206 protein-coding genes, 3 tRNA genes and 2 pseudogenes (1 of these 211 only partly in view) are annotated in these 230,686 nt (G+C 56.7%); 130 read left to right on the top strand and 81 right to left on the bottom strand.

All coding sequences use genetic code 11. The features are described 5' to 3' along the window. Positions 1–394, top strand: partial view of a DNA gyrase/topoisomerase IV subunit A gene (locus AM218_RS06485; protein ID WP_231717590.1) — the end only. It extends 2,294 nt beyond the left edge of the window; the window shows 394 of its 2,688 coding nt (coding positions 2,295–2,688); its start codon lies beyond the left edge, outside the window; the stop codon is at positions 392–394. Here AM218_RS06485 and AM218_RS16930 read toward each other — a convergent pair. Beyond that, a complete protein-coding gene (locus tag AM218_RS16930) occupies positions 381–677 on the bottom strand; it encodes a hypothetical protein (protein ID WP_197274027.1) in 297 nt (98 codons plus the stop codon). The genes AM218_RS06485 and AM218_RS16930 overlap by 14 nt on opposite strands. Positions 678–696: 19 nt before the next feature. Here AM218_RS16930 and AM218_RS06475 point away from each other — a divergent pair, with 19 nt between their 5' ends. From AM218_RS06475 to rplT, 6 genes and pseudogenes are all read left to right on the top strand, one after another. Further along, positions 697–1,413 carry a tetratricopeptide repeat protein gene (locus AM218_RS06475; RefSeq protein WP_197274026.1) on the top strand — a complete coding sequence of 239 codons (717 nt, stop codon included), beginning with the start codon at positions 697–699 and terminating at the stop codon, positions 1,411–1,413. Between the two features lie 94 nt (positions 1,414–1,507). Beyond that, positions 1,508–2,587: a tetratricopeptide repeat protein gene (locus AM218_RS06470; RefSeq protein WP_054412941.1), complete on the top strand. Its 1,080-nt coding sequence runs from the start codon at positions 1,508–1,510 to the stop codon at positions 2,585–2,587. Positions 2,588–2,766: 179 nt separating this feature from the next. Continuing rightward, positions 2,767–4,710: a threonine--tRNA ligase gene (gene thrS, locus AM218_RS06465; RefSeq protein WP_054412940.1), complete on the top strand. Its 1,944-nt coding sequence runs from the start codon at positions 2,767–2,769 to the stop codon at positions 4,708–4,710. 153 nt (positions 4,711–4,863) lie between these two features. Then, positions 4,864–5,421, top strand: a pseudogene (gene infC / locus AM218_RS06460) (translation initiation factor IF-3); the annotation flags it as partial. A 189-nt stretch (positions 5,422–5,610) separates the two neighbouring features. After that, positions 5,611–5,805 (top strand): 50S ribosomal protein L35, encoded by a 195-nt coding sequence (gene rpmI, locus AM218_RS06455; RefSeq protein WP_044513575.1) that lies wholly within the window; start codon positions 5,611–5,613, stop codon positions 5,803–5,805. A gap of 146 nt (positions 5,806–5,951) precedes the next feature. Beyond that, positions 5,952–6,296, top strand: coding sequence for a 50S ribosomal protein L20 (rplT, locus tag AM218_RS06450; protein WP_054412938.1), 345 nt, complete (start codon positions 5,952–5,954; stop codon positions 6,294–6,296). Positions 6,297–6,398: 102 nt separating this feature from the next. Here rplT and AM218_RS06445 read toward each other — a convergent pair whose 3' ends face one another. Continuing rightward, complete coding sequence (locus tag AM218_RS06445; protein ID WP_054412936.1) at positions 6,399–6,815, bottom strand: hypothetical protein; 417 nt, start codon at positions 6,813–6,815, stop codon at positions 6,399–6,401. A gap of 86 nt (positions 6,816–6,901) precedes the next feature. Next, positions 6,902–6,975 (bottom strand) — tRNA-Met (locus AM218_RS06440). A 138-nt stretch (positions 6,976–7,113) separates the two neighbouring features. Between AM218_RS06440 and AM218_RS06435 the strand changes: the two genes are divergently transcribed. The 9 genes from AM218_RS06435 to AM218_RS06395 all read left to right on the top strand — a co-directional run bounded on the left by AM218_RS06435 (position 7,114) and on the right by AM218_RS06395 (position 16,554). Next, positions 7,114–7,527 carry an START-like domain-containing protein gene (locus AM218_RS06435; protein ID WP_054412934.1) on the top strand — a complete coding sequence of 138 codons (414 nt, stop codon included), beginning with the start codon at positions 7,114–7,116 and terminating at the stop codon, positions 7,525–7,527. A gap of 99 nt (positions 7,528–7,626) precedes the next feature. Then, the gene (locus AM218_RS06430; RefSeq protein WP_054412932.1) at positions 7,627–9,063 is read left to right on the top strand and encodes an LptF/LptG family permease; all 1,437 of its coding nucleotides are present in this window, start codon (positions 7,627–7,629) and stop codon (positions 9,061–9,063) included. Between the two features lie 172 nt (positions 9,064–9,235). Further along, positions 9,236–9,511 carry a 30S ribosomal protein S15 gene (gene rpsO, locus AM218_RS06425; RefSeq protein ID WP_054412930.1) on the top strand — a complete coding sequence of 92 codons (276 nt, stop codon included), beginning with the start codon at positions 9,236–9,238 and terminating at the stop codon, positions 9,509–9,511. 188 nt (positions 9,512–9,699) lie between these two features. Further along, positions 9,700–11,868, top strand: coding sequence for a polyribonucleotide nucleotidyltransferase (gene pnp, locus AM218_RS06420; RefSeq protein ID WP_044513579.1), 2,169 nt, complete (start codon positions 9,700–9,702; stop codon positions 11,866–11,868). 97 nt (positions 11,869–11,965) lie between these two features. After that, positions 11,966–12,829: a sigma-70 family RNA polymerase sigma factor gene (locus AM218_RS06415; protein WP_044513580.1), complete on the top strand. Its 864-nt coding sequence runs from the start codon at positions 11,966–11,968 to the stop codon at positions 12,827–12,829. 224 nt (positions 12,830–13,053) lie between these two features. Further along, entirely contained in the window at positions 13,054–14,001 is a 948-nt protein-coding gene (trxB, locus tag AM218_RS06410) for a thioredoxin-disulfide reductase (protein WP_054412928.1), read from the top strand. A gap of 131 nt (positions 14,002–14,132) precedes the next feature. Next, positions 14,133–15,233: a M23 family metallopeptidase gene (locus AM218_RS06405; protein WP_231717559.1), complete on the top strand. Its 1,101-nt coding sequence runs from the start codon at positions 14,133–14,135 to the stop codon at positions 15,231–15,233. Between the two features lie 104 nt (positions 15,234–15,337). Next, entirely contained in the window at positions 15,338–16,057 is a 720-nt protein-coding gene (gene bshB1 / locus AM218_RS06400; protein WP_054412926.1) for a bacillithiol biosynthesis deacetylase BshB1, read from the top strand. A 74-nt stretch (positions 16,058–16,131) separates the two neighbouring features. Then, a complete protein-coding gene (locus tag AM218_RS06395) occupies positions 16,132–16,554 on the top strand; it encodes a hypothetical protein (RefSeq protein ID WP_157547549.1) in 423 nt (140 codons plus the stop codon). A 121-nt stretch (positions 16,555–16,675) separates the two neighbouring features. Here AM218_RS06395 and accC read toward each other — a convergent pair whose 3' ends face one another. Beyond that, on the bottom strand, positions 16,676–18,184 hold the full coding sequence (accC, locus tag AM218_RS06390) for an acetyl-CoA carboxylase biotin carboxylase subunit (RefSeq protein WP_054412922.1): 1,509 nt from the start codon (positions 18,182–18,184) through the stop codon (positions 16,676–16,678). A 344-nt stretch (positions 18,185–18,528) separates the two neighbouring features. On the opposite strand from accC, the gene AM218_RS06385 reads away from it, so the two are divergent. Both AM218_RS06385 and AM218_RS17175 read left to right on the top strand, forming a co-directional pair. Further along, positions 18,529–19,767 (top strand): aminotransferase class I/II-fold pyridoxal phosphate-dependent enzyme, encoded by a 1,239-nt coding sequence (locus AM218_RS06385; RefSeq protein WP_054412920.1) that lies wholly within the window; start codon positions 18,529–18,531, stop codon positions 19,765–19,767. Positions 19,768–20,011: 244 nt separating this feature from the next. Further along, a pseudogene (locus AM218_RS17175) lies at positions 20,012–20,179 on the top strand (BF3379 family histone-like protein); the annotation flags it as partial. A 193-nt stretch (positions 20,180–20,372) separates the two neighbouring features. Here AM218_RS17175 and tyrS read toward each other — a convergent pair. Next, complete coding sequence (gene tyrS, locus AM218_RS06375; protein ID WP_054412918.1) at positions 20,373–21,671, bottom strand: tyrosine--tRNA ligase; 1,299 nt, start codon at positions 21,669–21,671, stop codon at positions 20,373–20,375. Positions 21,672–21,839: 168 nt separating this feature from the next. Here tyrS and holA point away from each other — a divergent pair, with 168 nt between their 5' ends. The 14 genes from holA to AM218_RS06305 all read left to right on the top strand — a co-directional run bounded on the left by holA (position 21,840) and on the right by AM218_RS06305 (position 36,533). Then, positions 21,840–22,916: a DNA polymerase III subunit delta gene (holA, locus tag AM218_RS06370; RefSeq protein ID WP_054412916.1), complete on the top strand. Its 1,077-nt coding sequence runs from the start codon at positions 21,840–21,842 to the stop codon at positions 22,914–22,916. A 166-nt stretch (positions 22,917–23,082) separates the two neighbouring features. Next, the gene (locus AM218_RS06365) at positions 23,083–23,565 is read left to right on the top strand and encodes a GyrI-like domain-containing protein (protein ID WP_054412914.1); all 483 of its coding nucleotides are present in this window, start codon (positions 23,083–23,085) and stop codon (positions 23,563–23,565) included. 109 nt (positions 23,566–23,674) lie between these two features. Then, positions 23,675–24,118 carry an Xre family toxin-antitoxin system antitoxin gene (locus tag AM218_RS06360; protein ID WP_231576133.1) on the top strand — a complete coding sequence of 148 codons (444 nt, stop codon included), beginning with the start codon at positions 23,675–23,677 and terminating at the stop codon, positions 24,116–24,118. Positions 24,119–24,120: 2 nt separating this feature from the next. Continuing rightward, positions 24,121–24,585: an RES family NAD+ phosphorylase gene (locus tag AM218_RS06355; RefSeq protein ID WP_054412912.1), complete on the top strand. Its 465-nt coding sequence runs from the start codon at positions 24,121–24,123 to the stop codon at positions 24,583–24,585. Between the two features lie 187 nt (positions 24,586–24,772). Continuing rightward, positions 24,773–25,033 (top strand): hypothetical protein, encoded by a 261-nt coding sequence (locus tag AM218_RS06350; protein WP_157547548.1) that lies wholly within the window; start codon positions 24,773–24,775, stop codon positions 25,031–25,033. Between the two features lie 150 nt (positions 25,034–25,183). After that, the gene (locus AM218_RS06345) at positions 25,184–28,378 is read left to right on the top strand and encodes a tetratricopeptide repeat protein (protein WP_054412909.1); all 3,195 of its coding nucleotides are present in this window, start codon (positions 25,184–25,186) and stop codon (positions 28,376–28,378) included. 75 nt (positions 28,379–28,453) lie between these two features. Beyond that, positions 28,454–30,151 (top strand): TonB-dependent receptor, encoded by a 1,698-nt coding sequence (locus AM218_RS06340; RefSeq protein WP_054412907.1) that lies wholly within the window; start codon positions 28,454–28,456, stop codon positions 30,149–30,151. Further along, entirely contained in the window at positions 30,141–31,292 is a 1,152-nt protein-coding gene (locus tag AM218_RS06335) for an HU domain-containing protein (RefSeq protein WP_082318095.1), read from the top strand. The genes AM218_RS06340 and AM218_RS06335 overlap by 11 nt, the downstream gene beginning before the upstream one ends. Position 31,293: 1 nt before the next feature. Next, the gene (locus tag AM218_RS06330) at positions 31,294–31,983 is read left to right on the top strand and encodes a MotA/TolQ/ExbB proton channel family protein (protein ID WP_054412903.1); all 690 of its coding nucleotides are present in this window, start codon (positions 31,294–31,296) and stop codon (positions 31,981–31,983) included. Positions 31,984–32,078: 95 nt separating this feature from the next. Beyond that, complete coding sequence (locus tag AM218_RS06325) at positions 32,079–32,498, top strand: ExbD/TolR family protein (protein WP_054412901.1); 420 nt, start codon at positions 32,079–32,081, stop codon at positions 32,496–32,498. Positions 32,499–32,653: 155 nt separating this feature from the next. Continuing rightward, positions 32,654–33,529, top strand: a complete 876-nt coding sequence (locus tag AM218_RS06320) for a hypothetical protein (RefSeq protein ID WP_054412900.1) — start codon at positions 32,654–32,656, stop codon at positions 33,527–33,529. 132 nt (positions 33,530–33,661) lie between these two features. Continuing rightward, complete coding sequence (locus AM218_RS06315; protein WP_054412897.1) at positions 33,662–34,966, top strand: bifunctional folylpolyglutamate synthase/dihydrofolate synthase; 1,305 nt, start codon at positions 33,662–33,664, stop codon at positions 34,964–34,966. Positions 34,967–35,027: 61 nt separating this feature from the next. Next, complete coding sequence (trmB, locus tag AM218_RS06310; RefSeq protein WP_054412895.1) at positions 35,028–35,690, top strand: tRNA (guanosine(46)-N7)-methyltransferase TrmB; 663 nt, start codon at positions 35,028–35,030, stop codon at positions 35,688–35,690. A gap of 12 nt (positions 35,691–35,702) precedes the next feature. Continuing rightward, complete coding sequence (locus tag AM218_RS06305) at positions 35,703–36,533, top strand: maleylpyruvate isomerase N-terminal domain-containing protein (RefSeq protein WP_054412893.1); 831 nt, start codon at positions 35,703–35,705, stop codon at positions 36,531–36,533. 10 nt (positions 36,534–36,543) lie between these two features. On the opposite strand, the gene AM218_RS06300 is transcribed toward AM218_RS06305, so the two are convergent. After that, the gene (locus AM218_RS06300; protein ID WP_054412891.1) at positions 36,544–37,164 is read right to left on the bottom strand and encodes a beta/alpha barrel domain-containing protein; all 621 of its coding nucleotides are present in this window, start codon (positions 37,162–37,164) and stop codon (positions 36,544–36,546) included. 240 nt (positions 37,165–37,404) lie between these two features. Here AM218_RS06300 and mnmA point away from each other — a divergent pair, with 240 nt between their 5' ends. From mnmA to AM218_RS06275, 5 genes are all read left to right on the top strand, one after another. Further along, positions 37,405–38,553 (top strand): tRNA 2-thiouridine(34) synthase MnmA, encoded by a 1,149-nt coding sequence (mnmA, locus tag AM218_RS06295; RefSeq protein ID WP_071843714.1) that lies wholly within the window; start codon positions 37,405–37,407, stop codon positions 38,551–38,553. Continuing rightward, positions 38,550–39,266, top strand: coding sequence for a hypothetical protein (locus tag AM218_RS06290; RefSeq protein ID WP_157547546.1), 717 nt, complete (start codon positions 38,550–38,552; stop codon positions 39,264–39,266). The genes mnmA and AM218_RS06290 overlap by 4 nt, the downstream gene beginning before the upstream one ends. Before the next feature lie 69 nt (positions 39,267–39,335). Continuing rightward, positions 39,336–40,994: a S8 family serine peptidase gene (locus AM218_RS06285; protein ID WP_071843862.1), complete on the top strand. Its 1,659-nt coding sequence runs from the start codon at positions 39,336–39,338 to the stop codon at positions 40,992–40,994. Positions 40,995–41,060: 66 nt separating this feature from the next. Next, positions 41,061–41,759, top strand: a complete 699-nt coding sequence (rpe, locus tag AM218_RS06280; RefSeq protein WP_054412883.1) for a ribulose-phosphate 3-epimerase — start codon at positions 41,061–41,063, stop codon at positions 41,757–41,759. A 62-nt stretch (positions 41,760–41,821) separates the two neighbouring features. After that, complete coding sequence (locus tag AM218_RS06275; RefSeq protein ID WP_071843713.1) at positions 41,822–44,311, top strand: TonB-dependent receptor; 2,490 nt, start codon at positions 41,822–41,824, stop codon at positions 44,309–44,311. Between the two features lie 61 nt (positions 44,312–44,372). On the opposite strand, the gene AM218_RS06270 is transcribed toward AM218_RS06275, so the two are convergent. The 3 genes from AM218_RS06270 to AM218_RS06260 all read right to left on the bottom strand — a co-directional run bounded on the left by AM218_RS06270 (position 44,373) and on the right by AM218_RS06260 (position 46,385). Continuing rightward, positions 44,373–44,798 (bottom strand): hypothetical protein, encoded by a 426-nt coding sequence (locus AM218_RS06270; RefSeq protein ID WP_157547545.1) that lies wholly within the window; start codon positions 44,796–44,798, stop codon positions 44,373–44,375. A gap of 87 nt (positions 44,799–44,885) precedes the next feature. Next, positions 44,886–45,455 carry a Crp/Fnr family transcriptional regulator gene (locus AM218_RS06265; protein WP_054412877.1) on the bottom strand — a complete coding sequence of 190 codons (570 nt, stop codon included), beginning with the start codon at positions 45,453–45,455 and terminating at the stop codon, positions 44,886–44,888. 87 nt (positions 45,456–45,542) lie between these two features. After that, complete coding sequence (locus AM218_RS06260) at positions 45,543–46,385, bottom strand: DUF2911 domain-containing protein (RefSeq protein WP_197274025.1); 843 nt, start codon at positions 46,383–46,385, stop codon at positions 45,543–45,545. A gap of 554 nt (positions 46,386–46,939) precedes the next feature. Here AM218_RS06260 and hisG point away from each other — a divergent pair. The 10 genes from hisG (at position 46,940) to AM218_RS06210 (ending at position 56,221) form a co-directional block, all read left to right on the top strand. Then, entirely contained in the window at positions 46,940–47,791 is an 852-nt protein-coding gene (gene hisG / locus AM218_RS06255; RefSeq protein ID WP_054412872.1) for an ATP phosphoribosyltransferase, read from the top strand. A gap of 108 nt (positions 47,792–47,899) precedes the next feature. After that, the gene (gene hisD, locus AM218_RS06250) at positions 47,900–49,207 is read left to right on the top strand and encodes a histidinol dehydrogenase (protein WP_054412869.1); all 1,308 of its coding nucleotides are present in this window, start codon (positions 47,900–47,902) and stop codon (positions 49,205–49,207) included. Positions 49,208–49,213: 6 nt separating this feature from the next. Beyond that, positions 49,214–50,290 (top strand): histidinol-phosphate transaminase, encoded by a 1,077-nt coding sequence (gene hisC / locus AM218_RS06245; protein ID WP_316937432.1) that lies wholly within the window; start codon positions 49,214–49,216, stop codon positions 50,288–50,290. Between the two features lie 128 nt (positions 50,291–50,418). Further along, positions 50,419–51,531: a bifunctional histidinol-phosphatase/imidazoleglycerol-phosphate dehydratase HisB gene (gene hisB / locus AM218_RS06240; RefSeq protein ID WP_054412867.1), complete on the top strand. Its 1,113-nt coding sequence runs from the start codon at positions 50,419–50,421 to the stop codon at positions 51,529–51,531. A 168-nt stretch (positions 51,532–51,699) separates the two neighbouring features. Further along, positions 51,700–52,293 (top strand): imidazole glycerol phosphate synthase subunit HisH, encoded by a 594-nt coding sequence (gene hisH / locus AM218_RS06235; RefSeq protein ID WP_054412865.1) that lies wholly within the window; start codon positions 51,700–51,702, stop codon positions 52,291–52,293. 72 nt (positions 52,294–52,365) lie between these two features. Next, on the top strand, positions 52,366–53,082 hold the full coding sequence (hisA, locus tag AM218_RS06230) for a 1-(5-phosphoribosyl)-5-[(5-phosphoribosylamino)methylideneamino]imidazole-4-carboxamide isomerase (protein WP_054412863.1): 717 nt from the start codon (positions 52,366–52,368) through the stop codon (positions 53,080–53,082). A 70-nt stretch (positions 53,083–53,152) separates the two neighbouring features. Beyond that, positions 53,153–53,911, top strand: coding sequence for an imidazole glycerol phosphate synthase subunit HisF (gene hisF / locus AM218_RS06225; RefSeq protein ID WP_054412861.1), 759 nt, complete (start codon positions 53,153–53,155; stop codon positions 53,909–53,911). Between the two features lie 150 nt (positions 53,912–54,061). After that, positions 54,062–54,703 carry a bifunctional phosphoribosyl-AMP cyclohydrolase/phosphoribosyl-ATP diphosphatase HisIE gene (gene hisIE / locus AM218_RS06220; RefSeq protein ID WP_054412859.1) on the top strand — a complete coding sequence of 214 codons (642 nt, stop codon included), beginning with the start codon at positions 54,062–54,064 and terminating at the stop codon, positions 54,701–54,703. A gap of 82 nt (positions 54,704–54,785) precedes the next feature. Continuing rightward, the gene (locus tag AM218_RS06215) at positions 54,786–55,547 is read left to right on the top strand and encodes a glycosyltransferase (protein ID WP_054412857.1); all 762 of its coding nucleotides are present in this window, start codon (positions 54,786–54,788) and stop codon (positions 55,545–55,547) included. Between the two features lie 14 nt (positions 55,548–55,561). Then, a complete protein-coding gene (locus AM218_RS06210; RefSeq protein ID WP_044513618.1) occupies positions 55,562–56,221 on the top strand; it encodes a lipid-A-disaccharide synthase N-terminal domain-containing protein in 660 nt (219 codons plus the stop codon). An 81-nt stretch (positions 56,222–56,302) separates the two neighbouring features. On the opposite strand, the gene AM218_RS06205 is transcribed toward AM218_RS06210, so the two are convergent. Next, positions 56,303–57,274 (bottom strand): GDP-mannose 4,6-dehydratase, encoded by a 972-nt coding sequence (locus tag AM218_RS06205; RefSeq protein ID WP_054412855.1) that lies wholly within the window; start codon positions 57,272–57,274, stop codon positions 56,303–56,305. A gap of 106 nt (positions 57,275–57,380) precedes the next feature. Between AM218_RS06205 and AM218_RS06200 the strand changes: the two genes are divergently transcribed. Together AM218_RS06200 and AM218_RS06195 are read left to right on the top strand one after the other, a co-directional pair. Beyond that, on the top strand, positions 57,381–58,289 hold the full coding sequence (locus tag AM218_RS06200) for a glycerophosphodiester phosphodiesterase (protein WP_054412853.1): 909 nt from the start codon (positions 57,381–57,383) through the stop codon (positions 58,287–58,289). Positions 58,290–58,347: 58 nt separating this feature from the next. After that, on the top strand, positions 58,348–60,030 hold the full coding sequence (locus AM218_RS06195) for an ArnT family glycosyltransferase (RefSeq protein ID WP_082318093.1): 1,683 nt from the start codon (positions 58,348–58,350) through the stop codon (positions 60,028–60,030). Positions 60,031–60,117: 87 nt separating this feature from the next. On the opposite strand, the gene AM218_RS06190 is transcribed toward AM218_RS06195, so the two are convergent. From AM218_RS06190 to AM218_RS06170, 4 genes are all read right to left on the bottom strand, one after another. Continuing rightward, positions 60,118–61,152, bottom strand: a complete 1,035-nt coding sequence (locus AM218_RS06190; protein WP_157547544.1) for a hypothetical protein — start codon at positions 61,150–61,152, stop codon at positions 60,118–60,120. 1,037 nt (positions 61,153–62,189) lie between these two features. Next, entirely contained in the window at positions 62,190–63,281 is a 1,092-nt protein-coding gene (locus AM218_RS06180) for a tetratricopeptide repeat protein (RefSeq protein WP_197274024.1), read from the bottom strand. Positions 63,282–63,427: 146 nt separating this feature from the next. Beyond that, positions 63,428–65,989 (bottom strand): DNA gyrase subunit A, encoded by a 2,562-nt coding sequence (gyrA, locus tag AM218_RS06175; RefSeq protein WP_054412844.1) that lies wholly within the window; start codon positions 65,987–65,989, stop codon positions 63,428–63,430. A gap of 364 nt (positions 65,990–66,353) precedes the next feature. Next, positions 66,354–67,100 carry an HD domain-containing protein gene (locus AM218_RS06170; protein ID WP_082318092.1) on the bottom strand — a complete coding sequence of 249 codons (747 nt, stop codon included), beginning with the start codon at positions 67,098–67,100 and terminating at the stop codon, positions 66,354–66,356. Positions 67,101–67,428: 328 nt separating this feature from the next. On the opposite strand from AM218_RS06170, the gene AM218_RS06165 reads away from it, so the two are divergent. Next, positions 67,429–67,501: transfer RNA gene (locus AM218_RS06165), tRNA-Thr, on the top strand. A 151-nt stretch (positions 67,502–67,652) separates the two neighbouring features. On the opposite strand, the gene AM218_RS06160 is transcribed toward AM218_RS06165, so the two are convergent. Both AM218_RS06160 and AM218_RS06155 read right to left on the bottom strand, forming a co-directional pair. Beyond that, complete coding sequence (locus AM218_RS06160) at positions 67,653–69,944, bottom strand: DUF349 domain-containing protein (RefSeq protein ID WP_082318091.1); 2,292 nt, start codon at positions 69,942–69,944, stop codon at positions 67,653–67,655. Positions 69,945–70,001: 57 nt separating this feature from the next. Then, positions 70,002–70,559 (bottom strand): YqgE/AlgH family protein, encoded by a 558-nt coding sequence (locus AM218_RS06155; RefSeq protein ID WP_054412840.1) that lies wholly within the window; start codon positions 70,557–70,559, stop codon positions 70,002–70,004. 230 nt (positions 70,560–70,789) lie between these two features. Between AM218_RS06155 and pdxH the strand changes: the two genes are divergently transcribed. From pdxH to AM218_RS06125, 6 genes are all read left to right on the top strand, one after another. Beyond that, the gene (pdxH, locus tag AM218_RS06150; protein WP_054412838.1) at positions 70,790–71,443 is read left to right on the top strand and encodes a pyridoxamine 5'-phosphate oxidase; all 654 of its coding nucleotides are present in this window, start codon (positions 70,790–70,792) and stop codon (positions 71,441–71,443) included. 67 nt (positions 71,444–71,510) lie between these two features. After that, positions 71,511–72,470, top strand: a complete 960-nt coding sequence (locus AM218_RS06145; protein ID WP_054412836.1) for a glycosyltransferase family 2 protein — start codon at positions 71,511–71,513, stop codon at positions 72,468–72,470. A 44-nt stretch (positions 72,471–72,514) separates the two neighbouring features. After that, on the top strand, positions 72,515–73,645 hold the full coding sequence (gene rffA / locus AM218_RS06140; protein ID WP_054412834.1) for a dTDP-4-amino-4,6-dideoxygalactose transaminase: 1,131 nt from the start codon (positions 72,515–72,517) through the stop codon (positions 73,643–73,645). Between the two features lie 43 nt (positions 73,646–73,688). Beyond that, complete coding sequence (locus AM218_RS06135) at positions 73,689–74,999, top strand: DUF1015 domain-containing protein (RefSeq protein WP_054412831.1); 1,311 nt, start codon at positions 73,689–73,691, stop codon at positions 74,997–74,999. Continuing rightward, positions 74,977–75,555: a Maf family nucleotide pyrophosphatase gene (locus AM218_RS06130; protein ID WP_054412829.1), complete on the top strand. Its 579-nt coding sequence runs from the start codon at positions 74,977–74,979 to the stop codon at positions 75,553–75,555. The genes AM218_RS06135 and AM218_RS06130 overlap by 23 nt, the downstream gene beginning before the upstream one ends. Continuing rightward, positions 75,552–77,363 (top strand): glycosyltransferase family protein, encoded by a 1,812-nt coding sequence (locus AM218_RS06125; protein ID WP_054412827.1) that lies wholly within the window; start codon positions 75,552–75,554, stop codon positions 77,361–77,363. The genes AM218_RS06130 and AM218_RS06125 overlap by 4 nt, the downstream gene beginning before the upstream one ends. On the opposite strand, the gene AM218_RS06120 is transcribed toward AM218_RS06125, so the two are convergent. The 6 genes from AM218_RS06120 to sdaAB form a co-directional block, all read right to left on the bottom strand. After that, positions 77,343–77,771, bottom strand: a complete 429-nt coding sequence (locus AM218_RS06120) for an EamA family transporter (protein WP_054412825.1) — start codon at positions 77,769–77,771, stop codon at positions 77,343–77,345. The two genes, AM218_RS06125 and AM218_RS06120, sit on opposite strands and share 21 nt — an antisense overlap. A 40-nt stretch (positions 77,772–77,811) precedes the next feature. Then, positions 77,812–78,684 (bottom strand): glycosyltransferase family protein, encoded by an 873-nt coding sequence (locus AM218_RS06115; RefSeq protein WP_054412823.1) that lies wholly within the window; start codon positions 78,682–78,684, stop codon positions 77,812–77,814. Between the two features lie 48 nt (positions 78,685–78,732). Next, complete coding sequence (locus tag AM218_RS06110; protein WP_231717557.1) at positions 78,733–79,722, bottom strand: NAD(P)H-dependent glycerol-3-phosphate dehydrogenase; 990 nt, start codon at positions 79,720–79,722, stop codon at positions 78,733–78,735. A gap of 204 nt (positions 79,723–79,926) precedes the next feature. Next, positions 79,927–81,342 carry an efflux RND transporter periplasmic adaptor subunit gene (locus AM218_RS06105; RefSeq protein WP_054412821.1) on the bottom strand — a complete coding sequence of 472 codons (1,416 nt, stop codon included), beginning with the start codon at positions 81,340–81,342 and terminating at the stop codon, positions 79,927–79,929. Positions 81,343–81,526: 184 nt separating this feature from the next. Next, complete coding sequence (locus AM218_RS06100) at positions 81,527–83,038, bottom strand: TolC family protein (RefSeq protein ID WP_054412819.1); 1,512 nt, start codon at positions 83,036–83,038, stop codon at positions 81,527–81,529. A 26-nt stretch (positions 83,039–83,064) separates the two neighbouring features. Beyond that, positions 83,065–83,745, bottom strand: a complete 681-nt coding sequence (gene sdaAB, locus AM218_RS06095) for an L-serine ammonia-lyase, iron-sulfur-dependent subunit beta (protein WP_054412817.1) — start codon at positions 83,743–83,745, stop codon at positions 83,065–83,067. Between the two features lie 165 nt (positions 83,746–83,910). Between sdaAB and AM218_RS06090 the strand changes: the two genes are divergently transcribed. After that, on the top strand, positions 83,911–84,891 hold the full coding sequence (locus tag AM218_RS06090) for a tryptophan 2,3-dioxygenase family protein (protein WP_054412815.1): 981 nt from the start codon (positions 83,911–83,913) through the stop codon (positions 84,889–84,891). 123 nt (positions 84,892–85,014) lie between these two features. Here the strand turns inward: AM218_RS06090 and AM218_RS06085 are convergent, their stop codons facing one another. Then, positions 85,015–85,569 carry a DUF2911 domain-containing protein gene (locus AM218_RS06085; RefSeq protein WP_054412813.1) on the bottom strand — a complete coding sequence of 185 codons (555 nt, stop codon included), beginning with the start codon at positions 85,567–85,569 and terminating at the stop codon, positions 85,015–85,017. 190 nt (positions 85,570–85,759) lie between these two features. Next, complete coding sequence (locus tag AM218_RS06080) at positions 85,760–86,602, bottom strand: oxidoreductase (RefSeq protein WP_054412811.1); 843 nt, start codon at positions 86,600–86,602, stop codon at positions 85,760–85,762. Positions 86,603–86,802: 200 nt separating this feature from the next. On the opposite strand from AM218_RS06080, the gene AM218_RS06075 reads away from it, so the two are divergent. Further along, entirely contained in the window at positions 86,803–88,380 is a 1,578-nt protein-coding gene (locus tag AM218_RS06075; RefSeq protein ID WP_054412809.1) for an NAD(P)/FAD-dependent oxidoreductase, read from the top strand. A gap of 17 nt (positions 88,381–88,397) precedes the next feature. Here the strand turns inward: AM218_RS06075 and AM218_RS06070 are convergent, their stop codons facing one another. Further along, positions 88,398–89,057 carry an RNA polymerase sigma factor gene (locus AM218_RS06070; protein ID WP_054412807.1) on the bottom strand — a complete coding sequence of 220 codons (660 nt, stop codon included), beginning with the start codon at positions 89,055–89,057 and terminating at the stop codon, positions 88,398–88,400. Positions 89,058–89,223: 166 nt separating this feature from the next. On the opposite strand from AM218_RS06070, the gene AM218_RS06065 reads away from it, so the two are divergent. The 5 genes from AM218_RS06065 to AM218_RS06045 all read left to right on the top strand — a co-directional run bounded on the left by AM218_RS06065 (position 89,224) and on the right by AM218_RS06045 (position 92,846). After that, the gene (locus tag AM218_RS06065; RefSeq protein WP_231717556.1) at positions 89,224–89,634 is read left to right on the top strand and encodes a hypothetical protein; all 411 of its coding nucleotides are present in this window, start codon (positions 89,224–89,226) and stop codon (positions 89,632–89,634) included. A 97-nt stretch (positions 89,635–89,731) separates the two neighbouring features. Further along, on the top strand, positions 89,732–90,097 hold the full coding sequence (locus AM218_RS06060) for a CoA-binding protein (protein ID WP_054412803.1): 366 nt from the start codon (positions 89,732–89,734) through the stop codon (positions 90,095–90,097). 176 nt (positions 90,098–90,273) lie between these two features. Beyond that, positions 90,274–90,852 (top strand): RNA polymerase sigma factor, encoded by a 579-nt coding sequence (locus AM218_RS06055; protein WP_054412801.1) that lies wholly within the window; start codon positions 90,274–90,276, stop codon positions 90,850–90,852. Beyond that, the gene (locus AM218_RS06050) at positions 90,833–91,645 is read left to right on the top strand and encodes a hypothetical protein (RefSeq protein ID WP_054412799.1); all 813 of its coding nucleotides are present in this window, start codon (positions 90,833–90,835) and stop codon (positions 91,643–91,645) included. The genes AM218_RS06055 and AM218_RS06050 overlap by 20 nt, the downstream gene beginning before the upstream one ends. Before the next feature lie 13 nt (positions 91,646–91,658). Next, a complete protein-coding gene (locus tag AM218_RS06045) occupies positions 91,659–92,846 on the top strand; it encodes an outer membrane beta-barrel protein (RefSeq protein ID WP_054412797.1) in 1,188 nt (395 codons plus the stop codon). Positions 92,847–92,921: 75 nt separating this feature from the next. On the opposite strand, the gene AM218_RS06040 is transcribed toward AM218_RS06045, so the two are convergent. After that, positions 92,922–93,668: a TrmH family RNA methyltransferase gene (locus AM218_RS06040; protein ID WP_054412795.1), complete on the bottom strand. Its 747-nt coding sequence runs from the start codon at positions 93,666–93,668 to the stop codon at positions 92,922–92,924. A gap of 53 nt (positions 93,669–93,721) precedes the next feature. Between AM218_RS06040 and tamL the strand changes: the two genes are divergently transcribed. Further along, positions 93,722–96,211 carry a translocation and assembly module lipoprotein TamL gene (gene tamL, locus AM218_RS06035; RefSeq protein WP_054412793.1) on the top strand — a complete coding sequence of 830 codons (2,490 nt, stop codon included), beginning with the start codon at positions 93,722–93,724 and terminating at the stop codon, positions 96,209–96,211. A gap of 138 nt (positions 96,212–96,349) precedes the next feature. Here the strand turns inward: tamL and AM218_RS06030 are convergent, their stop codons facing one another. Beyond that, complete coding sequence (locus AM218_RS06030) at positions 96,350–98,461, bottom strand: alpha-ketoacid dehydrogenase subunit alpha/beta (RefSeq protein ID WP_054412791.1); 2,112 nt, start codon at positions 98,459–98,461, stop codon at positions 96,350–96,352. Between the two features lie 187 nt (positions 98,462–98,648). Continuing rightward, a complete protein-coding gene (locus AM218_RS06025; RefSeq protein ID WP_054412789.1) occupies positions 98,649–99,266 on the bottom strand; it encodes a hypothetical protein in 618 nt (205 codons plus the stop codon). 94 nt (positions 99,267–99,360) lie between these two features. On the opposite strand from AM218_RS06025, the gene AM218_RS06020 reads away from it, so the two are divergent. From AM218_RS06020 to AM218_RS06010, 3 genes are all read left to right on the top strand, one after another. Next, a complete protein-coding gene (locus AM218_RS06020) occupies positions 99,361–99,888 on the top strand; it encodes a GNAT family N-acetyltransferase (protein ID WP_054412787.1) in 528 nt (175 codons plus the stop codon). Positions 99,889–100,119: 231 nt separating this feature from the next. Further along, positions 100,120–101,082 carry an oxygen-dependent coproporphyrinogen oxidase gene (gene hemF, locus AM218_RS06015; RefSeq protein ID WP_054412785.1) on the top strand — a complete coding sequence of 321 codons (963 nt, stop codon included), beginning with the start codon at positions 100,120–100,122 and terminating at the stop codon, positions 101,080–101,082. Beyond that, on the top strand, positions 101,079–101,672 hold the full coding sequence (locus AM218_RS06010) for a phosphatase PAP2 family protein (RefSeq protein ID WP_054412783.1): 594 nt from the start codon (positions 101,079–101,081) through the stop codon (positions 101,670–101,672). Before hemF ends, AM218_RS06010 begins: the two co-directional genes overlap by 4 nt. A 107-nt stretch (positions 101,673–101,779) precedes the next feature. Here the strand turns inward: AM218_RS06010 and AM218_RS06005 are convergent, their stop codons facing one another. Both AM218_RS06005 and AM218_RS06000 read right to left on the bottom strand, forming a co-directional pair. Then, positions 101,780–102,370: a riboflavin synthase gene (locus AM218_RS06005; protein WP_054415343.1), complete on the bottom strand. Its 591-nt coding sequence runs from the start codon at positions 102,368–102,370 to the stop codon at positions 101,780–101,782. Between the two features lie 90 nt (positions 102,371–102,460). After that, the gene (locus tag AM218_RS06000) at positions 102,461–103,849 is read right to left on the bottom strand and encodes a sugar transferase (RefSeq protein ID WP_054412781.1); all 1,389 of its coding nucleotides are present in this window, start codon (positions 103,847–103,849) and stop codon (positions 102,461–102,463) included. Positions 103,850–104,037: 188 nt separating this feature from the next. Here AM218_RS06000 and AM218_RS05995 point away from each other — a divergent pair, with 188 nt between their 5' ends. From AM218_RS05995 to AM218_RS05985, 3 genes are all read left to right on the top strand, one after another. Then, the gene (locus tag AM218_RS05995; protein WP_054412779.1) at positions 104,038–104,691 is read left to right on the top strand and encodes a protein-L-isoaspartate(D-aspartate) O-methyltransferase; all 654 of its coding nucleotides are present in this window, start codon (positions 104,038–104,040) and stop codon (positions 104,689–104,691) included. Positions 104,692–104,820: 129 nt separating this feature from the next. After that, entirely contained in the window at positions 104,821–105,342 is a 522-nt protein-coding gene (locus AM218_RS05990) for an acyl-CoA thioesterase (RefSeq protein ID WP_054412777.1), read from the top strand. A 25-nt stretch (positions 105,343–105,367) separates the two neighbouring features. Then, complete coding sequence (locus AM218_RS05985) at positions 105,368–106,114, top strand: hypothetical protein (protein WP_054412775.1); 747 nt, start codon at positions 105,368–105,370, stop codon at positions 106,112–106,114. Between the two features lie 71 nt (positions 106,115–106,185). On the opposite strand, the gene AM218_RS05980 is transcribed toward AM218_RS05985, so the two are convergent. The 4 genes from AM218_RS05980 to AM218_RS05965 all read right to left on the bottom strand — a co-directional run bounded on the left by AM218_RS05980 (position 106,186) and on the right by AM218_RS05965 (position 111,904). Further along, positions 106,186–107,760: a hypothetical protein gene (locus tag AM218_RS05980; protein WP_157547543.1), complete on the bottom strand. Its 1,575-nt coding sequence runs from the start codon at positions 107,758–107,760 to the stop codon at positions 106,186–106,188. Positions 107,761–107,914: 154 nt separating this feature from the next. Further along, the gene (locus AM218_RS05975) at positions 107,915–109,018 is read right to left on the bottom strand and encodes a TlpA disulfide reductase family protein (protein ID WP_071843860.1); all 1,104 of its coding nucleotides are present in this window, start codon (positions 109,016–109,018) and stop codon (positions 107,915–107,917) included. Between the two features lie 311 nt (positions 109,019–109,329). Then, a complete protein-coding gene (gene gatB / locus AM218_RS05970; RefSeq protein WP_054415341.1) occupies positions 109,330–110,787 on the bottom strand; it encodes an Asp-tRNA(Asn)/Glu-tRNA(Gln) amidotransferase subunit GatB in 1,458 nt (485 codons plus the stop codon). Between the two features lie 148 nt (positions 110,788–110,935). Beyond that, positions 110,936–111,904, bottom strand: a complete 969-nt coding sequence (locus AM218_RS05965; protein ID WP_054412769.1) for an LIC11966 family surface protein — start codon at positions 111,902–111,904, stop codon at positions 110,936–110,938. Positions 111,905–112,341: 437 nt separating this feature from the next. Here AM218_RS05965 and AM218_RS05960 point away from each other — a divergent pair, with 437 nt between their 5' ends. Then, complete coding sequence (locus AM218_RS05960; protein WP_054412767.1) at positions 112,342–113,115, top strand: PPK2 family polyphosphate kinase; 774 nt, start codon at positions 112,342–112,344, stop codon at positions 113,113–113,115. 142 nt (positions 113,116–113,257) lie between these two features. On the opposite strand, the gene AM218_RS05955 is transcribed toward AM218_RS05960, so the two are convergent. Both AM218_RS05955 and alaS read right to left on the bottom strand, forming a co-directional pair. Further along, positions 113,258–114,010, bottom strand: coding sequence for an energy transducer TonB (locus tag AM218_RS05955; protein WP_157547542.1), 753 nt, complete (start codon positions 114,008–114,010; stop codon positions 113,258–113,260). 89 nt (positions 114,011–114,099) lie between these two features. After that, positions 114,100–116,784: an alanine--tRNA ligase gene (alaS, locus tag AM218_RS05950; RefSeq protein WP_054412763.1), complete on the bottom strand. Its 2,685-nt coding sequence runs from the start codon at positions 116,782–116,784 to the stop codon at positions 114,100–114,102. Between the two features lie 290 nt (positions 116,785–117,074). Here alaS and AM218_RS05945 point away from each other — a divergent pair, with 290 nt between their 5' ends. The 3 genes from AM218_RS05945 (at position 117,075) to AM218_RS05935 (ending at position 119,754) form a co-directional block, all read left to right on the top strand. Then, positions 117,075–117,431, top strand: coding sequence for a MerR family transcriptional regulator (locus AM218_RS05945; protein WP_044513675.1), 357 nt, complete (start codon positions 117,075–117,077; stop codon positions 117,429–117,431). Positions 117,432–117,602: 171 nt separating this feature from the next. Beyond that, positions 117,603–118,742, top strand: coding sequence for a DNA-processing protein DprA (gene dprA / locus AM218_RS05940; protein ID WP_054412761.1), 1,140 nt, complete (start codon positions 117,603–117,605; stop codon positions 118,740–118,742). A gap of 160 nt (positions 118,743–118,902) precedes the next feature. Further along, positions 118,903–119,754 (top strand): aminotransferase class IV, encoded by an 852-nt coding sequence (locus tag AM218_RS05935; protein ID WP_054412759.1) that lies wholly within the window; start codon positions 118,903–118,905, stop codon positions 119,752–119,754. Here the strand turns inward: AM218_RS05935 and AM218_RS05930 are convergent. From AM218_RS05930 to AM218_RS05915, 4 genes are all read right to left on the bottom strand, one after another. Continuing rightward, positions 119,751–119,960, bottom strand: a complete 210-nt coding sequence (locus AM218_RS05930; RefSeq protein ID WP_054412757.1) for a hypothetical protein — start codon at positions 119,958–119,960, stop codon at positions 119,751–119,753. The genes AM218_RS05935 and AM218_RS05930 overlap by 4 nt on opposite strands. Positions 119,961–120,076: 116 nt before the next feature. Then, positions 120,077–120,871 (bottom strand): thymidylate synthase, encoded by a 795-nt coding sequence (locus AM218_RS05925; RefSeq protein WP_054412754.1) that lies wholly within the window; start codon positions 120,869–120,871, stop codon positions 120,077–120,079. Between the two features lie 98 nt (positions 120,872–120,969). Beyond that, on the bottom strand, positions 120,970–122,538 hold the full coding sequence (locus tag AM218_RS05920) for a serine hydrolase (RefSeq protein ID WP_157547541.1): 1,569 nt from the start codon (positions 122,536–122,538) through the stop codon (positions 120,970–120,972). Positions 122,539–122,679: 141 nt separating this feature from the next. After that, positions 122,680–122,916: a hypothetical protein gene (locus tag AM218_RS05915; RefSeq protein WP_054412750.1), complete on the bottom strand. Its 237-nt coding sequence runs from the start codon at positions 122,914–122,916 to the stop codon at positions 122,680–122,682. A 124-nt stretch (positions 122,917–123,040) separates the two neighbouring features. Between AM218_RS05915 and AM218_RS05910 the strand changes: the two genes are divergently transcribed. The 4 genes from AM218_RS05910 to AM218_RS05895 all read left to right on the top strand — a co-directional run bounded on the left by AM218_RS05910 (position 123,041) and on the right by AM218_RS05895 (position 127,141). Next, positions 123,041–125,341, top strand: a complete 2,301-nt coding sequence (locus AM218_RS05910) for an efflux RND transporter permease subunit (protein ID WP_054412748.1) — start codon at positions 123,041–123,043, stop codon at positions 125,339–125,341. Positions 125,342–125,596: 255 nt separating this feature from the next. Then, positions 125,597–126,184: a hypothetical protein gene (locus tag AM218_RS05905; RefSeq protein ID WP_054412746.1), complete on the top strand. Its 588-nt coding sequence runs from the start codon at positions 125,597–125,599 to the stop codon at positions 126,182–126,184. Between the two features lie 8 nt (positions 126,185–126,192). Next, positions 126,193–126,546: a PaaD family protein gene (locus AM218_RS05900; protein WP_054412744.1), complete on the top strand. Its 354-nt coding sequence runs from the start codon at positions 126,193–126,195 to the stop codon at positions 126,544–126,546. Positions 126,547–126,769: 223 nt separating this feature from the next. Next, the gene (locus AM218_RS05895) at positions 126,770–127,141 is read left to right on the top strand and encodes a hypothetical protein (protein WP_054412742.1); all 372 of its coding nucleotides are present in this window, start codon (positions 126,770–126,772) and stop codon (positions 127,139–127,141) included. Between the two features lie 234 nt (positions 127,142–127,375). Here AM218_RS05895 and mgrA read toward each other — a convergent pair whose 3' ends face one another. Further along, positions 127,376–128,377 (bottom strand): L-glyceraldehyde 3-phosphate reductase, encoded by a 1,002-nt coding sequence (gene mgrA / locus AM218_RS05890; RefSeq protein WP_054415339.1) that lies wholly within the window; start codon positions 128,375–128,377, stop codon positions 127,376–127,378. 216 nt (positions 128,378–128,593) lie between these two features. Between mgrA and AM218_RS05885 the strand changes: the two genes are divergently transcribed. Together AM218_RS05885 and AM218_RS05880 are read left to right on the top strand one after the other, a co-directional pair. After that, complete coding sequence (locus tag AM218_RS05885; protein ID WP_054412740.1) at positions 128,594–130,576, top strand: AAA domain-containing protein; 1,983 nt, start codon at positions 128,594–128,596, stop codon at positions 130,574–130,576. Positions 130,577–130,887: 311 nt separating this feature from the next. Beyond that, the gene (locus AM218_RS05880; RefSeq protein WP_054412738.1) at positions 130,888–131,403 is read left to right on the top strand and encodes an FKBP-type peptidyl-prolyl cis-trans isomerase; all 516 of its coding nucleotides are present in this window, start codon (positions 130,888–130,890) and stop codon (positions 131,401–131,403) included. A gap of 100 nt (positions 131,404–131,503) precedes the next feature. Here AM218_RS05880 and AM218_RS17230 read toward each other — a convergent pair whose 3' ends face one another. Together AM218_RS17230 and AM218_RS05875 are read right to left on the bottom strand one after the other, a co-directional pair. After that, positions 131,504–131,764, bottom strand: coding sequence for a YxzC family protein (locus AM218_RS17230; protein ID WP_071843858.1), 261 nt, complete (start codon positions 131,762–131,764; stop codon positions 131,504–131,506). Between the two features lie 129 nt (positions 131,765–131,893). Then, entirely contained in the window at positions 131,894–132,505 is a 612-nt protein-coding gene (locus AM218_RS05875; RefSeq protein ID WP_054412735.1) for an acyl carrier protein phosphodiesterase, read from the bottom strand. 126 nt (positions 132,506–132,631) lie between these two features. Here AM218_RS05875 and AM218_RS05870 point away from each other — a divergent pair, with 126 nt between their 5' ends. From AM218_RS05870 to AM218_RS05850, 5 genes are all read left to right on the top strand, one after another. Beyond that, on the top strand, positions 132,632–133,144 hold the full coding sequence (locus tag AM218_RS05870; RefSeq protein ID WP_054412733.1) for a pyridoxamine 5'-phosphate oxidase family protein: 513 nt from the start codon (positions 132,632–132,634) through the stop codon (positions 133,142–133,144). Positions 133,145–133,473: 329 nt separating this feature from the next. Then, positions 133,474–134,172 carry a hypothetical protein gene (locus AM218_RS05865; protein WP_054412731.1) on the top strand — a complete coding sequence of 233 codons (699 nt, stop codon included), beginning with the start codon at positions 133,474–133,476 and terminating at the stop codon, positions 134,170–134,172. A gap of 53 nt (positions 134,173–134,225) precedes the next feature. After that, positions 134,226–135,314 (top strand): porin, encoded by a 1,089-nt coding sequence (locus AM218_RS05860; RefSeq protein WP_071843708.1) that lies wholly within the window; start codon positions 134,226–134,228, stop codon positions 135,312–135,314. Between the two features lie 123 nt (positions 135,315–135,437). After that, entirely contained in the window at positions 135,438–138,221 is a 2,784-nt protein-coding gene (gene leuS, locus AM218_RS05855; protein ID WP_054412726.1) for a leucine--tRNA ligase, read from the top strand. A gap of 277 nt (positions 138,222–138,498) precedes the next feature. Beyond that, positions 138,499–139,419 (top strand): bestrophin family protein, encoded by a 921-nt coding sequence (locus AM218_RS05850; protein WP_054412724.1) that lies wholly within the window; start codon positions 138,499–138,501, stop codon positions 139,417–139,419. A gap of 47 nt (positions 139,420–139,466) precedes the next feature. Here the strand turns inward: AM218_RS05850 and AM218_RS05845 are convergent, their stop codons facing one another. After that, on the bottom strand, positions 139,467–139,826 hold the full coding sequence (locus AM218_RS05845) for an MmcQ/YjbR family DNA-binding protein (RefSeq protein ID WP_054412722.1): 360 nt from the start codon (positions 139,824–139,826) through the stop codon (positions 139,467–139,469). Positions 139,827–139,913: 87 nt separating this feature from the next. Beyond that, positions 139,914–140,090, bottom strand: a complete 177-nt coding sequence (locus tag AM218_RS16925) for a DUF6728 family protein (protein ID WP_197070399.1) — start codon at positions 140,088–140,090, stop codon at positions 139,914–139,916. A gap of 903 nt (positions 140,091–140,993) precedes the next feature. On the opposite strand from AM218_RS16925, the gene AM218_RS05840 reads away from it, so the two are divergent. After that, positions 140,994–142,775, top strand: coding sequence for a serine hydrolase domain-containing protein (locus tag AM218_RS05840; protein ID WP_157547540.1), 1,782 nt, complete (start codon positions 140,994–140,996; stop codon positions 142,773–142,775). Positions 142,776–142,854: 79 nt separating this feature from the next. Continuing rightward, entirely contained in the window at positions 142,855–143,313 is a 459-nt protein-coding gene (locus tag AM218_RS05835; RefSeq protein ID WP_054412718.1) for a nuclear transport factor 2 family protein, read from the top strand. 9 nt (positions 143,314–143,322) lie between these two features. Here the strand turns inward: AM218_RS05835 and AM218_RS05830 are convergent, their stop codons facing one another. The 5 genes from AM218_RS05830 to ispG form a co-directional block, all read right to left on the bottom strand. Further along, positions 143,323–143,643: a DUF6984 family protein gene (locus tag AM218_RS05830; protein WP_054412716.1), complete on the bottom strand. Its 321-nt coding sequence runs from the start codon at positions 143,641–143,643 to the stop codon at positions 143,323–143,325. 260 nt (positions 143,644–143,903) lie between these two features. Beyond that, positions 143,904–144,572: an HAD family hydrolase gene (locus AM218_RS05825; protein WP_054412713.1), complete on the bottom strand. Its 669-nt coding sequence runs from the start codon at positions 144,570–144,572 to the stop codon at positions 143,904–143,906. Positions 144,573–144,939: 367 nt separating this feature from the next. Further along, complete coding sequence (locus tag AM218_RS05820; RefSeq protein ID WP_054412711.1) at positions 144,940–145,602, bottom strand: Rossmann-fold NAD(P)-binding domain-containing protein; 663 nt, start codon at positions 145,600–145,602, stop codon at positions 144,940–144,942. A 46-nt stretch (positions 145,603–145,648) separates the two neighbouring features. Next, entirely contained in the window at positions 145,649–146,635 is a 987-nt protein-coding gene (locus AM218_RS05815; protein WP_157547539.1) for a hypothetical protein, read from the bottom strand. An 84-nt stretch (positions 146,636–146,719) separates the two neighbouring features. Beyond that, positions 146,720–148,720: a (E)-4-hydroxy-3-methylbut-2-enyl-diphosphate synthase gene (ispG, locus tag AM218_RS05810; RefSeq protein WP_054412707.1), complete on the bottom strand. Its 2,001-nt coding sequence runs from the start codon at positions 148,718–148,720 to the stop codon at positions 146,720–146,722. A 252-nt stretch (positions 148,721–148,972) separates the two neighbouring features. On the opposite strand from ispG, the gene AM218_RS05805 reads away from it, so the two are divergent. Together AM218_RS05805 and AM218_RS05800 are read left to right on the top strand one after the other, a co-directional pair. Further along, positions 148,973–149,455, top strand: a complete 483-nt coding sequence (locus tag AM218_RS05805; RefSeq protein WP_071843707.1) for a TlpA disulfide reductase family protein — start codon at positions 148,973–148,975, stop codon at positions 149,453–149,455. Positions 149,456–149,494: 39 nt separating this feature from the next. After that, the gene (locus AM218_RS05800; protein ID WP_054412705.1) at positions 149,495–150,112 is read left to right on the top strand and encodes a thioredoxin family protein; all 618 of its coding nucleotides are present in this window, start codon (positions 149,495–149,497) and stop codon (positions 150,110–150,112) included. Between the two features lie 134 nt (positions 150,113–150,246). Here AM218_RS05800 and AM218_RS05795 read toward each other — a convergent pair whose 3' ends face one another. The 3 genes from AM218_RS05795 to AM218_RS05785 form a co-directional block, all read right to left on the bottom strand. Further along, the gene (locus tag AM218_RS05795) at positions 150,247–151,230 is read right to left on the bottom strand and encodes an NAD(P)H-quinone oxidoreductase (protein ID WP_054412703.1); all 984 of its coding nucleotides are present in this window, start codon (positions 151,228–151,230) and stop codon (positions 150,247–150,249) included. A gap of 110 nt (positions 151,231–151,340) precedes the next feature. Next, positions 151,341–151,865, bottom strand: coding sequence for a PAS domain-containing protein (locus tag AM218_RS05790; protein ID WP_054412701.1), 525 nt, complete (start codon positions 151,863–151,865; stop codon positions 151,341–151,343). Positions 151,866–151,912: 47 nt separating this feature from the next. Next, the gene (locus AM218_RS05785; RefSeq protein ID WP_157547538.1) at positions 151,913–152,272 is read right to left on the bottom strand and encodes a hypothetical protein; all 360 of its coding nucleotides are present in this window, start codon (positions 152,270–152,272) and stop codon (positions 151,913–151,915) included. A 206-nt stretch (positions 152,273–152,478) separates the two neighbouring features. On the opposite strand from AM218_RS05785, the gene AM218_RS05780 reads away from it, so the two are divergent. Further along, positions 152,479–152,976, top strand: coding sequence for a hypothetical protein (locus AM218_RS05780; protein ID WP_054412696.1), 498 nt, complete (start codon positions 152,479–152,481; stop codon positions 152,974–152,976). A gap of 220 nt (positions 152,977–153,196) precedes the next feature. After that, positions 153,197–153,451, top strand: coding sequence for a hypothetical protein (locus AM218_RS05775; protein WP_054412694.1), 255 nt, complete (start codon positions 153,197–153,199; stop codon positions 153,449–153,451). Between the two features lie 99 nt (positions 153,452–153,550). Here AM218_RS05775 and AM218_RS05770 read toward each other — a convergent pair whose 3' ends face one another. Together AM218_RS05770 and AM218_RS05765 are read right to left on the bottom strand one after the other, a co-directional pair. Then, positions 153,551–154,159 (bottom strand): hypothetical protein, encoded by a 609-nt coding sequence (locus AM218_RS05770; RefSeq protein ID WP_231717555.1) that lies wholly within the window; start codon positions 154,157–154,159, stop codon positions 153,551–153,553. A gap of 335 nt (positions 154,160–154,494) precedes the next feature. Next, positions 154,495–156,684, bottom strand: coding sequence for a glutamine synthetase III family protein (locus tag AM218_RS05765; RefSeq protein WP_054412692.1), 2,190 nt, complete (start codon positions 156,682–156,684; stop codon positions 154,495–154,497). A gap of 284 nt (positions 156,685–156,968) precedes the next feature. On the opposite strand from AM218_RS05765, the gene AM218_RS05760 reads away from it, so the two are divergent. Beyond that, the gene (locus AM218_RS05760; protein WP_054412690.1) at positions 156,969–158,819 is read left to right on the top strand and encodes an LTA synthase family protein; all 1,851 of its coding nucleotides are present in this window, start codon (positions 156,969–156,971) and stop codon (positions 158,817–158,819) included. Positions 158,820–158,939: 120 nt separating this feature from the next. Continuing rightward, the gene (gene mtaB, locus AM218_RS05755; RefSeq protein ID WP_054412688.1) at positions 158,940–160,280 is read left to right on the top strand and encodes a tRNA (N(6)-L-threonylcarbamoyladenosine(37)-C(2))-methylthiotransferase MtaB; all 1,341 of its coding nucleotides are present in this window, start codon (positions 158,940–158,942) and stop codon (positions 160,278–160,280) included. A 113-nt stretch (positions 160,281–160,393) separates the two neighbouring features. Here mtaB and AM218_RS16720 read toward each other — a convergent pair whose 3' ends face one another. Together AM218_RS16720 and AM218_RS05750 are read right to left on the bottom strand one after the other, a co-directional pair. Continuing rightward, positions 160,394–161,029: a helix-turn-helix domain-containing protein gene (locus AM218_RS16720; protein ID WP_157547536.1), complete on the bottom strand. Its 636-nt coding sequence runs from the start codon at positions 161,027–161,029 to the stop codon at positions 160,394–160,396. A gap of 624 nt (positions 161,030–161,653) precedes the next feature. Further along, positions 161,654–162,892: an ABC transporter permease gene (locus tag AM218_RS05750; RefSeq protein WP_054412686.1), complete on the bottom strand. Its 1,239-nt coding sequence runs from the start codon at positions 162,890–162,892 to the stop codon at positions 161,654–161,656. Between the two features lie 139 nt (positions 162,893–163,031). On the opposite strand from AM218_RS05750, the gene AM218_RS05745 reads away from it, so the two are divergent. Both AM218_RS05745 and AM218_RS05740 read left to right on the top strand, forming a co-directional pair. Further along, complete coding sequence (locus AM218_RS05745; RefSeq protein WP_054412684.1) at positions 163,032–164,309, top strand: hypothetical protein; 1,278 nt, start codon at positions 163,032–163,034, stop codon at positions 164,307–164,309. Positions 164,310–164,449: 140 nt separating this feature from the next. Then, complete coding sequence (locus tag AM218_RS05740; protein ID WP_054412682.1) at positions 164,450–166,282, top strand: glycoside hydrolase family 2 protein; 1,833 nt, start codon at positions 164,450–164,452, stop codon at positions 166,280–166,282. A gap of 86 nt (positions 166,283–166,368) precedes the next feature. Here the strand turns inward: AM218_RS05740 and AM218_RS05735 are convergent, their stop codons facing one another. Genes AM218_RS05735 through lpxK form a run of 3 tightly spaced genes read right to left on the bottom strand, consistent with a single transcriptional unit; the run spans position 166,369 to position 170,094 of the window. Further along, positions 166,369–167,010, bottom strand: a complete 642-nt coding sequence (locus AM218_RS05735; RefSeq protein WP_054412681.1) for a MiaE family protein — start codon at positions 167,008–167,010, stop codon at positions 166,369–166,371. Between the two features lie 56 nt (positions 167,011–167,066). Next, positions 167,067–169,004 carry a putative porin gene (locus AM218_RS05730; protein ID WP_197274023.1) on the bottom strand — a complete coding sequence of 646 codons (1,938 nt, stop codon included), beginning with the start codon at positions 169,002–169,004 and terminating at the stop codon, positions 167,067–167,069. A 37-nt stretch (positions 169,005–169,041) separates the two neighbouring features. Continuing rightward, positions 169,042–170,094 (bottom strand): tetraacyldisaccharide 4'-kinase, encoded by a 1,053-nt coding sequence (lpxK, locus tag AM218_RS05725; protein ID WP_054415333.1) that lies wholly within the window; start codon positions 170,092–170,094, stop codon positions 169,042–169,044. Between the two features lie 145 nt (positions 170,095–170,239). Here lpxK and AM218_RS05720 point away from each other — a divergent pair, with 145 nt between their 5' ends. From AM218_RS05720 to groL, 14 genes are all read left to right on the top strand, one after another. Beyond that, positions 170,240–170,920, top strand: a complete 681-nt coding sequence (locus AM218_RS05720; RefSeq protein ID WP_054412677.1) for a uracil-DNA glycosylase family protein — start codon at positions 170,240–170,242, stop codon at positions 170,918–170,920. A 161-nt stretch (positions 170,921–171,081) separates the two neighbouring features. Further along, entirely contained in the window at positions 171,082–172,173 is a 1,092-nt protein-coding gene (locus AM218_RS05715; RefSeq protein ID WP_231717554.1) for a Nif3-like dinuclear metal center hexameric protein, read from the top strand. Between the two features lie 7 nt (positions 172,174–172,180). Then, positions 172,181–172,912, top strand: coding sequence for a zinc ribbon domain-containing protein (locus AM218_RS05710; RefSeq protein ID WP_054415331.1), 732 nt, complete (start codon positions 172,181–172,183; stop codon positions 172,910–172,912). A gap of 144 nt (positions 172,913–173,056) precedes the next feature. Next, the gene (locus tag AM218_RS05705; protein ID WP_157547535.1) at positions 173,057–174,547 is read left to right on the top strand and encodes a tetratricopeptide repeat protein; all 1,491 of its coding nucleotides are present in this window, start codon (positions 173,057–173,059) and stop codon (positions 174,545–174,547) included. A gap of 52 nt (positions 174,548–174,599) precedes the next feature. Beyond that, entirely contained in the window at positions 174,600–175,874 is a 1,275-nt protein-coding gene (pabB, locus tag AM218_RS05700; protein WP_071843706.1) for an aminodeoxychorismate synthase component I, read from the top strand. Between the two features lie 258 nt (positions 175,875–176,132). After that, positions 176,133–177,596 carry a tRNA (N6-isopentenyl adenosine(37)-C2)-methylthiotransferase MiaB gene (gene miaB / locus AM218_RS05695; RefSeq protein ID WP_082318086.1) on the top strand — a complete coding sequence of 488 codons (1,464 nt, stop codon included), beginning with the start codon at positions 176,133–176,135 and terminating at the stop codon, positions 177,594–177,596. An 80-nt stretch (positions 177,597–177,676) separates the two neighbouring features. Next, positions 177,677–178,090, top strand: coding sequence for a hypothetical protein (locus AM218_RS16715; RefSeq protein WP_157547534.1), 414 nt, complete (start codon positions 177,677–177,679; stop codon positions 178,088–178,090). Between the two features lie 50 nt (positions 178,091–178,140). Then, positions 178,141–179,445 (top strand): sigma-54 interaction domain-containing protein, encoded by a 1,305-nt coding sequence (locus AM218_RS05690; protein ID WP_054412670.1) that lies wholly within the window; start codon positions 178,141–178,143, stop codon positions 179,443–179,445. Beyond that, positions 179,426–179,959: an LptE family protein gene (locus AM218_RS05685; RefSeq protein WP_082318085.1), complete on the top strand. Its 534-nt coding sequence runs from the start codon at positions 179,426–179,428 to the stop codon at positions 179,957–179,959. Before AM218_RS05690 ends, AM218_RS05685 begins: the two co-directional genes overlap by 20 nt. A gap of 144 nt (positions 179,960–180,103) precedes the next feature. Beyond that, positions 180,104–181,411, top strand: coding sequence for a DUF8458 domain-containing protein (locus AM218_RS05680; RefSeq protein ID WP_054412668.1), 1,308 nt, complete (start codon positions 180,104–180,106; stop codon positions 181,409–181,411). After that, on the top strand, positions 181,412–181,792 hold the full coding sequence (gene secG, locus AM218_RS05675) for a preprotein translocase subunit SecG (RefSeq protein ID WP_054412666.1): 381 nt from the start codon (positions 181,412–181,414) through the stop codon (positions 181,790–181,792). Positions 181,793–182,241: 449 nt separating this feature from the next. Then, positions 182,242–183,816: a glycoside hydrolase family 26 protein gene (locus tag AM218_RS05670; RefSeq protein ID WP_054412663.1), complete on the top strand. Its 1,575-nt coding sequence runs from the start codon at positions 182,242–182,244 to the stop codon at positions 183,814–183,816. 172 nt (positions 183,817–183,988) lie between these two features. Further along, positions 183,989–184,279, top strand: a complete 291-nt coding sequence (gene groES, locus AM218_RS05665; RefSeq protein ID WP_054412661.1) for a co-chaperone GroES — start codon at positions 183,989–183,991, stop codon at positions 184,277–184,279. A 45-nt stretch (positions 184,280–184,324) separates the two neighbouring features. Continuing rightward, entirely contained in the window at positions 184,325–185,971 is a 1,647-nt protein-coding gene (groL, locus tag AM218_RS05660) for a chaperonin GroEL (protein WP_054412658.1), read from the top strand. A 120-nt stretch (positions 185,972–186,091) separates the two neighbouring features. On the opposite strand, the gene AM218_RS05655 is transcribed toward groL, so the two are convergent. Together AM218_RS05655 and AM218_RS05650 are read right to left on the bottom strand one after the other, a co-directional pair. Continuing rightward, on the bottom strand, positions 186,092–186,595 hold the full coding sequence (locus AM218_RS05655; protein WP_054412656.1) for a GNAT family N-acetyltransferase: 504 nt from the start codon (positions 186,593–186,595) through the stop codon (positions 186,092–186,094). A 160-nt stretch (positions 186,596–186,755) separates the two neighbouring features. Then, positions 186,756–188,492 carry a peptide MFS transporter gene (locus AM218_RS05650; protein ID WP_054412654.1) on the bottom strand — a complete coding sequence of 579 codons (1,737 nt, stop codon included), beginning with the start codon at positions 188,490–188,492 and terminating at the stop codon, positions 186,756–186,758. Between the two features lie 255 nt (positions 188,493–188,747). Between AM218_RS05650 and pckA the strand changes: the two genes are divergently transcribed. Next, positions 188,748–190,373, top strand: coding sequence for a phosphoenolpyruvate carboxykinase (ATP) (pckA, locus tag AM218_RS05645; RefSeq protein ID WP_054412652.1), 1,626 nt, complete (start codon positions 188,748–188,750; stop codon positions 190,371–190,373). Positions 190,374–190,443: 70 nt separating this feature from the next. Here the strand turns inward: pckA and AM218_RS05640 are convergent, their stop codons facing one another. Together AM218_RS05640 and AM218_RS05635 are read right to left on the bottom strand one after the other, a co-directional pair. Continuing rightward, positions 190,444–191,415, bottom strand: a complete 972-nt coding sequence (locus AM218_RS05640) for an NmrA/HSCARG family protein (protein WP_054412649.1) — start codon at positions 191,413–191,415, stop codon at positions 190,444–190,446. Positions 191,416–191,648: 233 nt separating this feature from the next. Continuing rightward, a complete protein-coding gene (locus AM218_RS05635) occupies positions 191,649–192,761 on the bottom strand; it encodes an SDR family oxidoreductase (RefSeq protein WP_071843704.1) in 1,113 nt (370 codons plus the stop codon). 170 nt (positions 192,762–192,931) lie between these two features. On the opposite strand from AM218_RS05635, the gene AM218_RS05630 reads away from it, so the two are divergent. The 3 genes from AM218_RS05630 to AM218_RS05620 all read left to right on the top strand — a co-directional run bounded on the left by AM218_RS05630 (position 192,932) and on the right by AM218_RS05620 (position 195,240). After that, on the top strand, positions 192,932–193,717 hold the full coding sequence (locus AM218_RS05630; protein WP_054412648.1) for a S1/P1 nuclease: 786 nt from the start codon (positions 192,932–192,934) through the stop codon (positions 193,715–193,717). 107 nt (positions 193,718–193,824) lie between these two features. After that, a complete protein-coding gene (locus tag AM218_RS05625) occupies positions 193,825–194,532 on the top strand; it encodes a 16S rRNA (uracil(1498)-N(3))-methyltransferase (protein ID WP_054412646.1) in 708 nt (235 codons plus the stop codon). Between the two features lie 42 nt (positions 194,533–194,574). Beyond that, positions 194,575–195,240: a DUF4159 domain-containing protein gene (locus tag AM218_RS05620; protein WP_054412644.1), complete on the top strand. Its 666-nt coding sequence runs from the start codon at positions 194,575–194,577 to the stop codon at positions 195,238–195,240. Positions 195,241–195,271: 31 nt separating this feature from the next. Here the strand turns inward: AM218_RS05620 and AM218_RS05615 are convergent, their stop codons facing one another. The 6 genes from AM218_RS05615 to AM218_RS05590 all read right to left on the bottom strand — a co-directional run bounded on the left by AM218_RS05615 (position 195,272) and on the right by AM218_RS05590 (position 200,118). Beyond that, positions 195,272–195,823 (bottom strand): hypothetical protein, encoded by a 552-nt coding sequence (locus AM218_RS05615; RefSeq protein ID WP_054412642.1) that lies wholly within the window; start codon positions 195,821–195,823, stop codon positions 195,272–195,274. A 41-nt stretch (positions 195,824–195,864) separates the two neighbouring features. Next, positions 195,865–196,731: a methylated-DNA--[protein]-cysteine S-methyltransferase gene (locus AM218_RS05610; RefSeq protein ID WP_054412640.1), complete on the bottom strand. Its 867-nt coding sequence runs from the start codon at positions 196,729–196,731 to the stop codon at positions 195,865–195,867. A 75-nt stretch (positions 196,732–196,806) separates the two neighbouring features. Beyond that, entirely contained in the window at positions 196,807–197,382 is a 576-nt protein-coding gene (locus tag AM218_RS05605; protein ID WP_054412637.1) for a 1-acyl-sn-glycerol-3-phosphate acyltransferase, read from the bottom strand. 85 nt (positions 197,383–197,467) lie between these two features. After that, positions 197,468–198,238, bottom strand: a complete 771-nt coding sequence (locus AM218_RS05600; RefSeq protein WP_054412635.1) for a patatin-like phospholipase family protein — start codon at positions 198,236–198,238, stop codon at positions 197,468–197,470. A gap of 21 nt (positions 198,239–198,259) precedes the next feature. Further along, on the bottom strand, positions 198,260–199,108 hold the full coding sequence (locus AM218_RS05595) for an MBL fold metallo-hydrolase (protein WP_054412633.1): 849 nt from the start codon (positions 199,106–199,108) through the stop codon (positions 198,260–198,262). A 62-nt stretch (positions 199,109–199,170) separates the two neighbouring features. Beyond that, positions 199,171–200,118, bottom strand: coding sequence for an acetyl-CoA carboxylase carboxyltransferase subunit alpha (locus AM218_RS05590; RefSeq protein ID WP_054412631.1), 948 nt, complete (start codon positions 200,116–200,118; stop codon positions 199,171–199,173). Between the two features lie 265 nt (positions 200,119–200,383). On the opposite strand from AM218_RS05590, the gene AM218_RS05585 reads away from it, so the two are divergent. Then, positions 200,384–200,457: transfer RNA gene (locus AM218_RS05585), tRNA-Asp, on the top strand. Positions 200,458–200,599: 142 nt separating this feature from the next. Here AM218_RS05585 and AM218_RS05580 read toward each other — a convergent pair. Further along, the gene (locus AM218_RS05580) at positions 200,600–201,664 is read right to left on the bottom strand and encodes a glycosyltransferase family 4 protein (protein ID WP_054412629.1); all 1,065 of its coding nucleotides are present in this window, start codon (positions 201,662–201,664) and stop codon (positions 200,600–200,602) included. Positions 201,665–201,958: 294 nt separating this feature from the next. On the opposite strand from AM218_RS05580, the gene AM218_RS05575 reads away from it, so the two are divergent. Beyond that, entirely contained in the window at positions 201,959–202,510 is a 552-nt protein-coding gene (locus tag AM218_RS05575; protein WP_157547533.1) for a hypothetical protein, read from the top strand. Between the two features lie 90 nt (positions 202,511–202,600). Here the strand turns inward: AM218_RS05575 and AM218_RS05570 are convergent, their stop codons facing one another. Continuing rightward, complete coding sequence (locus AM218_RS05570) at positions 202,601–203,134, bottom strand: NUDIX domain-containing protein (protein ID WP_054412625.1); 534 nt, start codon at positions 203,132–203,134, stop codon at positions 202,601–202,603. A 193-nt stretch (positions 203,135–203,327) separates the two neighbouring features. On the opposite strand from AM218_RS05570, the gene AM218_RS05565 reads away from it, so the two are divergent. Next, complete coding sequence (locus AM218_RS05565) at positions 203,328–204,758, top strand: DEAD/DEAH box helicase (RefSeq protein WP_054412623.1); 1,431 nt, start codon at positions 203,328–203,330, stop codon at positions 204,756–204,758. 165 nt (positions 204,759–204,923) lie between these two features. Then, positions 204,924–205,424 carry a hypothetical protein gene (locus AM218_RS05560; protein WP_054412621.1) on the top strand — a complete coding sequence of 167 codons (501 nt, stop codon included), beginning with the start codon at positions 204,924–204,926 and terminating at the stop codon, positions 205,422–205,424. Between the two features lie 133 nt (positions 205,425–205,557). Here AM218_RS05560 and AM218_RS16710 read toward each other — a convergent pair whose 3' ends face one another. From AM218_RS16710 to AM218_RS05555, 3 genes are all read right to left on the bottom strand, one after another. Next, the gene (locus AM218_RS16710; protein WP_156126354.1) at positions 205,558–205,728 is read right to left on the bottom strand and encodes a hypothetical protein; all 171 of its coding nucleotides are present in this window, start codon (positions 205,726–205,728) and stop codon (positions 205,558–205,560) included. Positions 205,729–206,415: 687 nt separating this feature from the next. Beyond that, positions 206,416–206,982: a helix-turn-helix domain-containing protein gene (locus AM218_RS16270; protein ID WP_071843703.1), complete on the bottom strand. Its 567-nt coding sequence runs from the start codon at positions 206,980–206,982 to the stop codon at positions 206,416–206,418. A 425-nt stretch (positions 206,983–207,407) separates the two neighbouring features. After that, positions 207,408–209,153: a L,D-transpeptidase family protein gene (locus AM218_RS05555; RefSeq protein WP_054412619.1), complete on the bottom strand. Its 1,746-nt coding sequence runs from the start codon at positions 209,151–209,153 to the stop codon at positions 207,408–207,410. A 264-nt stretch (positions 209,154–209,417) separates the two neighbouring features. Here AM218_RS05555 and AM218_RS05550 point away from each other — a divergent pair, with 264 nt between their 5' ends. After that, positions 209,418–211,226, top strand: a complete 1,809-nt coding sequence (locus AM218_RS05550; RefSeq protein WP_054412616.1) for a M1 family metallopeptidase — start codon at positions 209,418–209,420, stop codon at positions 211,224–211,226. 66 nt (positions 211,227–211,292) lie between these two features. After that, complete coding sequence (locus AM218_RS05545) at positions 211,293–212,231, top strand: cyanophycinase (protein WP_231717553.1); 939 nt, start codon at positions 211,293–211,295, stop codon at positions 212,229–212,231. A gap of 103 nt (positions 212,232–212,334) precedes the next feature. Here AM218_RS05545 and AM218_RS05540 read toward each other — a convergent pair whose 3' ends face one another. Then, entirely contained in the window at positions 212,335–213,318 is a 984-nt protein-coding gene (locus tag AM218_RS05540) for an isoaspartyl peptidase/L-asparaginase family protein (protein WP_054412614.1), read from the bottom strand. 143 nt (positions 213,319–213,461) lie between these two features. On the opposite strand from AM218_RS05540, the gene AM218_RS05535 reads away from it, so the two are divergent. The 3 genes from AM218_RS05535 (at position 213,462) to AM218_RS05525 (ending at position 215,627) form a co-directional block, all read left to right on the top strand. Beyond that, positions 213,462–213,890, top strand: coding sequence for a DUF3127 domain-containing protein (locus AM218_RS05535; protein ID WP_054412612.1), 429 nt, complete (start codon positions 213,462–213,464; stop codon positions 213,888–213,890). A gap of 140 nt (positions 213,891–214,030) precedes the next feature. Continuing rightward, entirely contained in the window at positions 214,031–214,909 is an 879-nt protein-coding gene (locus AM218_RS05530) for an SDR family oxidoreductase (protein ID WP_197274021.1), read from the top strand. 94 nt (positions 214,910–215,003) lie between these two features. Further along, on the top strand, positions 215,004–215,627 hold the full coding sequence (locus tag AM218_RS05525) for an AlbA family DNA-binding domain-containing protein (protein ID WP_054412608.1): 624 nt from the start codon (positions 215,004–215,006) through the stop codon (positions 215,625–215,627). Positions 215,628–215,944: 317 nt separating this feature from the next. On the opposite strand, the gene AM218_RS05520 is transcribed toward AM218_RS05525, so the two are convergent. After that, positions 215,945–216,475 (bottom strand): DinB family protein, encoded by a 531-nt coding sequence (locus tag AM218_RS05520; RefSeq protein ID WP_054412606.1) that lies wholly within the window; start codon positions 216,473–216,475, stop codon positions 215,945–215,947. Between the two features lie 226 nt (positions 216,476–216,701). On the opposite strand from AM218_RS05520, the gene AM218_RS05515 reads away from it, so the two are divergent. The 3 genes from AM218_RS05515 (at position 216,702) to AM218_RS05505 (ending at position 221,770) form a co-directional block, all read left to right on the top strand. Continuing rightward, the gene (locus AM218_RS05515; protein WP_082318084.1) at positions 216,702–219,743 is read left to right on the top strand and encodes a T9SS-dependent choice-of-anchor J family protein; all 3,042 of its coding nucleotides are present in this window, start codon (positions 216,702–216,704) and stop codon (positions 219,741–219,743) included. 132 nt (positions 219,744–219,875) lie between these two features. Next, complete coding sequence (locus AM218_RS05510; protein ID WP_054412602.1) at positions 219,876–220,382, top strand: YkvA family protein; 507 nt, start codon at positions 219,876–219,878, stop codon at positions 220,380–220,382. Between the two features lie 86 nt (positions 220,383–220,468). Continuing rightward, positions 220,469–221,770: a metal-dependent hydrolase family protein gene (locus tag AM218_RS05505; protein ID WP_231717552.1), complete on the top strand. Its 1,302-nt coding sequence runs from the start codon at positions 220,469–220,471 to the stop codon at positions 221,768–221,770. Positions 221,771–221,776: 6 nt separating this feature from the next. On the opposite strand, the gene AM218_RS05500 is transcribed toward AM218_RS05505, so the two are convergent. Continuing rightward, positions 221,777–222,532, bottom strand: a complete 756-nt coding sequence (locus tag AM218_RS05500) for a glycosyltransferase family 2 protein (protein ID WP_054412598.1) — start codon at positions 222,530–222,532, stop codon at positions 221,777–221,779. A 100-nt stretch (positions 222,533–222,632) separates the two neighbouring features. On the opposite strand from AM218_RS05500, the gene AM218_RS05495 reads away from it, so the two are divergent. Continuing rightward, positions 222,633–222,932: a YciI family protein gene (locus AM218_RS05495; protein ID WP_054412596.1), complete on the top strand. Its 300-nt coding sequence runs from the start codon at positions 222,633–222,635 to the stop codon at positions 222,930–222,932. A 75-nt stretch (positions 222,933–223,007) separates the two neighbouring features. Continuing rightward, positions 223,008–223,859 carry a LysM peptidoglycan-binding domain-containing protein gene (locus AM218_RS05490; RefSeq protein ID WP_082318083.1) on the top strand — a complete coding sequence of 284 codons (852 nt, stop codon included), beginning with the start codon at positions 223,008–223,010 and terminating at the stop codon, positions 223,857–223,859. A gap of 192 nt (positions 223,860–224,051) precedes the next feature. Here the strand turns inward: AM218_RS05490 and AM218_RS05485 are convergent, their stop codons facing one another. Next, positions 224,052–224,930: an SDR family oxidoreductase gene (locus AM218_RS05485; RefSeq protein WP_054412592.1), complete on the bottom strand. Its 879-nt coding sequence runs from the start codon at positions 224,928–224,930 to the stop codon at positions 224,052–224,054. 106 nt (positions 224,931–225,036) lie between these two features. Here AM218_RS05485 and AM218_RS05480 point away from each other — a divergent pair, with 106 nt between their 5' ends. From AM218_RS05480 to AM218_RS05470, 3 genes are all read left to right on the top strand, one after another. Next, positions 225,037–225,894 carry an SDR family oxidoreductase gene (locus tag AM218_RS05480; protein WP_054412589.1) on the top strand — a complete coding sequence of 286 codons (858 nt, stop codon included), beginning with the start codon at positions 225,037–225,039 and terminating at the stop codon, positions 225,892–225,894. A gap of 39 nt (positions 225,895–225,933) precedes the next feature. Continuing rightward, a complete protein-coding gene (locus tag AM218_RS05475) occupies positions 225,934–227,199 on the top strand; it encodes a BaiN/RdsA family NAD(P)/FAD-dependent oxidoreductase (RefSeq protein WP_054412587.1) in 1,266 nt (421 codons plus the stop codon). A 193-nt stretch (positions 227,200–227,392) separates the two neighbouring features. Continuing rightward, positions 227,393–227,839, top strand: a complete 447-nt coding sequence (locus tag AM218_RS05470) for a PA2169 family four-helix-bundle protein (protein ID WP_054412585.1) — start codon at positions 227,393–227,395, stop codon at positions 227,837–227,839. A 135-nt stretch (positions 227,840–227,974) separates the two neighbouring features. Here AM218_RS05470 and AM218_RS05465 read toward each other — a convergent pair whose 3' ends face one another. Further along, entirely contained in the window at positions 227,975–229,945 is a 1,971-nt protein-coding gene (locus tag AM218_RS05465; protein ID WP_054412583.1) for a DEAD/DEAH box helicase, read from the bottom strand. A gap of 385 nt (positions 229,946–230,330) precedes the next feature. Then, positions 230,331–230,525, bottom strand: a complete 195-nt coding sequence (locus AM218_RS05460) for a cold-shock protein (protein ID WP_044513832.1) — start codon at positions 230,523–230,525, stop codon at positions 230,331–230,333. Positions 230,526–230,686: the final 161 nt, after the last annotated feature.

The following is a 230,686-nucleotide window of genomic DNA, read 5'->3' as shown; positions in this document are numbered from 1 at the left end:
AACCAAAGGCTCCAGGCTGCTGGCCGTAACGGCTAACCCTGAACCCGCCGTGGAAGTGAAGCTCCAGCGTGATAAAAAAGCCGATAAGGAATCGGAAACCATTCGTCTGCACGAATTTATCGACGTAAAAGGGTGGAAGGCCATGGGCAACAAGCTCAACTACTTCAAAGTGCACGGGATTACCCTGCTCACCGACGAAGGCCCCGAGCCGGAGCGCCGCGAAGTGGCCAAAAAGCGCGGTCCGGCCACGCTGCCGCGCCCAACGGCTGGCGGAATGGGCGCCGCCGAAGCCCCGTTGCCGGAGGAAAATGGTCCGGTGGATATTTCCGCCGAAGATGTAGCCCAGGCCCAGGCCGTGCTGCGTCGGCCCAAGTCTCAGCTCAAGCTGTTTTAAGCTTACCGTAAACCCACAAAAAAGCCCTGACCAATTGGATCAGGGCTTTTTTGTGGGTGTTATTTTGTTGTTGGTAATGCTCCAGCTTTTTCTGGAAGTTTCTCTCCTTTCGTTTCGGTACGATGCGCGGAAAAGCGCAGCTTTGCGCAAGGGTTCTTTTTTGCATCATGCACCGGTGGTTATTTTTTTTGTGGGTAATGCTTGCAGCGGGGCTTGGGTGCGCGCCAATGGCGGCCCGTGCCCAGGTGCCTGTGCCGGCAGCGGTAGAAAAGTCGGTGCCCAAGCCCAGTATTAAAAAGCTGATGGCGGACGCGCGCAGTCTGCAGCGCCAGTACCGCGAGTCAGAAGCCCTGGCAAAGTATGAAGAGGTTATCTGGCGGGATGGCAGGAACGTGGAAGCCCTGTGGCAGGCATCCCTGCTCAGCGTGCGCATCGGCTCCCGCTACACCGATGAAACCCGCAAAAGCCTTTACTACACTGCCGCCCGCGGCTTTGCCGAGCGCTCCTGGGCTTTGCAGCCGGAAGCCGCCGAGCCGAACTACGCCGTAGCCCTGGTACTGGCTAACCAGGCCCTTTTGCTGCACGCCAAAGGGCGCCTGCAAACCTACCGCGACATGAAGCCCTACGTTTTTAAAGCTGTGGCCCGCCGTCCCACCTGGTCGGAGGCCTGGCAGCTGCTGGGGCGCTGGCACTACCGTGTAGACCATTATAACCTGCTGGAACGCATATTCAGCGGCTTTTTTCTGGGAGGAGTACCCAGTGGGGCCAGCAGCCGGCAGGCTATTGATGCGCTGCTAAAGGCCCAGCAGCTGGACCCCAGACGCATTCAGGTGTATTATGATCTGGCCCGGGTGTACGACACCCAAAAGCAGGATGAGAAAGCCATTCAGGTGTTGCAGGAGGCGGCCACGCTTACCCCCATCACCACCGAAGAGTTGGAAATAAGCCGGCGCTGCCGCATTCTGCTCACGCGGCTGCAGCGCAAGCACCCGCTCCAATCTCCCAACCCCAATGGTTAGAAGGCGGCCAGGTATTCATATTCGGTGGCACCTTCCGTACCTTTATAGCATGTTTCGGCGCGCACTTTCCTATTTCCTGGCTCCAGCACTTGCTTTGGCTCTCTCCGCCTGCGGCAACTCCACTGCAGAGCAGCCGGATGTGATGGTGAATCTGGCTACCGTGCAGAGTGGCCCGGCCATTCAGGCGCAGGATCTGGAAGGCGCTATTGCCCGCCAGCCCCGTAACGCCAGCCTGTATGCGCGCCGTGCTGCTTTTCGGCTCGATGCCGGAGAGCCGGAGCGGGCCCTGCGGGATATAGAAGAAGCCTTACGACTGGATGATGGCCCCGGAGAGTACTACTTTCTGCAGGCCCGGGCCCGGCGCGGAATAGGCCAGCTGCAGAGCACGCTGAAAGCCGCCGAAGCCGCCTCCCGCCACGGTTTTGCCTCTCCCCAGCTGAGTTTGTTGGTAGGGGAAACCAACCTGGCCGCCCGGCGCTACCAGGATGCCCTTGACCACCTGGACCGCACCCTGCAGCAGGAACCCGAAAATGCGGCCGCGCTCTTCTACAAAGGCATGGCATACGTAGGCCTTCAGGATACCGTCCAGGCTTTCGATTTTCTGCGGGCCAGTGTAGCACGGGAGCCGCGGCAGGCCGAAATCCTTCATCAGCTGGCTTTTCTGAGCAATGCCCGCCGCCAGCCCCAGGATGCCGCCATCTTCGCGGCGCGGGGCCTGGCGCTGGCGCCCACCTACGGTCCCCTTTGGTATGATAACGGCCGGCAATATGACCTGCAGGGGCGCCCCGACAGCGCCCAGCAAAACTACCTGCGGGCCCTGCGCTATGACACCACCCTCTACCGCGCCGACTACCGCCTGGGGATGGCCTATGTAAAACAGCGCCGCCACGCCGAGGCACTGCCCCACCTGCAACGCGCCTTGCGCCGCTCTACGCTGCTCCCTAATGCCCGCCAGATGCTGGCCGAAAGCTACGAAGCCCTGCGGCGCCCCCAGGAAGCGGCGGCCCAGTACCAACAGCTGGTCCGGGAAAACCCGGGGAACAAGCACTGGAGCTACATGGCCTGGAAGGCAGCTGCCAAAGCCCGGGGAGAACCAACGGATACCACCACGCGGCGGCGTGTAGCGCCCATAGAGCCTATCCTGCAACGGGCTCCGGTAGCGCTTCCCAACTAAGACAACTGCCTTTTTTTCAGTGCCGGAAGGTCATTCGGTGGGGTAAGGTAGTAGGAGAATTCCGGGGAATTTCTGCTTCGATGCGGGGCACTTCCTGCGGCCGAGCGTTCCTTTTTCCGGCCATTCCCGCTAACTTGCGGCCTCACGGCTGTTTGTATAGCCATTATCTTCCCAATCCCATGATTGATATCACCCTCCCCGACGGTTCGGTGCGCCAGTTTGTAGATGGCGCCACGGGCTATGAAGTAGCCGCCAGCATCAGCGAAGGCTTGGCCCGTAATGCCCTCGGTGTGCGCGTCAACGGCGAAGTGCGCGACCTGCACCGCCCCATTGAGCAGAATGCCAACCTCGAAATCCTGACCTGGAACGATCAGGCCGGTAAAGCCACCTTCTGGCACTCGTCCGCTCACCTGATGGCGGAAGCCCTGGAAGCCCTGTACCCCGGCGTGAAGCTGGGCATCGGACCCAGCATTGAGAATGGTTTTTACTACGATGTAGACTTCGGCGAAGGCCGCACCATCTCCTCCGACGATTTTGCCACCATCGAGAAGAAGATGCTGGAGCTGGCCAAAACCAAAAGCCAGTACGTGCGCCGGGAAGTGCCCAAGGCGGAAGCCATTGCCTATTTTCAGGAGAAAGCCGACCCCTATAAGCTGGACCTGCTGCAGGGCCTGGAGGACGGCACCATTACTTTCTACACCCAGGGCGGGTTCACGGACCTTTGCCGCGGGCCGCACATTCCCGATACCAGCCCCATTAAAGCGGTAAAGCTGATGAACGTGGCCGGTGCCTACTGGCGCGGCGACGAGAAGAGCAAGCAGCTCACGCGCATCTACGGCATCACCTTCCCCAAAGCCAAGGAGCTGACCGAGTACCTGGAGCGCCTGGAAGAAGCCAAGCGCCGCGACCACCGCAAGCTGGGCAAGGAGCTGGAGCTTTTCGCCTTTTCTGATAAAGTAGGAGCGGGGCTGCCCCTGTGGCTGCCCAAAGGCACGGCCCTGCGCGAGCGTCTGGAGCAGTTCCTGCGCCGTGCCCAGGTGAAAGCCGGCTACCTGCCCGTGGTAACGCCCCACATCGGCTCCAAAGAGCTATACGTAACCAGCGGCCACTACGAGAAGTACGGTGCCGACTCGTTCCAGCCCATCAGAACGCCCAACCCGGGTGAGGAATTCTTCCTCAAGCCCATGAACTGCCCTCACCATTGCGAAATCTACAAAACCAAGCCCCGCTCATACCGCGACCTGCCGTTGCGCCTGGCCGAGTTTGGTACCGTGTATCGCTACGAGCAGAGCGGGGAGCTGCACGGCCTGACCCGCGTGCGGGGCTTTACGCAGGACGATGCCCACATCTTCTGCCGCCCCGATCAGGTGAAGGAAGAGTTTCTGAAGGTAATTGACATTGTGCTCTACGTCCTGAAGGCGCTGGATTTCCCCGACTTTACGGCGCAGATTTCCCTCCGCGACCCGGAGAACAAGACCAAGTACATTGGCTCTGACGAAAACTGGGCGCGGGCGGAAGCCGCCATTCAGGAAGCCGCTGCCGAGAAGGGGCTTAAAACGGTAACCGAACTGGGTGAAGCCGCCTTCTACGGCCCCAAGCTGGACTTCATGGTGCGCGATGCCCTGGGCCGCAAGTGGCAACTGGGTACCATTCAGGTAGACTATAACCTGCCTGAGCGGTTTGATCTGGAGTACGTGGCCCCGGATAACTCCCGGCAGCGCCCCGTGATGATTCACCGGGCTCCGTTTGGCTCGCTGGAACGCTTCGTGGCGGTGCTGATTGAGCACTGCGGTGGCAACTTCCCGCTCTGGCTCTCGCCCGAACAGTTTGCCGTTCTGCCTATTTCTGAGAAATATCAGGACTACGCCCAGCAGGTTTATGACCGCCTGATGCAGGCCGAACTGCGCGGTTCTTTGGACAGCCGTGACGAGAAAATCGGCCGGAAAATCCGGGATGCGGAAATAGCCAAAGTGCCCTATATGTTGATTGTAGGGGAGAAGGAGCAGGAAAACGGCATTGTTTCCGTTCGCCGCCACGGCGAGGGTGACATGGGCAGCATGCCCATTGAAGCCTTCATCCGAAACTTCCAGGATCAGGTAAATGAAATGACGCAAGCCATTTAGATAGCCTCCGGAAGCTTCTATTCTGCCCGTTTCTTTTTTAGAATTGAAAAAAAACCGGATATTTGCCTGCTGATGACGCCCGCCCGGCCTGCCCGGACGGGCGTCATCATCGCCAACAAGCCATATCTCTCACTTAGTAAGGAGGACCAACTCATAGCTACCCCAAATCGCCGCTACGTACCCCGCCAGCAGGTGGAGGAGCCGTTCAAAATCAACCAGAAAATTACTGCCCGCGAAGTGCGCCTGGTAGGCGAGAACGTGGAAGTAGGCATCTACCCGATTGAACAAGCTCGTCGCTTCGCGCAGGAGCAGAATCTGGATCTGGTGGAAATTTCGCCCACGGCCGTTCCGCCCGTGTGCCGCGTTATCGACTACTCCAAGTTCAAGTACGAGCAGAAGAAGCGTACCCGTGAACTGAAAGCGAAAGCCACGAAAGTGATAGTAAAGGAAATTCGTTTCGGTCCCAACACCGATGACCACGACTTTGCCTTTAAGCTGAAGCACGCGCAGGAATTCCTGAAGGAAGGCGCTAAAATCAAAGCATATGTGCATTTCGTGGGTCGCTCCATTGTGTTTAAGGAGCGCGGCGAGATTCTGCTGCTGAAATTTGCGCAGGCCCTGGAAGACCTGGCCAAAGTAGAGCAACTGCCCAAGCTGGAAGGCAAGCGCATGTTCCTGTACCTGGCTCCTAAGGTGGTGGTGAAGCCCAAACCGGCTGCTCCGGCTCCCGCAGCTAAACCGGCTGCCGGCAAAGAGAACGGGGCAAAAGAAGCTGCTCCCAAGGCAGCGGCTCCCAAAGAAGCAACTGAATAAGCAGTTTATCTGCTGACTGATTTTTCCAGGCGAACCGGCCATAGGCAGCCGGCCGCCGCAGTTTTTACCTTTCTTAACCCCCACACAATGCCGAAAATGAAAACCAAATCCGGCGCCAAAAAGCGTTTTACGCTCACCGGCACCGGTAAAATCAAGCGTAAGCACGCCTTCAAGTCGCACATCCTGACCAAGAAAACTACCAAGCAGAAGCGTAACCTTACGCACGCTACCCTGGTTAGCTCGGCAGACATGAACCGCGTGAAGGACATGCTGAATCTCTAATTGATTTTTTCGGTTTCCTGATTCAGCCCAGCTTTAGGGCTTGCTGGCAAAAGGGAAGCTTCAAAAATCAATACCAAACATTCACCCGGTATCCGGTACATAAGCTGACCTTAGGGCAGCACCGGCCACCAAAAACAAAGTAGGTTATGCCAAGAAGTGTAAACCACGTGGCCTCGCGCCACCGCCGGAAAAAAGTAATGCGTTTGGCGAAAGGCTATTTCGGCCGTCGCAAGAACGTATGGACCGTAGCTAAAAACGCGGTTGAAAAAGGTTTGCTGTATGCTTACCGTGACCGTAAGACCAAGAAGCGCGAGTTCCGTGCCCTTTGGATTCAGCGTATCAACGCAGGTGCGCGTCAGTACGGCATGTCGTACTCCCAGCTGATGGGCGGCCTGAAAAAGGCTGGCATCGAGCTGAACCGCAAAGTTCTGGCTGACCTGGCCCTGAACCACCCCGAGGCTTTCAAAGGCATTGTGGAGAAAGTTAAGTAAGCTTCCGGCTTACTGCACGAAAAAGCCTGACCAGTACGGTCAGGCTTTTTTGTTGTTTATAGCGGCCATGGCGGCCTTTAGGGCGAGAAATGGGGGTGATGCTTAGCCGGGCAGCGCGGCGGCCTCCTGCAGCCACTGGCGGGCATGCTGTAGATCCTCAAACAGGCGCATTTCAAACAGGTTGCCTACGCGCTGGTGCATTTCCTCGGCAGAGGCCTGCCCAAAGATACCGGGCGCTACTACGTGGGCAAAGCGGGTGAGGCCTGCGGCCAGGGCCTGCGGCATCCATTCCTGCGCTATCCAGTCGTTGGCCTGGTTCCAGGAGCCCACCACGGCGCGGTTGTCGTTCAGCATGTGGGGGCACTTGGTTTGCCGGAGCACCTCCAGCACGCCCACACAGCCCTGCATCACGGCATCCGTGGATAAGAGGCCCCGCCACTCATTGTAAATCCACTGATGGTGGGCGTCGTGGTGCACGGTCAGAAAGACCTTGCCAAATGAGTTGGTGAATTGCTGCATCGGGGCCCAGGGGAGAGGCGAAAATGTTCTGCCGAAATATCAATAAAAAAACCGCATCAGCAATGGGCCAATGCGGTTTTTCTAAGTAGCGGGGACGAGAGTTGAACTCGTGACCTCAGGGTTATGAATCCTGTGCTCTAACCAACTGAGCTACCCCGCCGGGTTTTTGGTGGGGCAAAGGTAGGCACAAGATTTGTCGTGGCGCAACCCTTGGTGCAAAAAAAAACCACTGTATCTTGCCGCTGCCTGATGAACGTCTTTTGTTGCTGAGGCCTAATGTTCCGTATTTCACACGCTTATGCCGCTCTCCGCTACTCGCTCCAAGCACCGTTTCACGGTAGAATATCCCATTAATGCCTCGCCTAAGATCCTCTATCCTTACTTAGCCTCCGCTACGGGGCTTAGTCAGTGGTTCTGCCAGCGCGTCCGCACCATTGATAATCATCAGTTCATTTTCACTTGGGACAACCAGGACCACTTTGCGGAAATGAACTCGCACCGGACCAACCGCTCGGTGCGGTTTGTGTTCCTGGATAAAAACCACCGCCACATGCCGGATGCTAACTATCTGGACTTCTCCATTGAGTCATCGGAACTGACTCAGGAAGTGTTCCTGCGGGTGGTAGACTACTCCGAAGAAACCGACGAGATTGAGCTGCACGAAATGTGGGAAACCCTCATGCAGAACCTGCGCCAACAAGTAGGCGGCTAGCCTATACCCATTTTTACCCCGGGAGGGAAAGCCACACGAGTAGTACCTTCGTGTGGCTTTCCCTCCTTTGCTTACCCGGGCAGCCTGCCCTTTTGCTTTATGAAGAAACTGGATAAACTGATTTTACAGGCTTTTGTGGGGCCTTTTGTGCTCACCTTCGCCGTGGTAGAATTTATCCTGCTCACGCAATACATGCTGAAGTATCTGGATGATATCATCGGCAAGGACCTGGGTGCGGGCGTTCTTCTGCAGCTGTTATTTTATTTCAGCGTGCTGATTGTGCCAATTTCCCTGCCGCTGGCGGTGCTACTGTCGTCGCTGATGACCTATGGCAACCTGGGCGAGCACCAAGAGCTTACGGCCATTAAAACGTCCGGCATTTCACTCACCCGCATTCTGCGGCCCGTATTTCTGGTAAGCCTGGTGCTGGCCGGGCTGGCTTTCTGGTTCAATAACAATATTGTGCCCACCGCCAATCTGAAGGCCTTTAGCCTGCTCTGGGACGTGCGCCAGCAAAAATTGGCCCTGGATATCCGGGAAGGTATTTTCTACAATGGCATTCCGGGCTACACCATCAAAGTAGACAAAAAAGAAGGGGAGAATGGCGACCTGCTGAAAGGGGTCATCATTTATGATCATACCCGCAATAATGGTAGCGCGGCCGTGATTCTGGCCGATTCTGGCCGCATGTTTACCCGCTACGGCGGGCAATATCTCAGCCTGGAGCTTTTCCGGGGTACCATGTATCTGGAGCAGCCCGAAGCCCGGGGCCAGAACGAAACCGGCTTTGCCCGCCAGGCTTTTGACAAGAATACCATCACGTTTTCGCTGGCCTCCTTCTCCCTGGACCGCACCAAGGAAGAGCTGTTTTCGGAAAACAAGATGATGAAGAACATTCCGCAACTGCACGCCTACACCGATTCGCTGCACGACCAGCTGAATACGCAGCGCACGCGGCTGGGCCGGGAGCTGAGCGTGTACTACACCTACCTGCGCTTTGATACCGTGGGGCAGAAAACCCGGCAGCGGGTACGGAAGTGGAAGCCCATTCCCCAATCCTTTTTGGCCCCAATTACTGATTTGACGGTAGGCAGCGCCACCGACCGGGCCCGCAACGTACGCTCCTTTGCCGCCAGCTCCGCCGAAAGCCTCACCAATCTGCAGCGCGACACGAACAACTACCGGATTGAGATTTACCGGAAATACACCCAGTCTATTGCCGTGCTCATTATGTTTCTGATTGGCGCTCCGCTGGGTGCAATTATCAAGAAAGGCGGCCTGGGTGTGCCGGTGCTTATCTCCATCCTATTCTTCATTGTGTACTACGTGCTGTCCATTATAGGCGAGAAGTACGGACGGGAGGATGTGCTGCCGGTAGGGGCGGGGATGTGGATGGCCAATGCCATTCTGCTGCCCATCGGCCTGTTTTTCCTCTACCAGGCCCGCCACGACTCCGGCCTGCTGGACGTAGAGTTCTGGCGCCGGCTGCCGGCCAAAATCCGCTGGCCTTTTCGTGGGTACAAGAAAGCGCTGTAACGCTGCCAGCCCCGGGGTAGCGGGCTGCTGCTAGCGTATGGCTTGCTTCTAAAATTCTCTGGGCTTTTTCCTGTGAATCCCAAGCAAAAAAGCTTACCTTTGCGGCCACCCCGAGGTGCGGGGTGAAATTTCTTTCTCACTTTTAATCCAAGACGGGGAAACCTATCTGCCGATGAAACTTACTACCGAAGTAAAACAGGCCATCTTTGAAAAGAACAGCCTGCAAAAAGTAGCCACCGATACCGGTTCTGCTGAAGCCCAGATTGCGCTGTTCACGCACCGCATTACCCACCTGACCGAGCACCTGAAGGTGAACAAGAAGGACTTCTCGACCCGCCTGGGTCTGCTGAAGCTGGTTGGTAAGCGTCGTCGCATGCTGGATTATCTGCAGCACCGCGAAATCAACCGCTACCGCGCTATCATTAAGGAGCTGGGTATCCGCAAGTAACCCGCCCCGCCGGAGCAGGGAGCCTTTCAACGAAGGTTCCCTGCTCTTTTTTTGTGCAGCCCGGTCACTTTTTAAGCGTCTCGGGCTGTTAGCTTTCCAAAGAACTTTCTTCAGAGCAAATCAGAGCTACTGTAGCCCTGATTTTACGGCTGCTCGCCCGCTGTCGCTTTTTCAAGCAAACCCACACGATGCCCAACTACAACGCGGTTACCAAACACATTACCCTGCCCGATGGTCGGCAGATTTCCATTGAAACCGGCAAGCTGGCCAAATTCGCTGATGGCGCCGTAGTGGTGCGCCTGGGCGATGCCATGCTGCTGGCTACGGTTGTTTCCCAGCCCAGCCAGCGCGAAGGCGTGGATTTCCTGCCCCTGTCGGTAGACTATCAGGAGAAATTCGGCGGTGCCGGCAACATTCCCGGCTCATTCCAGCGTCGCGAAGGCCGCCTGTCGGACCAGGAAATCCTGGTTTGCCGCCTTGTAGACCGCATCCTGCGCCCCATGTTCCCCAAGGACTATCACTACGAGGTGCAGGTGATGATTACGCTGATTTCAGCCGATAAAACCGTGCAGCCGGATGCTCTGGCTGCCCTGGCTGCTTCCGCTGCCCTGTCGATTTCCGATATTCCCTTCGCTGGTCCGATTTCGGAAGTACGCGTAGCCCGTATCGACGGCAAGCTGCAGATCAACCCCCTCACCGCCGACATTGCCCGCGCCGACATGGACCTGATTGTAGGTGCTACCGCCGACTCAGTGGCCATGGTGGAAGGTGAAATGGACGAAGTGAGCGAAGAGGAAATGGTAGAAGCCATTGCCTACGCCCACGAAGCCATTAAAGAGCAGGTACGGGTGCAGCAGGAGCTGGCCGCCGCCGTGGAGAAATCCCACGTGAAGCGCGAGTATCCGAAGTACGATGAGAACGAAGACCTGAAGCAGCGCATTCACGAAGGTGTGTACCAGCACGCCTACAAAATCGCGCAGTCGGGCAACACCAGCAAAGCCGGCCGCAAGGAGGCTTTTGGTGAGGTGAAGAAGTCCTTGAGCGAGAAAATCCTCGAAGATCAGCCGGAGCTGGACATGAAGATGTTCGGCCGCTACTACTCTTCAGCAGAGAAGAAAGCCATCCGCGACATGATGATTAAGGAGCGCACCCGCCTTGATGGCCGCGCTCTGACCGAAATTCGCCCCATCTGGAGCGAGGTGAACTACCTGCCCGGTGCCCACGGCTCGGCCCTGTTCACCCGCGGCGAAACCCAGTCGCTGACCACGGTTGCCCTCGGCACCAAGCTCGATGAGCAGATCATCGATACGGCCATGACTTCGGGTTACAGCAAGTTCATGTTGCACTACAACTTCCCCGCTTTCTCTACGGGTGAAGTGAAGCCTAACCGCGGCCCCGGCCGCCGGGAAATTGGCCACGGCAACCTGGCTATGCGCTCCTTGAAGAAGGTTTTGCCTTCCGATGACGAGAATCCATACACCATCCGTATCGTGTCGGACATCCTGGAGTCGAACGGCTCTTCGTCGATGGCTACCGTATGTGCTGGCTCGATGGCCCTGATGGATGCGGGCATTAAAGTGCGCGCCGCCGTTTCGGGTATTGCCATGGGCCTGGTGCAGGACAAAGAAACCGGCGAATACGCCGTGCTTTCCGACATCCTGGGCGATGAGGACCACCTCGGCGACATGGACTTTAAAGTAACCGGCACCGAGAAAGGTATCGTGGCTTGCCAGATGGACATCAAAATCCAGGGCCTGAGCAGCGAAATCATGACGGCTGCCTTGCACCAGGCCCGCGAAGGCCGCCTACACATTCTGCGTGAGATGGCTAAGACCATTTCGGAGCCCGCAGCTGAGCTGAAGCCTCATACGCCTCGCTCGCACAAGATGCTCATCGATAAAGAGTATATCGGTGCGGTTATCGGACCCGGCGGTAAAGTCATTCAGCAGATCCAGAAGGACACCAACGCTACAGTTATCATTGAGGAGAAGGACGAGAAAGGCCACGTAAGCATCTACGCTTCCAACCAGGAAGACATGCAGGCGGCTATTGACCGGATCCGGGCTATTGCGGCTACGCCGGAAGTAGGCGAAACCTACAAAGGTAAAGTTCGCAGCATCCAGCCATACGGTGCTTTCGTAGAAATCATGCCAGGTAAGGATGGTCTGCTGCACATTTCGGAAGTAGCCCACGAGCGTCTGGCTACGCTGGAAGGCGTACTGGAAGTAGGGCAGGAAATTGATGTGAAACTGCTCGATATCGACAAGAAGACCGGTAAGTACCGCTTGTCGCGCAAGGTATTGCTGCCAAAGCCTGAAAAGGCCGCCGCCAGCAATGGGGAGGAGCAGCCAAGCTAGCTGAACTTAATCGGGCGTCGGCGGGTTGATTCTCACCGACGCCCGTACCCATCCGGATGTTCTTCGTAACCAAACACACTTCACTTCCGCGCCCGCAATGAGACAGTTAAAAATCAGCAAGCAGATAACCAACCGCGAAAGCCAGTCGCTGGATAAATACCTCCAGGAGATTGGTAAAGTGGATCTGCTCACTCCCGATGAGGAGGTGACGCTGGCGCAACGCATTAAAGAAGGCGACCAGCAAGCGCTGGAAAAGCTGACCAAGGCCAACCTCCGCTTCGTGGTGTCGGTGGCCAAGCAGTACCAGAACCAGGGTCTTTCGCTGGGCGACCTGATCAACGAGGGTAACCTTGGTCTGATTAAAGCGGCCAAGCGTTTCGATGAAACCCGTGGCTTTAAGTTTATCTCCTACGCCGTATGGTGGATTCGTCAGTCGATTCTGCAGGCTTTGGCCGAGCAGTCGCGCATTGTGCGTCTGCCGCTGAACCGCGTAGGCTCGTTGAATAAAATCAGCAAGTCCTTCTCCGAGCTGGAGCAGAAATTTGAGCGGGAGCCCTCGCCCGAAGAAATTGCCGAAGTTCTGGAGCTCACTACCTCTGAGGTAGTGGACACCCTGAAAATCTCGGGCCGCCACGTATCCGTGGATGCCCCGTTTGTGCAGGGCGAAGAAAACCGCCTGCTGGACGTGCTCGAGAATGAGGACGAGGAAAGCCCGGACATGGGCCTGATGAACGACTCGCTCCGCAAGGAAGTGCAGCGCGCCCTGAGCACGCTCACCAAGCGCGAAGCCGATGTTATCACGCTGTATTTTGGCCTGAACGGGGAGCACTCCCTCACGCTGGAAGAAATCGGCGAGAAGTTCAACCTCACCCGGGAGCGGGTTCGCCAGATCAAGGAAAAAGCCATCCGCCGCCTGCGTCATACCTCGCGCAGCAAAGCGCTAAAGCCTTACCTGGGGTAAGCGCTCTACTCACTTTAAAAAACCCTGACCCACCGGTTGGGGTTTTTTGTTGTAGTACTTAGCCGCCGGCTTTTTTCTGTTTCCAGGGCCAATTCCAGCCTGGCGGGCGGCTTCGGAAAAGGCAATTAGCCGCAGCAGGCTGCTGAGCTTGATGTTACTGGTTACCTTTGTACTCCCAACCCTAACTTTCTGGCCTTTCCGGGCCCCTTTGCTACTGCCTTCTCATGGAGAATACTACCCCGGAACACGTAAAGTGTCTGATTATTGGCTCCGGCCCGGCCGGCTATACGGCTGCTATTTATGCTGCCCGCGCCAACATGGCGCCCGTTATGTACCAGGGCCTGCAGCCTGGTGGCCAGCTGACTATTACCAATGATGTAGAGAATTTCCCCGGCTACCCTGATGGTGTGATGGGCCCGGAGATGATGGAAGACCTGAAAAAACAGGCTGCCCGCTTTGGTACCGACATCCGCTATGGTCTGGCTACTGCCGTTGACTTCTCCGGGCACCCGCACAAGGTAACCATTGACGAAAGCAAGGAAATTACTGCGGATGCCGTCATCATTGCTACCGGGGCTTCGGCCAAATGGCTGGGTCTGGAGTCGGAAGCGCGCCTGAATGGCTCGGGTGTATCGGCCTGTGCCGTGTGTGATGGTTTCTTCTACCGTGGCCTAGACGTGGCTATTGTAGGCGCCGGTGACACGGCCGCGGAGGAAGCCACTTACCTGGCTAACCTTTGCAACAAGGTGTATATGCTGGTGCGGAAAGGGGAGATGCGCGCTTCTAAAATCATGCAGAAGCGGGTAGCTGACAACCCCAAAATTGAGGTGCTATACAACACCTCTACCGATGAAATTCTGGGCGAGCAGGCCGTAGAAGGCGTGCGCGTGAAAAATGTGCTGACCCACGAAACCCGCGTGCTGGATGTAAAAGGCTTCTTTGTGGCCATTGGCCACGATCCTAACTCCAAAATATTCCAGCCCTACCTGCACCACGACGAAATGGGCTACCTGAAAACTATTCCGGGTACCGCCAAAACCAACGTGGACGGCGTGTTTGCCTGCGGCGACGTGCAGGATTTTACCTACCGGCAGGCCGTAACGGCGGCCGGCTCCGGCTGCATGGCCGCGCTGGATGCAGAGCGGTATCTGGCCGCCCTGGGCGTACACTAGTAACCGGCACAATCAGGCCCGGTATACCAGTCGGGCCTGGTTGTGCGTTGGTTGCGTACTTTGCTGAAAGCCTATAGCCTTTTGCGCGGCGGCTTTCCTGAATTCTAACCCTATTGCAGTTGCTGAACTTTGTGAAATACTGGCTGGTGCCGCTGCTTTTAGTGGTGCTCATGCTAGCTGATCCTACTGCCACGCAGGCCCAACGCCGCAAGCCAGCCCCCACCAAGGCCAAAGGCAGCTCCAGCGGAAACCGGAAGGACTTTTTTCGGTTTAAATCGCCAGTTATCAAATATGTGCGGCCCGATACCACCGTGCTGATTAAGACGGAGGATTTGCCCGACGACGACTCGGAAGCCGCAAAATCCATCTACTTCAACCCGGCTAAGAAGCTTTCCATCGTGAGTGAGGATACGTCTTCGCTTAATGAAGGCGGGCAGCACATTGTGGAGGTTTCGGAGCAGGTGCTGATTGATAGCTCCTGGATTAAGGTGGCCGGGTATTATGCTATCTGGGACACGCACAACATCAACCCTTACCGGGTAGATGGCCGCCGCCTCAAAGACACGCTCAACCTGCGCCTGATTGACCCGCCCCGGCAGCGCTACGCTAAAATGCCCCTGCTGACCACTCCGCTCACCTCCGACTTCGGCTTCCGGGGTTCCCGCTGGCACTATGGCGTGGATCTGGACCTGGAAACCGGCGACTCCGTGAAAGCGGCTTTTGATGGAGTGGTGCGCATTTCCAAGTGGGATGGTTCCGGCTATGGCAACTATCTGCTGGTGCGCCACTACAACGGCATAGAAACGCTGTACGGCCATTTGCAAAAGGCGCTGGTAGCGCCGGGTACCTTTGTAAAAGCCGGCCAACTGATTGGTAAAGGGGGCAGCACCGGCCGCAGCACCGGCTCGCACCTGCACTTTGAAGTGCGCTACGAGGGCAACCCCATTGATCCGGAGCGCATGTACGACTTCCCGGACTACAAGCTGCGCGGCGACAACTTCCAGGTTACCTCAGCGCTTTTTAACTACTACAGCCGGGCCCTGCGGGCCCGCTCATCGTCGCACCGCTCGGGTGCGCCGTCGGCCGCCCGGCGGGTAGTAACGCACCGCATCCGCTCCGGCGATACGCTGTCGGAAATTGCCCAGAAATACGGCGTATCCGTCAGTCAGATCAAGCGCCTCAACAAAGGCACCTCCACGCTGAAGCTGGGCCGTACGCTGCGCATTAAGTAAGCAGCGGAAAGTTACATTTGTCATCCTGTGATGCTGCCCGGCCCCGGCTGCCGGAAAGCATCACAGGATGTCTGCTTTTATTCTCATTCCATTCTTTGCCTTCTATGAAGTTAGATATACTGGCTTTCGGTGCCCATCCCGATGATGTAGAAATGTCCTGTTCGGGCACCATGCTGGCGGCTGCCGCAGCCGGCAAGAAAATCGGTATTGTTGATTTCACCCGGGGAGAGCTGGGTACGAGGGGTACGCCCGCTACCCGCGCCGCCGAGGCCGAGGTAGCCAGCCGTATTCTAGGCCTGAGCGTGCGCGAAAACCTTGGCCTGCCCGATGGCTTCTTCCGCAACGACCGGGAGCACCAGCTGCCCGTTATAGCCGCTATTCGCCGCTACCGGCCCGAGGTGGTGCTCTGCAACGCCATCCATGACCGCCACCCCGATCATGGGCGCGGATCCCAGCTGGCATCGGAAGCCTGCTTCCTGGCCGGCCTGCGCATGATTGAAACTCTCGGCGACAATGGCCTGCCCCAGCAGCCCTGGCGCCCCCGCGTGGTGTACCACTACATCCAGGACCGCCAGATTGACCCCGACTTTGTAGTGGATATCACTGAGTTCTGGCCGAAGAAGTGGGAGTCCATCAAAGCCTACCGCACGCAGTTCCACGACCCGGAAAGCACCGAGCCTACCACGTATCTTTCTACCCCCGTATTCTCCAATTTCATGGAAGCCCGCGCCCGCGAGTTTGGCCACATGATAGGAGCGGAGTTCGGGGAAGGCTTTACGCGGGAACGGCCGCTGGGGGTGCGGGATGTAACGGAGCTGATTTAAATACTAAAATGAAAGCGCGGGTGCTATTTTTAGGGGAAGTATAGACTTCAGATCTATTGCACGGTATGCCCTTTATGATGTTTAGCAGCCATCCTAAATCCTCACAACCCGGAACTGATGAAGTGTCAGAAGATATAGCCGGTTCCAAACGGCAACGGCTGGTTGAAGTGGTGGTGACTTCAGCTGTGCAGTTGAGCCCGCTGCTGAAATTGCTCGACACCATTCAGCCCCACGTCACGAGTGATTCGGTATTTCACCTGCGTCGGAAGAAAATCCAGGGCCATTTTGCTGAAGTGTACACAGAAATTCGCGCGGAGCGGCCTAAGCGTCAGGCGCTGACCTTTGCCTTTCAGGCTCTCACTGAGTTGGTGCGCGAAGAAGCCCGTGACATCAGCAAAGATGAGCTACAGCAAGCCGCCAAAGAGCTAGTACTGGCCACGCTGAAGAATGCACCAGGGCTGATTAATGTAGCGCATCAGGCCAGGCTGCTTTCGTAAGCCATATTATAAGGCCTTAGATATTCTACCGCCTGAAATATCTTAATGAGCCTTCCGGATTTAAAAATAAAAAGGCAACTCCTGCGTAGGAGCCGCCTTTTTTATTGCCAGTGCAATGATGTTACCGCCCGCCCAGCCGGTTCCGCTTCCACGCGGAGCCCGTGGCCGCCGGCGCATCGGCCGGTGCTACGGCAGTAGCTTTCTTTTCTGACAGCAGCATAGCGCCCAATACTGCGGCCAGCTTATCTAATGCCTCATCGGCTGCGGCGGGCTTGAGGGAATCCGCCGTGAAATGGTCGCGGATGAAGTTGGTATCGAAGTTGCCGCTTACAAAAGCCGGGTGCTGCAGCACGTAGCGGCCGAAGCCCAGGGTAGTTTCAATGCCGGTTATCTGGTACTCGTCAATGGCGCGTAGCATACGCTCAATAGCCTCCTGGCGGTCCTTGCCGAAGGTAACGAGCTTGGCAATCATGGGGTCGTAGTAAATCGGGATGTCCATGCCCTGCTCAAAGCCATCATCCACGCGCACGCCGGGGCCCTGGGGGCGCACGTAGGTGGTCAGCGTTCCGATATCGGGCAGGAAGTTGTTCTGCGGGTCTTCGGCGTACACGCGCAGCTCCAGGGCGTGGCCCGTAATGGTGAGGTCTTCCTGGGTGAAGGGCAGGGGCTGGCCCTCGGCCACGCGGATCTGCTCCTTTACCAGGTCGAGGCCCGTGATTTGCTCCGTTACCGGGTGCTCTACCTGCAGGCGGGTGTTCATCTCCAGGAAGTAGAAGTCGTGGTTTTCATCCAGCAGAAACTCCACGGTGCCCGCCCCGGTGTAGTCGCAGGCGCGGGCCACATCTACGGCGCACTGGCCCATGCGGGCCCGCAGCTGGGGCGTAAGCACCGAAGAGGGCGCTTCCTCGATTACTTTCTGGTGGCGGCGCTGGATGCTGCATTCCCGCTCAAAAAGGTGCACAATGTTGCCGTGCTCATCACCCAGTACCTGAATTTCGATGTGGCGCGGCGAGCCGATGTATTTCTCAATGAATACGGCCCCATCGCCAAAGGCCGAAACCGCTTCGTTTACGGCCAGCTGCATCTGCTCCTCAAAGTCGGCTTCGGCGTTTACAATGCGCATGCCTTTGCCGCCACCGCCGGCCGAGGCTTTAATCAGGATGGGGAAGCCTACCTCGCGGGCAATCTTTTTGGCGGCTTCTACATCCGAAATGGCTTCCTCGGTGCCGGGCACCATGGGAATGCCGTATTTAGAAACGGCCTGCTTGGCCGCCAGCTTCGAGCCCATCAGCTCCATAGCTTCCGGGGAAGGCCCCACGAAAATCAGCCCGGCTTCCTTCACCATGCGGGCAAATGAGGCGTTTTCACTCAGAAAACCATAGCCCGGGTGAATAGCATCAACGCCCAGTTGGTGGCATATCTCCAGAATTTTGTCGCCGCGCAGGTAGCTTTGGGCCGAGGCGGGCGGGCCCACGCACACGGCCTCATCGGCGTAGCGCACGTGCAGAGCGTTGCGGTCGGCTTCACTGTAGATAGCCACGGTTTTCAGGCCCATTTCTTTGGCTGAGCGCAGCACGCGCAGCGCAATTTCGCCCCGGTTGGCAACGAGTAGTTTGGAGATTTTTTTCATGCGGGAGAGAAGCGGGTGGGAGTAAGGCAACGGCCAGGTCTATGTAGTAAGCCTGTAGCAGGCCTTTCATGGAAGAAACAAGGTTAAAACAACGCCTTGCTCTGCGGGTTGAAAGGTTTGGCAACAGCTTGCTAAGACCGGGAGTCTGAGGTTTCCATCACCAAAGAAACGCCATTCTGCCGGCTCCATAAAACTCCCTGCGGAAATTCAAGCCTGCCGCTGGGCAGTTGGATGCCTCGCAAGGGAAGGTTACCTTTGCGGATTGCCATAACTTTGTACTTCTGGGGTCTTGGTACTTTGTCCATAACTCCCTGATTTCTTTTCACATCTAACCCTGTTCCTTCGTGGATCTATTTGAGAAGATTGCCGCCAACCGCGGCCCGCTGGGCAGCCACGCGCATTATGCACATGGTTATTTCTCATTCCCTAAACTGGAAGGCGAAATCAAGCCCCGCATGATTTTTCGCGGTAAAGAGGTGCTCACCTGGAGCCTGAATAACTATCTGGGCCTGGCTAACCACCCTGAAGTGCGCAAGGCTGATGCCGAGGCGGCGGCGGAGTACGGTATGGCCTTGCCCATGGGCGCGCGCATGATGTCCGGCAACTCCAACCTGCACGAGCAGCTGGAGAGCGAGCTGGCCGACTTCATAAAGAAGCCCGACTGCATGCTCCTGAACTTCGGCTACCAGGGCGTGGTATCCATCATCGACGCCATGGTTAACCGCCACGACGTGATTGTCTATGATGCGGAGTCGCATGCCTGCATTATTGATGGCGTGCGTCTGCACCAGGGCAAGCGCTTTGTGTATACCCACAACGACATGGCCAGCCTGGAAAAGCAGCTGGAGCGTGCCAAGCGGATTACGGACGAAACCGGCGGTGGTATCCTCGTGATTACGGAAGGTGTATTCGGCATGTCGGGCAACCAGGGCGACCTGCGCGGCGTGGTGGCCATGAAGGAGAAATTTGAGTTCCGTTTGTTCGTGGATGATGCCCATGGCTTCGGCACAATGGGCGCTACCGGCGCCGGAACGGGCGAAGAACAAGGCGTGCAGGATGGCATTGACCTTTATTTTTCGACGTTTGCGAAGAGCATGGCCAGCATTGGTGCCTTCGTGGCCGGCCCCGAGAACGTAATTGAATATTTGCGCTACAACATGCGCAGCCAGATTTTCGCCAAATCCTTGCCCATGGTGCTTGTAGTAGGCGCTTTGAAGCGTTTGGAGCTGCTGCGCACGCAACCCGAGCTGAAGGATAACCTCTGGACCGTGGTACATGCCCTGCAAAGCAGCCTGCGCGAAAAAGGCTTCAACATTGGCACCACAACCTCGCCCGTAACGCCTGTGCTGCTGGCCGGCGAAATCAGTGACGCCACCCAGCTAATCTTCGATCTACGTGAGAATCACGCTATTTTCTGCTCTATCGTGGTTTATCCGGTGGTACCGAAGGGGGTAATTATGCTTCGTCTGATTCCAACGGCAGTACACTCCCTGGAAGACGTAAAAGAGACCATAACGGCCTTTGAGGCCGTTGCAGCCAAGCTTGACAAGGGCTTGTACTCCAAAACCCAGGTGACTGTATAAGCAGCAGGCACAATGGAGCAAGCGCCGGAGCCCGCAAGGGTTCCGGCGCTTGTGCTTTATAGGACTTTTTATGGAATTGATTTGGCAAGCCGGACGGGCTAACTAGACAAATTAGAGGTCGAATATGGGAATAGCGTCTGAAAAGGGGGTTTTTAAAAAAAGTTGAACTATTGCTTGTATTTGAAATCCCTGTATATTAGGCCCGGTCAAACCCATTATTCCACATCTCATAACCCTCCCCCTCATGAACAATTTTGGCAAACTGCGTGACCTCGTAATGGCTATGGAAGGCGACTTCGAGAAGTTCTACGACAAGAGCAACTCGGCAGCCGGCACTCGCGTGCGTAAAGGCATGCAGGAGCTGAAGAACATGGCTCAGCAAATCCGCTCGGAAGTGCAGAACATGAAGAACGATGCTGCTGGCTCGGCCGGTGCTGGTGCAAAAGCTGCTCCTGCTAAGAAAGCCGCTCCTGCTGCTGCTAAGAAAGCTGCTCCTGCAAAGAAGAAGTAATGCCGGGCGGCCTTCGTTGCCGCATCCGCTTACAAACAAAAGGGAGTCCGTCATTCGACGGACTCCCTTTTGCTTTCCGGCCCGTTGAGGCTTACTACACTACTTTAATCAGGTAGTAGTTCTTCTTGCCTTTCTGGGCCACCATGTACTTGTCCAGCAGCAGAGGTACTTCCGATGCTTGCTGCTCCAGCCCGGCTTTCTCCCGGTTCAAACTCACGCCGCCGGCCTGAATCATCTTCTTAGCTTCGCCTTTAGAAGGGAAGATGACCGAATTGGTAGCCTCGCTCAGCAGCGTTACGGCATTCAGCTCGGAGAGCTGGGCGCGCGGCACTTCCATATGGGGTACGCCGGCAAATACATCCAGCAGCGTAGCCTCATCCAGGCTGGAGAGGGCACCACCGCCAAACAGCACCTGCGAGGCCGCCAGGGCCGCTTCATAGGCCTCAGCAGAGTGCACGCGGGTAGTTACGTCTTTGGCCAGCGCCTTCTGCAGCACGCGCAGATGCGGGGCCTGGGCATGCTCAGCTTCCAGCGCTTCAATTTCCTCCTGGCTCATCAGCGTGAACACCCGGATGAGGCGCGGTACGTCGGCATCGGCGGCGTTCAGGAAGAACTGGTAGAACTGGTAGGGCGAGGTCATGGTGGGGTCTAGCCACACGGTGCCGGTTTCGCTCTTGCCGTACTTGGTGCCATCGGCCTTGGTGATGAGCTGGCCGGTGAGGGCGTAGGCTTTGCCCTCGCCGCCGGTCATGCGCCGGATAAGCTCCGTGCCGGTGGTAATGTTGCCCCACTGGTCAGAAGCGCCCATTTGCAGGGTACAGCCCAGGTTTTTGTAGAGGTGGAAGAAGTCGTAGCCCTGCAGCAACTGGTAGCTGAACTCGGTGTAGCTGATGCCTTCCGCGCCGGTGTCCTCGTTGCCGCTGATGCGGCGCTTTACTGAGTCTTTGGCCATCATGTAGTTCACCGTGAGGTGCTTGCCTACTTCGCGCAGAAACTGCAGAAAGCCGAAGTCCTTAAACCAGTCGTAGTTGTTCACCACCAGCGCGCCGGTGGGGCCTTCCGTGAAATCCAGGAACTTCTCCAGCTGGGCCTTGATGCCGGACTGGTTGGCCCGTAGGGTTTCCTCGTCCAGCAGGTTGCGCTCGGCTGATTTGCCGGAGGGGTCGCCAATCATGCCGGTGGCGCCGCCTACCAGGGCCAGGGGGCGGTGGCCGGCGCGCTGCAGGTGCACCAGCAGCATAATGGTGGCCAGATTGCCGATGTGCAGGGACGCGGCCGTGGGGTCGAAGCCGATGTAGCCGGAAATGGGGGCGTTGGTGCGCAGGTGCTCATCGGTGCCGGGCATCATATCGTGGAACATCCCACGCCAGCGCAGTTCGGAAATCAGGTCCATTCAGGAAGTATTGGTTGTCAGAGAGTCGTTGCCATTGGCCGCGGAAATCCACCGGCCGAACAGCAAAGGTAACGTGCCGGAACGGTACCTTTATGCTTCGTTTTGAAGGACCATAGTGGATTCGGCCTGAATCCTGCCTTTCCTCCATCCGCCACTGACTACCCCGCCATGCCCGCCGTTTCCGCCGATGAACTTCTGAACCAGCTGCGCCAGCGCCAGTTTGCGCCCGTGTATTTTCTGCAGGGCGAAGAGCCGTACTACGTGGACCTGGTGGCCGATATGCTGGAAAAAACCGTGCTGCAGGAGCATGAGAAGGGTTTTAACCAGGTGGTGCTGTATGGCAAGGATGCGGATGTAGCCACTATTCTGAACCAGGCCAAGCGCTTCCCCATGATGGCGGAGCGCTCGGTGGTCATCATCAAGGAAGCCCAGACTATTCTGGATCTGGAAAACGACAAATCGTGGCCGTTTCTGGAAGCCTACCTGAAAAACCCGCTGCAAAGCACCGTGCTGGTGTTCTGCTACAAGCACAAAACCCTGGATGCCCGCAAAAAGCTGGGCAAGCTGCTTACCGGCGACAAAAAAACGCCCCCGCCCGCCGGCGTGGTGCTCATGACCAGCAATAAGATTTACGATAACCAGGTACCCGCCTGGCTCACAGCCTACGTGCGCAGCAAAGGCCAGCAGATTACGCCCCAGGCCACCGTTATTCTCTCCGAATACATTGGTACGGAACTGGGCCGCCTCACCAATGAGGTAGATAAGATGCTGATTAACCTGCAGGCCGGGCAGCCCATTGATGAGGACCTGGTGCAGCGCATGGTGGGCATCAGCAAGGAGTACAACATCTTCGAGCTGCAAAGCGCCCTGGTGCGCCGCGACGTGCTGAAGGCCAACCGTATTCTGCTCTACTTCGAGGCAAACCCCAAGGCCAATCCGCTCATTCCGAACCTCACCCTGCTGTTCAACTATTTCTCCCGCCTGCTGGCCCTGCATCAGATTTCCAACATTTCGGAAGGCGACTGGCTGAAATTTGGCCTGCGCTTCCCCGTGCAGCGCCGCGACTACCAGACTGGCCTGAAGGCCTTCAGCTTTGAGCGCACCCGCGACATCGTGCACCTCATCCGGCGCGCCGACCTGCAAAGCAAAGGCATCGACAGCGGCTCCATGACCGACGGTGAAATCCTGCGCGAGCTGATTTTCCTGATTCTGCACCCCGTGCCCCTGCACGCCATTGGGGCGTAACGGTTAATTATTTATCCGTTAATTATTATTGGGTCATGTCGAGCGCAGTTGAGACATCTCGCTAGTGTGGTAAATAGTGATTAGCACCACACCATCAGCACGCGAGATGTCTCGACTGCGCTCGACATGACGGGCTTTATGGTGAAAGTGGCAAAATCTGACTTGCATGCTGCAACCCAGAATAGAGGTAATTGCTGAGAAAAAATTAATCGGCAAACGGCTGCCGATGTCTTTTGCTAATAACCGCACGGGGGAGTTGTGGAAGAGCTTTATGCCCCGGCGCCACGAAATTCATCAGGCAATAGGAGCGGACCTGTACTCCATGCAGCAGTATGCCCCGGGCTTTTTTACCGACTTTAACCCGGCGGCAGAATTTGAAAAGTGGGCCGGCTTGGAAGTGACGGACTTTGCCACAGTGCCGCCGGATATGGAAGCCGTGCTAATCCCCGGCGGCCAGTACGCCGTTTTCTTCTATCGAGGACTCAATACAGATACCAGCATCTTCCAGTACATATTCACTACCTGGCTGCCGGCTTCCGATTATGTGTTAGATGACCGGCCGCATTTTGAAATCCTGGGGCCGAAGTACAGGAACAATGATCCGGCATCGGAAGAGGAAATCTGGATTCCCGTTAGCCGGAAGGCTTAGAAAGGAGCGAGCTAGTAAAGACCGTAAACGGGAAGAAGAAACCAAAGGAAAAATTTCCGCGTTATATGGAAAAATTTCCCTAGCTTCGTCAACGTCAATACCAGAAACCATGGCCAGCCCCGCAACCCGAGTTAAAGCCGCACCGCAGAATATGTGGGCCCAATGGGGCCGCACCGGGCAGGATTCGTTTGCCCTGGTAATGGCGGCACGCAAGGGCATTCCGGCGGCTACGGCCTTTGAAGTAGCCGAGGCTCTTCACCTGCAGCCCAGCCAGCTGGAGGCCATTTATGACCTCTCTACCAAAACGCTGCGCAGCTACCTGCAGGATAAAAAGCTGCTGAACGCGGCCAGCAGCGAGAAAACCCTCAAAATTATTGCTCTCTATAACCTGGGCGTGGAAGTGTTTGGCGAAGCCGATGCGTTTCTGCGCTGGCTGGGCAAACCTGCCCACGGTCTGGACGGCGAAGTGCCGTTGCGCCTGCTGGAAACCAGCGGCGGCATTGATCTGGTAGAGGAGGAGCTGAGCCGCATTGCCTACGGCGACCTGGCCTAACGATGCTCGTCTACCGCATCTGCCTGGCCAAATACGCTGAAGACCTGTTTGCCTCCGGCCGCCGGGCCCGCTGGAACAGTAAGGATAGATTTGTAGTGTACACCGCCGCCACGCGCGCCCTGGCCTGCCTGGAAAACGTAGTGCACCGGAGCGGCGAAGGCCTGAACGACCAGTTCCGGGTATTGGTCATCGATATTCCCGATGATCTGCCCATCGAAGAAATAAAGCCGGCTCAACTGCCCGTCGGCTGGGAAAAGGCCAGTAGCTACTCCATCTGTCAGCCGTTGGGTGATGCCTGGTATGAGCACCGCAAAGCCGCGGTGCTACGCGTGCCCTCGTCCATCATCCCCCAGGAAAGCAACTACGTCCTGCACACCCGCCACCTGGATTTCAAACGCATCCGCATTGTGGCCTGGGAGGAGTTTAGCTTTGATAACCGTATCAAGGCAGAAGAACCGGAAGGCTAAACCGAACCGTCTGTCATGCAGAGCAAAGCGAAGCATCTCGCATGCTGATGTAGCCAAAGTAACCGTCATGCTGAGCTTGTCGAAGCATCTCTACCGCTTCGTTGGGTTTACCATACTACCAAGATGCTTCGACAAGCTCAGTCAGCATGACACTAATAATTGAATAAGATCTAAACTCAACCTCTCTATGCAAGTCCTCGATATCATTCAAATGTCTCCGAAAGAAGTGTTCATCGTGGGCAATCTGGAGGGTGCCGTGAAGCCGGGCTCGTGGGAGTTGCGGCTGAATGGTGAGGCGGTGGCCACACTGGAAGCCATGGGCGAGGCGCAGATACAAGGCAGCTCAAAAGGTAAGCTGGTGCCGCCGCGGGTAGTGGTTTGCAAAGGCCAGGTAGATAAAAGCCGCTTTGATTTCACCCGGGACGAGGTGACGATGGAGAAGATGTAAAGCGGAGCAACGGCTGGCTGGCACACCAAAACTTCTCTGCAGCACGTTACAAACGGCAAAAAAGGGCGTTTTAGCGGCAACCCGCCGTAAACTTTTCGCTACTTTTGGCCATATGCGGCCTTTGGAGGCCGTCTCCCGTAACGACCCGCAATGAAGTTTATAAACCGGATTGTACTGGCTGCTGCCCTTGGCACGGCGGCCCCGCTAGCGGCTCAGGCCCAGCAGACGCAGGTTTTCGCCAACGATGAACGCTACTTTCAGGAAGGCCTGGAGCTTTTCGACCGCGCCAAGTATGGCGCCGCCCAGGTTGCTTTCCAGCATTACCTGGAGCTGACTCAGCGCCGCACCGGCGACCAGCAGGACCGCACCACCGATGCCGAGTACTACTACGCCGTGTCGGGCCTGTATCTGCTGCATCCTGATGCTGAAGGCCGCATTCTGGCCTTTGCCGCCCGCAATCCAGCCCACCCAAAGGCGGCCGTAGCATTTTTTGAGCTGGGCAAATTCTACTTCGATAAGAAAAACTACCCCAAGGCCATTGAGTACCTGCAGAAGGTAGGGCCGGATAACCTATCGGCGGACCAGCGCGCCGAGTCGGAGTTTAAACTGGGATACAGCTATTTTGCCCAGAAGCAGTTTGATAAAGCCCGCCTGCTCTTTGACCGCAACAAGCAGGGCAACCACCAGTACCGCTACGCCAGCAGCTACTACGCCGGCTACCTGGCCTACCTGAACAACGACTTTGCCGGCGCACGCAAAGACCTGGCCGTGGCCGAGGAAAACGACGCCTACCGCCCCGTGGTGCCGGCCGTGATGACGCAGATTTACTACAAAGAAGGCGACCTGGATGGCCTCATCAGCTACGGTACCAAAGCCCTGGCCCAAACGCCACTGCCACAAAGCGCCGATGAAATTCAGCTGCTGGTAGGGGATGCCTACTATCAAAAGAAGGATTACAAGCAGGCTGCTGAGTACTTTGACCGCTACGCTAACGGACGTAAGCGCATTGAGCCAGAAGTGCAGTACAAAGTGGGCTTTGCCAACTACAAGATGGGCGACTACAAAGGCGCCATTGGCAGCCTGAAAGGCGTGGCCGCCCGCCGCGACTCCCTCGGTCAGAATGCCGCCTACCACCTTGGTTTGAGCTACATGCAAACCAACCAGAAGCAGCTGGCCCTAAACTCTTTTGATGCTGCGCGCAAGCAGAATTTCGATAAGAACATCACCGAAAATGCCACGCTGAAATATGCGCAGCTGAATTACGAGCTAGGCAACTCGGCGGAGGTTATTGCGGCGCTGAAGGATTTCAACAAGAAATTCCCCCGCTCCAAGAATGCCCCGGCGGCCGATGATATCCTGAGCGAGAGTTTCCTGAACTCCAACGACTACGCGCAGGCCCTGAACTACCTGGAGGGGCTGGACAACCGCAGTAGCAAGCTGAACGCCACCTACCAGCGCGTGGCCTATTACCAGGCGGCCACGCTCTACAACAACACCCGCTACAACGAGGCCCTGCCCTTGGTAGAAAAGTCCCTGAAATACCCGCAGGACGATGCCTTGCAGGCTGCCGCGCAGGTGTTGCAGGGAGATTTGTACAGCGTGGGACAGCAGTATCAGCCGGCCATTACCAGCTACACCGCCGCGCTGCGCACTGCCGCCAGCGGCCCCGCCGCCAAAACCACCCTCGACCAGCAGGCCCGCTACGGCCTGGGCTACGCCTACTACAACACCAAACAGTATGAGCGCGCTCGCCCGCAGTTTCAGGCCTACCTGAGCGATGCGCAGGCTAAGCCTTCTGACCCCAATTTCTACGACGTAGTACTGCGCCTTGCCGACATTAACTACATAGCCAAAAGCTACCAGCAGGCGCTGGATGGCTATAATAAGGTCATCAATGCCAACGCGGCTGATAAGGACTACGCCTACTACCAAAAGAGCGTAACGCTGGGGCTGATGGGCCGCCGCGACGAGGCCGCCAGCACGCTGGCCACGCTCCTGAAAACCGCACCCAGCTCCCGCTACGCCGATGACGCGGTGTATCAGCAGGCTGATTTAGAATTCCAGGGTGGTAACTACCAGGCGGCGGTGGCCGGCTTCACGCGCCTGCTGGACAACCGCCCCAACAGCCCGCTGGTACCTACCACGTTGCAAAAGCGCGGAGTAGCCTACGCCAACCTGGACCAGCATGATAAAGCCGTAGCCGATTTCAAACGGGTGCTGGACCAGTATCCGCGCAGCAAAGCCGCCAGCAGCGCCATCTATTCCCTGCAGCAGTCGCTCACGGCGCTGGGGCAGTCGGAGGAGTTTGACAGCTACCTGGCCCGCTACAAGCAGCAAAACCCCAATGACGCCGCAGTGGAAAGCGTGGAGTTTGAGGCGGCAAAGTCTTTGTACCTCGCTGAAAAGTACGAGCTGGCCATTCCCAAGCTGGATGCTTATCTGAAGCAATACCCCGGCAATGCGCTGTCGGCGGATGGGCGCTACTTCCTGGCCGACTCTTACCTGAAGACCGGCAAGAAGGACCTGGCGTTGCCCCGACTGCGTGCGGTGGTGGAAGAAGGAAAATCAGAGTTTCTGAACCGCGCCATTGGCCGGGTAGCCGAGCTGGAGTTCGAGAACAAGAACTACTCTGAGGCCATCAAGTACTACGCACGGCTGCGGGAAGTGTCGCAGAGCAAGCGCGAAATTGCCAATGCTGCGCTGGGGCTGATGAAGAGCTACTACGAGAGCGGTGACTACGCTGCCACGCGCCGCACTGCTGAAGAGCTGCAGGCCATGGGCAATGCCTCGCTGAATGCTACCAACTCGGCGCTGCTGTATCTGGGCAAAGCCAGCTACAAAGCCGGCAACCTGGACCAGGCCGTAACGGAGCTGGGCAAAGCCGCCGGCACTGCCACCGATGAAATTGGGGCCGAAGCACAGTACCTGCTGGCGGAAGTGCTGTTCAAGCAACAGAAGTATGATGCCGCTTTGGATGCTGCCTACAAGAGCAACTCCAGCTTCTCCAACTATGAGCTGTGGCAGGGCCGCTCGTTCCTGCTGATTGCCGATATCTACACGGCGCAGGGCGAAACCTTCCAGGCAAAAGCTACGCTGAACTCCATCATCGACAATAAATTCCCGGTGCCGGAAATCATTGAAGGAGCTAAACAACGGCTTGCTGCACTGGACAGTGGTACCGCTCCGGCTGCGCCCGCCAAAACCCCTCCAGCCAAGGCCAGCACCGGTAAAACCCCCGCCACCAGCAAGCCAGCCACAACGGGCAAACGCACACCGCTGAAAAACTCCCTGACCGAGACGCCCACGGACTCCACGGCCACGCCCGCCAATTCCGATGAACAGTAAGCCGGTTATTCAAACGCATTACCCATGGTTCGGCAGGAGCGGAGTACGGCTTCTGTCTGCATCAACCCCAACTATATGACGCTTCGCTCTCCTCAGATTCTTGCCCTTGCTGCCGTGCTGGCGGCCAGTGCCGCGCCCCGTACCCTGTGGGCGCAGACCACCCGCGGCAAGATTGAAGACGCAGAAATTGAAATCGTGAAGGAGCGGGTAAATCAGCTGCCCGAGGCCACCCGGAATTTCGATAAGATCAAAATTGAGCCGCCGGCGAAAGGCGACCAGCAGGTGAAGTACTCCTTCCAGGACTTCCAGCTGCCTTCCAACAACCTGAACCCATCGGTGCGGGTGCTCACCATTAAGCAGGAAGAACTGGCCCCGCTGCTGGGTAACTATGCCAAGGCAGCCCTTGGCAACTACGGCTCACTGTACGGCAAGCTTTACCTGCACAACACCCGGGATAACGCCGCTTCCTACGGGGTAAACCTGAGTCATATTTCCTCGGCCAAGGGCCCGGTAGACGGCAAAAACTCGGGCAGCAGCCAAAGTAGCTTAGGGCTGAATGGGGAAACCTACAGCGGCCCGCTTACCCTGGGCGGCAGCCTGGATCTGGGTCATGAGCGTTACAATTTCTACGGCTATAAAGCTCAGAATGACCGCCCCGATGCCGACTCGCTCAAGCACGCCTTCAACCGCGCCGCGGCCAAAGTGTACCTGCGCAACCGGGCGGCCGATGCCCAGTTTCAGTATGACCTGAGCGCCGGCTTCAATTTCTGGAAAGACAACCTGGAAGCCCGCGAAAGCAACTTCCTGGTGGGCCTGCAATCCAAGTACTACCTCTCGGAAAACACCCGCGTAGCCATCAACGGCGACGCCTCGTTTATCTCTTACAAAGACTCTCTGACGGTAAGCCGCCCTTATGTGCAGGTAACGCCCGCCTTTGAGGTAGACCTGGACCGGCTGGATATTTCCCTGGGCGCTACCATCGGCTACACCGGCGACACTATTGGCACAGTGAAGCAGCTTAGCGTGAACCCGGCCGTGCGCCTGGGCTACACCGTAGCCGAAGACAAGTTTGTGGTGTATGCCGGCCTGGGCGGCGGGCTGCAGCGCGTAACCATGTACGACCTGAGCACCGAAAACCCCTGGCTGGGCCGCAACCAGCGCGTAGCCGACACGCACCGCGGCCCCTCGCTGTTCTTTGGCTTCAACGCCTCGCCGGTGCGCGCGCTGGAAGTGAATGCCAAAGTAACGGTAGCTCAGGATCAGAACCTCTATTTCTACAACAACTCCCTGCGCGACCAAAGCCGCTTTGATCTGGTGTACGACCGGAAATCGACGCAGCTGCTGAACGTGCACGGCGAGGTGCTGTATAATGCCGCCGAACGTTTCCGCCTGGGCTTCAAAGGCGACTATAATGGCTACAAGGTGCACTCCCTGGAGAAAGCCTACCACCGGCCTGCCTTTCAGGGCTCGGTTTTCGGAACCTATAACATGGATGAGAAGCTGTTGCTGGGCGCCCAACTCTACACGCTCAGCTCCAGTTTTGGCTCAGAATTCATCCCCGGAACCTTCGACCCCGGTGCAACGGCAGACCATCTGGCTCCCAAGGCCACGGACAGTGTAATTGACCTTAATCTGCGGGCGGATTACCGTTTTTCGGAAAATCTGTCAATATTTGCTTTAGGCAACAACCTGCTGGGACGTAAATATGAGCGTTTCCTGTACTATCCGGTGAAAGGCGTGAACGTGCTGGCGGGGGTTACCTATGAGTTTTAACCTTTTGCTACCCGCACCAAGCCACCGTCCCTTGCAGCTATCCGACCACATCCGCGCCTTGTTGCGCGAGCACGACTGCGTTATCATTCCCGATTTCGGGGGACTCATTTCCGACTATTCTCCTGCCCACATTCACCCGGTGCGCCACACGCTGGCTCCGCCGGACAAGAGGGTAGCCTTTAACCAGGCCCTTACCCGCAACGATGGTTTGCTGGTAGATGCCCTGAGCAACACGCTCAACATCTCATCAGCCCAGGCCCGCCAGATGGTGCGCGACGCCGTAGCCCGTTTGCAGAGCGAGCTGGCCGAAAACCACCGGACTGAGCTTCCCGGTATCGGAATTTTCCGGTACGCTGCCGGCCGTGGTCTAGATTTCGAATACACCGGCACGCAAAATCTGCTGTCGGCCAGCTACGGCCTGCCGGAGCTGCTCTCGCGCCCCGTGCGCGCTACCGATGCCCTGATTGCCCGGGAGCGACCCACCGAGGTGGTGCCTATGCTGGCCGCCACGCGCCGCCGGATGGGCAAGCGCGTGTTCAATACGTTGGCTGCCGTGGTGGTTTCCGGCCTGGTGCTGTCGGCTAACTACATGCTGGCCCAGCGCTTCGATTATCTGCCCGCCAGCCTGCAGTTCTCTACGGAGGCAGTAGCGCAGGTTCCCGTGGAAACTCCGGCTCCTGTGCTGCGCCAACAGGCTGCGCTGGCCCAAACCAGTTGGGATGACCAGCAGGTGACCGAGCCCGTAGCAGAGGTGGCACTGCCCGCAGCAAAACCGGAAGTGACTCCTGCACCGGCTAAAGCTCCAGCTCCTGTTGCTGCAACTTCTACAGTAAAGCCCGTGTCGGTTGCAAAAGCAGCCCAACCAGTTAGCTCCGCCACAATTTCCACCATCACCAACCGTTGGTACGTGGTGACGGCTGCGCTAACCAACGCCAAGGCTGCCGAGCAGCTCCGCAAGCAGTACGTGAGCAAAGGCATTACCGTGAAGCTGCTGACGCCCCGCCGCGGCAACCGCTTCGTGCAGGGTACCCGTTACTACCGCATTTCCGTAGCCGATTTCGCCGATAAGGCTTCGGCAAAGAGCAGCCTACCCACGCTGCGTAAGAAATTCGGCAACGACATTCTGGCCACCAACTATTAGCATGACGCCATTCCTCCTGCAGATTACCACCACCGCTGCTGATACCGCTACCGCGCTACCCACCACCGCTGCTGATTCCGACCTCTCGCTGATTGATCTGATCCTGAAAGGGGGCTGGATCATGATTCCGTTGTTTATCCTGTCGGTTATTTCGGTGTACATCATCATCGAGCGGTACATCACCATTCGTCGGGCCGCCGTTAACCCGGAGTCGTTCATGAATGGCATCCGTAATCTGATGGTGAAAGGGGATCTGCAGGGCGCTAAAATGCTCTGTGCCCAGAACCCTTCGCCACTGGCCCGCATGATTGAAAAGGGTATCCGCCGCATTGGTCTGCCCCTGAAAGACATTGAAGCCAGCGTAGAAAACGTAGGCAAAATTGAAATTGCCCGCCTGGAGAAGAACATCAGCATCCTGGGCATTATTGCCGGTATCGCGCCCATGCTGGGTTTCGTAGGTACTATCATCGGCGTAATCAAGATTTTCTACGCCATCAGCGCCACCGGCGACTTTGGTATCGCCCAGATTTCGGGCGGTCTGTACACCAAAATGGTAACCTCCGCGGCGGGCCTTATTGTGGGTATCATTGCCCACGTAGGCTACCACTGGCTGAGCATCATGGTAGAGCGGCTGGTGTTCCGCATGGAGAACTCGGCCATCGAGTTCATGGACATTCTGCAGGATAATTAATCAGAAACCGGTTGTCAGCGGTGAATTGCGGTTGGGGTAATTAACTCCACGGCAACTCACGGCTGACAACTGGTAACTGGCAACTGGTAACTGAAATGGATTTAAGCCGGCGCCGTAAGCTTTCCTCGCACGTCGAGACCAGCTCGATGAACGACATCATGTTCTTCCTGATGCTGTTCTTTTTGATTGTGAGCACCATGGTGAACCCCAATGTGATTAAGCTGATGCTGCCCAATGCCCGCTCCGGCAAGGCAGTAATGAAGCAGACCATCAACATTTCGGTGGATGCCCAGGGCCAGTATTTCCTGGACCGCCAGCCCGTTACTTCAGCCACCCTGGAGCAGGCCCTGGCCCAGCGCATTGCCGGCCTCGATAAAAGCATTGAGCCCACCGTTGTTCTGCGTGTGGATTCTTCCCTGAATGTGCAGAAGCTGGTCGATATTCTGGAAATCGGGAATCGACTTAAAGTGAAAATGGTGATGGCCACCCAAGCCCAGCAAAGTGGCGGCAAGTAATTGGGTTGGTTTTTGGTAAAGACTTTCGGAAGGCAGGCATGATAAAAATGTCCACCGCCGAACCCCGAATCCAACCGGGACTGTTAACCGAACAATAGGCACCAAATAATACGGCTTGGCCCATCATCAGTCAACGCCAACAAAAGAAACGAACCATGGAATACCGCGAGGAACATAAGCGCGAGGCGCTCATTGGCACGGTGGTATTTCATGCCCTGTTAGGGGCGTTCTTCATCTTTACCATCTTTAAAGGTCCTGATCCGCCTCTCACTGAAATTGGCGGTGGCGGCGTAGAGCTGAACTACGGTATTGATGAAGCTGGCTCCGGCGACATCCAGAGCATGGCCCCGGCCAACGAATCGAAAAACCGCGAGGACAGCCGCCCACCGGCAGCCCGTCCGGACCCTACGCCGCAGCCGGCCCGCACGGCCGCCGAACCCGAGCCGCAGCCCGCGGCTCAGGAAAAGATTGTAACCAGCGAAGCCGAGGAAAGCCCGGTGAAAATACCACCGGTGGAAAACCCTGCTCCTTCCCGTCCGGAGCCCGTGCGCGAAACGCCGAAGCCCGCAGAAAAGCCCCGTACGCTCTACACCCCCAAAGGCAGTACTGCCGGTGGTGGCAACGGCCAGAACGGCACCAGCAATACGCCCACCGGCAACAACAACGGCGACAAGCCCGGCTCAGTAGGTGACCAGGGCGACCCGAATGGCTCCCTGGATGCCAAAGCGCTGTATGGCACGCCCGGTAGTGGTGGTGGCAGTGGTGGCGGAATTGGAGTAGATATGGCTGGATGGGCTTTAGAAGACCGGCCTTCAGTTCCACTTATAGACAACAGCTCGGGCAGTATCCGATTTAAAATAAAAATCAATGAAGATGGGGAGGTAGAATCAGTAACTAAAGTTTCGGGAAACGTCTCGCCAACTCAGGAAAAAATTTGCCGCGATGCCCTGTTTAAATCAACTTTCCGCCGGACAACTTCCGCTGTTGGTGGCGCTACTGGTTTTGCCACATTCCGCTTCACTGTAAAATAATATTACTGCCTTAATATAAATAAACGAGCCGCCGGCGGGATATTCCTGCCGGCGGCTTTCTTTTGCAGAATATTTCGCCGCTACCCAAGGCTGTAGCTTTTGCTACCCGGGGTGAGGGCAAACCCAACGCGTATGGATTATCAGGAAACGCTGGCCTATTTATACGCTCAGTTACCCATGTTTCAGCGGGTAGGCGCCGCGGCCATCACCAAAAATCTGGCTAACACTGAGGCGCTGGCCGCCGCCTTGGGCAACCCGGAGCGGAAATTTCGCTCGGTGCATGTGGCTGGTACCAATGGCAAGGGCAGCTCCTCTAACTGGCTGGCGGCCGTGCTGCAGGCCGCAGGCTACAAGGTGGGCCTGTACACCTCGCCGCATTTGCGTGAGTTTACGGAGCGCATCAAAATCAACGGGCAGGACCTTACGCCGGAGTACCTGGTGCAATGGGTGGCCCGTTGGAAGCCGCTGTTTGAGCACATTAAGCCGTCGTTCTTTGAAATGACGGTAGCATTGGCCTACGAGTATTTTGCCGATGAGCAGGTAGATATTGCCATCATCGAAGTAGGGCTGGGTGGCCGGCTAGACTCTACAAATATCATCACGCCGCTGGTGTCGCTCATTACCAATATCAGCTTCGACCACCAGGCACTGCTGGGCAATACCCTGCCGGAAATTGCGGCCGAAAAGGCCGGCATCATCAAGCCAGGGGTACCGGTGGTTATCAGCCAGACCCAGCCGGAAGTGCGGGCCGTGTTTGAGCAATACGCCTCGGCCGTGCAGGCGCCCCTGGTTTTTGCCGATGAAGTTTATCGGGTGGAGACAATAGGTGAAACGCCGGCCGATGCGGAAGAACAACTGGTGCGGGTACAAAAGATGGGTGAGCCAGCCCGGGAGTTAACCATAGGTCTGGTTGGCGACTACCAGCGTTACAACCTGCCCGGCGTGTTGGCCGTCGTGGACCAACTGCGGGAACAAGGTTTTCAGATTACTGAGGAGGCGCTGCAGGAAGGGCTGCGTAATGTACGGCGCCTGACCGGGTTCCGGGGCCGCTGGCAGATTCTGGGACAACGCCCGCTGGTGGTCTGTGATACGGGCCATAACGAAGCCGGCATTCGCTCAGTAGTGGCTCAGCTGCGCCGCTTAAGCTACCACCGGCTGCACATAGTACTGGGCACGGTAGCGGATAAAGATGTAGCTGCCATGCTGGCATTATTGCCCAAGGAGGCTATCTACTATTTTTGCCAGGCGGCCATTCCCCGAGCTTTGCCAGCCGCCGAGCTTTCCACGCTGGCTGCGGGAGTGGGGCTTTCAGGGGGAGTATTTGGATCGGTGATGCAGGCGGTGCAGGCTGCGCGCGCTGCGGCCGGGCCCGATGATGTGGTCTTTATTGGCGGCAGTACCTTTGTGGTAGCGGAGATTGACGACTTGTTTGCCTGAGCAGAAGCCCCTTTCACCTCTAACTTCAACTGCGCCCTGGGCGCCACTCTTTTTAGTTTTTGTGAGTAGAATCAAACTAGTACGCTTCGCTGAAAATGCTACCCGCGCCGAAATTGTGGAGCCGGGGAAGGAAACCTACCTGCAACTGGCCGGCCAGTGGAACGAGGCCTTTTTCCCCGCCAGCCAACCTATTACCCTGGAAATGGGTTGCGGCAAAGGCGAGTACACCGTTGGCCTGGCCCAGCGCTACCCGGAGCGCAATTTTCTGGGGCTCGATATAAAGGGAGAAAGAATATGGCGCGGCAGCACCCGCGCCCGCGACCTGGGCCTGACGAACGTGGGCTTCCTGCGCACCCAGGCCCAAACCCTGACCGAGCATTTTGCGCCCGGCGAGCTAAGTGAAATATGGATAACGTTTCCTGACCCGCGGCCGCGCGACCGGGATATTAAGCGCCGGCTTACCGCCCCGCGCTACCTGAATCTGTATCAGGAGGTGCTGCGCCCGGGTGGCCTGGTGCACCTTAAAACGGACAGCGAGGCCTTGTATGATTACACTCTGGAAACCGTGCTGGCCCGCCCCGGGGCTACCATCCTGGCCCAAACCAAGGACCTGTATGCCACGCCCGAGCTTCTGCCGCACGCGGAGGATATTCAGACGCACTTTGAAGGCCGGTACCGTGCCAGCAATATCCCCATCAAATACCTGCAATTCCGGCTTAGCTAACTTCTGCTGCTAATGGCTCCCCTCCACACCGTGCACTTGCTGCCCCTGCTCGACGAAAAGCTGCTCACGCTGCTGCGCAGTCTGAAGCCCGAGGACTGGGAACGGCCTACCTTGGCCCCGGCCTGGCGCGTGCGCGACGTGGCGCTGCACCTGCTGGATGGCAACCTGCGCACGCTCTCCATGCTGCGCGACGGCTATTTCGGGCAGGCGCCGGCCAGTGGGAGCTATGCCGATGTAGTTACTTTTCTGAATCAGCTGAACGCCGACTGGGTGGCCGCCGGCCAGCGCCTGAGTCCGGCGGTTATTACCTGGCTGCTGGCGCTTTCCGGCCCCGAGTACAATCAGTACCTAGCCTCGCTGGATCCCCAGGCGCCAGCGGTATTTTCCGTGGCCTGGGCCGGGGAAGAGCAGTCGGCCAACTGGTTTCACACGGCGCGCGAGTACACCGAGAAGTGGCATCATCAGCAGCAAATACGGCAGGCCGTGGGGCAGGAGGCTGCCTTACTCACCGCTGAATTATACTATCCTTTTCTGGATACCTGCCTGCGGGCGCTACCGCATCATTACCGCAATACAGAAGCGGGAGAAGGTGCTACCGTCTTGATTACGGTAACGGGAGAAGGCGGCGGGCACTGGCAGCTGCGCCGGCTGTCCCAAGCGTGGAAGCTGGAAGCACCTGGCAATGCCCAGCCGCCTACCACGCACATTACGCTGGCTGGCGCCGTGGCCTGGCGGCTCTTTACCAATAGTCTGCCGCGCACTCTTGCTGAGTCGCACGTGCACACCTCCGGCGAGGCACGCCTGGCCGAGCCGCTCTTTAGCCTGTTAACGGTTATGGCCTAAGGCGGCTGGGTTAGTCTTCCAGCTCTTCAAACACGGCTTCCATTTCGGAGAAGTCGCGCAGGCCGGGCTTTATTTCGTCGCCGCCTTGCAGCACAATGCCGGCCGGATGTATGGTGTTCAGCAGCTCGCGCAGGTTGCCGGTGGCAAAGCCCGCGGCCAGCCAGATAGGGTAGGTGCGGGCCTGCTCAGTCAGATGCGCCAGCTGGTTTGCGGTGAGCGGCTGGGGTGGGATAGTGGGCAGTACATACCCCGCCACTTGCCCTTTTAGCTGCTTAAAGCGCATATCCACATCTTCGGGTACCATATCCGGTATCCAGTTCATCACCTGCAACACGGGCAGCTCCAGCCCGGCCAGCTCCTCGGTGGAGCGTATGCGGGTGAGCAGCACATAGCTCAGGCCGCATTCCCGGGCTATGGCATTGATTTCCGGTACGGGCAGAGTGCTGAATTCGCCCACCAGCTTAATGCCAGCCACCCAGCCACTAAGCTCTTTCACCGTCTCCGGGGCAAGGTGAGCGGGCAATGCAGGGTCGAGGTTAAAAGTCAGGTAATCGGCACCCATTCCGGCGCAGTAGCGCGCATCAGACAGGTTATTGATACCGCGCACCAGCACGGACGTAATCAGAGACATAAGGAAGAAACTAGCAGAGCAGAGAGGAAGCGGCAGAAGCCAAATAGCGGGTTTGCCGCTGCAATATCCGAAACCTGGTGAAATTGGTTTGGGTGATAGTCCAACAAATTCGGGCCAATGATAATTTAAGCTCCTCTATACAGCAGGCTTTACCGGAAGCAGAGGTACGTACAGGGGAAGTCCGTACCTTTGTTTATTCGGCCGGAACCTTTCACGCTTCGGGCGCAATTTGATTCACGTATGAACACAACGAAAGGACGGGTGCTGGTAGCCATGAGCGGCGGCATCGACAGCTCCGTGGCAGCGGTACTGCTGCACGAGCAAGGCTATGAAGTGGTTGGCATGACCATGAAAACCTGGGATTACGCCTCGGCGGGCGGCAGCAAGAAAGAAACCGGCTGCTGCTCCCTGGACAGCATCAACGACGCCCGGCAGATTGCCGTGGACCTGGGCTTCCCCCACTACATTATTGATATTCGCGAAGAATTCGGCGACTTCGTCATCAGCAACTTTACGGATGAATACCTGGCCGGCCGCACGCCCAACCCCTGCGTGCTGTGCAACACCCACATTAAGTGGGATGCCCTGCTGCGCCGCGCCGACCAACTGGGCTGCGAGTTTATTGCCACCGGCCACTATGCCAACGTGCGCCTGGAAAACGGCCGCTATGTGGTAAGCAAGGGCATCGACGAGAACAAAGACCAGAGCTACGCCATCTGGGGTGTTAGTCAGGAGAGCCTGTCGCGCACCATGTTCCCGCTGGGCAGCCTGCGCAAAACCGAAATCTATGACATGGCCCGGGAGCGGGGCTTCACGGAGCTGGTCAACAAGCCCGAGAGCTACGAAATCTGCTTTATTCCCGACAACGACTACCGGGGCTTCCTGCGCCGCCGCGTGCCGGGCCTGGAGGAGCGCGTGGCCGGGGGCGAGTTTGTGATGCGCGACGGAACCGTAGTAGGCAAGCATGAAGGCTATCCGTTCTACACCATTGGCCAGCGCAAAGGGCTGGGTGTAGCCCTGGGCTTCCCGGTATACGTCACAGAAATCCGGCCCGAGACCAACCAGGTGGTATTAGGCAACTTTGATGAGCTGGCCAGCACCGCTACGGTGGTAGGCAAGCTCAACATGGGCAAGCATGCCTCCCTGGAAGGGATGGGCCTGGTGCCGAGCCGTACCAAAATCCGCTATAACCATGACGGCGCGCCGGCATTTTTAGAACAGATTGGTGATAAAATTCGAGTATATTTCGAAGAACCCGTTCATGCGGTAACTCCCGGGCAAGCTGCCGTTTTCTATGATGGCAATGATGTGCTGGGCGGCGGCTGGATAGAACGGCATGTTATGGATGTGGTGCCCGTTGCCACAGAAGATATTATAGCTACCTCATGACTCAATTCGTAAGTATGCAGCGGCGCGCCCGCTGGGCAGTGCTGTTGGTTGGAGTGGTCGTCAGTTGCAAAAAGGAAACGGAGGCCCCGGCGCCACTGGGTAAGGAATATTACCCGGTGGCCACCGGCACCTACCGCACCTTTGCCGCTGAAGATGTTATCTGGGATGATAACGTAGCCACCACCACCCAGTACCAGCTGCGCGAACGAATTGAGGACACCTTTACCGATGCCGCGGGCCTGCTGAGCTACCGAATTGTGCGCTCCCGCCGGGAAAAAGCTGCTGAAGAGTGGGCCGATGACAGCGTGTTTGTGCTCACGCCCACCAGCCAGAGCCTGCAGCTGCTGCGCGGCAACCGCCGCACGGTAGAGCTGGTATTCCCGGTGCGCGAAGGCAGGCGTTGGAACCCCTACGCCTTTGCCGCTCTGGATACTGTGGGTCGTCAATACCAAAACGTGGGTAAGCCCTTCAAGGCTGGCGACAAGGAATACGCCGAAACCCTCACTACGCTGGACGACGTGGAGAATAACCTGTACTACCTCACCCAGCGCAAACAGGTATATGCCCGCAACGAAGGCCCCGTATTCCGGGAAACCAGGCGGTTTATTTACTGCGACGGCAGCACCACAGGGCAGGGCTGTCAGGTAGGATCCGGCTATATTCTGGCCGGGCGCGAGCACCGCGAAACCCTGCTGGAATCGGGTAAGTTGTAGGCCCCGGTCTGCAGCCTTTTTGCGGGGTTGGTGTTGATTGAGTAGCTGTTGATCTTTTTAAGCCGGTTTATGCGCGCGTGGCTTCTGCTGCTTCTGACTTTTGGGTGTAATGTCGTGGCCCTGGGTAATCCTCCGGCGGTGGCAGGCGGTACGGTGCGCAAGCATCTGGTGTATTTCCGGGACAAAGCCGGTACGCCCTTTACCACCGCTCGGCCGGAAGCCTTTCTCTCGGCCCGGGCCCTGCAGCGGCGCAGCAAGCAGCAAATTGCCATTGCCCCGCGCGACCTGCCCGTAGCTCCCAACTACGTAGCCCAGGTGCGGGCCGTGCCGGGTGTGCAGCTCTGGTACACTTCGCGGTGGTTTAACGCGGCCATGATCAGCTGCGACTCGGCTACCCTGGCGCGGGTGCAGGCCTTGCCGTTTATTAACAAGGCCGAAACCCTCAACCGTAAACCCCAGGCCGGCGCCCGGCCTGTACTCACCCCGGTAGTTTCAACCAAACAAGCCACCCAAAGCCGCCGCGCCGAGTATGGCCTGGCGTATGCGCAGGCCGCCCAGCTGGATGCCGTTACCATGCATGAGGCCGGTTATAAGGGCGAGGGCATGCAGATAGCGGTTTTCGATGCCGGCTTCCCCAGCGTAGATCAGCTGGAGGCTTTCAAGCTGCTTTTCACGGAAAAGCGCCTCGGCAGCACCTTCAACTTCGTGGATAAAAGCACCGCTGTTTTTCAGCGCGACATCCACGGCACCAGTGTTCTTTCCGCGCTGGCCGCCAATACGCCCGGCTTTTATGTGGGCACCGCGCCCAAGGCCACTTATCATCTCTTCATCACCGAAGATGCCAGCTCCGAGCATCCCGTAGAGGAAATGAACTGGCTGATTGCAGCCGAATATGCCGATTCCGTAGGGGTAGACATCATCAGCTCCTCGCTGGGCTACACCACTTTCGATGCGCCCTCAGTAGACCATACCTATACTGATTTGAACGGCCGCACGGCCATTGGCACCCGCGCCGCCACCCTGGCGGCCCGCGTGGGTATGGTAGTGCTGAACAGCGCCGGCAACGACGGTGACAAGCCCTGGCGCTACATTGATGTGCCGGCGGATGCCGATTCCGTTATTGCCGTGGGAGCCGTGGATTCCCTGGGTGCCCGGGCGGGCTTTAGCTCCGTGGGGCCTACTTCCGATGGTCGCATCAAGCCTGATTTAATGGCTATGGGCTACCTGACGGCTATTATCCGGCCCAGCGGGGTGGCCGTGCGCGGCAATGGCACGTCCTACGCCTGTCCGGTACTGGCGGGCATGGTAGCCGGGTTGTGGCAGTCAAGCCCGGCCCTGAGTGCGCAGCAGGTAATTGAAACGCTGAAGCGCTCGGGCACCCAGGCCGCTAATCCCGACAATGAGCGGGGCTACGGGGTTCCCAGCTTTGTGCGCGCCTATCAGCTGGCCAACCCGGGCAAAAGATTGCCAAGCAAAGCCACCGGCCTGATGGTGTATCCCAACCCCACGGCCAGCAACGAGCTGTTTCTCAACATTCCCGAAGAGCTCCTTCAGAAAACCCTGCGTGTGCGGGTTTATGATGCGCGGGGTGCCCTGGTGCTGGACCGCAGCATGCCCGGCGCCGGCGCCGAAATGCGCGTGCGCACCGGCGTGCTGGCCCGCGGCACCTATACCTGTACGGTCAGCGCAGATTCCGTGCAGCGCACCGTGCGCTTTGTGCGGCTGTAACTCTTTTTTCCCGGGAAGGCGCCGGAGCTACTGTTCAGAATTCCAGGCAACTCCTACCTTCGTAGCATGAACCATTCGCACCGCCCGGCACCGCTGCTGGCCCCTTCATTACTCGCTTCAGATTTTGCTAATCTGCAGGCTGAAACCGAACGCCTGGCGCACAGTGCCGCCGACTGGCTGCACTGCGACGTGATGGACGGTCGTTTCGTCCCGAATATCTCCTTCGGCATTCCTGTCCTGCAGGCTATTCATCGGCATGCCCAACAGCCCCTGGATGTGCATCTCATGATAGAAGAGCCCCAGCACTATCTGGCGGCTTTTCGGGATGCCGGCGCCGCCAACCTGACGGTGCATTATGAGGCCTGCACCCACCTGAACCGGGTTATTCAGCAAATCAAAAGCCTGGGCTGCCGGGCCGGCGTAGCGCTTAATCCCCACACGCCGGTGTGGGTGCTGGAAGATATTGCTGCCGATCTGGATCTGGTGTGCATTATGTCGGTAAACCCTGGCTTTGGCGGACAGAGCTTCATCCCCAATACGCTGCGCAAAGTAGCGGCCCTGAAAGAGCTGCTGGTAGATTGCGGCAGCCGCGCCCTGATTGAAATTGATGGCGGCGTAACGACCGAGAATGCCACGGCCCTGGTGCAAGCCGGCGCCGATGTGCTGGTTGCCGGCAGCTTCGTATTCAACTCCCCTGACCCCATAGCCACGCTGGCCGAGATGCGCGAGATGCTGACTACTGCCCTGACTTCCGACCTCGACTAATGCGGGGGATTCAGGTAAGGGGTATTGGGGGCAGGTTTCCGTGGCCGGTAGTTTTACTGCTGATGCTGCTGATTGGGTGGAATACGCCCGCCGCGGTAGCGCAGCAAGCCGGTCCTACGCAGATTTCCGGCACCGTGCGTGATGCCGCGGGGCAGCCCCTGGAGCTGGTGGTGGTAGGCATTGAAGGCCTGCCCGGTGCCAGTACCACCAACGAGCAGGGGCACTTTCAGCTGAAAGTTACGGCTCCCTCCGAAAGCCGGACCCTGATGCTGGTGGCGCGCCGGCTGGGCTACCAGACCCTGCGCCAGCCTCTGAACCTGGCCTACACCCAGGAACTAACCCTGACCCTGAAAACCGATTCCCGCTCCCTTCGCAACGTAACCGTGCGGGGCCGCTCGGATAATGCCGACCCCCGGGAGCAGGTCAGTATTACCCCGCTGGATCCCCGCACGGCCAAAGAGCTGCCTTCCGCCTTCGGCGACTTCAACAAAATCCTGACGACGCTGCCGGGCGTGGTGGCCAATAATGAGCTGACCAGTACCTACTCGGTGCGCGGCGGCAACTACGAGGAAAACCTGGTGTATGTGAATGGCTTTGAGGTATACCGGCCGTTTCTGGTTACCTCGGCCCAGCAGGAAGGCCTCAGCTTCGTTAACCCCGACCTGGTAGATAAGGTGGACTTCTCCAGTGGCGGCTGGCAGCCGAAATATGGTGATAAGCTTTCCTCAGTACTGAATGTGGTGTACAAAGTGCCCCAGCGCTTTGCCGCTTCCGCATCGGCCAGCCTCACAGGTGCCACGGCGCACGTAGAGGCCGTTTCGCCCAATAAGCGCGTCAGCTACCTGGCTGGGGTGCGCTACAAGAACCCGACGTACGTTTTTAACTCGTTGCGCAGTGCCCAGGGAAATTACAACCCCACGTTTTATGATGCGCAGCTGTACGTAACGGCCACGCTGGGCCGCGATACCACCGACCTGGACCGCACTACCATTGGGCTGCTCACCACCGTGGCCCACAACGATTTTGTGTTTGCTCCGGAGAGTGGCGAGTCAACCTTCAGCACCGGTACGGCGCAGTTTCAGCGCCTTTCTATTACCTACGGTGGCCACGAGCGGATGCAGTACGATACCTACCAGACGGGCCTGAACCTGCGCCACCGCTTCACGCGGGAATTGCAGGCCGAAGTGCTGGCGGGTGTATTGCTTTCCCGGGAGCTGGAGTACCGCGACGTTGAAGCCAGCTATTCGCTAGCGGATATTGACCGGGACCCCAACTCCCCGGATTTTAACAAGGAAGTGCGTCAGCGCAACCTGGGTTCCCGCTTCGATCATTCCCGCAATACGCTGCAGGCCCGCATCGGCAGCCTGGAAACCCGTGGCAGCTGGACGCCCGGCACGCGCCATACCATCCTGGCGGGCGTAAAGGCAGGCCGCGAAAAGATAAACGATGAGCTGAGCGAATACAGCTTTGTAGACTCCGCCGACTTTGTGCCCGACTACCGCCGCACCCGGCTGCAGGCTGATCTGGGCCTGACCAGTTTCCGTTACCAGGGTTATGCCCAGCACACCATCACCCTGGACTCGCTGCGCACACTCACCTACGGGCTCCGCACCAACTACTGGACGGTAAATAATCAGCTTACCATCAGTCCCCGGGTGCAGTATTCCATGATTACCCGCCGCAACCCCAATCTATCCTTCAAGTTTGGGACGGGCGTGTACTACCAGCCGCCGTTCTACCGCGAGCTGCGCGACCAACAAAGCCAGCGCGACGCCAATGGCGTACTGGTATACACCGGGGTACTGAACCCGGAGCTGCGCGCGCAACGCTCCCTGCATTTCATTGCCGGCTCCGACCTGAAGTTTGAGCAGTGGGGGCGTCCGTTCCGCTTCTCCGGTGAGGTGTACTATAAATACCTGACGGATGTGGTGCCTTATGATGTAGACAATGTGCGGCTGCGCTACTTTGCCCGCAACAATGCCACTGCCTACGCCGCCGGAATTGATGCCCGCGTGAGCGGAGAGTTTGTAAAAGGAGCGGAGTCGTGGTTCAGCCTGGGCATTCTAACTACCAAAGAAAACCTGGAGGGCGACTCCATCACGCGCTACGATGCCGATGGAAAAATACTGGGCCGCGATGCAAAAGGCTACATCCGCCGCCCCAGCGACCAGCGCGTAAACCTGGGGATATTCTTCCAGGATCATTTGCCGAATAACCCTTCGGTGAAAGGCTACGTGAACCTGGTATTTGGTTCCGGCTTGCCCTTCAGCCCGCCCGGCTTACCCGAACTTCGCGGAACCACCAAGCTTACGCGCGCCTACCAGCGGGTTGATCTGGGGTTCTCCAAAGCCATTACTATGCATGTGGGCGAAGGCACCCGCCGCGTGGGCCAGCTGGAAAGCCTGTGGCTGGGCCTGGAGGTCCTCAATATTATTGATGCCAATAATGTAGGAGGGTACAACTACATCCAGGACCTTAACGGCCGCACGTATTCGGTGCCGAATTACCTTTCCCGGCGCGTGATTAATGTGCGGGTTATTGCGCGGTTTTGATTAAGCCAGTCAATGGGGCAGCGTTCCTGGCCTTATCCATGGAAACAGGAGGCAGCCGGATTTACATTTCGACTCCCAACCAGCCAAACATAGATAGGTAGCCCCCCACCAACAAAGGAAACAGCAGGTTGGCGACTAACCTGGCTGATGCGGGAAGGTTCGGCCGCTGATCTAGCCGGGCAAGCAAAAGCAGATAGGCTGGAATAAGGCCAAAAAATAAAAAAGCATGGATGAAGCCCTGGCCCGCTGAGTCGTGGGTGCCCCCTCCATATAGTTTCACGCCCGCATCATGGCCACAGATGAGCACGGCCGAGAGCAGGGAAGTAAGCCAAGGCGAGGCGTATGGTCCGGCTGCGAGCAATAGCCACATAGTTCCTATCACTACTAACGGAGTAAGCAGTATTTCAAGCGGAGCACAGTAGTAGCCCAGCAATACGTTGCCAATGACAAGAACTAAACAAAGAGCAGTAGCACCGATAAGTTTCATAAAAGAGCATTCATCGAAGGTTGAAATGATGCTCCAAAAGTCAGGTATGCCCCCGCCATTCCGCTTGATATATGTCAAGAACGGTATTTAGGTACTGCGGCGGGCCCGCAGGCGGCTGAGGGTTTCCGGAGTGAGGCCCAAATGGGAAGCCAGCAGCTTGAGCGGCACCTGCTGAAATATGCCGGGGAAATCAGCCAGTAGCTTTTCATACCGCTCGGTGGCGGAATACATGCGTAGATGCAGGGCCCGCTGCTCACTGAGTACATAATACTTCTCCGTGAGCGTGCGGCCGATAAAATTAAACTCCGGAAACTCCCGGTAAAGCCGCTGCAAGTGCTCATAGCTTAAAGACCAGAGCCTGCATTCCGATAGTGCCTGCAAGTACTCGTGCGAGGGCTGCCGCGCAAAAAAGCTGTGGATGGAAATCACGAAGTCGCCTTCCTGCATAAACCAGGCGGTAACCTCTTTGCCATCTTTTAAATGAAAGCCCCGTACCAGGCCTTGCTCCAGAAAATAGAGGCGGTTGGCCGTTTGCCCCGGCTGCAACAGATACTCGCGGGCACCTACATCTTCCCGCTTTACCTGCTGCCCCAGCGCTGTCCGTAAGGGGGCTGATAGGGGTTGTATGGCCTCACATATAGAAAGAAAAGCTTCCATTGCCGGCAAGTTAACCGGCAAATTATTGAAACAGCAAAGCCGCCCCAATAGGAGCGGCTTTGCTGTTTATAAGGAAGCTTAGAGAAACTAATATGCCTTGGCCTGCCACTCCGTGAGGGCAATGCGCATGGTGGGCTGCTGCGACTTGAAGGTGTTGTCGTCTTTGTCGCCGAGCTTGAGGGCTTTGCGTGCGTATACAATGGCCGTGCTGTAATCATCCTTGGAAGCCAGCAAGCGGGCTTTCAGCCAGTTGTTGAGGTAAGTGTCGTTGAGGCGGATGGACTCGTTGATGTAGCGCAGCGCCAGCTCGGCCTGAATGTTATTCTGAATCAGATACTCGGCGGCCTGGGCAAGTAGCTGCCAGTTGTGCGGCTGTTTGGCCAGCGTTTGCTCAATGCCCGCCAGCGCCTGGGCGTGCACGTCGGTGGTGATGTAGACTGAGCCGGTTAGCTTTTCCCAGCTCAGGTTCAGGCGGGCCGTGCCGTTTTTCGCATCGGAAAACCAGTAAAGCAGCGTTTCGCGGAAGGGCGAGGCCTCCGGCACAATGGGGATGCGGACCAGGTCATCTTTCTCGTCGTAGCCCTCAGCGCCCCAGTGCGTGGTTACCCGGTTCAGCACAAACTGCCAGTCCTGGTCAGAAACGGGCAATACATACAGGGAATAGCTCCCGGTAGGTACCGCTTGCCCATTGATGCGCACCGGCGCCGAAAACTTAACCACCGTATTTTCATTGGCTCCCGCCCGCCATATCTGATTGTAGGGCACCAACTGCCCCCACACGGTGCGGCCTTTCACCCCGGGGGCATGATAGTCAACGGTAATATCCGTCAGGCCAATGGTTTGTTGTACCAGAGCGTGGGGGCTGACCTGGGGCAGGGGCAGCTGCACGGCGGGCTTGCTGGCCTGCTGCGCTTGCGCGTCGGGAGCCACAACCCCCATAGCTACCATAAAACCAACACATCCGGCCAGAACAGTATGAAAAGTGCTATGCATACTCAAGAACTAAATACTATGTAAACGTTTCGGTTGCTACCCGAAACAATAGTGCCATTTATAGAGTTTGGGGAGAATAAAGCATTTCAAAGGTCAGATTTTTGAAGATTTTTTCAAGAAAAAGATTTTATCTGGCTCTTCTACCGTAGTATTGCACCACCAAAGCCTACTCCATGCCGCTCGCCGCGCCTTTTATTTGCTCCATCAGCCCCCTTGCTGCCGCCCCTGCGGCCGCCGGCTGGCTGCGCGCGGCGCACCATCATCTGCATGGCCACCATTCCTCTTTCTAGAGGAATGAACGAATCATATTGACCCGTTGGGCGAACCGCTTCAGGTTCCCCGGCCCCCGAAACAGGTGGCCCCGGCAAGCTGTTGCCGTATTCCAACGAAAGGGTCCTGCTCCCCGTTTCTTTTCAAACTCTTCGATTGGCAGGCAGGCATCCGGCATGAGCCAGAACCTTCTTACCGATCATCCTTTTTAATTCAACGATATGCTCCGTCTGGCCATCCAGAAATCGGGCCGCCTCAGCGAAGACTCCCTGAATCTGATTCGGGAGTGCGGCATCAGCTTCCTCACCTCGTCCTACAAGCTCAAGACCGAAGCCACCAACTTTCCCCTCGAAATCCTGTATCTGCGCGACGACGATATTCCCGGCTACGTGAAGGATGGCGTGGCCGATCTGGGCATTGTGGGGCAGAACGTACTGGTAGAAGCCGGTTTTCCGGAGCTCGAAATAGAAGGCCTGGGCTTTAGCAAATGCCGCCTGAGCCTGGCCGTTCCCCGCGCCGCCGCTTACGACTCGGTGCAGGATCTGCAGGGCCGGAGCATCGCCACCTCATATCCTCTGATTCTGGGCAGCTACCTGGCCGAGCGGGGCGTGAAAGCCGACCTGCACACCATCAGCGGCTCCGTGGAAATTGCCCCCAGCATTGGGCTGGCCGAGGCTATTTGTGATATTGTGAGCAGTGGCTCTACGCTGCTGGGCAATGGGCTGCGCGAGGTAGAAACGGTGTTTCGCTCGGAGGCGGTGCTGATTGCCAACCAAAGCCTGAACGCGGAGAAAAAGGAATTGCTGGAGCAGTTGCTGTTTCGCATGCAGGCCGTGCGCCGCGCCCGTCGCAACAAGTACATTCTGCTGAATGCCCCGGTTGCTTCCCTGGAAGCTGTGAAGCAGCTGTTGCCCGGTATTAAGTCGCCCACGGTTACGCCGCTGGCTGAAGAAGGCTGGGTGTCGGTGCAGTCGGTGGTGAATGAGGACGACTTCTGGCACATCACGGGCCAGCTGAAAGCGGTGGGTGCCGAAGGCATTCTGGTGCTCCCCATTGAAAAGATGATTGCCTAAATCGAGGATTGGGTTTCGCTGTTCTATCCTGTAAGGGCCGGTGCTAACCCGCCGGTCCTGCAGTTATCCTGCAGCAGAACCCAATCAATAGTCCGTAGCAACCAACCCATGCAGATTTTTCAATATCCCAGCCAGGCCGAGTGGGGCGCGTTGCAGCTACGCGCCGCCCAGCAGCAGGCCCAGGACGTGGAGCAGCGCGTGCAGCAAATCTTTACCGACGTCCGCCAACGTGGCGACGCGGCCCTGCTGGAATACGCCCAACAGTTTGATGGCGCAGAGCTGACCAATGGTTTGCGGGTCAGCCCGGAAGAGCTGGCCGCCGCGGCCGCCCAGGTGCCCGCTGATTTACAAACTGCCATTCGCCTTGCCCATGCCAACATTCTGCGCTTCCACCAGGCCCAGGTGCCCCAAGAAGAGCGGGTAGAAACCATGCCGGGCGTGCTATGCTGGCGCCGGGCGGTGCCGGTGCAGCGGGTAGGCCTGTATATTCCGGGCGGTACGGCGCCTCTTTTTAGCACCTTGCTTATGCTGGGCGTGCCCGCCCGCCTGGCCGCGTGTCCGGAAATTGTGCTGTGCACGCCGCCCCAGCGGGATGGATCTGTGAACCCCATTATCCTGTTCACGGCTCAGCTGCTGGGTATATCCACTATAGTAAAAGCCGGCGGAGCCCAGGCCATTGCCGCTTTAAGCGGGGGCACGGAGTCGGTGCCCGCCGTTGATAAGATTTTTGGCCCCGGAAACCGCTACGTTACGGCAGCCAAACAGCTGGCAACCCGCTACGGCGTGGCTATTGATATGCCGGCCGGCCCTTCAGAAGTTTTGGTTATTGCCGATGAGTCGGCTAACCCCGCCTTCGTGGCGGCTGATTTGCTGAGTCAAGCTGAGCACGGCCCAGACTCGCAGGTGATTCTGCTCTCTGACTCCATGACGGTGCTGGAGGGAACGAAGGCCGAAGTGGCGCGCCAGCTGCGCGAGCTGCCTCGGGCCGATGTGGCCGCCCAGGCGCTGGCCGAAAGCCGCGCTATTTTGCTCCGCACACCGGAGGAAATGCTGTACTTCTCCAATCAGTATGCGCCTGAGCATTTGATCCTGGCTGTGCGCAACCCCGAGCAGCTGGCCGAAGGAGTGACCAGTGCGGGTTCCGTATTCCTTGGGCATCTCACTCCGGAAGCGGCCGGCGACTACGCCTCCGGTACTAATCACACCCTGCCTACCAACGGCTACGCCCGAAACTACAGTGGCGTGTCGCTGGATTCCTTCTTCAAGAAAATTACCTTCCAGCGGCTCACGGCCGAAGGCCTGCTGAATGTAGGGCCCGTTGTAGAAACCATGGCGGAAGCCGAAGGCCTGCGGGCCCACGCCCGGGCCATTACGTTACGGCTGGAAGCGTTGGCCGCCGGCGAAGTCAATAATTAAAGCGTCATGAACGCCCCATCCTCAACCTTTGTGATGTTCAACCTAGATAGCTTGGTGCGGCCCAATATCCGGACCATGAAGCCTTACTCTTCAGCTCGCGACGAATTTCAGGGAGAAGCGCATGTGATGCTCGATGCCAACGAGAACAGCCTGGGCAGCGCTGGCCCCGAGCGGTTCAACCGCTACCCAGATCCAATGCAGCGCGCCGTAAAGGCCGAGCTGGCCCTGCTGAAAGGCGTGCGCCCCGAGCAGATTTTCCTGGGTAACGGCTCTGATGAAGCCATTGACTTGCTGGTTCGCCTCACGTGCACGCCCGGGCAGGACAGCATCCTGATCCTGCCACCTACTTATGGCATGTATGAGGTTGCCGCCAATTTGAACGATGTTCGCATTGAGCGCCTGCCGCTCACGGCCGACTTTCAGCTTTCCGCCGAAACGGTGGCCGGCGTGCTGGCTTCTGAAGCCAAGCTGGTATTCCTGTGCTCCCCCAATAACCCCACCGGTAACCTTCTTCATGCCAATGCCATAGAGGAAATACTGCGCGGCTTCCGTGGTCTGGTAGTAGTAGACGAAGCCTACGCCGATTTCGCCGCTGCTCCCAGCTGGACCTCCCACCTGGATGAGTTTCCGAATCTGGTGGTGCTGCAGACGTTTTCCAAAGCCTGGGGCTTGGCGGGTCTGCGCCTGGGTATGGCATTCGCCTCACCGGAGGTCATTGGTTATCTAAATAAAATCAAGCCTCCTTATAATGTATCGGAGGCCACGCAGCAGCATGCGCTGCAAGCCCTGCGCGATGCGGCCCGTTTTGAGCAGATGCGCCGGGAGCTGCTAATAGGCCGCGACTGGCTCCAGGAGCGTTTGCCGGCGGTGGATATCGTAGAGCAGGTTTTTCCTTCCGATGCCAATTTCCTGCTGGTGCGTTTCCGCCCCGATGCTACCGCCGTGTATGATTTTCTGCTGGGCCGCGGCATTGTAGTGCGCAACCGCACCACGCAGCCCGGCTGTGCCGGCACGCTCCGCCTGACTGTAGGAACCCCCGAAGAAAACAAGCAGTTGCTGCAGGCACTGCAGGAGTATAAGTAAATCAAAACGCCGGTTGTGCGGCGTTTGCCAAAGCTTATCTGCCGATTTGTTGCATTCATCTTGACAACATCTTCGAGCAAAAGATTTAACCTAGCGCAACGCCTGAACACGGAGTTATAAATCAAATCATGAAAAAAGTACTCTTCATTGACCGCGACGGGACTATTCTCATCGAGCCGCCGACGGATTTTCAAGTGGATTCCCTGAGTCGGGAAAAATTTCAATTTGTACCCGGCGCCATTACGGGGCTGGCACGCATTGCCCGGGAGCTGGACTATGAGCTGGTGCTGGTAAGCAACCAGGATGGCCTGGGCACCGACAGCTTCCCTGAACATACCTTTTGGCCTGCCCACCAGATGATGCTGGATATTCTGCGCTCCGAAGGCGTAGAGTTTGCCCGGGAGCACATTGACCGGAGCTTCCCGCATGAGAACCTGCCTACGCGTAAGCCCGGCATTGGCATGCTGGAAGAATACATGGGCGATGCCAGCCAATATGACCTGCCGCATTCGTTCGTCATCGGCGACCGGCTGACGGATGTGGAGCTGGCCGAGAACCTGGGGTGCCAGTCTATCCTGATGCGGCCGGAAGGGGAGGGCGACGAGCGTGCTGCCCTTACGACTACCAGCTGGGAAAAAATATACCAGTTCCTGCGGCTGCCCGCCCGCACCGCCGTGGTGCAGCGTGATACCAACGAAACCAAAATCAGCATCGAGCTGAATCTGGATGGTAGCGGCCGACCAGAGATGCACACCGGCCTGGGTTTCTTCGACCACATGCTGGATCAGCTCAGCAAACACTCCGGCGTGGATATGAAAATCACGGTGCAGGGCGACCTTCACATTGATGAGCACCACACCATAGAAGACACCGCCATTGCCCTGGGCGAAGCCTTCACCCAGGCCCTGGGGGATAAGCGTGGTCTGGCTCGTTATGGTTTTCTATTACCTATGGATGATGTACTGGCGCAAGCGGCTATTGATTTCTCCGGCCGTCCTTGGATAGTATGGGACGCCGAGTTTAAGCGGGAGAAAATAGGGGATATGCCAACGGAAATGTTTTACCATTTCTTCAAGAGCTTCTCTGATGCGGCCCGCTGCAACCTCAACATAAAAGCCGAAGGACAAAACGAGCACCATAAGATTGAAGCCATTTTCAAAGCCGTGGCTAAGTCTATTAAGATGGCGCTGGTGCGTGATGCCGGCCGTATGGAAATCCCCAGCACGAAGGGTATTTTATAGGTTATTCATTTGTATAAACATTTGGGTAATGTAGATATGTAGCTGTCTTTCAACTTCTTAAATTGATTTCATTGTCATCAATGATTAAAGGCGAAAAGCACATTGTCCTTGATATTACCCAAATGTTTATCGACTGGTTTTTGAGTGCTTTACCCTGTATTTTAACAAATGGAAATAGCGGTAATTGATTACAAAGGCGGCAATGTGCAGTCGGTGTTGTTTGCGCTGGAGCGCCTGGGGGTACAAGCTATGCTGACCGCTGACCATGAGGTAATCCGAGGAGCAGATAAAGTATTGTTCCCCGGTGAGGGCGAAGCGGCCTCGGCTATGCGGGAGCTGCGGGCCCAGGGTCTGGATGAATTCCTGCCCACCCTGACGCAGCCTTTCCTGGGGATTTGCCTGGGCATGCAGCTGCTGGGGCGCCATACCCAAGAAGGCGGCGGTACCGACATGCTCGGCATTCTTCCTTTCGATGTAGTGCGCTTTGAAGGTTCGCCGGACTACAAGGTGCCCCACATGGGTTGGAACACGCTGCAAGCCCTCCGCAGTCCGCTGTTTGATGGCCTGCAGCAGGAAGACCATGTTTACTTCGTGCATAGCTACTATGCACCCGTAGGCGACTACACCATTGCCCAGACGGAATACCCCACCGCTGCGTTCAGTGCCGCTGTGCAGCACCGCAACTTCTACGCGGTGCAATTCCACACGGAAAAGAGTGGTTCGGTGGGCACCCGCATTCTGGAGAACTTTCTGAAACTCTAACAGCCTCTGTGGCACCGCTGCCCGGAAGACGGGAAATGGAGCCCGGCCAGCTTATTGCCTTTGACAACTTCTATGGAAATCATTCCAGCTATTGACCTCATAAACGGCCAGTGCGTGCGCCTGACGGAGGGAGACTTCGCGCAGCAAACCACCTATGATGCCGACCCCGTAGCCGTAGCCCAGCGCTTTGAGCAGCACGGCGTAAAGCGCCTGCACCTGGTAGACCTGGATGGTGCCCGCGCCAAGCAGCCCGTAAACCTGCCGGTGCTGGAACGCATTGCCCGCCACACCAACCTGGTGATTGACTTTGGGGGCGGACTGCAGAGCGAGGAGGCCGTGCGGCAGGCTTTCGATGCAGGGGCCCGGCAGATAACCGCCGGCAGCATTGCCGTACGGGAACCGGAAACGGTGAGCGGCTGGCTGCGCACCTTCGGGGCGGATAGCATCATTATAGGAGCCGACTTCCGCGACAACTACATTTCCATTAACGCCTGGGCCGAGCAGAGCGAGCGGACGCTGCGGGAATTCGTAGAGAATTATCTGACGGTGGGCGCCACCACTTTTATCTGTACCGATGTAAGCAAGGACGGTAAGCTGCTGGGCCCTTCGCTCGGCACGTACCAGTTGCTGCGGGAACAAGTGCCCGCGGCCAGGCTGGTGGCCAGTGGTGGCGTTACCACCATTGCCGATGTGGAAGCCCTGGCTGCCGTTGGCATGCACGGCGCTATCATTGGCAAGGCCATCTACGAGGGCACCATCACCCTGCAGGAATTACAGCCGTGGCTATAGCCCGAGTCTACTATCAGTATCAGGCCTCTAAACATCAGAAGAGGCCCGAAACGCTTCAAGCACTAGCAGCATGCTGACCAAACGAATCATTCCCTGCCTGGATATAAAAGATGGCCGCACCGTAAAAGGCGTGCGTTTTGAGGGCCTGCGCGATGCCGGCGACCCGGTGGCGCTGGCATCGCGCTATGCCCGCGAAGGCGCCGACGAGCTGGTATTCCTCGATATTACAGCTACCAACCAAAAGCGCGCCACGCTGATAGCGCTGGTGCGTGATGTGGCCCGCGAGCTGGATATTCCATTCACCGTAGGTGGCGGCATTGGCACCGTGGCGGATGTAGAGGTACTGCTGATGAACGGAGCCGATAAGGTAAGCATCAATTCGGCCGCTCTGGCGCGCCCGGAGCTGATTGATGAGCTGGCAGCCCGCTTCGGAAGCCAGTGCATTGTGGTGGCCGCCGATACGCGCTATAACGATGCCGCCGGCTGGCAGGTCTACACCCGGGCCGGCACCAACAACACCGGCCGCGATGCCGTGCAATGGTGCCGCGAAGCCGCCGACCGGGGCGCCGGCGAAATTCTGCTGACCTCCATGAGCAACGACGGCACCAAGGATGGATTTGCCCTGGATATTACCGGTGCCGTAAGCCGGGCTGTGTCGGTGCCGGTGGTGGCGTCCGGCGGGGCGGGCTCCAAGCAGGACTTCACCAACGTATTCCTGCAGGCCCACGCCGATGCCGGACTGGCCGCTAGTATTTTCCACTTCGGGGAAATTGGTATCCGGGAATTGAAGGAGCACCTGCGCCAGGATGGTATTCCCGTCCGGCTGTAGGATCAGAACAATAGGCCCATGACTCATAAAGAACGTGTCATGCTGAGCTTGTCGAAGCATCTCTACCGGTTCGTTGAGGCTTATCACACGAAACTGGATACTTCGGGTATGCTCAGCAGGATGACCGTTTTCATTCATTAACTACCCACCATGGACTTTGCTAAAATGCCCGATGGGCTTATTCCCGTTATCGTGCAGGATGCCCACACCGGGCAGGTGCTGATGCTGGGCTATCAGAATGAGGAAGCGCAGCGCGTAACCCAGGAAACCGGCCGCGTAACGTTCTATTCCCGCTCCAAACAACGCCTCTGGACCAAGGGCGAAACCTCGGGTAACTACCTCACCGTGGTCAGCCAGCACCCCGACTGTGACCAGGATGCGCTGCTTATCCGGGCCATTCCCGATGGGCCAACCTGCCACCGCGGCACCACCAGCTGCTTTGAGCAACTGGATCAGACGGCTTACCCGGCGCCGGCAGTGAGCTTTATTGCCGAGCTGGAACGGCTGGTGCAGCGCCGGCAGCAGTTTCCGGAGGAAGACTCGAAGTCATACACGGCTTCACTGTTCCGGAAGGGAATGCCCAAAATTGCACAGAAAGTGGGAGAGGAGGCCGTAGAAACAGTTATTGATGCTGTAGCGGGCAACGTGGAAGGGCTGAAAGGCGAAGCGGCTGATCTGCTGTATCATTTGCTGGTATTGCTTACTGCCTCGGGGTTATCCTTGGAAGATGTGGTGGCCGTGCTGCGGCAGCGCCATTCCACTATTTCCGGGGGCGTGCGCCGGGAAGAATAGCCGCGGAAGGCTGTTCCAGCTTCAATAAGCAGCCTGCGCCGCCAAAACCTGCTTACCTTGCTCGCCGTTTCATCGTTTTATTATGCCCAACCACGCCTCCGCTTACCTGACCCTGCAAACCCTGACCGTTCTGGTTCCCGTGTACAACGAAGAAGAGAGCCTGCAGCAGTTTGTGGTGGAGATGAATAAGTTTCTGGAAAAAACGCCGGTAGCTACCACCGTCCTGTTTGTGAATGATGGCTCTACGGACAACTCCCTGCCCATTCTGCGCGACATCTGCCGGCATGATTCCCGCTACGAATACATATCCCTGAGCCAGAACCGGGGCCTGAGCACGGCCATTAAAGCCGGGGTAGACCATTGCCGCACCACGCTCATCGGCTACATCGACTCCGATATCCAGACCTCGCCCATGGACTTCCTGAAGTTCTTCGCGTTCTTCCCGGAGTATGATATGGTAAACGGCATCCGGGCCAAGCGGCAGGATACCGTGGTGAAGAAGCTTTCCTCCAAGGTGGCCAACACGGTGCGCCGGACCCTCATCAACGACGGCATACAGGATACGGGCTGCCCGCTCAAGATTATGAAGATGGAGTATGCCCGCCGGCTTCCCCTTTTTCATGGCATGCACCGCTTTCTGGGGGCTTTGGTGCAGCTGCAGGGCGGCCGCGTAAAGCAGATTCCGGTGCAGCACTTCCCGCGCTTTGCCGGCACGGCCAAGTACAACCTCTGGAACCGCGCCTGGAAGCCCCTGGTTGATACTTTTGGCTTCCGCTGGATACGCTCCCGCTGGAAAAACTACGAAATTGGCGAGCATCACCGCGCAGAAACCACGGGGCGCTAATTCAGCCGGAAACTATGACCACACAGACCGTAGCGCTGGGCATTGGACTGGTTTCGCAGCTCTTGTTTTCCAGCCGTATTGTGCTGCAATGGATACAGAGCGAGCGGGCCAAGCGGGTGCTGGTGCCCACGCTGTTCTGGCAGATCAGCCTGATATCATCGTTTCTGATGATAGTATACGGCATTCTGCGCCACGACCCTATTATCCTGGCGGCACAAATCATCAGCTACGGTATATACATCCGCAACCTACAGCTGCTGGGCGAGTGGCGCAAGCTGAACCCCTGGTTTCGGGCGGGGGCGTATGTGTTTCCGGTGGCTATGCTGGCCTGGTTTGTAGCCGGTAATCAGCACTTCAGTCTGCGTACCATGCTGGATAACCGTATTCCCGGCGGGGTGCTGCTGTTGGGGGCTATTGGGCAAACCATTTTCCTGCTACGCTTTGTGTATCAGTGGCTGTACTCGGAGCGCAAGGGCGAATCGACGCTGCCGTTGAGTTTCTGGGTAATTAGCCTGCTGGGCTCCGCGCTCATTCTGGTTTATGCGCTGCTGCGCCAGGATGTGGTGCTTATCATTGGCAATGTGTTCGGCACGGTGGTGTATGCCCGCAATATTGTGCTGCTGCGCCGTGAGCAGGCCCGCCTGCAGCAGCAACCCGAAACGTCCGTGGTTTAGCCGGGGTTAATTCTTACATACAACATCAAAAAGGCCTGGCAGATACAGTCTGCCAGGCCTTTTTTGTAGGGCTTTGGTTCGTTATTCCTCCTGCTGATCCATCCACTGCACGAAGTCCCTCAGGCCGTCCTGCAGGGTAGTTTGGGGGGAGTAGCCCAGCAGTTGTTTGGCTTTGGAGATATCGGCGTAGGTCACGTCTACGTCGCCGGCCTGCATGGGCTGGAACTCCAGCTGCGGCTCGCAGCCCACGGCTTCGCCTACGGCCTGAATCAGCTCCAGCAGGGCTACCGGCCGATGGTTGCCCAGGTTGATGGTTTCATACACGCCGGAATGGCTCAGCAGGTAGTCAACCCCGCGGGCAATGCCATCCACGGTATCCAGCACAAAGGTGTAGTCGCGGGCCGTGCTGCCGTCGCCGAATACCGGAATGGCTTCCCCGGCCCGCAGGCGGCGCACAAACTTATGAATGGCCAGATCGGGGCGCTGGCGGGGGCCATACACCGTGAAAAACCGGGCATTGAGCACATCAAGCCCGTAGAGGTGGTGGTAGGTATAGGTCAGCTGCTCGCCGGAAAGCTTGGAGGCCGCGTAGGGCGAAATGCAGGTGGCCTGCAGGTTCATATCCTCCCGGAAGGGCAGCTCCCGGGTGTTGCCGTATACCGATGAGGAGGAAGCAAAGAACAGCTTCTGAATGTCGCGCAGGCGCATCCATTCCAGCAGGTGGGTGGTCCCGATGACGTTATTCTGCAGATAGGCGGCCGGCTCTTTCACGGAAGGCCCCACGCCGGCCTTGGCGGCCAGGTGCACTACTATTTCAATTGGGTCGGCGGGCAGGGCGTCCACCAAGGCATCGATGCCATCCTGCAGGTCGGCTTCATGAAAGCTGAACCTTTCCTGGGTAAGCAGGTTGGCCATGTTAGCCTGCTTAATGGCCCGCGGGTAAAATGGGTCGAAGTTGTCCAGACCCACCACGCGGTGGCCCTGCTGTAGTAGCCTGTCACAAAGGTGGGAGCCAATAAAACCCGCACAACCCGTAACCAGAATAGACGCCATATGCACAATAGAATAGGAGAGAGCCACTGGTCAGAAACCCGGCAGGCTGGCAAAGGTAATCTGAATTTGATACCCTGAGCGGCCTTTCTGCGTAGCTTGTCGATCTATGAAACAACCTATCCGCCAGGTGCTCCTGCTATGTGGGGCCTGGCTGCTGCTTACCGTCGCCAATGCCCAGTCGGTGGCCATGGCACCGGTAGCTGCCGTGCCGCTGCGCCAGTTACAGGTGCTGGGCCATGCCGGCTCAGGCTTTTTAACGCCCATCAACCCCTTTAATGCCTTGCCGCCCAGCAGCCTGCGCGGTATTGAGCGGGCTTTGGAGCGGGGGGCTGATGGGGTAGAAATTGATATTCAGCTCAGTCAGGACAGTGTGCCGATGCTCTATCATAACACGGAGCTGGCCACGCTCACCAATGCCCGGGAAGGCTGCATCAGCACCCGTTCGGCCGCTTTTATCACCAGCCTGAGCTATCGGGCCGGCTGGCCCTACGATTGGTTCCAGCAGGAGCGTCCCCAACGCCTGGATACCCTATTGGCCCGCCTGATCAAACGCCCCACGTTCCCTTATCTGCACCTGGATCTGCACGAAGAAGATGCCTGTACCGGTTATGGTGATGGTGGTCGTTCCCTGGCCCTGGTACGGGCGCTGGCAACGCTGTTTAACCAGTATCAGGTGCCGGCGGAGCGGGTACTGATTCTGACCAACCAGCCCGCCACCCTACAGTATATTCAACAGCAAATGCCTTTGGTAGCCCGGGGCCTGGAAGTAACGCAGGATTTTGCGGCCGGGCTGCAGCAGGCCCGGTCTGCCGGGGTACAGGTGGTGGTGATGTCCAAGTACGTAGCTACCCCGGAGCGTAGTGCCCGGGTGCATAGCACCGGAATGAAAGTCGTTATCTTCGGAGGCCGCTCACCCCGGGCTATTCGCCGGTTGTTACGCTGCCAGCCCGATGCCATAGAAGTAGATAACCTGCGGCAACTGCTTCGGATGCGAAGCAAAGCATTGGGAGCGTAAGGCTCTTAACAAAGTGTCTTTCACAGGTCTTTCGGGCCATTTCAGGCGATTAGAGCGCATGCGAATTCCGTTTATTCAGTCGGGGCGGGGGCAGTTGTTGATGGTGTTGGTGGCGTGTTTCTTCTACTTCTTCCTGCATTTGGGTGTGCAGGAGGTGGGGCTGATGGAAAGCCGAAACTTTGTGGCTGCCCGGGAAATGGCCGCGGGAGGTTCCTGGCTGCTGCCTACTATGAACGGAGAGCTGCGTCTGGCTAAACCGCCCTTACCCACCTGGGCCGTGGCTGGTATGATGCGCCTGATCAACTATCCGCAGCATGATCAGCTTTTCTGGCTGCGCCTGCCGGCGGCTATTATGTCCACGCTGCTCGTGCTGTTTTTCTGGGGCCTGTTGCGGGAGTTAACCCGGGCTTGCCCTGGCGAAGCAGAAGAATCGGGCCGCACAGCCTGGCTGGGGGCCCTGGTGCTGGCCAGCAGCCTGCTGATGATTACCGTAGGGCGCGATGCGCAGTGGGACATCTTCTCCCATAGCTTCATGATGGGCTCTCTATGGCTGCTGGCAAGGGCCAGCCGAACCGCTGACCGGGGTGTGCTCTGGTGCGCTGCGGGCCTGCTGTTGGGTTTATCTATCCTAAGTAAAGGTCCGGTGGCGCTGTACGGCGTGTGGCTGCCTTTTCTTATCTGCTTTTATCAACCCCGCCTGTGGGGGGCGGCTGGCCGGCTGCGGCAGGAGTGGAGAGGCCTTCTTTTTCTGGTTCTGGTAGCGTTGGTAGTGGGTGCTGCCTGGCCCTGGTATGTGTGGCAGCATGTGGCGCCCACTGCACTCACCGTGGCCCGTACGGAAGTATCATCGTGGCAAGGGCGCCATGTGCAGCCGTTTTGGTACTACTTCAACTTCCCCGTGTTTACCGGGGTGTGGGCCCTGGTAGCATTGGCGGCTCTGGCAGTGCCTTATGCCCGGCACCGTGCGGCCAGGTATGTGCCCTATGCCCTGGGTTTTGTCTGGTTGCTGGTTTCCTTCGTGCTGCTCAGTGCCGTGCCGGAGAAAAAGGAGCGCTATATGCTTCCCTTGATATTTCCCCTGGTCATGCTTCTGACGGGCTTGCTGCGGGCCTGGGAAACCGCCGCTCAGGAACAACGCCTGACCCGCAATGATAACCGGTTATTGTGGGCCTGGGCCATCATAGTTACGGTAGTAGGAGTAGGCCTGGCCGGGGCTATGGCGGTAATCGGGCTACCCGGGTTTGGGTTCGGAACCCCGCGGTTCTGGGCCGTTCTGGTCCTGGGTTGCCTGCTTAGCTATAGTATTTTCAAAGGGATGGGTACCCAACAGTCGCCCAGGCCGCTTCGGTTGGTACTTGCTTCGTTCGTTCTGATGGCGGCCGGTATGGCTATTCTGATGCCTGCCTATCCTTTGTGGGAAAACCGCAAAGCGGATGCCGGCCTCCGACGTATGGCGGATATCCGGCACGACGCTCGTTGGAAACCCTATCCATGGCGCAGCCTCAGCGAAATACAAATCAAGCAGGTATGGGCCGCGAGTAAATCCATCCCGCTTTTGAATGGGCAGGAGCAGTCCCTGCCACAAACTCCTTTTCTGCTTTTTTCATCAGCGCCGGTTAGTGAAAAAGAAATCGGTTTGAAAACCGACATGTTTGATGTACAGGTAGTTGATAGTTTCTTTTTGGGGAAGGACCGGAGGTTTGGTCAGTGGTATGTCGAGTTGATTAAACATGCAGATTGAATATAAAAACCTGACAACCAGATGCAAAAAGAAAAGGCCATCCGGAGCATCTAAGCAGTTCCGAATGGCCTTTTCTTTTGCGGGGGCTTACCGGCTTACCTGGCGCCGGATTTTTTCAAGCAGGCTATTCACGATAAGCAGGTCATCAGCATCCTGAATGCTTAACTCCGTATGGATTCCAGGCCCGGAAATAAGGATTCGGAATCCGGAATCTATGGTTGGGGAAGGCAGGGGCGGTGCTACCACTTTTGCATTTGTAAAAACGGATGTGCTTGGTTCCACCGGCGCGGTTGGAGTAATCGGAGCTTCCCGGGCCGGCGCCTGATATTCATCAATGGGCTTGGGCACATTTTCCGGAGTTGAGGAACTCCGCTCCAGGGGAGGCGCTACGGAGTGTATATCGAGGTCGTCGGTATCTAAGCCGAACAACTGCGAAATGGCATCACCTCCGGCAATGTGTTGAGGTACAAAGGAAGGTTGTTCTTTATTGCCTGATGGAGAACTGTTGATAAGGGATACCGGAGAGGTATAAGACAGAGCAGGAGATGATATACCGGTAGACGACTGAGTAGTACTTTCTGCCTTAAACAGGTTCATGGGCATTTCCCCTGCCGATAACTCCCGTCGTGGGCCTTGCTGGGCGGCCAGCTGGTCGATATCGGCCACAACGTTTCGCTCATCGAGGATATCAACCATACGGGCACCATCCAGGAAAGCCTTTGCTACGCCCTGGGCATTGATTTCCTCTACATTGAATTCCCGGATAAGCATTACATCCAGCATATGTACTGGCAATTCCCGGTTCCGGAACTTGCGGCATATCTGCGTGAAGAGCGGTGGATGCAAGAAAGCTTCCCGATGATAGATTTTCTCTTCCCGCTTATCATAGGCGTGCTTAATTCGGCGGAAGAGATTAGTAGTAGTCAGTATCTCCCGCTTACTGGTAAGCAGACCAAATTTAACGGCCGAACCAATAATAGCTTTAAAGGAGCCACTAACCTTACGATTAAGCTTACGAGCAGCCATTTCAATGGCACACTTACCACCAGTGTCATCTACAATCTCAGCAACTTCCCAAGAACTATCATAAGAAGTACGGGGATAATCAATGGTTTTTGGCATGAGGCAAAGTGGAAGAATAAAGAGAGATACAAGAATAGTAAAAAGAAACAGTATATGAAAGTAGTATTAAGTATAAAACAGTATAGAATAGTATAACTATTTATTACTTTTTTATGCTATTATACACTTAATTTTACTAAACTATAGATTATCAATACATATATTATTAATATATACCATACTAACATAGGGGCCAGGCGGCAAGGGCGGGGAAGGAGAGGAGGGCGGCTAATAAGGCTATAAAGGCCTAGGCAGCGCTACATAAAAGGCGAGGCCTTCATCTAAGGTAGATGAAGATTAGCGTACAGCCTACCTCGTTTATAGCATGTTTTTCATGAAGTGGGATAACAATCAACAAACTGCATCACTTCCCAAGTCGTGGTTACTTAACATAACTAGTGGCTAAGTAAGCGGAGAAGCGCAAGGAGGAGAGACACCTGGTTTTAATCTTTATCACCAGTATTACTACATCCACGACTATAATTCAGATTCTTACCAGTAGAATCAAATTAAAGATGCTCCCTTATTAACTTCTCACAATGCATTCCAATTGCATGTGGCTTCAGCAAACGGCACTCTATATAAGTAATATTATGCCTGAGCTGATTCGATTAATCCGGTTGACTGGGCCCGCCGGATAAAGGGTTCAACCAATCTACCTATAAGTTTCAAATGAAATCTGTACTGCCGGTATATCTGGCCAGAGTAGCATCAATAGAAAAAGCTGAGTTCAGGTCGCTAATTAGGAAGCATAATGACCCGTACGTAGGGCAGTCAGTCAATCCATTATCTCAATCTATATTCTCTGCCTATAATGCTGTGCATCTCATAACAATACATATAATTCCAGCTGCGCCTTATACACTATCTTTATCTATATACAGTAGCCTCTAATCCGAGCAGTTTACGCCTCAATCTACGCCTCAATCATTGCCTGATCTTAGGAGCTTTTTTTTGTCTTATAATTTATATTATGTTAAGTAATGCTTTATAAAAGCGGCCCGATGTTCTATCGGGCCGCTTTAACTTACCTCCCCTTACTTCTTCAGGGCTTCCAATTTTGCGTTCATGCGCTCGGCATCAGCATTCCGACCGAGCCGTACATACACCTTCTGCAACGAAGAAATCACCGCCCGATCATTGGGCTGCAGCTGCAGGGCTTTCTCAAAGTACGGCAACGACACCTCGAAATACTTCTTGCCGTCAGCTTCCATCTTCTTGCCCGACTTCTGATACGTTGCCAGGCTCATGCGGCTGGCTTTGGTATACAGGTCAGCGGCTTTGTTGTAGTTGTAAACGCCCAAGTTAAACTGAGCATCAAAGTTGTTCGGGTCAATCTCAACCGCCTTCTTATAAGCTGCCAGGGCTTGCTCCGGCTGCTTATTCTGGTCCAGAATCGAGCCTTTCACGGCATACAGGTTGGCATTGGTCGGATCGGCCGCAATGGCTTTGTCAATCTTATCCATGGCCTGGGCACCCTGGCCCGCGCTGAGCAGCATGTTCAACTCCTCCAGCATGAAGCCTTTGTTGTTGGGATATGCTTTCAGCGCCTGCTGAATGACATCCATAGCTGCTTTCTCATCTTTCTCCTGACGGGCAATCTGCAGCAAACGGTTGTACATCTGCGGCGACTTGTAGTTAATGCCCATCAGCTTGTTGTAGCTCTCCTTGGCCGAAGCAAAATCCTGCTTGGCTTCGGCGGCATATGCAGCATACAAATACGCCGTGGTATCCTGCGGACGGATCTGCTGGGCCATTTTGTACGAGTTAATGGCATCATCGTACTTCTGCGCGTTGTAGCTTTCTACCCCGGCATTCAGAGCTGCGCCAAACAGGTTGTCCATTTTAGCCGTGGCCAGCTTGCCGTACTCACCATCTTTGCCGTCCAGCTGAATGGCTTTCTGATACGATTCGAAAGCAATTTTGGCGCCTTCGCCGGGTGCCAGCGTCTTGCCATAGATGGGGCTTGCGGCCATGGCATCATAGACTTCGCCACGGGTATACCAGGTTTTAGCTTTATCAGAGGTTTTGGGATTCTGAACTGCTTTATCGATTTCTGAGCGGGCTTTATCCAGCGTGCCCTGACGCTGATACAGCACGGCATTCGTTACCGCAGAGTTCTGAGCCATGGCTACTTGCATTGATAAAGCAGCCAGGCAGGTTAAAATGACCTTCTTCATAGAGTTGTCGAAGAATAACGAGTGAGAGAATGGGAATTACTTGACAAACGAAAGCACAAAAGCCCGGGTTCAGGCCCGGGCTTTTGAATTTGCGGTTAGTTGGAGCTAAGCGCGTCAGGATCAGTGAGCGTGCCCAGATCAGATTCGGCCGCCGAATCGGTGTCGGCCACCTCCACGGTAGCTGCTTCCTCCAGGACCTCCTCTACTTTGTCTTCGGCTTCCACTTTAGCCACCGAAGAAATAGCATCTCCTTCCGAAATCTTGAGCAGTCGCACGCCCTGCGTTGCCCGACCAATGGTACGCAGATCAGCAACGCGCAGACGAATAGTGATGCCGGAGCGGTTGATAATCATCAGATCATCGGAGTCGTTCACTGCCTTAATGGCAACCAACGCACCCGTCTTATCAGTGATTTTCATAGCCCGAACCCCTTTACCACCGCGGTTGGTGATACGGTATTCTTCCAGCTCGCTACGCTTGCCATAGCCCTTTTCAGAAACTACCAGCAGCTCCTGCGTGGGGTCCGATACACATACCATGCCTACTACCCGGTCTTCGGCGCCCACCAGAGTGATACCGCGCACACCAGCCGCATTACGGCCCATGGAGCGCACTTTGCCTTCGTGGAAACGAACCGCGCGGCCCGTATTCAGAGCAACAATAACTTCGCTATTGCCCGTGGTGAGCTGTACGTCCAGCAGTCGGTCGCCCTCGTTGATGGAAATGGCGTTGATACCGGCGGTGCGGGGACGTGAGTACGCCTCCAGCGGGGTTTTCTTCACAGTGCCCTGCTCGGTGCAGAACATCAGGAAGGTATTTTCCAGATAGTCGGGGTCGCGCAGGCCGCGCACGTTCAATACCGAACGGACAGAGTCTTCGCGCGGAATCTCAATCAGGTTCTGAATCGGACGGCCTTTGGTGTTCTTCCCTCCTTCTGGCACTTCGTACACTTTCAGCCAGAATACGCGGCCCAGCTCGGTAAAGAACAGGAGGTATTCATGGGTGGTAGCCACGAACAGGTGCTCGGTGAAGTCGTCGTTCTTGGAGGCAGCCCCGCGGGCGCCAACCCCTCCCCGACCTTGTGCCCGGTACTCGTCCAGCGCTGTGCGCTTGATATAGCCTTCGCGGGAGATGGTAATTACCATGCTCTCATCGGCAATCATATCCTCCATCGAGAAGTCGCCACCGGCGTACTCAATGGTAGTGCGGCGGGCATCCCCATACCGCTCCCGGATATCAATGAGCTCGTCCTTAATGATCTGGCGCTGCATCTCATCCGACGCCAGCACGGCATTCAGGTGGTCAATCAGGCGCATCAGCTCATCGTACTCCTTCACAATCTTGTCGCGCTCCAGGCCGGTGAGGCGCTGCAGACGCATATCCAGGATGGCGCGGGCCTGTACTTCGCTCAGCTTAAAGCGCTCAATCAACTCTCCCCGAGCCACCTCCGGGTCGCGCGAGCCGCGAATCAGGGCAATTACCTCGTCCAGGTGGTCAAGCGCAATCAGCAGACCTTCTAGGATGTGGGCCCGCTTTTGGGCTTCGGCCAGTTCATAGCGCGTGCGGCGAATTACCACCTCGGCGCGGTGCTCTACAAAGTATACAATCAGATCCTTCAGGTTGAGCGTGAGCGGCCGGCCTTTCACCAGCGCCACATTGTTTACCCCGAAGGAAGACTGCAGCTGCGTGTACTTATACAGGTTGTTGAGCACCACGTTGGGCATGGCGTCTCGCTTCAGCTCATACACGATGCGCATACCGTCACGGTCAGACTCGTCGCGCAGGTCGGAAATGCCTTCGATTTTCTTTTCATTGATGAGCGCCGCCGTTTTCTCAATCATGGATGCCTTATTCACCATATAGGGAATTTCGGTTATCACGATTTGCTCACGGCCGGATGGCTGCACTTCTACGCTGGCTTTGGCCCGCACTACCACGCGGCCGCGGCCGGTTTCAAATGCTTGCTTTACGCCTTCGTAGCCATAAATGGTACCACCGGTGGGGAAGTCGGGAGCCACAATGTGCTCCATCAGCTCGGCAATGGTAATTTCGGTGTTATCCAAGTAAGCAATGATGCCGCTCACTACCTCCGTGAGGTTGTGGGGCGCCATGTTGGTAGCCATACCCACGGCAATACCGGAGGTGCCGTTTACCAGCAGGTTGGGGAACTTGGCCGGGAATACGGAAGGCTCCTCCAGGGAGTCGTCAAAGTTGGGCTGGAAGTCAACCGTTTCTTTGTCCAGGTCGCTCAGCAGCTCATCGGCCAAACGCTTGAGGCGGGCTTCGGTGTAACGCATGGCCGCCGGCGAGTCGCCGTCCACGGAGCCAAAGTTACCCTGGCCGTCTACCAGCGGGTAGCGCAGGCTCCAGTCCTGGGCCATGCGCACCATGGTATCGTACACGGAGGAGTCGCCGTGCGGGTGGTACTTACCCAATACCTCGCCCACGATACGGGCGCTTTTCTTGTAGGATTTGTTGTAGGAGACGCCCAGCTCGCTCATGCCGTAGAGCACGCGCCGATGCACAGGTTTCAGGCCGTCGCGCACATCGGGTAGAGCCCGGGAGATGATAACCGACATCGAGTAGTCGATGTAGGCGCCGCGCATTTCATCTTCAATGTTAATTGGGATGATTTTCTCGCCTTCTGCTTCTGCCATAAGAGGTCGGAAAAGCCATCCAAACCCTGCGGGTTGGTGGCTAGTTGGTGGTTACAGTATTAAGCCTGCAAGATACAAAAAAACGGCCTTATAGCCTAGCTCCGCTAGGTTTTCGACTTGCTTTTATCCGCTTTATTCTTGCCCTTTTGCTGTTGGTGTACCTTTATTTTTTCACCAATAGCGGGGTTCTGTTTTTTCCAGAGCGGCTGACCGCGGTAACGGGCTCCATTGTGGTAATGCACCTTACGGGTATGGCACGATAACATGGGGCACGTGCGGCAGGAACTGGCGCCCAGTAGCACAAAGAGTGGCACGAGAAGCCGAAGCACAATGGTACGAGTGGTCATTGGTCAAATGTACGATTCTATTCGGAAGCCTGTATAGAGGCCGCGCCGACATCGGCACTCTCCCACTCGCGCAGGAATTGGGCCAGAAACTGTTCCATAAAGGCATGGCGCTCATCCGCCACTGCGCGGGCGGCCGGCGTGTGCAGCCGCTCGCGCAGGTGCAGCAGCTTCTCGTAGAAATGGTTGATGGTGGGCCCGGTGTTCTTTTTGTAGCTCTCGAACGAATCGTGCTCTACCGGCAGCACGGTGGGGTCGTGCAAGGGGCGGCCTTTATGGCCGCCATAGGCAAAAGCCCGCGCCACGCCGATGGCGCCAATGGCATCCAGCCGGTCGGCATCCTGCACCAATTCACCTTCCAGCGTGCTCATGGGCGTAGGAACGCCCAACCCCTTAAAGCTGATTTCCCGGATTATGGCCTCCACGTGCTGGATAGTTGCTTCCGCTACCTGCAGGCTGACGAGCCACTGCCGGGCAGCAAGCGGACCGGCCTCCTCATCGCCGCCGTGGAATTTCCAGTCGGCCACATCATGCAGCAGGGCACCCAGCTCTACTACCTCTACCTGGGCAGAAGGTGTATTATGGGCCAGCGTTCGGGCGGTTTGCCACACCCGGCGGATATGTTCCCAGTCGTGGCCGGAGCCTTCGTTCAGGAATTTTTCCCGCACGAAGGCGGCGGTATGGGCAATGATATCGGAGTTATTCACGGACAGAGAACCTAAACAAATGGAAGAGGCGGCGGAAAGCAGAATCTCAACGCTGCGCATTCACAAAACAACGAATCTACCGGCACAAGCTTGCCTCCCTCCTGCCAAAAGGCCAATTTTCTTCAGAATGTGAAACTCCTCCCTACTTTCGTCTTTTCTCAGTCAAATGACGGGGCGGCACTGAAACTCAGGGGTTCTGTCAGACAGAAAGCGAAGCATTTCATGTGTGAGCATCGGCTTGGGCTCCACTAGCCCCGTTGCATTATTATTTTTGGGTTGATGCCGCCTATTCAATCCATTATGGTGAAGTAATATTATTTGTCGCGGAAATTTCAACTCAATATTTGGCCCTTTGCAGCGAATGGCGTAGGTTTGTCCCACAATTCAGGCCTCCTTAGCTCAGCTGGTAGAGCAACTGACTTGTAATCAGTAGGTCGCTGGTTCGATCCCGGCAGGAGGCTCACTTACTACATTGGTTTAACGGCCCGAAAATTTGCAAACGCGAATTTTCGGGCCGTTTTTCTTTGTGCGTGTCGCTATTAAGTCGCTATGAAAAAAGAGAGCCTCAGCTTCCGCCAAGGCTCTCTTTTCAACTCAACCTAATTGCTTGCGCTAGCTGCGCACAATCTTCAGCTGCTTTTTCAAGGCTTCAATGCGCTGTTGGGCTTCATCGATGCGGCCCTGATATTCCTCACGCAGCTGCCCGGCATTTTTGGAACGGGCAAAGAACTCGAGGTTGGTTTTCAAAGTGGAAATATCGTTTTCCAGCTCATTGATTTCCCGACGCAGGGTCTGCTCCTTTTTGTAGAGCTGCTGCTGAGAATCGGGGGAAGACTTGAGGCGGTCTATCTGCAGCTGGAATAACAGATCGGCACGCTCGGCATAGGAAAGAGCCGGCACCATATCCAGGTATTTCGACATGAGGGCCTGGAACCGGGCATCAGCCCGCTCAGACTCCGCGCGCCCACCGGTGCCGGCAAACGCCTGCCATTCCGTGGTCAGCTGGCGGAAACCTTCCAGGGTACCGGGCTCGTCTACCGTGAGGGCAGCTACGGTGTCAGCCACCCGATCCAGGTAAGCGGCCTGCTCCTTGGTTACCTGCTGGGCCTGCTGCTCCCGCTGGCGGCTTTCCTCGTGCTTACGCTCAAAGAAGGCGTCGCAGGCGGTGCGGAAACGGTTCCATACCTTATCAGACTGCTTTTCCGGCACCCGGCCAATGGTTTTCCAGTCTTTCTGCAGGCGAATCACAATTTCCCGGCCTTCTTCCCAATTGGGGTTTTGCAGGGCAGCCTCGGCCTGTTCGCACAGCTCCAGCTTGCGCTTCAGGTTGGCATTCTTTTCCTCGTCGAGGGCCTTAAAGAACTGATTTTTGCGCTGGAAGAAGCCTTTGTAGGAAGACCAGAACTGTTTGTTCATCTGCTCGGCCTTGTCGCGCGGCACCAGGCCGGCGGCATCCCACTCTTCTTTCAGCTTCTGCAGCTCATCGGTTTTGCTGCGCCACTCGTTTACGCGGTCCGTCTGAAACTCTGCATAGGGCTTGATTTGCTCCAGCAGTGCCATTTTGCGCGTGAGGTTGGCGTTTTCCTGGGCGGAGCGCGCATCCAGGAATTCCTTTTTGCGGTCGTGTACTTTCTCGGAGGCCGCCAGAAAACGGGTCCAGATGGCATCCCGCTGCTCCTGCGGTACGGGACCAATGTGCTTCCACTCCTCGTGCAGCTGGCGCAGCTCCTGCAGCGCCTTGTTGATGCTGGTATGCTGCTGCAAACCTTCGGCCCGGAGGATAAGCGCTTCCTTGGCTTCCAGGTTGCGCCGACGGTCCAGCTCCTTCATCTCAAAGAAGAGGCCGCGGTTATTATAGAAGATATCGAGCAGGGCGTGGTAGCTGTTCCACAGGTCCTGGGCGTCTTTCTGCGGCACGGGGCCGGTGGCTTTCCAGTCGTTCTGCAGGGCTTTAATGCGGGCCGAGCTATCCTTGGTTTCCGCTGATTCCACCAATTGGCGGAGCTGGGAAAGGAGGTATTGCTTGTGAGCCAGATTTTTGGTGCGCTGCTCTTCCTCGGCGCGTACGTCGCGGGCCCGGCTTTCCCGGAACTCCTGCATGGCTTTGCCTACTTCCTGGTAGCCTTCGGGGCCGGCATAGGAAAAGTCATCGGAATCATTGCCGGCTTCTATGAAGCGCTGGCGGGCGGCGTTCCGGTCGGTGGTGACGGCCGTTTCATACAGACGGTGCAGATCGAAGATTTGCTTGCGGTTCTGGCGGGCATCGGCCCGGCGCAGCAGCGTGAGCAAATGGGCGCCCTGCCCTGCCAGATCCAGCGTGGCGAAATCCGGCGCCGGGGTTTCAGGCACGTACTCTTCTTCTTCCTCGCTGGCTTCTTCGCCGGGGGGCACCTCAGCCGAGGAAATTACGGGAGGCGAATCCGGCGTGCCCAAGGTGGCGTACGGAGCCGGTGGCGCGGGGCTTACGGCGTCATCGGTAATAGCGGCAATGGTAGGCTTGGTTTCCGTGGCGGGAACCGGCGCAGCAGCCATTTCATCCGTTATAAACGCTTCCTTGTTTTGCGCGCCGGGGTGGTCCAGGGACCGAGCCTGGGATGCCGAAATAGGCTCTTCCGCGGCTGGGTCCTCGGTTTTTACTTCTTCTGATGGAGCCGGTGCTTCGGCGGTACCAGCACCAGCTGGCTCGGTAGCCGGCGGGGCAGTGGCTCCCAACGCGGGCTGCTCCTGAATTTCTTGGGTAGGTGTAGAGGCTGGGGCTTGCTCCGGGGCAGCAGACTGCTCTGGCTGGCCCTGGGCACTAATCTCCGCCAGACGGCGCTCCAGTATGCTCATAGGAGAATCAGACTCAGGGGCGGTGCCGTTGGTTGGATTGACAGGGGTAGTTTGTTCGTTTTCAGGTACCATAACTTCAGCAGAAAAGCCCTGTGGTGTACAGGGAATGGGAGGCGGCCGGCAGGGGTATTAGTTAAGCCGGGGGTCTACAGGGTAATTGGACAGCATGCGGTAGCGTCCGCCTTTCTCACGCAAAATAGCTTGCCAGAATGCATCACTTTCCAAAGTAAATACTTTCCCGGCAGCATTGGGATGCACTATCCAAACATTTTCCCGGACTTCTTCGGCCAACTGACCATTTGTCCAGCCGGAATAGCCGGCATATAGGCGCACCGCGTCGGGGGCAATGCTGCCACTTTCTATCAGGCCCAGCAGCACGGAAAAGTCTCCGCCCCAGTACACGTCCTGCCCAATGAGCTCGGCGCCAGGCACATCGGGGCGGCGGTGCAGGTAGTGCAGGGTATCGGCCTGCACGGGCCCGCCAATACCTAAGGGCAGTTGGGCAGCCGCGGAGTCGTCGCCACCGGGCAGCTCCATGACATCGCCCAGCATTAATACGGAGGGACGGTTTAACACTAAACCAAAAGAGCCATCTTCCGGCGAATCCTGGCACAGCAGCAGTACTGTACGCTCGAAGTTGGGGTCGCCCAGGAAGGGCTGCGAGATAAGTAAGCTACCGGATTTCATACACAAAAGGCTTGTGAAAGACGCCCCGCGGACAGCAACACCACCGGGGCCGAAAGATGCACAGATTCGCATCAATATTCAGGAAAAGATATGGTTGTTTCCCATGTGCAGTACGTGTGAGCTACGCCTGCGGGTTCCCGCCATGCCCGCATTCTATTACCTTGCAGCCGTATTCGTCAAAAGCCCCGTGCCGGCGCCTGACAAATACCTCCACCATTCCCTTTTGAGTTATGAATGACCAGCAGCTGGCTGATTTGCGCAAGACCTACGCGCAGCATACGCTTACGGAAGCGGAGGTACACCCCAATGCCGTACAGCAGTTTCGCACGTGGCTGCAGGAGGCCATAGATGCCCGTCTGGATGAGCCAACAGCCATGCTACTCTCTACGGTAAATGCTGAAGGGCAGCCGGCCGGCCGGGTGGTTCTGCTGAAAGGCCTCCCCGACGATGCCGGTTTTCTTTTCTTTACCAACTACGACAGCCGGAAAGGGCAGGACCTGGCCGCGCAGCCCCTGGCCGCCATTACCTTTTTCTGGCCCGGCCTGGAGCGGCAGGTTCGCGTGGAGGGCCGCGTGGAAAAAGCGCCGGCCAGCGTTTCTACTGAATATTTTCAGAGCCGCCCGCGCAGCAGTCAGGTGGGTGCCTGGGCCTCGCCTCAAAGCCAGAAAATCAGCAGCCGGGAGGAGCTGGAAAAGCTGGAGCAGGATACGGCCGCGCTTTTTGCGGCCCAGGACCCATTGCCGCGCCCTGAGCATTGGGGAGGCTACATTCTGCAGCCCCGGCGCATAGAATTCTGGCAGGGCCGCCCCTCCCGCCTGCACGACCGGATTGTGTACGAGCGTAACCCGGACGCCACCTGGACTATTAGCCGGCTGGCGCCGTAACTGGCCGCCTCTCCCCTGCTTCATTCCCTGTTAACTTGCGGCGTCTACCTTCAATAGCCTCCTGTACTTGCTACCTACCTCTCCTCCCTTGCTCTCCGTTATCAGTCCGGTGTATCTGGCCGAAAAGCTGCTCCCAGAGCTGGTAGCCCGGATAGAAGCGAGCGTGCTGACCATTACAGAGGAGTTTGAAATTATTCTGGTAGATGACCGGAGCCCGGACCATTCCTGGCAGGTGGTAGAGGAGCTGGCGCTACAGTACCCGCGCCTGCGGGGGCTGCGCCTGAGCCGCAATTTCGGGCAGCACAGCGCCATTACGGCGGGGCTGGATCATTGCCGGGGCCAGTGGGTGGTGGTCATGGATTGTGACCTGCAGGACCGCCCGGAGGAAATACCGGCCCTTTATGCGGTAGCACAGAAAGGGTTTGACCTGGTTATTGCCCAACGCGCCAACCGCCAGGACAGCTGGCTCAAGAAAAGCTTATCGGGCCTGTTTTACCGTTCCCTAGCCTACCTCACCGACACCCGGCAGGATAGCACCACCGCCAACTTCGGTATATATAACCGCCGGGTGGTAGATGCTTTGTGCCGAATGCGGGAAAGCGCCCGGTATTTACCTACCATGATTCGGTGGGTGGGCTTCCGGAGCACCACGCTGCCCGTCACACACGCTCCGCGCCCATCCGGCAAAAGCTCCTACGGCTTCAGCCAGAAGCTGCATTTAGCCCTGGATACTATCCTGGCTTACTCCGACAAGCCCCTACGACTGACCATTAAGCTGGGCCTGTTCATCTCGGCTACGGCCTTTATTGGGGTATTTTACACGCTGTTTCGGTGGCTGGAAGGCAAAATTACCGTACTGGGCTACGCTAGCTTAATTACCTCGATTTGGTTTTTCTCTGGCCTGATTATATTCCTGTTGGGCGTGGTTGGGCTATACATCGGCAAAACGTTTGAAGGGGTTAAAAACCGGCCGCTTTATATTATTGATCAGGATTTACGGGTTGCTTTATCAAATGACACTCGCTAATTCCCATCACTCCAATACTCTACTTCGCTCCCATTCCCGTGCCCATGATTCCCTTTAACAAGCCGTATCTCTCTGGCAGGGAAACCCGCTACATTGAAGAGGCCGTGCGAATGGGGAAAATATCCGGGGACGGCGCCTTTACCCGGCGCTGCCACTCGTTTTTTGAACAGCAGCTGGGCTTTCATAAAACGCTAATGACCACCTCCGGCACTGCCGCGCTGGAAATGGCAGCCCTCCTGCTCAATATTCAACCCGGCGACGAAGTTATTATGCCTTCGTTCACCTTTGTATCAACGGCCAATGCCTTTGTGATGCGCGGGGCAAAAGTGGTGTTTGCCGACAGTACCGCGGAAAACCCTAACCTGGCCGTTGCCCAGCTGGAGGCGCTCATTACGCCGCGCACCCGCGCCATTGTGCCCGTGCATTACGCCGGTATTGCCTGCGACATGGAGGCCATTATGCACTTGGCGCAAAAGCATAATCTACAGGTGGTAGAGGATGCCGCCCATGCCATTGATAGTTATTATAAAGATCAGCCCCTGGGCAGCATTGGCCATTTAGCGGCCTTTTCCTTTCACGAAACCAAGAATATAATTTCCGGCGAAGGAGGCTTGCTGGCCATCAACGACACGGCGTTTACCCAGCGGGCCGAAATCATATGGGAAAAAGGCACGAACCGCTCCGCTTTCTTTCGGGGCGAAGTAGATAAGTACACCTGGGTGGATATCGGCTCCTCTTTTCTGCCCTCGGATATTATTGCGGCCTTTCTGTTTGCACAGCTGGAAAACCTGCGGGACATTCAGCAGCGCCGCAAGCACCTGTGGCAGGAGTATGCCACCCGGCTGGCCCCGCTTGGAAAGCTGGGCGTTGGCTTGCCTACGCTGCCGGAATATGCCACCAATAATGGCCACATGTTTTATCTTGTGTGCCGCAGTCTGCAGGAGCGCACCGCGCTAATTGCCCGTTTGCGGGCCTGTCAGGTGCTAGCGGTATTCCACTATCAACCCTTACACCAGAGCCCCTATTATCGGGCTAAGCATGATGGTCGCGCCCTGCCGTGGGCGGAGCATTATGCGGATTGCCTCGTGCGCTTGCCGCTGTTTTATGAGTTGGAAGCGCCTCAGCAGGCAATGATAATCGAGGAGGTCCTTACATTTTATAGCGCCATCGTCTGAGGCGGGTTAATACCTTTACATCTGCAATAACCAACCTGCTCCTTTGGCTGAAATTCAACCCGTGCGCGGCTGGCGCTATAATCCGGCGCTTAGTGCTGCCATAGACGACTATGTATCGCCGCTGTTCGACGTAGTTTCGCCGAAGCAGCGCGAGGCCCTGTACCGTAATCCGCTGAACAGCATTCACCTTTCCGTGCCCCGCGGTGAGGATGCCGCCGGCGCGGCCCTGGCCCTCCTCACGGAGTGGCAGGAGAAACATATCCTGGAGCAGGATGAGCTGCCGGGCATTTATGTATACTACCAGTATTTCCGGCTGCCGGGCAACGCTCGCGAATACTGCCGCAAGGGCTTTATGTGCCATATCCGGGCCTACGACTGGAGCGAAAACGTGGTGCTGCGCCACGAAAACACGCTTCCCGTAGCCGTAAACGACCGGGCCGAGCTGCTGGCCCGCACCCAGTTTCAGACCAGCGCCACCCACGGCCTCTACCGCGACGAGCTGCACGAGTTGGAGCCGTTTATGGACGAGGCCATGAAAGCGCCTTTGTACGAGACGGACGAAGATTATCAGGGTGCGCGGGACGTGCTGGCCGTTATTCAGGATGCCGCCGTTATTCAGCGCTTCCGGCACGTGCTCCAGCAGCGGGAAGTTATTCTGGCCGATGGGCACCACCGCTACGAGGGTTCCCTGGCCTACCGGCAGGCCCGGCAACTGGCCAACCCCGCTGCCACCGGCCAGGAAGCCTGGAATTATCACCTCATGTACCTCACCAATTCGGCCTCCGATGACCTGCGCATTCTGCCCACGCACCGCCTGCTGCTGGAAATGCCGGAGGGCCTGACGGACGCCGAATTTCTCTCCCGCCTTGAACCATACTTCCTTATTCTCCCCCAGGAAGATGCCTACTCCCTGCCGGAATTGATTGCGGGCAAGCGCTGGGCCTTTGGACTGTATTTAGATGGCCAGGCCTTCAAGCTGCGCTTGCGGCCGGAAGTGCACCAACAGCTCAGCTGGCCTACCACCCCGGAAGTAAAAGCCCTGGACCTGACGGTGCTGCATTTCTTTGTGCTGGAAAAAGCACTGGGCATTGTGGGCCCCGATGCCCAGCGGCAGTGGTCGGGCATTGCGTACGTGCGTAACTTCTCCGAATGCCTCACGCGCGTAGACCGCCACGAAGCCCGCGCGGCTATTATCACCAATGAAGTAACCATGGATGAAGTGGAAAGCGTGTGCCACAGCGGCGCCGTGATGCCGCCCAAATCCACGTTCTTCTATCCTAAAACCATTGGTGGCTTCCTGTTCACCTCCATCCGCGACGACGAGCATACCCATGCGTTTACTGCTTGCTTCTAACTCACCCCGCCGGCGCCAGCTGCTTTCCGACCTGGGCCTTTCCTACGAAGTGCGCCTGCAGGAGGTAGACGAAAGTTTCCCGTCCCACCTGCGCCGCGCCGAAATTGCCGAATACCTGGCCGCCCATAAAGCCTCCGCCTACGCCGCCAGCCTGGCCCCGGACGAAGTGGTGCTCACCGCCGATACTATTGTGTGCCTGGAAGACGAAGTACTGAACAAGCCGGCAGATGAGGCCGAAGCCCGGCAGATGCTCAGTCGTCTGCAGGGCCGCACGCATGATGTATTCACCGGCGTGTGTCTACTGGGGGGCAACGGCCGCAGGGTGGTGTTTTCGGATCAGACGCGTGTGCATTTCAAGCCCCTCAGCCCGGTGGAAATTGACTACTACGTGCGGCAGTACCAGCCCCTGGATAAAGCCGGCGCCTACGGTGCCCAGGACTGGGTGGGCATGGTGGCCATAACCCGGCTGGAAGGCTCCTACTTCAATGTTATGGGGTTGCCCGTGCATCGGGTGTGGGAAGAGCTGCACAAATTTGGGTTACTCTTGCCCGTATGACTGGTTTGATTGCCCGGTTCCTGGCGGCTCAACGGCAGCCGATGCGCCCCAGCATGGCCTTTTTTGGCGCTGGTGGGCTACTGGTTATCTGGGCTATAGTGCTGTTTTTGGTGGCCGTATTCGGCTTCCGGAGCTACTCAGCTGTACTCGACCTGCAACAGATTAACTATCATGAGAGCGGCTACCGGCATTTACCAATCCGACTAAGCCAGGTCGGGTTTGAGGGTTTCCGCTGGGCATTGTGGGCATTCTGGACATTGGCTTCCCTGGGGCTAATCCTGGTGTGGCGGCGCAAGCAAGCGCTGTATCGGGAAATGTTACATCTGGGCGGCGAGTTGCGGGATGGATGGCGGGAGTTGGGCCAATCATTTACGCAGTTGCCCCGCTCCTACCAGCTTACGGCTTTATTCCTGCTGGCGCTGCTTACCGCTGTACGCGCCTACTTCTTTTTTTCCTTCCCGCAGGAAGGCGACGAAGTCCTGACTTATATGTGCTTTGGCAGTGAAGGAATAGTGGCCGCAACCAGCTTCTATCCATTTCCTAATAATCATATTCTTTACAGTGTCATCAGCACGCTTTTTCATCAGCTGAACCCCAATTTCTACTGGGCTACCCGGCTGCCAACCTTTTTGATTAGTCTGGGAGGCACCGTGCTTTTGTTTGCCGCCGTGCAGCGCTTTACCAATTTTATGGTGGCCCTGCTCACGGTGGGGCTGTTTTGCTTTTCGCCCTACGGTATCTACTATTCTTTTGTGGGCCGGGGCTATTTTCTGCAAGCCATCTGTTCCGGGCTGGCATTGCTGGCGGTGATGGGCTTATGCTTTCGGCCGACGCGGGACCGACTCTACTGGTTAGTGCTCCTGGTTACCAGCATTCTGGGTTTCTACACTATTCCAACGTACGCCTACGCCTTTCTTCCCCTGATGACGGTGTTAGGCATTCGGAGTATACGGCGGCCCGGCCAGGTAGCGCTGCGGGCCGTGCTGGCCACCGGCATACTTACCGGGGTTGCCTGCGCGCTCTTGTATAGTCCAGTTATGCTGGTTTCCGGCCACCAAATGATATTCGGCAATCAATACCTGAAGCCGCTTCCTTTCAGCACTTTTACCACAGGCTTTGCCAGTTATTTCGGCGTGGTGTTGGAATATTTAATCGGTCAGGAGCGCATTGGAACTGCAACCGTGATTTTGATTCACGCCGCTTTGCTGGTGGGGATGGTTATAGCGAAGCCGGGCAGTTGGTTACGGCAATATGGCGGTGCGCTATTGCTTATGCTGCTCCTACCCTATGGCATCATGGCCTGGCAAGTAGTATTCCCGCCGGTCCGGACCATGATGTATTTAGTATTTTATCTGTTTCTAGGCGTTGGCATACTCTATCTACAGCTAGGGCACCGGCTAAAAATATCCGACCGGTTCCTGTTTGTTATGGCCCTGGTTTTCACCTTATCCTATGCCGGATACGAGTCCTACCAGACCCAACGCACCGCCAATCGACAAAACCGACGCCAGGCCCAGGTAGAATCAGCCTACGCCTGGCTGGCCGAGCGTCATCCGCAACAAGTGTACGTAGAGAATGCTCACTACCAGTTCTTCTTCCAGTATTATACCCGCCAGAATCAGGGCATTCCGCATCTCGCCTCCACCTATGAGTTTGGGGCTGATTACAGCTATCTGGTCCTGGATAAGCAGCAGCCCACTATGTGCCCCAGCAGAAGTTGGGTACCGGTACGCGAAGATGAGTATGTGCGCATCTATGCCCCGGCGGCATCGGGGGCAGTTAGCGCCTTAGTGCCCGCGCGCCAGTAGTGCAATGCCGCCCACAATCAGCAGCAACCCCAACGCCTGCGAGAGAGAAAGGGATTCGCGCAGCAGCAACAAACCCAGCGCTGCCGTCAGCAACACGGAGCCACCCACAATTATGGGCGTGCCTACCGAGGAGGGCACGCCCCGGCTGAAGATGACAAACGTGAGAATCTCGGCCAGGCCCACGCCCAGTCCGGCCAGTGCCGCCAATCCCAGCCCTTTGCCCGATAGAGGCAGCGGCTGGCCCTGCAGTTTCAGCCACAGGAGCCAGGCCCCACCCAGCAAGGCTGCTACCAGCTGCAGCACCACCGCGCCCACGGCCGCGGGAATATGGTCGGCGGCCAGCTTGATAAAGAAGTTATAGAGGGCCAGGCAAAACGCCGTCAGCAGGGCCAGCAGAAACCAGGGCATAGGAATACAGGGAAAGGAAAGCGTGCTGGTCAGCGGAAAGCTACACCAGCTTATAATTGCGGTATTCGCCCGGGCGGTAGCCCGTAAGCTTTTCCACCAGGTGCTTTAGCTGGTCTTTCCGGCGGTAGCGGTTGCGAGACATATCATGCTCATACTGCCAGTTCTGCGTCTTAATGCGCGCCAGCATTACCTGCGGGTGCGTGCCGGTGTAGCGCTGCAGGGAGTCTACCTGGCTATAGTCGAACTCCGTAGCGGGCACCACATGCTCGGCCATCCACTCATCGGAATGCCAGAGCTTGCCGAAGGTTTCCTGCTTGCGTTGCATGGCCGCGGGGGCTTTCACGTAGCCATAATGATGCACGGTGGCATCCAGCAGCTTCACGCGCAGCTTTTCATCTTGGTTTTTACGAAAGCCCTGCGCGTCGCGGTAGGAGTAAATGCCGGCGCCGGGGCGCACAATGCGGATTTCCCGGCGGTACCAGCGCGGAGCATCGCCAAGGTAATCATAAGAGCCATAGAAATGGCGGTATTTCAGCAGCAGGCCATCTACCTGTTTATCAGAAACCCAGCGCTGCATGCCGGCCCGAATAGCCGGGTAATCCTGCTCGTGCAGCACCTCATCGGCCTGCAGGTAAATAGCCCAGTCGGCGTCGGGCGCAATGGCGGCCAGGGCTTTATCGGTTTCCACGGCCAGCACTTTGCCCCCTTCCCGCAGGGAATCATCCCAGGTGGTTTCTATAATCCGGATTTTGGGGGAGTTGATGCTGCGAATCAGCCCCAGGGTATCATCTGAGGAATTACCCACGGCCACCACCACTTCATCGCAAAGCGGCAGCAGGGACTGAATGCTTTCCACCACCGGGTAGTCATATAGCACGGCATTGCGCACGAAAGTGAAACCGGAAACCTTCATCAATGCCCTCTGATTATCTGTAAAACAACTTCTGGCTGAGCAGGCTATCTACCGCAGCTTTTCCTTCAGAATCTCCAACTCCACGGCCGGCGAAATCTTTTCATACAGAATATGATACGCCGCCGAGGTAATGGGCATGGATACATTCAGCTTCTTGTTAAGCTCATGAATGCTCTTGACGGCATAGTAGCCTTCAGCCACCATGTTCATTTCCATCTGGGCCGATTTCACGGAGTACCCGCGCCCAATCATGTTGCCGAACGTGCGGTTGCGAGAGAACTGGGAGTAGGCTGTTACCAGCAGGTCGCCGAGGTAAGCGGAGGCCGACAGGTCTCGGGCCTGGGGGTTGATGGCGTGTACAAAGCGGCGCATTTCCTGCACCGCGTTGCTCACCAGCACCGCCTGAAAGTTGTCGCCGTAGCCCAGGCCGTGGGCTATGCCGCTGGTAAGGGCAATGATGTTTTTCATCACGGCACAGTACTCAATGCCATCTAAATCGGCCATGGGATAGGCCTTGGTATAGCGGTTGCGCAGCAACTGGCTGAAATCCTCGGCCAGCAGCATGTCGGTGCCGCCAATGGTGAGGTAGCTCTGCTTTTCCAGGGCCACTTCCTCGGCGTGGCAGGGGCCGGCTACTACGCCCAGTTGGGTGTGCGGAAGCCGGAAACGCTCGGCCACGTAGTCCGTCACCAGGACATTCTTCCCCGGAATCATGCCTTTAATGGCCGAGATAACGCGCTTGCTCTTCAGGGAGTCCCTGTCCAGCTTGTCCAGGGCTTCTTTCACGAAAGCGGCCGGCACGGCCAGCACCAGCCAGTCGGCATCCTTCACGGTGGCCTCCAGGTCGGTGGAGGGGAACACGCGCGTGAGGTCAAAGGCAACGGAGGACAGGTAGCGGCGGTTGTGACGGGTGTGCTGCAGGTGCTGCACATCGTCCTTGCTACGCATCCACCAGCCCACGCGGGCCCCGTTTTCAGACAGAATCTTGGTAAGAGCAGTGGCCCACGAGCCCCCGCCAATCATGGCTATTTTTTCCACAAGGAAATGCTGTAAAGCACCAGAAGAAGGTGCCAAATCTAGGTTCTGCCCAGCGCGGATACTAGCTCCGGGCTTGTTCCGGCAGGGCCGGCAACAACGCCTAAACCGCCGTAAAGGGACGAGTTTAGCCAAAAAAACTGAGAGGCCGGCACCCGCTCAGGGCACCGGCCTCTCCTACGTAGTGCCGCTCAGGAGGTTAGCCGCTTACTTTTCTTCGGTTTCTTCTTCCTTGATATCAACTTTGCTGATGCTCTTGGCATCTTTCACTACCACGGCGGCACCATCTTTCAGGCTCTTGGATACGGCCCGGAACGGCCCGCTTACTACCTCGGTGCCTTTGGTGATGCCACTCACGATTTCAATGTTCTGGAAGTCGCTGATGCCGGTTTTAACGGGGGTGAGAATGGCTTTTCCATTCTGCACTACAAACACCGCCTCCTGAATATCGGCGCGGGCTCCTGCTTTATCCTCTTCGGCATCACCACCGCTGCGGCGGGGCCCGCCTACGCGTACCCGCACGCCGTTTTTCTCCTCGCCGCCTTGGGTAAAGGCGCTGTCTGAGCGGGTGGTAACGGCGGCCAGGGGCACGCTGAGCACGTTGCTCTTGCGGTCGGTAATAATATCAACGGAGGCCGTCATGCCGGGGCGGAAAGGCACCAGCGTGCGGCCGTTTACATTGCGCAGCAGGTGGCGGTAAGACTCCGGCAACAGGCGGATGCGCACTTCAAACTCCGTCACGGCTTCGGCCGTGAGGGCGTCTTTCGCCGTGTTGGCAATGCTGGTCACAATGCCCCGGAATTTCTCATCCTTGCTGGCGTAGCTGTCCACTTCCACAATGGCGGAGTCGCCGAGGTGCACGTTGATGATGTCGTTTTCATTCACGTTCACGCGCACCTCCATGGAGTTCAGATTGGCAATGCGCATGATTTCAGTACCAGCCATCTGGGACGTACCTACCACCCGCTCGCCGCGCTCCACGTTCAGCTTGGAAACCGTGCCGCTAACGGGGGCGTAAATCGTGGTTTTGTTGAGGTTTTTGCGGGCTTCTTCCAATGATGCCTGGGCGCTGGCTACGTTGCTCTGCGCTGCCCGAATGTTCTGGCGGGCACTGTTAATTTCTTCCTGCGAAGCCTCATACGCGGCCTTGCTGGCTTCAAAATCAGCCTGCGAAATTACTTTTTGTTTGTAGAGCGAGGCGTTGCGGCGGTAGCTCAATTCCGTCTGGCGGGCATTGGCCAACAGCTGCTGCAGGCGGGCATTGGCCTGGCCTACGCCGGCGCGCTGCGCGTTTACCATAGCCGACTGCTGACTAACCATGGCCTGATAGTTATCGGGCCGGATGCGCAGCAACAGCTGGCCTTTCTTCACGGAGTCGCCTTCGTGCACATACAGCTCCGTGATTTCCCCAGACACGTCGGGCGAGATTTTCACTTCGGTTTCGGGCTGCACTTTGCCTGAGGCGCTGACCTTCTCCACAATAGTGGCCGGCTTGGCTTTGGCGGTAATTACCTCCGTGCCGGTAGGGCCACCCACCCATCCTTTCTTCTTTGCAACGACAAATCCAATCAGCATCACCGCCAGCACGGTCAGCAGGATGTACAGAAAGCGGTTGTTTTTCATTTTAGGGATTAGGTTGTTAGAACTTAGGGCTTAGTATCCGGGCATCCGGGTACTTGAAGCCTGCTGATTGTGACTTAGGAAAGGCTTGAAAAATGGCGGCGGGCCGGCGGGCACTTGGTTTTAGGGGCTTCGCCAGTGAAGAATGCATCAACACCCTAAAGCCTAAGCCCCTAATGCCCGAAAATTATAGGCTCACTGGCTTGCCCTGGTAGAATTCCAGCACTTTCTGGCGGAAGATGAACTCATACTTCGCCTGAATCATGCTGGACTCCGCAGCAGAGAGGTTGTTTTTAGAGATGTTAAACTCCGTACCGTTGAGTAGGCCGTTGTTAAACCGGATTTCGGCGTTGCGGTAGGAAGTGGTCAGGGCCTCTACCTGGCGCTTGGCTGCCACAAACTTGCGCTGCGACGCCACGGCATCGGCGTAGGCCTGCTGAATGCTCTGGCGCAGCGTGAGGCGGGTTTGCTCGGCGCGCAGCTCGGCCTGTTTCACGGCTATCTGGGAGCGTTGCACATTGGTGCGGGCCTGCAGGCCATTCAGAATGGGAATGGTCAAGTTGATCTGCAGCTGCTTGCCCAGGTTATCCTTAATCTGGCTGTTGAAGGCCGTGGGCTTGACATCGTACTTGGGCTGCACGTTGAGCAGCGCCAGCGTGCCAGCTGGTTGATTCGTAACGGAATCCAGCACCGGAATATAGGTTCTGGTGAACTCGCCGGTAGGAATAAAGGACGAGCGGGCAGTGGAATAACCCGTGAAGATACCGGCCCCAAACGTGAGGCGTGGGTAGTAGCCACCACGCGCTATTTCCTGCCCGTACTGGGCACTGCGCACCCGCAGGTCAGCAGATTTCACTTCAGGGAGCAGGCTTTGTGCCGTCTGGTAGGTGTCGTTTACATCCATGCGCACTTCCGATTCATCGTCGGGGTCGCCGAGTACGGGTACCTCAATCTGAAAATCAGTAGTTGCGGGGTCAAGGTTCATCAGCTGCATGAGCTGCAGGCGGGCCAGGTCGCGCTGGTTCTGGGCCGTGATGACGTTTAGCTGATCTGAGGCCAGCTGGGCCTGACTGTCGAGCAGGTTGCTCTCGGCCACGGCGCCGGCTTTCAGCAGCTTGCGGGTGCGCTCAATCTGCTGCTCGTCGCTGTTTACGCGCAGGGAGTTGGACTTTACCAGCTCATCGGCCAGCACTAGCTGCAAAAAGGCCGAGGCGATGTTCAACGATAAATCGTTGCGGGCTTTGGTAATGTCGTTGCGGCTGGCCTCGTAGCTGAGCTGGTTCTGCTTGATGGTATTGCGCAGCTGAAACCCCGAAAACAGCGTGACCTGCGAAGAAGCCGAGAAGTTGTTGGAGCGAATGGTCTGCGTGATGAAGTCGTTGGTCAGCGGGTCAAGGCTGGTACCAAAGTTCCAGGACTGCGAGCCGCTCAGGTTGGCCGAAGGCAGCAGCGCCGCCCGGCTCTGGCGCAGGTCGGCCTCATCCAAATCCGCTGACAGCTGGTTTTGCCGTACCGTCAGGTTGTTCTGCAGGCCGTAGTCTACGGCGCGCTGCAGCGTCCAGCCGCCGCTCTGCGTAGTCACCAGCGAGCCGGCGGGCGGTTGAGAAGGCGAAGTGGTTTGGGCTGCCGCCGGCAGCGCCAACAGAACCGCGCCGGCCACCGCCCAGCGAATCAGAGTAGGAGTAAAAACTGCTTTCATAGCAAGAAAAGGGTCGACGTAACGGCTTATTCAGCGGCGGCAATATAGGTAACGCGGTGCACCCAGCTCAGCTGGCGCAGGTACTCCAGCGTAATGTCTTTCAGGCTTGAGTCCATCTCAATAAACTGCCGGGCCGCATCGTGCTTGCCCTTCCGGGACACCGACATGGTGGCAATGTTACAGTCATCGTGGGCAATAACGGAGGCAATGAAGGCAATGGAGCCCGGCACGTCATCGGCATCCACAATAAGCGTGTGCAGGGCGGTGGAGAAGTCGGCCGGGAAGCCATCTACCTCCACAATGCGAATGACCCCGCCGCCCCGGCTCTGGCCCACTACTTCTACCGCGTGGCCCGTGCGCTCATCGCGCAGCTGCACCTTAATGGTGTTTGGGTGCATGGTAGAGGCATTGCCCACGCTCTGGAAGGTGTACTGCAGGCCGGCGGCTTTGGCGTGGTCAAAGGCTTCGCGGATGCGTACATCATCGGTGGCCATGCCCAGCAAGCCGGCAATAATGGCGCGGTCGGAGCCGTGGCCCTCGTAGGTACGGGCAAAGGAATTGTAGAAGGTGATGACGGCGTGGGTGGGTAAAGAGCCCAGAATGCGGATGGCGGCACTTGCAATGCGTACCACTCCGGCCGTGTGCGAAGAGCTTGGTCCAATCATGACGGGACCAATCATATCAAAAATGCTGCTTTTTTCTGCCATGCTGGGCTAAAAGTAGAAGTTTCGCCCGGGAATTTTGCACTGCGGTGATGGGCTTTGCCAATATTCTCTGGTAATAGATGCGGATAAGGCCGCCGAGGTGGCCTGGCGGTGGTGCTTTTGCTTGGTTTTTTGTTCTTTGCAGGCCTTAACCTCCCGCCCGCTCTTATGAATACCCCCCTTCCACCCGATGAATTTTCTCCGGCCGTGCTGGAGCAGCTCCGTCGGCTGCAGCAGAAATACGCCGCCGATGGCCAGGACCTGGCCGGCTACCTCGAGGGTCTCTACTACGCCGACTACGTTAATTACTGGGACTACATTGAGCTGGACACGCTGCTGAGTCTGCAGCGCCCACTCACCAAAATCCCCGACGAGCGGATTTTCATCATCTACCACCAGATTACGGAGCTGTACTTCAAGCTCTGCCTCTGCGAGTACGAGCAGATTGGGGACCTGCTGGAGCCCACGCTCCAGGAGCTGGTGCTGCGCGTAGGCCGCATCAACCGCTATTTTGAGAACCTCATCAACTCATTTGAGGTGATGGTGGATGGCATGGAGAAGGCGCAGTTCCTGAAGTTCCGCATGACGCTGATGCCGGCCTCCGGCTTTCAGAGCGCGCAGTACCGCATGATTGAGCTGGCCAGCACCTCCCTCTACAACCTGGCCGACCGGGAAAAGCGCCGCCTGCTGGGCGAAGCCGCCGCCCACGACGACCTGATGGGCTGCATTTACTGGAAAGCCGGCGCCACCATCGAAGAAACCGGAGCCAAGGCCCTCACCCTGATTCAATTCGAAGAAAAATACACGGAAACCCTGCACGAGCACGCCCGCCGCTTCCAGAACCGCAACCTGTGGAGCGTAGTGCAGCGCCTGCCCGAGGAAGACCGGCAGCACCCGCGCCTGCTCCGGCAGCTGCGCCAGCTGGATGTGAATGTGAACGTGAACTGGCCGCTAATGCACTATAAATCGGCGGTGCGCTACCTGGAGCGCGACCCTACCGCCCTGGCGGCCACCGGCGGCACCAACTGGAAAAAGTACCTACCTCCCAAGTTCCAGAAACGCATTTTCTATCCCCAGGTCTGGTCAGAGCAGGAGTTGGAAGAATGGGGCAAAGCCTGGGTAGAAAGCGTGCTGGGCGAAGGAAAGTAAGCCTACACCGCACTGTCATCCGGACGCAGGAAGGACCTTATCACCGCCGAACGAAAAGCTAATCGTTCAGGCGTGATAAGGTCCTTCCTGCGTCCGGATGACAATGGGTATTATGGCAGTTGATTACTTAGCCGCACTCACCATAAAATCTACCTGCGTGTTCTCCCACAGGATGGAGACTTTGCCGGATTTATCAATGGTGAACGTCATTTGCTCGGTGAGTTTGGGCGTTACCTGGGGCTTTACTTTCACGCGTAGCGCGTCCTGCTTTTCATCGTACTTAAACGCGCCCCACTGCACCGGTACTTTGTTGAAGATGATGATCCACTCCTCCTGACCAGGAATGGTGAACAGGCTGTACTTGCCGGCGGGCAGCGGCTTGCCTTCAATTTTCACGTTTTTATCTACCGTGAACATGGTGGCCTCATTGGCCCCCGTGCGCCATACCTGATTCAGGGGTACCAGCTCACCAAAAATCTTGCGCCCCCGCACCGAAGGCCGGCTATAGTCGATGGTGATGGTGGCGGCCGGGGTTTTGGCGGCTACCACCGCCGGTGGGCTGGGGCGTTTCGACTTGTCTTCGGGCACATTGTCCTGCGCGTAGCCACGCATGGAAATCAGCAGCAAGCCCAGCCACAGCGTGCTGAGCGCCGCAAAATGCAAACGGGTGTTTTTCATAACAGATAGAGAGTTAGTGAAACGGTTAACACCAAGGTACGATTTCAAGAAAACATTTCATTCCTGCATAGCTACTGGAAGCACCTGCTGGATATAGTTGGCACCACGAGGCGCTTACCTACATTATTAAAAACGCAAACGGGCCCGGTAGCTGCATGCTACCGGGCCCGTTTATTCTTTCAAAAGGTGCTTACTCGGGGAAATCTGCAGAATCTCCGATGCTGGCTACACTTTCCAGCTCTTTTACTAAGCTGGCAAACTTGTCGCGGGCTCCTTTCACGGCGGCTTTGCCCAGGGGCAGATGCAGCGGCGGGTTTTCCTGGCGTACCAAATCATACATGATTTGCGCGGCGCGCTGCGGGTCGCCGGGCTGGCGGCCGCTGTAGCCCTGAATGCCTTTCAGGTTTTCGCCTACCGTGGCCTGATAATCAGCAATGCTAGTGGTAACGATGTTGGCGGAACGGCCGGCCCAATCGGTACGGAAGCCGCTGGGCTCGATGTTGGTTACTTTGATGCCGAGCGGGCCTACCTGCTGGGCCAGGCTTTCGCCAATGGCTTCCAGGGCAAACTTGCTGGCATTGTACACGCCCACACCGGGGAAAGTTTTCAGGCCGCCAATGCTGGTGATATTGAGCACGTGGCCGCTGCGCCGCTCGCGCAGGTGAGGCAGCACGGCCCGCAGAACATTCAGGGGCCCGAACACATTCACCTCAAACTGCCGCTTCACTTCCTCAGCCGAGATTTCCTCAATGCTGCCCAGGGAGCCGTAGCCGGCGTTGTTTACAATGACATCCAGGTGGCCAAAGTGCTGAATGGCGTCCGCCACGCCCTGCTTTACCTGAGCTTCGTCGGTTACTTCTACTACAAAGCCGCGGCCATTGGCGCCGGCTTTCTTCGTGAATTCATCGGCCTGCTCCTGCTGGCGGAAAGTGGCGGCTACTTTGTCGCCTTTTTCTAACAGCAAATCGGCCAGGGCCGCGCCAAAACCGGTGCTCACGCCGGTAATAAACCAATGTTTGGGGGTATCAGCCATGTACTTAAATAGCGTAATGTGGAAGTAGATAGAGCCGCGGCCGGTTGGCTACGGTTGGGTTGTTCAACTCCCGGAGGGGGACTTGGGTTTTGCCAGCCCGGCAATTCCTCCAGCCGGCGGCACTATTTCCCCCGGAAACAAGCTTGTATCTTTGCCGCTCCATTGCTTTTATGGTCTAAAGGCTAAACACCTTTCACCCGATGCCCGATAAACAGGAAATTGAGGTCATGCTCCCGCCGGAGGTGGCCTACAACGAATACGCGCGCTACCGCGCATTGCTGCAGGCCGCCGGCCTGCAGCCCGGCCAGGCCGATTTTGTGCACCTGCGCAAACGCTCTATTGATGCGCGTGGCCGCCAACCCCTGGTACGCCTGCGGGCCGATATTTATCTCGATGTGCCACCCGCCGACCTGTTTGGCCCCTGGTTCCGATTTCCAGACGTAAGCCAGGCCCGGCGCTCCGTTATTATTGTGGGCGCTGGCCCTGCCGGCTTGTTTGCGGCCTTACGGGCCATTGAGCTCGGCATTAAGCCCATTGTGCTGGAGCGCGGCAAAGACGTGCGCACCCGCCGCCGCGACCTGGCCGCCCTCAACAAAGAGCATATCGTAAACCCCGACTCCAACTACTGCTTTGGCGAAGGCGGTGCGGGTACTTATTCCGATGGCAAGCTCTACACCCGCTCCACCAAGCGCGGCGACGTAGGCCGCATCCTGCGCCTGCTGGTGCAGCACGGCGCCACGCCCGATATTCTGGTAGATGCCCACCCGCACATTGGCACCAACAAGCTGCCCTCCGTGGTAGCGGCCCTGCGGGAGAGTGTGCTCAAGGCCGGCGGAGAAGTACGCTTTGATACCCGCGTAACGGACCTCATCATTGAGCAAAAGCGCCTGCGGGGCGTGGTAACGGCCACCGGCGAAGCCATTGAGGCCGATGCCACCATCTTGGCCACCGGCCACTCGGCCCGGGATATTTACGAGCTGCTCCACCGCCGGGAGGTGCTTATTGAGGCCAAGCCATTTGCGCTGGGCGTGCGCGTAGAGCATCAGCAGCAGCTGATAGACCAGGCCCAGTACCGCCTGCAGGACCGCGGGCAGCTGCCGGCAGCGTCTTATGCACTGGTGCACCAAACCCAGTGGCAGGGCAAGCAGCGGGGCGTATTTTCCTTCTGCATGTGCCCGGGCGGCTTTATTGTGCCCGCGGCTACGGCCCAGGGCGAGGTGGTGGTAAACGGCATGAGCCCCAGCCGGCGCGATTCGCGCTTTGCCAACTCCGGCATTGTGGCGGCCATCGAGCTGGAAGAAATGGACGTGCGCCAGTACGGCCCCCTGGCCGGGCTGCGCCTGCAGCAGGAAATAGAGCAGCGCGCCTGCCTGCTGGCCGGCAACACGCAGGTGGCCCCGGCCCAGCGCCTGGCCGACTTCCTGAAAGGCAAAGTTTCCTCTGAGCTGTTGGAAACCTCCTATCAGCCGGGTTTGGTTCCGGTATCTATGGATGAGGTGCTGGGCCAGGGGCTGGCGGAGCGACTGCGGCAGGGTTTCCAGAATTTCGGGCGCAAAATCCCCGGCTACGCCACCAACGCGGGCCAGATTGTGGGGGTAGAAAGCCGCACGTCCTCGCCCGTGCGCATCCCGCGCGACCGGGACACACTGGAGCACCCTACCCTGGCCGGGCTCTTTCCCTGCGGCGAAGGAGCAGGCTATGCCGGTGGTATTGTATCGGCGGCCATGGATGGCGAGCGGTGCGCGGAAGCTGTGGCGGCCCTGGTTGGAGTTAGCTAGCCCGCTTTTTCCGGCTTTTATCTGGTTGCTGCCTCGGTGGGTAATTCGCCCATGTGGGCCAGCACGCGGCGCACCATGCCGTCGCAGCGGCTGCCCATGTAAGTAAAGGTGTGGGCCGGGGCATAATGCTGCAGCTGGTGGCGCAGCCGCTCCCGGGCCCGGAGCAAACGCACCTTCACGTTGGTTTCCGACAGGTGCAGAAGCTGAGCCGTTTCCCCTACGCTCATGCCTTCCACTTCCCGCAGCATAAACACGCTCCGATAAGTATCGGGCAGCTTGCCGATGGCGCTTTCCAGGTCCTGGCGCAGCTCCCGGTTCAGCACTTCCTGCAGGGGCGTGTGCTCATCGCGCAGGGGGGCTTCTATCGGGGCATTGGCTTCGGGCAGGTCTACAAAGTGGTGCTGGCTGCGCAGGGTCATCAGGCATTCGTTTAGCAGAATGCGGGTGAGCCAGGTGGCAAAGCTGGCGCGGCCCTCAAAGCGGCTCAGGTGCTGAAAGGCCTTTACCCAAGCGCTTTGCATGGCTTCCTCTGCTTCTGCTGCGTTACCTCCCAGTACGGCCAGCCCGGTGCGGTAGAGCCGCTGGTTATAGCGGCGCATCAGCAATTCAAACAGCTGCTTTTCGCCGGCCAGCACCCGTTCAATTATTTCCTGATCAGATAGCGGGGTATAGGGCATAGAGACTAGGGAGGGTAGCATGACGCAGCTTTTGGAGGCCGGCTTCTCACCCGGCTCCCTTATAGATGCGGCAACCCCTCAGAAGTTACAAAGAAATAAGTGTAACCTCTGAGGCCGGTTATGCATCCAATGGCGACAAATCAATCATCACCAAACGCCAATCGTCATGCAAACCGACCTTCATTTCCCGACGACTTCCTCCCCTACGGCCGCCCCCAGCGTGGCCCAGGTGCTGCGCTATACCTATGGCCTGATTCCCATTGTGGCGGGCGCCGATAAGTTTACCAACCTGCTTACCAACTGGGAGGCCTACCTCAATCCCGGGCTGGTGGCCATGCTGCCTTTTTCGGCGCACACTTTTATGCTGCTGGTGGGCATTATTGAAATTATAGCCGGGGTACTGGTGCTCTGGCGGCCCCGCGTTGGAGCCTGGGTGGTTATGGCCTGGCTGATTGCCATTGCCCTCACGCTTATTACCAGCGGCCGCTACCTGGATGTGGCCGTGCGCGACCTGGCTATGGCGGTGGGGGCGTGGTCGTTGGCCCGGCTGAGTGGCGGGGTGCATCCGCACCACTAAAGCCCGGCCGTAAACACAGCTTTGCCGCATCCGGTTACGTATAAGGCGGAGGCAGCACTTTTTGCTGCCTTTCAGACCCGGCTTTACATTTTTTCTGATGTCTTCTAAAAAAACCCTTGTTCTGGGAGCCAGCGACAACCCCGCCCGCTATTCCTTCCGCGCAGTTCATCAACTGAAAAACCACGGCCACGAAGTAGTGCCCGTGGGTATCCGCAAAGGCCAGGTGGCCGGCCTGGATATTGCTCTTGACCGGCCCCAGTCAGTGGATGTAGATACCGTTACGCTGTACGTAGGCCCGCAAAACCAGCCCGCCTGGTACGACTACATTCTGGACCTGAACCCCAAGCGCATCATCTTTAACCCCGGCACCGAAAACCCGGAGCTGGAGCGGCTGGCCCAGCAGCGCGGCATTCTCACGGAAGAAGCCTGCACGCTGGTGATGCTTTCCATTGGCCAATACTAGCCCAAGCCCACGCCTGGGGCGTATTTCTGACCACCCCGCTGCCCGGTACTTCCGGCGGCGGGGTTGTTTTTTAAAGTCCGGTAAAAATTTGTGTTCCTTCAGGCAACCGCTCTACTCCCGGCTGCATCTACCCTTCCAAACGCCACCGCTATAGTTCCACATTTACTTTTTCTGTTGTGACCGAGGCCGAACTCATAGCCGCCTGCCGCCAGGGCAGCAGCCGTGCCCAGAAACAGCTCTATGAGCAGTTTGCGGGGATGATGCTGGGCGTGTGCATCCGGTACCTGCGCCACCGCGACGATGCCGAGGAAGTAATGCTGATGGGCTTTGTGAAGGTATTCCGGGCCCTGGAGCAGTACCGCCACGAGGGCAGCTTTGAGGGCTGGATTCGCCGGATTATGGTGAATGAGGCCCTGGGGCAGCTGCGCCGCAAGGAGCCCCTGCACCTGGCCATTGATGACCTGACCCACGACGTGCCCGCCACGGCCGCCGAGGCAGAAAGCCACCTGAATGCCGAAGACCTGCTGGCTTTGCTGGCAGAGCTACCCGCCGGCTACCGCACCGTTTTCAACCTGTATGCCCTGGAGGGCTACTCCCACCCCGAAATCAGCGAGCTGCTGGGTATTTCAGAGGGCACATCCAAATCGCAGCTCAGCAAGGCCCGCGCCATGCTGCAGCGGCGCGTAGCCGCCGCCAATATGGTAGCCGCTCCTAACCCTTCACCGAAAGAATATTATGCAACCGGAAGATATTGATAAGCTGTTCCGGGACCGGCTCCAGGGCCACGCCCCCACGCCGCCCGCGTTTTTGTGGGATAAGCTGGAAGCTGAGCTGCAGCCCGCCCATAAGAAGCGCCCCGTTATGTGGCTATATGCCTCGGCTGCGGTGGTAGCCCTGCTGCTGGCCGGTGGTGCCTGGCTGCTGCGCACCGGGCCTCAATCTGCCTCCTCTATTGAAATGGCCACGGTGGTTTCACGGCCTTCCGCGCCTGCTATTTCTCAGCCAGCCACTGCTTCTGAGGCCATTGAAAAAGAAATTTCTACGCCTCAGGCAACGGCCGCTTCCCCCTCTGCATCTACCCTTTCGAAAGCAGTAGCCACTGCCGCTCCGGCCCCGGCCAGGCAGCAGCCCACAACAAATAATGCTTCTGCCCCCCGCACTACCAGGGGTTTGGCAGCCACTGAAAACCGGGCCGTAGCGGCCGCTACGCCCCGCCCGGCGCATCCGGAGCGCACAGTGAAAGCCGAGCCAATTCCAACCATTACGCCTGAACCCGTGCCGGCCGCCCTGGCCAGCACCACTACCACCCCGGTACCAGCGGCGCCGCTTGGTCCCATTGAGGTAGAGGTGCGCCGCCAAACGCAGGCACCGGTAGCCCTGGCTAGCAATGGCCCGGCATCCCGGCCCCGGCTGGGCTCCCTAATCCGACATGCCCGCAACGTACTCCGCGGCGACCAGGTGAACCTGGCCGAAGCCGGACTGCCGGAAACCGTGACGGTACAGGCCCGTGTGGCCGGTCACACCCTAACCAAAGTCATTCAACTCTAATTTTCCTCTTGTCATGAAACGCCTCTTCTCACTGCTGGCCCTACTGCTGCTGGTAGTGCTGGCCCCGGGCCGCGCCCAGGCCGCTATCAGTCCTATTTCTCCTTCTTCCTTCTATGATACCATCATGGTAAAGCTGCCCAACCAGGCCACCATGACGCTGTATGTCAAAAACAAAGAGCAGCTGCGCGAATTCCGGGCCTACAAGCTGGATTCCCTGATGCGCATGCTGGACGGGTATATTAACCAAGCCGTGGAAGCCGGGGCCAATTCCAAAACCGACCAGGTAACGCTGGAATTCAAGCCCTCCAAAGACCACCCCGGCAGCCAGGCCGAGCTGGTGCGGGTAACGGTCCGCAACGATGCCCCCGGCACGCCAAAAAACAAGGCGAAAGCCGATAAGGTGGAGGTGATACTGGGCAAAGCCTTTGGCGTAACGGTAATAGAATCCGATAACGATGAGGATGGCAAACATATTTCGGTACACATGCGGGACTCTACACCTGCCGAAGACTCCGTCCGCAATGCGGAAAAGAAAGCCCGCCAGCTGGAAAAAGCTAATCGCCGCGTGCATCAGGACCTAACCATTGACCTGGGCGTGAACACCCTGGTAAACCGTCCTACTCCCGGCACTTCCGTGGCCAGTCAGGACTATGAGTTGAAGCCCCTTAGCTCCCGCTATGTCAGCCTGAACTGGCGCTACGATGTGCGGCTGGGCTCCACAAAGTCGCCTTTGCACCTGCTGACTGGCCCCGAGCTGTCGTTCAACAACTACATGCTGGACAACAACCAGTTTTTCCGCAACGACCGCACCTCCCAGCCCAGCGCCACGCTCATTCGCCGCGACACGGTTCGCAGCCTGGAGAAAAGCAAGCTGGCCGTTACCAGCCTGAACCTGCCCCTGATGATGGAGCTGCGCTTAAATAACGAGGATGGCAAAACCAACTTCCGTATTGGCGCCGGCGGCTTTGTGGGCTACCGCCTCGGCAGCCACACCAAACTGAAGTACGAGCAGGAAGGCCGCGCCCACAAAGACAAGGACCGCGACAACATGAACCTGGAAGACTTCCAGTACGGCCTGCAGGGGATGATTGGTGTACGGGGCCTGGACCTCTTCGTAAAGTATCACCTTTCCGATGCCTTCAAAGCCAACCGCGGCCCTCAGGCCCAGACCGTCAGCTTCGGTATCTCGCTGCTGAATTAGTACCTGCTGAGCAAACAGACACGAGAAAAAGGGCAGCCAATTGGCTGCCCTTTTTGCGTAGAATTTAGTAAAAGCCTACAAGTGGCGGTGAAAATTATCCAGCAGAATAGCGGCTGAAACGGCTACGTTCAGGCTCTCGGCCCCGCCCGCCCCGGGGATGAATAAGCGCTGCGTCAGCCGGTCCAGCACCTCCGGCCGGGGCCCGTGCGATTCGCTGCCCATAATGAGTACGCCGCCGGGGGTTAAGCTGAGGCGATGCACATTGTCTCCTTCCAGGTGCGCGCCGTAGCGCGGAAGGTCGGACGGCAAAGCGTCCAGCCACGCGGGCAGGTCGCGCTGCCAGATGGCCACCCGGCCGAAAGAGCCCATAGTAGCAGACACGGTTTTCGGCGACCAAGGGTCAGTGCAGGTATCGGAGCACACCACGCCAGCCAGGCCGTACCAGTCGGCCAGGCGGATTAGGGTGCCCAGGTTGCCAGGGTCGCGCACCTGGTCCAGGGCCAGCAGGAGCTGGTTGGAGGCGGCCTGCAGCGGGGTTTCTTCGGGAATGCGGGCTACGGCCAGCGCCGTATTGTTGGTGGCCAGGGTGCCTAATTTGGTCAGCTCCTCTTCCGTGGCCAGCTCAGTGGGTACGCCCTTCGGCAGCAAATGCGCATTTTTGTCGGCAAATTCCGCCGTAACAAACAGTCGTTCCGTTAGAAGTCCTGAACTTAGCAACTCGCATACGTTCTTGCCGCCTTCTACCAGAAAGGCACCGCTACGCAGTCGATATTTCTTCTGCTGCAAAGAATGCACGTACTTGGCAACTGCTTTTGAAATCATATTCTTCTATTGTGCTGACCGCGCGCCGGCGAGTTCTACTTGTTTTTCTGCTGTTGACCGGAGGCAGCCTGTTTCCGGCCTGCTCTCCTACCCGGCTGCTGCTCCCGGGGCAAAACCTGCTGTATAAGATAAAGCTGGAAGGCGTGCAGCAGGCCGATGCTGACCGCCTGCAAAACCTGTATCAGCAGAAGCCCAACAACCGGTTTCCCATCCCAAAGCTAGCAATCTACCAGCTAGGGCAGTATTTCTATAAGCCCGACGCGCTTAAGCGGGAGCTGCAGGACGAGCGGACCAGGTACGACTCCCTTATCCTGAAGGCGGGCCGCGACTCCGTGGCCGTAGGAAAGCTGCTGATTAAGCGCGAGCGGCACACGCGCCGTCACCAGCTGGCTCTCAGCGAAGGCAATGCCCTGATGCGCTTGGGCGAGGCGCCCGTAGTGTACGACTCTACCCTCACGGAACGCACTACCGAGCAGCTGAGCACATTTTTGAAGTCGCAGGGATTTTTCCGAAGCTCCGTAAGTGCGCGGGATGCGGTGAAGGACCGGCGCGTAACGGTGACGTATAAGGTCACCGAAAACCAGCCGTTCCGTTATACCCAGCTGGATTATGACATTGCCGACTCGGCGGTAGCCAAGGTGGTGCTGGAAAACCAGAAACAGGCCCTTATTCATAAAGGCGACCAGTACAGCGAGGAAGCCATTGGCCTGGAAAGGGCCCGGCTGGAAAAACTGCTGAAGAATGCAGGCTATTACGATTTTCGGCAGCAGTACATTACCCTGGAGGCCGATACCAGCTATGCGCCCGGCACCGTGCGCCTGCGCACTCTCATTGCCAACCCCGGCCCCGGCCAGCAGCATCAGATTTACACCATCCGGCATGTGAGTTTCCTGACCGATGCCGGAGCCATCCGGTTTGGCGTGAGGCGCGACACGCTGGTGCGCGACTCTATCTACTTCCTGGCGTACAAGCACCGCTTCAGCACCAAAGTGCTGAATCAGCGGGTGGAAGTGCGGCCGGGCTCGGTGTACAGCCTCAACAACACGCAAACCACCCAGCGCCAGCTCGCCGACCTGGATATGTTCCGGTTTAACACGGTGAGCTACCAGAAAGTAGCCGGCGACTCTGCCAGTGGCCTGCACCGCCTGGATGCGGTAGTAAACGCCTCCCCGCAGAAGAAATTCCAGGAAACCACGGAGCTGGGGGGCACTGTAGTAGCCAACCTGCCGGGCCCGTTCGGCAACTTCCGGCTCAAAGCCCGCAACGTATTTGGCGGAGCCGAAGTCCTGGAAATTGGCCTGCGGGCCGGCCTGGAAGGCCAGTTTCCTCTGGTAGCACCCAGTGAGGAATCCAAGTTTTCTACCTCTCGTACTACCCAGCTGGGTGCCAATCTCAGCCTGGTTTTACCGCAGTTTCTGGTACCCTGGCGCACCAACCGGTTCCTGACCCGCTACAACCCCAAAACGCGCATCTCTACCAGCTTCACGTATGTAGACCGGCCCGAATATACGCGCACCAACCTGGAGGCCAGCTACGACTACATCTGGCAGCGCAACGTATTTCAGCAGTATGTAGTCACGGTGCAGAACATCAGCCTGGTGAACAGCCGTCTGGATCAGGAATATAGGAACGCCCTGCTGAAACTCCCCAACAATGCTGCCCTCCTGCGCAGCTTTGGTAGCCTGCTGATACCCAGCGCCAACGCTACTTCCTACTACAACAGCAACGACTTTAACCAAACCCGCGACGCACGCTCCTTCCGGGCTACCGCAGAATTAGGCGGCGTGGGTCGGCGCATCTACACGCGCCCCGGTTCCACCGACAATTCAGGCACGGAAGCAGAAACCACCGTTGGCGGCGTACTAGTGCTGGATTACGCCCGCTTCAACGCTGATTTCCGTCGCTACCACAAGCTCACGTCCCAGTCCTACTTTGTGTGGCGCTTAAATGGTGGCCTGGCCCACGCCCTTACACCTACGCGCCTTACCGCTGAGGATGGCACTTCCACTTCACCTTACATTATACCCTACGACAAGTATTTCTTCGGCGGAGGCGGTACCAGCCTGCGTGCCTGGCGCCCTCGCCGGCTCGGCCCCGGTTCCTACACTTCCGTGCTGACGAAAGAAGGCGTAGTGCAGTTGGACAGCCGTGGCAAGCCAATTCAGGATGAGAATGTGGAGCAGCCCGGGGAGCTTTTGCTCGAAGGCAGCGCCGAGTATCGTTTCCCTTTGTATGATTACCTGGATGGCGCCCTGTTCACCGACTTCGGCAATGTATGGTCCTTGCAGAAGAACGACCCCCGGCCCGGGGCGCAGTTTGACCCTGGCCGCTTTTACAAAGAGTTTGCGGTGAGCAGCGGTATCGGCTTCCGGTTCGACTTCACTTTCCTGATTATCCGCCTGGATATTGCCACCAAAATCTATGACCCCACGGCCGTAGACGGCGACGAGTGGGCCATTAACCGCTTCGCCATCTGGCGCAAAAAAGACAAGCCCTGGCAAAACACGCCTACGCTGAACGTAGGTATCGGCTATCCTTTCTAACAGTTTCTATAGCCAAAAAGTAGCGCGAAGCTCCGGCTTCGCGTACAAGCAACGCGAGTTCCGGCGTGGGCACATACGCCTGTTACTCGCTCCGCTCGTCCGCGAAGCCGGAGCTTCGCGCTACTGTTCGTGCTATTGTTAATACTCCAGCAGCTCAGTTAAAGTCGCGGCTACTTTATCGGGGTTGGGTAACATTTGCCGTTCCAGGTCTACGTTGAGGGCAATAGCCGGCAGGTTGGCGGCACCCAGCGTGAACACCGGGGCATCTAGGCGCTGGAAGCAGTGGCGCTGAATGCGGCCGGCCAGGCTTTCGGCGAAGGAGTTCAGCAGGGGTTCTTCCGTCAGCACCAGCACCTTGCCATGGCGCAGCACAGCGGCCTGCACCGCCTCAAAATCCAGGGGATTCAGCGTGCGCAGATCCAGAATTTCTACCTGACCCGGGAATTGCCTGCTGGCGGTTTTGGCCCAGTATACGCCCATGCCGTAGGTTACTACCACGCAGGTTTCGCCGTTGCGGAGCTTGTCGGCGGCAGCTTCCTGGGCTATGGCTGCTTTGCCCAGCGGAATAACGTAGCCGGTGGCGGGCTCGGTGGTTTTGGCATCTTCGGTGCCGGGCACTTTGCTCCAGTACAGGCCTTTGTGCTCCAGCATTACCACCGGGTTGGGGTCCAGGAAGGCGGCGCGCATCAGCCCTTTCATATCGGCGGCATTGCTGGGGTACACCACTTTAATGCCCCGGATAGTCAGCAGGGTGCTTTCAATAGAGCCCGAATGGTATGGCCCGCCCCCGCCGTAGGCCCCAATAGGCACCCGGATGAGCGACTGAACCGGGAACTTGCCATTGGAGAGGTAGCAGGACTTCGACAGCTCTTCCACCAGCTGATTGAGGGCGGGCCAGATGTAGTCAGCAAACTGCACTTCCACAATGGGCTTGGCGCCTACGGCACTCATGCCGGCCGTGCTGCCCACAATGTAGGCTTCCTGAATGGGTGTGTTGAATACGCGGGCATCTCCGTACTTTTTAGCCAAGAGCGCGGCTTCACGGAACACGCCACCTAGCTCGCCGCCCACGTCCTGCCCATAAAACAGGGCTTCGGGAAATTCGCGCAGAATATCATCCACGGCGTGCAGCGCGGCATCTACCATCAGGGCTTTGTCGGCGCCGGCGGGGTTTCGCTCGCCGGCTTCTTCCGTTACGACCGGCGGGGCAAACTCATGGTCCTGGAAAGTAGCCGGATCGGGCGCGGGAGCGGCCAGGGCGCGCTGATAGTCGGCTGCTACGGTAGCGCGGGCTTCATCGGCCAGCTGCTGCAGCTCTTCTTCGGCGAAGCCCAGCTCCAATAATTGCTGATGAAAGCGGGGCAGCGGGTCGTTGAGGGTATGCGCGGCCAGATCGTCGCCGCGGTACCACTCCCGGCGCACGCCGCTGGTGTGGTGACCCAGCAACGGGCACCTGGCGTGTACCAGCACCGGGCCCTGGCGCTGGCGGGCGTAGTCGAAGGCTTCGGCCATGCCGGCATAGCTGGCCAAGAAATCGGCCCCATCAAACTGCAGGCGGTGCAGCCCCTTAAAGCCGGCCGCAAACTCGTAGGCATCCATGGCGCGCATCTCGCGGCTGGTGGCGGAAATACCCCAATCATTGTCCTGCACCAGGTAAATAATGGGCAGCTGATGTAGTACGGCCATTTGCAGGGCTTCCGAAACTTCTCCCTCTGTCATGGCCCCGTCGCCGATGGAGCAAAGCGAAATGGGAAACTGCGAAGCGTCTAACTCATCCGTCAGCAGCCCCTGGCTTTCCAGGTACTTAATGCCGTGGGCCGTGCCCGTGGCCGGAATGGCCTGCATGCCGGTGGCCGAGCTTTGATGTGGGATGACCGGGAAGCCGGCGCGGCGCAGGGAAGGATGGCAGTAGTAGGTGCGCCCCCCGGAAAAGGGGTCGTCGCGCTTGGCCATGAGCTGCAGCATAAGCTCATAGGGCTGCAGGCCCATGCCCAGAAGCATGGCGTCGTCGCGGTAATAAGGCGCGGCGTAGTCCTGGGCCGTAAGGTGGAAGGCCGCGGCCAGCTGAATGGCCTCGTGGCCGCGGGCCGTGGCATGCACGTATTTAGCCGTTATGGCTTTGTTTTCTTCGTAGAGGCGGGCCATTTCATCGGCCGTGCGCATGAGGCGGTAGGCTCGCGTGAGGGTGGCACGGTCGGGGTGGGTAGTGGCAACTTCGGCGTTCAGCGCAGCAACAGTATCAGAGGTCATGTGCAGTTGGTAGGTGCGGGGCGAAGTTACACAATGAAGGTGATGAGGTTAGTAAGGAGCCCGCTTCATTAGGCTAACCCGCAGAAACTCGTGTCTCAAGGTCTCTCTCTAGAAGGAACAACAAAAAGCCCGCCTGACCGGACGGGCCAAGCGGGCTTTTTGTTGCTAACTCTGCCGGAAAGGCTTGTTAGAGCCGGCGCGCCAGGGTCAGATTGTAGGTAGAGGCGCGGCGGTTGCCCTCCGCTCCGTTTTGGAGGGTAGCTTTCGTGCCTACCCGCCAGCGCTTGGTTTCGCCAAGGGCCACATCCAGGTTCAGGGAAAGCAGGTAGCCACCATGAAACCCCTGCCGCCGCTCTAACTGGTACTCCGTGAATTTGCCGTCCACGGCCGTATAGTGGTCGAAGCCGTTAAGCCGATAGAAACCGGCAAAGCCGCCGGCCCCGAGGCCCAGGTTCAGCCGCTGATTGTTCTCAAACGGGTAAAACACTACTTCCTGCTCCAGATAGCCGCCCTTGTAGTTCTGGTTGGGCAGCTGGGTTTCCATGCCGCTGGTGGGTTTGCCTACCAGGCCCACCACCCGGCTGGCCAGCCCTATTCTCCGGCTCAGCATGGGCGCATACTCCACGCTCACCCGGGCGCTGCGGTAGTACCCCTCAATATCGTAGGCCGTGCCTAACCCCAGCCGGAGGAAGGCTGGCTTTCCGGTGGAGGGAGCTTCACTGGCAGGAGCTGTTTGGGCCTGCGCTGCGCCGCAAAACGCCAGGCTGCCGGCCAGCAGCCAGCTAAAACATAAGATCTTTTTCATAAATCAAAAGCTATAAGATTGTTAACGGGAGAGCCCCCACAAAGGCGAGGCGTTGCAGAAAGCCGCAAATTCTTTCAGGCCTTACCTTTGTCGCATGCTAACCACCCTGCACGTTTCTCCTGCTACCGAAACCGATATTATAGAATTGGTAACGCTGGTCAACAGCGCATACCGCGGCGAGGCTTCCCAACAGGGCTGGACCACCGAGGCGCACCTGCTGGGCGGGCAGCGCACCGATGACGACAATCTGCGTGAGATGCTGGCCCCGGAAAACGCCACCATTCTGCTGGCACGCACCCCTGCTGGCACCATAGTGGGCTGCGTGTACCTGCAGCACCTGCCCGATGCCCTTTACCTGGGCATGCTCTCCGTAGCCCCCGATAAGCAGGCGTTGGGTATTGGCAAACAGCTGCTGCAGGCCGGCGAAAATCAGGCCCGGCAGTTGGGTCTTCCCGTGGTGCGCATGACGGTTATTTCCGTGCGACACGAGCTGCTGGCCTGGTATGAGCGGCACGGCTACCAGCGCACCGGCGAAACCGTGGCTTTCCCCACCGACCCACGCTTTGGCCTGCCCCGCCAACCCCTGGACTTGCTGGTGATGGAAAAGGCGGTTGGTTTATAGTTGTCTCAACGAAAAGTAGCGCGAAGCGCCGGCTTCGCGCACGAGTGCAGCGAGTTCTAACGTATGCTGACGCCTGCTACTCGCGCTGCTCGTACGCGGAGCCGGCGCTTCGCGCTACAGACCAAACTGCCTATCTTTGCAGAATAAAAAACAGCGGCGGCCCTGACTTTTATCAGGTTTCGGGTTCTTTTTACCCCCGAGGTTTGCCCCAAACTTAAGCCCCGCTGTTTTATGGATACTATGCTCGCTTCCGCTCCTACATTCCCCGTTCCCACCCCCGCTCCTGCCTTCCGCGACACGGTGGCTGACTGGATGCGCCAGTTTCAGGACTGGCTGTGTCAGCAGCTGGAAGAAGCCGACGGGCTGGCCCGCTTTCAGGAAGATGCCTGGCAGCACCACGGTGGCGGCGGCGGCCGTTCCCGCGTTATCACCAACGGGAATATTCTGGAAAAAGGCGGCGTGAATTTTTCGGCTGTTTCGGGTACCATGAGTGAGCAGGCGGCCCGCGTGCTACTCATGCCCAACCCCGAGTATTTTGCCACCGGCGTATCAGTAGTTCAACACCCGGGCAGCCCCATGGTGCCCATTTCGCACATGAACGTGCGCTACTTTGAGGCCGGCAACGGGGAAGCGTGGTTTGGCGGCGGCTTAGACCTCACGCCTATTTATGTGGATGTAGAGCAGGCCCGCTGGTTTCATGAGCAGATTGCCGAGGTATGCCAGCGCCACGACACCACTTACTACACCCGCTTTAAGGAGTGGGCCGACGAGTACTTCTTTATCACGCACCGCCAGGAAACCCGCGGCATCGGCGGCATTTTCTTCGACCGCCTCACCGTGGGCAAACACGGCGACCGGGAGGCCCTGTTTGCCTTTGTGCGCGAAGTAGGCGAAGTATACGGCCGCACCTACACCGAGTTGATGCGCCGCAACGCCGCGCTGTCTTTCACGGATCAGCAGAAAAAATGGCAGCTGGTACGCCGCGGCCGCTACGCCGAGTTCAACCTGGCCATTGACCGGGGCACCAAATTCGGCCTGGAAACCGGCGGCCGCACCGAAAGCATTCTGATGAGCCTGCCGCCCCAGTGCGAGTGGCACTATAACCTGCAACCCGAGCCCGGCTCGCCCGAAGCTGCCACCCAAACCTGGCTGCGCAAAGGCGTAGACTGGCTTGCCACCCACCCTTCCGTTTGATTGAACTGCTGCAAGGCTTAGACCGCTGGCTGCTGGTAGCCGCCAATTCGCGCCACTGGCATTGGCTCGATTCCCTGATGGTGTTCCTGTCGGAGCGCTTTGTGTGGTTTCCGGCCTATTTTGTAATGGTAGTGGTGCTGGGCTACTACCTGCAGCGCCGTGCTTTAATAGCCCTGCCCCTGCTGGGCATTGTCATAGCCCTGGCCGACAGCATTTCCAGCCGCCTGTTTAAACCGTATTTCGCCCGCCTGCGCCCCTGCCACGACCCGGAGCTTTCCGCCACGCTCAATCTGGTGCATGGGTGCGGCGGACAGTTCGGCTTTCTGTCCTCGCACGCGGCCAACTCCTTTGCCTTGGCGGTCTTTCTTTGCATTATCCTGCCCCGGCGCTTCCGCATCGCCAAGATTATCCTGTTCGTGTGGGCTGTTCTGATCAGTTATAGCCGCATTTACCTGGGGGCACATTATCCCAGCGACGTAGCCGCAGGAGCTACTTTAGGCAGCTTACTGGCCTGGCTGGCCGCCATGGCTTATGAAAGGCTGGCGGTGCGCGTGCCAGTTAAAGTGTCTAAAATTCACTCCAATGCCTGAAGCCGCCGCTTCAGAAATGTATACCAACACAAAGCCCCGCCTGTAGCAGATGGGGCTTTGTGTTGGTAGAGAGCCTACTATGCAGCTAAGCGCCACTATAATGAGCGCTACTTCCCCAACAGCTTCGCCACGTACTTGCCCACGATATCAAATTCCAGGTTCACCTTGTCGCCGGGCTGCAGGTCCTGGAAGGTGGTGTGCTCGTAGGTGTAGGGAATGATGGCCACGGCAAAGGTGTCGTCGGTGCTGTCGAAGCAGGTGAGGCTGGTGCCGTTGATGCAGATAGAGCCTTTTTCTACGGTTACGCGGCCGGGGCCGGGCTCGTGGCGGAAGCGAAAAACCCAGCTGCCGTTCTGGTCTTCCACGGCGGTGCAGGTGGCGGTGAGGTCCACGTGGCCCTGCACAATGTGGCCATCAAAGCGGCCGTTGGCGGCCAGGCAGCGCTCCAGGTTTACCCGGCGCCCGGGCTGCCACTGGCTCAGGTTGGTTTTCTGCAGGGTTTCGTCGATGGCCGTTACCACGTGCGTGCCGGCCATGCCATCTACGGCCACTACGGTCAGGCACACGCCGTCGTGGGCTACGCTTTGGTCAATCTTCAGCTCGGCGGCAAACGGCGAAGCCACGGTGAAATGCAGGTTGGTGCCTTCGCGCTTAATGTCCTGGATAGTACCCAGCCCTTCTATAATTCCGGTGAACATGAGGTTGTTCTTACTGATGAAGTATGCATGCTGCGCTATGAAATGGATTGGGGCCGAAACTGTTTGACCAATCCCTTCAAAAATCAATAACTACTGGCCGCGCCCCTCCAGAATAATCTTGAGGGTATACAGCATCACGCGGAAATCCATCGCCAGGCTCATGTTTTCGATGTACAGGATATCGAATTTGAGGCGCTGCACCATTTGCTCCACGGTTTCGGCGTAGCCGTATTTCACCTGGCCCAAGCTGGTAATGCCGGGGCGCACGCGGTGCAGGTGCCGATAGTGCGGGGCCACCAGCATAATCTGGTCGATGTAGTACTGGCGCTCCGGGCGCGGGCCTACCAGGCTCATGTCGCCCTTCACTACGTTCCAGAACTGCGGCAGCTCATCGAGGCGCACTTTGCGCATAAAGCGGCCCCAGGGCGTAATGCGCGGGTCGTTTTGCGAGGAAAGCGAAGGGCCCCGCTCCTCCGCATCCACGTACATGGAGCGGAACTTGTAGATCATGAATGGAATGCCCTGCCGGCCAATGCGCTCCTGACTATAGAAGATTGGTCCCGGCGAGGACAACCGCACCATAATGGCGGTGAAGGCATAAATGGGCCAGGCCAGAATCAGAAACAGCACCGAGCCCACTATATCCATACCCCGCTTGGCTACCTCCTGCCACACGGGCAGCAAGTCCTGCTTTATCTCGATGAGCGGGGTGCCAAATACGTGGTTTACCTTCACCGAGCCCAGCAGCATCTGGTAGAGGTCGGGCAGAATGCTGACGCGGGCGGGCGTGCCCTCCAGCAGGGTAAGAATATCCTGCACCAACCGATGCTCCCCGGGCTCCATGGCAATAACAATCTGCTCCACCTGCAGGCTCCGGATCAGCTCGGGCAACTCCTGATAGCTGCCATGCTGCGGCAGCACCTCCGCCAGCGCCGGGGCTACGGTATTGCCCACCGGCACGTACCCAATTACCCGGAGGCCCAGGTAGCGGGTGGTGCGGTTCAGCTCCTTGTGTACCTCGCAGGCCAGGCCGTTGGAGCCCACAATCAGGGTGTTAAAGGCAATGATTCCGCGGCGCACCAGATGCTGCACGCTGGTAACGGCCCAGGTGCGAAACACGGCCGTAATCAGAAAATGCAGCAGAAAATACGACGTGATGGTGCGATAATACAGCCGGTAGTTGCTGATGCCCTGGTCATCGAGCAGCAGCGCAAAGAAGATTACCAGCGCCCCCAGCACCGACATCTGCGCCAGGCGAATGATTTCGCCCAGCCGCGACTTGCGGAAAATGTCGCGGTACTCGCCAATGAGGGTGTAGAGAATCAGCCAGAAGCTGGCAATCATCAGGGCCGAGCCAATCACCGTGAACAACTCCCCACTGGTGAACCGGTACCCTTCCACTAACTCGCCGAGCAGGTATTTGCGCAGCAGGTAAAACGCCATCCATGCCAACAGTGCGCCGACGAAGTCGGCGGCCATAAGTTTGAGCTTCTGGAATGTACGGATCAAGCGAAGGAAATACGGGAGACGAAAAGAAGGAGCCCCGGAAAGCAAAACGCGGTATTCTGGCTGGCAAATGATAGTTTTGCTAACTCCAGTTCCGTTGCGAAGTGCCTGTGGGCCGCGCAAAGGTAGGCATTCTGGTGAACCCTAAACCTGCTGCGCGTATGCAAACCGACACTTACCGGCACCGTGGGCAGCGCCGAGCGTTGGTAGCCGAGCTGCGCCGCAAAGGCATTGAGGACGCGCGGGTGCTGGCGGCCATAGAGCAGGTGCCGCGCCATCTGTTTTTTGAGCCCGCCTTCCGGGAGCACGCCTACCAGGATAAGGCGTTTCCCATTGGCGAAGGCCAGACCATTTCCCAGCCCTACACTGTGGCCTATCAGTCGCAGCTGCTGCAGGTGCAGCCCACCGACCGGGTGCTGGAAATCGGGACAGGCTCAGGGTACCAGTGCTCTGTGCTGCTGGCCCTCCAGGCACAGGTATACAGCATTGAGTACAACCGGGTGTTGTTTGAGCGCACGCAGCGCCTGCTGGCCCGCATGCAGGCGCCCGCCCATCTGTTCTGTGGCGATGGTTCCCTGGGCCTGCCCGACTACGCCCCCTACGACAAGATTCTGGTGACGGCCGGCTCGCCTACCCTGCCCCGACCCCTGCTGCGCCAGCTACGCGTGGGTGGCGCGCTGGTGATTCCCGTGGGCGATGCCAACAGCCAGCGCATGGTGCGCGTAGTGAGGGAGTCTGAAGAATCCTTTGCCCGGGAAGACTTTGAGGTTTTCCGGTTTGTACCCCTGCTGGGCGAAGCCGGCTGGCAGAAGTGAAATAGTGAGTTTATGAATATGGTGAGTTTATTGGGCCGCTGGCGCAGTCAGAACGATAACTCACTATTTCACCAACTCACTATTTCACTCCTCGTATCTTTGCGACCCTAATCTGCATAATCCCTATACATGCTCTCGCGCAAACAGAAGCCCGTCAAAGAATCATTCGTGAACATGACCGAGCTGGTCCTGCCCAACGATACCAATACCCTCAACAACATGATGGGTGGCCGCATGATGCATTTGATGGACATTGCCGCTGCCATTGCCGCGCAAAAGCACTCCAACCGCATTGTGGTTACGGCCTCCGTCGACAACGTTTCCTTCCGCGACTCTATTCGGCTGGGCAACGTGGTAACGCTGCAGGCGCAGGTAACGCGCGCTTTCAGCTCCTCTATGGAAGTGCATATTGATGTGTGGGCCGAGGATATTCCCAGCGGCACCAAGGTAAAAAGCAACGAAGCCTTCTTCACCTTTGTGGCCGTAGACCAGTCGGGCCGCCCGATTGACGTGCCAGAGGCGGTGCCCGAAAGCGACGAGGAAATCAGGCTGTATGACGGGGCCCTGCGCCGCCGCCAACTGCGCCTGATTCTGGCCGGCCGCATGAAGCCCACCGACGCCACCGAGCTGAAAGCTCTTTTCGAACTATAGTCAGCGCCCCCGCCGGGCCTCAACCATGCAAGACGCTAACCTTGCTTTTTTTCAGGAGTTCTACGCCAACGTGACGTTATACACGGTGGGGGAAGAAGCAACCGCGCCCGCTGCTAAACCGGCATTGGCGGCAGCCCCGACTATTGCCCCTATCCCAGTGCTCCAGCCAGCAACTGCTGCGGCTCCGGTGGTGGCGGCGTCCGTTACGCCCTCTACTCCTATGCCGGCACCCGCCAGTGTGAGCCGGCTGCCTTCCCTGGGTCAGCTGAAGCCCCAGCCGGCACCTCCGGTTGCACCCGTTGCAACGCCGGTTGCGGCCCCAGCGCCAGTAGCTGCTGCCCCGGCACCCCCGGTTCGCACTGCACCGCCGCTCACCGAAACGCCCTTCACCACCCTGGGCAGCAACCCCAACGGCCTGCTTATCCTGGTGCGCATGGACCCCGTGTTGTTCCAGCGCCTTCCCCGCAACTTCTTCCTGAATAACCTGCTGAAAGCTATTCGGCTGGTGATGGAAGATGTGGTTTTGATTAATGTGGAGTCGCACCTGCCGGTGGCACTGAGCACGCTGCGGCAAAAGCTGGCCGGCAAGCAAATCATTGGCTTCGGCAAAAACCTGCTGGATGTAGCCGTGCATAAAACCCAGCTGTATGAGCCGGTTCTGCTGGTAGGCGATGCCGCCTATCTGCCAGCCGCCGAAATCGAATTGATTGAGGAAGATAACAGCCGCAAAAAGCTACTCTGGCAGGCCATGCAGCGCATGTTTCTGAATTGAACAGGGATATCCTCCAATCAAAAGAGCCAGCCATCTAAATCAGATGGCTGGCTCTTTTGATTGTGTAGCAATTACTTAAACCGGGCAAGCTCCCGTAGCTGCTGGTTGGTAGGATCAAACGTCAGGCCTTTGCGGGCATACGCTCCGGTGCTGGCCGTGTCCCGATCTTTCAAAGAGGCAATGCTGGCCGACAGATAAACGGAGGCTACCGTTTGCGCTTCTATTTCGGCGCCTTTCCGGGTGCGGGCCTGCTCAAACAGGGCCAGGTGCCGCTTTCCTTCCGGGCGCTTGCCCTGCACAAAATAATCATAGGTGGCGCGGGCATAGGTTTGCAGATAGGCTTTCTGAAGCAATGGGTTGCCTTTCTGCTTAGGATGCTCATAGGCATACAGCTCCAGGTGGCGCAGCATACGAATACCGCCATTGGTGCGGCTGTTCTCCTCATGCACCACCGCCATGGTTAATCCCTGCAGCTCGGGGCTGGTGGAGTTATATTCATACGCCTGCATCAGCAGCGGAAAAGCTCCCAGATTATTCTGCTTCAGCATCTGCATGCGGCCCTGCTGCATGTAGTAGACGTAGGAAATATTGGCGCGGGTAGCAGAATCTGCCACGCTGCCCTGGAAGGCCTGATAGGTAGCCCGGTAGGTAGCGGTATCCCCTTTATCCAGCAGGAATTTCTGGGTAAGCTGGCGGAAGTCACCTAAGCACTCATCATGGTACTTATCAGCCGACTGACGGGCGTAGAAATCTGTGAGAATCTCCACATCCTCCAGCTTGCTGTAGCTGATACCCTGCAGCCGCTGGCGCAGGCTTTGGGTAACCAGGTACTTGGTTTCATCGGCCGGAAAAAGCTTCTCGGCTTTCTGCAGGGCCCGGTAAGCCCGCTCTCCATCTTCTTCTACCAGGGCTGTTACTCCCTGGTTGTAATACTGCAGGGAAATCAGCTGCGGCAGCTGAATGGATTTATCGGCCTGAAATTTCTGCTTAAAGATTTCCTCCGTCCCCAGCTTCGTCACTTCGGCCTGGCTTACCAGCTTGTGCTCCGTGAGGAATTCTACATAAGCCTTTTTAAAGCGCGCATCGGGCAGGAAATAGCCGCCTTTGGGATCAGTGCCTTCTACCACTATGTTGCCCCCCTGCGGATCAGCCACCACATACACGTGCGTGGGCTTTAGTTTGATGGCATATGGAATCTGATAGTGCTCAAATATCAGCGCATACAGCGCGGAGGCGCTTACGCAATTGTACACCCCACCTTCTATGGTCTGGTCGAAGGTGGCTTTGTCTTCATACTTGGTTAAAAACTGTTGGTGCGCCAACTCGAAAATGGTGCGCACCTGTTTGGCCAGCGGCTTAGAGGCCGGCTTGGTAGCATCTATCTGCGCATAGAGGTTAGTGAGTACCTGCTGCGCTTTCTGCAGGTGCGGCTCGCCTACGCCCGGGCCCGCTGCCATAAGCTGCGCGAGGTATCCTTTTTCCGAGGCCGGGGCCTTGCTTGTCAGCGCTGCTTCTTCAAAGGGCGAGGCATAAACCAGGCGCCGGGCAGCTAAGGGAGAGGTTTTAGCCGGGGGCGCTGTTTGGGCCTGGCCGGCGCCGGCCTGTAACAGGAGGGCCGCCGCCATCCATAGTAATTGTGTTTTCACTAAAAAGCAGGAATAAGTAAGTGTAAGGGATAAGTCTACTTCAACTGAAAAGAAAAATGGTGAAAGATAATCTCCCCTATTGATATCTTAGCCATGAGGCATAAAAAAGGCCTGCTTCCCGGGAGAAGCAGGCCTTTTATCCAATAACCGCTGCTTATTTCAGCACCGAAGCCAGCTTGGCTTCCAGCGCGGGGCCGCGCAGGTTTTTGGCAATAATGCGCCCCTGCGGATCCAGCAGCAACGACATGGGAATGGAGGTAATGCCATAGGCTTTGCCGGCGGCGCTGTCCCAGGCTTTCAGGTCCGAAACGTGGGTCCAGGTCAGGTTATCGTCCTTGATGGCTTTCAGCCACTTCTCGCGGTTTTGGTCCAGCGACACGCTATAGATTTCAAAGCCTTTGCCTTTGAACTTCTGGTAAGCCTTCACCACGTTGGGATTTTCCTTGCGGCAGGGGCCGCACCAGGAAGCCCAGAAATCGAGGAGCACGTATTTGCCGCGCAGGCTGCTGAGGGCTACCGGCTTGCCATCCGGGGCGGTCAGGTTAATTTCCGGGGCTTCGGCGCCTACGGCCGTCACGCGCATGGGGTCCAGGCGCGCTACCAGCGCCTTGGTGTAGCGCGACTCTGGCATAGCTTTCTTGAAAAGCGTGGCCATGGAATCAGCAAAGGCAAACTCCTCGTCGGGGTTGATGAGGTTGTTGACCACGAAAGCCGAGGCTACCGACGTAGGCCGCTGCCGCACAAGCTTTTTGATGGCCGCCGAGTTGCGGGCCTGCGCCGCCATGTACTGGGCTTCAATGGCCTGCATAGAATCGGCACGGCCGGAGGAGGCGGCGGCGTTATAGCGCTGCTCCAGAGCCTGCGCCGAAGCCCGGCCCTTGCCCAGCACCGCACCCAGCTGGCGCAGCATCTCCGAGTCTTCGGAGCCCTTTACGGTATACCCTTCCGACAAGCGGGTAGCATCACCGCTCAGCTCCAGATTGGTGCTGTTATCCAGGGCCACCAGGGCCTGGTTCTGATCGTTCAGCTTTATCTGATACAAGCCAGCTTCCGGCACCGTGCCTTTAAAGGTGAAGTGGCCTTTGTCGTCTACCGAGGCGGTATCGCGCGAAACGAACTGGGCCTCTCCCAGCTCCGCCAGATACACTTTGGTACCCGCCGGCGCGTTGCTCAGCTGCCCACTGATCTGGTAGCCAGAGCCAGGGGTGGTAGCGGAAGTGGTGGTGGGCACGTTCGATTTATTACATGCATTGGCCATGCACAACACAGAGCCAATCAGAAGCAAACTTTTAGGGTTTTTCAGCATCAGTCGTCTTGGTAAGCTGCGGGCTTACCGGCCGTTTGGTCAAAGACCAGGTTTGGAGCTGCAAGTTGCCGGTTTTCGTCTTAATTCAGGATTATTCGGGAAGAATGCCATGGGACCAGCGCATTCCCGGCATATTCTCCTGGCAGCATAGCCCGGCAGCCAGCCCGGATAACAAGGTATAGAAGAGAAGCTTAAAAGCGAAAAACCACCAACAGCACGGGGCTATTGGTGGTTTTTCGGGTTACTGTAATTGGTCCTTAAAGCTAAGCATCCAGTTTCTGGCGCAGCAGCTGGTTGGCCATTTTGGGGTCGGCTTTGCCACCGGTCAGCTTCATCAGCTCACCCATAAACATGCCCGTCAGGCTCTTTTTGCCGGCGCGGTACTCGGCTACTTTAGCCGGGTTGGCATCCAGCACCTGCTGAATCATGGTTTCCAGCGCGCCGGCATCCGACTGCTGCAAGAGGCCCTGCGCCTCGGCCGCCTCAGCCGCCGACTGCGTAGGGTTCTCCAGCAGATAAGGATAAAGCTGCTTGGAAGCCACGGAGTGGCTGATCTTGTTTTCGTCGATGAGCTGAATGATGTCGGCCAGCTGGCGGGCGCTGAGCGGGAACTGGTCCAGCGTGAGGGCGCGCTCGTTCAGGAACGACTTCACCGGGCCCTGCACCCAATTGGCGGCGGCTTTGGCGTTGGGCGTGAGGCGCGTCAGCTCATCAAAGAACAAGGCCACGTCCTTCTCCACCGTCAGCACGGAGGCATCGTAGTCGGACAGGCCCAGCTCGCCGGTGAAGCGGGCGTAGAGCTGGTGCGGCAGCGCGGGCAGCTCCTGCTGCATGCGGTGCAGCCAGGCATCATCAATAATAACGGGCGGCAGATCGGGCTCCGGGAAGTACCGGTAGTCGTTCATGGTTTCCTTGCTGCGCTGCCCGCTGGTGGTGCCGGTAGTGGCGTCAAAGCCCCGGGTTTCGCTGTCAATCACGCCACCGGCTTCCAGAATGGCAATCTGCCTCTCTATTTCGTGCTCAATGGCGCGCTGCACGTTGCGGAAGGAGTTCATGTTTTTCACCTCCACCTTGGTGCCGAACTGCTCGGCGCCATGCAGCATCACGGAAATGTTGGCGTCGCAGCGCAGGGAGCCTTCCTCCATGTTGCCGTCGCAGACCTCCAGGTACTGCACCAGCTTCTTGATTTCGGTGAGGTAGGCGTAGGCCTCCTCCGAGTTGCGGATATCCGGCTCCGACACAATTTCGATGAGCGGCACGCCCGCGCGGTTCAGATCCACCAGAGTTTCGGTTTCGCCGGCCAGGTGCATGCTCTTGCCCGCGTCTTCCTCCATGTGAATGCGCGTAATCCCGATTTTCTTCTCCGTGCCATCGGCAAGGCGCACTACTACGTGGCCGGCGGTGCAAATGGGGGTTTTGTCCTGGGTAATCTGGTAGCCCTTGGGAAGGTCGGGGTAGAAATAGTTTTTGCGCGCAAACAGGTTGGTGCGCGTAATGTGGCAGCTGGTAGCCAGGCCCATTTTCATGGCATACTCCACGGCCGAGTAGTTTACGCGCGGCAGCGTGCCGGGGTGGCCCAGCGTAATAACCGAGAGGTTGTGGTTGGGCAGCGCGCCGTACTCATTCTCATCTGAGGAGTACATTTTGCTGCGCGTGAGCAGCTGTGCGTGTACTTCGAGGCCGATGACGGGCTGGTATTTGGCTTTTATTGCTTCGTCCATATCAATCAAAGTGAGCCGTTGCGGTGGTAAAGGCCGCAATGCGGCTGCAAGATAAAAACTATCCGGCGCCGCAGGGAGACAAAAAAACCGAGCCGGGTATCGTACCGGCTCGGTTTTCATCTAACTGCTGAAAGAAGCAGTTGGTTAGCTAATCGTTAAACACGGGCACGTAAGTAGCCATGAAAACACTGCCGGCGCGGTTATAGGCCTCTGTCACCTTTTGGTTCTGGGTGTTATAGAAGTTGATGTACTTATTGTACGCATCAACATCGGCCTGGCTGAGGTTGTCTTTGCGCTCCATCAGGTCTTTCATTTTCACATATTGATTGGCACACATGCTGTTATAATGCCTGGCCAGGTTGCGGGCCGCGTCGCGGTACTGTACATCCTTGCCCCGGAAAGCGGGCACGGCAGCCAGGCTGGCCAGCGCCAGTTTGGTATCCTCCAGCAATTTCACCCGGGCCACTTCAAATTCGCCAGCATTCTGCAGGCGCATGGCATCAGCAATCATGGCACAGCCTTTCTCCGTGCGGAACTGCGCCAGGAAAACCTGGTGCTGGTAGGCATTCACTTCTGATACCTGCCGCATGTACTGGGCCAGGCGTTTGCCTTCCGGATCTTCGCTGATGCTCATTTTATGGCGCTTGGCAAAGCGTGACTGGGCGGCATTCACACTGTCGTTTACCACCTGCAGCTTGGCTTCGGCCACTTCCTGGGCGTGCAGGTAGCGCTCCATATTTTCCACGCTGCCCGTGCGCGTGGAGGCCATCATGTCCACTGCTTTGTAGTCCTCAGAATACACTTTCAGCAGCTGGTAAAAGGCTTCGGTGGTTTGGTCTTTAAAGCCTTTATCATCCTCAAAAGCGGGCAGTTTGGCCAAACGGTTGAGCGACAACTCAGTCTGCTTTACCAGGTCCAGGCGCTTGGCATCAATCTTTTTCTCATTGTCGCTGTGGGCGGCCTTGCTGATGTAGCGCAGGTTCTTTTTGAGCATGGCCCGCTGCTCGCCAATAATAAAGTTGTTGTAGGCGCCCGGGTCGGTAAAAGTCTGGGCCGAGGCGGTGGTGGTAACACCAGCCAGCAGCGTGCCGGCTAGAACAAGGGTAGAAATACGCATTCGGGAATCAATATGAATGAAGAATAATGGAGAAGCTATGGAATAAAAAAACCGGGCGTTGCAAAGTAGCGGGGATGCCCCCAGTACCTTACAACGCTCGGTTTTGCAGTTATATAGACGTTCAAAAATACTGTCCTCCGGTAAAAATACAAGCTTAGCCCAACGACTATTCTATCCGCTCATCTGCCTTCTCCACTTCGGCTCCTAAACCCACCGCCACTACACGCTATTGCCTTAGCCAGCCCGGGCAATGGCCATGAGTGGCTGATTAAGTATGAAGCCCGCGCCTGAAGTCACAACCGGGCTGCAATATTCAGTTTCTTCCTGTCCTGATTCACTGATAAAGCAAAGTCAGATTTAGATCAGGCTTTGTTTCATGGCGAAATTAAGGTAGCATCATGAGTGATTGTGTGCTTAACCCTTGTTTTCCCTGCGCTATGAATACCGATACCACCGACTTCGAGCTAAGCAAGCTGCCTACCCATGCTCCCCATAACATGAAGAAGGCATCTACTGAAGTGAAGTTGCAACGCCTCATACAAGAGCTGATTGAGCTTCAGAACCGCCTTTACGCCGAAAACCGGCACAGCGTCCTGATCATATTGCAAGGAATGGATGCCAGTGGAAAAGACGGCCTCATCCGGCAGGTGTTCAGTGGAATAAACCCACAGGGCATACAGGTGCATTCCTTTAAAGAGCCTACCAATGAGGAGCTAGCGCACGATTTCCTGTGGCGGATACACCAAAAAACGCCTCGCCGGGGAATGATGCAGGTCTTTAACCGCTCCCATTATGAGGATGTATTGATTACCAGAGTCACCGGATTAATTGATGCGGAAGAAGCCCGGTGGCGTTTTGCGGCTATAAATGCATTTGAAAAGCTACTGCAGAACTCCGGCACTACGATACTCAAATTTTACCTTCATATATCACAGAAAGAGCAGCGCGAGCGGTTGATGGAGCGCGTCACAGACCCTAATAAGCGTTGGAAGTATGAAGCCGGCGACGAGGAAAAAGTAGCGCAGTGGCCCCAGTATGTAAAGATGTACGAGGACGTATTCAGGCACTGTAACCCCGAGAGCTGCCCCTGGCACATTGTGCCCGCCGACCAAAATTGGTACAAAGCCTACGAAGTGGCCCACATCCTGCGCAACGCGTTGGTGCGGATGAATCCCCAATACCCGCTGCACAAAGCCGACCGGCCAACATAGCCTTTGGGAGTCGCATCCGCAGGTAATTAGTTTCTGTATTCCATAGCAGGATGCTCACATTTAAGCGGGTAGTCGCGGCTACGAGTAAAAAACTCATAAGCGCGGCAACCTAACATTTATGCTCTAACACGCCAGCAGGAAGCTACTGAATGGCAAAAGTGATGGGAACAATAAAATATACCGGCACATTTTCACCGTCCTGCTGCCCTGGAATAAAAGCGGGTATAGCATTTATTACCCGAAGTGCTTCCGCATCCAGCTCCGGAGAAACCCCTTTCCTTACCTGAGCATTTCGGATTCTTCCTGTCTCGTCAATCACAAACGTGGTAAATACCTTTCCTTCCTGATGACTTTTTCGTGCCGCTTTTGGATAGCGAATAGAACTGCCAATAAAGTTTAGCAAGGCACGCTGGCAGCCGGGAAATTCTGGCATCTTCTCCGTGTACTTATATTCTTTACAGGGCATTGAAGAACCAGATTCCGAGAAGCATTCGGCACTTAATTCCACGCCCTGAGCATATTGAGCCTTTTTTTGGAGTTGGCCGGTTGTATGAAAGCGTAGGAATTCGCCGTGAGTTTTACGCCCTATTTCGTGACGTATAAAATGCCTTTTACCGTTAGCCCGCCACTGCGCTGTTTCAGTCAAGGTATCACCGTTGGGCTGCCACTGGGTTTTCTGCACTTTTAGCAGTTTTCGGGAGGCCACGAAGAACATACTGTCTAGGCGGGATCTTCCAGGCGCTTCCAGCCTTAGCACATGGTATACCGCATCTTGTTCATTAACAGAGGCAGAGTCAAGAAATACGTAGAATAAGGTTTGCTCTTTGGATATAACCTGGGCACTACCCAGATGCGCAAGCAAGCATAAGCCAATCATCAGAATCAGATTTTTCACTTTATCATTTACATAAAAATGGGCGCTATGTCATACAACATAACGCCCATTAACATAACAATTTAATCAATCAACAAGCCGAAATCTGCCTACTGGAGTGACCTTCCTACAAGCTCCTCCGCCTTACCAATAGCAGCCCCCAGACCAGCCGCATTCTTACCACCGGCCGTAGCGAAGAACGGCTGACCGCCACCCCCACCCTGTATTTCCTTGGCCAGCTCGCGCACCAGGGTGGTGGCGTTCAGCTTGCCGGCTTTGGCCAGCTCATCGTCCAGCATCACGGCCAACTGCGGCTTGCCATCAATTTCAGCACCCAGCACCGCTACCAGATTGGGCACGGCCTGGCGCAGGTTGTACGCCAGGGTTTTCAAACCATCGGCTGAAGAAGCCTGCACCACAGCGGCCAGGAAGTTGACGCCGTTCAGCGGCTTCACCTGGCCCACCAGCTGGTCTTTCTGCTGATTGATGCTCTGCTGCTCGAACTGCTCAATCTGCTTGCGCAGGGCCGCCATTTCCTCGGTCTGCTTTTCTATGCTGGGGATGAGGTGCTGGGGGTTGCCCAGAGCCTCACGCACCTGCTGCAGCAAGTCCAGCTGCTGGTTCACGTAGGCTTCGGCAATACCGGCGGTTACGGCCTCAATGCGGCGTACACCCGCACCCACGGCACTTTCTGAGGTAATTTTAAAGTACCCGATGTCGCCGGTAGTGCGCACGTGAGTGCCGCCGCAGAGCTCTACGGAGTGGTCCTTGCCGAAGGTGATAACGCGCACAAACTCGCCGTACTTCTCGCCAAACAGGGCCATGGCGCCCAGCTGCTTGGCTTCCTCAATGGGCACGTTGCGACGCTCATCCAGGGGAATCTGCTGCCGGACCCGCTCATTTACCAGGCGCTCAATATCGCGCAGCTGGTCGTCGGTTACTTTGGTGAAGTGCGAGAAGTCGAAGCGCAGCAGCTTCTCGTTTACCAACGAGCCTTTCTGCTGCACGTGCATGCCAATTACCTCACGCAAAGCAGCTTGCAGCAAGTGCGTGGCCGTGTGGTTTTTGCGGATCAGGTCGCGGCGGGCCTGGTCAATGCGGGCGTTGAAGGGCACGCTCAGGTCTTCCGGCAAATCCAGCACGGTGTGCACGATGAGGTCATTTTCCTTTTTCGTGTCAATGACGCGTACCCGGGTGAAGTCCGACTCCAGGTAGCCCGTGTCGCCCACCTGTCCGCCTGATTCAGCATAGAAAGGCGTCTGGTCGAGTACCACGTGGTATTCGGTTTTGCCCTTGGTGGTGGTTTTGCGGTAGCGCAGAATACGGGCCGGCGCTTCTTCCAGATCATAACCCACAAAGGCAGGCTGCTCTTCCGAAGGCGTTACAATGGTCCAGTCGCTCTGCTCCGATTCCTGGGCGTTGCGGCTGCGGGTTTTCTGTTCTTCCAGGGCTTTCTGGAAACCGGCCTCATCCACTGAAAGCCCCTTTTCGCGGGCAATCAGGGCCGTGAGGTCCAGCGGAAAACCAAAGGTATCGGACAGCTCGAAAGCCGTTTTGCCGTCAATCACACCACCCTGGGCGCGTACTGATTCTTCCAGAGCATCAATGCGACGCAGGCCGTTTTCCAGGGTTTTGAGGAAGGCAATTTCCTCTTCCTCAATCACGCGCTGCACAAAAGCTGTTTGGGCTTTCAGCTCGGGGAAGATAAGGCGCATCTGGTCGGCCAGCACGGGCACCAGCTTGTAGAGGAAGGGCTGCTTGAAACCCAGCGAGGAAAACGCATAGCGCACGGCGCGGCGCAGAATCCGGCGAATTACGTAGCCGGCTTTCACGTTGCTGGGCAGCTGCCCATCGGCAATGGCGAAAGAAATGGTGCGGATGTGGTCGGCAATAACGCGGATGGCAATGTCCGTCTTCTCCTCTTCCGTGGCGGGCTGGTCGTTGACGGTGGCAGGCGCGGTACCGTGGTATTTCAGGCCGGCTTCGGAGGCAATGAACTGGATGAGCGGCTGGAAAACGTCGGTGTCGTAGTTGGACTTCACGCCCGATACGGCCATCATCAGGCGCTCAAAGCCCATGCCCGTATCTACGTGCTGGGCCGGCAGTTTCACCAGCGAGCCATCGGCTTTGCGCTGAAACTCCATGAACACGTTGTTCCAGATTTCGACAACCTGCGGGTGGTCGGCATTCACCAGCTCAGCGCCGCCTTTCAGGGCCAGTTCGGCCTCGTCGCGCAGGTCAATGTGAATTTCGGTGCAGGGGCCGCAGGGGCCGGTGTCGCCCATCTCCCAGAAGTTATCTTTTTTGTTGCCGGGCAAAATCCGGTCGTCGGTGGTGTATTGGCGCCACAGGTTCTGGGTTTCGGTGTCGGCCTCCAGCTTGTCGCCGGCATCACCTTCAAAATAGGTCACGTACAGGCGCTCTTTCGGCAGCTTGTACACTTCCGTGAGCAGCTCCCAGGCCCAGGCAATGGCATCGGTCTTGAAGTAATCCCCAAACGACCAGTTGCCCAGCATCTCGAACATGGTGTGGTGGTAGGTGTCGTAGCCTACCTCTTCCAGGTCGTTGTGCTTGCCGCTCACGCGCAGGCACTTCTGCGTATCGGCAATGCGCTTGTAGGGGGCGGGCTTGTTGCCGAGGAAATAGTCCTTGAACGGGGCCATGCCCGAGTTAATGAACAGCAGCGTGGGGTCGTCCTTCACCACAATAGGCGCCGAGGGCACAATGTGGTGACCTTTGGAGGCGAAGAAATCCAGGAACTGCTGGCGGACGTGGGAGGCTGAGGGAAGTGACATGAGCAGAAGCGCCGGCCAGGGCCGGGCGCATAGTTAATTTCTTAGAACAAACCGGCCGGACAATGAATTGGCGGCCGCCGGGATTTTGGCTACTTTTCGCAAAAATAGGGATTAGCCATTAGGTATTAGGGCTTAGATTTTAGGTCTTCAGCCCCAGCCCGGATTTTGGCAACCCGCTCCGGGCAGTTGAGCACCTTGCTGAAAAGCCAAAGACTACCTGAATTCCGGCCAACCCCCTGAGCTAAAGCCCCAACCAAAGACCTAAGGTCTAACTCGCTAAGCCCTACAAAATGCCCTATAAAGAGCGCGACATCGAGAAGCAATATTTCACCATTGGCGAAGTAGCCCAGCAATTCAACGTGGCTCCCTCGCTGATTCGCTTCTGGGAGACGGAGTTTGACGAGCTGCGCCCCCGCAAAAGCAAGAAAGGCAACCGCCTGTATACCCCGCAGGATATTGATATTTTCCGCACCATTTACCACCTGGTAAAGGAGCGCGGCTATACCATTCCCGGTGCCCGCGACATGCTCCGCCAGAAAGGCCCCCAGCTAAAAGAGAAAATTGACGTGATTCAAAGCCTGGAGAAAATCCGCGGCTTCCTGGTAAAGATGAAAAAGGAGGTAGACGCGGCCGGCAAGGCGGAGTAGCATAAACTCCCTTTTCAACAACCCTCTGTGTCATCCTGAGCTTGCGAAGGACCTTCTCACGGTTGAACGACTTTACTCAAAACGCCCTGTGCATGCGTGATAAGGTCCTTCGCAAGCTCAGGATGACAGAAGATTTGAGGTTATTTTATTTTTAGTTTATCGGAGTTCCGAATGTCTATTGTTACCCCTACTGATACCCTTCACCACGAAGTAGCCCTCACCCTTTTTCCCGGCATCGGCCCGCAGCTCACGCGGCAGCTGATGAGCTATGGCGGCTCGGCAAAGAACGTGCTGCACCTGCCGCCGGGCAAGCTGCGCAAGATTCCGGGCGTTGGGCCCGCCACAGTAGCCATCCTCACCGGTGCGGAGCGCACCAATGCCTTAAAACAAGCCGAGGCCACGCTGCTCAAAGCTGAAAAAGACGGCGTGCAGCTGCTGTTCTACACCAGCAAAGCCTACCCTTCCCGCCTCAAAACCATTCCCGATGCCCCGGTGCTGCTCTACTACCAGGGCACTGCCGACCTCAATCAACCTAAAACCATTGCCCTGGTAGGCACCCGCCAGGCCACCGACTATGGCCGGGAGCAAACCGAGCGGCTGGTACGCGGCCTGGTGCCGCACCGCCCGCTGGTAGTAAGCGGCCTGGCTTACGGCATTGACATTGCCGCCCACCGCGCCGCCCTGCAGGAAGGCCTGGAAACTATTGGCGTCATGGCCACCGGCCTGGACGTTATCTACCCGCATGCTCACCGCAAAACCGCCGAGAAAATGCTCGAGCAGGGCGGGCTGCTCACAGAATTTCCCTTCGGTACCCCACCCGATAAATACAATTTCCCGGCCCGCAACCGGATTATTGCGGGCATGTCAGATGGTACTGTGGTGGTAGAAGCCACCCGCAAAGGCGGCGCCCTCATCACCGCCGAACTGGCCCTGAGCTACGATAAGGACGTGCTGGCCATTCCCGGTCCACTAAATTCGCTGGCTTCCGAAGGCTGCCACGAGCTCATCAAAGCCAGCAAAGCAGCCTTGTACTCCGAGCCCCGGGATTTAGAGCAGCTATTGAACTGGGATGCCGCGCTGCACCTGCAGGGCAAATTTAAAGCAGCCACCACGTATGACGCCGCCAGCTTTACCCCGGAAGAATACCGCTTGATTGAAGTGCTGCAGGCCACCCCAAACCGTGAGGAGCACCTGGATACCTTAGCCTGGAAAGCGCAGCTGCCCATTCATCAGGTAGCATCTCTCCTGCTGAGCCTGGAGTTTAGCGGAGTGCTGAAAGCCATGCCCGGCAAACGTTTTGGATTACTGTAGCCGTTTCCTTTCGATTCAGGCGGTTTTTTAGAATATTGAGAGGCGATAAAAGCGCCCCTGGCAGCGTTTTATTGGTAAACGATTGGTGCTGAACGAGCTGCCCCGCAGTCCCAACCACAAGAGACTTATTTCGTCTTTAGGTTACCTCTCAACCTCATCTATGGAAGTAAGCTCTACTCCTCCTGCTCTTCTGCTTTACAATGGCCAGCTCTACCCCACGGATAGCTTCGGCCTGACGCTGCCCAACCGCGGCCTGCAGTTTAACGATGGCTTTTTTGAAACCCTGATCTGGTCGAACGACGGGCTGCGCTACCGCGCCCAGCACCTGCAGCGCATACAGGCTGCCGCCACCGCCCTGGAGCTGGAGCTTCCCACAGCTTTGGTAGCCGAGGGTGCCCTGGAATGGGCGCTTCGGGAATTGGTGAATGCCCTGCGGCTACCCGAAGCGCGCCTGCGGGTGCAGGTATGGCGCAGCGGTGGTGGCCTGTATGCGCCAGCTTCCAACCAGGTAGAATGGCTGGCTACGGCTCTGCCGTTTGAGCTGCGGGAGTCGCCGGTGCAGCGGGCGGGGTTTGCGCAGCGCGTGCGGACGCTGTATTCGCCGGTATCCTTCTGCAAGGGGCCGCAGGCGGTGCTGTACGTGCTGGCGGCTCAGGAACGGGTGCGGCGGGAGCTGGATGAGCTGCTTCTGCTGGATACAGCCGGGCATGTGGCCGAAGCCGGCGCCGCGGCCGTGTTCTGGATTCGGGATGGACGGTTGTTTACGCCGGCCCTGACCACGGGCTGCGTAGCCGGGGTACGGCGGGCCCATTTGCTGGAGCTGGCCCGCTCCAAGCACCTGTACGTGCATGAGGTGCTGGCCAAGCCGGAAGAGCTGCTGCAGGCGGAAGCCGTGTTCACGGCCAATGTGGCCGCTATTCGGCCGCTGCAGCAAATAGACAACACGCTTTTCGCCTCCGATACCCACCCGCTGCTGCAGGATTTGCGGCGCTGGGAGGCAGCGGTATATTAATTAGATGAAACGCCTGGGGTGAGGCTGCGACGGGTGCGCATCCACTGCCAGCTTTCCTCAAAAAGCTGGAGGTCTTCCTCGGTTATATCATTACGGTGGAGAATTTCCTGGCGCGACAGCAGCGCCGCCTCCAAATCATACAGCGCAATCCAGGTGCGGTGTTTACGGGAAAGCTCAGGTGCCAAAACGGGCGTACGAGTAATCATGTTCGAAGGGCAATGTACTGCAATGCCCGTTCTACGGAACTGTACTTTACGAGGATGCACCGTCCGCAATTTACCCTATTTGGACGACTATATACTACCCGTGCTATATTTTTCGACTAAACCGCAACCGGCGCTTTTATAGCAGGATGCGGGTTATAGTTTTCCAGCTGAAAATCCTCGTACCGGAACCCGAAAATATCGGTTACGGCCGGGTTTAGGCGCATTTGCGGTAAGGGCCGTGGCTCACGGGTGAGCTGCAGGCTGGCCTGCTCCAGGTGGTTGCTGTAGAGGTGGGTGTCGCCGCCGGTCCAGATAAATTCGCCGGGCTCCAGGCCGGTTACCTGGGCCATCATGAGCGTGAGCAGGGCGTAGCTGGCAATATTGAAGGGCACGCCCAGGAATACATCGGCGGAGCGCTGGTAGAGCTGGCAGGATAGCTTGCCATCGGCCACGTAAAATTGGAATAAGGCGTGGCAGGGCGTGAGGCGCATGAGCGGCAGCTCGGCCACGTTCCAGGCCGATACCACCATGCGGCGCGAGTCGGGCTGGGTGCGGAGCAGGTGCACCATCTGCGCAATCTGGTCGATGCTCTGGCCATCGGGGGCCTGCCAGCTGCGCCATTGCTTGCCGTAAATGGGCCCCAGGCTGCCGTCGGCATTGGCCCACTCCCGCCAGATGCTCACCCCTACTTCTTCCAGGGAGTTGTTGTTGGTGTCGCCCCGCAAAAACCACAGCAGCTCGTGGATAATGCTTTTCAGATGCACCTTTTTGGTGGTGACCAAGGGGAATCCTTCCTGCAGGTTAAAGCGCATCTGGTAGCCAAACACGGAGAGCGTGCCGGTGCCTGTACGGTCGGTTTTTTGGGTGCCGTGGTCGAGAATGTGCTGGAGGAGGGCTTGGTACTGGCGCATCTGGGGAGAACAGCTGGTTGGAACTGATTCCAAAAGTAAAGAAACTCCAGTAGCTGATGGCAGCGAATATTTCGCCTTCGTCCTTTATTGCCTTTTACCTACTTGCCTGTAGCTGCTCTTGGTTTCTTGAGGTGCTCAACCGCGCCCGTATTCTTCGGATTCAGAATCAACGACTGCTGGTAGTTGGTGATAGACAGCGTGCTGTCGCCTGCCATCTCATACGCTTCTCCTAAGCTGTCGTAGGAATTCCAGCTGTTGGGATGCAGGCTGACATTCAATTTGAATAGCTCAATTGCTTGCTTGATTTTGCCTTCCCGAACTAGCGTATAGCCCCACTCGTTCACAAACTCTTCGGTCAGGTGCAGCTCCGGATGCGCTTTCTTAACCGCCTGGTACACATCAACAGCGTGGCTGTAGTCGTTCGTGGCCAGGTAGCTGCGGAAAGCCTGCAGTGCCGGTGGCACGCCGTGCATGTCTTCTATTATCTGATCTGCCAGTGCCTGTAGCCGCCCCTGCGTGCCTCTGTCCGATTCGTTGGCCAGTACCACAATACCAAAGCCCAATTCCGGATAAAAACTGCAGTAGCTCGCAAAGCCAAACGTGCCACCCGTGTGCAGAAGCTGCCGTTTGTTATCGGTGGTTTTGCGCACACTCCAGTTTAGGCTAATAGCCTCTTCTTCCGGGGTTCCCCACATTGGCTGATGGCTTAGTACCACGGCTTTGTCAGTTTCCGCGAGCTGATAGGCCAGATATTTCAACATATCGACGGCGCTATACCGCAAACCGCCCGATGGCTCCACCTGGTCTATAAAGTGATAGGGCATTCGGTTGCCCTTCTCATTGTGCCCAACCGCCAACAGACTGCTACCGGCTTTTACACTCGCGGTGCTTTGCATATGCAGTGGCTTTTCAATGTACTTTTCCACTAGCTTCTCGTAGGGAGCCTGGTAAATGCTTTCCAGGATATATGCCAGCAGTTGCGCCCCAGCATTGGAATGCCGCGAAATTAAACCGGGCACGGTGTCGAGTTTGACGGAATGCAGATCATGGTAGAAATTATCCTTAGTGTAGGTGCTGGAAACTTTAAGAATAAGGGACGGTATCGAATCGGGGTTGACTTGCTGCAGCATAGAGGTGCGGTCGGGCAGGTTATCAGGCAAAGCAGAGGTGGTATTGGCCAAATGCACCAGTTTGATTGGCTTGCCAGCGAAGGCCAGATTAGGATACTCCCCTTTCAGATATTTGCGCACGTCATCCTGTAGGCTTACCCGTTTTTCTGCCACGGCCCGGGCCAGCAGCAGGCTGGTAAACGTCTTGCTGATAGAGCCGATTTCGTAGACAGTATTCTGCGTTGGGACCTTGCTGACTCCTTTTTCGACAGTACCAAAATTGTAGAAATAGGTCTGCTTACCATGGATAATTCCTATCGAAAGGCCCACTGCGGTTGGATCTTTGATGAAGGCCTCTCCCGCCCGCTGCACAACTACGTCCAGCTGTTTATTTGCTTTGCTACCGCTTATCGGCGCTGTAGATTGACCGAATACAAATTGAACTGCCAGCATAAATAAGCAGGTAAGTAGGGCACCGCGGTTTGCACTCATGTAGATTATAGGTTGGGTTCGCACAGGACACTTCCCATCCGCAAAAAGGTTACACGGCGCAACCAAATTATTAAGTTAACAGCAGAAAACGCCCATTTCTTTATGAGAACAATAAGGAAATGAATAGTGCAAAAACACCTGCCTATGTAAAAGAAAGTGCCCCTATTCTGGGAAATAGGGGCACTTTCTTCAAAACTTACGAGAACTTTACAGCGACTTCGTCACCGGCTTAGCAGCCGGAGCAGGCTTCACCGAAGCCGTAGTGGTTTTAGCGTCTTTCTTCACGCAGCAGGAAGCACCGGAAGCCGCCATTTCTTTAGAGCACTTGGCTTGCATCTCCGTAGTGCAGGCTTTCTTGGTTTTTTTACCGCCTTTCTCACCTTCCGTAGCGGAGGCAGTACCAACATAAGCAAACAGCGCGAGGGCTAACAGAGCGTTTTTCATAACAAAGAAGCTGGAGTAGAAGGAAACAAAAGGAGGAAAACGGCGGTTGGCTCTCCGCCGTCTCTAAGGTAAGAAAAGTAGCCTAAACTGGCTATGTCTTTCCTGAGGGCCGGGCTCTCCGCTTATGCCGCTTCGCAAACTCGCTCATCTTACCCTACTGGCCCTGTCCCTGCTCACTGCGCTGGCGGTGTTCTTTGTGGCCCAGCTGCGCTTCAACTATAATTTCAACGACTTCTACCCCGCCGGCGACCCCGACCTGGACTACTACCTGAAGTATTCCCAGCGCTTCGGCAACGACAACGACTACGTGCTGCTGGGCCTGGAAGCACCGGCCGGCCAAACCGTTTTTGACGCCCGGTTTCTAACCAAAGTCGATACGCTGACGCGCTTTATTCAGGCCCGGCGGCACGTAACGCACGTTTCCTCGCCCACCACGCTCACCAACCCCGTGGTAGAAGGCCTGGGCGTGTTCAACATTCCGTACCTGCACCCCCAAGAGCCCGGCCGCCGCGCCCAGGACTCTACCCTGCTCTACCAAACGCCGGGGATTGTAGGCAACCTGATTTCCCGGGATGCGCGGGCCCTTACCATCCTGTTCCAGACCTCGCCCAACCTCAGCAAGCCGCCCGGCGACTCCCTGCTGGCGGCCGTGCGCTGGGAGCTGCAGCGCCAGGGCTTTGCCGATAGCCAGGTGCACCTGGCCGGCAAAATGGTGGCGCAATCGGTGTTTGTGGACCGCCTGCAGAACGAGCTGATGGTGTTTATGAGCCTCTCGGTGCTGCTGGTGACGGGGCTGCTCTGGCTTACCTTCCGCACGTGGTGGGGCGTGGTGCTGCCGCTGGTGGTGGTACTGGGCGCTATTCTGTGGGGCCTGGGGCTGATGAGTGCCTGCGGCATAAGCATTGACCTGATGACGGCCCTGCTGCCCGTGATGCTGTTTGTGGTGGGCATGTCGGATACCATTCACATCATTACGCGCTACGTTACGGAGCTGGGCTACGGGGCCAGCAAGCGGGATTCGCTGCTCATTGCCCTGAAGGAATCGGGGTTTGGCTCGGGGCTTTCGGCCCTGACCACCAGCATCGGCTTTTTCACCCTGATGACCAGCACCATCCGGCCCATTTACAACTTCGGGCTGTTTACGGGCATTTCGGTGCTGCTCACGTTTGTGCTGAGCTTCACGCTGCTGCCTGCTATGCTGGTGCTGCTGGGCAAGCCCCAGCTGCGGGTGCCTCGCCAGGAAGGCCACAGCTGGGACGGGGTGCTGGGGCGCCTGTTCCGCACGGTGCTGGCCCGCCGCCATTGGGTGGTAGCCATCAGCGCCCTGGTATTACTGGGGTCGGTGGCTTCGGCCTCCCGCATCCGCATCAACTCGGCGCTGCTGGATGATTTGTCGCAGAACGACCCGGTGAAGCTGGATTTCGTGTTTTTTGAAAAGCAGTTTGCCGGCGTGCGGCCGTTTGAGCTGGATCTGAAGCCCGCCGCCGGGGGCAGCATCTATGATCTGGCCGTTTTGCGGCAGACGGAGAAGATAGAAAGCTACCTGCAGCGCCACTACGGGCTCAATTTCGTGGCCTCCCCGGTTACCATCATCAAATCGGTACGCAAGGCGCTGAACGGCGGGCAGCTGGCCGAATACCGCCTCCCCGACTCCGAGGTGGAGCTGCAGCGGCTGGTGCGCAAGGTGAAGCTCTTCCGCAAGAAGCCTGAGTTCCGGGCCCTGGCCCTCCCCGATGCCACCGAAGGCCGCCTCACCGGCCGCATGCCCGATGTAGGCAGCATTAAAGCCGATGCCCTGAACGCTGACCTGCGCCGTTTCCTGCGCACCCAGGTAGACAGCACCGTGCTGCAAACCCGCCTCACCGGCTCGGCCAACCTCATCGACAAAAACAACGAAAACCTGACGCTCAACATGATTACGGGCATGACCATTGATATTGTGATGGTCACGCTGATTGTGCTGGCCTTGTTCCGCAGCGTGCGCATGACGGTGGTAGTCCTCATTCCCAACCTGGTGCCCATTCTCATTGTGGCGGGCGTAATGGGGCTGGCCGGCGTGAATATGAAGGTGAGCACCAGCATCATCTTCACCATTGCCTTTGGCATTGCCGTGGATGACACCATTCACTTTATCAGCAAGCTGAAGCTGGTACTGCTAAAGGAGAAAAGCCTGTTTAAAGCCGTGCGTAAAACCTACCTCATGGCCGGCAAAGCCGTTATCGTCACCTCCCTGATTCTGGTGGGTGGCTTCTCCACGCTTATTTTTTCCTCTTTCGATGGCACTTTCTACGTGGGTCTGCTCATCGGCCTCACGCTGCTATTCGGGGTAGTGGCCGAGCTGACGCTGCTGCCCATTCTGATTCTGTACTTCTACCGCCACAAGCCCCGGGAAATCCGCCAGCCTGTGCCCATGCTGAAAGGCTAGTAGGATGTGATGTGCAGACAAAAGAACGTCATGTCGAGCGGAGCCGAGACATCTCGCTAGTGTGGTGAATAGTGTTATTACTACCACAACGTCAGCACGCGAGATGTCTCGGCTCCGCTCGACATGACGCTACTACCGAAACGACCCCACGCGAGATGCTTCGACTGCGCTCTGCATGCCTGGTATTTTTAGCGGCCACCTGCGTTTCTTTTACTCACGCAAACTACACGGCTTTCTTCCTCGTTACTTTGCTCTATGACGAAACGCTTGCTTCCTTTTCTTTTCGCTTTTTCCTGTCAGGTGGCCCTGGCTCAAACGCCTACCGCTGCGCCAGCCGCAGAAAACGAAGTTTCGCGCCTGATTAAGGAGCGAGAAAAACTAGTACGGGAGTATGAGGAGGCCAACGCCCAGCGTAACAGTCTCTTTGGCAACAAGCCCAGCAAAAAAGACCTGCAGGAAGTGGTAGATGCTCTGAAAGGCATTATCCGCAAAGACACCGAAGTGGTGCGGGCCGTGCAGGCCAGCACCCTGCGCCAGACGGCCGCCGTGGTAGCCGAAAATCAGCAGGCCAAGCAGCAGGTTACTGTTGCAACCACCGACCAAAGCAGCGTGCGCCAGCGCTTCTACGACCTGCAAAACCAGATTCAGAACCTGGAGCAGCGCGAAAAGCAGCGCGAGAAAAAGTTGCAGGAAGCCCAGGCCAGCGCTAAAGAAGCCGAGGAGGCCCGGACCTCCCGCGAAATGATTGCCCTGGGCTTGGCGGTGCTCAGCGTGGCCCTGCTAGTGTATGTTTTCCGGCTGCGCCAGCGGCTGTCAGCAGTACCTTCCCGCAGGGGGCGCTAACTTGCGCCATGCTGGTTCCCGTAGCCGAATATCTGACCTATGCCGAGGCCGTCAGCCTCTATAACCAGCTCCTGAACGAGGCCGAGGTAGTAGCCCTGGTAAAAAACTACGGCCCTGCCACCCTACCCTTCGGCGACGGCCTCTATTTCCAACTACTAATAGAGGAAACCGACCAAGCTGCCGCCCAGGTCGTGGTAGAGGAATTTGCCCGCCAGCGCATTTTGCCGGCCGTACTCCGCTGCCCCCGCTGCGGCTCGCCCGATACGCTGCCCGTAGCCCGGCCCGCGTGGTGGCAACGTGTTTTTTACGCCGGCACTACGCTGTATCGGTGTCAGAATTGCGGGGAGGAGTTTGGGAGTTGAAGCTCCTGCGCTATTCATTTTTGTCTTTTGTCATCCTGAGCTTGGCGAAGGACCTTATGCTTATTGAACGACAATCGTTATTACGACTTGTTCAGGCGTGATAAGGTCCTTCGCCAAGCTCAGGATGACAGATTTTTTAATTATTAAACAGCTTCGCCGATTCTCGCCACCAGCTATTCATTCCGGCGCACTTTTTACTCCGTACACGCGGCTGTCGTTTCTCATGGAAAACACCTTTCCCTTCAAGATTTACTCTATTCCCGAACACCTGCGCGTGGAGGATGCCTTATTTGGCATCACAGCAAACGTAGAGTCAGACCCGGCGCTGGAGGGGTACTTCTATCTGTTTGAGAAGTACGGCTTTGGTGGCGGCGGCTTGTCCTGGGAAGAGCATATCACCACCATTCTGGAGGAAGAAGCCCCCGCCCTACTGGACCAGATTCAGGGCTTCTCCACTCCGGCCACTCTGCTTTTTTATGCTGATTCCGAGGAGGCAGTGCGCCAGTTTATGCAGCTCATCGTCCCCATTTTCGCTGATCTGGGCAAGCTGAATAAATATTTCAGCCAGACAGACTCCAGCGACTTTTTTGAATAAGCACTTCGTTTTCTATTAGGAAACGATAGAACGTCATGCAGAGCGCCGCGAAGCATCTCGCGTGCTGATGTTGCCATACTATCTGTCATCCTGAGCAAAGCGAAGGACCTTATCACCAAAGAACGATAAGCGTAACAACGACTCGTGCTAGCGGGGTAAGGTCCTTCCTGCGTCAGGATGACAGGCGAAGCGAGCGAGATGCTTCGCGGCGCTCTGCATGACGGAATATTCTATTTAAGGCGTTTTCTCCACCAGAATTCCTTCTATACGTTCCAGCTCTTCTGAACTGAATATCAGGTTATCCAGGCAGCGCAGGGAATCGGTGAGTTGGTCGGGTTTGCTGGCGCCGATGAGGACGGAGGTGACCCGCTCATCCCGCAAAATCCAGGATAGGGCCATTTGGGCCAGGCTTTGGCCACGCTCCTGCGCCAGGTTGTTCAGCTGCTGCACCTGCGCCAGGCGCTCCGGCGTGAGCTGGGTTTCGGTGAGGAAGCCCACGCCCTTGGCTACCCGCGAATCGTCGGGGATGCCGTGCAGGTATTTGTTGGTGAGCAGGCCCTGAGCCAGCGGGGAAAAAGGGATGCAGCCCACGCCGGCTTCGCCCAGCAAATCCAGCAGGCTGCCTTCCACCCAGCGCTCAAACATGGAGTATTTGGGCTGATGAATCAGACAGGGCGTGCCCATTTCCTGCAGTAGCCGAATGGCCTCGGCGGCTTCTTCCGTTTGATAGTTCGAGATACCCACGTACAGCGCCTTGCCTTGGCGCACCACGTGGTCCAGGGCGCACATGGTTTCCTCCAGGGGCGTTTCGGGGTCGGGGCGGTGGTGGTAGAAGATGTCCACGTACTCCAGCTTCATGCGGCGCAGGCTCTGCTCCAGGCTGGAAATAAGGTATTTGCGGGAGCCCCACTCGCCGTAGGGCCCTTCCCACATGTGGTAGCCCGCTTTGGTCGAAATAATCAGCTCGTCGCGGTAGCCGCGGAAGTCTTCTTTCAGGATGCGCCCGAAGTTGGTTTCGGCTGAGCCGGGCGGCGGACCGTAGTTGTTGGCCAGGTCGAAGTGCGTGACGCCGCTATCGAAGGCCCGGTGCAGAATGGCGCGGAAATTACTGAGCACATCTACGTCGCCGAAGTTGTGCCACAACCCCAGGGATACAGCGGGCAGCTTGAGTCCACTGCGGCCGCAGCGGCGGTAAATCATGGAAGAATAGCGGCCGGGGCTGGGTTGATAGGGCATAATGCGGTAGGGATATGGAATGATGCTCAGACGCAAATCTAGGCGCTGGCGTTGCAGATCAAATAATTCTGCCCCCTACTTTACGCAGCCCGCCCGCCGCTTCGTGGCGTTGCCTGCTATTATTGCTTGAGTGAATTATCTTTTTTTCCTACCGACCTTCGGCCACCAAAAAGCCTTTTTCGTTGTTATCAACGAATCCCCAATACCCTTGTACTGTTGACTGAACAACCTACGTATACCGACCCCTACGCGCTGGAAAAAGAACTGCGCAAAGTGCAGGCCCTCATGCAGCTCGAGCAAAAGGAAGACCTGGAGCAATTCAAGATTAAAAGCGCCCAGTCTACCATTGCGGAGCGCCAGCGGCGCGGCCTCACCTGGTATCCTGTGAAAATTACCAAGGAAGACATTGGCTTTGGCGGCAAGCTGGTGCTGGAGTTGGAGCGCCCCTCCGGCCAGGGCGGCCTGCACCTTTTTCAGGTTGGCAAAAATGCCGCGCTTTTCGGCAACGTGCCCGGCCGCTCCGGCTCCGACCGCCCCACGCTCAGTGGCGTTATCACGGCCGTAAAGCGCAATAAAATACTACTGGCTACCAACAAGGAAGACCTCCCCGACTGGGTTGACGAAGGCAAGCTGGGCGTAGACCTCACCTTTGATGAGGTGAGCTACCGCGAAATGGAGTATGCCCTGGGCAAAGTGATGGGCGCCTATGACAGCCGCCTGGCCGAGCTGCGCGACATCCTGTTGGGGGCCAAACCCGCCCGCTACAAGCCGGAAACCGAAGCCCACCTCTACTATCCCAGCCTGTTGAATGAGTCCCAGCTGGCCGCCGTGCGCCACGTGCTGGCCGCCCAGGATGTAGCCATTATTCACGGCCCGCCCGGCACCGGCAAAACCACCACCCTGGTGCAGGCCATTCTGGAAACCATTCGGCGGGAGCGCCGGGTGCTGGTGTGCGCCCCCAGCAACACGGCCGTGGATCTGCTCACGGAAAAGCTGGCCGAGCGCGGCGTAAACGTCATTCGCATGGGCAACCCCTCGCGCGTGTCCGACCTGCTGCTGCAGCACACGCTCGATGCCCAGATTATGGCGCACAAGAGCTACCCGGAGCTAAAAAGCATGCGCCAGACGGCCGAGCAATACCGCGAGCAGGCCGGCAAATTCAAGCGCCACTTTGGCTGGGAAGACCGCGAGCAGCGCCGCCTGCTGAAAGAGCAGGCCCACCAGATGCTGCAGGAATCCGACCAGCTGGAGCGCTACATCACGGAGGATTTGTTGGAGCAGGTGCAGGTGATTACCTGCACGCTGGTGGGCGCCAGCAACCGCGCCATCCGTCACCTCACCTACGAAACCGTTTTTATTGATGAAGCCGCCCAGGCCCTGGAGCCCGGCTGCTGGATTCCCATTACCAAAGCCAACCGCGTAGTGCTGGCCGGCGACCACCAGCAGCTGCCGCCCACGGTAAAAAGCGAGAAAGCCGCCCAGGAGGGTCTGCGTGAAACCCTGTTCGAGAAGTGCATCAAGCGCCAGCCCCACACGGCCCGCATGCTGCAGGTGCAGTACCGCATGCACGAGCAGATTATGGCCTTCAGCTCGGAGCAATTCTACCACGGCAAGCTCATAGCCGCCCCCTCCGTGGCCCACGCCGACCTGCCCGACTACGACCTGCGCTTTGCCCCCGACACGGCCGTGGAGTTTCTGGATACGGCCGGCTTCGGCTTTCAGGAGCTGGGCTTGGATGAAAGCCGTTCCATTGCCAACCCCGAGGAAGCCGACCTGCTGCTCAAACGCCTGGCTCAGCTGCTGGAACCCTACGACCAGGCCGACCACACCGAGGACCTGCTCACCATTGGGGTAATTGCCCCCTACCGCGCCCAGATTAACTATCTGAAAGATGCGGTAGAGGAAAACGACGAGCTGACGGGCCTCATGGAGCACCGCATGCTCAGCATCGGCACCGTAGATTCCTTCCAGGGGCAGGAGCGCGACATTATTGCCATCAGCCTCACGCGCAGCAATCCGCAGGGCGAAATAGGCTTCCTCTCCGATGTGCGCCGCATGAACGTGGGCATGACCCGTGCCCGCCGCAAGCTGCTCATCGTAGGTGACTCCTCAACGCTGGGCTCCCACCCGTTCTACAAAGCCTTCCTGGATTATGTAGAAATGATAGGCGCCTACCGCACAGCCTGGGAGTTGCAATAGGAACCCATTTTAGCCTTTCAACCAGTAAAAACCACTTTGTCATCCTGAGCTTGCGAAGGACCTTCTCACGCTAGCACGACAATCGTATCAACGACTCGTGCACTCATGCAGCGGTGAGAAGGTCCTTCGCAAGCTCAGGATGACAGGTGGTGTAAAATGAAAATGGTTTGGGTGATTTTAGCGGACCCCTCCTACACTACATTGGCATTACCGGCCCGTAACACCGACAAATCCGGGCCATTTACGTAACTAGCCGTTCCAACTTATTTTTCAACTTCTACTTCCCCGGACACACCCGGGCACCCAGACGTATGGCTCAAATCAGCGAAAACAAAGTCGTCACCATCACCTACGACTTGAGCGTGACCGATGAAAACCAAGAGAAAGTCCTCGTAGAATCGGCGGAGGCGGATGCTCCTATGGTGTTCCTATTCGGTATGAGCGGCCTGCCCGACGAGTTTGAAAACCAGCTCAGCGGCAAGCAGCCCGGCGACGCGTTCAGCTTCTCCCTCACCCCGGAGCAAGCCTACGGCGACTACGACCAGCAGGCCGTAGTGGACATCCCGAAAAACGTATTCGAAATCGACGGTAAGATTGACGAGGAGATGCTGCAGGTAGGCAACTTCCTGCCCATGGCCGACAACCAGGGCCACCACATGCAGGGCAAAATCGTGGACATCGGCGAAGAAAACGTAAAGATGGACTTCAACCACCCCCTGGCCGGCATGATGATGCACTTCGACGGCAAAGTAGCCGACGTGCGCGAAGCTTCGCAGGAAGAATTAGAACACGGCCACGTGCACGGCGAAGGTGGTCATCACCACTAAGCTGATTTCATCTTTTTAGAATAAAAAAAGGGGCCTCTTGGTCCCTTTTTTTTCAATAATTATGACCTATAGTTTTGGATGGCCCATTTTATGGTGAAGCCTACAAATTAAGGCTTTCGGCATAAGATCTTAAATCTTCGTCATTGTGGAGATAGGACTCAGGCGAGTCCATTAGGTCTATACCTTCTAAGAAAAGAATGGCTTTCCAGACTTCTACTTCCTTACTGTTTTCATAGAGGTAAGCGTGACTTTCCAATCCTTCTCTTGCTGAAAAGGCCCATTTTGAAGCGTCTTCTCTGCTTAAGTGACCATTCAAAACTCTTTGTAGAATTTCAAAAATGGCCTTTCTGCTAATTACCATTTTTCTCCAATTTGCCTTGATTATCAAATTGATAGTAAACTTCCTGTTTCCGGCCTAACTATTCTAGTTCTCTAGACTTCCCCATAAAATAGGCCATCCAAAACTAGAGAACATCATTTAACCCTTTATCTACCCAACGCTTCGCCCAGCTACCCCCGCCCGCAACTCCGGCCAAAACGCCCGAAAATCCGCCTCATACGCCGGCAACTCCGCCAGAAATGCTTCCGCTCCCGTTGCTAACACTTCTGCACTGGGTACACGGCGGCTCAACCCCAACAACGCCCGACGCAAGCCTTCTGGCTGGGCGTAGCCGGTAAGCCAGTCGTCGCGGCGCATGTAGTGGAGCATGTGCTGCAGGCGCTCCGGTAGCTCCTCGCGGCGGGCGTGTAGCAGCGTATACATGCGCTGGCTGAAGGCGGCCAGCGGCTCGGCGGCATCGTCATGAAACTCCGTGAAGTTGCGGGCCAGCAGGTGGTCGAAACCAACATCGGATACCACCCCGGCCCATTTGCCCAGGCCGGCCGCGCGCAGACGGGCGGTGGTGCGGCGCACAATGGGGTGGGCATCCGTAAACGTATCGATGGCGCGGTGCAGGATAATACCGCGCTGCACGGCCTCAGGATAAGCCAGCAGGCCGGCGCGGCCCCGCACGGCCTCGGCGGCAAAATTACCGACTACAATATCTTGGTAGTGCGGATGCGCGGGCGGGCCGGAGAGCAGCAGATGAGCTAGAAAATTCACGGATGCAAGGTAAGGTCTTGGCCAGTACTTTCGGGTGGCGCCGGCCCGCGTGCAAACCATGGCCGGAGCCAGCCCGTAAGCACTGAGACGTTTTACAACCCGACATCCACTTACGATTCTACGCTTATGTCATCCAAAACACCCGTCACCCACGATCTGACTACGCTGCTGGAAAAAATCAAAGATGTGCGCATTGCCATGCTCACCACTTCCGATGACCAGCACTACCTGCATAGCCGCCCCATGTTCACGCAGAAGCCGGATGCTGATGGCTCCCTGCTATTTCTGACGGATAAAGATTCGGCCAAGATTTACGAGGTTAAAAAGGACAGCCAGGTAAACCTGAGCTATTCCAACCCCGACAGCAACGTGTACGTCTCGGTATCGGGCCGTGCCAACGCCTTCCGCGACCAGGCCAAGATTGATGAACTCTGGAGTGAGCCCATGCGCGCCTGGTTCCCCAAAGGCAAAGACGACCCTCAGATTATGATTCTGAAGGTGGAAATTGATAAAGGCGAGTACTGGGATACGCCCAGTTCCCTGCTCACGCAGGTTTATGCCTACGCCCGCGCCGTAGTAACCGGCGAGCCCAGCAAGGACGACGACGTAAACCAGCACGCCGAGGTGAAGGTTAAGTAAGTTTGCTGCACACTTTTGAAAAGGGCCGGAAGCAGTTCCGGCCCTTTTTTGTTGTTTTAGGGCGAGGAATCAGCAGCTTGAGCTAGTTCCCCTCCTCAGATGAGGAGGGGTTAGGGGTGGTTGATGAACGGCAGAACGTTTTTTCTTTCCGAAAGAGGGTCATGCTGAACGTAGTCGAAGCATCTCGCTCGTGGTCGTTGAGTTTACCACTCTAACGTCAGCACGCGAGATGCTTCGACTCCGCTCAGCATGACGTTCCTTGTAAAACAACAATTGATCAACCAAAACCCCTCCGCAACTAAGGCGGGAAACTAACTTTATTTTTAGCAGTGCCACTCACCACTCTTTCCGTGCTTACCCTACGTCCCGGCAATGGCCGCTGGGGCCTGGCGCAGATGGGCACCGCCCAACGGCCGCTGCAACGGGTACCGGGGCTACGTTTCCATAAACTGCTGGGCAGCGGGGCAGACTCCTATCAGTTTATGCCCAACCTGAACCGCTACGGCTTTATGGCCGTGTGGGAATCAGAAGAAGCCGCGGCTACTTTCTTTGCCACGCACCCGGTGTGGCAGGAATACCGGAACCGCACCCAGGAAATCTGGACGGCGCGGCTGGCCCCTATGCAGGCCCACGGCCTCTGGGATGGCAGCAACCCTTTTGCGTACCCCACGGATGGGGTTTTGCCGGCTGAGGGGCCGGTAGCGGTGCTTACGCGGGCCTCTATCCGGTGGCAAAAAACGCCCCGCTTCTGGCGCTACGTAGCGCCCAGTCTGGCCGCCGCCAACAAGGCCCCGGGCGTGCAGGCTTCTATTGGCCTGGGCGAGCTGCCGGTGGTCCGGCAGGCCACGTTCAGTATCTGGGAGTCGGTGCAGGCCATGCAGACGTTTGCCTACCGCAACGAGCTGCACAAAGAGGTAATCCGGCTTACGCGCCAGGAGAAATGGTATGGCGAGGAGCTGTTTGCGCGGTTTCGGGTGCTGAGCACGGAAGGAACCTGGGACGGGCTGAACCCGGCGGCCGTACGGTAAAACCAAACGATATTTATCCGCCCCAACACCTACAGTACGCTGACCGGCTATTGATGAAACACACGCTACTCATCCTATCTGCGCTTCTTTTTTCGCGGATTGGCCTGGCCCAAACCCCTCCTGCCGACTCCACAGCAGCCAGCCCCGTGACGGTTTATGGTTTTTTAGACGCGTATTACGGCTTCGATTTTCCTACCAAACGACAACAGCGGCCCGCTTTTCTGTACTCTCATAATCGGGCTAATGAATTTGCGCTCAACAATGGCCTGCTGGGAATCCGCTACCAGCAAGGCGGCATAAGGGGGGCGCTGGCCCTGCAGGCCGGCACCTATGTAGAAGCGAATTATGCGGCCGAGCCGGGGCCGCTTCGGCATTTGTATGAAGCCTATGCAGGCTTTCAGCCTACCCAAAATATCTGGCTGGATATGGGGATTTTCTCCTCTCACATTGGGTTCGAGTCGGCCATCAGCAAAGATAACTGGACGCTGACCCGCTCAGTTATGGCGGAAAACTCGCCTTATTATGAGGCCGGGGTGCGCCTTACTTACGCCCCCACGCCCCGGCTTACGCTTACCGGGCTGGTGCTGAACGGCTGGCAGAACCTGCGGGACAACAACCGAGGCAAAGCCCTGGGCACGCAGTTGCAGTGGAAACCAACGGACAGGCTCCTGCTCAACAGCAGCACTTTTTATGGCAACGAGCAGCCCCAGGATTCGGCGCGGCGGCGGCGCTTCTTCCATGATTTTTACGTCACTTATGAAACTTCAAAGCGCCTGCAGCTAGCCCTGGTGTTTGATGTGGGCTTGCAGGAAGCGCCCAACCGGGTGGCCGACACCTGGCATACCGGCGCAGCCCTGGCCCGCTTTCAGCTCTCCGGCCAATGGCAAGCCACTGCCCGTGCCGAGTACTATCATTCACGGCACGGCGTGGTTATTCAATCCAGCCGCCCTCTGGCTACTACTCCTTTGTTCCAAGTGGCTGCCGCCTCCCTTACCACCGGCTATGCGCCTTCCCCACAGCTGCTGGTGCGGCTGGAAGGCCGCGTGTGGCGCGGCAAAGCCGCGCTGTTTGAGCCAACCACCACAGGCGGTGCCACGCATAGCTATGGCAGCCTGACCTCCTCCATGGCCCTAAGCTTCTAAGCACGAAAGCAGTAGAGCACGAGGCAACTCCCTGGTAAGCCTGGTATTACACAAAGAATTTTCAGAACATGAGGCGGTGCGGTTCTTTCCGTAATTTCGCCCCTGTCAACGAAGCAGATTACCATGCCCGGCTACTACCCCCAGGATATCGAGAAGAAGTGGCAAGCCCACTGGAAAGAGCAGAATACCTTCAAAGCCGAAAACAGCTCGGATAAGCCCAAGTTTTATGTGCTGGACATGTTCCCGTACCCCTCCGGGGCAGGGCTGCACGTAGGGCACCCGCTGGGCTACATTGCTTCGGATATTGTGTCGCGCTACAAGCGCCTGCAGGGCTTTAACGTGCTGCATCCCATGGGTTTCGACTCCTTCGGCCTGCCTGCCGAGCAGTACGCCATCCAGACCGGGCAGCACCCTGCTATTACCACGGAGCAGAACATTGAAACCTACATTCGGCAGCTCAACTCCCTGGGTTTCAGCTACGACTGGAGCCGCGAAGTGCGGACCTCCGACCCCAGCTACTATAAGTGGACGCAGTGGATTTTCCTCAAGCTGTTCAACTCCTGGTATAACCTGGATACCGACCGCGCCGAGCCGCTGAAAACTCTACTGGAGAAGTTTGAGCAGAATGGCAGCGAAGGAATTCGCGCGGCCGGCGACGATGAGGAGCGGCACAGCTTCACGGCGGGCCAGTGGCAGTCGTTCAGCGAAAAACAGCGTTTGCAGGCCGTGCACCCCTACCGCCTGGCCTACCAGCAGGACACCTACGTGAACTGGTGCCCCGGCCTGGGCACGGTGCTTTCCAACGATGAAGTAAAAGACGGGCTTTCCGAGCGCGGCGGCTTCCCCGTAGAGCGCCGCCTCATGCCCCAGTGGAACCTGCGCATCACCGCCTACGCCGACCGCCTCCTGCGCGGCCTCGACCACATCGACTGGCCCGAAGCCGTGAAGGAAATGCAGCGCAACTGGATTGGCAAGAGCATTGGCGCCGAGGTGACGTTTGAGGTGCAAAACCACCCCAGCGCCCACATTAAGGTGTATACCACCCGCGTAGACACTATTTACGGTGCCACTTTCCTGGTGCTGGCCCCCGAGCACGAGCTAGTGACGGAGCTGACCACGCCAGAGCAGAAGGAGCACATTGAGGAGTACATCAACGCCACCAAGCGCCGCTCGGAGCGCGACCGGATGGCCGATACCAAGACGGTTTCCGGCGCCTTCACGGGCAGCTTCGCCATTAACCCGGTAAGCGGCGAGCCGGTGCAGATCTGGATTGCTGATTACGTGCTGGCCGGCTACGGCACCGGCGCCGTAATGGCCGTACCCAGCGGCGACCAGCGCGACTATGTTTTTGCCAAGCACTTCAACCTGCCCATTATTCAGGTAACCGACGCGCAGCATAACCTGGAAGAGCAAGCCGACCCCACCAAGGAAGGCCAGTACATCAACTCGGGCATCATCAATGGCCTCGGCTACAAAGAAGCTACCCAAAAGCTTATTGCTTACCTGGAAGAGAAAGGCCAGGGCAAAGGCAAAACCAACTTCCGTATCCGCGACGCCATCTTCGGCCGCCAGCGCTACTGGGGCGAGCCCATCCCGATTTACTACAAGGATGGTGTAGCCTACGGCGTGGCTGAAGCCGACCTGCCGCTGGTACTGCCGGAAATTGACGAGTACAAGCCCACTGAATCCGGCGAGCCGCCCCTGGGTCGCGCCAAGGACTGGAAGTACAAAGGTCAGTACGAGTACGAGCTGAGCACCATGCCCGGCTGGGCCGGCTCTTCCTGGTACTACCTGCGCTACATGGACCCCACCAACGAAACCCGTTTCGTGGGCGAAGAAGCCGAGAAATACTGGAAGAATGTAGACTTATATCTGGGTGGTGCAGAGCACGCTACGGGCCACCTGCTCTACTCCCGCTTCTGGCACCTGTTCCTGAAAGATCTGGGCCTGGTAACGGCTGATGAGCCCTTCCAGAAGCTCATCAACCAGGGCATGATTCTGGGTCGCTCGAACTTCGTGTACCGCATCAACGGCACCAACACGTTTGTGACGGCCAGCAAGAAAGACCAGTACGAAACCACCACACTCCACGTGGACGTGAACATCGTGGAAAACGATGTGCTTGATATTGAAGCCTACAAAAAATGGCGTGATGAGTACGCCACGGCTGAGTTCATCTTAGAGGATAACGGCACCTACATGTGCGGCGTCGAGGTGGAGAAGATGTCGAAGTCGAAGTACAACGTGGTGAGCCCGGATGTTCTCATTGAGAAGTTTGGGGCTGATGCGCTGCGCCTGTACGAAATGTTCCTGGGGCCACTGGAGCAGTTCAAGCCCTGGAATACCAACGGCATGAGCGGCGTTTCGGGCTTCCTCAAGAAGCTCTGGCGCCTCTACCACCCGCAGGATGGCGAGTTTGCGGTAACTGATGAATCTGCTACGCCGCAGGAACTGAAGGCGCTTCACAAGGCCATTAAGAAAGTAGAGGAAGACATTGAGCGGTTCAGCTTTAACACCACCGTGAGTGCCCTGATGATTACGGTGAACGAGCTGACGGCCCTGGACTCGCACAAGCGCGCCGTGCTGGAGCCACTGGTGGTACTGATTTCGCCCTACGCGCCCCACCTGGCGGAGGAGTTGTGGCAGAAGCTGGGCCACGCGGCCGGCAGCATCAGCTCCGCCTCCTACCCCGAGTTCAGGGAAGAGTATCTGGTAGAAGACACCGTTACGTATCCGATAGCCATCAACGGCAAAGTGCGTGAGCAGCTGCAGTTTGCCGCTACCGCCACCCCCGCTGAGATTGAGGCCGCCGTGCGCGCTACTGATATCCTGGCCCGCTTCGCCGAGGGCAAAGAAGCCAAAAAGGTAATTGTAGTACCCGGTCGCATGGTAAACGTGGTGGTGTAATTACCCAACTACACAAAAGCAAAAGGCCCGCTGGTTAGCTCCAATGGGCCTTTTTTTATTTCAACTTCTCCTCTATTCTCACCACACCTCAGTGTCATCCTGAGCTTGCGAAGGACCTTCTCACGAAAGAACTACTTGCCAAGCAACGACTCGTTCCGCTGTGACAAGGTCCTTCGCAAGCTCAGGATGACACGGTAGTAGGAACGTCTCTGGTGTTTTACTTCAGTTGTGGCTGATTGGCAGCAGCCAAATCCGTGGTTCAGTCGTAAGGGGGCCTATGATTATCCGACCTAAGTACAACTGGTTTCAAATGCTGTTTGTGTGGGAGGGCTCGGTGCTGCCGCAGATTCTGCCCCGGCTCTTCCTCCTGTTTGTATTGTCGGTGGTGGTGACGTACTATCACGGCACCATTTTTCAATATAGAATACCGCTCACGGCGGCACCCTTCACGCTGTTTGGAGTGGCGCTGGCCATCTTTCTGGGGTTTTATAACACCGTCAGCTACGACCGTTTCTGGGAGGGGCGCAAGCTGTGGGGGTCCCTGCTCAACGACAGCCGCTCCCTGGCCCGCCAGGCCCTCACCATGAGCGGCTACCCACCCAATTCGGCGGAGGTGGCGCACTTCATGCAGCTGCTCATAGCCTGCACCCATACCCTACGGCATCAGCTGCGTCTTACTAACCCTTCGGCTGAACTGCAGCGCCTGCTCCCGCCCCATCTGGCCGACGCCGTGCAGCAGGCGCATTTTAAGCCCATTATGCTGCTGCGCGAAATGGGCCGCTGGGTGCAGCAGGCCCGCGCCGCCGGCCTGCTGGATACCAACACCCAACTCGCCTTCGACCAAAACTTCAACAAGCTTTCCGATATCGTGGGCGGCTGTGAGCGACTGGCCAGCACCCCCGTGCCCTACACCTACAGCGTGCTGCTGCACCGCACGGTGTACCTCTACTGCTTTCTGCTGCCGTTTGGTCTGGTGGAAAGTATCACCTGGGCCACGCCGCTGGTAGTAGTGTTCATCGGCTACACTTTTATGGCACTGGATGCCATTATCAGCGAAATTGAAGAGCCTTTTGGCACGCAGCCCAATGACCTTGCCCTCAACTCCATGAGCTACATGATTGAAACCACGCTGCGCGAAATGGCCGGCCAGCCCGTGCCGGAGTGGCCGGCCCCGCATACGGGCTATAGGTTTGATTAGAGGGGGCTTACTGCCCTAACAAACACTGACTTCGGCAGCTGGCCGGTCTACTCCTGCGGCCCGGCCACTGCTTCGCGCACGGTGCGGGGCAGCGAGGCCAGCACCAGGCTATAGGAATGATCTACCCACTCCTGCAGCTGCTCATCCGTTACGCCGGTGCCTATCAGCACGGTGTTCCAGTGCTTTTTATTCATGTGGTAGCCGGGCTGTACGTAATCGTATTTCTCCCGCAGCTCAATGGCAAACTCCGGGTCGCACTTCAGGTTCACGCTGCCAAACGTGTCGATGTCCGTGAGGGCAAAGATTTTGCCGCCCACTTTAAACACCAGAGTTTCCGGGCCGAAGGGCGTTTCTTCCGTTACGCCGGGCTTGAGCAGGCAATAGTCGCGGAAGTCTTCAATATTCATGGGAATTCAGTTTACAGTTGCCAGTGGGGAGTTGCCAGTTCATCCGATGAGCTCTGATACCCGGCAACTTTCAACTGGCAACTGATTTTACCGGACAAACCAGCGGTAGAGCAGCACCAGCAAGCCAACCACAAACATGGCCATGCTCAGCTTATTGATGAAGTGCATGGAGCGCAGGTTGAAGTTGGTTTTACGGTTAGGATCATTCTTGCGGAAGAAATAACCAAACACGGGTCCTAAATCGAAGAGGCCTTTGGAACGCATAGACTTGACAAAATACCCCGCCGAAGAAGGGAGTGAATAAGTAAAACTACAACAAAAAGCTATTCAGGCTTTGTAAGGTTTGCGGGAATAAAAAGCGCCGCCCGTAGCCAACCAGGCTTTGGTAGAAGGGCACTTAAGCCTAACCATAAGACAAACGCCGCCCTCGTTTTCCAGCACCTGCATGCTTTCCAGTGAAACAAGTAGCCCGGGGCCATAGTTGCGGGCGCTGGGAGAAATATATGTTAGCAGCTATCAGCTTCCCCCGGTATATACTCTTAGCTAAAGATGCTTAAAGAAGTTTATCGAAACTGAGGTGAATGGCCTGCTGGGTTAGTCGAAGCATCTCGCGTGCTGATGTCATCAAACCATTGTCATGCTGAGCGCAGTCGAAGCATCTTACTAGTGTGGTATGTATACCACTGCAACGAAGCGGTAGAGATGCTTCGACTGCGCTCAGCATGACCGGAACGGGGTTCTCTAATAAGTTTTACAGTTATCAACCTCACCATTTTCTGCGTTTTGAGTCTCGCTGCTGCGCCGGCATTCCGCAAATGAACAGATTAATTCGAGGCATGGTAGCCACCTCCTGTTTATCAGCATATTTATATAGCTGAATGCAGAGCCCTAAACTATGATATGCCCCCCAGAAGGTAATTGAAGAAGGCTCATTTGCTGGAAACGAGCCAACACAGTCTTCTATCAAATAGAATTTTATGAGCTGTATGCCCCTTTTTGCCTCCTGACTAACCGGCGCTGGAAGCAACCAAATTCATCCGGAATAATTCATAATATTTATCCTGTTATTAAATTTTATTTCGCGGAATATTCAAATAAATTGCTTGCCTATAAGGCTTCCCCGGATGGGGTTAAGCTGTGAAGTTGGAACGTGTAGTTGGCAAGCATTTGAAACAAATTTTTACGCTCCTGCTGGTCCTTTTGGGCCTGCGAGCATCCGCTCAAACCGGTATTCCTGTTCCCCAGCTCGCGCCTTGCGACACGGCCATTCAGCAGTTTATGAAACGCTGGGACGTGCTGGGTGCCTCCGTAGCCATCAGCAAGGATGGCAGGCTGGTCTACGACCGGGCTTTTGGCTACGCCGACCAGGCCCGCCAGACCCCCATGCAGCCCTATAACCTGCTGCGGGTAGCCAGCCTTTCAAAACCCGTGACGGCCATTGCCATCATGAAGCTGGTGGAAGATGGGCGCATTAGCCTCAACTATAAGGCCTTTGGCCCCGCGGGTTACTTGCAAAGCCCCTACTACCTCAGCGTTATTACGGATAAGCGTATCTATGATATGACCGTGCAGAACCTGCTGGAGCACAGTGCCGGCTGGGACCGTACCGTACCCTGCGACGGCCACTCCGGCTGCGACCCTATCGACTTCCCGCTGGCCGTCAGCAAGGCCATGCACGCGCCCAACCCCGTCGGCGACTCCACCCTCATCCGCTATTTGCTGAAGCGAGGGTTGAACACAGCCCCCGGTAAGCATTATGCCTATTCCAATGTGGGCTACTTGGTGCTGGGCAAAATTCTGGAGCAGGTAACCCACCAACGATATGAAGCCTGGGTGACAGAGCACGTGCTCCGCCCGGCCGGGGTGCTGGAGGCGCACCTGGGCCATAACCTGCCCGATGCCCGTCAGGAGCGGGAAACCGAGTACCAGGGCCGCAACCGCAAGGCATCCTGCTACGGCACCGGGCAAAAAGTACCGCTCAGCTATGGTGGCTTCAACCTGGAAGCCATGAACGCCCACGGCGGCTGGATTTTCTCGGCCCGCGACCTGGTGCGGCTGCTTCTGGCGGCCGATGGGTTCAACTCCCGGGCTGATATGCTTTCCGCCAGCACCATTGAAGCCATGGCCGCGCCGTCTGCCGCTAACCCGGCCTACGCCAAAGGCTGGATGCTCAACCAGGAAACCTGGCGCCATACCGGCTTTATTGATGGCACCGCTAGCTACCTAACCCGCACGCCCGATGGCTACACCTGCGCTATTCTGCTGAACTCTAACGCCACCTCGGCGGCGTTCTGGAAGGCACTGGACAAGCTGGGTCGCACCTGTGTTCAGGGTGCCGACAGCTGGCCCCAGCAGGATCTGTTTCCGGCGGAAATCAACGCCACCGAGCTTACCGCCACCACCTCTAAAACCGAAGCCGCCCGGCTGCGCTGGACCAACGGCAATGGTACCCGGCGCCTCGTGCTTGTAAAAGCCGATACGCCCGTTGATGCCTTCCCCCAGGATGGCGTTTCATATTCCGGCCATCCTTCCTTTGGGCAGGGCCAGCGCCTGGGCCCGGAAACCTTTGTAGTGAGCAATGGGGAAGATAATGATGTGCTGGTCCGCAACCTCAACCCCCACCGGCAGTATTATGCCCGGGTAATAGAGTACCGGCAGGACGAAACCACCAACAACCTGCCCATTTATACCCTGGAAGGCAACCCGGTTCTGGTACTGAACAGTAAAGAGCCGGTTTTTGCCGCGGTTCGGGCATCGGTGCAGGCTTTGTTTTCCCGCTATGTGCAAAGGAGCACTCCTATTGTAGCGTTGCATACGCCGGAGGCCACCCGGCCGGTATCCGAGGAGTCAGAGCTGACTCCCCGGGCCCTGCAGGCCGCCTCGCCCACTAAATCATATACGCTGCCACAGCAGCTGCCCAATAAGGGAGAAGAAACGCGGGTAAATTAGCGGTAGGGCGGGTTAGTGCTGCGTGCCGGGAGGCTGGTTTTCCCCTATCTTCGCCTATTCCCGGTCACTCCTTCCTGATATGAAAATCCTGCTGCTCATCTGTTCCTTTTTAGCGTTTCTTCCAGTAGCGAAGGCCCAGTCCGGGGCTTTGGAAGAAGCGGCCGTGAAGAAAACCATTGCTACGTTCTTTGATGGAATGCGCAAGGGCGACAGCACCCTGGTCCGCTCCACGCTGGCTCCCGGCGCCATATTTCACACCATTGCCAACCGCAAAGGCACCACCGAGCTGCGGCCGGAAAACCCTAGTGAGTTCGTGAAAGCCGTGGGCACGCCCCACAAGGAAGTATGGGATGAGCGCATCAGCTTCGATAAAATTCTGATTGACGCCAACCTGGCCAGCGTCTGGACGCCCTATGAGTTTTACCTGGGCACTACCTTCAGCCATTGCGGCTACAATTCCTTTCAGCTGGTGAAGCTAGCCGAGGGCTGGAAGATTGCGCACATCATTGACACGCGCCGCAAGGAGAAGTGCAAATAGCCTGTTAGGTTAGAATGCCGGAATCCGCCGCACGGCGGTGTCGTCCACTTTCCAGCAGTCCAGCTCATACAGGTCCCCTGCCTGATCCAGATACAGGGAAACCAGGACCACTACGCCGTCATCGTCCAGGAACTGGGTGCGGGCAATCAGCTCGCCCAGCCGCCGGTCCGGCTGCTTCCCCACAAACCGAAGACTACCGGTTCCGTCGGTATTTAGCTCCGTTACCTGGGCTGTATGCAGCTCTCCCAATAAACGCTCAGCGCCAGCCTGGCCGCGCAGTAAAAACAGCAGCAACCCCAGCTCCGGCAGGTTTAGTGTGCGTTTGTTCATCCGGCAAGCCTCACGGTTTATCTTTTGATAACTACGTAGTTTGAAGAGAAGTGCCAGTGGCCTCAAGCCTTAAATAGCCTTCCTCTGCTCTCCCACAATAATTTTTATAACATAACAGTCTGTCATTCTGAGCTTGGCGAAGGACCTTCTCACGTTAGAACGCCTCGGATAACAACGACTTGTGCATGCGTGAGAAGGTCCTTCGCGAAGCTCAGGATGAAAGGTTTATAAAAAGGCTGTTGAAAACAGACGATTGAAAACTAGTACGCTGGTACGCCGAACGTCTGAATGGTAGCGGAGTTCAGTTGACTCAGGTGCGATACAACGTGGTCGGCGTGGTGCAGGTCCTGGCCTTCGGAATGCTCGCTGCGGTAGCCGATGCAGAACATTCCCGCGGCTTTAGCCGCTGTTACGCCGTTGGCAGAGTCTTCAATAACCAAACATTCCCGGGGAGGCATGCCGCTTAGCTTGGCCGCGTGCAGGAAAATGGCCGGGTCGGGCTTCGACTTCGGGAAATCCTCCCCACTCACCAGGTTGTCGAAATACGGGTACAGCCCGAAGCGGGTGAAAACCCGGTCAATGGTTTCTTTGGAAGCCGAGGAAGCCAGTTGCAGGGGCATGCCCCACCGGAACAGCTCCTCAATTAATACGCGGGCGCCCGGCAGCAACTCCAGCTCCGTCGATTCTTCGAAGGAAACCCCAAACAGCTCCCGCTTGCGGCGGATCAGCGCTTCCACGTCCTGCTGCAGGCCAAACTGCTCCTTAAGCAGCTGGTACACATTGCGGGTGGAAGAGCCGAGGAAGGTGGCATATTCTTCCCGCGTCATGGGAATGCCCAGTTCGGCAAAGTGGCGAAAAAAGGCGTCGTGGTGGAGCGGCTCGGTGTCAACCAGCACACCATCCATATCAAAAATGACGGTTCGAATCATGCAGTAGGGAGAATGCACGGCAAAGGTAGCGAATAGCCTCTGGCGCCGGTTGCCTGCCCTCCTCAAAGCTAAAAGGATGTCATGCAGAGGCAGAGCCGAAGCATCTCGCGGGCTGAGGTTTTGACAAAAGCACGGTCATGCTGAGCGCAGTCGAAGCATCTCGCAGGCTGATGTTGCCAAACTATCTGTCATCCTGAGCTGGCGAAGGACCTTATTAGGGCTGAACGACCATCGAAACAACGACTGGTTCTAGCGTGATAAGGTCCTTCGCCAGCTCAGGATGACAGGCGAAGCGGTAGAGATGCTTGCCTACGGCGACCTTCGGTTCAACTGCGCTCAGCATGACGTTATAAGTTTGTCATCCTTGTTACCCCTTGGCAAGCGCCACAATATTGGGTACTTCCAGCACCGGTTTGAAGTAGCCTTTTTGCACTACGTTAATCATGGCCAGCCCCAGCTCCTTTAAGGTAGAGACATATTGCGGCAGGAACTTCCGCAGGGCCGGATACAGCCACCCGAAGTATTTGTAATACGGCAAGGTATGCTGCAAGCCCGGGGTGGCCTGCATGAAGCCGGGGCGGAACATATAAGCGTGCGCGAAGCCCAGCTTCAGCAAATCATTTTCCGTCTTTCCTTTCACGCGGGCCCACATTTGGCGGCCCTTCTCGGTGCTGTCGGTGCCGGCACCGGACACGTAGCAGAACGTGAGGCCGGGGTTGCGCGGCATCAGGGTGTGGGCGAAATGCAGCGTAAGGTCGTAGGTCAGGCGGCGGTACTCCGGCTCCTTCATGCCTACGGATGACACACCCAGGCAGAAAAAGCAGGCGTTGTAGCCCGTCAGCTGGTCCTGAATGGGTGATAAATCCTGGAAATTCTCGTGCAGGATTTCGCGCAGCTTGGGGTGGGTAATGCCGCTGGGCTTGCGGCTGATGGATAGTACCTGCTCTACCTCCGGGTGGTTCAGACACTCGTGCAGTACCCCCTCACCCACCATGCCGGTTGCCCCGGTCAGAATTGCTTTGATCTTCATGGTGAGGTAGACGGGTGAGCGGCGCGGATGTTTTATGGCTTTTTAACTAATCCTTTTTAGAGTTCAACTTATGTATCATAAGTACTCCATCATCATCTACCAAGCTAGTTTGCAATTGACCAGGTCCTAAATATATAGGCTCATCTAAGTAAACACCATTTGCAGCAAGCATTGCTTCTAACAACGCTGCATATTCTTGATCATCCCAAGGCTTACTACGCAAGGCTCTAAGGGAAACCACTTGCATTTTCTGGGTTGATTTGCAATATATATTCATATATGTTGGAGTATTTTCAGCAATATATTTTCCATAAAACACCAAAGCAGTAGCTTCTATAAATTGCAAATCATCTAGCATAAAATTATTCAAACCTTTTACGGGAGCACAAACATTTTCAACCTCATTGTTATCCTGGAATACTAAGGTCACTCCTATTTCCCCCAGTTTGATGGAAAAACACAGCTTGCGAATTTCATTAATATAGTCATAAGTATCTTCTTTATAATTAAACACGAATAATGACCAAGGCTTAGGTTGAATAAATTCTGTCGGCACCCGAATTGACTGTAGATGTAAATGCATCGCCCCGTAATTCTCTACCTGTTCTGGAGTAAGCAATGGTCCTAAGTGAGGATTACGTACATCCATTTTTAATGACAATTCTTTGTAGAGAGTACCATATAAAATTTTAGAAGCCCATTGAAATATAGTTTGCTCATCATCATGATTCAGGTTCTCAAATTTTCTTTCCATTAAACTCAAAAATCGACTTTCCATTGCTGCCAAGTGTTCATTATTACATTCCTTGCAGCAAGGAATAACTAATCGTTTATACTGGAATCTAGAGCCATTAATCATAGTAAGTGTTTCATTCCAAAGATTAAATTTATGGAGCAACCACTTTGGAAATATATGTTCATCAGATCTATTGCTTTTTGATAGATCTATACCGCAAAGAAAGCATCGCTCAAAAACAAAATCATTGCTATCAAATGGTCTATAGAAATCTAGGGAATCTGTATTTGGATCCATGAGTTAATAATAGATGTATGTATCAAAAAAATAGGAAACCTTTATATGATAAAAGATTTCCTATTACTATTCAAAAGTATCCTGCTACACCCCTACTGGCTCCTCCAGCAACACCGGCTCAATCCATCGGCCATCCTCACGCATTAGCTCAATAAGCTGATCCACTGCCTGGGCTTCCGGTACGGATTTCTTGATGACTTCCTGGCCGCGGTAGAGGGCAATTTTGCCTTTGCCCACGCCCACGTAGCCGTAGTCGGCGTCGGCCATTTCGCCGGGTCCGTTCACGATGCAGCCCATAATGCCGATTTTAACGCCTTTCAGGTGGTCGGTGCGCTTTCGGATCATGGCGGTGGTTTCCTGCAGATCGAACAGGGTGCGGCCGCAGCTGGGGCAGCTGATGTACTCCGTTTTGCTCATGCGGGTGCGCGCCGCCTGCAGAATGCCAAAGCTGAGCTGGTTGAGCTGGTCGATGTTTTGGAGCCATTCCTCTTTCGGGCGCTCGGGCAGCAGCTCGGTGCTCAGCACCACGCCGTCGCCGAGGCCGTCGAGCAGCAGGCCGCCTACGTCGGTGGCGGCGTAGAGCTGGGTTTGCTCGGGCGTGAGCTCCGGGTACTGGCGGTTGATGATGACCGGGTTGGTGACGCCGTTGTTGATCAGCTCGAAAAACGCGCGGCGGATTTCGGGCATGGCGTGGGCGTTATCGGTATAAAGAATGACCACGGCGGTGCTGTCCTCGCGCAGCTGCTGCAGAGCGGCGCTGGTGAGGGAAGCCAGGTTATGGAACACGAAGTTCAGCTCGGGGTGCCTGGCCGCGGCCACGGCGTACTCGGCCTGGGTGAGCACGGGGAAGTGGTCGGGGCGGTGGCCGGCATCCAGCCAGGCGCTGTAATCTACTACCTCCTTCAGGCCGTTGGGCAGCATGAACGGCACGGGGCGCTGGCCGCTGTATAGGTAGTCGGCGCCCAGGTCATTCATCTGGAACTTGTCGAGAAAGGCCGAGTACAAGTGGCCCACGGCCCGCAAATCGGCATATTCTACCGAGACGAGGCGCGAAATATCCACCATCACGCGGGGCACGTTCTGGCCGCCCATGTTCAGCACTTCGCGCGTCACGCGGCGGTGATACTGGAAGGGGTCGATGGGCACTTCCGTTACCGCCGCCATAGGCTTGGCTTCGGCGGCGCGGTGGGTGTAGCGGTCAATCAGAGCTTTGGCCACGGGGGCTTCGGCTTCGGGGGCTTCCGTCAGGGAAACGCGCACGGTGTCGCCGAGGCCATCTTCCAGCAGCGTGCCAATGCCTACCGCCGACTTGATGCGGCCATCTTCGGCCTCGCCGGCTTCCGTTACGCCCAGGTGCAGCGGGTAGGGCTGCAGGCCCTCTTCGTCCAGCTTCTGCACCAGCAGGCGGTAGGCCTGCACCATTACCTGGGTGTTGCTGGCCTTCATGCTGAGCACTACATCGTAGTAATTCTCTTCCTCGCAGAGGCGTAGGAACTCCAGCGCCGACTCCACCATGCCCAGGGGCGTGTCGCCATAGCGCGACAAAATCCGGTCGGACAGGGAGCCGTGGTTGGTGCCGATGCGCATGGCCGTACCATACTGTTTGCAGATTTGCACCAGCGGACGGAACCGCTCCCGAATGCGGTTTACCTCGTCCTGGTAGCTGGCGTCGGTATACTCAATGATGTCGAACTTCTTCTTATCGGCGTAGTTGCCGGGGTTTACGCGCACTTTCTCCACGATGCGGGCGGCCAGCTCGGCGGCGTTGGGCGTGAAGTGGATGTCGGCAATGAGGGGCACGTGGCAGCCGCGCTTGCGCAGCTCCTTTTTGATTTCCAGCAGGTTCTGGGCCTCTTTCACGCTGGGCGCCGTGATGCGTACATACTCGCAGCCGGCCTCTACCATGCGCAGCGTCTGCTCCACCGAGCCCAGCGTGTCCATGGTATCCACGGTGGTCATGCTCTGCACCCGAATAGGGTTCAGGCCTCCCATGGGCACGTCGCCGATTTTTACTTCGCGGCTGAGGCGGCGCTGATACTCGGTGAGGCTGGGGCAGTAAATCTTGGAAGCGGAAGTCGGGGTCATGCGGCGGACAAAGTGGGCGTAGCAGAAACTACGTGAGGACGCGTAAAGTTGCTGAAGGCAAAGGTACGAGGCTTTTCCCTCGATGCTTAAACAGAATTCTTGGGTTCCGGTATCATGCGTTTTCTCCTGTCAGCGGCAGACACTATCCATCCCAGGCTTTAACTCAAATGATGAACAGCCGGTTTTATCCCCTTAAGCGCCGCAACTTTGCGCTTCCTGAACTGTCTTTGCCTAAACAGCCTTTCACCCAACATGAATCGACTTCGGATGATGGCCGTGCTGGCCGGCGTGCTTCTCACTACTGCCGCCAGCGCGCAACAGGTTAGAGTGATTAAGCTACCAGAGCTCCAGAAACTGCTAAACCGCCAGAACGATACCATCTACGTGGTGAATTTCTGGGCTACCTGGTGCGCGCCGTGCGTGAAGGAGTTGCCGCATTTCGAGCAGCTGAACACCACCTACGCCAAACAAAAAGTAAAAGTGCTGCTAGTAAGCATGGATTATGCCTCGCAGCTGGACAAGAAAGTAATACCCTTTGTGCAGAAGTGGGCTCTGAAATCGGAAGTAGTGCTGCTGAATGAAACCGACCCTAATTCCTGGATTGATAAAGTGGATCCGAAATGGACGGGGGCCATACCTTTTACTTTGATTTACCATAAGCAGAAACGCGCCACCTTTGAGCAGGAATTCACGCAGGCCGAGCTAACGGCTCAGCTGCAGAAGTTTCTGCCCTAATTCCTGAGCCTTGTTATTCAACCCAAATTCAATCCGCATATGAAAAAGCTCCTCTCCTTCTTTAGCGCCTGCCTGGCGCTAGTGCTGCTCAGCAACTTTGTGGCGGGCCCGACGGGCTACCAGGTCGGCGACAAAGCCGCTGATTTCAAGCTGAAAAACGTGGACGGCAAAATGGTTTCCCTGGCCGATAACAAGGCCACCAAGGGTTACATAGTGGTCTTCACCTGCAACACCTGCCCTTTTTCCCAGGCCTACGAAAGCCGCATTATTGCACTGCATCAGAAATATGCACCTAAGGGCTATCCGGTAGTAGCCATTAACCCCAACGATGCTACGGCGGTGCCCGAGGAGTCTTTTGGGGATATGAAGGCCCGCGCCGCCAGCCAGAAATTCCCTTTCCCCTATCTGCACGACGAGACGCAACAGGTAGCTAAAACTTACGGTGCCACCCGCACGCCGCACCTGTATATCGTCACGAAAAAAGGCGCTGATTTCATTGTTTCCTACATCGGCGCCATTGATGATAACTCGGAAGATGCTTCGCAGGTGAAAACCAAATATGCGGAGCAGGCCATGACGGATATTCTGGCCGGCAAACCCGCCGCCACCAGCTCTACCAAAGCCATTGGCTGCACCATTAAGTGGAAGAAGGCGTAATAGCGCGCTGCTTTCCTCCATTATCTGTCATCCTGAGCAAAAGCGAAGGACCTTGTCACCGCAGAACTCCCTTCGTAACAACGATAGGTTCATGCGAGAAAAGGTCCTTCGCTTTTACTCAGGATGACTCGTTTTTATTCCTTCCTTGCTCCTACTTCCAGCACAATTTTGCCAATGTGCTCACTGCTTTCTAGCAGACGGTGCGCCGCGGCAGCTTCGGCCAGCGGAAAGGTCCGGTAGATAACCGGCCGGAATTTCCCGGCGGCCAGTAAGGGCCACACGTGCTTTTCTACCTCGGCGGCTAAGGTGGCTTTGAAATCAGCGGAGCGGGGCCGCAACGTGCTACCGGTAATGGTGAGGCGGCCGCGCATAATATCCAGCGCATTGGTCTCCAGCTGGCCGCCGTGCATGGCATTTATAAACACCAAACGGCCATCATCCTTCAGCAGGCGCAGGTTTTTAGGGGTGTAGTCTCCGCCAATCATGTCCAGCACCACATCTACACCTTCCGGGCGCAATACTTCCTCAAAGTCGGCCTCTTTGTAGTTGATGGCCCAGGTAGCACCCAGCGCCTGACAGGCCTGAGCTTTAGCAATACTGCCTACCGTGGTAGCCACCTTGCTGCCCAACGCCTGCGCCAACTGAATGGCTGTGATGCCGATTCCGCTGCTGCCCCCGTGCACCAGCAAGGTTTCACCGGGCTGCAGCGCCCCGCGCTGAAATACGTTGTGCCACACGGTAAACACTGTTTCTGGTAAGGAAGCCGCCTCCGTCATGCTCCAGCCCGCGGGTACGGGCAGGCAATGGCGGGCATCTACCACCGCGTATTCGGCGTACCCGCCGGCGGCCAGCAAAGCACACACGGCGTCGCCGGGCTGCCAGCGGGTTACGTTGGCGCCGCAGCGCTCTACCGTGCCCGCTATTTCCAGGCCGGGCACTACTCCGCTTACGTCGCCGCTGCCGCCGTACTTGCCCTGGCGCAGCAATACATCGGGCCGGTTGACGCCGGCGGCCTGCACTTTAATGAGCACTTCATGCGCCGCGGGCTGCGGAATGGCTTGCTCTCGCACCTGAAGCACCTCGGCACCACCGGGCTGCTGTATCACGATTGTCTGCATCTTCAAAAGTATTGATTCACTTCCTGCTGAAGGTCAGCTTACGGTAGCGGCCATAAAAAAACGGCCTGTGGGGCCGTTCTTTTAATTCGATATGCTGTTTTCTCAGCTGGCTAAGCCTCTTTACTGAGCTGCTGGCGCATAGATTGTAGCTGATGCTCCAGCTCCAGGGTACGGAAGGTTACTTTGGCTTCTAGGTCGGAGTAAGAGCGCTCAAGCTGCTCCTGCAGGCGCTTCTGCTCGGTAATATCAGTGCAGGTACCAAACCAGCGAATAATCTGGCCTTCTTCATCTCGCTGCGGCAAAGCCTGCCCCAGAAACCAGCGGTAGCTGCCTTCTTTGGAAACAAAGCGGTATTCTATTTCATAGAACTCGCCGGTTTGCAGGGAATGGTTCCACCGCTCCCGGGCGCGCTGCCGGTCCTCGGGGTGGAGCAGGTTGTTCCACATTTCGGTGCCGCGGCTGTCCTCCACGGTATACCCGGTGTATTCAATCCACCGCTGATTGAAATAGGTATGAAAGCCGACCGAATCGGTAATCCAGACCAGTTGCGGAATCAGCTCGGCCAGAAATCGAAACTGGCTGGCGTCCTGCGTTATCGGGAAATCTTCACCGGAAGGAACTAGACTATTTGCCATTGAAAAACAGTAGTAGAATCTATCGAAAATGAGGCCCAACGCACGCCCTAGGGGCGCGTGAGCTGCATCTCCATTCCTGATTGAAAATAAAGGTTCAGTGAGCTGAACTCCCCATCGGGGGAGCGGCGCATGCGGGTAATGAGGGCCCGGGTTTCTTCCTCGGAAAGCTGCAGCTGCAGGTAAGGGCGGTTCAGCAGCTCATCTCGCTGCACGGTCCAGTCGCCCTGCGCCGTATGGCCGGGGGCGTGCAGCTGCAAGAATCCGGGCTGCAGTACAAAGTTGGTCGCCAGGGCCAGAGCACTGTTCGGATTCGTTTGGTTTAGTACCCGGTCGGAAACTCGCCATGTACCTGCCAGATATTCATCGGGCAATTGTTGAAGGTTTATGTCAAGCAGCAAATCGGGCATAGAGGCGTCTTAGTCGCACAAAAATAATAATATCCCAAAAAACACGTAGAAAGCTTCTCCGTATTTTCCTTTCAATATTGATGTGCAAGGGCTAATAGGGCTTCTCAAACCCTGTTACCCGTATAAAGATTCCCCAGGATGCCTTTTGCTTATTCTCCTGCTACCTTGTTTCCCGGTACCGATAAGTGGTGCTGGTTTGCTGCCTTATGAAATACCCTAAGAGAGTTCTTCCCTTCCTGCATAACGTGGCCCGCGTCTCGGGCCTGGCGGCCTGGCAAACCGGGCGCCTGTTCCGCAAAACCGCTCTGGCTGCCCTGGAATCCATTCAGGAAGTGCTTCGGTCGGAAGTAAAAAAGGGCAATGTGAAGCTGGTAGCCGATTTTCTGGCGAATAAAGCCATGCCGGCCGCCCGCACCTTGCTGCTGGAGCGTATGGCCGCCCGCCTGTTGGTGCGCATTGGGCTGCGCGGGGTGCTGGCCTCCAACGTAGTGGGCTGGGTGTTGCCGTTTGTATTGGAAAAGCTTCTACAGCTGGCCAATAAAGCCGGCGTTTTTGAGAAAATCAAGGCCAATGATACCGTGGTCGACGCCCTCCACCGCCTGGATGAGCTGAAGCGAGCCACCATAAAAGTTATCCTGCCCGATGCAGGCAGCAGAGCTCAGGTGATGGACGATGACGCCGAGCTTCCCAAACAGCTTCATTAGCCGTTGCCGTTTCTGAAAGTACCTAAAAAACAGTTTTTTATCTGATACTATACAGCGCTGAAAATAATGGCCCGAAGGTATGAAAGGACCCGTTTACTGCTTCTTGAGCGGGGTCTGTGTAATACAAGCAGCAGAGAATAACACACAAAATTTCAGGAACAATGCAGCCTTCCTACTGAGCTTCCCGTACACGGGACCTGAACAACCAACCCTGACTCTTATGAAAATGCCCTTTAAATCCATCCTGCTAGCCGCTACGTTTGCCGCCCTTACTACGGTATCCTGCACCGAAAAGCAGCAGGAGAATACCGAAAACGCGACTGAAAACGCCGCCGAGCAGACGGGTGCTGCTGCAACTGACGCAGCCAACGAAGTACAGGAAGATATGGCCCGGGAGCCCGGTGATACTGCCGTAGTAATAAATAAAGAAACGGAAGGTGTAGTAGATGAAGTGCCTGCTACCAAGCAGAACTAGTTCGGCTATATAGCTTAATATTAAAATGGAAAAGCCCGCCTCAAAATGAGGTGGGCTTTTCCATTTTATAAGGCGAGCAAGGTGGTTATATGAGCCCCTCTAACGACGGGGTATTACCGCTGTAAAAGCCAGGCCAATGGAATTCGCCGCATAGGAATGGTTCTGTTGATCGGTGTACTTCATGGCAGTGTATTGCAAACCCACTCCCCGATACGCCACTTCAAAGATGGGGCCATTGGCGCCCTTGAACTTCATATCCTCCCCTATACCATCGGCCTTGAATTGAATGCTTCGGTGCATAGCCAACCCGGCGCCTATTCGGATACGGTTGGAAACCATCCAGTTCGCCGTTACATCAATGGGTACCCGTGTTAAACGGATATGCGCGTTTTCAGCCGCCGTGGTGACGTATTTATAGCCCACAGTAGCCCGCAAAAGCAGTTTCTCGACTTTCGGAAGCTGAAATTCACCGCCCACGGCAAAGGAAATGCCTTGCCCCGCTTTAACGGATTGAGTATTGCCGTTCGTAAAATACACTTCCGCCACCCGGTCCCCACCAATCGATAAGGCGCCTCCCACCAGGAGACGCGCCCCGGTTGCTTTTTTCCCGGGAGCTTGCGCTATTTGTTCAGTTGTTTGCGCTACCCCTTTCTGAAAAGGAAGTATGGCTAATGAGGCCAATAGAGTCAGGTACCGTAAAGCAGGCATAGATGGGTTAGGTGGAAGGTAGAAGAGTAGTATGAAAGTATGGGGCTGTGGTGCCGCAGCAGCCTACAAGGTTGCTTGTACCAGATCAGCAGCAGGATACTGCATCACACGCCAATATATTAATCGTATATCAAAATTGATATATAACTGGACTGGCTCTTTCATAAAAACTTAACTCTAAACAGAAAAGCCACTTCTACGGATGCAGACGCGGCTTTTTAATGAAATGGAGTGACATAAACGAAAAAAAGCCGCCCCACCCGGAACGGCTTTTTCGAAATCGAGACCGAAGAAAATTCCCACCCAACTTCGGTTCGATTCTGACCCTGGTGGGCTTAGTGCCGGAACAAAAGTTCGCGGTACTTCACCAGGGGCCAGTCCTCATCGGCCACCATCAGCTCCAGTTTATCAACGGAGCGACGGATGACATCGAAATGCGCTTTCACGTTGTCGCAGTAGGCAATAGCCCGCTCGCGCGTGTCTTCCATTTTGTTGGCCACTTTGCGGGCATTCACCATCTCATCCACCTGCGTTTTGATGGTGGCTACGTGGCGCGAAATAGCTTTGATGGTATCAACCGTTACCTGCGTGTACTCATCGTCGAGGCCCAACTCGCGCAGGCCGCGCACATTGTTTACCAGCTTGGTCTGGTAAGACACGGCCGTGGGAATAATGTGGTTCACGGCCAGGTCGCCCATTACGCGGCTTTCAATCTGAATCTTCTTGATGTAGTCTTCCAGCAGGATTTCGTGGCGGGCATGCAGCTCTACGTGCGAGTAGATGTTGTGCCGCTGGAAAACCTGGGTCGATGCTTCCGTAATCAGGGCGTCCAGCGCCTGTGGTGTGGTAGGAATGTTGGACAGACCCCGACGCTCGGCTTCTTCTTTCCACTCGTTGGAGTAGCCATTGCCCTCAAAACGAATGTTCTTGGAAGTGATGACGTAGTCGCGCAGCACGTCCACAATGGCTACTTCCTTCTTCTTGCCCTGCTCAATCATGGCATCCACCGACTTCTTAAACTCGATGAGCTGATCGGCCACAATAGTGTTCAGCACCGTCATAGACGAGGAGCTGTTAGCCGAGGAACCCACGGCCCGGAACTCGAACTTGTTGCCGGTGAAGGCGAAGGGCGAGGTGCGGTTACGGTCGGTGTTGTCGAGCAGGATAGCAGGAATCTTATCGATGCCCAGCTTCAGGTAAATGTTGTCGCCTTTATCCAGCGGCAGCTTGGCGGTGCGCTCCAACTCATCCATCACGGAATCCAGCATAGAGCCCACGAATACCGACATGATGGCCGGCGGCGCTTCGTTAGCGCCCAAGCGGTGGTCGTTGCTGGCCGAGGCGATGCTGGCGCGCAGCAGGTCGCCGTGGGTGTGCACTGCTTTAATGGTGCTGATGAAGAAGGCCAGGAACTGCAGGTTCTCCTTGGGGCGCTTGCCCGGAGCCAGCAGGTTAACACCGGTATCGGTGCTCATAGCCCAGTTGTTATGCTTACCCGAGCCGTTTACGCCGGCATAAGGCTTCTCGTGCAGCAGCACTTTGAAGTTGTGCTTCTCGGCCACCCGGTCCATGATATCCATCAGGAGCTGGTTGTGGTCTACGGCCAGGTTGGCATCCTCGAAGGTAGGCGCGCACTCGTACTGGTTGGGGGCCACCTCGTTGTGGCGGGTACGGAGCGGAATGCCCAGCTTGTTAGATTCTTCCTCGAAATCGAGCATGAAAGCATGCACGCGGCTGGGGATAGAGCCAAAGTAATGGTCTTCCAGCTGCTGGCCTTTGGCCGGTGCGTGGCCGAACAGCGTGCGGCCGGTCATCACCAGGTCAGGGCGCGCATCAAACAGCGCCTTATCCACCACAAAGTACTCCTGCTCGATGCCGAGCGTGGTAGACACGCGGTTTACGTCCTTATCAAAGTACTGGCACACATCTACCGCCGCCTTTTCCAAAGCCGCCAGCGACTTCAGCAACGGTGCTTTGTAGTCGAGGGCTTCGCCGGTGTAGGCAACGAAAATGGTAGGAATGCACAGGGTTTTGGCACCTGCCGTTTCAATAATGAAAGCCGGCGAAGTGGGGTCCCAGGCAGTATAGCCGCGGGCCTCGAAGGTATTACGGATGCCGCCGTTCGGGAACGAGGAAGCATCGGGCTCCTGCTGCACCAGCGCGGAGCCTTTGAAGTTTTCTATCGGACGACCGTCCGAGTTCAGGTCGAAGAAGGAGTCGTGCTTTTCGGCGGTGGCACCGGTGAGGGGCTGGAACCAGTGCGTGTAGTGCGTAGCACCTTTCGCCATGGCCCATGTTTTCATGGCAGAGGCCACAGCATCGGCAACGGAGCGCTCTACGGGCGAGCCTTGCTTGATGGCAGCTTGCAGCTTCTTGAAGTACTCACCGGGCATGGTAGAGCGCATGGCGTCCAGGTTGAACACGTTCTTCCCGAACGAATCGGAACGACGTTCACCGGATGAAATCACCTCGACCGTTTTGCGCTGGTCGACGAGTTCAAGAGCTTTGAAGCGAAGAATGGCCATAAAGAGTTTAACGTGTACTTATACTTGAGTTAGGCAAAGGTAGAACTGGCAAACACTATTATCCAAACAAGCCTATCTAAAACAGGGGTGTTTTTCTGAAATTTCCTTCATAATTTCAACAACACCCCTTCAGAATACCTGTGTTATCTAAATATTACCAGCAAAAAAATGGGTATACCCCCCTATTTCAACTACCCTGCCTCTGCGACCCTGCCGTCGAGCTATTTTCGGATGAAACCTATCAACCTGCCTTACTCCCCAATGGTTCATCTTACTTTTGTGGCGTGAGAAACCGTTTTACGTTTCAGCCGCGCCTCTTCTGCTTCTGGCTGGCGTACTTTATTCTGGCCCGGCTGCTTTTTCTGGGCTACCAAGCGGACCACCTCAGCGGCTTGGCGGCCGGCACCATTCCCCGCCTGCTCTGGTACGGTTTGCGGCTGGATGCCTCGGCAGCGGCTTATTTATGCCTGCTGCCGTTCGTGATTTTCCTGCTGGGCAGCCTGGCCGGGCCGCGCTTTCCCATGGAAAAGCTGCTGCGCTTCCCCACGGCGGTGGCGGGCGTGGTGGTCAGCTTTATGGTGGTTTCTGATCTGGAGCTATACCGCGCCTGGGGATTCCGGCTCGATGCCACGCCCCTGCAATACCTGAATACTCCCTCTGAAATGCTGGCCTCGGCCGGGGCTGCGCCGTGGGCGCTGCTGCTGGCTTTGTTTGCCGGCCTTCTGCTGCTGGCGTGGCTCCTATATACTAAAGGAGTGGGCAGGCTGCCTGCCTTACCCGAAGGGTTTGGGCGCGGGCGCGCGGCCCTGGTGAGCCTGCTCTACCTGTTGCTGCTGATAGTGCCGCTGCGTGGGGGCGTGCAGCAGATACCCGTAAACCAGAGCGACGTTTATTTTTCGCCCCAGCCTTTTGCCAACCATGCGGCCCTAAACGTAGCCTGGAACGTGGTAAATGCGCTGGCGCAGCAGGGCGCCACTGCCAATCCGTATCCGTACATGGCGGATACCACGGCCCGTCGCCTGGTGCAGCAGCTTTATCTGCCCGCCTCCCCGGATTCTACCGTTGCGCTGCTCCGGGTGCAGCGCCCGAACGTGCTGTTTATCATTCTGGAAAGCTTCACCTCCAAACTGGTGGGCAGCCTGGGCGGGGAGCGGGGTATAACGCCCACCCTGGACAGCCTGCAAAGCTCCAGCGTGTTGTTCACCAATATTTACGCTGCCGGCGACCGGAGCCAGAAAGGGCTGGTTTCCTTGCTGAGCGGGTATCCCAATCAGCCCAACACCAGCATTATTAAATACCCCCGCAAAACGGAACAGCTGCCGCAGCTAAACCGCAGTCTGCAGGCGGCGGGTTATGCCTCTCACTATTATTATGGCGGCGAGCTGGCTTTCGCCAACATGAAAAGCTACCTGGTGGCCGGGGGCTACGACCATATTACGGAGCGCGCCGACTTCCACGCCAGGGAGCAAAACTCCAAGTGGGGCGCCCACGACCACATCCTGTTCCGCCGGGTGCTGGCGGACCTGCGCACCCAGCAGCAGCCTTTTTTCGTGACGGCCTTCACCCTGAGCAGCCACGAGCCGTTTGACGTGCCCATGCCCACCCGGTTCAAGGGTTCCAGCGAAGCCGACCAGTTCCGCAACTCCGTTTACTACACCGACCATGCCCTGGGCCAGTTCCTGCGCCAGGCCCGCCAGCAACCCTGGTGGAACAATACCCTGATAGTGCTGGTGGCCGACCACGGCCACGCCCTGCCCGGCAACTCCCCCAACCACGACCCGGCCAAGTTCCGGATTCCGCTGCTGTTCACGGGTGGCGCCCTGCTTCCCGCTGCCCGGGACCTGATTGTACCCGAGTTAGGCTCGCAGACAGATGTTGCCGCCACCCTACTGGCGCAGCTGCATTTACCGGCCACCGGCTACACGTTCAGCCGCAATCTGCTCGAACCAGGCACTAAGCCGTTTGCTTTTTACTGCTTTACCGATGGGTTTGGGCTCGTAACTCCAGCAAACACCTTTACATATGACAACGCCGCCCGGCAGTTCATCAGCAAGACGGACAGCGTTACCAGCGCGCAGCTGCGCCTGGGCCAAGCCTATCAGCAGGCCTCTTTCGATGACTTTCTGCATCGATAAAGCTGCCCCCTTGCCTGGCTTGTAAGCTTAGGGCAGCGGGATTTTAGCGGAAGCTTCGGCAGCGCGGGAAAACTTGATTCGGCAGCTCCGCCAAGGCGTTGTATCTTTGCCCTCTTGCTTATGGATACCAGAAAAGTTGCCTTTTACACGCTGGGCTGCAAGCTCAACTTCTCCGAAACCTCGGCAATTGGCCGGCAGTTCGAAGAACACGGCTTCGCCAAAGTAGCCTTCGAGGACGCAGCCGACATCTACGTCATCAATACCTGCTCCGTCACGGACCATGCCGACCGCAAGTGCCGCAAGGTGGTGAAGGAAGCGTTGAAGCATAACCCCGAGGCCTTTGTGGCTATTGTGGGCTGCTACGCCCAGCTCAAGCCCCATGAAATTGCGGAGATTCCCGGCGTGCACGCCGTGCTGGGCGCCGCCGAGAAATTTCAGCTGGTAGAAACGCTGGCTGGCTTTCAGAAGCCGGCCGCCGGGCAGCCGGGCCGGGTGTTTGCCTCCCCCATTTCCGAGGCCACCGAATTTCATGCCGCGCACTCCTACGGCGACCGAACCCGCACCTTCCTGAAAGTGCAGGATGGCTGCGACTACTCCTGCTCTTTCTGCACCATTCCGCTGGCCCGCGGCAAAAGCCGCTCCGGCTCCGTGCAGAGCGTAGTAGAGCGGGTGCAGAAGCTGGCCGAAACCGGCGTGAAGGAAATTGTGCTCACAGGCGTAAACCTCGGCGACTTCGGCCTGCAGGGCCCTGACCGGGAGCGGCAGGAAAACTTCTACGACCTGGTGCAGGCCTTGGATGAAGTGGAAGGCATTGAGCGGTTCCGCATTAGCAGTTGCGAGCCTAACCTGCTAACGGATGAGATTATCCGTTTTGTTGCCCGCTCCAAGCGGTTTATGCCCCACTTCCACATTCCACTGCAGTCGGGCTCTGATAAGATTCTCGGGCTGATGCGCCGCCGCTACCGCCGCGCCCTCTACATAGACCGGGTGCAACTGATTAAGGAAGTGATGCCACATGCCTGCATTGGGGTAGATGTGATTGTGGGGTTCCCCGGCGAAACCGAAGCGGACTTTCTGGAAACCTACCAGTTTCTGAACGACTTGGACATCAGCTATCTGCACGTATTCCCGTACTCCGAACGGGCCAATACGCTGGCGCCCTCTCTGCCCGGCCGCGTGCAGGACCGCCACCGCCACGAGCGCACCACCCAGCTGCGCAGCCTCTCCGAAAAGAAAAAGCGCTACTTCTACGAGCAGCACGTGGGGCAGGAAACGAAAGTCCTGTTTGAGGACGACGTGACCAACGGTCAGATGGAAGGCTTCACGCCCAACTACATCCGCGTAACGGCCCGGTACGACCCGCTACTGGTGGGTGAGATGAAGCGCCTGCGCCTGACCAGTGTAAACCCGCAGAACCTGATGGAGGCCGAGGAAGTTGGCTTTGAGGTGCTGCAGCATTAGCAGCGAAGCCCGGACAAATAAGATGGCCCTGTTCTTTTGAATCAAAAGAACAGGGCCATCTTATTTGCGCGAAACACTAGGAAGGAATCCTCGCTTCCTTTTTCTGCAGTTACTTATTTAACCAGCTGCCGCTGCATCAGATCCATCATTTGCTGCATAAGGCGCTGCTGCTCCTGCAAATGCTGATTGCGTAGCTCGGCCATGGCCAGTTGATGCGCCATCTGCTGCGTGTACAAAGCAGTCTGCCAGCTGGTATCTACAGCAGGCAAGGCTGGTGCCGTAGCGGGTGCTGCATTAGCGGCAACAGCCGGATGCCCTACGAGATGTGGTTCGCTCACAATAGCAGCAGGCGGTGTGGGAACTGTTGGCTGCTCTGTAGTTTTTTCAGAAGCTGCAGGAGAAGCCACTGAACTAGTTGGTTCTTCGGGAGTGGTGGTTGTGGGCCCGGCTGGCACTTCTGCTGTAATAAAAGATTGGGGTGCTAACTCAGCAAGAGCAGGACTTGCCGCTTCATGCACAGAGCCAGAGAACATTGGGCCGGCACCCTGCATCAACCAGTCTTTTGATACATTTGGATATACTTCAAATACCTTACACAAAAGGTCAAAACCGGGTTTATTTCGCTCTTCAACCAAATGTTGAATAACGGTGGCCGTCTTTTCCAGGGATATAGCAAAGGCGTTTTTCGTCATTCCCAGCTCCTGGATAAGCTGACTAAAACGCTGGCCGATGGTTTCTTCTTTTATCATATTCCCAAATGAGTAATACCAAATCAATCAACAAATATACTCAAATGGTTATTGCAAACAACTTATACCCTGCTCATTTGAGGAGTAGATAAGGACGGTTGGAATTCTTGTTTTTCTTAGCTGTCTAGCGGCATTGATGTTTGACAGCGCGATTAACAATCACGGCAGGCGTAACGCTCTTTTAATTCCATCAATTAATACGATAAGAGGCTCCTGATTAACAGCGGTCAACAACGCATAAGCCTATTCTTAACTATACGGCTACCATGGCATGTCTCCGTCAGGAAGCAACGGCCGTTGGGCTACTCCACTCTCCTACTTACTGCGGGGTTGATTTAGCGACGAACATGGTGGTAGAGCCTAGCTCTCATGCCGCATGTAGGGTATCTGACCTGTTCCAACGTCAACAGATTTCTCAGCTTATAAAGCTGCCTTCCCCTCATGACTACCTGGTTCCAGGCCATGTAGCTGTAGGCCTTCTTCTACCCTTTCAGATGCAGGAAATTAGAAGCCGCCGGCTTTAGCTCAGGCAAAGAAGTACGAAACCGCGCACTCCGAAAAATCAGAAACTCTTGGAATTGGACCGGCTGAACAACCCTCAAAGGGCAGCGCCTCTAACGTTGCTTACTCGTAGCGCAGGGACTCGATTGGGTCTAGCTGAGCGGCGCGGCTGGCGGGATAATAGCCCGAGGCCAGCCCTACGCTGATGCAGATCATCAAACCCAGCGACATCCACAGCCACGGCACCAGGAAAGCGCCTTCGCCAATAAACAGGGAAATGGAGTTGCCCATGGCTACCCCTAAAATGATGCCCAGCGTGCCGCCCAGCACACAGATAACAATGGCCTCAATCAGGAACTGCTGGCGAATCTGCAGGGCCGTTGCGCCCAGTGCTTTGCGAATCCCGATTTCCCGGGTGCGCTCCGTTACCGATACCATCATGATATTCATGAGGGCAATACTGGCTCCCAGCAGGGTAATAAAGCCAATCAGAAAGCCGCCTATGCGCAGGTTGCCTGAGAGAGAATCCAGCTTGCTGGCCAGCGAATCGCTCCGCTCTACTTCAAAGGAATTCTCCTGGCCCAGCTGGTCGTGGCGCACGGCGCGCATAATGCCAGTGGCCTGGCCCATCACAAAGCCGAGGTTTTCGGGCTGCACCACCGCCGTTTTAATATCATACGTCAGGGCGCGCTGGCGGGGCATCTGGTTGCCGGTTTCCAGCGGAATCAGTAGGGTGCGGTCGGCGCCGCCTCCGCCCATAGTGGAGCCGCTTTTTTCCAGCACGCCTACTACCTGAAAGCGCCGCCCCAGAAAGTAGATATACTGATTAACCGGGCTCTGCTGCGGAAAAAGCTTGTCTTTGATTTCGGAGCCCACAATGGCCACGTTGGTGCCATTGTCCAGCTCGGTCTGCGAAAAGGCCCGCCCGGTGCCTAAAGCGTAGTTCTGAATCATCAGGTAGTTTTCATCACCTGCCACCACGTTCATGTTGGGGTTGGTTTTCTCGCCATCGGCCTTCACCTCGGTAGCGCCGGCAATAAAGGCCGAAATGCCCACCTTGGCCTCATCCCCCACCTCCTGCTTGTATTTTTTGGCCTGCAGATACGATATGGCCGGATAGGTTTTGGTCTGTCTCCCGCCCCGCTGCATGCGGTTGGTATACCCTTTGGCCGTCATCTCAAAGGAGTTAGCGCCCAGACTGGCGAAGGTCTGGTTCAGGGAATACTTAATAGAATCGATGGCCGTTAGAATACCGACCAGCGACATAATACCAATGCTGACAATAAGGGCCGTGAGTACCGTGCGCAGCAGATTGCTGTGAATGGAACGGAATGCCTCTTTGATGTTTTCTAGCAGGTGCATGGCAGAAACCCTCAAAAGCCGAAGCACGCCCGAAATTCGGGGTAGCCAGGTTGGCGGGTTCTGCAAGGTAACCGCTTTCGGGTAAATGCCCAGCGGTTTTGGTACATTTGTTTAGACGGCAGTTTTTCCGGTTTTAGCGATGGTATTGAAGCGTTTTATTCTTGTGGTGGCGCTCCTGCTGGCAGGGTTGGCGGGGCCGGTTTCGGCCTGGGCCAATCATATCTTCATTCCCATGGATGAGGCCCAAAAAGAGCATCTGAAAGCGTATGGCATTGCCTACTGGCTCCTGACCAAACAGATAGAGGTAGACTGGCTGCTGAACTATCGCGGCGGGTCCTTTGCCTGCGAGAATGCCCAGGGGCTGGAAAATGAGCTGGCCGTGCGGGGCGTGAGCTTCCAGGTTATCAGTGCTGCCCAGTACACCGGCATCCTCTCCGAAATAGCGGACCCCAACGCCAACATGGATATCATGAAGCTGGAGAAAGTGCCCAAAATTGCGGTATATACCCCCAAAGGCAAGCAGCCCTGGGATGATGCCGTGACGATGGTGCTGACTTACGCCGAAATACCCTACGACCAGATTTACGACGATGAGGTGCTGGATGGCGCCCTGCCTAAGTACGACTGGCTGCACCTGCACCACGAGGATTTCACCGGCGAGTACGGCAAGTTCTACGCTACCTACCGCAACCGCCCCTGGTACCAGCAGCAGCAGCACGATGCCGAAGCGACGGCGCGGCGCCACAATTTCACCAAGGTAAGCCAGATGAAAGGGGCCGTGGCGGCCCGCATGCAGGAGTTTATTGCGGGGGGCGGTTTCCTGTTTGCTATGTGTTCCGCCACCGATACCTATGATATTGCCCTGGCCGGCCTGGGCGTGGATATGGTGGAAAGCATGTACGATGGCGACCCCGCCGACCCCAACGCCCAGCAAAAGCTCAACTTCAACCGCACACTGGCTTTCAAAGACTTCCAGCTGGTGCGCGACCCCTACCAGTATGAATACAGCAACATCGACATGCAGCCCCAGGAGCGCGGCGTGTACGAGGACAACGACTACTTCCAGCTGTTCACCTTCTCAGCCAAGTACGACCCCGTGCCCACCATGCTCACCCAAAACCATGAGAAGACCATCAAAGGCTTCATGGGCCAGACCACGGCTTTCCGCAAGCAGCTCATCAAGCCCGATGTGGTAGTAATGGGCGATAATAAAACCTCCGGCGAGGTGCGCTACATGCATGGCACCCTGGGCAAAGGTACCTGGACCTTCTATGGAGGCCACGACCCGGAAGACTACCAGCACCTGGTGGAGGAAGAGCCCACGGATTTGTCGCTGCACCCGAATTCTCCCGGTTACCGCCTCATTCTCAACAACGTGCTGTTTCCGGCGGCCAAGAAGAAAAAGCAGAAGACCTGATCCTTTCCCTTCAGCTCACGGCCCGGATGCAGCGCCCTATTCCGGCAGCCGGCCTTTCTTTCCGGCAGATTAATTGGTAGTGTGCTGTATCCGTCACCGGATGCGGTACGTTAGTTAGGGCTTCACCTTTTGCAGCTTTCATGGATTCTGATCAAAAGAACTACGGGTTTTCGCGCAGTGAAGGAGAATTGCGCACCGCTAATCCATTGCCGCGTGCTGTACTGCGCACCAACAACTACCTGCTCCTGGACGGGGAGTGGCGCTTTGAGCACGATATAAATGATATCGGCCTGCGGGACAACTGGTACGTAGGGCACAACTACACCGATACCGCCCCCTGGCCCGGCTCCGTGGAAGACCACCTGGCCAGCGTGAAAGGCGAGCAGGCGCCGGCCGCCTGGCAGGACCAGGTAGTGGTGTGGTATGAGCGGGAGTTTCCGCTGCCGGAGCGCGGCGACGACAGCAAAAATTCCATGTTCCAGCTCACCTTTGGGGCCTGCGGTTACGAAACCCGCGTGTGGCTCAATGGCCACCAGCTGCGCACCATTGAGGGCGAAGACGTGCATTTTGGCGAGTATACCTCCTTCTCTTTTGAGCTGAAGGAAGAAAACCTGCGCCCCGTCAATCGGCTTACCGTGCGCATTGCAGATACCATGGACGCGGAAACGACCCGCGGCAAGCAGGAGTCGCACGTGTACAAGCGCGGCGGCATCTGGTACCAGACCTACACCGGGGCCGTGCGCAGCGTGTGGCTGGAGATGGTAGAGCGCAACCGCCTCCGCTCCCGCGTGGGTGTCGACAGCATCATTGAAGACCAGCTGGTACGCTTTAACATCACCACCCGCATTCACGATCCGGGCCTGTATACCCTGCGTCTGCAGGTTTTTGATCGTAGCCAGCCCGCGCCGCAGCCCCTGGCCACCTCTGATTTCCCCCTGCGTCTGGAATCAGGCCAGCGGCAGCAGCGGGTAGTGCTGGAGCTGCCCGGCGCCAAGCTTTGGGGCCCGGGCTCTCCCCATCTGTATTACCTGGTGGCCCTGCTGATTGACAGCGAAGGCTATACCGCCCAGATTGAAACGCATTTTGGGCTGCGGAAAATAGAATCCCGGGGCAGGTATGTGTACGTGAACAACCAGCCGCTTTATCTGGATGGCATTCTGTATCAACCCGGTACGGCCACCTACGAGGAAATGCGCAAGCACATGTACGCTATGCGGGACCTGGGCTGCAACCTGGTGCGGGTGCACATTGCCGGGGTAGACCCCCGTATCTATAACCTGGCCGACGAGCTGGGCCTGTTGCTGTGGGTGGAAGTTCCGAGTCCGCACACCTCCACGCCGCGCAGCCGGGAAAACCACCGGGCCGAGCTGTTGCGCATGCTGGCCCTCATTGAGTCTCACCCTTCAATAGTTATCTGGAGCCTCTACAATGAAGATTGGGGTGCTCAGGACATTGCTACCAACTCCGAAACGCGCCGCTACATCACCGACATGTATCATTACATGCAGATTGAGCACCCGCAGTTTCTGGTGGTTGATAACGATGGCTGGCAGCACGTATCGGGCGGTGGCCGCCTGATGTCTGATTTGCTGACTGCACACCTGTATACCCCTGAGCTGACGCGTTGGCAGGAATTACTGGACCGCCTGGTGCAGGGAGACCTGGCCGGGGTGGCCGCCTTCCCGCTGGTGGTAGGCGACCCTTATTTCTACCGCCGTCAGAAACCCCTGATTGTCAGTGAGTGGGGCGGCTTTGGCTTCCCTGACTACGGCGGCCCTCAGGATGTGACAGCCCGGGTCGAGCAGATCAGGCAGTATAAAATAGAGTTGCGCAAGCGCCCCATTGCCGGCGACGTATACACGCAGGCCACCAACATTGAGGATGAGCGCAACGGCCTCATAAACCCGCATACCGGGGAGTTGGAAGTGCCCGCCGGCCTGCTGGCTTCCGGGACTCCACAGCCGGTACAATAAAACAGAAATTAGAAGGGCCCGTAGCCGTATCCCAAAATGAGATACGGCTACGGGCCCTTCTAATTTAACTCTAGGAGAGAATCTGGTTAATGCATCCGGTCGTTGCGCACCGGCAGGCTGGTAATGATTTCGCCTTCTATTTTGAGAAGTTCCTGCAGGCGGGCATCAACCTCCCGGGCGTCGCAGTATTCCTTGGCCAGCTCTACGTAACTAACAAAGTGGCCGGCTTCTGACACCATCAGTTCGTAGTAGAATTTACTTAGGCCGGGGTCCGGAATATGCTTCCACAAAAGCTTGAATCGCTCGCAGCTACGGGCCTCTATCAGAGCACTTACCAGCAGCTGATCCATCAGCTGCCGCTCGCGGGGGCCGCCCTTACGCACATGGGTCATGAGCTGTACTACGTACTCGTCGCGGCGGGGGCGGCCTAGTTCGTAGCCGCGCTTGCGCAACTCCAGCAGCACGCGCTCAAAGTGCGCCCACTCCTCGGCTACTAAGCCGGTTAGCTCGTCCACCAGCCGGGATTTCTCGGGGTATTTCAGAATAAGGCTGATACCCGTGCTGGCGGCTTTCTGCTCACAGTAGGCATGGTCTACGAGAATATCCTCAATGTTCTTGCTGGCAATATCCACCCAGCGGGGGTCGGTATTGAGCTTGAGTTTGAGAATGGTTTTCTCGCGCTGCCGGGCTACTTCGGCATTATCATCAGGAAGGATATCGTCAGTCATGAGAAGCTAAAGCAGTGCTTTAATCGGGCTGGTCAGATGAGGCCCCGCAGAGCAGATTAATCAAAGAAATTCCACTTGATGCCAAACTGGAAGCTGCGCGGATTACCGGTGTAGTAAGGCGTGGCAAAATACCCGTTGTGCAGCAGCCCCTGGTTGAGGTAGGCCATCTTCAGGAACACGGTTACGGTCTTGATGTCACCGGTCAGGAACACATCCACCAATGGGTAGCTGCGCACCGTGAAATGGTCCTGCACGAAAAACTGCTGCGTGCTGGGGTTATAGGCATAGGCCTTCCACCGGGACTGAAAGTACGTCTCCACTCCTACCTGTCCGAACAGTGCTTTCTTGAACAGAAACCCCTGGTAGGCAATGCGGCTGGTGAGTACGGCAGCCGGAATGCGCAGTTCTTCAGCATCTCCCCCGCCAGTGAGCGTCAGGTCATGGTCGGTGTAGAAACCACCGAGCACCAGCCGATGCCGCAAGCGACCAATATATAACTGGCGGTCCGTATTCAACTGCTCCGGCTTCGCGTCCTGGTTATAAAAAATCAAGTTGCTGATATTCACTACGGAGCCTTCTGCCAGAAACCGTTGCGCGCCCAGTTGCTTTTCTACCCGTACCAGCAACTGGTTGGCCTGTGATTTATTAAATTCAGCAGAGTCTACATGAAACCAGGCATAGTGGTTGCCGCTGAACTGTTGCTCTGTGAGCGTAGGTGAATAAGAGGAACTGAATAACTCCGCGGTAAGAAAACCTAACCGCGCTGAAGCGCGCACCCAGTATTCATTGACAATCTTGTATTCGCCGGCCGTTTGAATGGCAAATTGCTGGTAGCGAAAGGCCGCGTTTCCGCCCAAAAAAAACTGATTGAAAGTGCGTATGGGCAACGTATCATTACTTTCTCCACCTATTAAAGAGCGGGTTTCCAGGCGGGCATTGCGGTAGCGGCCGTACACGCGGTAGTCCACGGCATCGGTGTGGCCCAGCACGCCTACGGTGTTTTCAATCTGCCGGAATAAAGCCCGGTCCTCGGTTTTGGTGGAGTCGAACTGGGTTTGCTGTTTAGTGCTGAGCTGAGGATAGTACCGGATTTTGCCGCTCTCATCGTAGGGAATGGCATCGTCGTTGTAGCGGTTTTGCTGCCGGTTAAAATCGAAGATGTGGAAGGCGGTGAGGCCTTTGCCTAGTAGCCGGTAGGTATGCGCCAAATGGGCATCGTCCCGGTTATCCCGATTCACTGCCTGGCTCAGCCACACCCTTTCCCGCTGATAATCAAATAGCTGATTCGGTACGGTATCCTGCAGGGCCCGCGGAATCGACGCATCATCCAGTGGCCGGATTCCGCCCTGCTCCACGGCCTCGTGGCGCGTAATGATGTAATTGGCCAGCAGATGATACTGCTCATCCTTAGTTTGATAGCGGCCAAAGAGCGTGATACCGGAATGACGAATCAAACCTTCCCGGGGGGAGGCAGCCAGCACTTTATTGGATGCCAGCCGCTCGTAGGAGATACCCACGTTGGCATTCTTTTTCAGGCTGCGGGCGTAGGAGAGCTGAAAAATCTGCTCGCCCAGGCCGCCCTGCAGATAGCGGAAAAAGGTGTAGGGCGAGCGGGTATCGTAATACACCACATCGGAGGCGGTGCGGGCATATTTATCGAAGACGGTGCGGCCCAGGCGGGCGCCCAGCTTGGTGGGTTGCTCCCAGAGCAGCCTGCGCGAGGCCGTGCCCAGGTTGCCCAGGTCCTGCTGGTACGTGGTATCATTCAGCCAGTACCGCCGGATGTTGTGGAAGGTGAGCAGCGTGGTATCCAGCGTTTGGCCGGTGGTGATGTCGCGCAGCACGTCCCGCTCCCGGATAACCTTGGTAGTCAGGGGGCTATATAACACTTTGGTGGTATCGTCCAGTACCTGCGCATGCAGCGGCGCTACTACGCTCAGCCACAGCAGGATAGCCAGCAGAACACCTCCACTCCTGGCAAGGAGCTTTTGCAACCGGCCCGGGCGCCGCATAATCGAAAAAGAAGACAGATCAGACAACAGCTTGGGGCTGAAAAGAAGACACTAGTAAAGCGCGAAGCTGGCTGGCACCATCGGCCAGAAACCGGACTTCAATAGGAATATAAAACACCGGCACACCGGAGAGTACCTGCTGCAAAGCGGGCTGGGAAAGGCGCATGGCATCCTTTTGCGTGGTAAAGATGCTTTGTCCGGGCCGTAATTGGACACAAACAGCTTTAATTTCCGCTGGGGTGAAGGCGTGATGGTCAGAAAAAACCGCGTGGTGCGCTATCTGGTAGCCCGTTGAGGCTAGGTAAGAACGTAAGGGTTCCGGCTGGGCAATGCCGGTAAGCAGCACCACTTCCGGGCTGGCCGGCGCTGACTGTTCGCCTACCGCTACCGGGGCACCATAGCTATAGGAAGAGAACAGCACCGGCACTCCTGCCTTGGTGTAACGGCCAATCTGCTGCCGCATTGTCTGCTGCTCAGCTTCCGGCAGGTGGTCAGCGCATTTGGTGACTATCACCACATCGGCCCGGCGGGCCCCGGCCCGGCTTTCCCGCAACCGGCCGGCCGGCAGCACCTGGTCGGTGTAAAAGGGCCGCTGATATTCCGTGAGAAGTATCGAAAGCGCCGGCTGAACGCGGCGGTGCTGGTAGGCGTCGTCGAGGACGATGGCGCTGGGGTGCTGGTTGGTCAGCAGGTGCAACAACCCCACGCGGCGGTCCTCGGCCACGGCCACGGGTACGGCGCCGTTAAAATCCAGGAAGTGCTGCAGGGGCTCGTCGCCCACCGTAGCGGCCGTATCCGTGGGCTTTACCAGGCGGTAGCCCTTAGTGCGGCGCCCATACCCGCGGCTTAAAATGGCCGGCTCTTCTTCCATTTTCAGCAGCTCAAGCACCACCCAGGCCACGTGCGGCGTTTTGCCGGTGCCGCCCACGCGCAGGTTCCCCACACTAATAAGGGGCACCGGGAAGCGCGCCGACGTCAGGAGCCCCGCCTCGTACAACCAGTTGCGCACACTCATTATGCCGGCATAAAGCCAGCTCAGCGGCAGCAGCAAAAGCGTAACCAATCGGGCCATAGTAGCAAAAAATAGAGCGGGCAAAAATACGGGGATTTTGCCGCCATGGCTGAGTACCTTTCCAGAAGCCTGATTTCCTGGCTTAAACTCCATCTCACCCCTAATTCCTATCCGCTGCCTGGGGTTGGCTTTCTATTTTATGTTGATGACTTCATTTGCCGACCGCCTCCTGCCCTTTCTAACCAATTTTCCGCTGCCGGCCGCGCTGCCTGCTGGGGTTTCGGCGGAAAGCCCTTACCAGCAGCCCGAGGTGCAGCCCTTGCTCACGGCTTTTGCCCGGCAGTACTACGCCAGCCCCGAACCCCGGGTAGCCCTGCTGGGCATTAATCCCGGGCGCTTTGGCAGCGGCCGTACCGGCGTGGCCTTCACCGACCCGGTAGCCCTGGCCGATGACTGCGGCATTACCAATGCGCTGCCCCGGCAGCGGGAGCTTTCCAGCCAGTTTATCTATCAGGTGGTGGCGGCCATGGGTGGGCCCGCCCGTTTTTACCAGGATTTCTACCTCGGCTCCCTTTACCCGCTGGTGCTGCTGCGGGAAGAGCGCAACTATAATTATTATGATGCGCCGGCCCTCACGGCGGCGCTGGCAGACGATATGCGCCTTTCCCTGCAACAGCAGGTGCTGGAGGTGGGCCTGCGCCGCTCGGTGGCCGTGTGCCTGGGGCGCCGCAACGCAAAATACCTGCAGCAGCTTAATCAGGAGCTCACGCTTTTCGACCATATTGAAGTGCTGGACCACCCACGCTACCTCATGCAATACAAACGGCGGGGGCTGCCGCAGCACGTAGCGCGCTACGTAGAAGTACTTAGCGCCCTTATGGAATAGCTGACTCGCAAGCAGAAATCAATCATTTATAGAGTGCCGCAAAGTCGAAATCCAGCCGGGTACTGCAACTTGCGGCGCGCTTCTACTACCTAATCCCACGTCCTATGTATACTCAGCCGGCTCCCAGCCCTGTTTCGGTAAGCACCCGTAAAGCATCAACCGTGGCTGATCTCGCCCGGGTGCTTGAGGCCGCGGCACCCCTTGCCTACCAGGAAACCTACGACAACGCCGGCCTGCAGTGCGGCGACCCCACCATGGAGGTGCGCGGCGTGCTGATAGCGCTGGACTGCACCCCGGCTGTGCTGGAGGAAGCTCTGCAGCGCGGCTGCAACATGGTAGTGGTGCACCATCCCGTGATATTCCGCCCGCTCAAGCGCCTCACCGGGGCCAGTGAAGTAGAGCAAACCCTGATAAAAGCGCTTAAAAACGACATTGCCATTTACGCCGCCCACACCAACCTGGACAATGTGCAGCAGGGCGTAAACCGCAAGCTGGCCGAAAAGCTGGGCCTGCAAAACGTGCGCATCCTCGACCCTAAATCCGGCACGCTGGCCAAGCTCATCACCTATACCCCACCCCCGCACACCCAGGCCGTGCTGCAGGCGCTGTACCAGGCCGGCGCGGGCCGCGTAGGCAACTACCAGGACTGCAGCTTCCGGATAGAAGGCACCGGCACCTTCACGCCCGGCGCGGGCACTAACCCGTTCATCGGGCAGCCGGGCGAGCCCCAAACCGTGTATGAGCAGCGCATAGAGGTGCTAATGCCGCTCTATCTGCAGAATAGCGTGCTGCGAGCCTTGCGCCAGGCCCACCCCTACGAGGAAGTGGCCTACGAGGTGGTGAAGCTGGAAAACACCCACCAGGAAGTGGGCTCCGGCATGGTAGGCGAGCTACCCCAACCGCTGGACCCGGCCGCCTTCCGCCAACTTCTGCGCGAGGAGCTGGGCATACCCGTAGTGAAGCACACGGAGTTTACCCGGCCCATCCAGAAAGTAGCGCTGTGCGGCGGGGCCGGCAGTTTTCTCATTGGTAAAGCCCGTAGCACCGGGGCCGATGCCTACGTGACCGGCGACCTGAAATACCACGAATATTTTGAAGCCGAAGGCAGGCTGATGCTCTGCGACGTAGGCCATTTTGAGAGCGAACAATTTACCGGGGAGGTTTTCCGGGATTTGCTTACCGCCAACTTTGGAAGTACTTTTGCGCTCTTCATTGCCGAGACCCTCACCAACCCTGTCCGTTATGATTTCTAACCCCTCTGTGGAAACCACTGTTGCCAGCAAGCTGGAAGCCCTTCTGAACCTGCAGCAGCTTGACTCGCAGCTTGACGAAATCCGGCGTGTACGCGGCGATTTGCCGGAAGAGGTACGTGACCTGGAGGACGAAATTGCGGGTTACGAAGTGCGCGTAAGCAAGTTCGACGAAGAAATTGCCAGCCTCAACGAGCAAATCAAGCAGCGTAAGCAAAACGCCAAGGATGCCGACGGCCTCATCAAGAAGTATGAGGACCAGCAGCAGAACGTGCGTAACAACCGGGAGTACGAGGCTATTGCCAAGGAAATTGAGTTGCAGAAGCTGGAAATCCAGATTTCTGAAAAGAAGATCAAAGAAGCCCAGTACCAGATTGAGTTGAAGAACAACGAAATCAGCGGTACCAAGCAGCGCCTGGAAGAGCGGAAGAAAGACCTCGACAACAAAAAGTCGGAGCTGGAAACCATCGTAGGAGAGAGCGAAACCGATGAGAAGAAAATCATGACCGAGCGCGAGAAGGCTGTGAAGCCTATCGAGGACCGGCTGTTGATGGCTTACACCCGAATCCGCGGCAACGTACGCAACGGCCTGGCCGTGGTAACGGTGAAGCGTGACGCCTGCGGCGGCTGCTTTAACACAGTGCCCCCCCAGCGCCAGGCCGATATCATCGCCCACAAGAAAATCATCGTGTGCGAGCACTGCGGCCGCGTACTGGCCGACGTGGAAGTGAAAAACGTGTAATTGATACCCAACCGGTAATCAGTACTACAGAAAAAGGAACGGTGTTGTGCCGTTCCTTTTTTGTTGCTATTCAGTGCCCTCGTGTCTTATCCGCCGTCAGCAGCCCGTTCCGTTTCATCCTGCCTAAGCCTGATTTCGGGCTTGGTGCTTGGGTTGCTATGCCTGCTGCTGGCCACAACGGCCCTGGCCCGGCAGGAGCTGCCGGAGGCAGTACGCCCCCCTTCCTATAACTGGCCCCTCACGCCCACGGCCCGGCAGGCTTACACCGAGCTCCTGAAGCTGCGCATTTCCACTGCCCGCGCCCGCCTTCAGCCCGAGCTGCTCCGCGCGCCCGTCAGTGCCGGCACCCTGCTGGTAGCCGATGGCATTGATTTGACGGAGTTGATGATTTCGCAGGATGCCCGGCTGTATGAAGGCGTAATTCAGAAGCAGGACAAGCGGCTGGCCTTGCTGGCTAAATCTCAAGAGCGTTCCGCCTTGCGGGCGTATACCCTGGCTGAAATCCGGTTGCATCAGGCAGCGGCGCAGGTAGCTTTTCAGCACGAAATTCAGGGTGCCTGGAGTCTGCGGCAGGCGTATCTGCAAATGCAGGACGCGGTGCGGCAGTATCCTAACTTTCTGCCGGCCCGCAAAACGCTGGGCATGCTGCAGTTCTTTATCGGCTCCCTGCCGGAGGGCTACCGCTGGTTTTTGAAGCTGCTGGGCTTGCCGGGCAGCGTAGAGGCCGGGCTCCAAAACCTGCGCACGGCCGCCCGGCAGCCCCACGAGTTTCAGCCCGAAACCCGCATTATCCTGGCTTTGGTGGAGGAAACCTACTTCAAGAAAAGCGAGGAGGCCGTTCAGCTGGCCACCAGTTTAGCGGCTCAGCAACCCGACAATCTGCTGTTCAGCTACCTGCTCATCAGCCTGCATAAAAAACAGCACCAGACTGACCAGGCCCTGGCTGCCTTCCGCACCCGCCCCACCGGCCCGGCTTACCTGGCCGTGCCCTACCTGCACCACATGGCCGCCGACCTGCTCCTGTACCAGGGCATTTACGCGGCCTCCGAGCGGGAGAATCTGCAGTTCCTGCGCGAAAACCGGGGCCAGCACTACCGCAAGGACGCTGCCTTTAAGCTGTACCTGGCCGCCTGGCTCTCGAATGATGCCCCCGCAGCTAGGCAGTATTACGGGCAGATTAATGATGGCGGGCGCACCGTGGTGGAAGAAGACAGCTACGCCCAGCGGGTGGTAGAGGATAAGCTCCCGCTGAACCACATCCTTACCCGCGCCCGCCTGCAGATTGACGGCGGCTACTACCGCGAGGCCCTGCGCACGCTGGCCACCTTCCACGGCACCCGCACCACCCAGTTGCGCGACCAGCTGGAAGCTCCCTACCGGGCGGCCCGCGCCTGGCATGGTCTGGGGCAGCTGGACTCGGCCCGCCTGCTCTATGCTCGGACCATTGCGCTGGCCGGCCCCGCGCCGTATTATTTTGCCCCGCAATCGGCCTTGCAGCTCGGCTACCTATATCTGGCCGAAGGGCAGAAAAATACGGCCCGCACCTATTTTCAGAAAGCCCTGAGCTACCCCCGGCACGAGTACAAGAACAGCACCGATGCCAAAGCTAAAGTGGCGCTGGCGGGTTTGAAGTAAACCACGCCGGGGCCGGCACTACTGGTCGGCGGCTCTGCGCTACCTTTGCTCCGTGCTTTTCGTTTCTTACGTTGATCTTCCTGTTTCTGCGGCCCGTTTCCGGGAGCTGGCACTTGGCTGGGCCGCCGGGTTTCGGTGTTGTGCTTATTACAGCTCTAATGGGCTGAGTTACCCTTTTGGGGGTTTCCGGGACTTGCTGGCTGTGCGGCATACGCCGTCAGATGCGCCATCTTCCCTGGCTGAGCTGCGCGGCTGGCTCCGGCAGCCCACCCCGGCTCCGCGCTGCGGCATGCTTTCCTATGAGCTAAAGAACGAAATAGAGCCGCTCCTGCACAGCGGCCACCCGGATGGGTTAGAATGGCCGGCGCTGCACTTTTTTGAGGCCGAAATCTGGCTGCGCTTTCTGCCTGAAAGCGTGGAAATACATGGCCCGGCAACCGTATTGGCGGAAATTCTGAGCACGGAGCTTTCTGATTCAGCACCCCATATTCCCGCTGTGCGCCCCCGCATGCCTAAGGCAGATTATTTAGCGGCCGTGCAGAACATTCAGGAAGATATTTTGAATGGAGAAGTATACGAGCTGAATCTGTGTCAGGAGTTTTATGCCGAACAGGTATTATTGGAGCCGGTAGCCATGTTCCATCGGCTGAATGCGGCTTCTCCCACCCCTTTTGCCGGGTTTTACAAATGGGAAGACCGCTACCTATTGTGCGCCTCGCCCGAGCGGTTTCTGCGCCGCGAAGGCGCTACGCTACTTTCCCAGCCGATAAAAGGCACTATCCGCCGCGGCAATACTCCGGAAACCGATGCGCAGCAGCGCCACACCCTGCTACACGACGAGAAGGAGCGCGCTGAGAATCTGATGATTGTGGATTTGGTGCGCAACGACCTGGCCCGGGTGGCTGAAACCGGTTCGGTGCAGGTGCCGGAACTCTTCGGCCTGTATCCCTTCCGCCACGTCTGGCAGATGATATCCACTGTGCAGGCCCAGGCCCGCCCCGGCACTGACGTGGTTGATATCTTGCTGGCCGCATTCCCTATGGGCTCGATGACCGGCGCCCCCAAAATAAGGGCTATGCAGCTGATTGAGCAGTATGAGCGCACCCGGCGCGGCCTCTACAGCGGCAGCATCGGCTACGTGCTGCCCAACGGCGACTTCGATTTCAACGTCGTTATCCGCTCCCTGCAATACCGCCAGAACACCGGCTACCTCAGCTTCCAAGTCGGCTCAGCCATTACGTACGATTCTGTGCCCGAGCGCGAATACGAGGAATGCCTGCTGAAAGCTCAGGCTATGCTGGAAGTACTGGGAGCCGCAATTGACTGATTTTTTCCATTACCCACCAGCCTTTAAGCGTCTGGCCCGGTACCTGGGAAGTGCATCCTTTCCTCAACCTAAGGAGCAGATTCTATTAGCCTTATAGCTCAGGCCGGCCCTATCCTTCGGGCCTCCGCAAAGCAGAAAAAGCAACTAAACAGCGGCCTTTTACCAGCTCAGCCGCTCTGCCATTCTGTCATTTTTGTCCTAAAACCGCTACCTTTGCCGTGCTCACGAGCTGTGAAGCTGACCCTGCGACGAACACCCATGTCCCAACCGCTGATTACCCTCGACTTCCTCGATACGCCTACGCTGCCCACCCCGAGCACCGACGCTACCACGCATGCCGAAACCCCGTCTGGGGAGGTGCGCGTGAGTGCCGCCACCAGCACGGGCCGTAAGCGCAAGCTATATATTGAAAGCTACGGCTGCCAGATGAACTTCTCGGACTCGGAAATCGTGTCCAGCATTCTGTTTAATGAAGGTTTTGACACCACCGAGCAGTTGGAAGGCGCGGATCTGGTGCTGCTGAATACCTGCTCCATCCGAGAGAAGGCCGAGCAAACGGTGCGGATGCGCCTGTCGCAGATCAACGGGCACAAAAAGCGCAACCCCGGGCTGCTGGTGGGCGTGCTGGGCTGCATGGCCGAACGCCTGAAAAGCAAATTTCTGGAGGAAGAAAAGCTGGTAGACCTGGTAGTGGGCCCCGATGCCTACCGCGACCTGCCCCAGCTGATTCAGCAGGTAGACGGCGGCCAGAAAGCCGTGAACGTGCTGCTGAGCCGGGAAGAAACCTACGCCGACATCACGCCGGTACGCCTGAATTCCAACGGCATTACGGCCTTCATCAGCATCATGCGGGGCTGCGACAATATGTGCTCCTTCTGTGTGGTGCCCTTCACCCGCGGCCGCGAGCGGAGCCGCGACGCGCACAGCATCATCCAGGAAGCCCGCGACCTGGTGGCCGCCGGCTACAAGGAAGTAACCCTGCTGGGCCAGAACGTGGACTCCTACAAATGGGCTTCGGAAGATGGCACTGAGCAGGTAAACTTTGCCCAGCTGCTGGAAAGCGTGGCCCTGATCAGCCCCGAGCTGCGCGTGCGCTTCTCCACCTCCCACCCCAAGGACATTACCGATGAGGTGCTGCACACCATGGCGCGGCACGAGAATATCTGCAAGTACATTCACCTGCCCGCCCAAAGCGGTAACTCGCGCATCCTCAAGCTCATGAACCGCACCTACGACCGTGCGTGGTACGAGGACCGTGTGCAGGCCATCCGCCGCATTCTGGGGGACGAATGCGCCATCAGCTCTGATATGATTTCGGGCTTCTGCTCTGAAACCGAGGAAGAGCACCAGGACACGCTCAGCCTGATGGAGTACGTGAAGTACGACATGGCCTATATGTTCTTCTACTCGGAACGCCCCGGCACGCTGGCTGCCCGCAAGCTGGAAGACGATATTCCGCTGGAGGTGAAAAAGCGCCGCCTGGCTGAGGTTATTGCCCTCCAGCAGCAGCACAGCCGCGAGCGGAACCTGCTGGGCGTAGGCAAAGTGCATAAAGTACTGGCCGAGAACTTCTCCAAGCGATCTGATGAACACCTGAGCGGCCGCAACAGCCAGAACCAGGTGGTCATCTTCCCAAAAAAGCACTACAAGAAAGGCGACTACGTGAACGTGCTGGTGCATAGTGGCTCCGCCAGCACACTGCTGGGCGAGGCAGTGGAGTAATTGTCATTGGATAGGGTGAGACTAAAATTATCCTTATTCAGGAACCCTGAATCTTTACGCTCTTCCCACTACAGTTCCACATGGGTTTGCCTCTTAAGCCATCAACGCAAAAATGGGCAACACCCTGCACCGGTGTAGAAGAATTATACTTCCATGGGCTCGTTGATGATGGAAACAAACTCTGTTTTTCTGTAAAGGATAATAAGGATGTTTTTGAATTCTGTTTTAAGCAGTTTGGGCCATATCAAGTAGCTGATGAGGCACATTTAACTTTATATCAGACGGCTGATTATGGTTCAGCAAATCGATATGCTCAAGAGAATTCCTGGACATTGATAGTAACTAACTCCCCTTGGGCCAGTTTATTTAACCAGGGGACGCTAGAAGTTTTTCTGGGAAACTATATCCATTATGTGATTCTAACGATTGATGGTTGCTTGGATATTTTAGCGGCCCAACCTCCAACTATATCAGTGATTCAATTAAAGTCATAAAATAAACCGCTTCACTTTTCGTCTTCAACACGAAACTCCCCTTCCCGACCTTGACACCTTCCGAAATACAAAGTATCAAACAACGCTTCGGCATCATCGGCAATGCGCCGGCACTGAACTACGCCATTCAGGTGGCGGCTCAGGTGGCGCCGACGGATATGACGGTGATGATTTCCGGTGAGAGCGGCTCGGGCAAGGAGTCGTTTTCGAAGATTATCCATGCCCTGTCGCCGCGCAAGCACGGGCAGTTTATTGCCATTAACTGCGGCGCTATTCCGGAAGGCACCATCGACTCGGAGCTGTTTGGCCACGAAAAAGGCTCCTTTACGGGGGCGCAGGAAGCCCGCAAAGGCTATTTTGAGGTAACCAATGGCGGCACCATTTTCCTGGATGAGATTGGCGAAATGCCGCTGGGCACCCAGGCTCGCCTGCTGCGCGTGCTGGAAAACGGTGAGTTTATCCGGGTAGGCTCCAGCAAAGTACAGAAGACCGATGTGCGCGTGGTAGCCGCTTCCAACGTGAATCTGCTGGATGCCGTGCGCGAAGGCAAGTTCCGGGAAGACCTCTATTACCGCCTCAACACCGTCCCCATTACAGTTCCACCATTACGTGAACGGGGCGATGATATCTATCTATTATTCCGCAAGTTCGCTACGGATTTCGCCGAGCGCTACCGCGTAAAGCCGGTGTCGTTGACGCCCGATGCGGTGGTGGAATTACAGCGTTTTCAGTTCCCTGGCAACATCCGGCAGCTGAAGAATGTGGCCGAGCAGATGTCGGTGCTGGAGACGGAACGGGAGATTGATCTGCGCCGTTTGCGCCAGTATCTGCCCGCCGAGCAAACCAGCCGCCTGCCCATGCTGGTGCACGCTGCCGGCACCGCCACCGATGGGGCCGGCAATGCCTACTCCGAGCGCGACCTGCTTTATAAGGTGCTGTTTGATATGCGCCGGGACGTGACGGATTTGAAGAAGCTGGTGCTGGAGCTGGCCGCCGGGCAGCGCCCGCACGAAGCGCAGGAGTTGGTGCGCCAGAACAGCCACCTTTTCAGCAACCTGAATGTAGCCCCCTATGAAGGCGGCCGCCCCCTGCGTCAGCCGGCCGACTCCGGCTCGGAGTACTTTATTCCTTCCGTGGATGATGCCACTGATTATGACGATGAAAGCCAGCCGGTAGAAGACATTTCGCACGAGACGGAGGAGGAAACCCTTTCCCTCGACGCGAAGGAAAAGGAGATGATTATCAAGGCGTTGAAGAAACACAACCACAAGCGCAAATACGCCGCCCACGACTTGGGTATTTCAGAACGCACCCTCTACCGTAAACTCAAACAATATGACCTGGAACAGCTATAAGTGGTTGATTAGCTGCTGGATCGTATTGATGGGCTTTTGCGTGGCGGGTTGCCGCGTGTACTCCTTCACCGGCACCAACATCGACCCCGCGGTCAAGACCATTTCCATTTCTACCTTCCCCAATAGCGCCCCCAACGGCCCTTCGTCGCTTTCCCAGCGTTTTACGGAAGATTTCAAGGACTACTTTCAGCGCAACACCACGCTAAAGCTGATAGCGCGCGATGGTGACCTGCAGTTTGAAGGCGCCATTATTGGCTACGATATTGCCCCGGCCGCCATCGAGAAAACCGAAGGCCGCGACCAGGCCGGCCTGAACCGCCTGACCATTCAGGTGCGGGTGAAATTCACCAACACCAAAGACCCCAAGCAGGACTTCGAGCAGACTTTCCAGAGCTACGGCGACTTCCCGGGCTCGCAGGATGCCACGCAAATCAACAATAACCAGACGGAGGTGCGCCGCATTACGGAGCGCATTATTACGGATGCCTTTAATAAATCCGTAGCCAACTGGTAGCCGCTGCGCGTGCTTTACTGGCTAAATTGCTGTATTGTTGTTATTCGGTAGTGCCCGCTGTGCGTGCATAGTGCCGTATCGCCCTTTTTTGCACCGAAAAGCTTCCGCTTTTCGCTCTATCACCCGCCGCAACCCTAGTTTTCCATGACCCGTGCGTCCCTGTTGCAGATTCTGGACCATGTAACCTCCATTTCAGAAGCTGAAACCCGGGAACTGGAGCAGCTGGCGGCCACTTTTCCGTACTGCCAGACGGCGCACCTGCTGCTGGCCAAAGCCGCCCACGACCACGGCAGCATGCTGGCCAGTCAGCGCCTGCGCCACGCCGCCACCTACGCCGCCGACCGCCAGCTGCTTCGTGAACTGATTGAGCAGCAGCCTCAGCCTACTACGCCATTCACGGCGGCTCCGGCTCCCATAACAGAGCCAGAGCCTACGGTAGCAGCAGAAGCGCCCAATGCCCCCGTTGAAGAAGACCCTAGTCTGCAACCGACAGAGGAGTCAGCACCACTCGAGCTAGCATCCCCGCTGGTTTCTGAAATAGAGGCATCTCCGGACAGCCCGGCTGCTGAAAGTGAGGTTGAAACGGCCGCCGAAACAGCAATAATGCCAGCAGCTTCGGTAGAGGCAGTTGCAGAGGAAGTTCCGGTTGTCTCTGAGGCAGCTATAGATGAAGTGGTGGAAGATGAGGATACGACTGTGGAAGCGCTGGCTGAAGCACCAGAAAACTCGTCTGTACCTGATGTAGAAGAAAAGTCCGCTACGGCGGATCTCATTAGTTCCGAAGCCGAAAGTAGCCCTGAAGTAGCAGAAGCTTCTGCTGAAACAGACCCCATTGCCGGGGCACTTCTGGACGAGCTGCCACCGGTAGCGCCTCCTATCCGGCCGCCGGCCGATGCCGGCTCTTCCCGTTTTGAATATGGATTTGAAGAGCCCGCTCCGGTAGCCCCGCCTGTACTATATCAGTTGCCGGAGGTGGAAGACGTGGCCATTAAAGCAGCCATACCTGCCTTTTTCGCTGATAGCGAGCTGGGCTATGACCTGCCCTATGGCAGCCGGCTGGGGTATGCCCTCCTGCCGCGCAGCGAAGAAACGGTGGACCTGCCGTTAACGGCCTTCTTCGAACCCGATGCCCTACTATTGGCACATGCCCAGGCAAATCGTCCGGCGCCGCCACCGGCTCCTTCTTCGTTTGAGTTGATCAACCGTTTTCTGAAGGTTCAGCCCCGCTTGAAGGCTCCTGCTACCCTCCCGCCCGTGGATGAGCAGCAGGATTTATCGGTGCGCAGTACCAGCATTGTGCCGCAGCTGGCATCGGAAAGTCTGGCCAAAATATTGGTCCGGCAGGGCAAGGTGGCCAAAGCCATTGAAATATATGAGCAGCTGATGGTGCGCCAGCCCGAAAAAAAGACGTACTTTGCCGACCAAATTAATCAACTGAAACTTTCGGAGTAGATGTATATTGCCCTGATCAGCCTAATCATTTTTGTGTGCTTCTTGCTGGCCCTGGTGGTGCTGGCCCAGAATCCTAAAGGAGGCGGACTTTCCAGCCAGTTTGGTGCCGGCGGCACTGCCCAGCTTATGGGTGTAAAACGCACCGGCGACCTATTGGAGCGCCTGACCTGGGGCTTTGCTATTGCCCTCATGGTTTTGTCCTTGGGTACCCAAATGGTAAGCAGCACCTCCGGTGATACTGCTCCGGTACGCAGCGTAAACCAGCAGCGTGCCATGGAAACCCAGGTTCCAGTTACTGCACCAGCCCCGGCTCCTACCACTCCCGCGCCTTCAGCACCCGCTCCGGCTCCGGCTACTACTCCTACCACGCCGGCTCCTTAAACACTACGCTTCCTGGAATTTGTAACGGGTGGCTTTCCTCAAGGGAAGCCACCCGTTTTTTGTACCCAGACTAAATAATATTTTTATTTTAATATTAAATTATACATTTAGTAGTTAATATCAGAAAGTAAGGGAGCCTTGCCCATAGTATAGCACTACTACCAATTGCTTGCAGGCTTCTGCCGCGGGTACCACCTGAGTAGTCTGTTACCATATGCTTTGACGATTGTCATGCCTCATTATTATTCTATCCTACGATGAAAAAGTCTGGGGTTTCTACTTCGATAGCCGTTCTGCTACTCTGCCTGGCGGCTTTTACGTGGCTGCAAAAAAGATACACCACTACTACTAGCCTCCCTTTGCAGGAGCAGTCTTCCCAGCCCGTATTAGCAGTAGTAGCGGCAGGCACTTTTACTCCTGTCCATCCGCAGGGTTCAGCCGGGAGTAACATGCATCATTATGCCGTGCGCTGGCACCCCACTACCGCCTACTCAATTCCCATTAAAACCGAGCTGCCGGCACTCCCACCCAAGCACTCCGTACTACTTACCATAGAGCTATGGCCCGAAAAAGACCTGCTTACGGCACCCAACGATGTAATGCAGGAGCTCACGCAAGGAGCCTTCGACCAGCATATAGAACAGCTCTGTGCCCGTATTGCGGCCCAGCAGAACACCTACTATTTGCGGCTGAACCCGGAAATGGAGGTACCAGCTAAAGTTTACCCCTGGCAAAATCAGGCTCCCAAATCATTCAGCAACGCTTACCGGTATTTTGCGCAACGCTGCCGGAAGCTGGCCCCGCAGGCCAAGCTGGTCTGGGGCCCGGCCGGCTACCCCGGCGACCTGGAGTTCTGGCCCGGCTCCGATGTGGTAGATATGGTCAGCATTACGTTGGGCAGTGCCTCGGAAGCGCAGGCGCAGGCCTACCCTGGCGGCAGTACAGGGCCGGCTGCTTTGCTGCGCAAGCTTCACCGCGTGGCTATAGTGGAGAAACCAGTGCTTATCCTGGGCTCCCCGGCAGTACCGCAGCAAAGCTTCCGCCAAGAATGGGGGTTAGCCGCGGCCAAAGAAATTCGTGCCCATCAGCAGTGGATGGCACAAAGCCTCCGGACAATACGGAAAACGTTACCTGCCCTTTCTACCAGCCAAGGCTGGACCCCACCCGTGCTGGGCGTTTTCGATCCTAACCGGCGGCTGGTGGACCAACCGGCTGTGCAGGTAGAGCACTTGTTCGCGAAGTGGCATACGCTCCGGAATGGGGAGTTCAAACGGGAATTTCAGGCAGTAATATCCCGGCACCATGATGTCATCGTAACGATGGAGCCCTGGGATGGGCCCGATCAGCCAATGGATAAGGATGTCCTGGCCAACACCCTCCGCGGCCGCTACGACACGCAGCTGAAAGCCATGTATGCTCTCATTTCCAACGTGGGGCAAACGGTATATCTGCGGTGGGCGCATGAAATGGAAATTCCCATTACCCGCTACCCATGGCAAAGCCAGAATCCGCTGACCTATATTAAAGCCTACCGCTACGTTGCGCAGTTCAACCAGGAGCGGGCACCCAACATTAGGATGGTATGGGGCCCGGCCGGCGACCGGGGCTCCTTGGATTTCTGGCCTGGTGATGATGTGGTAGACTACATCAGTATTGCCATTTATGGCCTCCCGGACAAGAATATCACCGACCACAAGCAGCAGGAAACCTTCCGCGACATATTTCTGCGCAAAACCCGCCGGATGGCTTTCGTGCACAAGCCCATTTTCATTACCGAATTTGGCGTAAAGGGGCCCGATGACTTTCAGCAGCAATGGCTAAAGGATGCGGCCCAGACGCTCCGGGAGCACCCGGAAGTGGCCGGCGCCAACTACTTCAACCTCCAGGACTCCCCCAAGGCCTGGGGCGAGATTGAGGCCCCCGACTGGAGCATCACCCCGGCAGCCTTCAGTCAGTTTGCGGCACTTCTGCACGGTTCTGCTCCGCCGCCAGCGGCCGGGAGCAATCTGGCGAAAGCCAACTGAGTTGGCGGGGCCCGCTGGCATAACCTGACACGGGTGGCAGATTTCAAGGAAAAAACTGGCCGAAAATCCGGGTCCGGCATTCATTCTGTCAGGTTTAATAGGGCTGGCACAAGAAGTGCGGACTGCGGCCACACGCAACCTTTGTGTACACCCTTCATCCAAAACATACTTTATGTCACTTAGCATGAAACCACTGGCTGACCGCGTCCTTATCGCGCCAGCCGCTGCCGAGGAGAAAACCAAATCGGGCATCATTATTCCCGATACGGCTAAGGAAAAGCCCCAGCGTGGCGAAGTAGTAGCCGTAGGCGAAGGCAAGGTGGCCGACAACGGCACTACCATCAAGCCGCAGGTAAGCGTAGGCGACCAGGTGCTGTATGGCAAATATGCCGGCACGGAAATCACCCTTGATGGCCAGGACTACCTCATCATGCGTGAGTCCGATATCCTAGCGGTGCTCTAAGCCCGGCCTTTCCTTTCCTTCGATTTCATTCCTCTGTAAAATAAGATGGCTAAGAACATCCAATTCGATACCGACGGCCGCGACAAGCTGAAGCGCGGCGTAGATAAACTGGCTAACGCCGTGAAAGTAACCCTGGGCCCTAAAGGCCGCAACGTGGTTATCGACAAGAAATTTGGCGCCCCCACCATCACCAAAGACGGTGTGACGGTAGCCAAGGAAATTGAGCTGAAAGACCCCGTTGAAAACATGGGTGCTCAGTTGGTGAAAGAAGTAGCCAGCAAAACTGCTGATCAGGCCGGTGACGGTACTACTACCGCTACCGTACTGGCCCAGGCTATTTACACGGCCGGCTCCAAGAACGTAGCTGCTGGAGCCAACCCTATGGACCTGAAGCGCGGTATTGACAAAGCCGTTCACGCGGTAGTGGCTAACCTGAAGCAGCAGTCCAAGAAGATTGAAAACTCTTCGGAAATTGCTCAGGTAGGCGCTATTTCGGCCAACAACGACATGGAAATCGGCCAGATGATTGCCGATGCCATGGACAAAGTGGGCAAAGAAGGTGTAATTACCGTGGAAGAAGCGCGTGGTACTGAAACCGAAGTAAAAACGGTGGAAGGCATGCAGTTCGACCGTGGTTACCTCTCCCCTTACTTCGTGACCAACGCGGAGAAAATGGAAGTGGAGCTGGAGAACCCCTTCATCCTGATCTACGACAAGAAAGTAAGCACCATGAAGGAGCTCCTGCCCGTGCTGGAGCAAGTGGTGCAAACCGGCAAGCCCCTGGTTATCATCTCCGAAGATGTGGACGGTGAGGCCCTGGCTACGCTGGTAGTAAACAAGCTGCGCGGCTCGCTGAAAATTGCGGCTGTAAAGGCTCCCGGCTTCGGCGACCGTCGCAAAGCCATGCTGGAAGACATTGCCGTTCTCACGGGCGGTACCGTTATCAGCGAAGAGCGCGGCTACAAGCTGGAAAACGCTACGCTGGAATATCTCGGTCAGGCCGAGAAAATCATCATTGACAAGGACAATACCACCATTGTTAATGGCAAAGGCGAGAAAGAAGGCATCACCTCGCGCATAAACGAAATCAAAGCCCAGGTGGAAAAAACCACTTCGGACTACGATAAGGAGAAGCTGCAGGAGCGTCTGGCCAAGCTGTCGGGCGGTGTTGCTATCCTCTACATCGGTGCTTCTACGGAAGTAGAGATGAAGGAGAAGAAAGACCGTGTTGACGATGCCCTGCACGCTACCCGCGCTGCTGTAGAAGAAGGTGTAGTACCCGGCGGCGGTGTTGCCCTAGTGCGTGCCCTCGAGTCCTTGGACGCCGTTAACACCCTGAACGGCGACGAGCGCACCGGCGTAAACATCATCCGTACCGCTCTGGAAGCTCCCCTGCGTACCATCGTGCAGAACGCCGGTGGCGAAGGCTCGGTAGTAGTACAGAAGGTGCGCGAAGGCAAAGGTGACTACGGTTACAACGCCCGCGAAGACCGCTACGAAAACCTGATGGCTGCTGGTATCCTCGACCCCACCAAAGTAACGCGTCTGGCCCTGGAAAATGCCGCTTCAATTGCCGGCCTGCTCCTGACCACCGAGTGCGTTATTTCGGATGAGCCCGAAGATGACAAAGGTGGCGCTGGTGCCGGTGCTGCCGGTATGGGCGGCATGGGTGGCATGGGCGGCATGATGTAAGATCAGCCGTCTGGTGCCGTCACTGGCCTGGATTGTAAAAAGCCCCGCTGGACGTTGTCCGGCGGGGCTTTTTCGTGGATTGATTTTCCGTCTGGAATTGTAGCAGCGGGCAGTTTCTTTTCAGTAGCTATTTGTTATTAGTGCATATTCAGCTTCATCATCAGACAAGTCTGCCACTTTCATAAAGCCAAGCCTTTCCAGCAGCTTCACTGCTTTGTGGTTTTGTTTGGTTGTTATGGCCCAGATTCGTTTTAGCCCGATATTATGTAGCCCGAAGTCTATGGCTAATTGCAGGGCATCCGCCATAAAACCATGCCTTCTGAATTGGGCTAGTAATATGCAGCCTAGTTCTCCTTCTCCCTGGTTTAAGCCGCGGTAATAGCCACAAGTGCCCACTAGCTTATTAGTTGCATTCTCTACAATACCCCAATGAATGGTGTTGCCATCGTAATAGTCCTTGTTGATTTTTTCCTGCATTCCTGCGGCCTCCTCTACTGTCTTTGCCTGGATTGCATCGTAAAACGAAATTTCAACTACGTCTGCAATGTCAGCAGAAAGGATTTGTCGTAACGAGGTTTTTCCGCCGGAAATGTTTGGAAAAGTATCGTAGGGAGGCAAGTTCATTTTAGCTGGTAAATAGGCTGTTAAGACTTTGGGCTAATAACTGCATAATCAACCATATCTGCAGTGGCAATATAGCCTACCGTTAGCTGCCCAAGGCCCATAAAAAAGCCTCCAACTGTATACGCAGTTGGAGGCTTTTTTATTCCGGATGAAAGTTGCGTTACGCAGTTACAGGCTCCTCCATCATGGTATAGAGGCGCTTGTAGAGAATGAACAGAATCAGCGAAGCAACGGCCGACATGCCCACGAAGATCATGAAGAAATCGTAGAGGCTGGTGATCTGGAAGCCGAGGAAAGTAGGCCAGTGGGAGGTCAGCTCCAGGCTGCTGAGCTTGGCGGTAACGTCGGCGGTGGCCTGCGAGGTGCCGTTCAGGATGTTGGGCAGGTTGATGCCTTCCTTGGCCGCTTTGGCAAACTCGCCGGGGCCGGGAGGATACAGGGCGGAAAGTACGCCGGCCAGCTTATTACCAGCGGCCGTGGCCAGGAACCATACCGCCATCAGCAGGGAAGCAAAGCGGGCGGGCGCCAGCTTATTCACCAGAGCCAGGCCAATGGGCGACAGGCACAGCTCGGCAAAGGTGTGCACCATATACATGGTAATCAGCCAGAACATGCTCACTTTGGTAGTAGCATCTACCCCTTTCACCCCGAAAGCAATGATGAGGTAACCAATGGCCATCAGCATGAGGCTGATCGACATTTTCAGGGGTGAAGAAGGCTCAGCGCCGCGCTTGCCCAGCCACGTCCAAAGTACTGCGAAGATTGGAGCGAAAATAATGATGAACAGAGCATTAGCCGACTGGAAGTAGGAAGCCGGCACAACAGATGAACCCAGCGTACGGTCCGTCTGCTCATCAGCAAAGAAAGTGAGCGAAGCACCGGCCTGCTCAAACGTGCCCCAGAAGAAGATAACGAAGAAGCTCAGAATGAAAATAACGTAGATTTTCTGCTTTTCGCGGGCCGTGAGCGTGGAGTCGGTCAGGATGGTGATGGGGGCTACAATCATGGCTGAGAAAACCAGCGCGCCAATCCAGTCGCGGTTCATGAGCCAGGCAATAGCAGCATATACAATAGCAAACAGGCCAATGAGCATGGGCAGCTTGCTGGCGAAGCTCTTGGAGGGCTGAGCAATCGTCTCGGCCCGTACCGGCGCATCAGTCTGGGTAGGCACTACGGGGGAGTGCTCCACGCTGCGCTCAGGCTTGGCGCCGAGGGGCGCGCCAGCGGCCGTTACCACGTATTTGTGCTTGAGCAGCTCAAACGTAATAGTACCCAGCAGCATACCAACACCAGCGGCCAGAAAGCCCCACTTAAAATCGGCGGGGTTGCCCGTATCGCCCAGGGTACCGCACACCAGCGGCGACATGAAGGCACCCAGGTTGATGCCCATGTAGAAGATAGTGTAAGCGGCATCAATACGCTTGTCGCCGGCGGGGTACAGCGTACCTACCATTGATGAGATATTGGGCTTGAAGAAGCCGTTACCGAAAATCAGACAGCCCAGACCCAGAAAAAACAGCAGCAGCTGCATCTGAGGAGCATCAGTCTGGCCCGCCTGGTAGAGGGAAGCGCTGAAGAACAGGGCAAACTGCCCGGCTGCCATCATCAGGCCGCCCACCAGAATGGAGCGGCGGTTGCCCCAGTAGCGGTCGGCTACGTAGCCGCCCAGCAGCGGCGTGAGGTACACCAGGCTGGTGTAGTTACCATAAATGAGCGACGACATCTCCTTGTTCATCAGGAGGGCCTTGATCATGTACAGCGACAAAAGGGCGCGCATTCCATAATAGCTGAAACGCTCCCACATTTCTGTGGCGAAAAGTACGTACAGGCCCCGCGGGTGTCCGCTGTTCGCGGCTACGGGCGGCTGTTCATGAAGAGCAGCAGATGTTGTTTGCATGAATGGTAAGTGAGAGAGGAAAAGATAAAAATAGGGTTCCTGTTCGCTGCAACCGAACGAGGGTTGGTAAATCTACAAAACTTTCCAAACTGCAGGCATTACTATACCTATTCGCTGGAAACCGGAAAAAGGGCTCAAAAAGCGCAAGCGAATTTTCGCTCATTTTTATTAGGTACTGACTAAGTCGGGTTTTTGTCTATTTTTGTCTCCTGATTCCCCATTTTCCCACCCACCCTTAACCTCGTTTTCGGCCCTATGCAAGATCCTGCCGCCAACGTCCTCCCCCGCCTTCAGCCATTGGGCTTTACGCGTACTTCTGGTCCGGTCCACCTGAACCTTACCCCCGCCGAGCTGGTAGAACAGGCCCTACGCCGCGGCGAAGGCACCCTTACCGACACCGGCGCCCTGATGGCTGACACCGGTAAGTTCACCGGCCGCTCGCCCAAGGACCGGTTTGTGGTGAAAGATGCCTCCACCGAAGAAAGCGTTTGGTGGGGCGACATCAACATTGCCTTTGATCCAGCGAAATTTGAGCAGCTGCAGGCCAAAATGGTACAGTACCTGGCCGACAAAGAGCTGTTTGTGCGCGATGCTTATGCCGGTGCCCACCCCGACTATCAGCTGAAGCTCCGCGTAGTAAACGAGCTGGCCTGGCACAACCTGTTCTGCTACAACATGTTCCTGCGCCCCGCCGAGGGTGCTGACACCACCTGGACGCCCGATTTCAGCATTATCTGCGCCCCCGGCTTTGAGGCCGACCCCGCGGTAGATGGCACTCGCCAGAGCAACTTCGCTATTCTGAACTTCGAGAAAAAGATGATTCTGATTGGTGGCACGGGCTATGCCGGCGAGATGAAGAAAGGCATCTTTGGCGTGCTGAACTACCTGCTGCCCCACGAGAAAAACACGCTGAGCATGCACTGCTCCGCCAACATTGGCGAGCAGGGCGACACAGCCATTTTCTTCGGCCTCTCGGGTACCGGCAAAACCACCCTCTCCGCCGACCCCAACCGTGGCCTCATCGGCGACGACGAGCACGGCTGGATGCCCGGCAATGCCGGCATCTTCAACTTTGAAGGTGGCTGCTACGCCAAGGTGATTGACCTGAGCCAGGAGAAAGAGCCCCAGATCTGGGATGCTATTCGCTTTGGCTCCATTGTAGAGAACACGCGCTTTGTTCCCGGCACCCGCACCGTTGACTACAACAACAAGGAGGTAACGGAAAACACCCGCACGGCCTACCCTATCAGCTTCATTGATAATGCGGTAGAACCTTCCGTGGGTGGAGTTCCCAAGAACATCTTCTTCCTGACGGCCGATGCTTTTGGCGTGCTGCCTCCCATCAGCAAGCTTGATAAGAGCCACGCCATGTACCACTTCATGTCGGGCTACACGGCCAAGGTGGCGGGTACGGAAGTAGGCATTACGGAACCTCAAACCACTTTCTCGGCCTGCTTTGGCCAGGTATTCCTGCCCCTGCACCCCACCAAATATGCGGAGATGCTGGGCAAGAAAATGGAGGAGCATGATGTAAACGTGTGGCTCATCAACACCGGCTGGACGGGCGGCAGCTACGGCGTGGGCTCACGCATGAAGCTGCCCTACACCCGCGCCATGATTACGGCCGCCCTGAACGGCGCGCTGGATGACGTGGAGTTTGTGAAGCACCCGGTTTTTGGAGTAGAAATGCCGGTTTCGCTGGCAGGCGTACCGGCCGAAATCCTGGACCCACGCAACACGTGGTCGGATAAAGAAGCTTACGATAAGACGGCGGCTTCGCTGGCAGAGAAATTCGTGCACAACTTCCAGAAGTACGCAGATTTCGCCAATGAAGAAATTCTGGCCGGCGCTCCTAAAGTAGCCGCTGAAGCAGGCGTGTAGCTTTCATTACTACCATGAAAAAAAGGCCCCACCAACAATTGTTGGTGGGGCCTTTTTCTATTTATTGGTTCTATTTACTGGCGCTGGCAGTTTCTTCTACCTGCAGCTTGGCGGCATTTTTGGCCAGCCATTGGTCAAAGGTTTGTAGCTGGGGGTTCAGTTCGCGGGCGAACTTCAGGTCGCGGGTTTTGGACAGCTGGTCAGCAAAGTCCCGATAAAACTGAAACATATTGCCCAGGTCATCGGCTCCGGGAAAGCCGAAATGGCGGTATGCTTCCGGAGTTACTTCGTGGTACACTACTTTTTTACCCAACGCTTTCGATAAGCTATCCGCCATTTGCTGGCAGGTCAGGTGCTCCCCGGCTATGCCTACGGTTTTACCAATCAGCTCTTTCCCCTTTTTAAAGATCCCATAGGCGCACTTGCCGATGTCTTCCACGGCAATACCCGACAGTTTCTTGTCGCCCATTGGAAAGGTAATTGCCAGCTCACCATCGGGCCCGGGCTTGGGACCCATGCCGAAGTAGAGCAAATTCTCCCAGTAAAAAGAAGTAATCAGAAAGGTAGTGGGCACGCCCAGGTTGCGGAAATATTGGTCTGATTCGCCCTTGGCATCGAAGTGCGGCACCTTGTACTTGTCCTGCAGCGTGGGCATGCGGTCATCTGAGAGCGGTACAAAACGGCGCGTATCCTCCAAGGTAGACCAGATGACGTGCTGTAACTTAGCTGCTTTGGCGGCTTCGGCCATTTGGCCGGCTTCGGCTGCTTCCCGCTCCGGCGAAAAATGGTCCCAGAAAAAGGTAACGAAATAAGCCCCATAGGCTCCCTGTAGTGCTTTTTTCAGGCTTTCCGGGTTATCAATGTCGGCGGATACTACTTCGGCCCCCAGCCTGGCTAAAGCCTGTGCTTTTTCGGATTCGGGGTGACGGGTAACGGCCCGCACTGCAAACTCACTCCGGGTATCCTGCAAAATGGCCCGGGCCAGGCCACCGCCCTGGGCTCCGGTAGCCCCAAATACAACGATTATCTTTTTGTCAGCCATAGTAGTTTTGGTTTAAAGTGTATAGATATATCCGTCTGACCCGAAGGTACAAAACACCTAATATTATATTAAATAACACATAAATTATATAATATAGACGGTTACCGTAGCTCTTACAACTGGGAAATACCTGCTATCTAAACAGTCCTTTTCTGATACTTACCTGGCAGCAGTAGGGCAAAAAAAGCCCCGCTGCATGCAGCGGGGCTTTTTTATAGTCAGCTTAGAATGAACTAGTGTACGCTGGGGTTCGAAACAGTTGGGTAGTCAAACTGCGTATCGAATTTACCCAGCTCCTTTTGTCGGCCCCCTACCTGATTAGTGGAATGCCCATTCCCTTTCTTTGTGCGGCCCAGCAAGGACACCAGCGCCAAGCCGGCCCCTACCGCCAGGGCGGTCCGGAGAATAGGCTTGCTGGTGGTAGCCTCGGTATAATAGCTGGTTTCGCGGGTGTGGCCGGGGTAGTTGCCCCGCTCCTGCAGGGTGCCGGAGGGACGATCCAGGCCATTTTGGGCTAATGGCCGCGGGGCATATTCGGCTTGTTCCTGCTTCACAAACACGTTTTCCATGAAGGTGTCGTGCAGGGCCGGGGTCCAGTGGGCCATGCCGGTTATCAATTTACCGCCCCCACCTACGGTGATTTCGCGCTCCGGCATTTCGCAGCTGTGCAGAATGGCTTTCGCTACTATTTCAGGGGCATAAGCGGGCGGCCCGTGCTGGGCTTCCCGCTCCATGTAATTTTTGGCGTGCAGCGTGTAAGGCGTGTCAATAGCCGCCGGCTTAATGAGGGTAACGGAAATGGGGAGGTCATCCATGGAAAGCTCCATGCGCAAGCCGTCGGTAAAGCCTTTCACGGCGTGCTTGCTAGCGCTGTAAATGCCCTGCAGAATAGCCGTGCTTTCAGACAGAATACTGCCCACGTTGATAATAGCCCCGCCGTGCTTGCGCAAGTACTTTACTGCCTCCAGAGAGCCATAAATCACGCCCCAGAAGTTGGTTTCAAAGAGCTTGCGCATGTCCTCAATCGGAACATCCGTGAGCTTGCCGTAGATGGATACGCCGGCGTCATTAATCCAGGTATCGAAGCCCCCGAACCGCTCCAGGGCTTTGCGGGCAATGTTATGCACATCTTCCTGCCGGCTTACATCGGCTACCACGTAGGTAGCCCGGCCGCCCTTCTGCTCAATTTCCTGGGTGAGTTCCCGCAGGGCGTCTTCGCTGCGTGCGGCCAGCACCAGGCGGGCTCCCTTTTCGGCGGCCATGCGGGCCGTAACCAACCCAATGCCGGAAGAAGCGCCGGTTATCACAATAACCTGGTCGCGTAGTTTTTTCAGTTTTGGTGTCATGAGGATCTTAGCTTTTAGATGGATAGAATAGAATGCCGGTCTTGCATCTACGGAATTAACTGCACCCTGACAGTATAAAATATGGCTCTATAAAGGAGGCGGGCCCTGGGGTGCAGCCATCCGCCAAAAAGCGGGTAATTTGCGGCGTCGTTTATTTCTTCTCTATTTTCATGTTAAAACGTTTCTTTTCGGCAGCGCTGCTGCTACTTATTCCGGCTTTTGGTTGGGCCTGGGGAGTAGATGGCCACCGGGCAGTGGGCCGTATTGCCGAGCAGCATCTTTCCCGCAAAGCCAAGCGCGAAGTGCACCGCCTGCTGGGCACCGAAACCCTGACTATGGTAAGCACCTGGCCAGATGAAGTGCGCTACTACCCTGATTTCAAGCACACTGCCCCCTGGCACTACGTGAATACGGCTTCCGGCCTGAACCAGGAGCAATACCTGCAGGCGCTGAAAGGCCAGACTGAGCCGAATGCCTACAATATGCTGCAGGCCAAACTGCAGGAGCTGAAAGACCCCAGCAAGTCGCAGGCAGAGCGGGTGGCCGCCCTGAAGTTTGTGGTGCACTTGGTAGGCGACGCCCACCAGCCCCTGCACGCCGGCCACGCCGAAGACAAAGGCGGAAATGACATCAAACTAAAGTTCCGGGGCAAGGACACCAACCTACACAGCCTGTGGGATAGTGGCCTGATTGATTATCAGGGCCTGACCTACACCGAAATGGCTTGCCAGTACGACCACAAGCTGCCACACCAGCTGGTGCACCAGTGGCAGCGCACTCCCATGGAACAGTGGTTCTGGGAATCGTACCAGGACAGCGAGAAGATTTATCAGGAAGCGCCCAACGGCACCGATATCGACTATAACTACTACCCGGCGCACTCCGAGCTGATGAAGCAGCGGATTCAGCAGGCCGGAGTTCGGTTGGCCGAGGTGCTGAACGATACCTTCAAATAGCGTTTCCCGCTTTCTTTACCATCCGGCAGCCCCGGCATGAATTTCGTGCCGGGGTTTGTTATGCTATAGCGCTGCTGCCTTGCCCTCGTTTCCCGTAGCTTTGCCCTATGCCACACACCTTCTTCGCCCCTGACCTTACCCTGCCCGCCTACACCCTTCCCGAAGACGAAAGCAAGCACGCCGTGCGGGTGCTACGCCTGGGCCTCGGTGATGCCGTAGAACTGGTTAATGGCCGGGGCAGTATTTTTCAGGCCGAAGTAGAGGTGGCCGATGCCAAGCGCTGCCGCCTGCGGATTCTACACGAGCAGCAGGTACCGCGCCGCGCCTATCAGGTGCACCTGGCCGTGGCCCCCACCAAAAACCTCGACCGGATGGAATGGTTGGTGGAAAAAGCCACCGAAATGGGGGTGGATACAATTACCTTCCTGCGTTGCGCCCGCTCGGAACGCCGGGAGCTGAAGCTTGAGCGCCTGCAGAAAATTGCCGTCAGTGCCCTGAAGCAATCCGGGCAGGCCTGGCTGCCGGAACTAACCGAGCTGACCGATTTTGCGCAGTTCCTACCGACGGTAGCTGCGGAAACCACCTTTATTGCACATCTGGCCGAAGGGGAACGGACGCCCCTCTCCCACGTGGTGGCCCATGGCACAGGGTGCTGCATCCTCATTGGCCCCGAAGGCGACTTTACCCCGCAGGAAATTGAGGCTGCCTTCGCCCGGGGCATCCGGCCGGTTACCTTAGGTGCCTCCCGCCTCCGCACCGAAACGGCGGCCCTGGCGGCGGTGCACACGGTGCACGTGGCCCGCGAACTGCAATAGCGGAAATTTTGTAGCCTAAGTATCTGATTTATTTTCTGAAGGATGTTGAAAAGACTGCTGATTACCGTGCTACTTCTGCTGCCACTGCTGGCAGCCGGCCCCGCAGCGCCCAGCTTCCGGATTGCCAAGCTGCACTACGGCGGCGGTGGCGACTGGTATGCCAACAAGACCTCCCTGCCCAACCTGATTCAGTTCTGCAACAGAACCCTGAATACCAATATTGACCCAGAAGAAGGAACCGTGGAGCTGGATTCGCCGGAGCTGCTCACGTACCCTTTCGTGCATATGACGGGGCACGGCAACGTATCCTTTACCGAAGCCGAAGCCAAAAACCTGCGCCATTACCTCACGGGGGGCGGTTTTCTTCACATTGATGACAACTACGGGCTGGACCGGTTTATCCGGCCCGAGATGAAGAAGGTATTTCCGGAGCTGGAGTTCGTAGAGCTACCTTTTTCGCACCCCATCTACCACCAGAAATACCAGTTTCCGCGGGGCTTGCCCAAAGTGCACGAGCACGACGGCAAACGCCCCCAGGGGTTCGGCCTACTCTACAAAGGCCGTCTGGTGTGCTTCTACACCTATGAGTGCGACCTGGGCAATGGCTGGGAAGATGTAGGGACTTATCCCGGTGACACGCCGGCTATTCATGATGCCGCGCTGCGCATGGGCGCCAATTTGGTGGCTTACGCCCTCACGCAGGATTAGCCTTTGCTTTCTGTAAAGTCAGCTAAATGCTCTAAAAACGACGCTGCAACACTTCTGCCAGGACAAAGGCCGTTCGTACATCGGCGGGGTTGCGCAGGCGGGCCGCTACGTCTGCGGCGGTGTTGGGGCGAGCGGTAGCGGCGCTTTGCCGGCTCCAGTAGTCTTCCTGCCCATGCGCTACGGCCGCGCGCGGCAATACCGCCGCCCGGCGGGCCGGCCCCGCTTCTGCTTCCTGACTACGCGCGTACCGCTGCGTGGCGGGCACCTCCAGACTGCGGGCGGCAGGTTTGGTTACTTCCAGGGAACGGGCCGGTTTGGCAGCCTCCTGCGGAATAGGGCGCCCGGCGGGGGTTACCTCCGGTTGCGGTTTACGCGGCTGATTTTGCTCCATCATCTGCTGCAGCAGCTCCTCAAAATTTGGGGTGGGGCGGCGGGCAGGAGCGGCAGCGGTAGATACAGGTTTGGGTAAGGGTCGCTCCTGCGCTTCCTTACGCGTGGTTTCCTGTGCCTTCCGCCACATGCGCACGATAAAGAGGAATAGCCCAATGGCAATGAACAGCAGGGTCTGGAGTTTTTCGGGCATACGGCAGAAGGCGTAGTACTACAGGCTACGCGCCGGGTAATCTACGCAAGTTGCGCGGCATGTTGCTCTGCCTGGGCCATTTCCCAGCCAATCAGGGCTTTTTTGGTGGTGGAGCCCCAGCGGTACTCGCCCAATATGCCTTCCTTCCGGATAACCCGGTGGCAGGGAATCAGCAGGGCCACCGGGTTGGCGCCTACGGCAGAGCCTACGGCCTGCAGGGCCCGCGGCTGCCCAATGGCCTGCGCTACGTGCTGGTAGCTGACTACCTGCCCCACCGGCACCCGCAAGAGCGCCTCCCACACTTTCACCTGGAAATTGGTACCGCGCACCAGCAGATGCAGGGGCTGGCCAGCCACCGGCGCAAACGCCCGCGCCAGCAGCGGAGCCGTGCGGGCAGCATCTGCCTGCAGTTGGGCCTGGGGCCAGGCTTTGTGCAGCGCCGCCAAGGCCTGAGTTGGGTCTGGGTGCTCCGGATGCAGTAGGTGCAGCCCGCAGATACCCCGCTCGGTGGCGGCCAGCAGGGCCGGGCCAAAAGGGGTGTCGTGCACGCCGTAGCTGATTTGTACGCCGGCACCACCCGTCCGGAACTCCAGTGGCGTAACGGCCTCCAGGGTCACAAACAAATCGTGCAGGCGCGAGGGGGCCGACAGACCGGCTTCTTCGGCGGCCTCCGCCAAAGGGGCCGCTTCGGCCAGACGCGCCTTCAGAAAATCGGCGGTCAGGTATTGCACAAAGCGCTTGGGGCTGATGCCGGCCCATTCGGAAAACAAACGCTGGAAATGAAACGGACTCAGGTGCACGGCCGCGGCTATCTCCTCCAGGCTGGGCTGCCGCCGGAAATTGACTTCCAGAAATTGAATGGCCTGCGCAATACGCTGATAATCGGGGTTGGCTGGGGTAGTGACCATACGCTGTAATGCTACGTGATAATCAAAACTACGCCCTGCTCCTGCCCATATCAACCCGATTCTTGCGGTGTTGCGCTAGCGTACCCCCAGCTCCGGGAACCGGCCGGTTTTGGTGCGGTAGAAGGCCTTTATTTTCTCCAGATCCGCCTCATAGTCGCCGGTTGGATACACGGCCGGGCCTACGCCGGCTTCTTTGTTCTTATAATCCAGAAAGCCCAACAAAATGGGCACATGAGCCCCCTGAGAGACAAAGTAGAAACCTTTGCGCCACTTGGGCTGGTAGCTGCGCGTGCCTTCCGGCGTAATCAGAATTACGAGTTCTTCCCGCTCATTAAACAGCTGAATCATGCCATCTACGAGGCTGTTGTTGCGGCTGCGGTCTACGGCCAGGGCACCCAGGGACTTCATCAGCCCGCCAACTATCGGGTTATCAACCCATTCTTTTTTTACCGTGAAGCGGACGGGCACCCCCATCAGGAAAAACGCCGCGCGGGCATACAGCAGGTCCCAGTTGCTGGTATGCGGGGCCGCTATCATAATGGCCTTGCGGATATCCGGGGGCACCACCGACGCCAGCTTCCAACCATTAAGCCAGAACCAGAATTTAGAAAACAGATACCAAAAGGTGGGCGTGTTGGCGGGTTTGGGCATGGGGGTGGAAGGACACAGAGAGAGTTAAGGGTAAAAATAGAGGATTTTTATGGGCTCCCCATTTCCCGGCTGGCCCATCAGCGGCTTATTCCTCCAGCAATGCCCGAAGCTCCTTTTCCAGCTGCAGCGTGTACCGATACCCAATAGAATATAACTCGGGCGCCAGGCGGTAGCTGAGCGGCCGGTAATGATGCAGCTCCGGGGGCTCAATCAACAGCTGGCAGAGCTGCTGACTGGCGGCCGTATTGGCATTGATAGCCAGATGGAGCGTACGCTCTACCAGGCGGCGGAACGTGGTAATGCGGGCGGTGTGGTTTACGGGGTTGCAATGCACGCCCACCACCGGGGCACCATGCCCCAGCAAGGGTTCCACCGGCAGGTTATTCAACAAACCACCATCAACCAGCTGGCGCCCCTCAAACTCCACTGGGCGGTATACAATAGGCACCGCCGAGGAAGCCAGCAACGGCGGGATTAAGAGCCCCTGATCATAAAAGATGGAAATACCTTCGCGTAAATCAGTAGCCACCAGGGTGAGGGGGCAATGGAGGTCGGCAAAAGTGCAGCCCGGGCCTAAATAGCGCACAAAAAGCTGCTCCACGGCATCCATGTGCAGCAACCCGAAGCTGCTGAACGCGGGCCGCATCAGGCGGGCCACGTTGGTGCTGGTGAGCATGCGCAAAATATCCGCGGGCGGGTAGCCCGCCGCGTAGAAGGCGGCCGCAATGGCCCCGGAGCTCACGCCCGCCAGCCTACCAATGGGTATTTTCAGCTCATCCAGCGCGGCCAGCACGCCTAAATGCGCAATGCCGCGCGCCCCGCCCCCGGATAATGCTATGGCTATGTGCTGTGGCATTTCCTGGGTTCTAAAGGCGGTTTATAAATCAGCGAAGCGGAAGGTTTCCGCCAGGCGTATTCCCTTATCGGTGTGCTGTACGGTGCAGCATTCCACCGTAGCATCGTGCTCCAATACCAGCACCCAATTCTCATCGGCAGCCCGGCGTAGCACCCGCTCTTTTTCATCCAGCGTTAGTAACGGGCGCACATCATAGGCCATGACATACGGCAAGGGGATGTGGCCGGCGCTGGGCAGCAAATCGGCCATGAACGCTACGGTGCGGCCTTTGTACTTCAGCAAAGGCACCATCATCTTTTCCGTATGCCCATCGGCAAAAATGATTTCCCGGAATACGGACAGCGGCTCCGGCACCCCGGATCGGGGCTGGATAAACTTCAGCTGGCCACTTTCCTGAATGGGCAGAATGTTTTCCGTCAGGAAGCTGGCCTTCTCGCGGGCATTGGGGTGCACGGCCCACTCCCAATGCGCCTCATTCGACCAATACGTAGCGTTGCGAAAGGCTACTTCCAGCTTATTCTCCGCCGTGCGGATTACGGAGCCGCCACAATGGTCGAAGTGCAGGTGCGTCAGAAACACATCCGTTATATCGGAGGAAGTGTAGCCCAGCTGACGGAGTGATTTTTCCAGGGAGCCCTCGCCGTGCAGGTAAAAATGCCCGCGGAACTTCTCATCCTGCTTGTCGCCAATGCCATTATCCACCAGCACCAGCCGGTCGCCATCCTCTACCAGCAGGCAGCGCATGGCCCAGGTGCACATGTTGTTGGCATCGGGCGGGTTCAGCTTCTGCCACATGGATTTGGGAACCACGCCAAACATGGCGCCACCATCTAGCTTAAACAGGCCGGTATCGAGCGGATGAATTGTCATGCTACAGGTGAAAAACGAGGGGAGACGCGGCTTTTCCGCCAGCGTCTCCCCTCCAATGATACTTACTCCACTACTACGCCCATGGCGGAGAACTTGTCGATGCGCTGGCTGATGCGTTCATCATAGGGTAGCGCTTCCAGTTCGTCCAGGGTTTTAAGAAGGGTCTTTTTTAAGGTATCCACCATTCGTTTAGCGTCGGTGTGGGCGCCGCCGAGGGGTTCTTTCACGATGCCGTCTACCAGTTTGGCCTGCAGCATATCGGTAGCCGTCAGCTTCAGGGCTTCCGCCGCCTGTTCCTTGTAATTCCAGGAGCGCCACAGAATGCTGGAGCAGGACTCCGGCGAAATCACCGAGTACCAGGTATTTTCCAGCATCAGAACCCGGTCGCCGATTGCAATACCCAGGGCCCCACCGGAAGCGCCTTCCCCAATGATGATGCAGATAACGGGCACCTTCAGCAGAAACATCTCCTTCAGGTTGCGAGCAATGGCTTCGCCCTGCCCCCGCTCCTCGGCTTCCAGGCCGGGAAATGCGCCGGGCGTATCAATCAGGGTGATAATGGGCTTATTGAATTTCTCGGCCAGCTTCATCAGGCGCAGGGCCTTGCGGTAGCCCTCGGGGTTGGGCATGCCAAAGTTGCGGAACTGGCGCTGCTTGGTGTTGCGTCCTTTCTGCTGCCCAATCACCATTACGGTACGGCCACCCAGCTCAGCAAAGCCGCCCACCATGGCTTTGTCGTCGCCTACGGTCCGGTCGCCGTGCAGCTCCACAAAGTTGGACGTCATGCCTTCAATGTAATCGAGCGTGTAGGGGCGGTCGGGGTGGCGGGAGAGCTGCACGCGCTGCCAGCGGGTGAGGTTAGCGTAGGTCTCCTTTTTGAGGGCTTTTATTTTGGCTTCGAGAGCGGCTACCGCTTCGGATACATCTACCTGGCTGTCGTGCGCCAGTTGTTGCATTTCGCGGAGCTTGCCTTCGAGGGCGGCGATGGGTTGTTCGAAATCGAGGAGCATTGGCCGAAGAAGGGAAACGTCTGGGTTGGGTAGTCTTTTTAAGAAGGGAAGCAAAGGTAAGTGAAGCAACGGAGAAGAGCCGCGCCCCATTTGCAGGGAATTGCGCGGGCCACGGCTAAAATTTTTGTGCCTGATAAACAGCCATTAGAGTGCTTCCCGGCATTTATTTTGCGGTTTTTTTAGCTCCGGAGTTGTGTAGTCGGGAAAGGCCCTCTACATTTGCATCACAATAACGGAAAACACACGGTCTTCCGGTAAGTAAAACGGTTCGGTAGTTCAGTCGGTTAGAATGCCGCCCTGTCACGGCGGAGGTCGCGGGTTCGAGTCCCGTCCGGACCGCAAAGGCCCCTCAGAGCAATCTGAGGGGCCTTTTGCTTTTCCAAGGGTTAAGCTTTTGGCTTATCTATCTACTAAAAAAGGGATGCCTGCACCATGGTGCAGGCATCCCTTTTCATTTAATAACCCTTTCCTGTTAGTAGCCTTAACTGAATAAGGCCAGGAAATTGGCTTCGTTTGATTTGACAGAGTAGCGGTTTTCAATGGTAGTACGGGCCGCCTCGCCAAAGCGCGTGCGCAAAGGCGCATCCTTAATCAGCTTTTCGAGGGCCTGGTACCACTGCTCGGGCGTGGAGCAGATATAGCCGTTTACGCCATCCGTCACCACTTCCGTGTTCATGCCTACCGGCGACACCAGAGCGGGTACGCCCAGGGCCATGTACTGCAGCGCTTTAAAAGCGCATTTTCCTTTGGCCCAGGGGTCGTCTTCCAAAGGCATCAGGCCAATGTTAAAGCTCAATAAATCCTTTATTTCCGTGTCTTTCCGCCAGGGCACAAAGCGCAGTGACTTGAGCGGCAAGGCAGGTTCCTGGTTGGAAATAACCCGAAACTCAAACGCATACTCCTGCTCCAGCCGGGCCAGCACCGGCATTATTTGTTCCAGGTATTTCATAGTGGAGTGCGTGCCCGTCCACCCTATTACCATTTGTTCCGTCTGCTGGTCTTTTACCTCGTTGTGCAGGTGCAGGGTATCAATGGTAGTAGGATTGATGTAGGCCTGCGGGTTGTACCGGGCCGCGAAATTGCGCAGATAGGCATTGCCGCAGCTTACTTTGTAGGCCCAACGGCTGATACTGCCTACTTTATCATGCCATTTGATGCCGGCCACTATCTTATTGGCCTCCGAGGTATTTGGAATCCAGATGGCGTCATCAAAGTCATAGATAATCTTCTTCCGGAAAACGTTGGCAATCAGCCATTCAAAAACCGGCGGACCAATAGGTGATGCCTCCCGGTGAATAAAGACGTAATCGTAGCCGGACAAAGAGAAGAGTTGACCAAAGCGGGAAGCAAAGCCTCCCAGAATACCCATGGCCTTGGCCAGCGTATGCCCCGGCTTATAGAGAATACCCCAGGTTTTCTCCGAGACAAAGGAAGCCAGCGAATACGTGTGCCCGGCTGCCGTGAGCAAGGGTAAATATTGTTCAAACCGAAACCGCTGGGATGGTGCTTTCCCGTGTGGGTAGGGAGTCAGGAAAAGTATATTCATTCGAGATATTAGCTGACGAGGGCTACATGCCCATAAGTCGCCACACAAAGGTACCAAAGAAAGATGGCGCCTAAGTCTACGGTGCGCTTATTGTCGGTTGATGCCAGCAAGGGTCAGGGAGTACCATTCTTTCCATTTAGCCCGTCGGAATCTTATTTTTGAATTAAGCCAAGAAGCATTTTCATCAGTTTCGATTCTGGGAAAAGCATCAAAAATTATCTTTACCCTGAATTTTCTCAGTAACTTTGTTATCCCCTTGGAATAACTGCATAAGATTTTACTTAAATCTGCCACATGAGACAACTTTTTCTCGCTCTCTTCCTCTTTAGCACCTTGGCCGCTTCGGCGCAGGTAAAATCAGAGCGCAAGCGGTATATGGTTCCGAAGAAGGACTCGGAATGCCCCTACGTTTTGAACGTAACCAAGAACACCGACGAAGATGCGGAAGTATCGGCCAGCGTTACGCGGCTGGTTTACCGCCCCTACTCCGAATTGCTGACGGAGGTAAACGAGCTGAAGAAGATGAACAGCTGGGCAGACAGCACTTACCAGCGTAAGCTGAACAGCATTCCGGCCGGGGGCCAGCTGTCTATTACCATGTACCGCCGGGGTTCTCAGAACGCCGACCCCGCCTATCTGAGCGTAATAGCGAAGGACAAAGACGGTAAGGAGCTGCTGAACATTCCTTCGCTGCCCGCAGGGGAAGGGCGCTTCTGGAACCGTGACTTGTATAAAAGCCAACGCGTTATTCCATTTGTAAAAACCGATTCCCCTCAGTCAGTTAAGGTGTTTATAAACGATGCCAAGCTGAAAGAAGACTTTGAATACGTGGTCAATACGCAGTAAAAGCTCTGCCTTACCTTATTTCACTGCATAAAGAAGTGCCCGCTCTACCTTAAGAGCGGGCACTTCTTGTTTAACCATCTGTATAAACTCCTAGACCTGTTGGCTATTGCCGGAATGAAGCTGGGCCCATTGAATAGCCATCCAGGTTTTACCGTCCTGGATAGGTTGCTGCAGCAGCTTGTCCAAGGGCAGGCGTATGATTTCTATTTTCTCGTTTTCGGCAGCGGCCCCGCCACCAGCAGCGGTTTGGCGGCTTACTTCGGCGTAGTACAAATGGATAAACTCGGCGCTATTTCCGGGCGAAGGGTAAAAACCAGCTATCAGATTCAGCTTATCTACTTCGTAGCCAATTTCTTCCATAATCTCGCGGCGCATGGCTTCGTCCGGAGCTTCTCCCTCATGGTCCAGCACGCCGGCCGGAATTTCCAGCACCTCATCTTCAGCCCCTACCCGGTATTGGCGCACCAGAATATATTCCTGCCGATGGGTGTCAAAAACCAGCGCTGCTACTGCCTGGCCGGGCTCAAACCGCTCCCGCCGCAACTCTTTGACACCATCCTGAACTATCAGCTGACTTAGCTTATAATGACCATTGTGCAGGAGCTGGCGGTGCGTAATGTGCATAGCGGGAAGGAAGGGGTTGAACCAAATAAGGCGTTGCCGTGTCCCACTATACTAGGCCTGCTACCGTGAGGTTGGCCTGAATATAGCTGTAAGTAGCTATAGCTGGGTTAAAAACCCGACCTTTGCGGATATTACCTGCTGCTGCTCTGCCTGCAGAGGGCCGCAACCCATTTCCTTCCTTTATTTCCTGTTGATGTCTTTCGACGAATTGAATCTGATTGACCCTATTCTGCGCGCTTTGCAAGAAGAAGGGTATACTACTCCTACCCCTATTCAGCAGCAAGCTATACCGCACGTGCTGGATGGCCGCGACCTACTGGGCGTGGCTCAAACCGGCACCGGCAAAACCGCCGCCTTTACCGTTCCTATCCTGCAGGTGCTGCACCAGACGGCTCAGGTAGAGCGTCATTCCCAGTCCCGTATTCGTTGCCTGGTGCTTACGCCCACCCGCGAGCTGGCCATTCAGATTGGTGAAAGCTTTGCGGCGTACGGCCGCCACCTGAAAATGCGCCACACCGTTATTTTTGGCGGCGTGGGCCAACTGCCCCAAACCAATGCCCTGAAACGCGGCGTGGAAGTCCTGATTGCCACCCCCGGTCGTTTGCTCGACCTGATGGGCCAGGGCTTCGTTGATTTGCGTCATATTGAAGTATTTGTGCTGGATGAAGCTGACCGCATGCTGGACATGGGCTTTATCCATGATATCAAGCGCATTCTGCCTAAGCTGCCTACCAGCCGCCAAACGCTGTTTTTCTCGGCTACCATGCCTAGTCAGATTCAGCAGCTGGCCGACAGCATTCTGCGCCCTAACCCCGTGAAAGTGGCGGTTACACCCGTTTCCAGCACTGCTGATACGGTTACGCAGGCAGTATACCTGGTAGAAAAGAATGATAAGCCGGCCTTGCTGGAGCATTTACTGGGCGATAAAACCATTCGCCGGGTACTGGTCTTCACGCGCACTAAGCACGGCGCCGACCGGGTGGTGAAAACCCTGGCCAAAGCCAGCATCCCCGCCGAAGCTATTCACGGTAACAAGTCGCAAAACCATCGGCAGCGCGCTTTGTCCAACTTCAAAGCCGGTTCTACCCGCGTGCTGGTAGCTACCGACATTGCGGCCCGCGGCATTGATGTGGATGAGTTGACCCACGTTATCAACTACGAAATACCGAACGAGCCCGAAACCTACGTGCACCGCATTGGCCGCACCGGCCGGGCTGGGGCGAATGGTATTGCGCTTTCCTTCGTGGAAGATGAGGAGCGGGCTTATCTGCAGGATATTCAACTGCTGATTCGTCGGCAGATTGATGTGGTGGATAAGCACCCCTACAGCAGCAACTCCGTTGCCCCTGTGCTACTGCATGGTGGTGCCCCCATCAAAAAGCCGAAAGGCCCGGCTGGTCGCCCGGCGCGCCCTGGTCGTGGGCCCCGGGAGGAACGTCCCTCCCGCTCACATTCCGATTCTAATGCTTCTTCCCGCCCTTCACGGCCTTCCGGGCACTCGGCTGGTAGCAGCAGCGGTGGTTCCGGCAGCCGTGCTGGTAGTGGTGCTGGAAGCGGCGGAGCTGGTGGCCCCCGGCGCTCCTTCCGCGGAGGCAGCCGCTCCGGCGGTGCCGGTACCCGCTAACATTTTCTTATAGGAAACTGATATGCAAAGAGCACAGCCAGCTGGCTGTGCTCTTTGCATATCAGGTGGGTGGCATTCTTTCTGGTTAGTCTGAAACAATTTTGCTGTCTCCTACATTTTACCACCATAGAAGTCCCCTCGCACTCTGCATCAGTTCTTCAGCTTATGGCACAAAGCACTCTTCCGGTTATTGAGGCGCTGCGAAACACCGCCCAGCGCCTGCAATCCCAGGCACCCTATCAGTGGGGGCATATGGGCAGCTGCAACTGTGGGCACCTGGCCCAAACCATTACGCGCCTTACTAAAGGCGAAATCCATGCCCGCGCAATGCAGCGCCACGGCGACTGGGAGCAGCAGATTACGGACTATTGTCCTACCAGTGGCCTCCCCATTGACCAAACTATTGATGAAATGCTGGCTCTGGGCTTTTCCCGCCAGGATCTAACTCATCTGGAGCGGCTTTCGGACCCTCGTATCACCTCTGCACTACCCCTGGAGCGGCGCAACGCCCTGCGCCATAACCAGCGCGACGATGTAGTTCTTTATCTGCGTACCTGGGTCCAACTGCTGGAAGATGAGTTGGTGGCCTCCATTCAGATTCCGGAGCTTGCGCAAACGCCCGTTTCTGCTTCATCCAGCCTGGTTACGGCTTATCAGGAAGTATAACCCATAAAAAACACACCGCCCCGCCAGATCAAGTCTGGCGGGGCGGTGTGTTTTTTTATGAAATGGAAGGACGAAGCGCTGAAAGTAGAGTGACTACGCCACAGCGCAGTCAAACGCCAGCTCCTACAGGTTGTTAGTAGTTAACGTTGCTGCGTTGTGCCTCACGATACTGCTCAGCACGGTGGCTGCGCTTGTAGGCGGCATCCGCATTAGGATCTTTTTCGGCGTCGGGAGCCTGGGTGCAGGACGACAGGAACAGGGAAGCGCCGACGGCGGACAACAGGAGCAGACGGAATTTTTTCATGCGCCAAAGGTAAGCAGCCCGCTTCTTTCCAACAAGTCCCCTTTCCATGGGTAAAAATAGGTCTGTTGAAAGCCTCGGCAAACCGCTTCCTCATCGAGGCAGTCTTCAGCTTTACCCCCCACTATCACAAATGTAATATTCATGTTACCTGCTACTGACTTTCCTTTTAAAGCAGGCACCAGGCAATACTTTACTTTTGTTACACAACCGAAGTGCACGGCATTACAAGTCAGGCTACCAAACATTTTAGCATTCAAAAACTGATTTTTATATAACAATTTCAACCCACAGGCTTAGTTAACCCTATTAGTATTGCGCCATATCTATATAATAGACGCATTAGCTCACCTGAATAAAATTATTCCTTGCAATAAACACTATAATATTGCCCGTATATAGCCATTATCAATGGTTCAATAAAAACCACATAAATCATTGATATATATTATATTATAACCATCATTTTATATATATACAAACTCCTTACTTTCGCAACTATAACCTATGATTATTATTATACAGTCGGTCGCTCATCGGCCTATAAAACGGGCCTGAAAATCGTATTCTTTCTTTGCAGTCAAGAGGCGCTACTACCACTCTGCCAAATTGCACCTGTTGCAATGCTTGGGAGGAAATACTAAAAAAATCCTTCTATCATCTGCTAAGCCAATGGCAGCAATCAGCTTATTACTCTGGCTGATACGCCGAGAACGTTCCGTCCTGATAAAAGATGACGATGCGCCTGATGGCTTTGCCAGGTTCAGCCAGGCTGCTCAGAAATGTCGATGCATTTTCTGGAACATGTGGTGCTTGTGTTGTAGGTAAAGGGGTAACCGGAAAAGAGGTAGCCACAGGAGTTGCAGCACTAAGGGGAACTGTTTCCGGAGCCGGTTGTCTGGCTGCTATGGGCGCTGCGGAACTGCTCACTACAGGCTGTTCTTCCTCAAATAAGGAGGGCCGGGGTTGTGGGCGCTTAGGCAGTCTCTCCTTCACTACCGTTTTTTGCTCTGTTTTCGGCTCAGTGTATGGATTAGGGGGTGTAGGCAGGCTCTGCATCTCTCCTTGCCCTGAAAGAAGCCAGGAAACGCTTAAATCAGGAAAGGCAGTGAGTATTTTCTGCACTACTTCCAGGCTGGGCTTGTTCCGGCCACTCAGAATATGACTGATAATAGGCCGCCCTACTCCAATAGCATCAGCAAACTGGGTAGGTGTAAGCTGGCGTGTGGCCAGCAGGGTTCTAATACGCTCTACCATAGTTCTGAGGAATAGCTAACGGCTTTGATTACAAATGTAGGATATACCGTGTAATTCAAATAATCTGATCAGTTTTCGCCTTTTAGTTACTTATGTAACTTATCTCGATCAATATTAACAATAGTAAATCGACAGTTACTCAGTTTACATTTGTATTACATATGTAATCATACTACCCCTCCTACCTATTACAGCCTCTTTTCCACCTCGTAGCAAAAGAAAGCAGAAGCTTCGCTTGTCGTTCGTGCTTTCGTAAGCTGTTTATTCCAGGGCTTCGTCCTGCTCCTATACCTTCTTACTGCTTACCCCTTAGCTTCCAAAAACAACCAAAACGCAAAAGCCGGCTCTACCCGTAAAGGCAGAGCCGGCTTTTATGTGTGAGCAAGAGGCTAAACACTGGTGGCCCGGTTTAGCGGAACTACTCGTTAATCAAAGTATTCGCGGGCCAGAGATTTATCGTGTCCGTAGATATCGTCGCGGAAATGCACCTTCCCTGCTTCGTCTACCCATGAGGTGAAGTACACCAGATATACCGGTAGTTTTTCCGGCAGGGTCACATATTTTTCTTGGCCCTGAGAGATAGTACTCATGATATTCGACTCGTCCCAACCGCTCTTGTTGCGCAGCAAATAAGTAGCCAGGCGGATGGGGTCCTCTACCCGTACACAGCCGTGGCTAAAGCCCCGTTTGGTCTGGTTGAAGAGCTCATCATGAGGCGTATCATGGAGGTAGATGTCGTTTGAGTTCGGGAAGATGAACTTCACATTGCCCAGATCATTCTTCGGGCCGGGGCGACGGCGCAGCGTATAGCGCCAGGTTTTTTCCGTGAGGTTAGCCCAGTCAATGGTACCCGGATCTATTGGGGTGGCCTTGGCCCCCGAGCCTTTTACCACTTCCATATCCAGGCGGTCCAGGGTGCTGTAAGGATCGGCCGCCAGCTTGGGGCGCAGCTCCTTATCGATGATACTGTAAGGCACATTCCAATAAGGCGCCAGCACTACAAATTCCATTTTGTCGCTGAACACGGGCGTTGCGTTCAGAGTCTTGCCCACAATCACGCGCATATCGAAAACCTCTTTATTGTTCTCGATAACGTGCAGTTTGTAGTCCGGAATATTCACCAGAAGATAGTCGGCCTCGAAGCGCTTGGGCACCCAGCGCCACCGCTCCATATTGAGCATGATCTGCTGAATCCGGTCTTCCAAAGGAATGTTAAGCTGCTTAAGCGTCTCGCCGCCCACTACCCCGTCGGGGCGCAGGCCGTTGAGTTCCTGAAACTCTTTCACGGCATTCACCAACTCACCATCATACTTAGGAGCCGGGGCCGCCGGGGCATTGGGGCCGCCATTGGAAACCGGCACAACGGGAGTACCCGCCGAGGCCGGCTCGTTCAGCAGCCGCTGGCGCAGCAAGGGTACGCTGGCCGAGGCATCGCCAGGCTTCAGCTTCAAGGTGGTTGGGAGCTTTACCCAACCGCCATTCCGTTGCAGGGCCCGGTAATCAGCCAGGGCTTTTTTCAGCCGGTCGTACTCAGGGTGCAAGGGTTCAAACTCGTAGTACGGGTACGTACTTTCGCGCTCCTTCAGGATGGTCAGCAGGGCTTTGTGCAACTTTATTTTGTTGCGCTTCACCCGCCAGTCAACCCCTTTCGTCTTGCGCGGATCAACCGTACCCCGGTAGAAATCAGAGGCATAGTTAAAATAGGTGCCGGATAAGGCTACGTCAATTTCCTTCTCCAGCGCATTGCGCCGGGTAGTATCCTGCTGGGCTTTTTCAAGCTCTGCAAACAGCTTATTGAAGTCTTTAACTTTGTAATCCTTGGGGTCCAGGCCTTCTTCGGCTGCTTTATCGAGGACAGAGAGCATGGTCTGCGCCTGCGGAACCAGCTCGTGGTTACGAAACCAACCTAAGCGAAAATCACGCTCCCGGTAAAATTTCTTGGCCCATTCCAGCTGGTCCTTGAAAGCCGGCTCGGCCAGCATCTGGCGAACCACATATACGCTATCCAGCTTAGGCTGCGGTCCGCCGGGCTTGGAAATCATGCCGGGCAGGGCATTCTGGATTTTACTTTTCTGATCATCACTGCAGGCCGCCGTCGACGCTAAAAGCGACAGGCTGAGCACCCAGAGCAGAAAAGTGGAAAAGAAAGATGATGCAAACGGTAATTTCATGTCAGGAACAGGGTAGCGGCTCAGAAGCCAATAGAACGGTGAAAGACCAGGCAGATCAAAAGCTCCTGCTTTGCTGGTCGGTCGTTCTACTTTAAACAACCGGGCAAGGTTGTGCTTCCCTTGGCTGGGGTCACGCTACGCCATGCCGCAAGTTAATGCTTTTGAAGATACCCGAGTAACCTATTTCAACTGCCCGGGACACGTAGCGTATTGGCTATATTTACGTCCTACCCTTTTCGTCCACTCTCTTTCTGCTGGTCCCCGATGCCTACTTCCGCTGCCCTGTCTCTGCCTGCCGATCCGCACAGCTATGCCCGACCTAAGGAGGTTAGCGTGCGCCACCTGGTGCTTGATCTGAGTGTTGATTTCCGTAGCCATATTCTTTCCGGGGTAGCTACCTGGCAGCTGCAACACCTCACCGAAGCCACCGAGTTGTGGCTGGATTCCCGCGACCTGCAGATAGATGCTATCAGCGTGGGCGACCAGGACCACGAAACCCCGACGACCTGGGAGCTGGGCCAGCCTGACGCCATCCTGGGGCAGTCGCTCCGCATAGCGCTGCCGGCCGGTACCCGCCAGGTGACCATCCGCTACCGCACTGCGCCCGAGGCCTCGGCCCTGCAGTGGCTCACGCCGGAGCAGACGGCCGGACATCAGCACCCCTTTTTGTTTACCCAGTCGCAGGCTATTCTGGCCCGCACGTGGCTACCGTGTCAGGACTCCCCCGGGGTGCGCTTCACCTACGAAGCCACCGTGCGCGTGCCCTCCCACCTGCTGGCCTTAATGAGTGCCGAGAATCCGCAGATGCGCAACGCCCTGGGCGAATACCATTTTCGGATGGCGCAACCCATTCCGGCCTATCTCATGGCTCTGGCCGTGGGGGATTTGGCTTTTACGCCTCTGAGTGGGCGCACCGGCATTTATGCGGAACCGGTAACGCTGCCTACTGCTACCAGTGAGTTTGCTGACCTGGAAAAAATGGTGACGGCCGCCGAAGAGCTGTACGGGCCTTATCAGTGGGAACGATACGATTTGCTGGTGCTGCCGCCCAGCTTCCCCTTTGGCGGCATGGAAAACCCCCGTTTAACATTTGTAACGCCCACTATTCTGGCCGGCGACCGAAGCCTGACCAGTCTGGTGGCCCATGAGCTGGCCCACTCCTGGTCGGGCAACCTGGTGACGAATGCTACCTGGAACGACTTTTGGCTGAACGAAGGCTTTACCGTATACTTTGAGCGGCGCATCATGGAAAAGCTCTACGGCCGCCCCTACGCCGACATGCTGCAGGTACTGGGACATACCGCCCTGCTGCATACCCTAACGGAATTAGGCCCGGCCAGTGCCGACACGCATCTGCACCTGAACCTGGCCGGCCGTGACCCCGACGAAGGGCTGAATGAAATTGCCTACGAGAAAGGCGACTACCTCCTCCTCACCCTGGAGCACCTGGTGGGGCGCGATGAGCTGGATGCCTTTATTAAGGAGTACTTCTCTCGGCACCGCTTTCAGTCTATGGACACCGCCTCGTTTCTGGCATATCTGCGGCGCGAGCTGCTGGACAAGTTTCCGGGGCTGGAAGAAAAACTCCAGCTTTCTGCCTGGATTGATTCCCCCGGCATTCCGGCCGTGGCTCCGCCTGTTACCTCGGAGCGTTTTTCCCTGGTAGAGCAGGCCCGTCAGGACTGGCTGGACGGTACGCCAGCCACCCTGCTCTCCACAACGGACTGGAGCAGCCACGAGTGGGTCCATTTCCTGCAGGGCCTGCCTGACCCGTTGCCTTCCGCCAGGCTGGCTGAGCTGGATGTGGCCTTCCAGCTTACTCATTCGGGTAACTCTGAAATTCTGGCCGCCTGGTTTCCGCACACGCTGGCTGCCGGCTACCACCCCGCTGATGCCGCACTGGAAGCTTTTCTTATCCGCGTAGGGCGGCGCAAATTTCTGGTGCCTCTCTACAAAGCACTTTTAGCCACTACCGATGGTCATGAGCGGGCCCAGGCCGTATACACACAGGCCCGTCCCAACTATCACTCGGTAGCAAGCGGAACGCTGGACGCTCTGCTGGGGCGTTCGTAAACTAAACTCAGTACTGCCGGTTTTTTTATGGCGCGAAGCTTGCCTGCAGGTACTAGCTTTGTCTTATTGAGTTATAAAGTAGAATTTGAGTTGAAAGCACAAAAACCACTTGGGAAGCTTATTGCCGTTGGCGGCAATGAAGATAAAGGCACTTACTCCAGCGCTAGGGTGCGGAAGAAGTACTACCTGAATTTCTTTGAGCTGGGTATTCTGAAGCGGGTCGTCACTGAGTCGCGCAAAATGGACCCGCGCATTGAAGTAATTACCACAGCTTCCATGATTCCCCTGGAAGTGGGACCTATCTATACCTCATCCTTCGGGATGCTGAACTGCCACAATGTGGGCGTGATGGATATTCGCACCCCGGAAGACGCGCGGCAGCCCGAATACCTGGAGCGCCTGCGCGCCGCCGACATTATCATGTTCAGTGGCGGCAACCAGTCGCGGCTTAAGCAAATGTTCGGAGACAGTGCGTTTTTGGAGCTGCTCACAAGCCGTTACTACTCAGAACCTAATTTTGTAGTAGCCGGCACCAGCGCCGGGGCCATGGCCATGTCCCAGATCATGATTACCGGTGGTAGCGTGCCCGATTCTCTGCTAAAGGGGGCGGTAAAAATGGGCACTGGCCTGGCGCTGATTGATGAGGTGGTGATTGACTCCCACTTTGTAAAGCGGGGCCGCTTTGGCCGTTTGATTGAAGCCGTCAGTGTGCACCACAAGCTCATTGGCATTGGCCTGGGTGAGGATACTGGCGTGCTGATTACGGATGGCAACCTGATTGAGACTATTGGCTCCAACCTGGTCATCATTATGGATGGCCACACCATCCGGCATAACAACGCGCCTACCGCTAAAAAGGGAACCGCCCTTTCCCTGGAAGGCATGACCATGCACGTGCTGGCAAAAGGCAACGTGTACGATATTGAAGAGCGCCGCTTCTACTGCGACCGGCAAACGCACGAGCAGCACCTGCTCGCGCTGGCGGGCTCACACGCAGCTCATTAGCAACCCTTTCGACCAACAAAAAGCCCGGCTTCTGTCATAAGAAGCCGGGCTTTTTGTTGGGCCTGCCAGTAGCAGCCCCAATGCACCTATATATAAGGAGTAGCTACTCGGCGTAAATGCCAATTTGCAGCGGCGAGTTAGAGGTGCGGCTGGCCCGGTACATGCCTTCAGAGTTGAAGGGCAGAGAAATATTTCCGGCGGCATCTACCGCCACCAGGCCACCCTCGCCCCCAACGGGAGCCAGCTTATCATGCACCACAATGCGGCAGGCTTCCGCCAGGCTCAGGCCTCGGTATTCCATCAGGCAGGAAATATCATGGGCAACTACGGCCCGCAGGAAAAACTCACCGTGCCCGGTGCAGCTGATGGCGCACGTAGTATTATCGGCAAAAGTGCCGGCCCCGATAACAGGAGAATCACCGATGCGGGAATAGCGCTTGTTGGTCATGCCGCCAGTGCTGGTGGCGGCGGCCAGGTTGCCGTGCCGGTCGCGGGCTACGGCGCCCACGGTGCCCATCTTCTTTTTCGGGTCTTCCGGAAAAGCGCCGGGCTCTACCAGAGGGGCCGGCTCTTTTACCGCCTGGCTGTGGTCGAGCCGCACGCGGCCTTCCAGAATGGCCTCCTGTAGTTGGTCGTAGCGATGCTGGGTGAAAAAGTAGGCGGCGGGTTGCGTCGGCAGGCCGTGCTCTTTGGCCAGCTCATCGGCCCCGGGCCAGGCCAGCAGCACGTGCTCGGTATGCTCCATCACCAGGCGGGCGGCCTGAATGGGGTTTTGCACGGTACGCACCCCGGCTACGGCGCCGGCGGCGCGGTTGCGCCCGTCCATAATGGCGGCATCCATTTCGTGGTGGCCATCGTGGGTGAACACGGCCCCGCGGCCGGCATTAAACAAAGGGCAGTCTTCCAGGGAACGGACGGCCATTTCCACGGCATCGAGGGCTGGGCCGCCGGCCTCCAGCACCGCGTAGCCAATTTCCAGAGCGGCTTGCAAGGCTTCGCGGTAGGCTTGCTCCTGCGCGGCCGTCATGCGGGCCCGGGCTATGGTTCCGGCTCCGCCGTGCAAGGCCAGCGCCAATTCATTCATCATAAGAGTACTACCAACAAGTTGAAAAATACGTAGCTAACCCTACGGCCCCAGACCAGGCAAGTTGACTGCCCAGGCACCGGAAGGGTCGTTTTTTTTTCGTAGGTTTGACCTACTGTTTTCACTTCCCCAAACTATCCTTTCTTATGGCTTACGATGCTACCGGCCGCCTGCACGAAATCTTTGACGAGCAGCAGGTGAGCGAAAAATTCCGCAAGCGCGAATTCGTGCTGGAAGTTATAGATGGCCAGTACCCTGAGCATATCAAATTCCAGTTGGTGCAGGACAAAACCGCTCTCATCGACCAATACAAAGTGGGCGACGAAGTTAAGGTAACTTTTAACCTGCGGGGCCGCGGCTTCAACAAAAACGGTCAGATGCTGTACTTCACTAACCTGGAAGCCTGGAAGCTGGAACCCGCTTCCGGTGGTGCCAGCGGTGGTGGCGCTTCAGCTGGTGGCTACAACCAGCAGCAAGCCGCGCCACGTCCGGTTGCCAACCAGAACCAGAATCTGCGCGCTCAGCCCTCAGCAGCTCCTATTGCCGGCGACGACGACAACGACCTGCCTTTCTAAGGTTAAGCCGCTTCGGTTTCCACAAAGAAAATGCCGCTCTCCATGGGAGCGGCATTTTCTTTTGCTAAAAATCAGGAATTGGTAAACTCAGGGCCCGGCATTACACGTTTATGCGGCAGAGTTTTGAAATCTTTTTTTCCATGGCCTCCTCCCCTACAGTTTCTGATATGCACGGCAAAACGGTTTTGATTACCGGGGCCTCGGGAGGTATTGGCCTAGCCACGGCCCGGCAGCTGGCCCGGCAGGGCGCTCATATGGTGCTGGTGTGCCGCAACCCGGAAAAAGCCGAGCAGGCCCGGATAACGGTTCAGGACGCCGCCGGACCGGAAAACCCCGTAGATGTGCTGCTTTGCGACTTATCCCTGCTGAACAACGTGCGCACCCTGGCCGCCGAGGTGGCCCGGCGCTATCCCAGACTGGATGTGTTAATTAACAATGCCGGCATTATGCCCGGGCCGTTTACCGTAACGGAAGAAGGCCATGAGCTGAGCTGGGTAACAAATCATCTGTCGGTGTTTACGCTGACTAACCTGCTACTGCCCCAGCTGCTGGCGGCGGAGCAGGCCCGGATTATTACGCTGGCCTCGGAGGCGCATTGGCTGGGGCAGATTGAAGCATCACAGGAAGCCCGCAACGACCCACATAGATACAGCGCTATTACGGCCTACTGCGACTCCAAGCTGGCCAATATCCTGTTTACCAACGAGCTGGCCCACCGACTGGAGCTCACGGGCATCACAGCCAACTGTGTACACCCAGGCATGGTAAATTCTGGCTTGATGAACGCGCAAACGCCGTTGCTGATGAAATCGATGTGGTGGATGGCCATGCCGTTTATGATCAGCACCGAGCGGGGTGCCCAGACCAGCATTTATCTGGCCTCCTCGCCGGAGGTAGCGCGCATCAGCGGCAAATATTTCAAGCGCAATAAGCCCGGGCGCAGCTCCGGCAAAGCCCAAAGCCGCGCCGAAGCCAGCCGCCTGTGGCGCATTTCAGAGGAAGAAACCGGTATGGAGTAAGCTTACCATTTGGTAAAACCTGAGAACAAGGGTTGCTTTTGCTGCGTGTCTGCCCATTTCCGGCCGTAGCAAGCCCCATCCTTTTCCATTTCTTATGTCTGAGCTGCTAGAGTTAATTGCGCGGGGCGAAGGGGAACGACTGGAATTCAAAAAGAAAACCACCCACCCTACCCGCATTGCCCGCACCATAGTATCCCTGGCCAACACGCACGGTGGCCAGGTACTGGTGGGGGTAGATGATGATGGACGCGTGGTGGGCGTGCGCGAGCCGGAGGAGGAAATGTACGTTTTGCGTCTGGCCGCGGAGCTATACACGGATCCGCCGGTGCCGCTGGCATTTGAGGAAGTGGAGGAAGATGGCCGTACCGTATTAATTGTGACGGTGCGTGAGAGTGAGCACAAACCCCACCGGGCCCAGGTGGCAGAAGGCGACTGGCGCGGCTACGTGCGCGTGCGCGACGAAAGCGTGCAAACCAGTCAGCTCACCGAAAAAGCCCTGACGCTGGACGACGCGCCCGGGTTGGAAAAGCTGCCTTTAAATAAGGAGGAGCTGGCCGTGCTGGATTACCTCAACCGGAATCCGCGCATTACGCTGGCGCATTACATGAAACTGCTCAACATTGGGCAGCGCCGGGCCTACCGCACGCTCATCAAGCTCACCCTGCACGGCTACATCAAGCATCATGACAAGCAAAAAGAAGTGTACTATACCCTTTAAGCGGCTTTATCGGCATTGTAGCGTAGCAAGCAAACTGCATTAGCTACCAGCTCGGTTGGCTTAAACGCACAACCGCCGCCAAATCAAACTGTATCTGGCGGCGGTTGTGCGTTTAAGTCGAAAAGTTAATCCTGGCGGCTGTCGCGGGCTTTTTTCTTCTCGTCTTTGGCGGCCTTCTTTTCCTTAGTTGTTTTAGCAGGCTCCTTCTTTTTTTCTTTGCGGGGTTCTTGTGCTTTTGCCATGATGGAGAGGACTGAGGTAAGTGAATCGGGTTTTACTGCCTAACGAAGAGGCGGCTTTTTGTGTTGTGGATGCCCTTATTTCAGGGCGGGCAAATACCGCTCGCGCAGCAGCTGCAGGTGGTGGGCCTCGTGGCCGGGAATAATATAGGCCAGGGCCCGCACGCTAACCGGGTTGTTGCTGGCAGAGCCTATGCGCTCAAAGGCTTCGGGCTGGAAAGAGCGCAGCAGGCTGAGCGTGGCGGCCCGCACAGTATCATACTCGTCCAGAATATCGGCCAGGGCACGCGCATTGGCTCCGGAAGCGGGCACGTAGCTATCCTGATCGAAGCCGGGCAGAGACTGTTGGTCGCCGCGCGCAATGCGGAGCGCCCGGTAGGCAAAGATGCGCTCCGTGTCTATCATATGTACCAGCGACTCTTTAATCGTCCATTTGCCGGGGGCGTAGGCAAACAGGGCCTGCTCATCGGTGAGCGGCTCCAGCAACTGGCGCAGTTCCCGGGCTTGCTGCTGCAGCAGCGCCAGCGGGTCGGCCTCGGCCGGAATCAGGCGAACGTAGGTTTCGTAGAAGGGCGCGTACTGGCCGGCGGTGGGGCGGGTGGTAAGCATGCTGCTAAGTAACAGAGGAGGGTAAAAAGCGAAACGCAGGACAAGGTACAGAGAGTTGGCAGAACTGACTCCCGGCAAGCATTATTCCTTAACTATATAAATATAGTGGGCTATTGCCGGACGGCACTAATGTGTAGTAAATCATTGGTTTGGTAACATTCCGTTAATCTTGGAGTATTTTTGAGCCATTACTTTTGCTTTTTCAGTAATTCTTAACCCATTACGCATGAAAAACAATTTACTCTTTCGGTACTTGACGGGCTGTGCGGCAGTGCTGCTTTCCGCTGGTAGCGCAATGGCTCAGGTTTCCCTGGGTACCAGCCCCTACACGGAGAACTTCGATGGTATCGGGGCGGGCCTGCCAACTGGTTTTTCGGTGCGCACTGATGCTAATGCGACGACGCTGGGCAACGCAGCAACTTTCAATACCGCCAAGGCTGCTTGGAACAATACCACCGGCGGTTTTAAAAACGTGGCCTCCGCCACCGGACTTGCCGCAACCGCTACTGCCACTGAGCAGGATGCGGCTACCAACCGGGCCCTGGCGCTAAGGCAGACAAGCTCTCTGGGTAATCCGGGCGGTGCTTTTGTCCTTCAACTGGAAAACACCTCCGGCAAAACTGCCTTTAACCTGAGCTTTAAACTTCAGTCACTGGATGCCGCTACTGCACCACGCACCGCTACCTGGTTGGTAGACTATGGCATTGGCACTCAGCCAAGCGCTTTTACCCAAGTAGGCAGCTCGGCTACAACTGGCAACAATACCTTCTCCAACAACACCATTACCGTTGACTTCGAGAATAAACTGGATAACCAGACCGGTCCGGTATGGATTCGCATCGTTACTCTCACCGCTGCCACTGGATCGGGGAACCGTCCAACTACCGGCATTGATGATTTCTCGCTGAGCTGGACAGCCGGCACGGCTTCCAGCCCCACGCTTTCGGTAACGCCCGCCACCCTGAACCTGGGCCGCCAGAATATTGGCGCCGCCTCTGCCGGCGTACCTTATACCCTGAGTGCCTCTAACCTCACAGCGGATGTTACGGTGACGGCCACCGCTCCTTTTGCCGTATCAAAAGACAATACCACGTTTGCTACTTCCGTAACCTTTACGCCGGCTGAGCTCACGGCCGGCCTGCCCGTGTACGTGCGATTTACGCCTACCACCAGCGGCAGTGTCTCGGGCACCATCACCAACACCAGCACCGGCGCTACCGACAAAACGGTAACCGTAAAGGGCTACGGTGTTGACCCTAACGACAACCTGTTTTCCTTTGACGATTGCTCCGGTACGGACTTCGATGGCTGGATGCCCTACAGCGTAACGGGTACCCAGACCTGGGACTGCACCAATTTCGGCCACGACGCTGCTGATGCAGCCGGCAAAGCCAGCAAGCCCTACGGCGTGCAGATCAACGGCTATTCCAGCGGCAATAAGGAAAACGAAGACTGGCTTATCTCGCCGGCTTTGGCCCTGAGTGCTATCGATTTCCCCTTGCTCTCGTTCTGGAGCCGCGTGGCCTTTACCGGCCCCGGCATGGCACTGCGGGTTTCTACCAACTACTCCGGCACAGGCACGCCTAACGCCACCGGCGTCACCTGGACCGACCTGAATGCTGATTTCGCCACCGGTGATACTTGGATGGATTCTGGCGACATCGACCTTTCTGCCTATAAAGGCCAGACCGTGTACCTGGCGTTTGTATACACCAGCACCACCACCAGCGCCGCCCGCTGGACGCTGGACGACCTGCGCGTGCGCAACTCAAGCACACCGGCCGCCACCGTGCTGGCCGCCACGCCCGAGCTGCTGGATTTTGGCTATCAGATGGTAAACACCGGCGGTAACAAAACCTTCGTTGCCACACTCAAAAACCTGACGGCCAACGCCACCATCACCTCCAGCAACCCGGAATTTGTGCTCTCGAAGGATGGCACAACGAACTTCGTTTCCTCGCTTACCTATACGCCCGCTGAAGCGGCGCAGGGCAAAGTAACGGTAAAGGTGCTCTTTATGCCTACCGTGCCCATGGCAACCTACAAAGGCACGATTACTATTGCCTCGGAGGGGGCTACCAGCGCTACGGTTGCCTTACTGGGCAACACCATTGAGGATGCTCAGACGCTGGAAGTTGTGAACTGGAACATGGAGTGGTTTGGCTCGCCGGACCAGAACCCGAAAGACGACGACCTGCAGCAGGCCAATGCCTTGAAAATCCTGAAGGAGCTAAATGCGGACGTATTTGCCCTGGCCGAAGTAGTGGATACCGTACGCCTGGGCACTATTGTGCGGCAGCTGGGCGGCTATAAGTACATGGTTTCTGATTTCGCTTCCAACGTAACCGATGCTAGTTCCGCCGACTATGCCAAGGCCCAGAAGCTGGCCTTTGTGTACCGCGCCTCCGTGGTGAAGAACCCCACGTTTACCGGCCTGCTGCGCTGCACCACGTGCGACGATTATAACTACTGGGCCTCGGGTCGCTTCCCGTATCTGATGGAGGCCGATGTGACTCTGAACAATGTAACGCAGCGCATCAACTTCATTCTGATTCACGCCAAAGCCAACGTAACGCCCCTGTCCGAGTCCTACGACCGGCGCAAAAAAGGCGCGGAGGCCCTGAAAGCCAAGCTGGATGCCGACTTTGCCACCAAGAATGTGATTATCCTCGGCGACTTCAACGACGACTTGGACAAGACCATTACAACCGGCATCAACACCACGGCTTCCTCTTACAGCGCCTTCATGGAGGACGCTACCAACTACACCGCCGTAACGCTGCCCCTCAGCCTGGCTGGTGAAAAGTCGACGGTTTCCTACAATGATATCATCGACCACGTAGTGCTGTCCAATGAGATGGCGCAGTTCTACCTGCCCGGTTCCGCCCGCATCCGCACGGACGTAGCCGCTCAGATTGACGACTATGGCAACACCACCACCGACCACTATCCGGTGATGACGCGCTACAACACAGCCAACATTGCCCTGCCGAACAAGCAAGCCGCCGCAGCGCTCAACCGCCTGTTCAGCGTTTACCCAAACCCCGCCACCTCCGCTGTTCGTTTGAAGCTTGCGCAGGCTGGTACTAAGACCGTACGCCTGCAGGTTAGCGCTATGGACGGCCGCATGGTGGTAGAAGCTACCGGCACGCTGGAGCAAGTAAATCAGCGCCTGAACCAGCAGTTCAGCCGCCTTGGCTCCGGCCTGTATATCATTCGCATTAACAGCGGCAACCAGCTGTATACCCAGCGTTTGCAGAAGCAATAAGCGCCGCTAGCAAGAGTAGAAAAGCCCGCCGGTTTCGGCGGGCTTTTTTTATGTATTTCCGGCCGCAACAACACCCAGCACACGGGCACGTACACGCTGGCGTACTCTTCTTTCCATTTGTTTTATTTCCCTATGTCAACTCTTGCCGAAAAAGGGGTGAAAATTGCCAAGAATGCAGTGTTCAGCCTGTTTTTGAAACGTGCTACCGGGCTCCTGGGCAAACCCATTGCCGTAGTAGTGGCCCTACGTGAAGTAGCGGCCAAGCTGGATGATGTAAACAGCAAAAAAGGTCCTTTCCAGCAAACCATTGATATGGTGCGCACCCTCATCCGGTTGGTAAATGCCTACGTAACGGGCGCTTATCGCCGCATCGAGCCCAGCACCATTATTTCCGGGCTGGCCGTTTTGCTGTACGTCCTCTCCCCCATTGATCTGGTGCCGGATTTTATTCCGGTAGTAGGTTTGCTGGATGACCTGGCCCTGATCAGCTGGTTTATCAGCAAGTTCCGGGATGAGCTGGTGAGCTTCCAGGAATGGGAGCGCACGCACGCGGCGGAGGCTACGGCCATTGCCGCGTCCGTGCCCGCCGCCACCGATGTTACCTTAACCAATGCCGTGACGGAGCTGGGCCATTCGTAAGCATTAGCCAACCTACTCTGTTTTATTTACGTCAGGCGCCGTCTTCCATTGGGGAAGGCGGCTCTTTTCGTTTCCTTCGTGCTGCTATGGGATACTCCTTGTTTTCGCCTGTCCGGCTAATGCCGGCTTTCAGCCTGCTGCTCAGCCTTTTTCTGTTTAGTTTTCAAGTAGCCGGACAGACTGCTGCTACCAGTTTTCTATTACAACCCGAGGCCGTTTTCGACGGCGAAACGCTGCACCCCGGCTGGGTGGTACTGGTGGAAGGCGACAGGATAAAGGCCTGCGGACCAGCCGACCAGATTACGGCACCAGCGGGGGCACGCACCCTGGCGCTTCACGGGCTTACCTTGCTGCCCGGCCTTATTGAAGGCCACTCCCACTTGCTACTGCACCCCTACAACGAGGCCACCTGGAACGAGCAGGTGATGCAGGAACCCCAGGCGCTACGGGTGGCCCGCGCCACCGTGCACGCGCAGAAAACCCTGCTGGCCGGCTTCACCACTACCCGCGACCTGGGAACAGAAGGCGCCGGCTACGCCGATGTTGCCCTGAAGCAGGCTATCAATCAAGGAATTATTCCGGGCCCGCGCCTGCTGGTAGCCGGCCCGGCGCTGGTAGCCACCGGCAGCTACGGCCCCAAGCTTACGGCTGATGTAGCCGTACCGCAGGGCGCGCAGGAAGCCGACGGCATTGACGGCATTGTGCGGGCCGTGCGCGAGCAGATAGGCAAAGGAGCCGACATTATTAAAGTATATGCCGATTACCGCTGGGGCAAAGATGAGCCCAGTCGGCCTACCTTTTCCCAGGAAGAGCTCAACCTGATAGTGCAGACCGCCCGTAGTGCCGGCCGCCCCGTAGTAGCGCACGCCAGCACCCCGGAAGGCATGCGCCGCGCCACCCTGGCCGGCGTAGAAACCATTGAGCACGGCGATGACGGCACGCTGGAAGTTTTTCAGCTGATGAAGAAAAAAGGCGTAGCTCTCTGCCCCACCGTAGCCGCCGGTGACGCCAGCGCCCAGTACAAAGGCTGGCGCAAAGGCCAGGACCCCGAACCGGAACGCATCCAGGAGAAGCGCCGCAGCATGGCCGCCGCCCTGCGCAGTGGAGTTCCCCTGGCCATTGGGGGCGATGTAGGCGTGTTCACACACGGCGACAATGCCCGGGAAGCTGAGCTATTGGTGCAGGAATACAGCCTGAAACCCCTGGCCGTGGTGGCGGGCCTTACCAGCGGCAACGCCCGCCTCTTTCATCTGGCAGACCGTGGCCGTGTGGCCCCTGGCCTGCTGGCCGATATCATAGCCGTGCAGGGCAACCCCACAAAGGATATTCAGGCCCTGCGCCGCGTGCAGCTGGTGATGAAAGACGGCGTGCTTTATAAACAGCCCTAGTAGGGGTTACGGGCGCTCCACTCCCACGGCTGCCAGTTGAGCAGCATACTTATCGTACAGCACCTTCAGGTCATTACCATGCTTATCGGCATCTACGCCAATGCTAATGTTGCTGGAATGGAAGCGGTGCAGGTGGCTGATGTGCGGGCAGATGACGGGCAGGTGCCCGGCCAGAAGAAACCGCACGTACAGGTCCAGATCTTCCGCCATCGGCAGCTGCTCATCATACCCTTTCACTTCCTGAAACAAGGCCCGGCTGTAGCATACGTTGCCCTGAATAAAATGCTCGGCTCTAAAGATAGCGCGCAGCATATCAGCGGGTGTATCAAACTGCCATGCGTAATAGTCCTCGTTGGGCAGATAGCGCCGCTCCTGATCAATGCGCAGAAAATCAGCCACAAACCACTGGGCTTCGGGGTTGCGGTTCACCTCCGCGCCATAATGATAGAGGGTGCGCTGCAGCAGCAGGTCGTCGTCGTCCAGGGGAACAATCCAGGCATCGGGCGCAGCGTGCTGCACCAGTTGGTTACGGGCCGGGCCGGGCAGCAGCTTCTGCTGGCTGGGCCAGTATCGGAGCGCAACACCGGGTTGCCCGGCGGCTTCCTGCAGCCAGTTGGCCGAGCCATCGGTGCAGGCATTTTCACAAATAAGGTGTTCAACTGAAATATCAAGGGGAGCCAGCACGCTGGCCCGAACGCTGGCAACGGCCTCCGGCAAATACTGCAGGCGGTTGTGCGTGGGAGTAATAACGACGAAGTGCATGGGTCCTCTATCGGATACAAGCCAAAAAAGTTACTCCTGCTTCGGGGGCTCAACTTTCAGGCAGCATCCGGCGTTAGCAAGACAAGTGTCTCTAGCTCCTATGTCCAAGTTCGTTGTATCGGTACGGCTCCCGGAGTTCTTCGATGAGGAGTTTGTGGCTCTTATTCCGGCTCACCGCACCTTTGTCAATCGGCTGATTGAGCAAAGCGTGGTAGAAGTGTATGCCATCAGCGCCGACCGCTCCCGGGGCTGGATTACTATGAACGGGCCTTCCAGCGAAGCCGTACGGGCTATTGTGGAGCAGCTGCCCCTGTATCGTTTCTTTAAGCAGATTGAGATTGATGAGTTGTTTTTATTTGACAGCTCAGCTTCCCGGTTTCCGCGTATCAGCCTGAATTAACTATATTTCTGATAGCCGGGCTCCGGCCCGGTTTATGCAGCAGGCTCCTCTGTGTATTTTTGTTTCCTCTTGTCTATGATGCGTTTTCTTCGGCAATCCTCTCTGGCTCTTACCCTGGCAGCTATGCTGGGCGCGGCCACCGCTCCGGCCGAAAAAATTACTACCGCCCAGCTGGTTACCCGCCTGAGCGCTTCTATCAGTAACTTAAAAACCCTGCGTTGTAATGTGCGGGCGCAGGAACGCATTGGCGCGGCTTACCAGCAGGCCCGCACCCAAATGAAAGTAGCCTACTCCCCGCTGCGCGTTTACCTGCGCAATGAGAAAGGCATTGAAGTGCTCTGGGTACACGGCCAGAACGATGGCGACGCCTGGGTATACCCCAACAGCTTCCCCTACGTCACGCTCAGCCTGGACCCCAATGGCACGCTCATGCGCAAAAACCAGCACCACAGCGTGCTGGATGCCGGTTTTGGCACCATTGCGGAAATCCTGCACGGCTCGGGCAAGCGCCAGGACCTGGCGTTTGAGCGCAGCTTCCACTACACCGGCGACACCCTGGTATCGGGCCGACCGTGCTTTATTCTCCGCTCCGATTTTCCTCAGTTTCGCTACGTCAGCTATAAGGTAACCAAGCCCGAAACCGCCGCTCAGATTGCCGATAAATTTGGCAGTGGCGAGTTCCGCATTCTGGAGCGCAATAAGCTCACCCCCGGCGAAGTAGTAGCTGCCGGCCGCACCCTGCAGGTACCCAACGCCTACGGCCGCCGCACCATAGTCTGCGTCGATCAGAAGCTTTTTCTACCTATGGCCGTGCTGGTATTTGATGACAAAGGCCTGTTTGAGAAATTCGAATTTTCCGATGTCGTAGCCAATCAGCCCATTCCCGGGGCCGAGTTCAGCAAGGACTATAAAGGCTACAAACTTTAATCACGGATTCGTAGAATATAAAAGGATGCCCCAGATTTTGTGGACGATTACATAAACCAAAAGGCCTCGCAAACTGCGAGGCCTTTTGGTTTAGCTGACTTGCTTTTGAAATCAATTCAATCCGTTTCACGCCCGTAGAATCTGTGGTCCACAAAATCCGCGGCATCCGTTCAAATCCTGCGTATCCGTGATTTAGCGGCGCATGGCTTTTTCAATTTCGTCCCACATGGGGGCGGGAATAGCTTCCAGCTTATTGAATTCGCCGGCGCCGTTCAGCCACTCGCCGCCATCAATAGTCACTACTTCGCCGTTCATATAGGCCGAAAAGTCGGATACCAGATAGGCGGCCAGGTTGGCCAGTTCCTGGTGCTCGCCCACACGCTTGAGCGGTACGGAGGCAGCGGGGTCCAGCTTTTTGGCCAGCGGCTCGGGAAACAGGCGGCTCCATGCGCCTTCGGTTGGGAATGGGCCGGGCGCAATGGCGTTGGAACGGATTCCGTATTTAGCCCATTCCACGGCCAATGAACGAGTCATGGCCAGTACGCCGGCTTTGGCCGCCGCGGAGGGCACCACATAGGCCGAGCCTACAGAAGCATAGGTAGTAACAATGTTGAGAATGGTACCGGGCTTTTTGTCGGCTATCCAGCGCTTGCCAAAAGCCAGCGTACAGTTGTAAGAGCCTTTCAGCACAATGTCAACAATGACATCGAAAGCCTTGTGGCTCAGGCGCTCCGTGGGGCTGATGAAGTTGCCGGCCGCGTTGTTCAGCAGTACATCTACCCCGCCAAATGTGTCGATGGTGCGCTGGAGCATGGCTTCCACTTCATCGTACTTGCGCACGTCGCACTGCACGGCCAGCACGTTGCCACCGGTTTGCTCGCGCAGCTCAGTGGCGGTTTTTTCCAGCACCTCCAGCTTACGGCTGGTAATGGTGACGTTGGCGCCCAGCTGCAGGAAATAGGTAGTCATGGCCCGGCCCAGGCCCGTTCCTCCACCCGTTACAACAATAGTTTTTCCTTGAAGCGCATTGTCGCGGAGCATGGGTTGGGCGTAGGGATGGGTTGAGGCCATGAGTGTGTGGGGTTTAGAACAAAATAGGATGCAAGCAGCGCAATTACGCAAATTGCCGCGGCTTCATCCAGAAAAGTAGTAATACCTTTTTTCCGACTTTTGCCTGATGCTTCCTTCTCCTTCTCCTACTTCTGCTGTTACGCCGCCAACCATTGCCATTCTGGGTTGCGGCTGGCTGGGTCTTCCTTTAGCCAAGCACCTGCTGGCCCACGGCTATCAGGTCATCGGTACCACTACCTCCCCGGAACGCCTGCCGCTACTGCAGGAAGCCGGAATCAGCGCGCATCTTCTGCAGCTCAGCCCTACCCTTTCTGCCACCGACAGTACATTAAACCGCTTGTTTTCCGAAGCAGATACCCTGGTGCTCAACGTCCCCCCCAAGTCCAGGCAAGGCATTCCGTATCTGGATCTACTGCGGCCCGTAGCGGCGGCCATGGTTCATTCCCGGATACGGCAGATACTTTTTGTCAGCTCTACCGGCGTGTACCCCGATGCTAACCACACCATGACGGAAGCAGATGCCGTGGCTGCTGCCGATGCCGCTTCGGAGATGTTACAGGCAGAGGCACTCTTCCAGAACCTGCCCGGCATCAATACCACGGTGATTCGTATGGCGGGGCTGATGGGGCCGGGCCGGGCGCCGGGCCGCTTCCTGGCGGGCCGTCAGCAGCTGCCGCAAGGAACGGCGCCCGTCAACCTGATTCATTTAGATGATTGTGTGGGTGTGCTGCATACGCTGATTGAAAATCCACTGCCGGCCCAAACCTTTAATGCCTGTGCCGCCCAGCATCCCTTGCGCCAGGAGTTTTACCCGTTGGCGGCCCAAAAACTGGGTCTGGAGCCGCCCACCTTTGCGGCAGAAATGCAAGTGGGCGGCAAAACCATCAGCAGCAGCAAGCTAAGGGCGGCTACCGGCTACCGGTTCCGGCACGATGATGTAGTGGCTGCGCTGGCTTTTTGCTAAAATTGGGCCCGGGCGCAAGTCGTGGCGTACCTTTGCCGGGTGACGAATTCAACCCATACTGTAGCCGTACTGGGCGGCGGCGCGGCCGGCTTCTTTGGGGCTATTGCCTGTGCCGAGGCTAACCCGCAACTGACGGTGTATCTGCTGGAAAAAACCGGCAAGCTGCTTAGCAAAGTGCGCATATCCGGGGGCGGGCGCTGCAACGTAACCCACGCTGCCGACACCCCCGCGCAGCTGGTGCAGCACTACCCCCGCGGGGCCAAACAACTGAAAGAACCCTTCAAGCAGTTTGGCGCCCTGGACACCGTGCGCTGGTTTGCCAGCCGCGGCGTGCAGCTAAAGACCGAGGCCGATGGCCGGATGTTTCCGGTTACGGATTCCTCCGAAACCATTGCCCAATGCTTATTGGAGGCCGCCCGCAAGGCGGGCGTGCGCATTCTCACGCAAACGGCAGTAGAGCGGATTGAACCCCGGCCCGAGGGTGGATTTCGTCTGCATCTGAGCGGAAATCAGGCCCAACCGCTGGCAGTAGACCGATTACTGGTAGCCACTGGCGGTGCCCCGAAAGCGGAGCAGTATGCCTGGCTGCAGGCCCTGGGGCACAGTGTGGAAGCGCCGGTTCCGTCACTGTTTACCTTCAACGTGCCGCAGTCGCCGCTTAAGGAGCTGCCGGGTGTGAGCGTGCCGCAGGCACGCGTGGTGCTGGCCGGCGAGAAGCTGGAATACCAAGGCCCAATGCTCATTACCCACTGGGGTATTAGTGGCCCCGCCGTGCTGAAGCTCTCGGCCTGGGGCGCCCGTCGCCTGGCTCAGTTAGGCTACACGGGGACGGCCCTCATCAACTGGATTCCGGAATACACCGAGGAAACCCTGCGGGAGTGGCTAAATGCTTTCCGGGCGGAAAACGGCCGTAAAGGAGTGGTGAGCAATAGCTTGTTTGGTCTCCCTCAACGGCTGTGGCGCGCCCTCACCGACCTGGCGGGCATCGGCCCGGAAACCCGCTGGAGCGACCTTCCCGCCAAGCAGCAGAACCGTCTGATTGAGCTACTGCTGCGCCAGCCTTTGGCCGTGCGCGGCAAAACCACTTACAAGGAAGAGTTTGTGACCTGCGGTGGCATTCCGTTGGCCGAAGTCAACATGAAAACCATGGAAAGCCGCTTGGTGCCGGGCTTATATTTCGCCGGCGAAGTGCTGGATATAGACGGCATTACGGGCGGCTTTAACTTCCAGGCCGCCTGGACAACGGGGTTTCTGGCGGGCCGGGCCATGGCCAGCGCCCCACCTGCCCCGCCGCTGAATCAGTAAAAAAAGCCCAGGGCATTTTTCAGGCTTTTACTAAAGCAGAGGCTTACTATTCGCGCGGCTCTTTCATAACCGGGGAGATGTGCTAAATCGGGTACTATAGCAAAGTTGATAAATGCAACTTTGCAACCTTCCGGGCTAGTCGGCAGTAAAGGGAGACACAACCTAGAATATCAACTCCTAAACTACTACCCTCATGGAAGCCAAAGCAACCCAGGCCCTCGTAAACGAACTGATTGAAACGCTGAAAGATGGCCAGAAAGGCTATGCTGAAGCTATGACCGACGTGGAAGATGCTCAGCTGAAAGAGACTTTTAAGAAGTATGCCGCGCAGCGGGCCAGCTACATCACGGAGCTGGAAGACCAGATGTTTAAGCTGGACCTCAAACCAGACGAAGAAAGCTCCGTTACCGGCACCATTCACCGTGCCTGGATTAACCTGAAAGGCGCCCTCACCAGCAAAGACAACAAGAGCATTCTGAGTGAGTGCGAGCGGGGTGAAGACTATGCCAAAACCGCCTACCAGACGGCTCTGAAAGCACAGGAACTGCCCGGCACGCTGAAAACCGTTATCGAAAAGCAGTACCAAGGCGTGCAGGAAGCGCACAACAACATCAAAGCCATGCGCGATTCGGCCAAGTAAGCCAACTGGCTTTTCTGCCTCCGAATACCGTTTCTTTATAGAACAAGAAAGGCCCCTCCAAAAGAGGGGCCTTTGCTTTTTTGATGCGCTAACTCCTGAAAAGGAGGAGTTAGCGCATCAACCGTATTTTAACATCTATTCGCCGAAGCCCTGGCCGTCGCGCTTGCCTTTGTAGCCGCCTGAGCTGCTACCGCTGCCGCCTTTGTAGCCACCGCCGCCGTAGCCGCTGCCGCCTTCGCGACGGTCACCGCCTTTGTAGCCACCGCCGCCGTAGCTGCTGCCACCCCGGTTGCCACCGAAGCTGCTGCCGCCTTCACGACGCTCGCCACCTTTGTAGCCGCCACCGTAGCTGCTGCCACCGCGGTTACCACCGCCATAGCTGCTGCCGCCTTCGCGACGCTCGCCACCACCAAATCCACCGGGGCCACGACGGGCCGGACGGTTCTCATTAGCACCGCCGAAGCCGCGGGTGTTGCCTTCCTGCTGCGCATCACCTTCCTGGCGCGGCGTAGCAATGTTGAAGGCTACCGGACGGCCCTGAATGGAGCTGCGGCCGAGCTGATCAATGATTTCCTGCACAAACTCATTCGGCACTTCTACGAAGCTGAACTTGTCGTACAGAGCAATGTCGCCTACTTTGCTGGCCATAAGGCTGGTGTTTTCAGCAATGAGGTCTACAATGTCGCGGGGGTGCAGGCGGTCCTTCTTACCCATGGTAACGAAGAGGCGCGTGAAGCCGGCGCGGGCAGCACCCTGGGTGCGGCTGGCATCCAGACTTTCCTGCGCACGCTTGTCTTCCTTCATGGTCATTTTGAGCAGGGCCGCGGCTACGTCCAGGGACGTAACTGCTTCTTCCTGGTCCTGATCAATCAGGCGTTGTACGCGGGCAATGTACTTGTCCAGGTTGCCCTTTACAATAATCTCCTTAATGGAGTTGAGCATGAGCGTGGTTTTCACCTCCGACACATCTTCGAAGGAAGGCACGCGCTCCTGCTTGATGGTGGCTTTGGTGAAGCGCATGATATCACGCAGCTTATAGATGTCGCGGCCGCTCACGAAGGTGAAGGCTTTGCCCAGCTTACCAGCGCGGCCGGTACGGCCGATGCGGTGTACGTAGTATTCTTCGTCGGCGGGCAGGTCGTAGTTTACTACTACTTCCACGTTTTCCACGTCGATGCCGCGGGCGGCTACGTCGGTGGCTACGAGGATTTCCAGCGTGCCTTTGCGGAATTTATCCAGCGTGTTCTGGCGCTGCTGCTGGCCCATGTCGCCGTGCAGACCTTCGGCGAAATAGCCTTTAGCCTGCAGGTCGCCCACAATCTCGTCTACCATGCGCTTCGTGTTAGCGAAGACGATGCCCGACTTGATGTTGTACATGTCGATGAGACGCGTCAGAACGTCCTTCTTCTGGGGACCACGCACCTCGAAGTAGCTCTGCTCGATGTTGGTAACCGTCATTTCCTGATGGTTTACCTTCACGATCTGCGGATCCTTCTGGTAGCGCTTGGTCATCTCCATGATGGGCTTGCTCATCGTGGCGGAGAAGAATACCGTCTGGCGCTCCTCAGGCATCTTCTTCAACACCGTCTCGATGTCGTCGCGGAAGCCCATGTCCAGCATTTCGTCCGCCTCATCGAGGATGATCATTTTGCAGGAGTCGAGCTTCAGGGTACCACGCTCAATGTGGTCCATTACGCGGCCGGGGGTACCAATTACAATCTGCACACCGCGCTCCAGGGCGCGGAACTGCCGGTCGTAGCTGGAGCCGCCGTAGATAGGCACTACGGCCAGGCCTTTCTTGTATTTGCCCAGCTTCTGGATTTCGCCGGAAACCTGCACGGCCAGCTCGCGGGTGGGGCAGAGCACCAGGCACTGCACTTCGCGGGAGTCCGTATCAACGCGCTCAATGGCGGGGATTGAGAAGGCGGCAGTTTTGCCGGTACCCGTCTGGGCTTGGCCAATTACGTCGCGGCCCTGGAGCAATACCGGGATACCGGCTGCCTGAATGGGGGATGCTTCCTCGTAGCCTACTTCCGCAATAGCGCGCTGCATTTCTTCAGAGAGCGTCAGCTCACTGAACTTCATTTTTTCCGATTCTTTTTCCATGTCGATGGTTATGGAGAGTGTATAGCTCTGAAAACAGCGAATTCAGCGACGCTCTTCTCCCACTCTACAACAACGACAAGTGACGGAAGCAACGGACGGAAGATAAAGCCGGCCTACAATTTTTTTTACTGGGCAGCTACAGCTGCGCGGAACAGGGCCGTTCTCAATGCGGCTGCAAAGGTACATAAAAGAATAGAGAATTACCAGATGAGCTTGAATTCTGTACCTGTACTAAGCCGAAACGGCCTTCCTGAAATACCAAAATCCGAAATTTACCAGCAGCACTGAAACCCCTCTGGCGCGCAGCAGGCATAAAAAAAGGCACTCCTGAGGAGTGCCTTTTAAAGGTCGTTTTCTAGTTCTTAGATAACTAACGACGACTAGACTAAGCCAGCTGTACTTTCACAGCGTTCAGGCCTTTTTTGCCCTGAGCTACTTCGTACTGAACTTTGTCGTTTTCACGAATCTCGTCTACGAGCAGGTTCGTTACGTGTACGAAGATGTCTTCGCCAGTTTCGTCGTTTTTGATAAATCCGAAGCCTTTGGCGTCGTTGAAGAATTTTACAGTTCCCGTCTGCATGTTGGAAGGATATAAGGTTTCGTTAAGAAATGGGTACTGTACTACTGCTGAAACCTTGTTTATTCGGCAAGCTAAGCGAGACTCATCTTCTTAAGTTGCGTCAAATATACAACTTCTCTTAGAAGTTCCACCTAGTTATCAGTTGTTGTCTGTACTTAACC

Origin of the sequence: Hymenobacter sp. DG25A (assembly GCF_001280305.1) — a bacterium.
Classification (GTDB): Bacteria; Bacteroidota; Bacteroidia; order Cytophagales; family Hymenobacteraceae; genus Hymenobacter.
Note: the sequence above shows the minus strand (reverse complement) of the source record. Positions and strands in the feature narration are given on the sequence as shown.

What these genes read in the sequence shown, in the direction of transcription:
- AM218_RS06475 (WP_197274026.1), top strand. Translation starts at nt 697, where the DNA reads ATGGCGGACGCGCGCAGTCTGCAGCGCCAGTACCGCGAGTCAGAAGCC.
- thrS (WP_054412940.1), top strand. Translation starts at nt 2,767, where the DNA reads ATGATTGATATCACCCTCCCCGACGGTTCGGTGCGCCAGTTTGTAGAT.
- rpmI (WP_044513575.1), top strand. Translation starts at nt 5,611, where the DNA reads ATGCCGAAAATGAAAACCAAATCCGGCGCCAAAAAGCGTTTTACGCTC.
- rplT (WP_054412938.1), top strand. Translation starts at nt 5,952, where the DNA reads ATGCCAAGAAGTGTAAACCACGTGGCCTCGCGCCACCGCCGGAAAAAA.
- AM218_RS06445 (WP_054412936.1), bottom strand. Translation starts at nt 6,815, where the DNA reads ATGCAGCAATTCACCAACTCATTTGGCAAGGTCTTTCTGACCGTGCAC.
- AM218_RS06435 (WP_054412934.1), top strand. Translation starts at nt 7,114, where the DNA reads ATGCCGCTCTCCGCTACTCGCTCCAAGCACCGTTTCACGGTAGAATAT.
- AM218_RS06430 (WP_054412932.1), top strand. Translation starts at nt 7,627, where the DNA reads ATGAAGAAACTGGATAAACTGATTTTACAGGCTTTTGTGGGGCCTTTT.
- rpsO (WP_054412930.1), top strand. Translation starts at nt 9,236, where the DNA reads ATGAAACTTACTACCGAAGTAAAACAGGCCATCTTTGAAAAGAACAGC.
- pnp (WP_044513579.1), top strand. Translation starts at nt 9,700, where the DNA reads ATGCCCAACTACAACGCGGTTACCAAACACATTACCCTGCCCGATGGT.
- AM218_RS06415 (WP_044513580.1), top strand. Translation starts at nt 11,966, where the DNA reads ATGAGACAGTTAAAAATCAGCAAGCAGATAACCAACCGCGAAAGCCAG.
- trxB (WP_054412928.1), top strand. Translation starts at nt 13,054, where the DNA reads ATGGAGAATACTACCCCGGAACACGTAAAGTGTCTGATTATTGGCTCC.
- bshB1 (WP_054412926.1), top strand. Translation starts at nt 15,338, where the DNA reads ATGAAGTTAGATATACTGGCTTTCGGTGCCCATCCCGATGATGTAGAA.
- AM218_RS06395 (WP_157547549.1), top strand. Translation starts at nt 16,132, where the DNA reads ATGATGTTTAGCAGCCATCCTAAATCCTCACAACCCGGAACTGATGAA.
- accC (WP_054412922.1), bottom strand. Translation starts at nt 18,184, where the DNA reads ATGAAAAAAATCTCCAAACTACTCGTTGCCAACCGGGGCGAAATTGCG.
- tyrS (WP_054412918.1), bottom strand. Translation starts at nt 21,671, where the DNA reads ATGGACCTGATTTCCGAACTGCGCTGGCGTGGGATGTTCCACGATATG.
- holA (WP_054412916.1), top strand. Translation starts at nt 21,840, where the DNA reads ATGCCCGCCGTTTCCGCCGATGAACTTCTGAACCAGCTGCGCCAGCGC.
- AM218_RS06365 (WP_054412914.1), top strand. Translation starts at nt 23,083, where the DNA reads ATGCTGCAACCCAGAATAGAGGTAATTGCTGAGAAAAAATTAATCGGC.
- AM218_RS06360 (WP_231576133.1), top strand. Translation starts at nt 23,675, where the DNA reads ATGGCCAGCCCCGCAACCCGAGTTAAAGCCGCACCGCAGAATATGTGG.
- AM218_RS06355 (WP_054412912.1), top strand. Translation starts at nt 24,121, where the DNA reads ATGCTCGTCTACCGCATCTGCCTGGCCAAATACGCTGAAGACCTGTTT.
- AM218_RS06350 (WP_157547548.1), top strand. Translation starts at nt 24,773, where the DNA reads ATGCAAGTCCTCGATATCATTCAAATGTCTCCGAAAGAAGTGTTCATC.
- AM218_RS06345 (WP_054412909.1), top strand. Translation starts at nt 25,184, where the DNA reads ATGAAGTTTATAAACCGGATTGTACTGGCTGCTGCCCTTGGCACGGCG.
- AM218_RS06340 (WP_054412907.1), top strand. Translation starts at nt 28,454, where the DNA reads ATGACGCTTCGCTCTCCTCAGATTCTTGCCCTTGCTGCCGTGCTGGCG.
- AM218_RS06335 (WP_082318095.1), top strand. Translation starts at nt 30,141, where the DNA reads ATGAGTTTTAACCTTTTGCTACCCGCACCAAGCCACCGTCCCTTGCAG.
- AM218_RS06330 (WP_054412903.1), top strand. Translation starts at nt 31,294, where the DNA reads ATGACGCCATTCCTCCTGCAGATTACCACCACCGCTGCTGATACCGCT.
- AM218_RS06325 (WP_054412901.1), top strand. Translation starts at nt 32,079, where the DNA reads ATGGATTTAAGCCGGCGCCGTAAGCTTTCCTCGCACGTCGAGACCAGC.
- AM218_RS06320 (WP_054412900.1), top strand. Translation starts at nt 32,654, where the DNA reads ATGGAATACCGCGAGGAACATAAGCGCGAGGCGCTCATTGGCACGGTG.
- AM218_RS06315 (WP_054412897.1), top strand. Translation starts at nt 33,662, where the DNA reads ATGGATTATCAGGAAACGCTGGCCTATTTATACGCTCAGTTACCCATG.
- AM218_RS06305 (WP_054412893.1), top strand. Translation starts at nt 35,703, where the DNA reads ATGGCTCCCCTCCACACCGTGCACTTGCTGCCCCTGCTCGACGAAAAG.
- AM218_RS06300 (WP_054412891.1), bottom strand. Translation starts at nt 37,164, where the DNA reads ATGTCTCTGATTACGTCCGTGCTGGTGCGCGGTATCAATAACCTGTCT.
- mnmA (WP_071843714.1), top strand. Translation starts at nt 37,405, where the DNA reads ATGAACACAACGAAAGGACGGGTGCTGGTAGCCATGAGCGGCGGCATC.
- AM218_RS06290 (WP_157547546.1), top strand. Translation starts at nt 38,550, where the DNA reads ATGACTCAATTCGTAAGTATGCAGCGGCGCGCCCGCTGGGCAGTGCTG.
- AM218_RS06285 (WP_071843862.1), top strand. Translation starts at nt 39,336, where the DNA reads ATGCGCGCGTGGCTTCTGCTGCTTCTGACTTTTGGGTGTAATGTCGTG.
- rpe (WP_054412883.1), top strand. Translation starts at nt 41,061, where the DNA reads ATGAACCATTCGCACCGCCCGGCACCGCTGCTGGCCCCTTCATTACTC.
- AM218_RS06275 (WP_071843713.1), top strand. Translation starts at nt 41,822, where the DNA reads ATGCTGCTGATTGGGTGGAATACGCCCGCCGCGGTAGCGCAGCAAGCC.
- AM218_RS06270 (WP_157547545.1), bottom strand. Translation starts at nt 44,798, where the DNA reads ATGAAACTTATCGGTGCTACTGCTCTTTGTTTAGTTCTTGTCATTGGC.
- AM218_RS06265 (WP_054412877.1), bottom strand. Translation starts at nt 45,455, where the DNA reads ATGGAAGCTTTTCTTTCTATATGTGAGGCCATACAACCCCTATCAGCC.
- hisG (WP_054412872.1), top strand. Translation starts at nt 46,940, where the DNA reads ATGCTCCGTCTGGCCATCCAGAAATCGGGCCGCCTCAGCGAAGACTCC.
- hisD (WP_054412869.1), top strand. Translation starts at nt 47,900, where the DNA reads ATGCAGATTTTTCAATATCCCAGCCAGGCCGAGTGGGGCGCGTTGCAG.
- hisC (WP_316937432.1), top strand. Translation starts at nt 49,214, where the DNA reads ATGAACGCCCCATCCTCAACCTTTGTGATGTTCAACCTAGATAGCTTG.
- hisB (WP_054412867.1), top strand. Translation starts at nt 50,419, where the DNA reads ATGAAAAAAGTACTCTTCATTGACCGCGACGGGACTATTCTCATCGAG.
- hisH (WP_054412865.1), top strand. Translation starts at nt 51,700, where the DNA reads ATGGAAATAGCGGTAATTGATTACAAAGGCGGCAATGTGCAGTCGGTG.
- hisA (WP_054412863.1), top strand. Translation starts at nt 52,366, where the DNA reads ATGGAAATCATTCCAGCTATTGACCTCATAAACGGCCAGTGCGTGCGC.
- hisF (WP_054412861.1), top strand. Translation starts at nt 53,153, where the DNA reads ATGCTGACCAAACGAATCATTCCCTGCCTGGATATAAAAGATGGCCGC.
- hisIE (WP_054412859.1), top strand. Translation starts at nt 54,062, where the DNA reads ATGGACTTTGCTAAAATGCCCGATGGGCTTATTCCCGTTATCGTGCAG.
- AM218_RS06215 (WP_054412857.1), top strand. Translation starts at nt 54,786, where the DNA reads ATGCCCAACCACGCCTCCGCTTACCTGACCCTGCAAACCCTGACCGTT.
- AM218_RS06210 (WP_044513618.1), top strand. Translation starts at nt 55,562, where the DNA reads ATGACCACACAGACCGTAGCGCTGGGCATTGGACTGGTTTCGCAGCTC.
- AM218_RS06205 (WP_054412855.1), bottom strand. Translation starts at nt 57,274, where the DNA reads ATGGCGTCTATTCTGGTTACGGGTTGTGCGGGTTTTATTGGCTCCCAC.
- AM218_RS06200 (WP_054412853.1), top strand. Translation starts at nt 57,381, where the DNA reads ATGAAACAACCTATCCGCCAGGTGCTCCTGCTATGTGGGGCCTGGCTG.
- AM218_RS06195 (WP_082318093.1), top strand. Translation starts at nt 58,348, where the DNA reads ATGCGAATTCCGTTTATTCAGTCGGGGCGGGGGCAGTTGTTGATGGTG.
- AM218_RS06190 (WP_157547544.1), bottom strand. Translation starts at nt 61,152, where the DNA reads ATGCCAAAAACCATTGATTATCCCCGTACTTCTTATGATAGTTCTTGG.
- AM218_RS06180 (WP_197274024.1), bottom strand. Translation starts at nt 63,281, where the DNA reads ATGGCTCAGAACTCTGCGGTAACGAATGCCGTGCTGTATCAGCGTCAG.
- gyrA (WP_054412844.1), bottom strand. Translation starts at nt 65,989, where the DNA reads ATGGCAGAAGCAGAAGGCGAGAAAATCATCCCAATTAACATTGAAGAT.
- AM218_RS06170 (WP_082318092.1), bottom strand. Translation starts at nt 67,100, where the DNA reads ATGCGCAGCGTTGAGATTCTGCTTTCCGCCGCCTCTTCCATTTGTTTA.
- AM218_RS06160 (WP_082318091.1), bottom strand. Translation starts at nt 69,944, where the DNA reads ATGGTACCTGAAAACGAACAAACTACCCCTGTCAATCCAACCAACGGC.
- AM218_RS06155 (WP_054412840.1), bottom strand. Translation starts at nt 70,559, where the DNA reads ATGAAATCCGGTAGCTTACTTATCTCGCAGCCCTTCCTGGGCGACCCC.
- pdxH (WP_054412838.1), top strand. Translation starts at nt 70,790, where the DNA reads ATGAATGACCAGCAGCTGGCTGATTTGCGCAAGACCTACGCGCAGCAT.
- rffA (WP_054412834.1), top strand. Translation starts at nt 72,515, where the DNA reads ATGATTCCCTTTAACAAGCCGTATCTCTCTGGCAGGGAAACCCGCTAC.
- AM218_RS06130 (WP_054412829.1), top strand. Translation starts at nt 74,977, where the DNA reads ATGCGTTTACTGCTTGCTTCTAACTCACCCCGCCGGCGCCAGCTGCTT.
- AM218_RS06125 (WP_054412827.1), top strand. Translation starts at nt 75,552, where the DNA reads ATGACTGGTTTGATTGCCCGGTTCCTGGCGGCTCAACGGCAGCCGATG.
- AM218_RS06120 (WP_054412825.1), bottom strand. Translation starts at nt 77,771, where the DNA reads ATGCCCTGGTTTCTGCTGGCCCTGCTGACGGCGTTTTGCCTGGCCCTC.
- AM218_RS06115 (WP_054412823.1), bottom strand. Translation starts at nt 78,684, where the DNA reads ATGAAGGTTTCCGGTTTCACTTTCGTGCGCAATGCCGTGCTATATGAC.
- AM218_RS06105 (WP_054412821.1), bottom strand. Translation starts at nt 81,342, where the DNA reads ATGAAAAACAACCGCTTTCTGTACATCCTGCTGACCGTGCTGGCGGTG.
- AM218_RS06100 (WP_054412819.1), bottom strand. Translation starts at nt 83,038, where the DNA reads ATGAAAGCAGTTTTTACTCCTACTCTGATTCGCTGGGCGGTGGCCGGC.
- sdaAB (WP_054412817.1), bottom strand. Translation starts at nt 83,745, where the DNA reads ATGGCAGAAAAAAGCAGCATTTTTGATATGATTGGTCCCGTCATGATT.
- AM218_RS06090 (WP_054412815.1), top strand. Translation starts at nt 83,911, where the DNA reads ATGAATACCCCCCTTCCACCCGATGAATTTTCTCCGGCCGTGCTGGAG.
- AM218_RS06085 (WP_054412813.1), bottom strand. Translation starts at nt 85,569, where the DNA reads ATGAAAAACACCCGTTTGCATTTTGCGGCGCTCAGCACGCTGTGGCTG.
- AM218_RS06080 (WP_054412811.1), bottom strand. Translation starts at nt 86,602, where the DNA reads ATGGCTGATACCCCCAAACATTGGTTTATTACCGGCGTGAGCACCGGT.
- AM218_RS06075 (WP_054412809.1), top strand. Translation starts at nt 86,803, where the DNA reads ATGCCCGATAAACAGGAAATTGAGGTCATGCTCCCGCCGGAGGTGGCC.
- AM218_RS06070 (WP_054412807.1), bottom strand. Translation starts at nt 89,057, where the DNA reads ATGCCCTATACCCCGCTATCTGATCAGGAAATAATTGAACGGGTGCTG.
- AM218_RS06065 (WP_231717556.1), top strand. Translation starts at nt 89,224, where the DNA reads ATGCAAACCGACCTTCATTTCCCGACGACTTCCTCCCCTACGGCCGCC.
- AM218_RS06060 (WP_054412803.1), top strand. Translation starts at nt 89,732, where the DNA reads ATGTCTTCTAAAAAAACCCTTGTTCTGGGAGCCAGCGACAACCCCGCC.
- AM218_RS06050 (WP_054412799.1), top strand. Translation starts at nt 90,833, where the DNA reads ATGCAACCGGAAGATATTGATAAGCTGTTCCGGGACCGGCTCCAGGGC.
- AM218_RS06045 (WP_054412797.1), top strand. Translation starts at nt 91,659, where the DNA reads ATGAAACGCCTCTTCTCACTGCTGGCCCTACTGCTGCTGGTAGTGCTG.
- AM218_RS06040 (WP_054412795.1), bottom strand. Translation starts at nt 93,668, where the DNA reads ATGATTTCAAAAGCAGTTGCCAAGTACGTGCATTCTTTGCAGCAGAAG.
- AM218_RS06030 (WP_054412791.1), bottom strand. Translation starts at nt 98,461, where the DNA reads ATGACCTCTGATACTGTTGCTGCGCTGAACGCCGAAGTTGCCACTACC.
- AM218_RS06025 (WP_054412789.1), bottom strand. Translation starts at nt 99,266, where the DNA reads ATGAAAAAGATCTTATGTTTTAGCTGGCTGCTGGCCGGCAGCCTGGCG.
- AM218_RS06020 (WP_054412787.1), top strand. Translation starts at nt 99,361, where the DNA reads ATGCTAACCACCCTGCACGTTTCTCCTGCTACCGAAACCGATATTATA.
- hemF (WP_054412785.1), top strand. Translation starts at nt 100,120, where the DNA reads ATGGATACTATGCTCGCTTCCGCTCCTACATTCCCCGTTCCCACCCCC.
- AM218_RS06005 (WP_054415343.1), bottom strand. Translation starts at nt 102,370, where the DNA reads ATGTTCACCGGAATTATAGAAGGGCTGGGTACTATCCAGGACATTAAG.
- AM218_RS06000 (WP_054412781.1), bottom strand. Translation starts at nt 103,849, where the DNA reads ATGGCCGCCGACTTCGTCGGCGCACTGTTGGCATGGATGGCGTTTTAC.
- AM218_RS05995 (WP_054412779.1), top strand. Translation starts at nt 104,038, where the DNA reads ATGCAAACCGACACTTACCGGCACCGTGGGCAGCGCCGAGCGTTGGTA.
- AM218_RS05990 (WP_054412777.1), top strand. Translation starts at nt 104,821, where the DNA reads ATGCTCTCGCGCAAACAGAAGCCCGTCAAAGAATCATTCGTGAACATG.
- AM218_RS05985 (WP_054412775.1), top strand. Translation starts at nt 105,368, where the DNA reads ATGCAAGACGCTAACCTTGCTTTTTTTCAGGAGTTCTACGCCAACGTG.
- AM218_RS05975 (WP_071843860.1), bottom strand. Translation starts at nt 109,018, where the DNA reads ATGGCCAATGCATGTAATAAATCGAACGTGCCCACCACCACTTCCGCT.
- gatB (WP_054415341.1), bottom strand. Translation starts at nt 110,787, where the DNA reads ATGGACGAAGCAATAAAAGCCAAATACCAGCCCGTCATCGGCCTCGAA.
- AM218_RS05965 (WP_054412769.1), bottom strand. Translation starts at nt 111,904, where the DNA reads ATGCGTATTTCTACCCTTGTTCTAGCCGGCACGCTGCTGGCTGGTGTT.
- AM218_RS05960 (WP_054412767.1), top strand. Translation starts at nt 112,342, where the DNA reads ATGAATACCGATACCACCGACTTCGAGCTAAGCAAGCTGCCTACCCAT.
- alaS (WP_054412763.1), bottom strand. Translation starts at nt 116,784, where the DNA reads ATGTCACTTCCCTCAGCCTCCCACGTCCGCCAGCAGTTCCTGGATTTC.
- AM218_RS05945 (WP_044513675.1), top strand. Translation starts at nt 117,075, where the DNA reads ATGCCCTATAAAGAGCGCGACATCGAGAAGCAATATTTCACCATTGGC.
- dprA (WP_054412761.1), top strand. Translation starts at nt 117,603, where the DNA reads ATGTCTATTGTTACCCCTACTGATACCCTTCACCACGAAGTAGCCCTC.
- AM218_RS05935 (WP_054412759.1), top strand. Translation starts at nt 118,903, where the DNA reads ATGGAAGTAAGCTCTACTCCTCCTGCTCTTCTGCTTTACAATGGCCAG.
- AM218_RS05930 (WP_054412757.1), bottom strand. Translation starts at nt 119,960, where the DNA reads ATGATTACTCGTACGCCCGTTTTGGCACCTGAGCTTTCCCGTAAACAC.
- AM218_RS05925 (WP_054412754.1), bottom strand. Translation starts at nt 120,871, where the DNA reads ATGCGCCAGTACCAAGCCCTCCTCCAGCACATTCTCGACCACGGCACC.
- AM218_RS05915 (WP_054412750.1), bottom strand. Translation starts at nt 122,916, where the DNA reads ATGAAAAACGCTCTGTTAGCCCTCGCGCTGTTTGCTTATGTTGGTACT.
- AM218_RS05910 (WP_054412748.1), top strand. Translation starts at nt 123,041, where the DNA reads ATGCCGCTTCGCAAACTCGCTCATCTTACCCTACTGGCCCTGTCCCTG.
- AM218_RS05905 (WP_054412746.1), top strand. Translation starts at nt 125,597, where the DNA reads ATGACGAAACGCTTGCTTCCTTTTCTTTTCGCTTTTTCCTGTCAGGTG.
- AM218_RS05900 (WP_054412744.1), top strand. Translation starts at nt 126,193, where the DNA reads ATGCTGGTTCCCGTAGCCGAATATCTGACCTATGCCGAGGCCGTCAGC.
- AM218_RS05895 (WP_054412742.1), top strand. Translation starts at nt 126,770, where the DNA reads ATGGAAAACACCTTTCCCTTCAAGATTTACTCTATTCCCGAACACCTG.
- mgrA (WP_054415339.1), bottom strand. Translation starts at nt 128,377, where the DNA reads ATGCCCTATCAACCCAGCCCCGGCCGCTATTCTTCCATGATTTACCGC.
- AM218_RS05880 (WP_054412738.1), top strand. Translation starts at nt 130,888, where the DNA reads ATGGCTCAAATCAGCGAAAACAAAGTCGTCACCATCACCTACGACTTG.
- AM218_RS17230 (WP_071843858.1), bottom strand. Translation starts at nt 131,764, where the DNA reads ATGGTAATTAGCAGAAAGGCCATTTTTGAAATTCTACAAAGAGTTTTG.
- AM218_RS05870 (WP_054412733.1), top strand. Translation starts at nt 132,632, where the DNA reads ATGTCATCCAAAACACCCGTCACCCACGATCTGACTACGCTGCTGGAA.
- AM218_RS05860 (WP_071843708.1), top strand. Translation starts at nt 134,226, where the DNA reads ATGAAACACACGCTACTCATCCTATCTGCGCTTCTTTTTTCGCGGATT.
- leuS (WP_054412726.1), top strand. Translation starts at nt 135,438, where the DNA reads ATGCCCGGCTACTACCCCCAGGATATCGAGAAGAAGTGGCAAGCCCAC.
- AM218_RS05850 (WP_054412724.1), top strand. Translation starts at nt 138,499, where the DNA reads ATGATTATCCGACCTAAGTACAACTGGTTTCAAATGCTGTTTGTGTGG.
- AM218_RS05845 (WP_054412722.1), bottom strand. Translation starts at nt 139,826, where the DNA reads ATGAATATTGAAGACTTCCGCGACTATTGCCTGCTCAAGCCCGGCGTA.
- AM218_RS16925 (WP_197070399.1), bottom strand. Translation starts at nt 140,090, where the DNA reads ATGCGTTCCAAAGGCCTCTTCGATTTAGGACCCGTGTTTGGTTATTTC.
- AM218_RS05835 (WP_054412718.1), top strand. Translation starts at nt 142,855, where the DNA reads ATGAAAATCCTGCTGCTCATCTGTTCCTTTTTAGCGTTTCTTCCAGTA.
- AM218_RS05830 (WP_054412716.1), bottom strand. Translation starts at nt 143,643, where the DNA reads ATGAACAAACGCACACTAAACCTGCCGGAGCTGGGGTTGCTGCTGTTT.
- AM218_RS05825 (WP_054412713.1), bottom strand. Translation starts at nt 144,572, where the DNA reads ATGATTCGAACCGTCATTTTTGATATGGATGGTGTGCTGGTTGACACC.
- AM218_RS05820 (WP_054412711.1), bottom strand. Translation starts at nt 145,602, where the DNA reads ATGAAGATCAAAGCAATTCTGACCGGGGCAACCGGCATGGTGGGTGAG.
- AM218_RS05815 (WP_157547539.1), bottom strand. Translation starts at nt 146,635, where the DNA reads ATGGATCCAAATACAGATTCCCTAGATTTCTATAGACCATTTGATAGC.
- ispG (WP_054412707.1), bottom strand. Translation starts at nt 148,720, where the DNA reads ATGACCCCGACTTCCGCTTCCAAGATTTACTGCCCCAGCCTCACCGAG.
- AM218_RS05805 (WP_071843707.1), top strand. Translation starts at nt 148,973, where the DNA reads ATGAATCGACTTCGGATGATGGCCGTGCTGGCCGGCGTGCTTCTCACT.
- AM218_RS05800 (WP_054412705.1), top strand. Translation starts at nt 149,495, where the DNA reads ATGAAAAAGCTCCTCTCCTTCTTTAGCGCCTGCCTGGCGCTAGTGCTG.
- AM218_RS05795 (WP_054412703.1), bottom strand. Translation starts at nt 151,230, where the DNA reads ATGCAGACAATCGTGATACAGCAGCCCGGTGGTGCCGAGGTGCTTCAG.
- AM218_RS05790 (WP_054412701.1), bottom strand. Translation starts at nt 151,865, where the DNA reads ATGGCAAATAGTCTAGTTCCTTCCGGTGAAGATTTCCCGATAACGCAG.
- AM218_RS05785 (WP_157547538.1), bottom strand. Translation starts at nt 152,272, where the DNA reads ATGCCCGATTTGCTGCTTGACATAAACCTTCAACAATTGCCCGATGAA.
- AM218_RS05780 (WP_054412696.1), top strand. Translation starts at nt 152,479, where the DNA reads ATGAAATACCCTAAGAGAGTTCTTCCCTTCCTGCATAACGTGGCCCGC.
- AM218_RS05775 (WP_054412694.1), top strand. Translation starts at nt 153,197, where the DNA reads ATGAAAATGCCCTTTAAATCCATCCTGCTAGCCGCTACGTTTGCCGCC.
- AM218_RS05770 (WP_231717555.1), bottom strand. Translation starts at nt 154,159, where the DNA reads ATGCCTGCTTTACGGTACCTGACTCTATTGGCCTCATTAGCCATACTT.
- AM218_RS05765 (WP_054412692.1), bottom strand. Translation starts at nt 156,684, where the DNA reads ATGGCCATTCTTCGCTTCAAAGCTCTTGAACTCGTCGACCAGCGCAAA.
- mtaB (WP_054412688.1), top strand. Translation starts at nt 158,940, where the DNA reads ATGGATACCAGAAAAGTTGCCTTTTACACGCTGGGCTGCAAGCTCAAC.
- AM218_RS16720 (WP_157547536.1), bottom strand. Translation starts at nt 161,029, where the DNA reads ATGATAAAAGAAGAAACCATCGGCCAGCGTTTTAGTCAGCTTATCCAG.
- AM218_RS05750 (WP_054412686.1), bottom strand. Translation starts at nt 162,892, where the DNA reads ATGCACCTGCTAGAAAACATCAAAGAGGCATTCCGTTCCATTCACAGC.
- AM218_RS05745 (WP_054412684.1), top strand. Translation starts at nt 163,032, where the DNA reads ATGGTATTGAAGCGTTTTATTCTTGTGGTGGCGCTCCTGCTGGCAGGG.
- AM218_RS05740 (WP_054412682.1), top strand. Translation starts at nt 164,450, where the DNA reads ATGGATTCTGATCAAAAGAACTACGGGTTTTCGCGCAGTGAAGGAGAA.
- AM218_RS05735 (WP_054412681.1), bottom strand. Translation starts at nt 167,010, where the DNA reads ATGACTGACGATATCCTTCCTGATGATAATGCCGAAGTAGCCCGGCAG.
- lpxK (WP_054415333.1), bottom strand. Translation starts at nt 170,094, where the DNA reads ATGGCCCGATTGGTTACGCTTTTGCTGCTGCCGCTGAGCTGGCTTTAT.
- AM218_RS05720 (WP_054412677.1), top strand. Translation starts at nt 170,240, where the DNA reads ATGACTTCATTTGCCGACCGCCTCCTGCCCTTTCTAACCAATTTTCCG.
- miaB (WP_082318086.1), top strand. Translation starts at nt 176,133, where the DNA reads ATGTCCCAACCGCTGATTACCCTCGACTTCCTCGATACGCCTACGCTG.
- AM218_RS16715 (WP_157547534.1), top strand. Translation starts at nt 177,677, where the DNA reads ATGGGTTTGCCTCTTAAGCCATCAACGCAAAAATGGGCAACACCCTGC.
- AM218_RS05685 (WP_082318085.1), top strand. Translation starts at nt 179,426, where the DNA reads ATGACCTGGAACAGCTATAAGTGGTTGATTAGCTGCTGGATCGTATTG.
- AM218_RS05680 (WP_054412668.1), top strand. Translation starts at nt 180,104, where the DNA reads ATGACCCGTGCGTCCCTGTTGCAGATTCTGGACCATGTAACCTCCATT.
- secG (WP_054412666.1), top strand. Translation starts at nt 181,412, where the DNA reads ATGTATATTGCCCTGATCAGCCTAATCATTTTTGTGTGCTTCTTGCTG.
- AM218_RS05670 (WP_054412663.1), top strand. Translation starts at nt 182,242, where the DNA reads ATGCATCATTATGCCGTGCGCTGGCACCCCACTACCGCCTACTCAATT.
- groES (WP_054412661.1), top strand. Translation starts at nt 183,989, where the DNA reads ATGTCACTTAGCATGAAACCACTGGCTGACCGCGTCCTTATCGCGCCA.
- groL (WP_054412658.1), top strand. Translation starts at nt 184,325, where the DNA reads ATGGCTAAGAACATCCAATTCGATACCGACGGCCGCGACAAGCTGAAG.
- AM218_RS05655 (WP_054412656.1), bottom strand. Translation starts at nt 186,595, where the DNA reads ATGAACTTGCCTCCCTACGATACTTTTCCAAACATTTCCGGCGGAAAA.
- AM218_RS05650 (WP_054412654.1), bottom strand. Translation starts at nt 188,492, where the DNA reads ATGCAAACAACATCTGCTGCTCTTCATGAACAGCCGCCCGTAGCCGCG.
- pckA (WP_054412652.1), top strand. Translation starts at nt 188,748, where the DNA reads ATGCAAGATCCTGCCGCCAACGTCCTCCCCCGCCTTCAGCCATTGGGC.
- AM218_RS05640 (WP_054412649.1), bottom strand. Translation starts at nt 191,415, where the DNA reads ATGGCTGACAAAAAGATAATCGTTGTATTTGGGGCTACCGGAGCCCAG.
- AM218_RS05635 (WP_071843704.1), bottom strand. Translation starts at nt 192,761, where the DNA reads ATGACACCAAAACTGAAAAAACTACGCGACCAGGTTATTGTGATAACC.
- AM218_RS05630 (WP_054412648.1), top strand. Translation starts at nt 192,932, where the DNA reads ATGTTAAAACGTTTCTTTTCGGCAGCGCTGCTGCTACTTATTCCGGCT.
- AM218_RS05625 (WP_054412646.1), top strand. Translation starts at nt 193,825, where the DNA reads ATGCCACACACCTTCTTCGCCCCTGACCTTACCCTGCCCGCCTACACC.
- AM218_RS05620 (WP_054412644.1), top strand. Translation starts at nt 194,575, where the DNA reads ATGTTGAAAAGACTGCTGATTACCGTGCTACTTCTGCTGCCACTGCTG.
- AM218_RS05615 (WP_054412642.1), bottom strand. Translation starts at nt 195,823, where the DNA reads ATGCCCGAAAAACTCCAGACCCTGCTGTTCATTGCCATTGGGCTATTC.
- AM218_RS05610 (WP_054412640.1), bottom strand. Translation starts at nt 196,731, where the DNA reads ATGGTCACTACCCCAGCCAACCCCGATTATCAGCGTATTGCGCAGGCC.
- AM218_RS05605 (WP_054412637.1), bottom strand. Translation starts at nt 197,382, where the DNA reads ATGCCCAAACCCGCCAACACGCCCACCTTTTGGTATCTGTTTTCTAAA.
- AM218_RS05600 (WP_054412635.1), bottom strand. Translation starts at nt 198,238, where the DNA reads ATGCCACAGCACATAGCCATAGCATTATCCGGGGGCGGGGCGCGCGGC.
- AM218_RS05595 (WP_054412633.1), bottom strand. Translation starts at nt 199,108, where the DNA reads ATGACAATTCATCCGCTCGATACCGGCCTGTTTAAGCTAGATGGTGGC.
- AM218_RS05590 (WP_054412631.1), bottom strand. Translation starts at nt 200,118, where the DNA reads ATGCTCCTCGATTTCGAACAACCCATCGCCGCCCTCGAAGGCAAGCTC.
- AM218_RS05580 (WP_054412629.1), bottom strand. Translation starts at nt 201,664, where the DNA reads ATGAATATACTTTTCCTGACTCCCTACCCACACGGGAAAGCACCATCC.
- AM218_RS05575 (WP_157547533.1), top strand. Translation starts at nt 201,959, where the DNA reads ATGAGACAACTTTTTCTCGCTCTCTTCCTCTTTAGCACCTTGGCCGCT.
- AM218_RS05570 (WP_054412625.1), bottom strand. Translation starts at nt 203,134, where the DNA reads ATGCACATTACGCACCGCCAGCTCCTGCACAATGGTCATTATAAGCTA.
- AM218_RS05565 (WP_054412623.1), top strand. Translation starts at nt 203,328, where the DNA reads ATGTCTTTCGACGAATTGAATCTGATTGACCCTATTCTGCGCGCTTTG.
- AM218_RS05560 (WP_054412621.1), top strand. Translation starts at nt 204,924, where the DNA reads ATGGCACAAAGCACTCTTCCGGTTATTGAGGCGCTGCGAAACACCGCC.
- AM218_RS16710 (WP_156126354.1), bottom strand. Translation starts at nt 205,728, where the DNA reads ATGAAAAAATTCCGTCTGCTCCTGTTGTCCGCCGTCGGCGCTTCCCTG.
- AM218_RS16270 (WP_071843703.1), bottom strand. Translation starts at nt 206,982, where the DNA reads ATGGTAGAGCGTATTAGAACCCTGCTGGCCACACGCCAGCTTACACCT.
- AM218_RS05555 (WP_054412619.1), bottom strand. Translation starts at nt 209,153, where the DNA reads ATGAAATTACCGTTTGCATCATCTTTCTTTTCCACTTTTCTGCTCTGG.
- AM218_RS05550 (WP_054412616.1), top strand. Translation starts at nt 209,418, where the DNA reads ATGCCTACTTCCGCTGCCCTGTCTCTGCCTGCCGATCCGCACAGCTAT.
- AM218_RS05540 (WP_054412614.1), bottom strand. Translation starts at nt 213,318, where the DNA reads ATGATGAATGAATTGGCGCTGGCCTTGCACGGCGGAGCCGGAACCATA.
- AM218_RS05535 (WP_054412612.1), top strand. Translation starts at nt 213,462, where the DNA reads ATGGCTTACGATGCTACCGGCCGCCTGCACGAAATCTTTGACGAGCAG.
- AM218_RS05530 (WP_197274021.1), top strand. Translation starts at nt 214,031, where the DNA reads ATGGCCTCCTCCCCTACAGTTTCTGATATGCACGGCAAAACGGTTTTG.
- AM218_RS05525 (WP_054412608.1), top strand. Translation starts at nt 215,004, where the DNA reads ATGTCTGAGCTGCTAGAGTTAATTGCGCGGGGCGAAGGGGAACGACTG.
- AM218_RS05520 (WP_054412606.1), bottom strand. Translation starts at nt 216,475, where the DNA reads ATGCTTACCACCCGCCCCACCGCCGGCCAGTACGCGCCCTTCTACGAA.
- AM218_RS05515 (WP_082318084.1), top strand. Translation starts at nt 216,702, where the DNA reads ATGAAAAACAATTTACTCTTTCGGTACTTGACGGGCTGTGCGGCAGTG.
- AM218_RS05510 (WP_054412602.1), top strand. Translation starts at nt 219,876, where the DNA reads ATGTCAACTCTTGCCGAAAAAGGGGTGAAAATTGCCAAGAATGCAGTG.
- AM218_RS05505 (WP_231717552.1), top strand. Translation starts at nt 220,469, where the DNA reads ATGGGATACTCCTTGTTTTCGCCTGTCCGGCTAATGCCGGCTTTCAGC.
- AM218_RS05500 (WP_054412598.1), bottom strand. Translation starts at nt 222,532, where the DNA reads ATGCACTTCGTCGTTATTACTCCCACGCACAACCGCCTGCAGTATTTG.
- AM218_RS05495 (WP_054412596.1), top strand. Translation starts at nt 222,633, where the DNA reads ATGTCCAAGTTCGTTGTATCGGTACGGCTCCCGGAGTTCTTCGATGAG.
- AM218_RS05490 (WP_082318083.1), top strand. Translation starts at nt 223,008, where the DNA reads ATGATGCGTTTTCTTCGGCAATCCTCTCTGGCTCTTACCCTGGCAGCT.
- AM218_RS05485 (WP_054412592.1), bottom strand. Translation starts at nt 224,930, where the DNA reads ATGGCCTCAACCCATCCCTACGCCCAACCCATGCTCCGCGACAATGCG.
- AM218_RS05480 (WP_054412589.1), top strand. Translation starts at nt 225,037, where the DNA reads ATGCTTCCTTCTCCTTCTCCTACTTCTGCTGTTACGCCGCCAACCATT.
- AM218_RS05470 (WP_054412585.1), top strand. Translation starts at nt 227,393, where the DNA reads ATGGAAGCCAAAGCAACCCAGGCCCTCGTAAACGAACTGATTGAAACG.
- AM218_RS05465 (WP_054412583.1), bottom strand. Translation starts at nt 229,945, where the DNA reads ATGGAAAAAGAATCGGAAAAAATGAAGTTCAGTGAGCTGACGCTCTCT.
- AM218_RS05460 (WP_044513832.1), bottom strand. Translation starts at nt 230,525, where the DNA reads ATGCAGACGGGAACTGTAAAATTCTTCAACGACGCCAAAGGCTTCGGA.